Source organism: Acrocarpospora sp. B8E8 (genome assembly GCF_039871605.1).
In the GTDB taxonomy this organism is placed as follows: domain Bacteria; phylum Actinomycetota; class Actinomycetes; order Streptosporangiales; family Streptosporangiaceae; genus Acrocarpospora; species Acrocarpospora macrocephala.
In genome coordinates this window covers 1-165147 of sequence record NZ_JBDPLV010000017.1, presented here as the reverse complement: position 1 = coordinate 165147, position 165147 = coordinate 1, and the positions used below count along the sequence as shown (strand labels likewise).

At 69.5% G+C, this 165147-nt stretch carries 158 protein-coding genes, 1 pseudogene and 1 riboswitch; of the genes and pseudogenes, 85 read left to right on the top strand and 74 right to left on the bottom strand.

Annotation, left to right across the window (positions count from 1 at the left end):
- Nucleotides 1-263: 263 nt before the first annotated feature.
- From trxA to ABGB08_RS19110, 5 genes are all read right to left on the bottom strand, one after another.
- Nucleotides 264-629 carry a thioredoxin gene (trxA, locus tag ABGB08_RS19130; RefSeq protein ID WP_155354181.1) on the bottom strand — a complete coding sequence of 122 codons (366 nt, stop codon included), beginning with the start codon at nt 627-629 and terminating at the stop codon, nt 264-266.
- An 885-nt stretch (nt 630-1514) separates the two neighbouring features.
- Nucleotides 1515-3203 (bottom strand): thiol reductant ABC exporter subunit CydC, encoded by a 1689-nt coding sequence (gene cydC / locus ABGB08_RS19125; RefSeq protein WP_347592058.1) that lies wholly within the window; start codon nt 3201-3203, stop codon nt 1515-1517.
- 340 nt (nt 3204-3543) lie between these two features.
- On the bottom strand, nt 3544-5178 hold the full coding sequence (cydD, locus tag ABGB08_RS19120) for a thiol reductant ABC exporter subunit CydD (RefSeq protein WP_347592056.1): 1635 nt from the start codon (nt 5176-5178) through the stop codon (nt 3544-3546).
- A gap of 13 nt (nt 5179-5191) precedes the next feature.
- On the bottom strand, nt 5192-5926 hold the full coding sequence (locus ABGB08_RS19115; protein WP_347592054.1) for a cytochrome d ubiquinol oxidase subunit II: 735 nt from the start codon (nt 5924-5926) through the stop codon (nt 5192-5194).
- A 10-nt stretch (nt 5927-5936) separates the two neighbouring features.
- The gene (locus ABGB08_RS19110; protein ID WP_347592052.1) at nt 5937-7103 is read right to left on the bottom strand and encodes a cytochrome ubiquinol oxidase subunit I; all 1167 of its coding nucleotides are present in this window, start codon (nt 7101-7103) and stop codon (nt 5937-5939) included.
- Nucleotides 7104-7181: 78 nt separating this feature from the next.
- Between ABGB08_RS19110 and ABGB08_RS19105 the strand changes: the two genes are divergently transcribed.
- On the top strand, nt 7182-7517 hold the full coding sequence (locus tag ABGB08_RS19105) for a helix-turn-helix transcriptional regulator (protein ID WP_155354184.1): 336 nt from the start codon (nt 7182-7184) through the stop codon (nt 7515-7517).
- Here the strand turns inward: ABGB08_RS19105 and ABGB08_RS19100 are convergent.
- The 3 genes from ABGB08_RS19100 to ABGB08_RS19090 form a co-directional block, all read right to left on the bottom strand.
- Nucleotides 7489-8163: a permease prefix domain 1-containing protein gene (locus ABGB08_RS19100; protein WP_347592050.1), complete on the bottom strand. Its 675-nt coding sequence runs from the start codon at nt 8161-8163 to the stop codon at nt 7489-7491. The genes ABGB08_RS19105 and ABGB08_RS19100 overlap by 29 nt on opposite strands.
- An 81-nt stretch (nt 8164-8244) precedes the next feature.
- Complete coding sequence (locus ABGB08_RS19095) at nt 8245-9483, bottom strand: pentapeptide repeat-containing protein (protein ID WP_347592048.1); 1239 nt, start codon at nt 9481-9483, stop codon at nt 8245-8247.
- A gap of 358 nt (nt 9484-9841) precedes the next feature.
- Entirely contained in the window at nt 9842-11185 is a 1344-nt protein-coding gene (locus tag ABGB08_RS19090; RefSeq protein ID WP_347592046.1) for a trypsin-like peptidase domain-containing protein, read from the bottom strand.
- A 530-nt stretch (nt 11186-11715) separates the two neighbouring features.
- Here ABGB08_RS19090 and tnpB point away from each other — a divergent pair.
- Entirely contained in the window at nt 11716-13110 is a 1395-nt protein-coding gene (tnpB, locus tag ABGB08_RS19085; protein WP_347592044.1) for an IS607 family element RNA-guided endonuclease TnpB, read from the top strand.
- Nucleotides 13111-13196: 86 nt separating this feature from the next.
- Here tnpB and ABGB08_RS19080 read toward each other — a convergent pair whose 3' ends face one another.
- The 3 genes from ABGB08_RS19080 to lon form a co-directional block, all read right to left on the bottom strand.
- A complete protein-coding gene (locus ABGB08_RS19080) occupies nt 13197-13772 on the bottom strand; it encodes a hypothetical protein (RefSeq protein WP_347592042.1) in 576 nt (191 codons plus the stop codon).
- A gap of 181 nt (nt 13773-13953) precedes the next feature.
- Nucleotides 13954-14517 carry a hypothetical protein gene (locus tag ABGB08_RS19075; protein WP_347592040.1) on the bottom strand — a complete coding sequence of 188 codons (564 nt, stop codon included), beginning with the start codon at nt 14515-14517 and terminating at the stop codon, nt 13954-13956.
- Between the two features lie 154 nt (nt 14518-14671).
- Entirely contained in the window at nt 14672-17026 is a 2355-nt protein-coding gene (gene lon, locus ABGB08_RS19070; RefSeq protein ID WP_347592038.1) for an endopeptidase La, read from the bottom strand.
- A 143-nt stretch (nt 17027-17169) separates the two neighbouring features.
- Between lon and ABGB08_RS19065 the strand changes: the two genes are divergently transcribed.
- The 4 genes from ABGB08_RS19065 to ABGB08_RS19050 are packed head-to-tail and all read left to right on the top strand — an operon-like array spanning nt 17170 to nt 20008.
- Nucleotides 17170-17364 (top strand): hypothetical protein, encoded by a 195-nt coding sequence (locus tag ABGB08_RS19065; RefSeq protein ID WP_347592036.1) that lies wholly within the window; start codon nt 17170-17172, stop codon nt 17362-17364.
- A gap of 34 nt (nt 17365-17398) precedes the next feature.
- Nucleotides 17399-18034: a biliverdin-producing heme oxygenase gene (locus tag ABGB08_RS19060; protein ID WP_347592034.1), complete on the top strand. Its 636-nt coding sequence runs from the start codon at nt 17399-17401 to the stop codon at nt 18032-18034.
- A 1-nt stretch (nt 18035) separates the two neighbouring features.
- Entirely contained in the window at nt 18036-18626 is a 591-nt protein-coding gene (locus tag ABGB08_RS19055) for a TetR/AcrR family transcriptional regulator (RefSeq protein WP_155354200.1), read from the top strand.
- Nucleotides 18627-18646: 20 nt separating this feature from the next.
- Complete coding sequence (locus tag ABGB08_RS19050; protein ID WP_347592032.1) at nt 18647-20008, top strand: MFS transporter; 1362 nt, start codon at nt 18647-18649, stop codon at nt 20006-20008.
- Here ABGB08_RS19050 and ABGB08_RS19045 read toward each other — a convergent pair.
- A complete protein-coding gene (locus tag ABGB08_RS19045) occupies nt 19993-21336 on the bottom strand; it encodes an FG-GAP and VCBS repeat-containing protein (protein ID WP_347592030.1) in 1344 nt (447 codons plus the stop codon). The genes ABGB08_RS19050 and ABGB08_RS19045 overlap by 16 nt on opposite strands.
- Nucleotides 21333-22838: an alkaline phosphatase D family protein gene (locus tag ABGB08_RS19040; RefSeq protein ID WP_347592028.1), complete on the bottom strand. Its 1506-nt coding sequence runs from the start codon at nt 22836-22838 to the stop codon at nt 21333-21335. Before ABGB08_RS19040 ends, ABGB08_RS19045 begins: the two co-directional genes overlap by 4 nt.
- A 329-nt stretch (nt 22839-23167) precedes the next feature.
- Here ABGB08_RS19040 and arfB point away from each other — a divergent pair, with 329 nt between their 5' ends.
- Nucleotides 23168-23590: an alternative ribosome rescue aminoacyl-tRNA hydrolase ArfB gene (gene arfB, locus ABGB08_RS19035; RefSeq protein ID WP_347592026.1), complete on the top strand. Its 423-nt coding sequence runs from the start codon at nt 23168-23170 to the stop codon at nt 23588-23590.
- Between the two features lie 4 nt (nt 23591-23594).
- On the opposite strand, the gene ABGB08_RS19030 is transcribed toward arfB, so the two are convergent.
- Both ABGB08_RS19030 and ABGB08_RS19025 read right to left on the bottom strand, forming a co-directional pair.
- The gene (locus ABGB08_RS19030; RefSeq protein WP_347592024.1) at nt 23595-24221 is read right to left on the bottom strand and encodes a hypothetical protein; all 627 of its coding nucleotides are present in this window, start codon (nt 24219-24221) and stop codon (nt 23595-23597) included.
- 39 nt (nt 24222-24260) lie between these two features.
- A complete protein-coding gene (locus ABGB08_RS19025; protein WP_155354207.1) occupies nt 24261-25043 on the bottom strand; it encodes an HAD-IIA family hydrolase in 783 nt (260 codons plus the stop codon).
- Nucleotides 25044-25112: 69 nt separating this feature from the next.
- Between ABGB08_RS19025 and ABGB08_RS19020 the strand changes: the two genes are divergently transcribed.
- Nucleotides 25113-26135, top strand: coding sequence for an LLM class flavin-dependent oxidoreductase (locus ABGB08_RS19020; RefSeq protein ID WP_347592022.1), 1023 nt, complete (start codon nt 25113-25115; stop codon nt 26133-26135).
- Here the strand turns inward: ABGB08_RS19020 and ABGB08_RS19015 are convergent.
- Nucleotides 26132-27022 (bottom strand): TIGR03619 family F420-dependent LLM class oxidoreductase, encoded by an 891-nt coding sequence (locus ABGB08_RS19015; protein WP_347592020.1) that lies wholly within the window; start codon nt 27020-27022, stop codon nt 26132-26134. The genes ABGB08_RS19020 and ABGB08_RS19015 overlap by 4 nt on opposite strands.
- A gap of 36 nt (nt 27023-27058) precedes the next feature.
- Here ABGB08_RS19015 and ABGB08_RS19010 point away from each other — a divergent pair, with 36 nt between their 5' ends.
- Together ABGB08_RS19010 and ABGB08_RS19005 are read left to right on the top strand one after the other, a co-directional pair.
- On the top strand, nt 27059-27880 hold the full coding sequence (locus tag ABGB08_RS19010) for a phosphotransferase (protein ID WP_347592019.1): 822 nt from the start codon (nt 27059-27061) through the stop codon (nt 27878-27880).
- Between the two features lie 37 nt (nt 27881-27917).
- Nucleotides 27918-28184: a zf-TFIIB domain-containing protein gene (locus ABGB08_RS19005; protein ID WP_347592067.1), complete on the top strand. Its 267-nt coding sequence runs from the start codon at nt 27918-27920 to the stop codon at nt 28182-28184.
- A gap of 45 nt (nt 28185-28229) precedes the next feature.
- Here ABGB08_RS19005 and ABGB08_RS19000 read toward each other — a convergent pair whose 3' ends face one another.
- Together ABGB08_RS19000 and ABGB08_RS18995 are read right to left on the bottom strand one after the other, a co-directional pair.
- Nucleotides 28230-29168, bottom strand: coding sequence for a hypothetical protein (locus tag ABGB08_RS19000; RefSeq protein WP_347592017.1), 939 nt, complete (start codon nt 29166-29168; stop codon nt 28230-28232).
- Nucleotides 29165-30784 (bottom strand): ATP-binding cassette domain-containing protein, encoded by a 1620-nt coding sequence (locus ABGB08_RS18995; protein ID WP_347592015.1) that lies wholly within the window; start codon nt 30782-30784, stop codon nt 29165-29167. The genes ABGB08_RS19000 and ABGB08_RS18995 overlap by 4 nt, the downstream gene beginning before the upstream one ends.
- Nucleotides 30785-31033: 249 nt before the next feature.
- Here ABGB08_RS18995 and efeU point away from each other — a divergent pair, with 249 nt between their 5' ends.
- The 3 genes from efeU to efeB are packed head-to-tail and all read left to right on the top strand — an operon-like array spanning nt 31034 to nt 34284.
- Nucleotides 31034-31858: an iron uptake transporter permease EfeU gene (efeU, locus tag ABGB08_RS18990; RefSeq protein ID WP_347592013.1), complete on the top strand. Its 825-nt coding sequence runs from the start codon at nt 31034-31036 to the stop codon at nt 31856-31858.
- A gap of 13 nt (nt 31859-31871) precedes the next feature.
- A complete protein-coding gene (gene efeO / locus ABGB08_RS18985; RefSeq protein WP_347592011.1) occupies nt 31872-33008 on the top strand; it encodes an iron uptake system protein EfeO in 1137 nt (378 codons plus the stop codon).
- Nucleotides 33009-33033: 25 nt separating this feature from the next.
- Nucleotides 33034-34284, top strand: coding sequence for an iron uptake transporter deferrochelatase/peroxidase subunit (gene efeB, locus ABGB08_RS18980; protein ID WP_347592009.1), 1251 nt, complete (start codon nt 33034-33036; stop codon nt 34282-34284).
- On the opposite strand, the gene ABGB08_RS18975 is transcribed toward efeB, so the two are convergent.
- Nucleotides 34277-35266: an aldo/keto reductase gene (locus ABGB08_RS18975; RefSeq protein ID WP_347592007.1), complete on the bottom strand. Its 990-nt coding sequence runs from the start codon at nt 35264-35266 to the stop codon at nt 34277-34279. The genes efeB and ABGB08_RS18975 overlap by 8 nt on opposite strands.
- Before the next feature lie 96 nt (nt 35267-35362).
- Nucleotides 35363-37324: a CehA/McbA family metallohydrolase gene (locus ABGB08_RS18970; protein WP_347592005.1), complete on the bottom strand. Its 1962-nt coding sequence runs from the start codon at nt 37322-37324 to the stop codon at nt 35363-35365.
- A 216-nt stretch (nt 37325-37540) separates the two neighbouring features.
- On the opposite strand from ABGB08_RS18970, the gene ABGB08_RS18965 reads away from it, so the two are divergent.
- From ABGB08_RS18965 to ABGB08_RS18950, 4 genes are read left to right on the top strand one after another with little or no spacing between them, the layout of a single operon-like run.
- Nucleotides 37541-38605, top strand: a complete 1065-nt coding sequence (locus tag ABGB08_RS18965; protein WP_347592003.1) for a hypothetical protein — start codon at nt 37541-37543, stop codon at nt 38603-38605.
- 28 nt (nt 38606-38633) lie between these two features.
- The gene (locus ABGB08_RS18960; protein WP_246268243.1) at nt 38634-39725 is read left to right on the top strand and encodes a toxic anion resistance protein; all 1092 of its coding nucleotides are present in this window, start codon (nt 38634-38636) and stop codon (nt 39723-39725) included.
- On the top strand, nt 39722-41230 hold the full coding sequence (locus tag ABGB08_RS18955) for an extracellular solute-binding protein (RefSeq protein ID WP_347592001.1): 1509 nt from the start codon (nt 39722-39724) through the stop codon (nt 41228-41230). Before ABGB08_RS18960 ends, ABGB08_RS18955 begins: the two co-directional genes overlap by 4 nt.
- Nucleotides 41217-41810 (top strand): hypothetical protein, encoded by a 594-nt coding sequence (locus ABGB08_RS18950; RefSeq protein ID WP_347591999.1) that lies wholly within the window; start codon nt 41217-41219, stop codon nt 41808-41810. Before ABGB08_RS18955 ends, ABGB08_RS18950 begins: the two co-directional genes overlap by 14 nt.
- Here the strand turns inward: ABGB08_RS18950 and meaB are convergent.
- The 6 genes from meaB to ABGB08_RS18920 all read right to left on the bottom strand — a co-directional run bounded on the left by meaB (nt 41774) and on the right by ABGB08_RS18920 (nt 49657).
- Nucleotides 41774-42727: a methylmalonyl Co-A mutase-associated GTPase MeaB gene (gene meaB / locus ABGB08_RS18945; RefSeq protein ID WP_347591997.1), complete on the bottom strand. Its 954-nt coding sequence runs from the start codon at nt 42725-42727 to the stop codon at nt 41774-41776. The genes ABGB08_RS18950 and meaB overlap by 37 nt on opposite strands.
- Nucleotides 42724-44832, bottom strand: a complete 2109-nt coding sequence (gene scpA, locus ABGB08_RS18940; protein ID WP_347591995.1) for a methylmalonyl-CoA mutase — start codon at nt 44830-44832, stop codon at nt 42724-42726. The genes meaB and scpA overlap by 4 nt, the downstream gene beginning before the upstream one ends.
- Complete coding sequence (locus tag ABGB08_RS18935) at nt 44819-46564, bottom strand: methylmalonyl-CoA mutase family protein (protein ID WP_347591993.1); 1746 nt, start codon at nt 46562-46564, stop codon at nt 44819-44821. Before ABGB08_RS18935 ends, scpA begins: the two co-directional genes overlap by 14 nt.
- A 59-nt stretch (nt 46565-46623) precedes the next feature.
- Nucleotides 46624-47175: a peptidoglycan-binding domain-containing protein gene (locus ABGB08_RS18930; protein ID WP_347591991.1), complete on the bottom strand. Its 552-nt coding sequence runs from the start codon at nt 47173-47175 to the stop codon at nt 46624-46626.
- A 373-nt stretch (nt 47176-47548) separates the two neighbouring features.
- Nucleotides 47549-48508 carry an S-methyl-5-thioribose-1-phosphate isomerase gene (gene mtnA / locus ABGB08_RS18925; protein ID WP_347591989.1) on the bottom strand — a complete coding sequence of 320 codons (960 nt, stop codon included), beginning with the start codon at nt 48506-48508 and terminating at the stop codon, nt 47549-47551.
- 21 nt (nt 48509-48529) lie between these two features.
- The gene (locus tag ABGB08_RS18920; protein WP_347591987.1) at nt 48530-49657 is read right to left on the bottom strand and encodes an amidase; all 1128 of its coding nucleotides are present in this window, start codon (nt 49655-49657) and stop codon (nt 48530-48532) included.
- A gap of 351 nt (nt 49658-50008) precedes the next feature.
- On the opposite strand from ABGB08_RS18920, the gene ABGB08_RS18915 reads away from it, so the two are divergent.
- Nucleotides 50009-53332 carry an NACHT domain-containing protein gene (locus tag ABGB08_RS18915; protein WP_347591985.1) on the top strand — a complete coding sequence of 1108 codons (3324 nt, stop codon included), beginning with the start codon at nt 50009-50011 and terminating at the stop codon, nt 53330-53332.
- 86 nt (nt 53333-53418) lie between these two features.
- Nucleotides 53419-54534, top strand: a complete 1116-nt coding sequence (locus tag ABGB08_RS18910; protein WP_347591983.1) for a DUF5925 domain-containing protein — start codon at nt 53419-53421, stop codon at nt 54532-54534.
- Here ABGB08_RS18910 and ABGB08_RS18905 read toward each other — a convergent pair.
- Complete coding sequence (locus ABGB08_RS18905) at nt 54472-55572, bottom strand: hypothetical protein (RefSeq protein WP_347591981.1); 1101 nt, start codon at nt 55570-55572, stop codon at nt 54472-54474. The two genes, ABGB08_RS18910 and ABGB08_RS18905, sit on opposite strands and share 63 nt — an antisense overlap.
- A 49-nt stretch (nt 55573-55621) precedes the next feature.
- On the bottom strand, nt 55622-57115 hold the full coding sequence (locus ABGB08_RS18900) for an Nramp family divalent metal transporter (protein WP_347591979.1): 1494 nt from the start codon (nt 57113-57115) through the stop codon (nt 55622-55624).
- A gap of 148 nt (nt 57116-57263) precedes the next feature.
- Between ABGB08_RS18900 and ABGB08_RS18895 the strand changes: the two genes are divergently transcribed.
- The 5 genes from ABGB08_RS18895 (at nt 57264) to fxsT (ABGB08_RS18875) (ending at nt 67319) form a co-directional block, all read left to right on the top strand.
- Complete coding sequence (locus tag ABGB08_RS18895) at nt 57264-58556, top strand: M20/M25/M40 family metallo-hydrolase (RefSeq protein ID WP_347591977.1); 1293 nt, start codon at nt 57264-57266, stop codon at nt 58554-58556.
- Between the two features lie 468 nt (nt 58557-59024).
- Entirely contained in the window at nt 59025-61319 is a 2295-nt protein-coding gene (locus ABGB08_RS18890) for an FxsB family cyclophane-forming radical SAM/SPASM peptide maturase (protein WP_347591975.1), read from the top strand.
- Nucleotides 61316-62095 (top strand): AAC(3) family N-acetyltransferase, encoded by a 780-nt coding sequence (locus ABGB08_RS18885; protein ID WP_347591973.1) that lies wholly within the window; start codon nt 61316-61318, stop codon nt 62093-62095. Before ABGB08_RS18890 ends, ABGB08_RS18885 begins: the two co-directional genes overlap by 4 nt.
- 69 nt (nt 62096-62164) lie before the next feature.
- Nucleotides 62165-63391, top strand: coding sequence for a TIR-like protein FxsC (locus tag ABGB08_RS18880; RefSeq protein ID WP_347591971.1), 1227 nt, complete (start codon nt 62165-62167; stop codon nt 63389-63391).
- 1 nt (nt 63392) lies between these two features.
- Nucleotides 63393-67319 carry an FxSxx-COOH system tetratricopeptide repeat protein gene (fxsT, locus tag ABGB08_RS18875; protein ID WP_347591969.1) on the top strand — a complete coding sequence of 1309 codons (3927 nt, stop codon included), beginning with the start codon at nt 63393-63395 and terminating at the stop codon, nt 67317-67319.
- Here fxsT (ABGB08_RS18875) and ABGB08_RS18870 read toward each other — a convergent pair.
- The 3 genes from ABGB08_RS18870 to ABGB08_RS18860 form a co-directional block, all read right to left on the bottom strand.
- Nucleotides 67316-68185, bottom strand: a complete 870-nt coding sequence (locus tag ABGB08_RS18870; protein WP_347592065.1) for an alpha/beta hydrolase — start codon at nt 68183-68185, stop codon at nt 67316-67318. The genes fxsT (ABGB08_RS18875) and ABGB08_RS18870 overlap by 4 nt on opposite strands.
- A gap of 359 nt (nt 68186-68544) precedes the next feature.
- Nucleotides 68545-70569, bottom strand: a complete 2025-nt coding sequence (locus tag ABGB08_RS18865; protein WP_347591967.1) for a hypothetical protein — start codon at nt 70567-70569, stop codon at nt 68545-68547.
- A complete protein-coding gene (locus tag ABGB08_RS18860) occupies nt 70566-71450 on the bottom strand; it encodes an SIR2 family protein (RefSeq protein WP_347591965.1) in 885 nt (294 codons plus the stop codon). The genes ABGB08_RS18865 and ABGB08_RS18860 overlap by 4 nt, the downstream gene beginning before the upstream one ends.
- Nucleotides 71451-71806: 356 nt before the next feature.
- On the opposite strand from ABGB08_RS18860, the gene fxsT (ABGB08_RS18855) reads away from it, so the two are divergent.
- The 5 genes from fxsT (ABGB08_RS18855) (at nt 71807) to ABGB08_RS18835 (ending at nt 78542) form a co-directional block, all read left to right on the top strand.
- On the top strand, nt 71807-74296 hold the full coding sequence (fxsT, locus tag ABGB08_RS18855) for an FxSxx-COOH system tetratricopeptide repeat protein (protein WP_347591963.1): 2490 nt from the start codon (nt 71807-71809) through the stop codon (nt 74294-74296).
- 525 nt (nt 74297-74821) lie between these two features.
- Nucleotides 74822-76087 carry an MFS transporter gene (locus ABGB08_RS18850; RefSeq protein ID WP_347591961.1) on the top strand — a complete coding sequence of 422 codons (1266 nt, stop codon included), beginning with the start codon at nt 74822-74824 and terminating at the stop codon, nt 76085-76087.
- A gap of 165 nt (nt 76088-76252) precedes the next feature.
- The gene (locus ABGB08_RS18845; RefSeq protein ID WP_347591959.1) at nt 76253-77125 is read left to right on the top strand and encodes a hypothetical protein; all 873 of its coding nucleotides are present in this window, start codon (nt 76253-76255) and stop codon (nt 77123-77125) included.
- Nucleotides 77126-77146: 21 nt separating this feature from the next.
- Nucleotides 77147-77956 carry a DUF4397 domain-containing protein gene (locus ABGB08_RS18840; protein WP_347591957.1) on the top strand — a complete coding sequence of 270 codons (810 nt, stop codon included), beginning with the start codon at nt 77147-77149 and terminating at the stop codon, nt 77954-77956.
- Between the two features lies 1 nt (nt 77957).
- The gene (locus tag ABGB08_RS18835; protein ID WP_347591955.1) at nt 77958-78542 is read left to right on the top strand and encodes a class F sortase; all 585 of its coding nucleotides are present in this window, start codon (nt 77958-77960) and stop codon (nt 78540-78542) included.
- On the opposite strand, the gene ABGB08_RS18830 is transcribed toward ABGB08_RS18835, so the two are convergent.
- Nucleotides 78539-80434 carry a serine/threonine-protein kinase gene (locus ABGB08_RS18830; protein WP_347591953.1) on the bottom strand — a complete coding sequence of 632 codons (1896 nt, stop codon included), beginning with the start codon at nt 80432-80434 and terminating at the stop codon, nt 78539-78541. The genes ABGB08_RS18835 and ABGB08_RS18830 overlap by 4 nt on opposite strands.
- Before the next feature lie 93 nt (nt 80435-80527).
- Between ABGB08_RS18830 and ABGB08_RS18825 the strand changes: the two genes are divergently transcribed.
- A complete protein-coding gene (locus ABGB08_RS18825) occupies nt 80528-81352 on the top strand; it encodes a DUF4253 domain-containing protein (protein WP_347591951.1) in 825 nt (274 codons plus the stop codon).
- A gap of 51 nt (nt 81353-81403) precedes the next feature.
- Here the strand turns inward: ABGB08_RS18825 and ABGB08_RS18820 are convergent, their stop codons facing one another.
- Entirely contained in the window at nt 81404-85693 is a 4290-nt protein-coding gene (locus ABGB08_RS18820) for a discoidin domain-containing protein (RefSeq protein ID WP_347591949.1), read from the bottom strand.
- A 277-nt stretch (nt 85694-85970) separates the two neighbouring features.
- On the opposite strand from ABGB08_RS18820, the gene ABGB08_RS18815 reads away from it, so the two are divergent.
- Entirely contained in the window at nt 85971-86525 is a 555-nt protein-coding gene (locus ABGB08_RS18815; protein ID WP_347591947.1) for a CGNR zinc finger domain-containing protein, read from the top strand.
- Between the two features lie 3 nt (nt 86526-86528).
- Here the strand turns inward: ABGB08_RS18815 and ABGB08_RS18810 are convergent, their stop codons facing one another.
- From ABGB08_RS18810 to ABGB08_RS18790, 5 genes are all read right to left on the bottom strand, one after another.
- Nucleotides 86529-87749, bottom strand: coding sequence for an endo-1,4-beta-xylanase (locus ABGB08_RS18810; RefSeq protein WP_347591945.1), 1221 nt, complete (start codon nt 87747-87749; stop codon nt 86529-86531).
- A 29-nt stretch (nt 87750-87778) separates the two neighbouring features.
- Nucleotides 87779-88273, bottom strand: coding sequence for a GNAT family N-acetyltransferase (locus tag ABGB08_RS18805; protein WP_347591943.1), 495 nt, complete (start codon nt 88271-88273; stop codon nt 87779-87781).
- 84 nt (nt 88274-88357) lie between these two features.
- On the bottom strand, nt 88358-88888 hold the full coding sequence (locus tag ABGB08_RS18800) for a hypothetical protein (protein WP_347591941.1): 531 nt from the start codon (nt 88886-88888) through the stop codon (nt 88358-88360).
- Entirely contained in the window at nt 88828-89514 is a 687-nt protein-coding gene (locus ABGB08_RS18795) for a hypothetical protein (protein WP_347591939.1), read from the bottom strand. The genes ABGB08_RS18800 and ABGB08_RS18795 overlap by 61 nt, the downstream gene beginning before the upstream one ends.
- A complete protein-coding gene (locus ABGB08_RS18790) occupies nt 89504-90601 on the bottom strand; it encodes a helix-turn-helix transcriptional regulator (RefSeq protein ID WP_347591937.1) in 1098 nt (365 codons plus the stop codon). The genes ABGB08_RS18795 and ABGB08_RS18790 overlap by 11 nt, the downstream gene beginning before the upstream one ends.
- 830 nt (nt 90602-91431) lie before the next feature.
- On the opposite strand from ABGB08_RS18790, the gene ABGB08_RS18785 reads away from it, so the two are divergent.
- The 3 genes from ABGB08_RS18785 to ABGB08_RS18775 all read left to right on the top strand — a co-directional run bounded on the left by ABGB08_RS18785 (nt 91432) and on the right by ABGB08_RS18775 (nt 93442).
- On the top strand, nt 91432-91614 hold the full coding sequence (locus ABGB08_RS18785) for a hypothetical protein (RefSeq protein ID WP_347591935.1): 183 nt from the start codon (nt 91432-91434) through the stop codon (nt 91612-91614).
- Between the two features lie 10 nt (nt 91615-91624).
- Complete coding sequence (locus tag ABGB08_RS18780) at nt 91625-91837, top strand: hypothetical protein (RefSeq protein WP_347591933.1); 213 nt, start codon at nt 91625-91627, stop codon at nt 91835-91837.
- 63 nt (nt 91838-91900) lie between these two features.
- Complete coding sequence (locus ABGB08_RS18775; protein WP_347591931.1) at nt 91901-93442, top strand: fused response regulator/phosphatase; 1542 nt, start codon at nt 91901-91903, stop codon at nt 93440-93442.
- Between the two features lie 118 nt (nt 93443-93560).
- Here the strand turns inward: ABGB08_RS18775 and ABGB08_RS18770 are convergent, their stop codons facing one another.
- Both ABGB08_RS18770 and ABGB08_RS18765 read right to left on the bottom strand, forming a co-directional pair.
- Nucleotides 93561-93956: a ChaB family protein gene (locus tag ABGB08_RS18770; protein ID WP_347591929.1), complete on the bottom strand. Its 396-nt coding sequence runs from the start codon at nt 93954-93956 to the stop codon at nt 93561-93563.
- Between the two features lie 187 nt (nt 93957-94143).
- Nucleotides 94144-94635 (bottom strand): GtrA family protein, encoded by a 492-nt coding sequence (locus ABGB08_RS18765; RefSeq protein WP_347591927.1) that lies wholly within the window; start codon nt 94633-94635, stop codon nt 94144-94146.
- Nucleotides 94636-94834: 199 nt separating this feature from the next.
- On the opposite strand from ABGB08_RS18765, the gene ABGB08_RS18760 reads away from it, so the two are divergent.
- Nucleotides 94835-95947, top strand: a complete 1113-nt coding sequence (locus ABGB08_RS18760; RefSeq protein ID WP_347591925.1) for a serine hydrolase domain-containing protein — start codon at nt 94835-94837, stop codon at nt 95945-95947.
- Here the strand turns inward: ABGB08_RS18760 and ABGB08_RS18755 are convergent.
- From ABGB08_RS18755 to ABGB08_RS18745, 3 genes are read right to left on the bottom strand one after another with little or no spacing between them, the layout of a single operon-like run.
- Complete coding sequence (locus ABGB08_RS18755; protein WP_347591923.1) at nt 95924-96790, bottom strand: 3-methyladenine DNA glycosylase; 867 nt, start codon at nt 96788-96790, stop codon at nt 95924-95926. The genes ABGB08_RS18760 and ABGB08_RS18755 overlap by 24 nt on opposite strands.
- A gap of 4 nt (nt 96791-96794) precedes the next feature.
- On the bottom strand, nt 96795-97736 hold the full coding sequence (locus ABGB08_RS18750; protein WP_347591921.1) for a cation diffusion facilitator family transporter: 942 nt from the start codon (nt 97734-97736) through the stop codon (nt 96795-96797).
- Nucleotides 97729-98133, bottom strand: coding sequence for a metalloregulator ArsR/SmtB family transcription factor (locus ABGB08_RS18745; protein WP_155354254.1), 405 nt, complete (start codon nt 98131-98133; stop codon nt 97729-97731). Before ABGB08_RS18745 ends, ABGB08_RS18750 begins: the two co-directional genes overlap by 8 nt.
- Nucleotides 98134-98274: 141 nt before the next feature.
- On the opposite strand from ABGB08_RS18745, the gene ABGB08_RS18740 reads away from it, so the two are divergent.
- From ABGB08_RS18740 to ABGB08_RS18725, 4 genes are all read left to right on the top strand, one after another.
- Nucleotides 98275-99408, top strand: a complete 1134-nt coding sequence (locus tag ABGB08_RS18740) for a hypothetical protein (protein WP_347591919.1) — start codon at nt 98275-98277, stop codon at nt 99406-99408.
- Between the two features lie 8 nt (nt 99409-99416).
- The gene (locus ABGB08_RS18735) at nt 99417-99818 is read left to right on the top strand and encodes a DivIVA domain-containing protein (RefSeq protein WP_347591917.1); all 402 of its coding nucleotides are present in this window, start codon (nt 99417-99419) and stop codon (nt 99816-99818) included.
- Between the two features lie 82 nt (nt 99819-99900).
- Nucleotides 99901-100767, top strand: a complete 867-nt coding sequence (locus tag ABGB08_RS18730; protein ID WP_347591915.1) for a leishmanolysin-related zinc metalloendopeptidase — start codon at nt 99901-99903, stop codon at nt 100765-100767.
- 17 nt (nt 100768-100784) lie between these two features.
- On the top strand, nt 100785-101765 hold the full coding sequence (locus ABGB08_RS18725; RefSeq protein WP_347591913.1) for an LLM class flavin-dependent oxidoreductase: 981 nt from the start codon (nt 100785-100787) through the stop codon (nt 101763-101765).
- Here ABGB08_RS18725 and ABGB08_RS18720 read toward each other — a convergent pair whose 3' ends face one another.
- The gene (locus tag ABGB08_RS18720) at nt 101766-102188 is read right to left on the bottom strand and encodes an Hsp20/alpha crystallin family protein (RefSeq protein ID WP_347591911.1); all 423 of its coding nucleotides are present in this window, start codon (nt 102186-102188) and stop codon (nt 101766-101768) included.
- Nucleotides 102189-102258: 70 nt separating this feature from the next.
- The gene (locus ABGB08_RS18715) at nt 102259-102849 is read right to left on the bottom strand and encodes a TetR family transcriptional regulator (protein ID WP_347591909.1); all 591 of its coding nucleotides are present in this window, start codon (nt 102847-102849) and stop codon (nt 102259-102261) included.
- Nucleotides 102850-102974: 125 nt separating this feature from the next.
- Between ABGB08_RS18715 and ABGB08_RS18710 the strand changes: the two genes are divergently transcribed.
- Genes ABGB08_RS18710 through ABGB08_RS18700 form a run of 3 tightly spaced genes read left to right on the top strand, consistent with a single transcriptional unit; the run spans nt 102975 to nt 106030 of the window.
- Nucleotides 102975-104171: a cytochrome P450 gene (locus ABGB08_RS18710; protein WP_347591908.1), complete on the top strand. Its 1197-nt coding sequence runs from the start codon at nt 102975-102977 to the stop codon at nt 104169-104171.
- A gap of 58 nt (nt 104172-104229) precedes the next feature.
- Nucleotides 104230-104574, top strand: a complete 345-nt coding sequence (locus ABGB08_RS18705) for a response regulator (protein WP_347591906.1) — start codon at nt 104230-104232, stop codon at nt 104572-104574.
- 4 nt (nt 104575-104578) lie between these two features.
- Nucleotides 104579-106030, top strand: a complete 1452-nt coding sequence (locus tag ABGB08_RS18700; protein WP_347591904.1) for an ATP-binding protein — start codon at nt 104579-104581, stop codon at nt 106028-106030.
- A gap of 5 nt (nt 106031-106035) precedes the next feature.
- Here the strand turns inward: ABGB08_RS18700 and dctP are convergent, their stop codons facing one another.
- On the bottom strand, nt 106036-107508 hold the full coding sequence (dctP, locus tag ABGB08_RS18695; protein WP_347591902.1) for a TRAP transporter substrate-binding protein DctP: 1473 nt from the start codon (nt 107506-107508) through the stop codon (nt 106036-106038).
- 139 nt (nt 107509-107647) lie between these two features.
- Between dctP and ABGB08_RS18690 the strand changes: the two genes are divergently transcribed.
- From ABGB08_RS18690 to ABGB08_RS18680, 3 genes are all read left to right on the top strand, one after another.
- A complete protein-coding gene (locus tag ABGB08_RS18690) occupies nt 107648-109228 on the top strand; it encodes a hypothetical protein (protein WP_347591900.1) in 1581 nt (526 codons plus the stop codon).
- Between the two features lie 23 nt (nt 109229-109251).
- Nucleotides 109252-109902: a response regulator transcription factor gene (locus tag ABGB08_RS18685; protein ID WP_155354265.1), complete on the top strand. Its 651-nt coding sequence runs from the start codon at nt 109252-109254 to the stop codon at nt 109900-109902.
- A gap of 144 nt (nt 109903-110046) precedes the next feature.
- A complete protein-coding gene (locus ABGB08_RS18680) occupies nt 110047-111762 on the top strand; it encodes a S8 family serine peptidase (RefSeq protein ID WP_347591898.1) in 1716 nt (571 codons plus the stop codon).
- 46 nt (nt 111763-111808) lie between these two features.
- Here ABGB08_RS18680 and lysS read toward each other — a convergent pair whose 3' ends face one another.
- A complete protein-coding gene (gene lysS, locus ABGB08_RS18675; protein WP_347591896.1) occupies nt 111809-113527 on the bottom strand; it encodes a lysine--tRNA ligase in 1719 nt (572 codons plus the stop codon).
- Nucleotides 113528-113606: 79 nt separating this feature from the next.
- A complete protein-coding gene (locus ABGB08_RS18670; RefSeq protein WP_347591894.1) occupies nt 113607-114227 on the bottom strand; it encodes a hypothetical protein in 621 nt (206 codons plus the stop codon).
- Nucleotides 114228-114321: 94 nt separating this feature from the next.
- Nucleotides 114322-114419, top strand: a riboswitch (SAM riboswitch).
- On the opposite strand from ABGB08_RS18670, the gene ABGB08_RS18665 reads away from it, so the two are divergent.
- From ABGB08_RS18665 to ABGB08_RS18645, 5 genes are all read left to right on the top strand, one after another.
- Nucleotides 114379-114921 carry a hypothetical protein gene (locus ABGB08_RS18665; protein WP_347591892.1) on the top strand — a complete coding sequence of 181 codons (543 nt, stop codon included), beginning with the start codon at nt 114379-114381 and terminating at the stop codon, nt 114919-114921. It overlaps the preceding riboswitch by 41 nt.
- Entirely contained in the window at nt 114918-115592 is a 675-nt protein-coding gene (locus ABGB08_RS18660; RefSeq protein ID WP_347591890.1) for an ABC transporter permease, read from the top strand. Before ABGB08_RS18665 ends, ABGB08_RS18660 begins: the two co-directional genes overlap by 4 nt.
- A gap of 244 nt (nt 115593-115836) precedes the next feature.
- Nucleotides 115837-115992, top strand: coding sequence for a hypothetical protein (locus tag ABGB08_RS18655; RefSeq protein ID WP_347591888.1), 156 nt, complete (start codon nt 115837-115839; stop codon nt 115990-115992).
- Nucleotides 115962-116486 (top strand): hypothetical protein, encoded by a 525-nt coding sequence (locus ABGB08_RS18650; RefSeq protein ID WP_347591886.1) that lies wholly within the window; start codon nt 115962-115964, stop codon nt 116484-116486. The genes ABGB08_RS18655 and ABGB08_RS18650 overlap by 31 nt, the downstream gene beginning before the upstream one ends.
- Nucleotides 116487-116588: 102 nt before the next feature.
- Nucleotides 116589-117005: an ATP-binding cassette domain-containing protein gene (locus ABGB08_RS18645; RefSeq protein ID WP_347591884.1), complete on the top strand. Its 417-nt coding sequence runs from the start codon at nt 116589-116591 to the stop codon at nt 117003-117005.
- Here the strand turns inward: ABGB08_RS18645 and ABGB08_RS18640 are convergent.
- The 3 genes from ABGB08_RS18640 to ABGB08_RS18630 form a co-directional block, all read right to left on the bottom strand.
- The gene (locus ABGB08_RS18640; protein WP_347591882.1) at nt 116930-117616 is read right to left on the bottom strand and encodes a GNAT family N-acetyltransferase; all 687 of its coding nucleotides are present in this window, start codon (nt 117614-117616) and stop codon (nt 116930-116932) included. The genes ABGB08_RS18645 and ABGB08_RS18640 overlap by 76 nt on opposite strands.
- Nucleotides 117617-117817: 201 nt before the next feature.
- The gene (locus tag ABGB08_RS18635; RefSeq protein ID WP_347591880.1) at nt 117818-118015 is read right to left on the bottom strand and encodes a zinc-binding dehydrogenase; all 198 of its coding nucleotides are present in this window, start codon (nt 118013-118015) and stop codon (nt 117818-117820) included.
- The gene (locus ABGB08_RS18630; RefSeq protein ID WP_347591878.1) at nt 118012-118269 is read right to left on the bottom strand and encodes a zinc-binding dehydrogenase; all 258 of its coding nucleotides are present in this window, start codon (nt 118267-118269) and stop codon (nt 118012-118014) included. Before ABGB08_RS18630 ends, ABGB08_RS18635 begins: the two co-directional genes overlap by 4 nt.
- Here ABGB08_RS18630 and ABGB08_RS18625 point away from each other — a divergent pair.
- The gene (locus ABGB08_RS18625) at nt 118243-118590 is read left to right on the top strand and encodes a hypothetical protein (RefSeq protein WP_347591876.1); all 348 of its coding nucleotides are present in this window, start codon (nt 118243-118245) and stop codon (nt 118588-118590) included. The genes ABGB08_RS18630 and ABGB08_RS18625 overlap by 27 nt on opposite strands.
- 799 nt (nt 118591-119389) lie before the next feature.
- Here the strand turns inward: ABGB08_RS18625 and ABGB08_RS18620 are convergent.
- Both ABGB08_RS18620 and ABGB08_RS18615 read right to left on the bottom strand, forming a co-directional pair.
- Complete coding sequence (locus ABGB08_RS18620; RefSeq protein WP_347591874.1) at nt 119390-119932, bottom strand: hypothetical protein; 543 nt, start codon at nt 119930-119932, stop codon at nt 119390-119392.
- Entirely contained in the window at nt 119929-120159 is a 231-nt protein-coding gene (locus ABGB08_RS18615; protein WP_347591872.1) for a hypothetical protein, read from the bottom strand. The genes ABGB08_RS18620 and ABGB08_RS18615 overlap by 4 nt, the downstream gene beginning before the upstream one ends.
- Before the next feature lie 115 nt (nt 120160-120274).
- Between ABGB08_RS18615 and ABGB08_RS18610 the strand changes: the two genes are divergently transcribed.
- Nucleotides 120275-120859, top strand: a complete 585-nt coding sequence (locus ABGB08_RS18610; RefSeq protein WP_347591870.1) for a TetR/AcrR family transcriptional regulator — start codon at nt 120275-120277, stop codon at nt 120857-120859.
- On the top strand, nt 120856-123255 hold the full coding sequence (locus tag ABGB08_RS18605; RefSeq protein WP_347591868.1) for a heavy metal translocating P-type ATPase: 2400 nt from the start codon (nt 120856-120858) through the stop codon (nt 123253-123255). Before ABGB08_RS18610 ends, ABGB08_RS18605 begins: the two co-directional genes overlap by 4 nt.
- On the opposite strand, the gene ABGB08_RS18600 is transcribed toward ABGB08_RS18605, so the two are convergent.
- Entirely contained in the window at nt 123224-123391 is a 168-nt protein-coding gene (locus ABGB08_RS18600; RefSeq protein ID WP_347592063.1) for a DUF3105 domain-containing protein, read from the bottom strand. The two genes, ABGB08_RS18605 and ABGB08_RS18600, sit on opposite strands and share 32 nt — an antisense overlap.
- Nucleotides 123392-123420: 29 nt before the next feature.
- On the opposite strand from ABGB08_RS18600, the gene ABGB08_RS18595 reads away from it, so the two are divergent.
- Both ABGB08_RS18595 and ABGB08_RS18590 read left to right on the top strand, forming a co-directional pair.
- On the top strand, nt 123421-123813 hold the full coding sequence (locus ABGB08_RS18595; protein WP_347591866.1) for a metalloregulator ArsR/SmtB family transcription factor: 393 nt from the start codon (nt 123421-123423) through the stop codon (nt 123811-123813).
- On the top strand, nt 123810-124502 hold the full coding sequence (locus ABGB08_RS18590) for a cation transporter (protein ID WP_347591864.1): 693 nt from the start codon (nt 123810-123812) through the stop codon (nt 124500-124502). The genes ABGB08_RS18595 and ABGB08_RS18590 overlap by 4 nt, the downstream gene beginning before the upstream one ends.
- On the opposite strand, the gene ABGB08_RS18585 is transcribed toward ABGB08_RS18590, so the two are convergent.
- The 3 genes from ABGB08_RS18585 to ABGB08_RS18575 are packed head-to-tail and all read right to left on the bottom strand — an operon-like array spanning nt 124503 to nt 125735.
- The gene (locus ABGB08_RS18585; RefSeq protein WP_347591862.1) at nt 124503-124718 is read right to left on the bottom strand and encodes a hypothetical protein; all 216 of its coding nucleotides are present in this window, start codon (nt 124716-124718) and stop codon (nt 124503-124505) included.
- Between the two features lie 46 nt (nt 124719-124764).
- Nucleotides 124765-124956: a hypothetical protein gene (locus ABGB08_RS18580; RefSeq protein WP_347591860.1), complete on the bottom strand. Its 192-nt coding sequence runs from the start codon at nt 124954-124956 to the stop codon at nt 124765-124767.
- Nucleotides 124957-124982: 26 nt separating this feature from the next.
- Complete coding sequence (locus tag ABGB08_RS18575) at nt 124983-125735, bottom strand: hypothetical protein (protein WP_347591858.1); 753 nt, start codon at nt 125733-125735, stop codon at nt 124983-124985.
- A 546-nt stretch (nt 125736-126281) separates the two neighbouring features.
- Between ABGB08_RS18575 and ABGB08_RS18570 the strand changes: the two genes are divergently transcribed.
- The 10 genes from ABGB08_RS18570 to ABGB08_RS18525 all read left to right on the top strand — a co-directional run bounded on the left by ABGB08_RS18570 (nt 126282) and on the right by ABGB08_RS18525 (nt 133353).
- Entirely contained in the window at nt 126282-127241 is a 960-nt protein-coding gene (locus ABGB08_RS18570) for a cation diffusion facilitator family transporter (protein WP_347591856.1), read from the top strand.
- A gap of 137 nt (nt 127242-127378) precedes the next feature.
- Nucleotides 127379-127741 (top strand): BlaI/MecI/CopY family transcriptional regulator, encoded by a 363-nt coding sequence (locus ABGB08_RS18565; RefSeq protein ID WP_347591854.1) that lies wholly within the window; start codon nt 127379-127381, stop codon nt 127739-127741.
- A gap of 221 nt (nt 127742-127962) precedes the next feature.
- The gene (locus tag ABGB08_RS18560) at nt 127963-128688 is read left to right on the top strand and encodes an MIP/aquaporin family protein (protein WP_347591852.1); all 726 of its coding nucleotides are present in this window, start codon (nt 127963-127965) and stop codon (nt 128686-128688) included.
- Nucleotides 128689-128755: 67 nt separating this feature from the next.
- On the top strand, nt 128756-129424 hold the full coding sequence (locus ABGB08_RS18555) for an ArsR family transcriptional regulator (protein WP_347591846.1): 669 nt from the start codon (nt 128756-128758) through the stop codon (nt 129422-129424).
- A 4-nt stretch (nt 129425-129428) separates the two neighbouring features.
- On the top strand, nt 129429-130082 hold the full coding sequence (locus ABGB08_RS18550; protein ID WP_347591844.1) for an arsenate reductase ArsC: 654 nt from the start codon (nt 129429-129431) through the stop codon (nt 130080-130082).
- 14 nt (nt 130083-130096) lie between these two features.
- Nucleotides 130097-130738 carry an arsenate reductase ArsC gene (locus ABGB08_RS18545; RefSeq protein ID WP_347591842.1) on the top strand — a complete coding sequence of 214 codons (642 nt, stop codon included), beginning with the start codon at nt 130097-130099 and terminating at the stop codon, nt 130736-130738.
- 124 nt (nt 130739-130862) lie between these two features.
- Nucleotides 130863-131204: a metalloregulator ArsR/SmtB family transcription factor gene (locus tag ABGB08_RS18540; protein WP_347591840.1), complete on the top strand. Its 342-nt coding sequence runs from the start codon at nt 130863-130865 to the stop codon at nt 131202-131204.
- Nucleotides 131205-131345: 141 nt separating this feature from the next.
- Complete coding sequence (locus ABGB08_RS18535) at nt 131346-131735, top strand: arsenate reductase ArsC (RefSeq protein ID WP_347591838.1); 390 nt, start codon at nt 131346-131348, stop codon at nt 131733-131735.
- Nucleotides 131736-131770: 35 nt separating this feature from the next.
- Complete coding sequence (locus ABGB08_RS18530; protein WP_155354315.1) at nt 131771-132106, top strand: metalloregulator ArsR/SmtB family transcription factor; 336 nt, start codon at nt 131771-131773, stop codon at nt 132104-132106.
- An 11-nt stretch (nt 132107-132117) separates the two neighbouring features.
- Nucleotides 132118-133353, top strand: a complete 1236-nt coding sequence (locus tag ABGB08_RS18525; RefSeq protein ID WP_347591835.1) for a GNAT family N-acetyltransferase — start codon at nt 132118-132120, stop codon at nt 133351-133353.
- Here ABGB08_RS18525 and ABGB08_RS18520 read toward each other — a convergent pair.
- The 3 genes from ABGB08_RS18520 to ABGB08_RS18510 form a co-directional block, all read right to left on the bottom strand.
- A complete protein-coding gene (locus ABGB08_RS18520; protein WP_347591833.1) occupies nt 133340-133693 on the bottom strand; it encodes a metalloregulator ArsR/SmtB family transcription factor in 354 nt (117 codons plus the stop codon). The genes ABGB08_RS18525 and ABGB08_RS18520 overlap by 14 nt on opposite strands.
- A gap of 31 nt (nt 133694-133724) precedes the next feature.
- A complete protein-coding gene (locus ABGB08_RS18515) occupies nt 133725-134957 on the bottom strand; it encodes an MFS transporter (protein ID WP_347591831.1) in 1233 nt (410 codons plus the stop codon).
- A 114-nt stretch (nt 134958-135071) separates the two neighbouring features.
- Nucleotides 135072-136403 (bottom strand): FAD-dependent oxidoreductase, encoded by a 1332-nt coding sequence (locus tag ABGB08_RS18510; RefSeq protein WP_347591829.1) that lies wholly within the window; start codon nt 136401-136403, stop codon nt 135072-135074.
- A 241-nt stretch (nt 136404-136644) separates the two neighbouring features.
- Here ABGB08_RS18510 and ABGB08_RS18505 point away from each other — a divergent pair, with 241 nt between their 5' ends.
- The 3 genes from ABGB08_RS18505 (at nt 136645) to ABGB08_RS18495 (ending at nt 137509) form a co-directional block, all read left to right on the top strand.
- Nucleotides 136645-136770, top strand: coding sequence for a hypothetical protein (locus tag ABGB08_RS18505; RefSeq protein ID WP_347591827.1), 126 nt, complete (start codon nt 136645-136647; stop codon nt 136768-136770).
- 75 nt (nt 136771-136845) lie between these two features.
- The gene (locus ABGB08_RS18500) at nt 136846-137235 is read left to right on the top strand and encodes a VOC family protein (RefSeq protein WP_347591825.1); all 390 of its coding nucleotides are present in this window, start codon (nt 136846-136848) and stop codon (nt 137233-137235) included.
- A 64-nt stretch (nt 137236-137299) separates the two neighbouring features.
- Nucleotides 137300-137509: a hypothetical protein gene (locus ABGB08_RS18495; protein WP_347591823.1), complete on the top strand. Its 210-nt coding sequence runs from the start codon at nt 137300-137302 to the stop codon at nt 137507-137509.
- A gap of 16 nt (nt 137510-137525) precedes the next feature.
- Here ABGB08_RS18495 and ABGB08_RS18490 read toward each other — a convergent pair whose 3' ends face one another.
- Nucleotides 137526-138482 carry a cation diffusion facilitator family transporter gene (locus ABGB08_RS18490; RefSeq protein WP_246268254.1) on the bottom strand — a complete coding sequence of 319 codons (957 nt, stop codon included), beginning with the start codon at nt 138480-138482 and terminating at the stop codon, nt 137526-137528.
- 226 nt (nt 138483-138708) lie between these two features.
- Here ABGB08_RS18490 and ABGB08_RS18485 point away from each other — a divergent pair, with 226 nt between their 5' ends.
- The 4 genes from ABGB08_RS18485 to ABGB08_RS18470 all read left to right on the top strand — a co-directional run bounded on the left by ABGB08_RS18485 (nt 138709) and on the right by ABGB08_RS18470 (nt 141902).
- Nucleotides 138709-139056: a metalloregulator ArsR/SmtB family transcription factor gene (locus tag ABGB08_RS18485; RefSeq protein WP_347591821.1), complete on the top strand. Its 348-nt coding sequence runs from the start codon at nt 138709-138711 to the stop codon at nt 139054-139056.
- A 255-nt stretch (nt 139057-139311) separates the two neighbouring features.
- The gene (locus ABGB08_RS18480; RefSeq protein ID WP_347591819.1) at nt 139312-140406 is read left to right on the top strand and encodes an energy-coupling factor ABC transporter permease; all 1095 of its coding nucleotides are present in this window, start codon (nt 139312-139314) and stop codon (nt 140404-140406) included.
- A 3-nt stretch (nt 140407-140409) separates the two neighbouring features.
- Complete coding sequence (gene cbiQ, locus ABGB08_RS18475; protein WP_347591817.1) at nt 140410-141168, top strand: cobalt ECF transporter T component CbiQ; 759 nt, start codon at nt 140410-140412, stop codon at nt 141166-141168.
- Between the two features lie 23 nt (nt 141169-141191).
- Nucleotides 141192-141902 carry an ABC transporter ATP-binding protein gene (locus ABGB08_RS18470; protein WP_347592061.1) on the top strand — a complete coding sequence of 237 codons (711 nt, stop codon included), beginning with the start codon at nt 141192-141194 and terminating at the stop codon, nt 141900-141902.
- Between the two features lie 3 nt (nt 141903-141905).
- Here the strand turns inward: ABGB08_RS18470 and ABGB08_RS18465 are convergent, their stop codons facing one another.
- Nucleotides 141906-142466, bottom strand: a complete 561-nt coding sequence (locus tag ABGB08_RS18465) for a TetR/AcrR family transcriptional regulator (protein ID WP_347591815.1) — start codon at nt 142464-142466, stop codon at nt 141906-141908.
- A gap of 105 nt (nt 142467-142571) precedes the next feature.
- On the opposite strand from ABGB08_RS18465, the gene ABGB08_RS18460 reads away from it, so the two are divergent.
- On the top strand, nt 142572-143231 hold the full coding sequence (locus tag ABGB08_RS18460; RefSeq protein WP_347591813.1) for a class I SAM-dependent methyltransferase: 660 nt from the start codon (nt 142572-142574) through the stop codon (nt 143229-143231).
- Nucleotides 143232-143302: 71 nt separating this feature from the next.
- On the top strand, nt 143303-143671 hold the full coding sequence (locus tag ABGB08_RS18455) for an Mth938-like domain-containing protein (RefSeq protein WP_347591811.1): 369 nt from the start codon (nt 143303-143305) through the stop codon (nt 143669-143671).
- 4 nt (nt 143672-143675) lie between these two features.
- Here the strand turns inward: ABGB08_RS18455 and ABGB08_RS18450 are convergent, their stop codons facing one another.
- The gene (locus ABGB08_RS18450; protein WP_347591809.1) at nt 143676-146054 is read right to left on the bottom strand and encodes a phosphoketolase family protein; all 2379 of its coding nucleotides are present in this window, start codon (nt 146052-146054) and stop codon (nt 143676-143678) included.
- A 30-nt stretch (nt 146055-146084) separates the two neighbouring features.
- On the opposite strand from ABGB08_RS18450, the gene ABGB08_RS18445 reads away from it, so the two are divergent.
- Entirely contained in the window at nt 146085-146726 is a 642-nt protein-coding gene (locus ABGB08_RS18445) for a response regulator transcription factor (protein WP_347591807.1), read from the top strand.
- Here ABGB08_RS18445 and ABGB08_RS18440 read toward each other — a convergent pair.
- The 5 genes from ABGB08_RS18440 to ABGB08_RS18420 all read right to left on the bottom strand — a co-directional run bounded on the left by ABGB08_RS18440 (nt 146704) and on the right by ABGB08_RS18420 (nt 151965).
- Nucleotides 146704-148371 carry a GAF domain-containing protein gene (locus tag ABGB08_RS18440; protein WP_347591805.1) on the bottom strand — a complete coding sequence of 556 codons (1668 nt, stop codon included), beginning with the start codon at nt 148369-148371 and terminating at the stop codon, nt 146704-146706. The genes ABGB08_RS18445 and ABGB08_RS18440 overlap by 23 nt on opposite strands.
- A gap of 148 nt (nt 148372-148519) precedes the next feature.
- Nucleotides 148520-150142, bottom strand: a complete 1623-nt coding sequence (locus ABGB08_RS18435) for an ABC transporter permease (RefSeq protein ID WP_347591803.1) — start codon at nt 150140-150142, stop codon at nt 148520-148522.
- The gene (locus tag ABGB08_RS18430) at nt 150139-151032 is read right to left on the bottom strand and encodes an ABC transporter ATP-binding protein (protein ID WP_347591801.1); all 894 of its coding nucleotides are present in this window, start codon (nt 151030-151032) and stop codon (nt 150139-150141) included. The genes ABGB08_RS18435 and ABGB08_RS18430 overlap by 4 nt, the downstream gene beginning before the upstream one ends.
- Complete coding sequence (locus ABGB08_RS18425; RefSeq protein ID WP_347591799.1) at nt 151029-151667, bottom strand: helix-turn-helix domain-containing protein; 639 nt, start codon at nt 151665-151667, stop codon at nt 151029-151031. The genes ABGB08_RS18430 and ABGB08_RS18425 overlap by 4 nt, the downstream gene beginning before the upstream one ends.
- Nucleotides 151668-151773: 106 nt before the next feature.
- Complete coding sequence (locus ABGB08_RS18420; protein ID WP_155359996.1) at nt 151774-151965, bottom strand: DUF1918 domain-containing protein; 192 nt, start codon at nt 151963-151965, stop codon at nt 151774-151776.
- A 257-nt stretch (nt 151966-152222) separates the two neighbouring features.
- Between ABGB08_RS18420 and ABGB08_RS18415 the strand changes: the two genes are divergently transcribed.
- The 4 genes from ABGB08_RS18415 to ABGB08_RS18400 are packed head-to-tail and all read left to right on the top strand — an operon-like array spanning nt 152223 to nt 155581.
- Entirely contained in the window at nt 152223-152480 is a 258-nt protein-coding gene (locus ABGB08_RS18415) for an SAV_915 family protein (protein WP_347591797.1), read from the top strand.
- Entirely contained in the window at nt 152480-153814 is a 1335-nt protein-coding gene (gene lysA, locus ABGB08_RS18410; protein ID WP_347591795.1) for a diaminopimelate decarboxylase, read from the top strand. Before ABGB08_RS18415 ends, lysA begins: the two co-directional genes overlap by 1 nt.
- A 43-nt stretch (nt 153815-153857) precedes the next feature.
- Complete coding sequence (locus ABGB08_RS18405) at nt 153858-154871, top strand: permease (protein WP_347591793.1); 1014 nt, start codon at nt 153858-153860, stop codon at nt 154869-154871.
- A complete protein-coding gene (locus tag ABGB08_RS18400) occupies nt 154868-155581 on the top strand; it encodes a TIGR03943 family protein (RefSeq protein WP_347591791.1) in 714 nt (237 codons plus the stop codon). The genes ABGB08_RS18405 and ABGB08_RS18400 overlap by 4 nt, the downstream gene beginning before the upstream one ends.
- Here ABGB08_RS18400 and ABGB08_RS18395 read toward each other — a convergent pair.
- Entirely contained in the window at nt 155572-155970 is a 399-nt protein-coding gene (locus ABGB08_RS18395) for an FtsX-like permease family protein (protein ID WP_347591789.1), read from the bottom strand. The genes ABGB08_RS18400 and ABGB08_RS18395 overlap by 10 nt on opposite strands.
- Before the next feature lie 74 nt (nt 155971-156044).
- On the opposite strand from ABGB08_RS18395, the gene ABGB08_RS18390 reads away from it, so the two are divergent.
- Nucleotides 156045-156302 carry a hypothetical protein gene (locus ABGB08_RS18390; protein ID WP_347591787.1) on the top strand — a complete coding sequence of 86 codons (258 nt, stop codon included), beginning with the start codon at nt 156045-156047 and terminating at the stop codon, nt 156300-156302.
- Nucleotides 156303-156916: 614 nt separating this feature from the next.
- Here the strand turns inward: ABGB08_RS18390 and ABGB08_RS18385 are convergent.
- From ABGB08_RS18385 to ABGB08_RS18375, 3 genes and pseudogenes are all read right to left on the bottom strand, one after another.
- Nucleotides 156917-157267 (bottom strand): annotated as a pseudogene (locus ABGB08_RS18385) (ATP-binding cassette domain-containing protein); the annotation flags it as partial.
- 98 nt (nt 157268-157365) lie between these two features.
- On the bottom strand, nt 157366-158055 hold the full coding sequence (locus tag ABGB08_RS18380) for a peptidoglycan-binding protein (RefSeq protein ID WP_347591785.1): 690 nt from the start codon (nt 158053-158055) through the stop codon (nt 157366-157368).
- 336 nt (nt 158056-158391) lie between these two features.
- A complete protein-coding gene (locus ABGB08_RS18375; RefSeq protein ID WP_347591783.1) occupies nt 158392-158904 on the bottom strand; it encodes a hypothetical protein in 513 nt (170 codons plus the stop codon).
- 158 nt (nt 158905-159062) lie between these two features.
- Here ABGB08_RS18375 and ABGB08_RS18370 point away from each other — a divergent pair, with 158 nt between their 5' ends.
- The gene (locus ABGB08_RS18370) at nt 159063-160418 is read left to right on the top strand and encodes a HAMP domain-containing sensor histidine kinase (protein WP_347591781.1); all 1356 of its coding nucleotides are present in this window, start codon (nt 159063-159065) and stop codon (nt 160416-160418) included.
- On the opposite strand, the gene ABGB08_RS18365 is transcribed toward ABGB08_RS18370, so the two are convergent.
- Nucleotides 160415-161395, bottom strand: a complete 981-nt coding sequence (locus tag ABGB08_RS18365; protein ID WP_347591779.1) for a tetratricopeptide repeat protein — start codon at nt 161393-161395, stop codon at nt 160415-160417. The genes ABGB08_RS18370 and ABGB08_RS18365 overlap by 4 nt on opposite strands.
- Before the next feature lie 41 nt (nt 161396-161436).
- Here ABGB08_RS18365 and ABGB08_RS18360 point away from each other — a divergent pair, with 41 nt between their 5' ends.
- The 4 genes from ABGB08_RS18360 (at nt 161437) to ABGB08_RS18345 (ending at nt 164180) form a co-directional block, all read left to right on the top strand.
- A complete protein-coding gene (locus ABGB08_RS18360) occupies nt 161437-161643 on the top strand; it encodes a hypothetical protein (protein ID WP_347591777.1) in 207 nt (68 codons plus the stop codon).
- Nucleotides 161644-162164: 521 nt separating this feature from the next.
- Nucleotides 162165-162716 carry a radical SAM protein gene (locus tag ABGB08_RS18355; RefSeq protein ID WP_347591775.1) on the top strand — a complete coding sequence of 184 codons (552 nt, stop codon included), beginning with the start codon at nt 162165-162167 and terminating at the stop codon, nt 162714-162716.
- Nucleotides 162697-163032: an SPASM domain-containing protein gene (locus ABGB08_RS18350; protein WP_347591773.1), complete on the top strand. Its 336-nt coding sequence runs from the start codon at nt 162697-162699 to the stop codon at nt 163030-163032. Before ABGB08_RS18355 ends, ABGB08_RS18350 begins: the two co-directional genes overlap by 20 nt.
- Before the next feature lie 14 nt (nt 163033-163046).
- Nucleotides 163047-164180, top strand: a complete 1134-nt coding sequence (locus tag ABGB08_RS18345) for a methyltransferase domain-containing protein (RefSeq protein WP_347591771.1) — start codon at nt 163047-163049, stop codon at nt 164178-164180.
- A 116-nt stretch (nt 164181-164296) separates the two neighbouring features.
- On the opposite strand, the gene ABGB08_RS18340 is transcribed toward ABGB08_RS18345, so the two are convergent.
- A complete protein-coding gene (locus ABGB08_RS18340; RefSeq protein WP_347591769.1) occupies nt 164297-164818 on the bottom strand; it encodes an NUDIX hydrolase in 522 nt (173 codons plus the stop codon).
- Between the last annotated feature and the right edge of the window lie 329 nt (nt 164819-165147).

Below are 165147 nucleotides of genomic sequence, written 5' to 3'. Positions count from 1 at the left end.
CACTCGGGCCGCCGAACTGCGCTGGTTGTCTCACGAGGCTCAGGAACTACCGGCTCGGACTGCCACGATCAACAAGCCGCGCCGAAGATGCCCCAATCATCCCCACCTACGGAAAACGGGCCTAGCGCCGGTGCGGCGAGAACCACCGCCAGCGTGAACGGCGCCGGATAACGGCGAGCAACTGAGCGACCTGCTCATTGTGTTGGATGCCATGAACTCCAACAACGAACAGGGCCTCCGCTGGGAGGCCCTGTTTCGTTTTCCTAGCTCGGCTTCAGCTCGGAGTTGATCTCAGCGCGGATCGCGTCCATGTCCAGTGCCCGCAACTGCTTGATCAGATCCTCGAGCGCCGCCCCCGGCAGGGCTCCCGGCTGGGAGAACACCACGATGCCATCCCGGACCGCCATGATGGTGGGAATCGCGGTGATGTCGAAACCCTGCGCCAGCGCGGGCTGCGCCTCCGTGTCGATCTTGCCGAACGTGATGTCCGCGTGCTGCTCGGACGCCTTCTCGAAGATCGGCCCGAACGTCCGGCAGGGCCCACACCACGCCGCCCAGAAGTCGAGCAAGACGATCCCGCTGTCCGCGATCTCGTTGAAGTTCTTCTCGGTTACCTCGATCGTCGCCACACACGACTCCCTTCTTCATCGGACACAACCATGTGCCCACGCCCAGCATTCCAAGCCTTCTCGCGTCAGACTCCAAGGAGAGAACCCTAGATGAGGAGAGGCCATGTTCCCCGGATGCGGCTCGTGCTCCTGCAGCGATGAGATCCTGTCCACCCTCAAACCACCCCGAATCACCCAGCTCGGCTAACACCTAACAGTCCGCTTCCAATCACGACAGTCCGCTTCCCGTCATGCGCAGAAGGCACCGCTACACAGTCCGCTCCCCATCACGCGCGGGAGCCGCTGCTACAGGGACCACCCTGCCCCTTCCGGTGACGCCGAAGGCGTGGAAATTGGGACGGATTGCCCGCCGACGCCAGAGCTTCTGCGAGGCACCTTTCTGAGTTCGTCATTTCCGGCCAGAATGCCCGCAGCCGCTCTTGGCGCCGGTGCGGCGAGAAGCACCACCTGCGTGAACGGTGCCGGATAACGGCGAGCAAGCAAACGATCTGCTCATTCTGTTAGGCGCCCCATAGGGTGACGGGCGCTCCCGGTGATGGCCGGGGACGCCCATCGGCGGCCGGACCGGGTGGCAGCCGGACCCGGTGGTAGCTGGCACCTCCGGGTTCAGGCCAATGGACTCTGGTCGGACCGCCGGTCCAGATGCGCGCAATGGCACGCGTCAGGCGTGGAGCATGGCCTACGCACCAGCGGGAGCGGGACCACCGGGTTCAGGCCAACGGACTCTGGTCGGACCGCCGGTCCAGATGCACGCAATGGCACGCGTCAGGCGTGGAGCATGGCCTACGCACCAGCGGGAGCGGGACCACTGGTGGTTGCCTGCGTCACGTGCGAAGCATGGCCTACGCGGCGGACGGGAGCGGTGAGCATTGCGTGGCGGCCGCGTTAGGTGTGGAGCATGGCTTCGGATTGCCAGAGGGTGCGGTAGTAGCCGTCGGTTGTGGTGAGGTCGGCGTGGGTGCCGCGTTGGGTGATCTGGCCGTCTTCCAGGACGAGGATTTCGTCTACCGCTTCCAGGCCGCGCAGGCGGTGGGTGATGAGGAGGGTGGTGCGGCCGTGGGTGGCGTCCAGGAGGTCGGCCATCAGGGCGGCGGCGGTCTGTTCGTCCAGGGCTTCGGCGGGTTCGTCGAGGAGGAGGACGGGTGGGTTGTAGAGGATGGCCCGGGCCAGGGCGAGGCGTTGGAGTTGGCCGCCGGAGAGGGTGCGGCCGTCCTCGCCCAGGGAGGTGTCCCAGCCGGTGCGGTCGGCCCAGGTGTCCAGGTGGGCGGCCTGGACGGCGTGGGCGAGCTCCTCGTCTGAGGCTTCGGGGCCGGCGAGGCGGAGGTTGTCCTTGAAGGATGTCTGGAAGACGTAGGGGTCCTGGGTGAGACCGGTCATGAGGTGGCGGACGGTTTCGGAGGGGAGGTCCCTCGCCTCGACCTCGTTGATGGTGATATTTCCGGATTCGTAGTCGACGGTGCACATCAGGGCGGAGAGCAGGGTGCTCTTTCCGGCTCCGCTCGGGCCCACGATGGCGACGCGGCGCCCGGGAGTGAGGGTAAGGCTCACCCCGTTGAGAGCGGGCCGGGCTTCGCCGTGCCGCACCACCAGGTTGGAGATCTCGATGGTGAGCGGTCCCGACGGGGTGGCAGCGGGGACGGCAGGTTCGGTCACGGCCGCCGGGAGAGAGCGAAGATCGGTGAGACGGCGCAGGGCGGCGAGGACGCCGGTGAGGCGCTCTCCGGCCGCGGCCAGGGGAAGCACGGGTTCGAAGGCGACCAGGGACATCAGGGCCAGGACGGCCGTCGCCACCGAGCCGGTCCCGGTGGCCTGGCAGATCCAGACGATGGCGACGACGGTGAGGCCCTGGGTGAGAACCCCGGTCAGCAACGCGGTGGCACTCACCCGGGACTGGCGGCGTTCGAGGGCCGCGAGACGGTCGTCCGCCGACATCCCCGCGGCCAGTGCCTCCCCCTTCGCGCCGTACGCGGCGAGGTCGGCGGACCCGTGCACCAGATCGGCGACGCGCGCGGCCAGGTCGGCGCGGGCCGGAGCCAGCCGGGCCGACCAGCGGCGGGAGGCGGCGGCCGTGCCGAGCGGCAGCAGAACCCCGGCGATCACGAGGCCAGCCAGCAGCGCGAAGGCCGCCGCCGGCAGCAGGAAGAGCGCGATCACCACAGCCGCCGCACCGGTGACGAGAGCGGCGATAGCGGGCAGCAGGCACCGGACCAGCAGATCCTGGACCGCGTCGGTGTCGTCCACCATGCGGCTGAGCAGATCCGCGCCACGATGGCTGAGCGGACCGGACGGGATCAACGCCTCATAGAGCCGCTCCCGGGTCGCCGCCTGAGCACGCAGCGCGACGTCATGCCCGGCGAGCCGCTCCGCGTAACGGAAGACCCCCCTGCTGGTCGCGAACGCGCGCACCCCGACGATCGCCACAGAAAGCGCGGCCAACGGCGGCTGCTCAGCGGCCCTGGTGATCAGCCACGCGGCGGAGGCAATCAGCCCAAGCCCAGCCAGATCGGCCGCAGAACCGGCCAACGCGGCGACGACCAGCCGCCGATTCAGCCCACTCGGAATCAACCCGCTCATCGGAATCCCCCCAGAAAGAGGACTGTCCGCACTCTGGCCGGGGATGCGGTGATCGCCGCACACCTCCCAGGAACGGGAGAACCCGCCGGATTACCCGCAATCCGGCTGGCCGAGGATGCGGTGATCAACGCAGACCTCCCAGGAACGGGAGAACCCGCCGGATTACCCGCAATCCGGCTAGCTGAGAGTGCGGTAATCAACGCAAACCTCCCAGGAACGGGAGAACCCGCCGGATTACCCGCAATCCGGCTAGCCGAGGATGCGGTAATCAACGCAAACCTCCCAGGAACGGGAGAACCCATCAGATTGTCCGCCGTCTGGCTGGCCGGGGATGCGCTGGTCACCGTAGGCCTCCTACGGGGCGTGCGTGGTCTTCGGTGATCGCGCCGTCGGTTATGCGGATCACGCGGTCGGCGAGGTCGATCATGGCGGGGCGGTGGGCCACGATCACGGCGGTGCGGCCTTCGGCGAGGTGGCGGGTGGAGTCGAGGACGGCGGCTTCGCTTCGGCCGTCGAGGCGGGCGGTGGGTTCGTCCAGGAGGAGGACCTCGGCGTCGGGGCGGCAGAAGGCGCGGGCCAGGGCGACACGCTGGCGTTGCCCGGCGGACAGGTTGGCGCCGCGTTCGCCGAGAACCGTGTCGTAGCCCTCCGGCAGGGTTTCGACGAACTCGGCGGCCTGCGCGGCGGCGGACGCCGTACGGATCTGGTCGGGGGAGGCGGCCGAGCCGAGCCGGATGTTGTCGGCGACCGAGGTGGCGAACAGGTGGGGGCGCTGTGGCACGAAGGCGAGGCGGCGACGCCAGGCGTCCAGGTCGAGGTCGGCCAGGTCGACGCCGCCGACCAGCACCCGGCCGGACGAGGGGGTGACGAAACCGAGCAGCAGGTGGAGCAGCGTGCTCTTGCCCGCCCCGCTCGGACCTACCAGGGCGACCCGCTCCCCCGCTTCGATCACCAGGGACACATCGGTCAGGGCCGCGTCCTCCCGCCCGGGATACCGCACGGTCACCGACTCCAGCCGGATCTCCGGCACGCCCTCGGGGGCCGTCAGCCGCCCGGACTCCCCCGCACGTTCCTCGCCCAGCAGCGCGAACGCCTGGTCGGCGGCCGTCACCCCTTCCATCGCGGCGTGGAACCGGGTCCCCATCGCCCGCAACGGCAGATACGCCTCCGGCGCCAGCAGCAGCACCAGCAGCGCCGTGCTCAGATCCAGCGACCCCGACAGCAGCCGCAACCCCACCGGCACCGCCACCAGCGCCAGCGACAACGACGCGACCAGTTCCAGCACCAGCGACGACAGGAACGCCACCCGCAGCGTGCGCATGGTCGCCGACCGGTGCTGATCGGCCACGTCGCGGATCACCGACGCCTGGTAGCGCGCCCGCCCGAACGCGCGCAGCGTCGGCAGCCCGCGCACCACGTCGAGGAAATGGCCGCCCAGCCGCGCCAGCGCCCGCCACTGCCGCTCGGTCACCGCCTTGGTGGTCATCCCGACCAGCGCCCCGAAGATCGGAATCAGCGGCAGCGTCAGCAGCACGATGATCGCCGTCGCCAGATCCGCCACGAAGAGCCGGATCAGCACCGCCACCGGCACCACCGCGGCCACCGCCACCGACGGCAGATATCCCGTCAGATAGGGATCGAGCGCGTCCAGACCCCGCCCGGTGAGCGTGACCAGCTCACCCGAGCGATGCTCGGCCGGGCTCATGTCCTGGAACCGGGACAGCAGCCGATGCCGCAGCAGCGACTTCACCCCGCTCGCGGTGCGCCCGGCCGCGACGCCCTGCGCCCAGCCGAGCGCCCCGCGCAGCCCGATCACCAGCGCCAGCGGCAGCAGCGCGCCCACCGCGAACCGCCCGGACAGCACCCCGGCCAGCAGTTCGGCCTGCACCAGCACCAGCAGCCCGGCCACGATCGCGGCGCCCAGGCAGACCGCCAGGTGCCGCCGCGGCAGCACCCGCATCAGATCCCGGTGCACGATCCCCCCGAGGTTAGAAGAACGTCGGAACGGCGCCCCTGCGGAACACGCGCCAGACCCAGATCTGCGCGCCCACCATGAGGGGAACAACTGGCAACACCATAAGGCTCAGCACCGACAGTGTCGCCGACGGGGCGGCCTGGCCGAGCACGTCAGAGGCCAGGACCGTCAGCGGCGCCACCACCGGCGCGACGGCCACGGCCGCCGACAGCACCAGCCCCCGGCCGGTACGGCTCGCGCCCTGCGCCACCGCCTCCCCCGGCAGCCGCCACGCCAGGAACGTCCACCCGTGGAACGCGAACACCAGCGCGACCACCACCCCGTACGCCACGCCCAGCAGCGCGGGCGCCCCGGTGATCCCCGCGATCACGCCGCCCCAGGACAGCGCCAGCCCCAGCGACCCCGCCGCGACCGCCCCCGTCCAGAACGACCGCCAGCCGCTCCCGTCCAGCCTGCGCCGGAACCACAGCCCCGCGTCCCGGACGATCCACGACACCAGCAACCCCACCACCACCGGGTAGAGCCCGCTCAGCACCTCCCCTTCCAGCACCGGGAAGGCCCCGAACAGCACGCCCGCGAGCCCGACCAGCCACACCTCGTTGGCCAGCACGAACGGCGCGATCGCCCCCACCGCCCGGTCGCGCTCCCCGGTGAAGGGCAGCAGCAGCCCGACCCCGATGTCGAAGCCCTCCAGGGCGAAGTAGCCGGCCAGCAGGACGGCGAGAATCCCGAACCAGAGGATCTCCACGACAGCTCCTTCAGAAAGTCAGGACGGGTTGGGGGGCCGGCTGCTCGCCCAGCGCGACCACGGCGGGACCGCGCCGGATCAGGCGGGCGATCAGCAGGTAGTCGACGACGGCCAGCATGCCGAGCACCCCGACGAAGGCGAGGAACGACAGCGTGATCTGCCCCGCGGTCAGCCCGGGGGTGAGCGCGTCGGCGACGGTGAGCTTGCCGTAGATGAGCCAGGGCTGGCGGCCCTCCTCGCGGGCGATCCAGCCGAGCACCAAGGCGATGAACGGCAGCGGCGTGAGCAGCATCAGCACCGGCTGGGCCCACCGCCAGCGCGGCAGCCACTTGACGCACACCAGCAGCAGAAAGGTGATCAGCTGCAGCGTCTCGCCGATCGTCTGCATGCTGCCGAGCCCGATTCCGGCGAGCGCGTTCGCAGACCATTTGTCCGGCTGAACCGGCTTGACGAACTCGAACTGGGCGTATCCGAAGCCGACCGTGAGGAACCCGCCCACGAAGGCCGTCACCACGCCGATCCGCAGCGAGGTCGTGAAGAACGCCCGTTCCGCGGTCCGCCGGAACAGCTGGTACGCACTCGCCCCCATCACCACGCACCCCGCGGTCAGCAGCCCGGCGGCGAGCACGTGCGGCAGCGCCATCACCAGCGTCGGATTGCCGAGCAACGCCCCGAAGTCGGTGAGCGCCAGCCGGTCGCCCTGAACGGTCGCCCCGGCGGGGTTCTGCAGGAAGGAGTTGGCCACCATGATCCAGAACGCCGACGCGTACGCGGTCAGCGCCACCAGCCAGATGCAGGCCAGATGGAGCCGTTTCGGCAGCCGGTGCCATCCGAAGATCCACAGCCCCAGGAAGGTCGACTCAAGGAAGAACGCGACCAGCGTCTCGATGGCCAGCGGCGCGCCGAACACGTCGCCCGCGTAATGCGACAGCCCGCTCCAGCTCATCCCGAACTGGAACTCCATCACCAGGCCGGTGACGATGCCGAGCGCGTAGTTGGTGACATAGATCTGACCCCAGAACCGGGTCATCCGCTCGTGTTCGGGGTTGCCGGTGCGCACGTAGCGGGTGTTCATGATCGCAACGAGGGGGGCCAGGCCGAGCGTCAGCGCCACGAACAGGAAGTGCAGGCTTCCTGTCACGGCGAACTGCAGCCGGGCCAGGTCAAGAACGTCCATGAGGCTCCTTATGTGTGGCTACATATAGGGAGCCTACATGTAGACTGGCTACATGACGAATCCGGATAAGGTAAAGGCGTGAACGCCGACGCGCTCCGCGGGCATCTGGACGCCCTGCTCCTCTCGGTGCTCGAACACGAGCCGCAGCACGGCTACGCGATCATCGAGGCGCTGCGTGACCGCAGCGGCGGCGTGCTCGACCTGCCCACCGGAACGATCTATCCCGCCCTGCGCCGGTTGGAGCGCGCGGGCTACCTGGCCAGCGAGTGGGCCACCGTCGGCGGCCGCAGACGCCGCACCTACCGCCTGACCGGCGCGGGCCGCGCCGAACTGGCGGGCGAGAGGTCCGCCTGGACCTCCTTCACCAGCGTGATCGGCAGCGTGCTCAATCCCTCGCGCGAACCTTCGAGCTGACACTCAGGCAGCGCGCCGCGCACCACAGCTGCCACCCCCACAGCGCCACGCTGAGTAAGGTCGCCACCGTTCCAGGCGGGTACGCCGCCATGTTCACCGCGTGCTGCGAACCCCAGATCAGCCCTCCGCACAGCACGGCCAGCACCGGCATCTGCCCGATCACGAGCAGCCCGAGCGAGCGGGTCAGCACGCGCGGGCGGCGGCCGCGGCGCAAGCCGTACAGGACGAGGCCGCTCAGGATCCCGGTGCCGAACTGCAGGTAGTCGACGGTGACCGCGACCCCGCCGAACCAGCCGGGCTTGGCCGCCGTCGCGGCCGCCGGGAAGACCTGCCAGATCAGCGACCACATGAGCGCGGTGAGCGGCACGGTGATGAACAGCACCGCCGCCGTCCTGCGGCCCTGGCCGGCGGTGAGCTCCTCCTGATAGCCAGGCGCGATCACGTCGATCGGCCCGAACTCCTCGACCGCGAGCCGCTCGGCGCGCTCCCGGTCGAGCCCGCCGGCCTGGTAGGCCTCGGCGGCGTCGAGCAGGCCGTCGCGCGCCTCCGCGAGCAGGTCCCGCTTCAACCGCCCAGGCCCGTGCAGGGTACGGCCCAGCCGGGCGACATACCCCTCGACGGTCTCTGCGGCGGTTAAAGTCTCCATGGTCGCCTGACAGGCTACGCGTTCCCGCGGCCGGGCGGCATCAGGGTGAACCCTGACCCCGGCCTCGGGGAACCCTCATGCTCAGCCGTGCAGCCCGTCGTGCTGGGTGGCCACCGGCGGCACGGTGGGCCGGTGCCCGATCGGGCGGCGCGAGCTCGGCTGCGGCGTGGCCGACAGCACCAGCGCGGCCACCGTCACCACGGCCACCAGCCCGAACCAGGTGACCTTGATCATTCGTAACCGCGACGTCCCTTTCTCGCGGTCCTCGCGACGAAAGGGCCAGCGGGGCGGCCAGCTGAGCCGCAGCTGGTGGCCGCCGCGCGGCGTGCTCGCGAACACGCAGTCCCGCAGCCGCAGCCGCTCGGGCCCGACCACCCCCGGCAGGTGGCAGCCGCTCAGGTCGGCGCCGTCGATGGTCAGCTCCTCGGCGTCCAGCCGGTCCACCGACACCACCCGGATCTCCCCGCCGCGCCGGGTCACGCTGGACGTCCCCCGGCTGACCAGGCCGCGCAGATCCAGGTCCGCGTCACCGAGCCGGACCACCAGCCGCCCCAGCACCCGGGCCCCGTCCAGCACCACCGGGCAGCCGCTCGCGTCGATCTCCACCGCGCCCTGCGCCCGCGCCTCGGTCAGCACCAGCCGCCTGGCCACCGCCGACGGCGCCAGGAACGCCTTCCCGACGAATCGCACCGACTCGAACCCGGACGAGCCGTCGAACCCGGTCCGCCGGAACGACACCGCCCGCCAGAAGCGCGCGCCCCGGAAGGTGGCGTCCCCATGGAAACGGGTCCGGTCGAATGACGCGAACCCGTGGAACTCGGCTCTGCGGAACGACGCCGAGCCCAGGCACGCCTCGCCGAACAGCGCGTCGCTGGTGACCACCGCCTCGTCGAGCGAGAGGTGGCCGCGCACGCGGGAGCCATACAGGGAGAATTCGCGGGCGAAGCGGACCCGGTGGAAGCTGGCGTTGCCGCCGAAGCTGGTGCCGAAGAACGAGGCGAGGCCGTCGAAGCGGGCGCCGTCGAAGGAGGCGTCGCCGGTGAACGTGGCGTCGCCGAAGCGGACGGCGGACAGGAATCTGGCCTGGTCGAATCTGGCCCGGCCGATCGTATTGCGGGTGGCGGCCAGGATCCGGGCGAGCAACTCGCCGGTGATCACGGTGCCGCGCAGGTCCACCGCCTGCCCGGGAAAGAGACGCTGGAGGCACTCCCCCAGCTCATCGGCGTCCAGATGACACAGGCAACGCCCGTAAGGCTGCCACGCCACCCCTATGCAGTCGGCACTTGTCGCGCACACGCTCCAGGACAGCAGATGCCTCATATCCAAAGGCATACCCAGAAGTGACTCCCCCGCTCCCTTCGGAGGCGCCTTATCACCGCCACTTCCACGCCCGGGCGAAGAATAAGCACCGCCTGCCACGGCAGACCCCGCTATTTCTTCCTGCGAGCTTCAGCACGAAGTGCCAAATATGCTGCTATTTCCGTTTTAGGCCACCGATGGGACGAGACGTCGTGATCAAGCGCCTTCACGCCGCGGATCACGGGTGCGTTATCCCGTATGATTCCGGCCTTCTCCGCCGTAATTCCCCTTCATGCTGGGCAGCTTGTCGTGTACGCCACGACAGCGGGAACGCGGATCGGCCGCGCCTCCCGAGTGGCGCGGCCGATCTGGGTTGGGGTCAGTTGGTGGCGGTCTTTTCCTCTAGGGAGACGGTGACCGTGGTGGGCTGGCCGTTGCGGATGTAGGTGAGGGTGATTTTGTCGCCGGGCTGGTGGCCGCGGATGATGCCGACGACGGTTTCGCCGGCGTCGATGGGGGTGTCGTCGATCTTGGTGATGATGTCGCCCTGCTGGAGGCCGGCCTTGGCGGCGGGGCTGTCGGGGGTGACGGGGCCGACGAGGGCGCCGGGGGTGTCGCCGGTGGCGTCGCTGACGCTGACGCCCAGGTAGACGTGGACGGCCTTGCCGGTGTTGATCAGTTGTTCGGCGACCTGCTTGGCGGTGGTGATCGGGATGGCGAAGCCGACGCCGATGTTGCCGTTGCCGCCGGAGGTGGCGATCGCGGTGTTGACGCCGATGACCTGGCCGGCGGCGTTGACCAGGGCGCCGCCCGAGTTGCCGGGGTTGATCGCGGCGTCGGTCTGGATCATGCCGCCGATGGTGGTCGGCTCCTCCTGGGAGCGCTGGAGCTGGCCCCATCCGGGCGGCATCTGCTGCTCGGGCTGGCCGCCACCGGAGGTGACCGTACGGTCGAGGGCGCTGATGATGCCCGCGGTGACCGAGCCTTCCAGGCCGAGCGGGCTGCCGATCGCCAGCACCGAGTCGCCGACCTGGAGGCGGTCGCTGTCGCCGAGGGAGGCCTTGGTGAGGCCGGACACGTCCTGGGCGCGGATGACCGCGATGTCGGTGGTCGGGTCGGTGCCGACCAGGGTCGCCTGTGCGGTGCGGCCGTCGCTGAACTTGACGCTGAGCTGGGCGTTGTCGCCCGCGCCCGTGACGACGTGGTTGTTGGTGAGGATGAGCCCGTCGTCGGAGAGGATGACGCCGGATCCCTCGCCGCCGCCCGTCTGCGAGGTGACGGTGATCATCACGACCGAGGGCTGCACCCGGCGGGCGACGTCGGCGATCGTGGTCCCGGTGGACGAGCCCGAGTTGACCACGGGGCTGGAGATCACGGTCTGCGGGCCGGAGATGGCGTTGGTGACGAGGGCCCCCGCGACCCCGCCGCCCAGTGCCATGGCGGCGAGTGCGAGGACCGCGGCGCCCTTCTTGATCCCGCTTCCGGATGGTTTGTCCGCGGCCCCTGCGGGTGGGGGCGGCGGAGGGGGCGGGACCGTGAAGACGGCGGTGTTGCCGGAGCGGAACTCCCCGGTCGCCGGAGGACGGTCCCCGAACTGACTCCACCCCTGCGTGTTCAGGACCTCGGTCTGCCCGGTAGCTCCCGGGTCGTCCGGGGTTCCGGTCTCGTGCGCAGCGTTCGCCGGAGAACCCGGAGTCTGCTCGCGCGGCTCGTCAGCGTTCATGTGTGTGCCATCCCCTTACAGAAGCCCCCGGCTGTCCGCCGGTACTCCTCTACGATGACAAAGCCGCGATAAGGCCCGGCTAAGCGATCAACCCGCTGACCTCGCGAAAGCCGTACAGAATCCTTATCCGCGCTGTTCGGGTGGCCAGTACTCGGCGCGAAGAATCCGCTTGAAAAGTTTGCCCGTCGGGTGGCGCGGCAGCTCGGCCCGGAAGTCCACGCTCCTGGGGTACGAACTGCTGCGCGGCACCTCAGCGGTTATCAGTCCGTTTTCGGTTTCCTGGGCCTGGTGGGGGTGACCGGCTCGCCAGGCGTGAGTCGGTCGGTGGGCCGCAGCACGGCTACGCCAACCTTGATGGGTTGCGGGAACCCCTCGGATCGTTTGGACCGGTCGTCGAGGATGCGCCAAGTGATCCCAGACGGGCGCACGCCTGTTCTTGCTCGGATGGCCGCCGGTCAGACCACCCTGATAGACTGTAGTCACTTGTTCACCATGGGTTTACATAGGTTTGCCATGGCCGGGGAGGGTTAATGCGGGTCGTCCACGCCTACCGATACGCACTCGACCCCACCCCACGCCAGGAACGCGCGCTCCGCTCCCACTGCGGCGCCGCCCGCCTGGCCTTCAACTGGGGCCTGGCGCGGGTCAAAGCCAACCTGAGCCAGCGCGAGGCCGAACGCTCCTACGGCATCCCTGACGCCCAGCTGACCCCGCCGCTGTCCTGGTCGATGTTCTCGCTGCGCAAAGCCTGGAACGGGGCCAAACAGCAGGTCGCGCCGTGGTGGGCGGAGAACTCCAAAGAGGCCTACGCCTGCGGCCTGGACCGGCTCGCCACCGCGTTGACGAACTGGAACGAGTCCCGCAAAGGCACTCGTAAGGGCCCGAAGGTGGGCTTCCCCCGATTCCGGTCCAAACGCAAGAAGGCCATGTCGGTGCGCTTCACCACCGGAACGATCCGCCTGCACGGCCGCACCCACGTGGTGCTGCCACTGCTGGGCCGGATCAAAACCCACGAGTCCACCCGTAAGCTGGCCCGCCGGATCGAGGCGGGCACCGCGCGGATCCGCTCGGCCACCGTCCGCCTAGAAGCCGGGCGCTGGCTGGTGTCCTTCTCCGTCCAAGTCGAACGCGCCGAGGTAATCCCCGCGCGACCAGAGGCCGTGGTCGGGGTGGACTTGGGCGTCAAGACCCTGGCCGTCTACTCCGACGGCCGCCCGCCCACCGCCAACCCCAGACACCTAGCCGCCGCATCCCGAAAACTCCGCCGCCTGTCCCGCGCGGTCTCCCGCAAACAAGGCCCCGACCGGCGCAGCGGGCAGCAGCCGTCCGGCCGATGGCAAAGGGCCAATGCCGCCCGCAACCGGATCCATCACCGGGTGGCCACACTGCGCCGCGATGCCATCCACAAACTCACCACGACGCTGGCGGGCGAGTACGGCACTCTCGTGGTCGAAGACCTCCACATCGCCGGGATGGTGAAGAACCGGCGGCTGGCCCGCGCGATCTCCGACGCCGGGTTCGGCGAGATCCGCCGCCAACTCGCCTACAAGACCGAGTGGGGCGGTGGCCGACTGATGGTGGCAGGCCGCTGGTTCGCCTCCAGCAAGACGTGTTCCGGGTGCGGCGCGGTGAAAGCCAAACTCGCCCTCTCCGAACGCGCCTTCGCCTGCGCCGCCTGCGGCTTGGTCCTGGACCGGGACGTGAACGCGGCGCTCAATCTGGCTTCCTTGGTGAAGCAGACCGTCGAGCACACCGTCGCCGGGAGTGGCCCGGAGACGCCAAACGGACGTGGAGCCGACCATAAGACCCCGCCTGCCGGGGCTGGTGGCTGTGAAACGTCTACCCCGCACCGGGCACGGCCCAGATCAGACGGGGACCTCCGCCCAGTAATGGACGGATCACTGAGAAACACTGAAACCCAGTGAACGGCACTTGTAGTGGGCGATACGGCCCGCGCGGGAGAGGGAGCGCGAGCCGTCTTCACTGCTTGTCACATGGCCTGACGAGGGGATCAGACGTGGTCGTACACGGTGCCCCAGGGACCGAAGAAGCCCTTCGGGCCCCAGTGGTCGCCGCGGGAAACCTTGACCGAGATGTGCTCGGCGTTCTTACCGCTGAACCAGAAGTGCTTCGGGTCCTCGTGGCAGTTCTTGAACCTCTTGAAGTAGGTCGGGCCGGAGAACGGCTCGATCTTGAAGGTCGCCCACGCGCAGCGGTACTTCTTGTGGTGGTCGTCCCAGGCGTGGTTGACGAGCTTGCCCTTCACGGTGAACTTGTACTCGTCCACCCACTTCCAGGCCTTGAACTTCTTCCAGACGTACTTCCAGTCGCACTTCTTCTCGCCGTGCTTCCAGTAGCAGTCCTTGACCAGGACCTTCTTCTTGTCCCAGTACCACTTCTTGGTCTTGTGCTTCTCGACCGAAACGAAGCCGCTGGCCTCAGCCTTGTTGTCGGAGGAGAAGTAGGGGCCCCAGGGGCCGTCGAAGTAGGGCACGGCCGCGTTCGCCGAAGCCGGCGAAAGCAGCGCGCCCCCGATGAGCGCAGCGGCTGCGACCGCGCTCACCGCGAACTTCTTGATGAATCGCATTGCGGGTCCTCTCGGGAAGGATTTCTGACGCCTAATGAATAGGCGCAGGCAGTTAACGGCCGCTTTCAAGGCGCTTTAACCACCTGCTCAGGCCCCTGATCACAGGAAACTCCGAAGGGTGATCAAGCGAAGGCCGCGCCCCCTGAGCGCTCAGGGGGCGCGGCCTCCGATTCCGCCCGGGTCAGACCGCCGGATGGACGGCCTTCCAGCCGGAGTGTTTACCCTTCGGTTCGCTGAATGTGCCGCGCGAGACGTCGACCCAGATCCGGTCGGCGTTCACAACGGTGAAGGACAGCTTCGCGGAGCCGCCGCAGGCCTTCGCGCTGCGCAGGACGCGGTCTCCGTTCTTCTTCACCACGCGGAAGGTCTCCCACGCGCACCGGAACTTACGCGCGTGGCTCTTGTGGTTCACCAGCGTCGAGTCCACGGTGAACACCTCGAAGCGGACCCGCTTGTGCGCCCACTTCTTGTGCCACACCTTGACCTTCTTGCAGACCCTCTCACCATCACGCCAGGAACACTTCTTCCCCCAGGTCCACCACCGTTTCCAGTAGCCGACCTTCTTCACCTTCTCCGTCACGGTCACGGTTCCGGAGGCTTGCGCCTTACCGTCACTCGACGCGTACGGACCCCACGCCGTGGGGGCTGCCACGGCCTCGGCCGCCTGCGCGGACGCCACCGGAGCGGCGACCGCCAACAGCGCGGCGGAGCCGATTCCAGCCACGACTCGGATTGCGAATCGCATTCGGGCCCTCCTTTCGGGACCCGACCCCAGTCCCCCAGGAGGGCCGCTCACACCCCCTGACACACCCGACTCACCCCAGGAAACGCCCCTCTAACCCTTCCGATAGGGCTCACGGCTCCCGCGAAGCGTGTTCGCGGGAGCCGTACCAGCAGGGTCAGGCGGCGGCCGGTTGGGTGACGGTGGCGGGGGTGAGGGCCAGGTTGAGGACCTCGCGGACGTCGCTGACGGGGTGGACGGTGAGGTCGGCCAGGACGTCGGCGGGGACGTCGTCGAGGTCGGGCTCGTTGCGGGCGGGGATGAGGACGGTGGTGACGCCCGCGCGGTGGGCGGCGAGGAGTTTCTGCTTGACGCCGCCGATCGGGAGGACGCGGCCGGTGAGGGAGACCTCGCCGGTCATGGCCACGTCGCCGCGGACGGGGCGGCCGGACAGGAGGGACGCCAGTGCGGTCGTCATGGTGACGCCGGCCGAGGGACCGTCCTTGGGGACCGCGCCGGCGGGGACGTGGATGTGGACCGAACGGTCCTTGAGCGAGCCGACCGGGAGTTCCAGTTCCACGCCGCGGGAGCGCAGGTAGGAGAGCGCGATCTGGGCCGACTCCTTCATCACGTCGCCGAGCTGGCCGGTGAGGGTGACGCCGGTGGTGCCGGTCTCCGGGTCGGCCAGGGACGCCTCCACGTAGAGCACGTCGCCGCCCGCGCCGGTGACCGCGAGGCCGGTGGCGACGCCGGGCACCGCCGTACGCTGCCGGGATTCGGGGAGCGCGGACTCGGGGACGTGCCGCGGCCGGCCGAGGTAGTCGACCAGGTCGGTGACCCGCACGGGCAGGGTCCTGGTGCCGAGCGCGAGACCGGCCGTGACCTTGCGCAGGATGCGGGCGATCGACCGCTCCAGGGAGCGCACGCCCGCCTCGCGGGTGTACTCCCCGGCCAGCTTGCGCAGCGCCTCGTCGTCGACGACCACGTCGGCGGCGGTCAGCCCGGCCTTGTCGAGCTGGCGCGGCAGCAGGTGCTCGCGGGCGATGACGACCTTCTCGTCCTCGGTGTATCCGTCCAGGGTGACGATCTCCATGCGGTCCAGCAGCGGGCCGGGCACCTGCTCAAGCGCGTTGGCGGTGGCCAGGAAGAGCACGTCGGACAGGTCCAGCTCGACCTCCAGGTAGTGGTCCCTGAAGGTGTGGTTCTGGGCGGGGTCGAGCACTTCGAGCAGGGCGGCGGTCGGGTCGCCCCGGTAGTCGGCGCCCACCTTGTCGATCTCGTCGAGCAGCACGACCGGGTTCATCGACCCGGCGTCGCGGATGGCCCGGACGACGCGGCCGGGCAGCGCGCCCACGTAGGTGCGCCGGTGGCCGCGGACCTCGGCCTCGTCGCGGATGCCGCCGAGGGAGACCCGGACGAACTTGCGGCCCATCGCGCGGGCCACCGACTCGCCGAGCGAGGTCTTGCCCACGCCGGGAGGCCCGGCCAACGCCAGCACGGCGCCGCTGCGGCGCCCGCCCACGACGCCCAGGCCCTGGTCGGCGCGGCGCTTGCGGACGGCCAGATACTCGATGATCCGGTCCTTCACGTCCTCCAGGCCGGTGTGGTCGGCGTCCAGCACCGCCCGCGCGCCCGCGATGTCGTACTCGTCCTCGGTCCTGGTGTTCCAGGGCATGTCGAGGATGGTGTCCAGCCAGGTCCTGATCCAGCCGGTCTCGGGAGACTGGTCGGAGGTGCGCTCCAGTTTGTCGACCTCCTTGAGGGCGGCGTCGCGCACCTTCCCCGGCAGGTCGGCGGCCTCGACCCGGGCGCGGTAGTCCTGCTCCTCGGTCTCCGGGTCGCCGTTGAGCTCGGCCAGCTCCTTGCGGACGGCGGCCAGCTGCTGGCGGAGCAGGAACTCGCGCTGCTGCTTCTCCATGCCCTCCTGCACGTCCTTGCGGATCGTCTCGGCCACGTCCACCTCGGCCAGGTGGTCGCGGGCCCAGCCGACCAGCTTCTCCAGCCGCTCGGCCGGGTCGGCGGTCTCCAGCAGCAGCAGCTTCTGCGCGGTCGACAGCCAGGGCGCGTAGCCGGAGCTGTCGGCCAGCTCGGACGCGTCCTTGATCGCGTTCACCGCGTCCACGACCTGCCAGGCGCCGCGCTTCTGCAGGATGGTGATGGTGAGCGCCTTGTATTCCTTCATCAGGGCCTCGGCCGGAGTCTCGACGCGCTCGACGACCGTGGCCTGCACCCAGAGCGCCGCGCCGGGGCCGGTGGTGCCGGTGCCGACCCTGGCCCGGTTCACTCCGCGCACGACGGCGGCGGGCTCGCCCCCGGGCAGCCGCCCGACCTGCTCCACGACCGCGGTCACGCCCACGGCCCCGTAGTGGCCGTCGATCCGCGGCACCAGCAGGACATGCGGCTTCTTGGCGCCGGTGGCCTGGGCCGCCTCGATCGCCGCGCGCACCTCGGAGTCGGACAGATCGAGGGGGACGACCATGCCGGGCAGGACGACCTCGTCGTCCAGCGGCAGGACCGGAAGGATCTCAGTCATGCGTACTCCCAAAGGTTGAGTTATGCACGCTCAACTAACAGGAGTGCACTCGTGTTCCCACATCTGCGCGTGTTCGCTGTGAGCGAGCGTAATCGTGTAATCAGCACCTCTGGGGTGAGCTGTCGCTGGAGGCGCTCCAGGAGATGCGGCGGGTGCTGGGCGTGCTCAGGGACGAGGGCGGCGGGTTCGCCACCGCGCCGCAGCCCGGCCTGGAGCGGCTGGCGGAGCTGGCGGCCAAATGCCCGGAGCGCGGGTCTCACGTACGAGATCGGCTTGGTCCGGCCGGGTTCATGACACACTGTCGTCAAACCGTTGACGGCGCTCATCTGTTTTTGTGACACTTCGTCATGAACGACCATTAAAGGAGAACAGATGGGCTTTTCCGAGGTCTTGCGGGCCGCGACCTGGAGCGATCACGAGTCCGCCGAGGATGACGGCTATCTGAAGAGCCTGATGGCCGGGCGGCTCAGCCGGGAGGCGTACGGCGAGATGGTGGCGCAGCACTACTTCGCCTACCTGGCCCTGGACGGAGCGTCGAAGGCGCTCGCCGGCCACCCGGTCGCGGGCGCCTTCGTCTTCCCCGAGCTCTACCGGGAGCAGGCCCTGATCCGCGACCTGACCACGATCTTCGGCCCCGGCTGGGCGGACAGGATCCAGCCCAGCAAGCCGACCAGGACGCTGGTCGCCCGGATCGACCAGGTCGCCGACTGGCCTGGCGGATATATCGCCCACCACTACACTCGTTACCTCGGCGACCTGTCCGGAGGCCAGTTCATCCGGATGGAACTGCAGAAGATCTACGGGTACGAGAGGGGCGGCGGCGTGGACTTCTACTACTTCGACATCGGCAGCCTGCCCCGCTTCAAGGACGAGTACCGCCGCCGCCTGGACGCGCTCGACCTCGACGAGGCCGAGCGGCAGCGGATCATCCGGGAGACCAAGCTCGCCTACCAGCTCAACACCGAGGTCCTCGGCGACCTCGGCCGGCTCGCCCGGGCAGCGGCCTGACGTGCCCCGGATCTCGGCCGCGACGATCGGCGAGCACCGCGCCCAGACCCAGGAGCGCGTCCTGGAGGCGGTGGCGCGGCTGTCCCGCCGCCAGGGCATCGACGCGATCTCGATGACGGACGTGGCGGCCGAGGCGGGCATCACCCGCACGGTGCTCTACAACTACTTCCCGGACAAGGCGTCGCTGCTGCTGAGCTTCACCGAGCGGGTCACCCAGTATTTCGTGGAGAGCTACGCCCGCGACCTCCCGGCGGGGGCCTCCCCCTCGGTGCGGCTGGGCGCGTTCATCCGGCTCCAGCTCACCGGGCTGATGGCGCACCCGCATCCCGGCGCGGCCGACCTGTCGGCCACCCTCGGCCCGGACGCCTACCAGCAGCTGGCCGCGCACGTCGCGCCCATGCAGCGCATCCTCTGCGAGATCATCCAGAGCGGCGTGGACTCGGGCGAGTTCCAGACCTCCGATGTGACCGCGACAGCCCGGATCGTGCTGGCCATCCTGGGCGCGGAACGCCTTCCGCTGATGGACGGCTCGGTCACGGTCGACGAGGCGGCGGAGTTCGTCACCGGCTTCATCCTCCGCGCGCTCTCCTGATCGGCAGGTACCACACCCCCATGGATTCCGTTCAGCTGAAGTCCGGCGCAGGCCGGTGGATCGTGTTCACGACCGTGCTCGGGTCGGGGATCGTGATGCTGGACGGCACCGTGGTCAACGTGGCCCTGCGCGTGCTCGGCACCGACCTCGCGGCCGACGTGGCCGGGCTGCAGTGGACGATCAACGCGTACACGCTGACGCTGGCCGGGCTCATCCTGCTGGGCGGCTCCCTCGGCGACCGGTACGGGCGGCGCAAGGTCTTCCTCATCGGGGTGGTCTGGTTCGCGGTGGCGTCGGCGTTGTGCGGGATCGCCCCCAACATCGAGGTCCTGATCCTCGCCCGCGCGCTGCAGGGCGTCGGCGGCGCGCTGCTCACGCCGGGATCGCTGGCGATCATCCAGTCGAGTTTCGCCCGGGTGGACCGGCCCCGGGCGATCGGCCTGTGGTCGGGGCTCGGCGGCATGGCCGCGGCGATCGGGCCGCTGCTGGGCGGGTGGATCGTGGAGGCGGCCGGCTGGCGCTGGGTGTTCCTGATCAACCTCCCGCTGGCGGCGCTGGTGATCGCGGTGGCGATGCGGCACGTGCCGGAGAGCAGGGACGAGAGCACGTCGGGCGACTTCGACCTGCTCGGGTCCGCGCTGGCGGCGCTGGCGCTGGCCGGGCTCACCTACGGCCTGATCGAGGAGCTCATCCTGCCGATGATCGGGGGATTCGCGCTGCTGGTGGTGTTCGTGCTGGTCGAGCGTTCCCGGCGGAATCCGCTCATCCCGGTGGACATCTTCACCTCGCGCACGTTCACGTCGGTGAACATCGTCACCCTGTTCATGTACGCGGCGATGGGCGCCGTGTTCTTCCTGCTGGTCCTGCAACTTCAGGTGTCGTCGGGGTTCACGCCGATCACGGCCGGTTCGGCCATGCTGCCGGTGACGATCCTCATGCTCCTGCTCTCCCCCCGGGCCGGTGAGGTGGCCCGGCGGATCGGGCCGAAGATCCCGATGACGGCCGGGATCCTCCTGTGCGGGCTCGGGTTCCTGATGATGAGCCGGATCGGGGCGGGGACGAGTTACCTGACGGGGGTGCTGCCCGCCGCCACGGTGTTCGGGCTCGGGCTGTCGGCGGCCGTCGCGCCGCTCACCGCGACGGTGCTGGCCAGTGCGGACGAGCGGCACGCGGGCATCGCCAGCGGCATCAACAACGCGGTCGCGCGCACCGGGAGCCTGCTGGCGGTGGCGGCGATCCCGCCGATCGTGGGGCTCACCGGGGAGGCCTACGACAACCCGGCCGTGCTGTCGGCCGGGTTCCAGCTGGCGATGTTCATCTGCGCGGGCATGATGGCGCTGTCGGCGCTCATCTCGTTCGTGGCGGTTCAGATCAGGCTGTAGCCGTACAGGCCGGGGCCCTTGCCCAGCCGCACGCCCTTCGTGGTGACGCCCGGGTAGGAGCCGATCTTGCGGTGGCCGCGGAAGAGGGTGATCTCGCCGAGCATGGGGGCGCCGACGATCAGGTTGCCGCCGACGATGGTGAGGGCCGCGCCGAACTCGCCGCCCTCAGGGCCCGGGATGAGGAGGTTGTGGTTCTTGGTGAGGCCGCCGGACTTGGTGCCCGCCAGGACCTGCACGGCGTTCTCGCCGGGGATGCCCACGGCCAGTTCCGCGTCGCCGTCGCCGTTGAGGTCGCCGGCCGCCAGGGAGGAGCCGAATCTGTCGTACATGCGGGGGATGCCGGCCAGGCTGTTCTGGGTCCAGCCTTCGGTGGTGGAGGTCTTGAGGCCGCCGCTGGAGCCGTAGATCACGTGCACGGTTCCCTCGCCGTACTCCATGGCGCGCGGGTAGACCGACAGGCCCTCGCCGGGGACGCCGATGGCCAGGTCGTCGCGGCCGTCGCCGTTGAAGTCGGCGGCGGCCAGGGCGGAGCCGAAGTGGTCCCAGCTCTCCGCGAAGCCCTTCACCCAGGGGCTGTCCTGGCTGTAGAGCGTTCTGCGGCCCTTCTCGACGACGGTGACCGTGCCTTCCGCCTTCTTCTCCAGGTTGTCGCCGGGCGCGCCGATGGCCAGGTCGGCGGTGCCGTCGCCGTCGAAGTCGCCGGTGGCGAGGGCGGCGCCGAACTGGTCGGTCGACGTGCCGGAATTCTTGATCATTTTGATCTTGGCGCCGTGGATCACGACCGCGCCGCCGCCCTCGTAGCCGGGGGCGCCGATGGCGAGCTCGTCGTCGCCGTCGCCGTCCAGGTCGCCCGCCGCGAGGGCGGCGCCGAACCGGTCGGTGTCGTGTTCCGGCAGGTCGAGGACCTTGGCGTGGTGGAGGCCCGTGCGGGAGCCGTACAGCAGGTGGACCATGCCGTGGCCGTCCGCGCCGGTGATCGGCTCGCGGCCGACGAACTCCTCCGACGCGCCGACGGCCAGGTCGGCGCAGCCGTCGCCGTTGAAGTCGCCGGTGGCCAGAGCCGCGCCGAACGAGTCGCCGCGTTCGGCTTCGCCGGGAATGCCGTCGCTGTCCTGGGAGATCACCGGGCCCTTGCGGAAGCCGCCGCTCGTGCCGGTGAACAGCGCGACCGCGCCCGCGCGGTCGTGGCCGCCCACCGTCGCGTACGGCATGGCGACCGCCAGGTCGGGGCGGCCGTCGCCGTTGTAGTCGGCCGCGACGCCCGGGCAGGCGGCGGCCGTGCCCTGCAGGACCGGAACCAGCAGGGTGGCGACGAGCAGCGTCTTCACACCAGGCTCCGCTCGCCGGAGGGGATCGTGAAGCGGGCCGAGGTGCGGGCGGGCGCGCCCCGGCGGCTGATGTAGTCGAGGGTGCGGAAGTCCGCGGTGAGCGCGTCCTGGGTGAGCCTGGCCATGATGTAGCCGCGCCGCTGGTCGATGTAGGAGATATGCGGATTCTCGGCGAGGGTCGCGGCGGTGCGCTCGGTGTCGCGGTAGCCGTCGCCGTCGCTGGCGATCGAGGAGGTGACCAGCTCGACGGCGGCCTTCGTGTCCGGGTCGCCGGGGTCGGCGTAGAGCTCGGCGGCGTGGTGCATGTGCGCGTCACCCGTGAGCACCACCGGGTTGGCGACGTCCTTCAGCCCCTTGAGCAGCGCGGCGCGCTCGGCGGCGTAGCCGTCCCAGGAGTCGAGGTTGACCTCGCTGCCGGGGCCGAGCTTGAAGTCCTTCTGGGCCATGATGATCTGCTGGCCGATCAGGTTCCAGCGGGCCCGCGAGCCCCGCAGGCCGTCCTGCAGCCAGCGGTGCTGATCCTCGCCGAGCAGGGTGCGGTCCGCCGCGAGACGGTCGTCGCAGCCCGCGCGCACCCCGTCCTCGCAGGCCTGGTCGTCGCGGAACTGGCGGGTGTCGAGCAGGTGGAACTGGGCCAGCTCGCCCCAGGTGACCCGCCTGTTGATCTTGATGGCGGCGCCGTGCGGGATGCTGGTGCGGCGCAGCGGCATGTTCTCGTAGTAGGCCTGGAAGGCGTTGGCGCGGCGGCGCTCGAACGCGGGCGCGCCGGTGCTCGACTTGGGGCCCGCCCAGTTGTTCTCGATCTCGTGGTCGTCGAAGGCGACCAGCCAGGGGGCGACGGCGTGCGCGGCCTGCAGGTCGGGGTCGCTCTTGTACTGCGCGTGCCGCATCCGGTAGTCGGCGAGGGTGGCGCACTTGTGCCCGCCGGAGTGCTGCCGGATGTTTCCGCCGGGGGCGGTGTATCCGTCGGGCTGGTATTCGTACATGTAGTCGCCGAGATGCACGACCAGGTCGGGCTCCTGCTCGGCGAGCCGCTTGTACGCCGTGTAGTAGCCGTGCTCGTAGTGCGCGCACGCCGCGATCGCGAACGACAAGGCCGACAACCCCGGCGGCGAGGTCCGCGTCCTGCCGGTCGGCGACACATGCCCGTCCGCCTTGAACCGGTAGAAATACTCCCGCCCCGCCTGAAGGCCCTTCAGCTCCACGTGCACGCTGTGCGCCGCCCGCCACGACGCCGTCTCCGTGCCGGTACGGACGATGTCCGCGAACCGCTCGTCCGTGGCCACCTGCCACTGCACGTCGTAGTCCCGGGACGGCATGCCACCCCGGCCGTTCAACCCGAGGGGATCTAACACCAGCCGGGTCCAGAGCACGAATCCGTCGGCGGAGGGATCACCCGAGGCGACACCGACCCCGAACGGGTCCTGACGGAGGGATCGAGTGGGCGCGTATCCGGCTCCGGTCAGAAGGAGCCCCCCGGCGGCCACACTGGACAGGAACACTCTGCGTGACGCTTTTCCCTGCACCCTAACAGGAAAGCCCATCTGATTGTCGAATACGGGTTAGCCCGCTGACCTGCGAAAAAACCATAAGTGAACAGACATGCGGATTACCCACGGTAATTGAACGCCCGCCGAACGTGTGACGACGAGTTAGGGAAGGCCCGGCTCACATCCCGAAGGTTGCACTTCACACGCATGTCACCGAAGGCGCGAGCCGGTGATCGCACCGCGACCAAGGCGGCTACGGACCGTATCGTCCCCCATAAATCCATTGATCGGTGGGTATGCACCCCAGATACCCTTGGCAGCACCGAGAGGAGGAGAGCCACATGCCCGGACCGCTCATCGTCACCGCTTCCGTCACCATCCCCGAAGCCGAACTGAGCTGGCGCTTCTCCCGCTCCTCCGGACCTGGCGGTCAAGGCGTCAACACCACCGACAGCCGCGCCGAGCTCACCTTCGACGTGGCCGCCACCACCGCGCTGCCCCCGGCCCTGAAGGCCCGCGCCCTCACCCGCCTGGCCCCCCGCCTCGTCGACGGCGCCATCACCATCGCCGCCTCCGAATACCGCTCCCAGCTCCGCAACCGCGAAGCCGCGGAGATGCGCTTGGCGCAGCTCCTCCGGGAGGCCATCGCACCCCCGCCCCGCAAGCGCCGCGCCACCAAACCCTCCAGAGGAGCGGTCGAACACCGTCTCGCCACCAAGAAGCACCGCTCCACTCTTAAGCGTCTTCGCCGCCTCGACGACTGAGCGCTCAGGTTGAGCGGTCCTGCAATTCCCACAGGTGGTCCAGGACGTGCCAGATGATGCGGCGGGTGGCGTAGCGGGCGGGCCAGCCGTGTTCCGCGCCGCCGGGGGAAGGAGCGCCGAGGGTTTCGGTGATGGCGGTGCGCATGGCGGTCAGGTCTTCAGGGGATTTCAGGGGTTTGTGTTTGAGGCCGATCTTGCGGGCGTAGGCGCGTTCGGCCTCGGTGACGTGGGCGATCATCTTGGTGCGGTCGCGGCCGCCGCCCCGGGGGCCCTTGCGGAGTTCTTCGGGGGCCACCGTGGCGTAGGCGTCGAATTCGGCCCAGGCGGCGGTGAGGAGGGCGGCGGCGCGGGTGGCTTCCGTTTCGGTCACGGGGGCGTGGTCGCTGGGCGGGATGGCGCCGGGGGCGCCGAAATCGGTGGTGGTGTCGCCTTTGACATGTTCGGTGATCACGGGGTCGCCGGGGGTGAAAGGGAGGCCCGCGCGGTCGGCGATGACGCGGTAGCGGGGTTCGTAGGTGAGGAACGCCTCGATCGCCTGGTCCTCGGAGCTGCCGATCCGGCACCAGCCGGGCCAGTCGATGGAGCAGGCGAAGACCTTCTTGGGGCCGATCTCCAGGTAGAGGTGGTTCATCCCGTCAGCCTCGCACGGGATGCTGACAGGACGTGGCAGCTACTCGACAAGATCGATCAGATCCGCGACCGAGGGGACGATCTGGGACGGGCGGAATGGGAAACGGTCGATCTGGTCGCGCTGGGTGACGCCGGTGAGGACCAGGATGGTGTGCAGCCCGGCCTCCATGCCGCAGACGATGTCGGTGTCCATCCGGTCGCCGATCATGGCGGTGCTCTCGCTGTGGCCCTCGATGCGGTTGAGCGCGCTGCGCATCATCATCGGGTTGGGCTTGCCCACGAAGTACGGCTCGACGCCGGTGGCTTTGGTGATCATGGCGGCCACGGCGCCGCAGGCGGGCAGGTTGCCCTCGTGGGAGGGGCCGACCGCGTCGGGGTTGGTGGCGATGAAGCGGGCGCCGTTCTCGATCAGGCGGATGGCGCGGGTGATGTGGGAGAAGCTGTAGGTGCGGGTCTCGCCCAGGACCACGTAGTCGGGGTCCAGGTCGGTGAGGATGTAGCCGGCCTCGTGCAGGGCGGTGGTCAGGCCCGACTCCCCGATCACGTACGCCGAGCCTTCGGGACGCTGGGCGGACAGGAAGTCGGCGGTGGCCATGGCGGAGGTCCAGATCGCCTCCGGCGGCACGTTGAGGCCGGCCACGCGGAGCCGTACGGACAGGTCGCGGGGGGTGTAGATGGAGTTGTTGGTGAGGACGAGGAAACGTTTGCCGGACTCGCCCAGCTTCTGGATGAACTCGTCGGCGCCGGGCACGGGCTTGCCCTCGTGGACCAGGACGCCGTCCATGTCCGACAGCCAGCAGTCGATGGGCTTGCGCTCAGTCATGGTCCAAGCATCGCAGGTGCGCGGATGATTCCAGAAATATCCGGAGCACATCTCCGGTTGTCTGCGTTCATGGAGAATATTCGCGGCGTCGCGCGAGGTGCGGCCGAAGTTCCTCTGTCGGTGCTTGAGCTGGCCACGGTCGGGGAGGGCGGCAGCCCGGGCGAGGCGCTGCGCGGCGCGACCGAGCTCGCGAAGCGGGCGGAGGAGTGGGGATATCACCGGATCTGGGTGGCCGAGCATCACGGCATGCCGGGGGTGGCCAGCTCCTCCCCCGCCGTGATCATCGCGCATCTGGCGGCGTCCACGCGCACGATCCGGCTGGGGTCCGGCGGGGTGATGCTGCCCAACCACGCGCCGCTGGTGATCGCCGAGCAGTTCGGGACGTTGCACGCGTTGCACCCCGGGCGTATCGATCTCGGTCTTGGCCGGGCGCCGGGGACGGACATGGTCACCGCGCAGGCGCTGCGCCGCAGCGCGAACGTCGACCCGGACGAGTTCCCGCAGGAGGTCGCCGCGCTGACCGCGTTCCTGGACGGCGCCAACCCCCGGGTTCAGGCGATCCCGCGCGGGGACGACCGGCCTCCGATCTGGCTGCTGGGTTCCAGCGGGTTCAGCGCGCGACTGGCCGGGCTGCTGGGGCTGCCGTTCGCGTTCGCGCACCACTTCAGCGCGGCCAGCACCGAGCCGGCGCTGGAGCTCTACCGCACCTCGTTCCGTCCGTCGGAGGTGCTCGCGGAGCCGTACGCGATGATCGGGGTCTCCGCGCTGGCGGCCGAGAGCGAGCAGGAGGCGCTACGGCAGGCCATGGCGGGGGCGCTGGCGTTCCTGCGGATGCGGCTCGGGAGTCCAGGGCGCTTCCCGACACCGGAGGAGGCGGCCGCGTATCCGTATTCGGCGGCGGAGACCGAGTTCGTGTACGGGCGGCTGGCCGACGTCGTCTACGGCGACCGCGATCAGGTCAGGACCGGCCTGGAGGAGCTGCGCAAGCGCACCGGCGCGGACGAGCTGATGATCACCACGACCGTGCACGGCACGGAGACGCGAATCCGGTCCTACGAACTGATCGCGCAGGCCTACGAGATGACTCCCTAGGGCTTCAGGGCCTCCAGGGCCTCCTCGGCGCGGCGCATCGACGCGGCGGGGTCGGCGTCGACGGAGCCGAACTCGGGGTTGAAGTTGAGGTCGTGGAAGACCTCGGTGACCCCCTGCTCGGCCAGCGCCGCGACGTCTTGCCGGATCTTCTCGTACGAACCGGCGAGCGGCGCGGAGCTGTCGGATCCAGGGCGGGTCACACCGCGGCAGATGAAACGCAGCGCGCCGGGGTCGCGCCCGGCCTCGCGGGCCGACTCCTTCACCACGGAGATCTGCTCGTGGATCTTGGACAGGTCCATCCGGCTGGAGCTGATCCAGCCGTCGGCCAGGCGGCCCGCGCGGCGCAGGGCGACCGGAGCCGCGCCGCCCATCAGGATCGGCGGCACGGGCGCGGGCTTGGGGTCCTGGTGGACCGGAGGCAGCGCGTAGAACTCGCCCTTGTGCTCGACCGGGTCCTCGGTCCAGAGCTTGCGGAGCAGCTGCACATACTCCTCGGCGCGCTTGCCGCGGCGTTCCATCGGGACCGCGGAGGCGGCGAACTCCTCCTCCACCCAGCCCAGGCCGACCCCCACGTCCAGGCGTCCGCCGGAGACGATCTGCAGGGTGGCGAGCTGCTTGGCCAGCATGGCCGGGGAGTAGAAGGGCAGGTTCAGGACGGCCACGCCGAGCTGGATGCGGGAGGTGACCCCCGCCACGTACGACAAGGTGACGATCGGGTCCTGAACGCTCCGGTAGCTGGACCCCATCGAATGCCCGACCGGGTAGAGCAGCCGCTGGAACGTCCACACCTCGTCATAGCCCAGCTCCTCGGCCCGGGTCGCCACCCGCGCCATGTTGCCGGGCGTCGCCCACGACCCGGACACCGGCACCGCGAATCCAATCCTCATACGGCAACCCTAGAGCCCGCCGGGTAGATTGAGTCGGTGCCCCCCGACCTGGTCTCCCAGCTGGTACGGCTGTCCGGCCGCGAAGGCCCCCCAACCGTGCTCAAGGACACCCGCGTCCTGGTGATCAGGGTGGGCGACGTCGTGGTGAAGGCGCACCCGGCCGGGACCGATGAGGCCGAGCTGAAGGCCCGCCTGGAGGTGCGGCTGCCCGGCCTGCTGCTGGAACCGCTGGGGACCGACCGGGTGGGAGACCGGATTGTCACCATCTGGCCCGCCGGGGAGCCGCTCACGCCCGACGATCTCGAGACGCCGCCGTGGGAGGAGGGCGGGCGGCTGCTGGCGCGGTTACACGCCCAGCCCCTGCCCGCCGGATTACCCCCGATGGGCGGGCCGGCGCGGGTCACCCGGGCCGTCGCCCAGCTCGAACCCGGCGACCTGCCCCGCAAGGCGTACCAGACGCTGGATCTCCGGCAGCGTGGCAGCGGGCTGACGCATGGCGACTGGCATCTGGGGCAGCTCATCCGCTTGGATGGCGCGTGGCTGCTGATCGACCCCGACGACCTCGGGTACGGCGACCCCGCCTGGGATCTCGCCCGGCCGGCCGCCTGGTTCGCGTCCGGGCTCGTCTCGCCGGACGAATGGAACCGGTTCCTCGGCTCCTACCTGGCCGCCGGGGGGACCGCCGTCTCGCCGGGCGACCCGTGGCGGGAACTCGACGGGCCGGCCCGCGCGTTGACGGTCCAACTGGCCGCCACGGCATTGGCCACCGCGCGCCGCGACAACACCGCCCTTGACGAGGCGGCGGAGGCTCTGATCTCCTCCTGCGAGAGGATCCTGGCCACACCGCCACCGTCGTAGGGTGAATGGTTAAACGCCTCTTAAGGAGATGACGCTCATGCAGTGCCCCAAGTGCCGCGGGAACATGCGGACTTTTGACCGTAACGGCGTCCACATCGAGCAGTGCGACAGCTGCCGTGGAATCTTCCTCGACTATGGCGAGCTGGAGACGCTCTCCCGCATGGAGAACCAGTGGGCGCAGCAGCAGTACGCGGCTCCCCCGCCCCCCGCTCCCGGCCCGGCCTGGGGCGGCGGCCACCACGGCGGCCACGGCTACCACCATGGCCACCGCAAGAGCTGGGTGAACGCGCTCTTCTCCAGCTGAGCTTTCCAGGCCGCGGTCCCGTGGGGACCGCGGCTTCGTCATGTTCTAGATCGGGAAGTCGTCCGGGTCGACCCGGCTCGACGGCGCGTTGCCGCCGGTGACCTTGTTGAGGGTGAGCGTCCAGTCGCTCCAGCGGATCGTGCTGCCGCTGAACGTGGTCTTGAACCGCACCGCGTCGTCGAACCGCTCGAAGGCGCAAGTCCGGTTGAACCGCCGTTTCTTGCTGTCGTAGTCGACCCCGGTCGCGAAGAACACCCGGTAGTTGCCGTCCTTGATGTTCGGCACGGTGGCCCGGCTCTTCTTGCGCACGTAGACCGACACCGCCTTGCGCTTGCCGAGCATCATGGTGAGCACCGCGTCCTGCGCGCCGCCGTTCTTCACGATCAGCTTGCTCCGCCCGCCGCGTACGGCCGAGCGCAGCACCTTCCCGTTGGCCTGCCGCCGGTTCTCCTCCTTGGGCGGCTTGACGGAGACCTTGCCGCCCGGGTAGTCGCCGAGCGAGGCCAGGTCGACGCCCGCCTCCTTGAGCGCGGCGAAGTCGTCGGACTTGCCTAACCGGGCCAGCACCGCCGTGGCCGTGCACAGCGACAGCTCGTCCACACCGGTGCGCAGGTCGCCGAGGGTGGTCTCCATGCCGCGCAGCGCGGCCAGGTAGTCGGCGTGCTCGGTGGTGATGTCGGCGGGCGGCTGGACCGGTTCGAGCTGGGTCAGGGCGTCGCCGACCGCCGTCTCGGCCCGGGTCAGCCGGTCCCCCAGCGTCTTCGGGGTCTTGGCCTTGGCCAGGTCCTTGAGCGCGGTGTCCACCGGGCCGCCCGCCGAGTCCAGGGTGGTGCGGTAGGCGGCGGGGCTGAGGCCCGACGGCGAGGGTGACCCGGCGGCGGCGGGAGCCGAGGAACCGGGGTCGCCCGGCGAGGCCGGGGCCGCGGTGCACGCGCTGAGTGTGACCGCCGCCGCGGCGGCGGCGAGGAACCGGGGAGTGATCACCTGTCCAACTGTTTCCCGTCAAGTCCGGAAGTGTCAATTCGGCGAGTCGGATTGATCGACTCCAGGAACGGAAGATCGTGGCTGGCCACGATCAGCGCGCCCCGGTAGGCGGACAGCGCCTGGGCGAGTTGCCGCACGCTGGCCAGGTCGAGGTTGTTGGTGGGCTCGTCCATGAGCAGGAGCTGGGGTTCGGCGAGCAGCAGCGCGGCCAGGACGGCGCGGAAGCGTTCGCCGCCGGAGAGGGTGCCGACGGGCTGGCCGACGCGGGCGCCACGAAAGAGGAATCGCGCCAGACCGGCGCGGATGTTGTTTATCGACGTTTCCGGCGCGGCCGCGCAAACGTTCTCGAGCACGCTCAGGTCGTCGTCGAGGATGTCCAGGCGTTGCGGGAGATATCGCATCGGCACGAAGACGCCGTCGGGGGATCCCCCCTCGCGGGTGTGGGTCGCGATGCGCTCCAGCAGGGTCGTCTTTCCCGAGCCGTTCGGGCCGACCAGGGCGATTCGTTCGGGGCCTTTGACGATGAGGTGGCTCAGCTCCAGTCCCGAAGTCATGCTATCGACCGAAATTTCGGAAATATCGTGGTCTGTTGCGGTCAGGCCGTACAGCGGGAGAGAAAGGACAATGCGCCCGGTGGGGACGGTCGTCGCGGGGAGGGTGACGCGGATCTCGGCGTCGTCGCGGACGGCCTGCTCGGCCTCGGTGAGGCGTTCGCGGGCCTGCTCGACCTTCTCCTCGTGCAGGTTGCGGTGTTTGCCCGCCGACACCTCGGCCTGCCGCTTCCGGTTTCCCATGACGATCTTCGGCTCGTTCTTCTGCTCGTTCATCTTCTTGCCGTACCTGGCGCGCCGGTCGAGCTTGACCCGCGCCTCGGCCAGCTCCCGCCGCTGTCGCTTGAGGTCCCCCTCGGCCGTCCGCACCGCCCGCTCGGCGACGGTCCGCTCCGCGGCCAGGATCTCCTCCTGCGCGTCGAAATTCCCCCCGAACACCCGCGCGGACGGCAGCTCGACGATCTGGTCGACCAGCCCGAGCAGCGTCCGGTCGTGGCTGACGACCACGAGCGTGCGGTGCCACGCCAGGACCGCGTCGTAGAGGCGGTGGCGCGCCGCCAGGTCGAGGTTGTTGGTGGGCTCGTCCAGCAGCAGCACATCCGGCTCCAGCAGGAACCGCGCGGCCAGGCCGACCAGCACGGTCTCCCCGCCCGACAGCGCGGCGACCTGACGGTCGAGCCCCACGTCGCGCAGCCCGAGCCGGTCGAGCTCGGCGCGGGCCCGCTCCTCGACGTCCCACACGACGGCCGCGTAGTTGGCCTCCGAGACGTCTCCCCGCTCGATCGCGTGCAGCGCCTCGCGCGCCGCCGTGATGCCGAGCAGGTCGGACACCGTCCTGGCCACCCCGAGCGGCAGGTTCTGCGGCAGATACCCGATGACCCCGCCCGCGCGCACGCTCCCCCGGCCGGGCGTCAGCTCGCCCGCCATCACCCGCAAAAGCGTGGATTTCCCGGATCCGTTGACCCCGACCAGGCCGGTACGCCCCGGCCCGAACGCGAGCTCCACCCCGTCGAACACCGGAGTGCCATCCGCCCACGCGAAAGAAAGATCATGAATTGCCAACATAAGAGAAGCCGTCCCTGTGAGGTCGTGTTCATGGACACGCGAGGACGCCGGCGATCAAGACCTGGCGTCGACCTCAGAACCTCAATGGAAGCTCCCGGGAACGGGGATGGGACGCGAACAAAGTTACGCGGCCCCAGCCGCGCGCATCAAACGAATTACGACCCACCCCCACCGGCGTGGCCGCCCGCTCGTATGGGTAAGGTAAAGCTCGCCTAAATTAGGCAAGCCTCACCTTGTGGAAGTGATCGCGTGTTCGCCAGTTACCTCATCGGGCTCCGGGAAGGGCTGGAGGCGACCCTGGTCGTCTCCATCCTGGTGGCCTTCCTCGTCAAGAGCGACCGGCGAGACAGGCTGTCCCTGGTCTGGACGGGCGTCGCCGCCGCGGTCGCGCTGTCGGTCGCCTTCGGCGCGCTGCTCTCCTTCACCGCCGCCCACCTGGCCTTCGAGCAGCAGGAGCTGTTCGAGGCGGTCGCCTCGATCGCGGCGACCGTCTTCGTCACCTGGATGATCTTCTGGATGCGCGGCGCGGCCCGCAAGATCGCCTCCGATCTGCGCGCCAAGCTGGGCGAGGCGCTCCAGGTCGGCTCGGTCGCGGTCGCCGTGATGGCGTTCCTCGCGGTGGTCCGCGAGGGCCTGGAGACCTCGCTGCTGTTCTTCGCCTCGGCCCAGGGCGCCGCGACCACCGCCACCCCGCTCATCGGGATCAGCCTCGGCCTGCTCACCTCCATCCTCATCGGCTGGGGCCTGTACGCCAGCGCGATCCGCGTCAACCTCACCAAGTTCTTCACCTGGACCGGCCTGCTGCTCATCCTGGTCGCCGGGGGCATCCTCAAGTACGGCGTGCACGACCTCCAGGAGGCCGGGATCCTGCCGGGCCGCAGCACCCTCGCCTTCGACATCAGCGGCGTGCTCGACCCGAGTGCCTGGTATTCGGCCCTGCTCAGCGGCATGTTCAACATCACCGCCACGCCGAGCGTGCTGGAGGTGACCGCCTGGGTGGCCTACGTGCTGCCGGTGCTGTTCCTCTTCCTCCGCCCGGCCGCCCCGGCCAAGCTCGCCGAGTCCATTTCGTAACGGGAGTACATCCATGCGCAACGCCCTTCTCCTCGGCGCTCTCGCCCTGGCCACCCTCACCGCCTGCGGCGGCACGGAGCCGGCCGCCCCCGCCGCGGGCGGCTCGGCCCCGGCCGGGAACGGGAAGGTGGCGGTGGCCGCCAGCGACACCGCCTGCCAGGTCGGCGCGGCCGAGGTCGCGGCCGGCACCGCGACGTTCTCGATCACCAACGGCGGCAGCAAGGTCACCGAGTTCTACGTGTACGCCCCTGGCGACCGGGTCATGGGCGAGGTGGAGAACATCGTCCCCGGCCTCACCCGGGACCTGGTGATCGAGCTGCCGGCCGGGACGTACGAGACGGCCTGCAAGCCCGGCATGATCGGCAAGGGCATCCGCGGCCCGCTCAAGGTGACCGGCGAGCACAAGCCGCTCACCGACGACGCCCAGCTGGCCGAGGCCACCGCCAGCTACCAGCGTTACGTGCGGAGCCAGACCGACGCGCTGCTGGTCAAGACGCAGGAGTTCGTGGACGCGGTCAAGGCGGGCGACCAGGAGAAGGCCAAGGCGCTGTTCCCGGTGGCGCGGACCTACTGGGAGCGGATCGAGCCGGTGGCGGAGATCTTCGGCGACCTGGACCCGAAGATCGACGGCCGCGAGGAGGTCATCGAGGAGGGCATGGAGTTCACCGGCTACCACCGGCTGGAGAAGGACCTGTGGGTGACCAAGGACGTCAGCGGCTCGGGGGCGATCGCCGACCAGCTGATGAGCGACGTGAAGCTGATCGTGGAGAAGGCGAACGCGGAGAAGTTGTCGCCGCTGCAGCTGGGCAACGGGGCGAAGGAGCTGCTGGACGAGGTGGCCACCGGCAAGATCACCGGTGAGGAGGACCGCTACTCGCACACCGACCTGTGGGACTTCGCGGCCAACCTGGAGGGCTCGCAGGCCGCCGTGCAGGCGCTACGCCCGGTGCTGGAGGCGCGGGACGCGGCTCTGGTCAAGACCCTGGACGAGAAGTTCACCGCCGCCGAGACCGCCCTTGAGGCGCACCGCAAGGGCGACGGCTGGAAGCTCCACACCGAGCTGAGCAAGGATGAGCTGAAGGTCCTCTCGGACACGATCAACGCCCTGGCCGAGCCGGTCAGCAAGATCGCCGCCGTGGTGGCACAGTAAGACAGCACGACTACTAGGAGCGGATATGCCGGGCATCAGCCGCCGGAAACTGTTCGGCCTCAGCGCGGCCGGGGTGGCCGCCGCAGGGGCGGGCACGCTGGCGGTGCGGTCCCTGCCGGACGAGGCGACCCCCGCGCGCACCGGGTCGGCCTCCGACCCGGTGCCGTTCTACGGCGAGCACCAGGCCGGGATCGTCACCCCGGCCCAGGACCGCCTGCATTTCGTGGCCTTCGACGTCACCACGAAGGACCGCGCCGAACTCGTGGACCTGCTGCAGGAGTGGACGGCCGCGGCCGCCCGGATGACCCAAGGCCAGGACGCCGGGACGTTCGGCGCGGTCGGCGGCGTGCCCGAGGCCCCGCCGGACGACACCGGTGAGGCCCTGGGCCTGCCCGCCTCCGGGCTGACCCTGACGATCGGCTTCGGCCCGTCCCTGTTCGACGGCCGGTTCGGGCTGGCCGACCGCAAGCCGGCGGCCCTGGCCGAGCTGCCCAAGTTCCCCGGCGAGGCGCTGCTGCCGGAGATCTCCGGCGGCGACCTGTGCGTGCAGGCGTGCGCGCACGACCCGCAGGTGGCCGTGCACGCGATCCGCAACCTGGCCAGGATCGGCTTCGGCAAGGTGTCGGTGCGCTACTCCCAGCTGGGTTTCGGCCGCACCTCCTCGACCTCGCGGGCCCAGGCCACGCCGCGCAACCTGATGGGCTTCAAGGACGGCACCGCCAACCTGAAGCTGGAGGACACCGACATGCTCCGCGACCATCTGTGGGTCTCGGAGGAGGACGGCGCCGCCTGGATGACCGGCGGCAGCTACCTGGTCACCCGCAAGATCAGGATGCACATCGAGACCTGGGACCGCACCTCGCTCACCGAGCAGGAGGCGATCTTCGGCCGCACCAAGGGCGAGGGCGCCGCCCACGGCATGACGAAGGAGTTCGACGAGCCCGACTTCGCGAAGAAGGGTCCCGACGGCCAGCCCCTGATCGCCGACATCGCGCACGTCAAGCTCGCCCACCCGTCCAGCCACGGCGGGGCACGCCTGCTCCGCCGCGGCTACAACTTCGTGGACGGCTCCGACGGCCTGGGCCGCCTGGACGCCGGGCTGTTCTTCATCGCCTACCAGCGCGACCCGCACCGCCAGTTCGTCCCCGTGCAGCTGGCGCTGGCCCGGCAGGACGTGCTCAACGAGTACATCAAGCACGTCTCCAGCGGCTTGTTCGCGATCCCGCCTGGCGTGCGGGACGCCGGCGACTACTGGGGCCGGACCCTGTTCAGCTGACCCCCGCCGCGTCCAGCCGGGCCCGCTGCGCCACGGTCAGGTCCAGGTCGACCGCGCCCAGCGCCTCGTCCAGCTGGGCCACCGAGGAGCAGCCGACCAGCGGCAGCACCGGGATCTCCCCGCCCATCAGCCAGGCCAGCACCACCTGGTTGACGGTCGCCCCCGTCTCCGCCGCGATCTCGGCGAGCGCGGCCAGCCTCGGCTGCTTGCCCGGGCCGTCAAGCCCCGCGTCGAGCCGGTCCGCCCGGACGTAACCGCCCCTGAGCAACGGCCCGTACGCCACCAGCGTCAGCTCCGGGTTCTCCCGTACATAGCTGAGCAGATCCCCGCTGGTCGCGCCCAGGTCGCCGTCCACCGACAGCTGGGAGGGCCGGTCGGTACGGCGGCGCACGTAGCTGTGCTGGTACTGGAGCACCTCGTAGCCCGGCAGGCCCGCCGCCGCCGCGAGGCTGCGCGCCCGCTCGACCCGCCAGGTCCAGTGGTTGCTCACCCCGAGCAGGCCGACCGTGCCGTCGGCGACCAGCTCGGCGAAGCCCTCGACGGTCTCGCTGAGCGCCACCCGGGTGTCCTCGATGTGCGCGTACATCAGGTGCAGCCGGTCCATGCCGAGGCGTTCCCTGCTGCGCTCCGCCGACTCCCTGATCACCTTGGCCGACAGTCCCTCGGGATTGTCGGTGTAGCTGGTGCCGGGCGCGAGCGGGCGGGCGCCTGCCTTGGTGGCGATGACGATCTCGTCGCCGACGCCGCGGCTGCGCCGCCAGCGGCCGAGCACGCCCTCGCTCTCGCCGCCCTGGCCGCCGTTCGTCCAGAACGCGTAGTTGCCCGAGGTGTCGATGAAGGTGCCCCCGGCCTCGACATACCGGTCGAGGATGGCCATCGACGTGGGCTCGTCGGTGGCGGTGCCGAACAACATCGCGCCGAGGCTGAGCACGCTCACCTCGCGGCGGGTGTCCGGGTTCGTGCCGATCGTGCGGTATCTCATCCGGATTCCTCTCCCGCGCCCGTTCTAGATCGGGCGCTGGTAGGAAGTCTGGGATCTGGAGCGCGCTCCAAGTCAATCCGCGACGGCGTCAAACCGCTACAGCCGGGAACGGTAGACGGCCGTCGCCTTCTCGATCAGGTCGAGGTGGTCGCGGAGCTGGTCGGGCGAGTCGAGGCGGGCGTGCTCCCGGACGGTGCCCGCCAGCAGGGTGAGCCACTCCAGGCACCACCGCACGTCCTTGGCCCGGGCCACGTGGCGTCCGGCCACGTCCAGGTAGACCGGGCTGGTGTGGGCGTACACCTCGCGGTGGAGCGATCGGGGGTGGCGCCCGCCGGAAGCCGCGGCGACGACGTAGGTGGGTTCCAGGACGTCGAGGGTGGCCGACAGCTCACCGGCGGGGCCGACGGCGAGCAGGCCGCCCGCGGTGTGCAGTTCGAGGCGCTCCACCTCGGGGCCGATGGTGCGGGCGGTGACGGTGACCCGGTCGCCGGGCCGCAGGTGCAGGGTGTCGCCGACGTCGCAGGCGACGCCGGTGTTCTCGTCGGTCACCTGGAGTTCGAGCCAGGGGCCGGTGGTGGCGAAGGTCCGCCCGTGCCGTACGGCGTTCGCGAACGACTCGGCGGAGAGGGGGCCGCCGAGGCGCGCGTAGACGCGTTCCCAGCCGGGCGGGCTGGAGACGGTGTCCTGCCGGGTGAAGGAGAGCATCGTGTCGGTGCCCGCCAGGGCGGCCAGGCGGTTGCCCGCCCCGATCAGGCGGCGGTAGACGCTCACCGTGCCGGAGATCTCGGAGAAGTGCAGCAGCTCCATGCCGTCCACCAGGCCGAGCGCGGCGTCCACGACCAGGGCGCGGGCGTCGCAGTTGCGCTCGCCGGAGCCGGTGATCTCGCGGGCCTCCAGGATCGGGCCGTGGAAGGGGTGCGCGTAGCCGAGCACGGCCCGCAGTTCCTTCAGCTCGCCGCAGGCCGCGCCGTTGGGCGGCCAGTCGGCCTGGCCGAGGAAGCCGGTGTGGTAGATCGACGGGGGCGCGGTCAGGCCGAACGCGTGCACGTGGCCGAGCAGGTCGTTGCGGTATTCGACGCCCATCCTGGCCACGTGCGAGGCGTCCGACCAGGGCAGGTCGCGGCCCGCCCAGTGCTGCAGCGCCTCGCGGTCGTAGACGCGCTCGCCGGAGACGTTCCCGGCGACCAGGTTGAGCACGTGCAGGTCCTCGCCGTGCTGCATGGCGGCGGCCGCGGCGGGGGTGGCCACGATGTCCCCCGCCCAGTTGAGGTGCACGTGCAGGTCCGCGCCGTACCAGCCGCGGGCGGCGGCGTCGTAGAGGCGCTCGGGGGCCAGCTCGACCAGGGTCTCCCGCCAGGGGGCGGGGTGCACGGCGGCCTCGGCGGTGCCGTACTCCATGCCGCGACAGGACCGCACGGTGAGGGGTTCGGCGGGGACGTCCAGCACCAGGTCGTCGCCGTGGAAGAACGGCACGCCGTGGTAGTCGCGGCGGCGGTCGGCGCCCGCCGGATACCACCCCTGGCCGTCGGTGGTGGTGACGCTCCACCGGCACGGGAAGCCCGCCCGCAGCCGCAGCCGGGCGGGCACGGCGGCCCTGGTCAGCACGGACAGGTCCACCTCCTCCCCGGACACGGTGAGGGCGCTGCCGGTGGTGATCTCGATCAGCCGGGCCCCACCGGCCAGGACGAGATGGGTCTGCCCGTCCACGCGGACGGGGGTCGCCGTGTCGCGGGCGGAGTCGATCAGCAGCACGCACGGCAGCGGGTGCTCGGAGAGCACGGCCAGCGGGCGGGCCTCCAGGCGGAGCCCGGCGGGGAGCAGCCGCAGGACGGTCAGGCCGTCCGGCGTGGGATGGCCGTCCAGCGCGTCCCGGAACGCCCGATCCAGGTCCGGCTCTTTGGACATCTGGTACGCCTCATCCGGGAACCGGAGGAAACTCATCATTCGCACGTAACCCAGCGGTGGTTCCCCCCAGGTGATGCCATGTTCGGCCAGCAGCGTGCGGTACTCCGCCAGCGCTCTGGCCACGACCGGCGGCAGCATCGGATCGCGGTACATGTTCGCCTCCCCGTAGTCGAAACCCCAAGCATCGTCACATCAGGCCAGGACCGAAAAAATGCAATCGTGCGTTCTGGAGGGGTTCTCTGCGCCCGGGTGGGATAACAGGCAGCCCCGGGGGGAGTCGACCCCCCAATTACCCCAAAATGAACACGCGCTGAATTCTGTCTTTCGGGCACACCGGGCAAAGCGGGCGGTCACATAATTCAGAGTGAGATGAGTAGTAGACGCTGGATTGGCGCCGTGCTGGCGCTCCTGCTCTGCGGCGGGGTCGCCGCGGCCCTGGTGCTGGGGAACCGGGAGGGCTCGGAGCTCACCGTGGTGCGCGGGGTGATCGGTTCGGAGAAGAAGCCGTTCTTCGACGATCCGGAGGTCAAGGCCGCCTTCGCCCGGCACGGGCTGCGGGTCGACGTGGACACGGCCGGGTCGCGGGAGATCGCGGGTTCGGTGGATCTGAGCGGGTACGCGTTCGCGTTCCCGTCGAGCGTGCCGGCCGCCGAGAAGATCAAGAAGGATCGCGGGGCGAGCGTGACGTTCTCCCCGTTCCACTCGCCGATGAGCGTGGCGACCTTCGAACCGATCGTGGACGCCCTGACGCGGGCGGGCGTGGTCACCGGCGAAACCCTCGATATCCGGAAATATCTGGATTTGGTGGCGAAGGGGACTCGGTGGGATTCCTTGCCCGGTACGTCGTATAAGGCGCGTAAGCGGGTCCTGCTGACGACCACGGATATCCGTACCTCAAACTCGGCCGCTATGTACCTGGCGATAACCAGCTATGTCGCCAACGGCGACGATGTCGTGACATCGGCGGAACAGTCGGGGAAGGTGGCCGAGGCGGTGGCGCCACTCTTCCTCGACCAGGGCTATTCCGAGTCGACCACCGAGGCGCCCTTCGAGGACTATCTCGCCATGGGCATGGGCAAGACGCCCATGGTCGTGATCTACGAGGCCCAGTACGCGGCGCACCTGTTCGCCGCCGACGGCGCGATCCGCCCGGAGATGCGCCTGCTGTACCCCTCGCCGACCGTGCTCAGCAAGCACACCCTGGTCCCCTTCGACGAGCCGGCCACCCGGGTCGGCCGCCTGCTCACCGAGGACCCCGAGTTCGCCGCCCTCGCCGCCCGGTACGGCTTCCGCACCGCGAACCCCCAGGTCTTCGCCAACCTCGCCAAGAACACCCCGCTCACCACGAACCTCGTCAACGTGGTCGAGCCTCCGACATATGACCACTTGGAGCAGCTCATCTCGTTGATCGAGGAGCGCTACCTCAAGCCGTAGAAGCCACAGAAGCCCGTGAGGATCCCTGTTGGACCTAGTACTCACCCCGCCCGACCCGGTTCCGCCGGTGCCCGCCGAGAAGGCAGCCTCGATGTTGCCGATCCCGGCCGACCGCGCCGCCGAGCTCGCCGAGCGGGCCCGCGGATTCGCCGCGGAGCTGGCCGCGATGGACCCGCGCGCGCCGGAGTTCACCCGCAAGGTCGCGGGCATCACCGCCATGGGCGACACCGAGATCCGCTCGTCCGCCCAGGTGGCCAACCGCATGCTGAAACGCCCGGTGGCGAGCGCGTCAGGCCCGGTCCCCGGCCAGCTGGTCGCCCTGCGCCGCACGATCGTCGACCTGGACCCCCGCCAGGCCACCGGCGCCCGCAAGTTCCTCGGCCTCATCCCCGCCGGTCTGCGCGACTATTTCGCGAAATTTCACAGCGCGCAGAAGCACCTGGACGACATCGTCCGCGCCCTCAAATCCGGCCAGGACGAGCTGCTGAAGGACAACGCCGCGATCGAGGGCGAGCGCCGCGTGCTCTGGGAGTCGATGCTGAAGCTCCAGGAGTACGCGACGCTGGCCGCCGCCCTGGACGCCGAGCTGGAGAACCACCTGCTCACCGCCGACGAGGAGCACGCCGTCGCGCTCCGCTCCGACGCCCTGTTCGGCGTGCGCCAGAAGCACCAGGACCTGCTCACCCAGCTCGCCGTCTCGGCGCAGGGCTACCTCGCCCTCGACCTGGTGCGCAAGAACAACCTGGAACTCATCAAGGGCGTGGACCGCGCCACGACCACCACGATCGCGGCCCTGCGCACCGCCGTCACGGTGGCCCAGGCGCTGGCCGGGCAGAAGCTGGTCCTGGACCAGATCAGCGCCCTCAACCAGACCACCTCCGACCTGATCGTGGCGACCAGCGAGCTGCTGCGCACGCAGGCCGCCGAGATCCAGACCCAGAGCGCCTCGACCACGGTCAACCTGGACTCGCTGCGCCGCGCGTTCGACAACATCTACGCCACCATCGACATGATCGACACCTTCCGCGCGCAGGCCACCGAGAACATGGCGACCACCGTGTCGAGCCTCACCGTGGAGCTGGAGCACGCGCAGACGTACCTGGCCAGGAGCGCCGAATGACCCGTCTGGCCCGCGTGATCTGCGTGGTTTTCGCCGCCTTCGCGCTGCTGGCGAGCGCGGCCTGCTCCGGCGCGGAGGACACCTTCCGCATCCTCGCCGGAAGCGAGGTCAAAGACCTGGAGCCGCTGCTCAAGGAGTCCGGGCTGAACGTGGAGCTCACCTACACCGGCACCCTGGACGGCGCCGAGCAGGTGGCGAGCGGCGGCGCGGACGGCCGCTACGACGCGATCTGGTTCTCCTCCAACCGCTACCTGTCGCTGATCGACGGCGCGCGGGAACGGCTGTCCACCCAGACCAAGGTCATGGTCTCCCCGGTCGTGCTCGGCCTGAAGCCGGCCAAGGCCAAGGAACTGGGCTGGGACACCACTCCCCCGTCGTGGTCGGACATCGCGGCCGCGGCGACGCAGGGCCGGTTCACCTTCGGCATGACCAACCCGGCCTCCTCCAACTCCGGCTTCTCCGCGCTCGTGGGCGTGGCGGCGGCGCTGTCGGACGCCGACGAGGCGCTCAGCGCGGAGCAGATCGACGCGGTCACCCCGAAGCTGAAGGGGTTCTTCTCGGCCCAGCGGCTGACCTCGGGCTCCTCCGGCTGGCTGGCCGACGCGTACGCCCGCAGCCCCGGCGTGGACGGCCTGATCAACTACGAGTCCGTGCTGCGGGGCATGAACCTCACCCTGATCTACCCGAGCGACGGCGTGGTCTCCGCCGACTACCCGCTGACCCTGCTGACGGCCTCCCCCAACAAGGCCGCCTACGACGAGCTCGCCGCCTGGCTGCGCACCCCGGACACCCAGCGGAAGATCATGACCACCACGTTCCGGCGGCCGATCGTGCCCGGCATCGGCACCGCGCAGCCCGTCCTGGAGCTGCCGTTCCCGAACCGGCGCTCGGCGGCCGACGAGCTGATCGCCGCGTACCTGAACGAGGTGCGGGTGCCCGCGCGGGCCAGGTTCGTGCTGGACACCTCGGGCTCCATGGAGGGCGACCGGATCGCCGCGCTGCGCCAGGCCCTGGTCACCCTGACCGGCGCGGACACCTCGGCCTCCGGCACGTTCTCCCGGTTCCGCAACCGCGAGGCGGTCACCATGATCCCCTTCAACGACGCGCCGCTGCCGGCCCGATCGTTCACGCTGCCGGAACGGGACCCGGAGGCGGCGCTGGGCGAGATCCGCTCGTTCGCCGAGGGCCTCCAGGCCGCGGGCGGCACGGCCATCTTCGACGCGCTCCGCACCGCCTACCAGGAGCCGGTGGAGCCGGGCCACTACACCTCGATCGTGCTGATGACCGACGGCGAGAACACCGACGGCTCCGGCGCCGGGGACTTCGACGCCTTCTTCCGCGGGCTCCCGGAAGAGCAGCGCAGGGTTCCCACCTTCGTCGTCCTGTTCGGGGACAGCGACGTGGACGAGATGACCCGGATCGCCGAGCTCACCGGCGGCGCGGTGTTCGACGCGCGCACCGGCTCGCTGGCCGCCGCCTTCAAGGAAATCCGTGGCTACCAGTAACCGGGTGCTGACCTACCTGGGCTCCACGAAGAACATCGTCGGCTCGATCCTCGCCCTGATCGGCGTCGGCCTGGTCTTCGCGGGCGTCGCGGGCGCGTTCTGGCCGGTGGTCGTCGCCGGTCTGTACGGCGTCGGCGCCCTGCTCGCCCCGCCCGACCGCACCCGCGTGGTGCTCTCCCACGCCGAGGTCGAGACCGCCGAGCTCCGCGCGGACCTCGACACCCTGCTCGCCGGGCTTCCCGGGCGGTTTCCGGACGACGTGCTGCGGCAGGCGTACGAGCTGGGCGGGCTGCTCAAGGAGGTGCTGGACCGCGCGGAGGTGCTCACCACCGCGCCCGACCAGCTGCACGTCGTGTCGCAGACCATCCGCGACTACCTGCCCACCAGCCTCAACGCCTACGCCAACCTGCCGGTGTCCCGCCGCCCGGCCGCCCACGCCGAGCTCCTGGGGCAGCTGGAGCTGCTCCGGGCCGGTCTCGGCAGGGTGGCCGACGCCGTCTACCAGGGCGACGAGCAGGCCCTGAAAGCCCAGAGCCGCTTCCTTCAGGACCGGTTCGGCGGTTCCGAACTCGACCTGTAGAGCAGGTCGGCCGCCTGGACGGGGGTGAGCGTGCCGTCCAGGACCTGGGCCTCCACCAGCGGGGCGAGCGCGTCGGTACGCTCCCGGAGATCGGCGAGCACCCGGTCCCGCACCATCGCCCAGGTCCAGTCGACGGCCTGGCGCTGGCGTCTGGCGACCAGGTCGGTCCGCTCCTGATGGCGGAGCACCTGCGCCCACAGCTCCTCGAGGCCCGCGCCGGTGAGGCCGCTGCAGGTGAGCACCGGCGTCTCGGACCGGATGAGCCGCAGCGCGCCACTGAGCTCGCGGGCGGCCCGCTTGGCGGACATCTCGTGGTCCCCGTCGGCCTTGTTGACCGCGATCACGTCGGCCAGCTCCAGCACGCCCTTCTTGATGCCCTGCAGCTGGTCGCCGGTGCGGGCCAGGGTGAGCAGCAGGAAGGTGTCCACCATCTCGGCCACGGCGGTCTCCGACTGGCCGACGCCGACGGTCTCCACCAGGACGGTGTCGTACCCGGCGGCCTCGACCACGACCATCGCCTCCCGGGTGGCCTTGGCCACGCCGCCGAGGGTGCCGGCCGTCGGGGACGGGCGGATGAACGCCTTCGGGTCCACGGCCAGGCGCGCCATCCTGGTCTTGTCGCCGAGGATGCTGCCGCCTGACCGGGTGGAGGACGGGTCCACCGCGAGCACCGCGACCTGGGCGTCCAGGCCGGTCAGGTGCGTGCCCAGCGCCTCGATGAAGGTGGACTTGCCGACCCCGGGCACGCCGCTGATCCCCACCCGGCGCGCCTTGCCCGCGTGCGGCGCCAGCTCGGCGAGCAGCTCCTGGGCGAGCTCCCGGTGGTCGGCCCGGGTGGACTCGACCAGGGTGATCGCGCGCGCGATGCCCCGGCGCGAGCCCGACAGCACGCCGTCCGCGTAGGCCCGCACGCTCATCGGCGCAGCTGTCGCAGCAGGTCCAGGGCCGCCTCGGCGATCACCGTGCCGGGCGGGAAGATCGCCGCGGCCCCGGCGGCGCGCAGCGCCTCGAAGTCGCCGGGCGGGATCACGCCGCCGACCGCGACCATGATGTCGCCCGCGCCGAGCTCGTCGAGGGCCTTCTTCAGCGCGGGCACCAGGGTCAGATGGCCGGCCGCGAGCGAGGAGACGCCGACGATGTGCACGTCGGCCTCGACCGCCTGCCGGGCGACCTCCTCCGGCGTCTGGAACAGCGGGCCGACGTCCACGTCGAAGCCGAGGTCGGCGAAGCCGGTGGCGATCACCTTCTGGCCGCGGTCGTGGCCGTCCTGGCCCATCTTGGCGACCAGGATGCGCGGGCGGCGGCCCTGCTCGCGGGCGAACTCCTCGCACGCGGCGCGCACCTCGTCCATGCCGGATCCCACTTCCTCCCGATACACCCCGGTGATGGTGTGGATCCGCGCTTCGTGCCGCCCGAACACCTTCTCCAGCGCGTCGGAGATCTCCCCCACGGTGGCTTTCGCCCTGGCCGCGTCCACGGCCAGCTCGAGCAGGTTCTCGGTGCCGGCGGCGGCCTTGCCGAGCGCGTCGAGGGCGGCGGCGACCTCGGCGGGCGAGCGTTCCTCGCGCAGCCGGCGCAGCTTGGCCAGCTGCTGGTCGCGCACCGAGGTGTTGTCCACCTTGAGCACCTCGATCGGCTCGTCCGCCTCCGGCCGGTAGCGGTTGACGCCGATGACCGGCTGGCGGCCGGAGTCGATCCTGGCCTGGGTGCGCGCCGCCGCCTCCTCGATGCGCAGCTTGGGCAGGCCCTTGTCGATGGCGCGGGCCATGCCGCCGAACTCCTCCACCTCCTGGATGTGCGCCCAGGCGCGTTCCGCCAGTTCGGCGGTGAGGCGCTCGACGTAGTAGGAGCCGCCCCACGGGTCGATGACCCGGGTCGTGCCGGACTCCTGCTGGAGCAGCAGCTGGGTGTTGCGGGCGATTCTGGCGGAGAAGTCGGTGGGCAGGGCGAGCGCCTCGTCCAGCGCGTTGGTGTGCAGCGACTGGGTGTGGCCCTGGGTGGCGGCCATCGCCTGCGCGGTGGTGCGTACCACGTTGTTGAAGACGTCCTGGGCGGTGAGCGACCAGCCGGAGGTCTGCGAGTGGGTGCGCAGCGAGAGTGACTTGGGGTTCTTGGCGCCGAAGCCGCGCACCAGCTCGGCCCAGAGCAGGCGGGCGGCGCGCAGCTTGGCGACCTCCATGAAGAAGTTCATGCCGATGCACCAGAAGAACGACAGGCGCGGCGCGAACGTGTCCACGTCCATGCCCGCCGCGACCCCCGCGCGCAGGTATTCGACCCCGTCCGCCAGGGTGTAGGCGAGCTCCAGGTCGCAGGTGGCCCCGGCCTCCTGGATGTGGTAGCCGGAGATGGAGATCGAGTTGAACTTGGGCATGCGGGCGGAGGTGTAGGCGAAGATGTCGGAGATGATCCGCATCGACGGGCCCGGCGGGTAGATGTAGGTGTTGCGGACCATGAACTCCTTGAGGATGTCGTTCTGGATGGTCCCCTGCAGCTGCTCCGGCGCGACGCCCTGCTCCTCGGCGGCCACGATGTAGAGCGCCAGGATGGGCAGCACCGCGCCGTTCATGGTCATCGAGACCGACATCCTGTCCAGCGGGATGCCGTCGAAGAGCTGGCGCATGTCGTAGATGGAGTCGATGGCCACGCCCGCCATGCCGACGTCGCCCGCCACCCGCGGATGGTCGGAGTCGTAGCCGCGGTGGGTGGCCAGGTCGAACGCGACCGACAGGCCCTTCTGCCCGGCGGCCAGGTTTCGGCGGTAGAAGGCGTTGGACTCCTCGGCGGTGGAGAATCCGGCGTACTGGCGGATCGTCCACGGCTGGTTGACGTACATGGTCGGGTACGGCCCGCGCAGGTACGGCGCGATCCCCGGATAGGTCGGCAGGTAGCCCGGGAGGTCGGCGGCGTCGTAGCGGGCCTTCACGGCGATGCCCTCGGGGGTGTCCCAGGGTTCCGCGTCCGGGACGGGGAGGTGGTCCTTCCCGATGCCGAGCCCGATGCCGGAGAAATCAGGAATGCTCATCGGGCGTCTCCCCCTTCACGTCGATGCCCAGGTCGGCGAATGTCTTTCCGAGCACGTCCAGGGCGTCGCCGCCGGCGCGGATCGTGCCGTCCACTCCGGCGTACTCGCCCTTGCCCGCCAGCCAGATCCGCCTCGCCCCGGCGGCGCGGAGCGCGGCGGCCACGGCTTCCGCGTGCTCGCCGTACAGGCGGTCGCTGGAGCAGATGCAGGCGACGGGCGTGCCGGCGTCGCGGAAGGCCTCGGCCATCGCGGCCGGGTCGACGCCGGGGCCGCTGGTGACGGTGGCGACGCCCCCGGCGGCGAACAGGTTGGCCGCGAACGAGGCCCGCGCGGTGTGCACGGCGACCGGGCCGATCGTGGCCAGGAACACCAGCGGCCGTCGCGGCTGGGCGTCGGCCTGGTCGCGGAGGGCCTCGAACTCGGCCGCGTAGCGGACCCGCCCCGGGGAGGCGGGCAGCCCGGGACCCGGCTCGCGCACGACGGCGCGTTCGGTCAGGTTGGGGAACTCGCTGACGCCGGTGATCGGGCTCTTCCTGCGGGCGAGGTCCCGGGCCCTGGCCTCGCGGGTGCCGGCCAGCCGCTCCGGGATCAGCGTCTCGGAAGCCGCCCCGAGCCCGCCCGCGTGCTCGATCTCCTGGAACCAGGACCAGGCGCGTTCGGCGAGGGCGGCGGTGAGGTTCTCCACATACCAGGAGCCGCCCGCCGGGTCGCTCACCCGCGCCACCCCGGCCTCCTCGACCAGCAGGGACTGGGTGTTGCGGGCGATCCTGCGGGCGAAACCGTCCGGCAGGCCGAGCACCGCGTCGAACGGCTGCACGGTCACCGCGTCCGCGCCGCCGACGCCCGCGCCGAAGCAGGCCAGCGTGGTGCGCAGCATGTTCACCCACGGATCGCGGGCGGTCATCATGGCCGAGGAGGTCACCGCGTGCTGCCGCTGCACGGCCCCCGGCACCCCGCAGACCTCGGCGACCCTGGCCCACAGGCGGCGGGCCGCCCGGAACTTGGCGATGGTGAGGAACTGGTCGGCGGTCGCCGCGTACCGGAACTCCAGCTGGCCGAAGGCCTGCTCGGCGGAGATCCCGGCGTCGGTGAGCGCGCGCAGGCCCGCCACCCCGGCCGCGATCGAGCAGCCCAGCTCCATCGCGTCCCCGGCGCCCGCGTCGTGGTACGGCAACGCGTCCACGGTCACCGCCAGCACGGCGGGCTGCTCGGCGACGCAGCGCCGGACCAGCTCGGCCAGGCCGGGGTCGAGCGGACCGGCGCCGAGGTTGCCCCCGGCCAGCGCGGTCCCGGCGGCGAGCTCCAGGAAGATCGCGGCCGCCTGCTCGGTGCGCGGCCCTGCGTCCAGGATCACCGGGGCGAGATCCAGATACACCCCGTCCAGCACGGCCGGCAGCGCGGCGGGGTCGAGGGAGGTCAGGTCCAGCCAGATCGAGGTGACCCCGTTCTCCAGGTCGGCCTGGATCGCCTCCCTGGTCACCGCCGGGTCCGGGTGCGCGTGCCGCTGCCGCACGTCCCAGCCGGTCCCCGGCCGCAGCACCCGGGGGGCGGCGGGCAGCCGGTCGTAGAGGGGCGCGATCTCGATCCCGTCATACGTCCTGGAGGACAGCGCGTCCTCCGGATCGCCGCCTTCGAAGCCCGATTTGCGCAGCACGCCGAGGGCGAGCTCGCGCCACCGCTCCCGCGATCCGGGCGGGAACTCGGCGGCGAGGTCAACAGGTGACACCGTCATGCACGGATGCTAAGCCGAGCGCGCCCCCGATGACGCCAGCGGGGTGCGGTATCGGCGCGTCACGGCTTCGCGTTGAACGAAGCCTCCCAGGTCAGGCGGCCCACGATGCCGTCATCGTCAAGATCTACCCGGCGCTGGAAGGTCTTGCAGACGTCCCGGGAGCGCTGGCCGTACGCGCCGTCCACGTCGAGTTCGAAGCCGATGCGCTTCATCTGGGTCTGCCAGGTCCGCACGTCGTCGCCCCGCATGACCGGCGGGAACTTCAGCAGCCGTCCCGGCCAGCGCGGCGCGCCGGGCTCGACCGGCGGGTCGCCGCCGCCGGGCCGGGGCGCGCCCCGCTGAACCCAGGCGTACAGCGGGCCGCCCGGGCAGTCGGTGGCGTAGCCGTCCCGATGCCCCTTGATCTCCCGCCCCGCGCCGCCTTCGGCCCGCAGGTACTCGATCGCGTCCAGGATGCCGTGCAGGATCTCGTCGGTGGGCTCGACCAGGCCGGCGTTGCCCACCAGGCCGAGCACGGCGTAGTGACCGGAGTTGAGCCCGGCCCCGTTGGCTGCGGGCACGTGCTTGGGGCCGCGACCGGCGAAGACCTTACGGTGGGCACAAACTACCATCGAGTAACCGATATCTATCCAGCCATTCCCATCCATGTGGAAATTCTGAATTGATTTCACCATTGCCACACATTTGGCGTGATCGGTGATGATGGCCGGATCGACTCGCCCGCCCGTGTAGTGCACTTTCACGCCACGCGTCGAACTGAGCGGCGAATAGGACCCCTTCGGGGCTCGCGCGCCCCAGGCACTGCGGGTCACGAGGTCGATGGCCACGAAGATCTCCCGTATCTGGTTAAGGTATCCGAGCGTATTGCGGAACGGTCTACAACAGTGCCCGATTGGCCGAATCGGCATCGACTATGCGTGTTCCCCGCGATCCAGGCGAATCACCCGGGGGCGATGGCGATCACGGTGATCAGGTCGGCCGGAGTCAGGTCGGAGGCTGGTCCGGGGTCTCACCCTGATCCAGGCGAATCACCCGGCGGTCGGTGACGATCGCGGTGATCAGGTCGGCGGGGGTGACGTCGAAGGCCGGGTTGAGCGCCCCTGTTCCGTCGGGCGCGATCTTCACCCCGCCCAGGGAGACGACCTCGGCCGCGCCGCGGTCCTCGATGTGGATGGCGTCGCCGGTGGGGGTGGCCAGGTCGATCGTGGCCTCGGGGGCGATGACCAGGAACGGGATCCCGGCGCGGCGGGCGCCGAGGGCGAGCGAGTAGGAGCCGATCTTGTTGGCGGTGTCGCCGTTGGCGGCGATCCGATCCGCGCCGATGAGGACGGCGTCGGCGGCTCCCCTGGCCAGCAGGAACGGTCCCGCCGAATCGACTATCAGGCGGTGCGGCGCGCCCATTCTGGCCAGTTCCCAGGCGGTCAGCCTGGCCCCCTGGAGCAGCGGCCTGGTCTCCAGCGCGATGGCCTCGGCGAGCGCGCCGCGCTCGTGCATGGTCTGGATGACGCCGAGCGCGGTGCCGCGTTCCACGGCGGCCAGGCCGCCGGTGTTGCAGACGGTCATCACCCGGGTGGCGGCGTGCTCGGCCAGCAGGTCGGCGCCGCGCGCGCCCATGGCCAGGCAGGCCGCGACGTCCTCGTCCCTGATCTCCAGCGCCCGGGCCAGCGGGTCCGCGCTCGCCGCCGCCTGGTCGACCCCCCAGGCCAGGTTGACGGCCGTGGGCCTGGCCGCCCGCAGCGGCGCGATCGGCTCGCCGGTCCTGGCCGCGAGCGCGACGCCCATCGCGCCCGCGACCCCGAGCGCGGGCGCGCCCCGGACCGCCAGCCGCTGGATCGCGTCGATCAGATCCGCGACGGTGGTGATACGCAGGTACGTCAGCTCGCCCGGCAGCCGGGTCTGGTCGACGAGCATGATCGCGTCATCAACCCAGTCAACCGTCCTCACATCGGACAATTTATCGTGCCCTTAGATGCGGGCCGCCAGGTCGAAAAGCACCTCGTCGTGACCCCGCGCCGCCATCAGCGACAGGCCGAGCGGGCGGCCGTCGAGCAGCCCGGCGGGCAGGCTGAGGGCCGGGCTGCCGGACAGGGGCGCCAGGCAGTTCAGCCGTAGCGTCATAAGCCTGCGGTCCTCGGGGCGGCCGAGCGCCGGAGCCGCGCCCGGGGCGGTGGGCAGCACCAGGATCCCGCCGCCGTCGAGCAGGACCCGGATCCGGTCGGCGGCCTCGTCCAATGCTTTGCGAGCGAGCGTGACCTCCTCCCGGGTGAGCCCTTCGCCGCGCCGGAATCGCGCGCCCACGCCGGGGCCGAACTCCGGCCGTTCCCGGGTGATCCACTCGCCGTGGCAGTGCCAGGCCTGCGCCGCCTGCGCGATCGCGAACGCGTCGGTGACGTCGTGGCCGACCGGGGTGCGGTGCACGGGGAGCCCGAGCCGGGCGATCGCGGGGGCGAGTGCCGCCCCCACCCGGGGCGACTGGTCGGTCCACAGGTCGGCGGGCACGCAGAGCCGGGTGGCCGTGCCGCTTCCGCTGCCGTCCAGGAGGACCCTGGCCGCCTCGCGGAGCAGGGCGAGGTCGCGGGTGAGCAGGCCCGGGACGTCGAAAGTGGGGGCGAGGGGGACGATCCCTTCGCGTGGGGCGCGGGCGTGGGTGGGGCGGAAGCCGTACAGGCCGGTGTAGGAGGCGGGGACGCGGATCGATCCCGCGGTGTCGGTCCCCAGCCCAAGATCGGCCCGCCCGGCCGCCACCGTCGCGGCCGATCCGCTGGACGACCCGCCGCAGACATGCCCGGGCGCGGCCGGATTCTCCGGCACGCCATAGTGCTGATTCGTCCCGCCCAGACTGTAGGCCAGCTCGTCGGTATGCGTCTTCCCGGCCAGTACGGCTCCCGCCGCCCGCAGCCGCGCCACCGCGACCGCGTCCTCTCCTGCCGGGTCGTGCGTCTCCAGCCACCGCGGATGCCCCGCCCCCGTCGGCGTGCCCGCTACATCGAAGACGTCCTTGACGGCCAGCCGCACCCCCGCGAGCGGCCCGGAACCCTCCTGCGACTCTGATTCTGACGGCGTTCCCCACGACACGAACGGATCGATCCCCACCCATCCTCCAAAGTGGCCAGGTCGAACGTCCCGGTTACGCTACTCCCCACTCCTATGCCAGCCCAATTTCACGCTCGGTATGCCAGAGTTTCCGGGAAGTTACACATATAATCGCTGCGGCTGACGCGCCACGTCGCGATCAACTAACGTTCGGCGCCGTCCTGTAGTGAGGTTAATTCCGGAAATTACCGGCAATTCCGGCGAACGATGAGAACGGGGCCGCAACGCGACAGGAGCCGCAAGGCCTCACGAGTGCCCTCAGGCCTACATCGGTGCAGTTCGCGCCACCAGGGGCCAACGATAAGCAGATCGGGCTGGAGATCAGGTATGCCTCGGTTACGGTTCGTCGCGTTGGCGATCGCGGCGGCGACGGGCGCCGTCACGGCCGGTGTCGCCGCCAACCAAGTCATCAACGACGGGCAAATTAGTTGGACGTGGGCATATCTGGCTTTCGGTTTCACCGTCCTCGTCGCCCTTCTGACAGCGGCGGCGGCCGAACCTTCCAGGCTGAACTCCCCCTTTCCGCACATCCGGCGTGGGGTCTATCTGCGGCAATTGCGCGCTTCCGTCGCCGACATGGAGACGATCGGCGTGGTGACGCAGGGGGAGTTCGTGCTCCGGATGCGCCAGGTGTACGTGGACGTGACGCTCCAGCCTCGTCCCGCGCGAGACACCGCCGGAGACTCAGGGCTAGGTGCCGGATCGCAGGAGATCGGCCGGCCGGGTGAGCGGCGATCGTTGGCGTCGTTCCTGCGCGAAGGGCGAGTGTTCGCGGTTCTGGGGGCACCAGGATCGGGAAAGACCACTCTGGCCAGATACACCGCCCTGGCGCTCTCCGAGCCGAACCGGCGCGTTCTCGGGCGCGAGTTCTGGCGTTCCCGGCGCCTGCCGGTTCTGCTCTATCTGCGGGGTCATACCGCCTCGCTCCTCGCGGAGGAGCCGGAAAGCCTGGCCGAGGTGGCCGTGTCATCACCTTGGCTTCGTGACAGGATCCCGGCCGCGTGGCTGCGCGGACGGCTTGACCGCGGCCGCTGTGTGGTTCTGCTGGACGGGCTGGACGAGGTCGCGGACGAGCAGGATCGAAAGCGTGTGGTCGGATGGGTTCACGATCAGATCGCCCGGTATCCGCGCAACACCTTCGTGGTGACGTCACGGCCATACGGCTACCTGTCCAACCCGCTGACCAATGCCGACGTCCTACACGTACAGAGGTTCACGGCCGACCAGGTGTCCCAGTTCCTCCATTCCTGGTACAGGGCCATCGAACGGCGCTCCCGTCTGGGACGCGACCAGGACGTCCACGAGATCGCGGAGCAGAAGGCCCTGGACTTGATCGGCCGGCTGCGCGGCCAACCCGCGTTGCACGACCTGGCCGCGAATCCGCTCCTGCTCACGATGATCGCCAACGTGCATCGCTACCGGGGAGCGCTGCCGGGCAGCCGGGCGGCGCTGTACGCGGAAATGTGTGACGTTCTCCTGCATCGCCGCCAGGAGGGCAAGAACCTGGCCGACCCCACCGGTCTGACCGGACCCCAGAAGGCGGCTGTCATGCGGCATCTCGCCGTCCACATGATGGTCAGTAGGCAGCGCGACATCACGTCGGCGGAAGCGCTGCGGGTCGTCAAGGAACCACTGGCCGAAGTCTGCGGCCAAACGAGCATCACTCCCGATGTCTTTCTCAGCGAAGCCAGCAAGAGCGGCCTGCTGGTGGAGCGCGAGCAGGGCCTGTTCGCGTTCGCCCATCTGACCCTCCAGGAATATCTCGCGGCCGCGCAGATCAAAGAGCGTCCCGATGACCTGCGCCATCTGCTGACGGGAAACGCCGACGACCCGTGGTGGCGGGAAACCAGCCTCTTGTGGGCCGCCGACGCCGACTCCACTCCCCTGATCGAGGCATGCCTGCGCGCTGGGACAATCCGAGCTCTGGCTCTGGCGTTCACCTGCGTTGACCAAGGCAGGCAGGTTCAGCCAGCGATCAGGGACAGACTCGACCGAATGCTCGACCCCGGTGAGGCCGTCAGCGTGGAACGGCGACGCCTCATCGACGGGGTCACCATGCTGCGCGCCCTCCACAACGTGATCCATCTGGATGACGGGACGGCGATCTGCTCGCAGTTGGTCACCACTGACATGTGGAACAGGTTCGTCCGGCATGAGAATCTTCGTGGCCGCCACACGCCTTCCGGAGATCCCGGCGCGATCACGGCCACCGGGATGCTGGCAGACGACGCAGCCCGCTTCATCTCGTGGCTGAACAACCTGTTCGACGACGGCCTCACCTATCGGCTACCCACTCCCGGCGAGGCCGACCATCGGTATCTCCAGATTCTGCCCGGGTTCCGCGAACATACTGTCTGGGCCCATGATGGCAAGCGGTTAAGCCTTGTGGCCCAAGACGCTCCGTGGCCGTACGACCCAATGCCCGGTCAGGTGGCCCGCTACCCGGAACTCATCCTCGCCCACACACATATCTTCATTCGTCTTTCCATGATCATTCCCGAGGTCCGGTCACTGACCAACCTTTTGACCTATGCGCAGGTATTCTCGGCCGCTCCCGACCGATTACCGATATTCGAGCTGATCTCCGCTCTCGATCTCGCGGCCACGATTGTGAGAGCGCGGACCTTGGCAAGCCAGACGATCCTGGCTGGCCGTCGTCCCGATGAATCACGCCTGCAGGAGCTTGACGACATCCTCGCCCGCGCTTTGTCCATGACCCAGCACCGCGTCCTTACTCGCAATCTCACCAGCGTCAGGGATGCCGTTCGCTCACACCTTCGCCCGTCGATCGGCGGCGTCCCGGAACTCGTTTTCGACGAAAAGAACGGAACCCTCGCCCGAGCAGTCGATCTCGCCCTTCAAGTGGCTTCCACCGCTAACCGCGAGATCGGCCTGAATATAGAACTCAACAGTCAGGTCGACCTCGGCGGCGCGCTCGACCTCGCGCTCGACCACGCCTTGAAACGCAACCCCAGGATCACGCTTCGCGGCACTTTCAACGGCCGTGCCGCCCTGACTCACTCACCCGCCCACGCCGACTCCCTTCTCGACACTCTGGCTCGCCACCAAGAGGAGCCGCGCCACGGCCACACGGAGGCCTACGACGCGCGAATTCAGGCGATCGACCGACGCTCGGAGCTCAAATTCCATCGTGACCACCGACTTCGGCTCACCCGCGCCCTCATCGCCGATCTCGGCGCCCGGCCTTTCGAAGTACTATCAATAATGGCTGCGGCAGCGGAAGGCCTGGTCTACTCATGGGTCAATTCATCCAACGGATCGAGGAAACAAGAGACCACTTTCCAGGAGTTCTTGAATGACAGCCTCTCAAAGCATCTCCCCAACGGCTCCCACGAAGACCCCGCCACGGCGCTGCAACACATATCGGAGAAGCTGACGGAAAGCGGTGCGGATTTACGGGTTCTCACTCTGGTTGGTTACGCGAAAGGTTTGATCACTCGAGTGCTGGATCGAACCGCACCGCCGGGTGAACGCGACATCGTCCTTTCTGTCGCCGCCCTTCATGCCGCGACCCTGCAGCTTCGGGACAAATCCGGGGACAGCAATCAGGCCGCTGTCAAAAGCCTTGGCGGCGTGATCAACACATTGATCGCTCTCACCGAGCCGGATGAGGGGCCGGTCGCCAATCAAGCTCTCCTGCTGGTCCGGAACTAGCTCGAAGCACGACGGCAGGCGGCGGGCATCGGCCGTGACGGAAAATGCGTCGACAATCAGCGGCCCGGGTGAGGATCATGGAGGGTATGACCAATGTGGTGAAGGAGGTCCAGTTCTCCACGCCGCCGGAGCCGCTGGCGATGAAGGTGTGGATCGATGACAGCGACAGCCCGGCCGATGTGATCGACGCGCTGGCGTTGTCGCCGTTCGCCACGGGGGAGCAGCCGTGGGCGCGGACGGTCACGCTCGACCGGATCCGCGCGGACGCGCCGTTGACGGCCTCGCGTGGGCGGCTGCTGCGGTCGGCGTCGGCCGTGGACGGGCCTGACGCCCGGCTGTACGGGGGCGAGGGGTGGACGCTGCGGGTGGTGCGGTTCACCAACCAGTCGGCGACGATCGCGGTGACGGCGGTCAGCGAGGAACTCGCGGTGGCGATCGTGGCCGAGGTCGTCAAGGACGCCGAGGAGGAGGCGCCGAAGGACGCGGACGTGGTGTCCATGGGGTTCTGGTGGATGAGCGAGCACGGGCGCCGCCGGTCGGGGAAGAAGATCACGACGTCGCCGTGGGACACCGTACGGGCGAATTATCCGCGGGCCGCCACCGGGCGGCTCGACCAGCTGATGGCGACGCGCCCGGACGACGTGAACGGGCGGCTGCTGCTGTTGCACGGCCCGCCGGGGACGGGCAAGACGACGCTGCTGCGCACGCTGGCCCGGGAGTGGGCCACCTGGTGCCAGGTCGACTGCGTGCTGGACCCGGAGCGGCTGTTCAACGATCCCGGCTACCTGATGGAGGTCGCGGTCGGCTGCGAATGCCCGGATCACGGGGAGGGCAAGTGGCGGCTGCTGGTGCTGGAGGACTGTGACGAGCTGATCCACGCCGAGGCCAAGGCGTCCACGGGACAGGGCCTGTCGCGGCTGCTCAACCTCACCGACGGCCTGCTCGGCCAGGGGCGGGACGTGCTGGTGGCGATCACCACGAACGAGGATCTGGCCCGGCTGCACCCCGCCGTGGTCCGGCCGGGCCGCTGCCTGGCCCAGATCGAGGTGGGGCGGATGGACAGCGAGCAGGCGGCGGCCTGGCTGGGCACCAGCGAGGGCATCGGCCCGGCGGGGGCGACGCTGGCCGAGCTGTTCGCGCTACGTTCTGGCCGCGCGCCCATCGAGCCGGAGCCGGTCGGCGGCATCGGCCTGTACCTCTAGCAGGTAGGACGCGACCTCGGGGAGCTGGTCGACGGCCAGTTTCCCGTCGTCGCGTACCCGCCCGATCTGTTCCCTTTCGATGGCCCGGCTCCACGGGAAGCCGGGCGGCAGCCTGGACCCGGCCAGGTAGACGTTCCCGAACATGATCGCGGGTACGGCGGCGACGGCCTGCCCGAGCACGCGCGCGCCGCTGCCGTGCCCGGCGAAGTGGATGGCGCCGTGCCGGTGGCGGGCGTAGACCTGGCCGTACTCGTCGAGGAAGGCGCGCGCGGGCACGGTCCTGACGTCGGCCCGCCCGGCCAGGGCCTGCCGCAGGGCCTGCCAGGTCCGGTCGCGGGAGCGGCTCAGGAACACCACCGTCCTGGGTTCGACGGTCAGCAGCGGCGTCGTCGGCCGGACCGGACCGGCGACCGCCGCCCAGAGCAGCCGGTGGCTGCGCGGCAGCGTGTGGTGGGCGGCGCCGGGGACGGTGACGTGCCGCGCGTTGCCGAACTGCTCGACATCCAGGCTGTCGTCCCGGGTGACCACGGTGTCGAGGGTGCCGAGCAGCTGCACGACCTGGATCCGGTCGTCGGCCCGGTCGAAGTGGTCCAGCCACCGCAGCCGCAGATCCGTCAGGTACGGCGCCCCGCGCCGCAACTCCGCCATGGTCCGGCCGGTGAACGACAGCCGGCCCGCCTCGACGCCCCGGTTCGGGGCGGCCAGCAGCACCATCCGGCTCACCCGCTGGGCCCAGGCCTTCATCTCCCTGCTGTCGTCGTCCCCCTGGGCGATCAGGTACGCGTGCCGGAGCAGCAGCCCGCCCACGCTATGCCCGACCAGGATGATCCGCCCGAGTCCCCCCATCTCCGCCCACACACCGGCGATCCACGCGCTCAGCTCCCGGGCGAGCGCGGCCGCGGAACGGTTGCTCCACGGCCGGACCTGGACCGGGGACACCTCGGCCCGCCACGACTCCCCCAGGTCCGCGGCCAGGCGGGCGGCCGGTGAAGGGTCGCCGTCCAGGCCGGGGACGTACACGAGCAGGTTGTCTCCCATGCCGGCAGCCTGGCCCGGCCAGGCCACCGGCACATGAGTACACCCCTACCTAAAACGTGACGAGCGGGTCGCCCACGAAGTCGGCGATGAAGTTGACGAAGAAGAAGCCGAAGAAGAGGAAGTTGAGCACCAGGATCAGGTGGTGGTACCAGCGCGGCCGGGCCGCCTTCGGCAGCCTGCTGTTGAGGTACATCAGCAGGAACGGGTAGATGAGCGCGCCCAGGTTGGACATGTTGGCCGACCACTGCACCAGGCTGACCGGCAGCGCCAGGTGCAGCACCACGGCGATGATCACGAGCAAGACCAGCATGAACGGGTAGTAGAAGCGGCGCGGGTCGCCCTCGATGAGGGTGCGCAGGCGGGTGCTGGTGCCGTGGGCGGCGTCGGTGGTGACCCGGACCATGGCCTCGAAGATCCCCAGCTGGGTGGAGAACAGGATGAGCACGCCGAGGATGAGGATCAGGTAGAACATGCCCCGGCCGTACTCGTCGCCGAGGGCCGCCGCCACGAACGTGGGCACGTTCGCGGTTGTCGGTCGGTCTCCCGACATCTCGACCGCGCGGGCCATCAGCATGGTGGGCAGCAGCATGCCGAGGATCGCGCCGACGAAGAAGACGCCCCACATGTCGGTGAGGAGCAGCCGGTACCAGCGCTTCCAGAGCTTCTGGTTCTTCTCGTCGTCGGGGAAGGTCACGCCGCTGGACAGCAGCTCGGTGCGCCCGCCGCGCATACCGGAGATGAAGCCGGTGCGGTAGCCCATGCCGTAGCCCTTGTCCCGGTAGTGGCCCATCACGTACCAGTTCAGGCCGGAGGCGAGGGCGGTGAAACCGGCGAGCGCGCCGAGCTGGGTGGCCGAGATCCCGGCGGGCGGGGCCGACGGGGTGACGAAGCCGCGGATCGCCTCCCACCACTGGCTGAACGGCACCACGAACAGGTCGATGACCAGCAGCCCGAGCAGGATCGCGCCCACCATGATCCAGTTGGCCAGCTCCAGCGCCCGGCTGACCCGGCGGGCGGCCGCGGTGATCAGGAAGACCAGGAGCAGCAGCGCGATCGCCCACAGCCGCGGCTCCTCGGCTCCGGCGGGGGGAACCTCGCCGTGCACCAGCGCGTACACGCCCTGGCCCGCGGAGGCGGCCCAGCCGCCCGCGATGAAGGCGAAGATGACGACGAAGACCGAGAGCGGCACCCACAGCAGGAAGCCGGGCGGGACGCGGCCCCAGCCGATGACCGGGGCCTCGCCCGTCGCCATGATGTAGCGCGAGATCTCGACGTTGTAGAAGGTTTGCAGCAGGGCCGAGATGGTGATCACCCAGCCGACGCCGATGAAGCCGTACTGGCCGACGGCCTGCGGGCCGAGCAGCCACTCGCCGCTGCCGATGGAGATGCCGAGCGCGATCAGGCTCGGGCCGACGGCGAACTTGATCAGTTCCTTCGGCCCGATCCGGGAGACCTTGAACACCTCCTCCGGGGCGGGCAGGTCAGCGACGGCCAGATCCGGGCGGCTGACGCCTAGGGGACGGGTCGAGGAGACTTCGGTCATGGGGCGCCTTCCTTCTCGCGCGGCCCCCCGAGGTCAACTTCGAGCCTTACTCCAACTCCTCACACCGGCAAGACCCATTTGTGAACCACTGTTCGTCCATGATCCGACACGATGGGACGGAGAACCGACGACTCATGGACAGGGCACGATGACCGAGGTAGCCGAGATCTGCTCGCAGTTGATCCGCATAGACACCACCAACCCCGGCCCGGGCGAACGTCTCGCCGCCGAACATGTGGCCGGCCTGCTCGCCGAGGCGGGCATCGAGCCGACGCTGATCGAGTCGGCCCCCCGCCGGACCAGCGTGGTCGCCCGCGTTCCCGGCGACTCCCCCGACGCGCTGCTCGTCCACGGGCACCTGGACGTGGTCCCCGCCGACCCGGCCGAGTGGAAACGCCACCCGTTCTCCGGCGAGATCGACGGCGGCTGCGTGCACGGCCGGGGCGCGGTCGACATGAAGGGCAGCCTGGCGATGACCCTGACCCTGGTCCGCGACTGGGCCAGGCGCGGCGTGCGCCCCCGCCGCGACCTGATCCTCGCCTTCCTCGCCGACGAGGAGTCCACCGGCGCGTACGGCTCCCGCTACGCCGTCGAGAACCATCGCGAGCTCTTCGACGGCTGCACGGAGGCGATCAGCGAGTCGGGAGGCTTCAGCGTCACCGCCGAGGGGGCCAGGATCTACCCGGTGGCCGTCGCCGAGCGCGGCACCGCGTGGATGAAGTTCACCGCGCGCGGCGTGGCCGGCCACGGCTCCAAACCGCCCGTCGACAACCCGGTGGCCGAGCTGGCCCGGGCGCTGACCCGCCTGGCCGACTACACCTGGCCCATCCACCTCACCCCGGAGGTGGCCGCCCTGATCGAGGGACTGGCGGAGGCGCTCGGCACCCCGATCGACCTCAACGCCCTGGACGCCGAGATCCGCCACCTCCCGCCGGCGGCTTCCGCGCTGTTCAAGGGCGTGATCCGCAACTCGGCCAACCCGACCATGCTCCGCGCGGGGGGCAAGGTGAACTCGATCCCCGGCAAGGCGGAGGCGCACGTGGACGGGCGGTTCCTGCCCGGCTCGCAGCAGGAGTATCTGGACACGATCGACCGGCTGATGGGGCCGAAGATCACCCGGGAGTTCCTGAATCTGGAGGAGGCGCCGTCGGCGCCCGTGCACGGGCTGTTCGACGAGCTCTGCGCGGCGCTGCGGCGGGAGGATCCGCGGGCGCGTCCGGTTCCTTATGTGATGAGCGGCGGGACGGACGCGAAATCCTTCGTCCGGATCGGAATCCGCGGCTATGGGTTCACGCCGCTGCTGCTGCCGCCGGAACTGGACTACTTCGGCATGTTCCACGGGGTGGACGAACGGGTTCCGGTGGCGGGACTCGAATTCGGGGTCAAAGTCCTGGATAACCTGCTGGGTCCGGAGATCGGCGTTTCCGGCGACCTTGGCTGACCACACTCCGGACCGGCCGGACGGCCCGCCTCTATTTAACACGGCATCGGCAATGCCTGATACCGGTGCCGACAAATAAACGATTAGCCCCGATTAATATTGCGGCACAGCAGGACGGAACAGAACTCGGAAAAAACGGGCATACGGCACACTCGGAACAAAGAGTTTTAAGGCTGGCAACCAAAAAGCCCCCACCGGCACCGTTAACTGATAGCATCGCCGTCCTAGCCAGCCTGTCGCGTCGGCATGGCGGCGGGCGTTCTGGCACGTCATAGCCCATGAAAGGGTTCAGGAGCGATGAACAATCAACACGGCGAGTTCGCCTCGAACATCTCAGACAATCGGAGGGTCTCGCTTGCGCAAGGGCAGCCAGACCCCCGCACACTACAGCGGGTTAAAAGCGATTCTACCGTATCGCCGGTCAAAGTGGCAGCGTTTCAGTCTTCAATTTAAACTCGGGCGGACAGAATGGCCGGGCAGAACATACCACTGGATCAATTCGTAATTAAAATTCATAGTCGATGCGACCTGGCCTGCGACCATTGCTACGTTTATGAGCATGCGGATCAGAGCTGGCAAAGACGTCCCGTGGTCGTTAGTCCGGACACCTGTGCACGGGTAGCCGCGCGTATCGCCGAGCACGCGACTCGCCATCGCCTGCCCAGGATCGATGTGATCCTGCACGGTGGCGAGCCGCTGCTGGCCGGGCCCCGGCGCCTGGACGACATCCTCACCACGTTACGCGGCGCGCTTGAAGGCGTCACCGAGACCACTTTTAAGGTCCACACCAATGGCGTGCTGCTGAACCAGGTATACCTGGATGTCTTCGGCAAGCACCGAGTCAGCGTCGGCGTCTCGCTCGACGGCGACCGCGCGGCCAACGACCGGCATCGCCGCTACGCCAACGGCAACAGCTCGTTCGACAAGGTCATCCGCGGCATCCGGCTACTGCGCGACCGGCCGGAGCTGTATAGCGGCCTGCTCTGCACGATCGACGTGGCCAACGACCCGATCACCGTCTACGAGGCCCTGGCCGAGCTGGACCCGCCCAGGATCGACTTCCTGCTCCCCCACGCCACCTGGGAGGCGCCCCCGCCTCGACCGTCGCCGGTGGCGTACGCCGACTGGCTGATCAAGATCTTCGACCGCTGGGAACAGGACGGGCGCCCGTTCGGCATCCGGCTGTTCGACTCCGTGATCGCGACCATGTACGGCCGTCCCAGCATGACCGAGGCGATCGGCCTGGAGCCGAGCACCCTGGTCGTCATCGACACCGACGGCTCCTACGAGCAGCTGGACTCGCTGAAGGTCGCCTTCGACGGCGCGCCCGCGACCGGCTTCGACGTCTTCAACGACTCGCTGGACGAGGTCGCGCGGCACCCCGGCGTCCAGGCCCGGCAGCGCGGCCTGGAAGGGCTGGCCGAGAAGTGTCGGCAATGCCCTGTCGTGACCTCCTGCGGCGGGGGTCTCTACCCGCACCGGTTCCGCGCCGGGTCCTTCCTGAATCCGAGCGTCTACTGCGACGATCTACTCAAGCTCATCACTCACATCAAGGAGAGCGTCGCGATGAGCCATCACTCGCTGACGGCCGCCACCCTCGACCTGCTCGCAAGCGGATTCGGCGGCGAACGGGAGATCCAGGATCTGGCCGAGGCCCAGAACAGCCTGCGCCGGTCGCTGGCCATGGCGGTCAGGGAAAGTGCTCCGGACAGCTGGGCCGCTCTGGTCAAACTGGACGAGCGGGCACCCGCCGCCGTCACCAAGGTGCTCGCCCACCCGTACGTCCGGGTCTGGGCGGTGGACCGGTTGGATGGCAAGAACAGCCCCGACTACCTGGGCAACATCGCCGCCGCCGCGGCCAGTGCGAGCGGCTCGTTCACCGGTTCTTTCACCGCTGAGGTGAGCGATGGAGCGGTCCACCTGCCCGGCGTGGGCACCTTCCGCGGCGCGCTGCGCGGCCCGACCGCCACGGTCTCGGTGACCGGCGGAGCGGTCGACGTCCCGGGGGCGAGAGGCGAATGGGAACCGGTCAGGTTCCTCGACGACGAGCGCCGCGTGCTGCTGGAGGACTGCGACCCCTACCGCAGTTGCCACCAGTGGCCGTCCGCCGCCCGCCTGTCCGACGCCGAGTTCGCCGCCTGGCGTGAGCGGTACGCCGCCGCCTGGGAGTTCATCACCGCCCACCTGCCGGAGTACGCTCCGGGCCTGCGCGCCGGGCTGACCGCCCTGATGCCGCTGTCCCCGGCGGCGGACGGCCGGGACGTCAGTTCGACCGCGCGGCACGCCTTCGGCGCGGTCGCCGCGGCCCTGCCCCACGACGCCGCCACCATGGCCCTGCTCATCGTGCACGAGTTCCAGCACGTGAAGCTGGGCGCCATCCTGGACATGTTCGACCTGTACGACGAGCACGAGACCGGCCTCTTCTACGCGCCCTGGCGGGACGACCCCCGCCCGATCGAAGGGCTCCTGCAGGGCACCTACGCCCATCTCGCGGTCACCGACTTCTGGCGGCGGTACCGGCATGTCTCCGGCGACCCCGCGACCGCTCACCGGCACTTCGCGCGGTGGCGGGAGCACACCGCCACCGCCATCGAGACGCTGGCGGACAGCGGGGCCCTCACCGAGCTGGGCGCGCGATTCGCCGCCCGGATGCGCGAGACGGTCGCCCCCTGGCTCGCCGAGGAGGTTCCCGCCGAGGCGCTGGCCGCCGCCCGGGAATCCGCGCGGCGGCACCGGGAGGCGTACGAAGCCCGGACTCGATGACAGGCCTGCGAGCCGGGCTGCGCGCGCTCGGCCTGCGCGCGGGACAGACCGTGCTCGTGCACGCGTCACTGCGCCGCCTGGGCCCCGTCCCCGGCGGCGCGGCCGCGGTGGTGGCGGCGCTGCGCGAAACACTCGGCCCCGACGGCACCCTGGTGGCCCCCGCGTTCACCACCAACAACTCCGACACCTCACCCGGCTTCCGGGAGGCGACCGCGGGCATGGCGGCGGCCGAGGTGGCCGAGTTCCGGCGGTCGATGCCCGCCTTTGATCCCGCCACGACGCCGCCCTGGCGGATGGGCCGGATCGCCGAGGAGATCTGGGCACTGCCTGGAACGCTCCGGAGCGGCCACGCGCAGACCTCCTACAGCGCGATCGGCCCGCTGGCGGCGAAGCTGACCGACGCGCACGCGCCGGAGTGCCATCACGGCGAACGTTCCCCGCTGGCCCGGCTCTACGACGTCGGCGCGCACGTCCTGCTGCTCGGGGTCGGTTTCGAGGTGTGCACCGCGTTCCATCTCGCCGAATATCGGCGCCGGCCCGACCCGCCCACCCGCGTCTATCGTTGCGTGATAGACGTCGGCGGAGGCCCTCGATGGCAGGAATACCGGGATGTCGCCCTGCACGATGGCGACTTCGCGGCGCTTGGCGCGGCTTTCATCGCGACCGGAAGCACCAGAATGGGCCTGATCGGACGTGGCAGTTCCCACTTCTTTCCATTAACCACCGCCGTGGATTTCGCGATCACCTGGATGCGCCGGCACCGCGCGCCGGAATAATCAGGCCGATCTGGTCCCCCCGGGCCGCCCCTTCTGTGTTTCCATAAGGGAAACCCAGAAGGGAGGCGGATGGATCAGCGACCGACTTCTCCGGGGCCCTATTTCTTCTTGAGCTACGCCCACACTCCCACACATGTTCCGCACCGGCGCGCCAACAAGTGGGTGGCCAAGCTGTTCAGCGACCTGTGCGAACACATCCTGCAGCTCACCAACCTGACCGACCCGGCGCAGGCCGGTTTCATGGACATCGGCCTGCGGTCCGGGCACTTGTGGCAGGAACGGCTGGCCGAAGCGCTGGCCACGTGCCGGGTGTTTGTCCCGCTCTACTCGCCACGCTATTTCGAGAGCCTCAACTGCGGCCGCGAATGGACCGCGTTCGCCCGAAGACTGAGCAACCATGTGGGGCCGGACGGGCAGGCGCCAGAGGCGATCATTCCGGCGTTGTGGACGCCCATGACGCCGGAAAGCCTGCCACTCGCGGCGAAGGAGATCCAGTTCTCCTACGAACAACTGGGCGCCCGCTACCGGGAGGAGGGCTTTTACGGTCTGGCGAAGCTGGCGGCCCGGCGGACGCAATATCAGATAGCCACCTGGGAGCTGGCCAACCGAATCGTCTTCGCCGCGCAGAACACCTGGATCCGGCCGGCGGATCGGCTGGATTTCGAATCGCTGCCGAGCGCCTTTCTGGACCACCAGGCGGAGCGCCTGCTCCGGCTGACCATCGTCGCTCCGGATCTGGCCCGATTACCCCCCGAGCGCACCGCGTACTACTACGGGCGGGCCTGCGAGGAGTGGAATCCGTACCGGAGCGAGGACAATGCGCGGTCGCTGTGCTCGTACGCGGTGGATATCGCGGCCGCGCACGGCTTCCGCGCGCGGATCGGCTCGCTGGCCGATCACCTGCCGGATCTGCGCGAGTCGGAGAAGGCCGACCACCCCAGCGTGATGATCATCGACCCGTGGGCGGTCACCCACCCCGGCTTCCTCACCGCGCTCAGCGACTTCGACAAGCTGCGGCGGGGCTGGGTGAGCGTGCTCGTGCCGTGGAATCTGGACGACGAGCAGACGCGGGAGCGGGAGCCGGAGCTGCGCCAGGCGCTGGAGAAGGTGCTCGGCGAGCGGCTCACCGATCCGCACACCGAGACGGTCACGTCCTTCGCCGCGTTCAGGCGCGCGTTGCCCGACGCCCTCGGCCGGGCCACCAACCAGTTCCTGGTGATCCCCCCGATCGGGCAGGACGTCCCCGTCGAGCCAATGACCCAACGACCAAGGCTGATGGACCCCGGAGGAGGCTGAAATGAACGACACTGACGGCCAGATCATCACTTTCTACTCGTACAAGGGTGGCACCGGACGCACGATGGCGCTGGCCAATACCGCCTGGGTGCTGGCCAGCCAGGGTCTGCGCGTGCTGGTGATGGACTGGGACCTGGAATCTCCGGGGTTACACAAGTTCCTGCGCCCGTTCATGGACGTGGACGTGGTCACCTCCACGCCGGGCGTGATCGACATCATCACCGACTACGCCTTCGAGGCGAAGAAGCAGAAGTCGGACCCGCACGCGGACCGGCGGCCCGACCTGCATCTGGCCTACGCGCAGGTGCTGCCGCACGCGACCTCGCTGTCCTGGGAGTTCCCCGGGGTCGGCACGCTGGACTTCATCTCGGCGGGGCAGGAGAACCGGAACTATTCGTCGCTGGTGTCCGGGTTCAATTGGGACAACTTCTACGGTGAGCTGGGCGGCGGGCGGTTCCTTGACGCGCTCAGGGACAACATGAAGCGCAACTACGACTACACCTTGATCGACAGCAGGACCGGGTTGAGCGACATCGCCGACGTGTGCACGCTGCAGCTGCCCGACCTGCTGGTCGACTGCTTCACCATGACCGACCAGAGCATCGAGGGGGCCGCCAGGGTCGCGCACTACATCGACGAGCGGCACCACAAGCGGGACGTGCGGATCCTGCCGGTGCCGATGCGGATCGACGACGGGGAGAAGGAGAAGCTGGACGCGGGCCGCCAGTTCGCCAGGTCCATGTTCGAGCAGTTCCCGAAGGGCATGAACGCCGAGGAGCGCAACCAGTACTGGGGATCGGTGGAGATCCCGTACAAGCGCTTCTACGCCTTCGAGGAGACCCTGGCCACGTTCGGGGACACGCCCAGCTCGCCCAGCTCGCTGCTCGCCGCGTACGAGCGGCTGACCGCCGCGATCACCAACGGCAAGGTCACCGCCCTGGCGCCGATGGAGGAGGCGGTCCGGGTCCGGTGGCTGGAGACGTTCACCCGGCGGCAGCCCGTCGACCATGCCGACATCGTGCTCAGCTACACGCCCGAGGACCGGATGTGGGCGGACTGGATGACCTCGGTGCTGGAGCACGCGGGCTGCCGGGTCACGCCCAGGGCGCTCACCGCCAACAGCGGGCAGGCGGACCCGATCGATCCGGCCAGCCGGGTGATGGTGCTGCTGTCGCCGTCGTTCACCCGCGCGGCGCAGCCGCTGGAGGACTGGACCCAGGTGATCAGCGCCGACCTGGCCGGCGGCCCGCGCCAGATCACCCCGTTGCGGGTCGCCGACGTGCGACTGCCGCCGTCGTTCGCGGACCGCCCGCCGGTCGACCTGTACCGGCTCAGCCAGCAGCAGGCGACTGACGCGGTGCTGCGCGCGGCCGGGCGGGATCCGGGTGAGTACCCGGCCGACCACCCGCCGCTGGGGTCCCGGTATCCGGGCCTGATCCCGCCCATCTGGAACGTCGGCCTGCGGAACATCTCCTTCACCGGCCGCGGGTCGGCGCTGGAGCGCCTGCGCGACCAGCTGGTGGGAGCCTCGCCGTCCACCGGGTCCACGCAGAAGGTGGCGGCCCTGTTCGGGCTCGGCGGGGTGGGGAAGACGCAGGTCGCGCTGGAGTACGCGCACCGGTTCCGGGCCGATTACGACCTGGTCTGGTGGGTCTCCGCCGAGCAGCCCGAACTGATCAACACGGCGCTGGCCGAGCTGGCGCTCAAGCTCAACATCCGGGTCAGCGAGAACGTGGTCGAGGCCGCTCAGGCGGCGCTGGAGGCGCTCCGGCTGGGCCGCCCGCACGCCCGCTGGCTGCTGATCTTCGATAACGCCGGGGAGCCTGAGCAGCTCCTCGACTACCTGCCGGACGGCCCCGGACACGTGCTGGTGACCTCGCGGAACAAGTCGTGGGGGCCTACCGCGACCCCGTTCGAGGTGGAGGTGTTCAGCAAGCAGGAGAGCCTGGAGCACATGCTCAGGCGGGTGGAGACGCTGAACCCCGCCGAGGCGCTGGCCGTCGCCGAGGAGCTCGGTCACCTGCCGCTGGCCGTCGAGCAGGCCGCCGCCTGGCTGGCGGAGACCGGGGTGTCGGCCAGCAAGTACATCGACGAACTGCGCTCGCAGACCGCGCGGATCCTGTCCACCGACCCGCCGGCGGGCTACCCGATGCCGGTGGCGACGACCTGGAACCTGTCCCTGACCCAGCTGCAGGAGCGTTCTCCCGCGGCGGTGCGGATGCTCCAGCTGTGCGCGTTCTTCGCGGCGGAGCCGATCTCGCTGGAGCTCATCTACAGCAATGAGATGATGAAGGCGCTGCCGGAGGATCCGATGCTGGACGGCCAGAAGGCCATGCTGCCCCGGCTGATCCGGGAGATCACCCGGTTCGCGCTGGCCAAGGTGGATCCGGGCAACAACTCCATCCAGCTGCACCGCCTGGTCCAGGTCGTGATCAAGAGCCAGATGACTCAGGAGGAGCGCGAGTCGACCTCGCACCTGGTGCACGACATCCTTGTCGGAGCCCGCCCGAGCAAGGGCGAGGTGGACAACCCGGCAAACTGGCCGCTTTATGACATCATCTGGCCGCACCTGGTCCCGTCCGAGGCGCAGAACTGCGTCCAGGAGGAGACGACCCGGCTGCTGCTCACCGAGCGGGTCCGCTACCTGTGGCTGCGTGGCCAGTACACCGAAGCGATCCAGTTCGGCCAGACGCTGGCCGAATTCTGGGAGCCGAAGTTCGGCCAGGTCGAACGGCAGCGCCTCTACATGCTCTTCGCGGTCGCCAACGCGCTGCGCTCGCTGGGCCGCGAGCAGGAGGCCATGCAGCTCACCGAGTGGGTGCTCGAGCGGCAGACCGAACTGCTCGGGCCCAGCCACGCGCACACCCTGCAGACCACCAACAGCCGGGCAGCCGACCTGCGCGCGGCCGGGCGGTTCGCCGAGGCGCTCGATCTGGCCCGGGACACCTATGGACGATGGAAGGACCTGTTCGGCGAGGACTACGAGATGACGCTGAAGGCGGCCAACAACCTGGCGGTGTCGTTCCGCCTGGTCGGTGACTGCTTCAACGCCAGGGACCTGGACGAGGACACGCTGGACCGCAACAGCCTGGTCAAGGGCCCCAAACATCTGGACACCCTCGGCTCCGCCCAGAACCTGGGGCGGGACCTGCGCGAGGCGGGCTTCTACACCGAGTCGATCAACCAGCTGCGCGACACTCTGGAGCTTTACCGGGAGGCGTTCAGCGACGACTACATCGAGTCCCTGCGCGCGTCCAAGAGCCTGGCGGTCTCGCTCCGCAAAGCGGGTGAGCAGCAGGAGGCGATGGTCATCGCGCAAGGGGTCTGGGAACGTTTCCAGCGCAACTACCCGTCCTCCCCCGAAGCGCTCGCCGCTGACTTGGAGCGCGCTTCCTGCCTGTCCGCGCTGGGCAACAAGGAGCAGGCCCGGCTGGTCGCCGAGGCCGCTTATCTGGAGTACGCCAAGCGGATCGGCGCGGCCCATCCGTTCACCCGGGTGGCCGCCAATAACCTCATGATCTACCAGCGCTGTCTCGGCGCGGCCAAGGAAGCGCTGGCGACCGGCGAGGAGGCGCTGGGGGCGTTCCGCGCGCAACTGGGCCCGAACCATCCGTACTCGCTGTCGTGCGCCCTCAACGTCGCCAACTGCCTGGCGGATCTGGGGCGGCTGGCGGAGGCCGAGACGATGCTGCGGGAGACGCTGACCGGCCTGGAGAACACGCTCGGCCACCGGCATCCCGACACCATGGTGTGCCGCGGCGACCTGGCCATCGTGCTGCGGGAGCAGGGCCGGTCCGAGGAGGCCACGGAGCTGCAGGCGGCGACCCTGCAGGCGATGTCGGACAAACTCGGCGAGGAGCATCCGACCGTCCACGAGCTCCGGCTGTGGCGGCGGATCAACCGCGATCTGGAACCTCAGCCGATCTAGTTGCGCCCTTCCCGGATGAGCCAGAGCATCACGTCCGGCAGGACGTCGAGGGCGCCGAAGTGCGCGGTTCCGCGATCGATGCGCAGAATGGCGCCGGGGATCCGGCGGCCGAGCCAGCGGGCATGCCCGACCGGGGCGTAGACGTCCTGCTCACCGTGCCACACCAGGGTGGGCACGGTGATCCGGGCGGGGTCGAACGACCAGTCGGAGCAGAAGGCCACGATGTCGTCGACCCAGCCGTCTGCGGACGCCCGGAGCGCCTCGGAGAAGTTGTCCAGCAGCATGGTGCGAATGCCGAAGTCGGCGATGGTCCTGCGGTCGGTGGCGGTGTTCTCGGTGGCCAGGCCGCGCAGCTTGCTGGCCGGGTCGGCACGGATCTGAGCCACCGCGGCGGCCAGGCTGGCCGCGACCGGGGCGATGCCGCCCTGGCCGATGGTGTACTCGCGGACGTTGGAGGGCGCCATGCCCTCGAACCAGTCGAGCCCCTCGGCCTTCGGCGGGGCCAAGCCCACCAGCGCGGCCACTTTGGTGATGCGGTCGGGCAGCAGCGCGCCGCAGGCGAGCGCGTGCGGCGCGCCACCGGACCGGCCGACGACCGCGAACCGCCCGATGCCCAGGGCGTCGGCGATGGCGGCGACGTCGGCGGCGATGCTCGCGATGGCGCGGCCCTTCAGCCGGTCGGAAAGACCATAGCCGGGCCGGTCGAAGGTGATGAGCCGGACTCCCAGGTGATAAAGCACCTGGGGCCGTGGAGCCGGACCGACCCTGCTCCCGGGTGTGCCGTGCAGCAGGAACACCGGGCTGCCATCAGGTGCCCCCCGTTCCTCAACCGCCAGTCTCCTGCCATCCGCTGTGCTCACGAGCACGGTCAAGGTGCCTCCCCGTCAACGCTCCCTTATGAGGTTTTCCCCCAGATGCGGTCGCTTGTCCATGCCTCTCGACGTTCGGGTCCGACGCTCTCGGCCCGCCAGGGCACACCTTTACTAATTTAGGACACCATGGTCGTACAGAATCGACAGCGGTGGCAATTACACGGACGGGAAGGCGAAAGCCCCAAGCGCGCGCCGCGAATAGGACGGCGGAAATGCGCGGCGGTGAAATCAATCGATACGCGACATCGCCACCAATCGGCTCCCGGGGTGCTCGGTCGCCCCATATCGCAGCCGACCTTTGTCCATCTCGAATCGCCGATACCGGTGGGATACAGCGAATTTCGCACTCACGGTCACGTCACCGAGCTCAACCGGCGGGCTGCCGGGACCAGGTGGGTGGGCAGGCTCGGGGAGCGGGCCGACAGAGCGCGTTCCGCGTGGATTGCGGCGGCCTCCCGGTTGCCCATGGCGGCGCTGATCCAGGCGGCGTAGAGCCGGACCGGGCCGCTGTCAGGCGCGTCGGCCAGCGCCTCCATGATCTCCTTGTCGATCTCCTGGGTGGTCTCGGTCAGGCCGCGGACGACGGCCAGGCGGATCGCCGCCAGCGCGTGCGCGGCGTTGGTGGAGGGCCACTGCAGCGGCTGGGCGCGATCGAGGTCGTGCAGGGCGGCGGCACTCTCCCCCATGCCGGCCAGGATCTCGCCGCGCGCCTGCAGCGCGTCGAGCGCGCCGCCCTCCTGTTCGAGCACATCGGTGAGGGTGTCCCTGGCCGCCTGCGGCGCGCCGTCGTACCAGAGAGCCCAGGCCAGCGCGGTCTGGATGCTGAGGTCGTGGGGGAACCTGCGCATCGCGGCTGTGAGCTCGTCCACGGCAAGGCCGGGCTGGCCCTCGGCCAGCCGGAGCCGCCCGATGCCCACCAGCAGCCGCCCCACCGCATCGATCACACCGAGCGTCTCGAACAGCCGGGCCGCGGTGCGGTATCGCTCGATCGCGGCGTCGTACCGCTCGGCCTGATAGGCCACGTTGCCGAGGAACGAGCTGATCTCGGCCTCCAGTCGCATGTCTCCGGCGACTCGCTGGAGCGCCTCCTCGCCGAGGCTTTCGGCCAGCCCCAGATCTCGGTCGCGCAATGCGAACTCAGCCGCGCTCAGGAGGTCGTCCGGGTCGCCCGCCTCGCGGGACAGGTCGATGGGACCGGCCGCCTTGAGGAGTGGGTGGATCAGCCGGTCGTGGGAGAGCTCGCACCAGCCGCCCCGGTCGGCGTCCAGGATATGCCGGTCCACCAGCGTCTGGATCAGCGTGTTGTCCAAACCAGCCGTCACCGTCTCCCGGATGGTGACCCGCTGGCGGGTCACCAGCTCGGTGACGAAGGTGCGGGCCAGCCAGGCCGTGAGCCGGGGCGTGTCGCCGTTGAGGTGCTCGGCCGCGACCTCGCGGACCATCTCCTCGAAGAACTGGGTGACCTGTTCGCCGGCGGTGGCCACGGCCCCGATGTGGACAGGAGTGATCTTCGTAACGCCCGGAGGGAGAGACCGCCAAAGCATGGAGCAGGCCACCTGGAGCTCCACCGGCTCGGCACGCTCCCGGTCGGCGAGCGGCCCGCCCCGATCCACGCACAGATCGTTGAGCAGCTTGCGCACCGCGTGGTCGGTGAAGCTGCGCCCGGTCCCGGCCAGCGGCCGTTCGATCGCCTGCCTGGCCTCCTCGCGGCTCAGCGGATCGAGCCAGATCCGCCCGTGACTGTTCCCGGCCAGCTTGGACCGGTACGGCATGATCGAGGCGAGGTGATCGTCCCGGACGCACAGCAGCAGCCGGATGTTCTCATCCGCGCGGAGCACCTGCTTCAGCTGGTCCAGGAACCACTCCCGGTACGGCCGCCGGTGCGCGAAGTCGTCGAACAGCTCCTCCGCCTGGTCGATGGCGAGCAGCACCAGGACCGGGTCGCCGAACGGATCCTGCCGGGACGGCCGGCCGCGCAGGAAGCTCTCCAGGGTGAGCCGGGCCAGCCGGGTCGGCGACTCCTGCGGCGCCCACGCGGACAGCAGCGCGAACACGTGCGGGTTGTGCTCCGGCGGCAGCGCGGCGGCCGGATAGCGGGCCGCCCCGGCGACCGGGAAGGCGGAGCCGTGCGAGACCCGGCCCACCGGCAGCGTGTCGGTCGTGTCCGGGTCGAGCAGCGGCAGCACGCCCGCGTTGATCAGGGAGGTCTTGCCGACGCCGGATGGGCCGTGCATGATCGTCAGCCGGTTGGCCTGCCACTGGGTGGCGACCTCGTAGGCCTCCCGCTCGCGGCCGAAGAACTTGTGGCTGTCCGCGCGCTGGAAGGCCCGCAAGCCGACGTAGGGCCGGCCCTGTGCGCTTCCGGTTCCCGTGATCATGTGGCCGTTCCCATCCGCTCGCGAAGCTGCTCGCAGAACTGCGCGGGCGTCCCCCAGAAAATCGAAACCTTCCAGTCCTCGTAATACCTCTGCAGCTCGCGCCGCAGATCGCCCACCGCGGTGCTGTCGACATTGGGCGCGAGCTGCACGCTGATGTGCCGGCGCCGATTGATCCCCGGCACCGCACGGTGCAGGCTGTTGAACAGGAAGCGGAAGGTCCAGTCCTGCAGGCTGTAGCCGACAAAGAGCAGCGACCGCGTGGTCAACGCCCGCATGACCGCGGGTGGAAGCATGATCGGCGTTTCAGCGGCCCGATCATAGGCCAGGTTGAAGACGAACTCCAGATAATCGTCCTCGGTGATGACGAGGGAACTCGGATCTTGAATTCTGCCGTGCAGATGATAGATCAACGGGGCGTCCGGGCCAGGATTCCAACCGGCTTTGTGACGGAACAGATCTTCGTCGAAGGCGAAGCCGCCGTGCCACGGGCAGAGCGCCACATTCGGATCTTTCCCGGCGGCCTTCAGCGACTGATAGATGAAGTCATCGTAATTAGTGGTGAGATAGACCGGGAACGGAAATCCGGCGAGCAGGCCGTGCGGTTCGAGCGGGTCGCTGAAGTCGGGCACCCCGGCCGCGGCCAGCTCCGCGCAGACCTGCTCCTTGACGTGCATAGACTCGCCGAACTTCATCGCGCCGTAGTGTGTGACTCTGGCCAGGTTGGCCCGGTCGCCGAACGGATAGCCCCAGCGCGCCGCCAGGCGTTCGCTGAGTTCGTCACCGTAGGGGAGGCTGCCCGCGCTGGCCCCGGCCCCGAGAAAGGGGGTGCAGGCGCCTTTCCTCAGCTGGGAGATGAGCCGCTCCCAGTCGGCGTCCTTCATTTCGTGCAAGTAGCGGCACCACCTCGTGGTCGAACCTGCCCCGAGCCACTTTCCTCGCACCATATATCGAGTTCGATGACCTGTGGGCAGGTTCACGCCATACCTGTCGCGCGGCAGTGCTATCCGATGCCGCTCTGGAACCGTGCCACTCCGTCGCCCTCGTCGCCGATATACTTGAAGGCCCCCCACTCGATACTCGTTGCCGCAAGTTCGCCTGGCACCCCGAAACCCCGCCGTGCTTCCTTATGATTCTTTAGTCACCACGGGCGCGAATCAAGCTTTAGTATTGCGTCATATCCCAGATTTCAGTGCTGGGCCAGGGGTGGAGGTTTCAGGTGGAACTTTCAGGTGGCGCCGTGCATTCGTCTCCGGACCGGCAACCGGATATCTGGGAACGCGTCCCCCCGCGTAATCCGCACTTCACCGGCCGGGAGGATCTCCTGCTGAAGCTGCGGGATGGGATCAACCAGGTCACCGCGGTGGTGCCGGAGGCGCGGCCGCAGGCCCTGCAGGGGCAGGGCGGCGTGGGCAAGACCCAGCTGGCGATCGAATACGCGTGGCGGTACCGCAGCCACTACGACGTCGTCTACTGGGTCCCGGCCTCGATGGCCGCGCTGGCGCCGCGTCTCGGACTGCCGCCAGGCATCAACATGGGCGTGGAGGAGACCGCGGCGCTGGTCAAACGGGCGCTGGAGCGCGGCGAGCCGTACCGGCGCTGGCTGGTGATCTTCGACAACGCGAACCAGCCGACCGATCTGGAGGACTACATCCCGCGCGGCTCGGGCCACGTGCTGATCACCTCCCGCAACACGCTGTGGACCAGCCACGGCACGACGCTCCACGTGAGCGTCTTCGACCGGGACGAGAGCGTGACGTTCCTGACGAGGCGGGTGCGGCGGGAGATCAATGACGAGCTGGCCGACACCCTGGCCGAGAAGCTCGGGGACTTGCCGTTGGCGCTCGAGCAGGCGGGGGCGCTTATGTTCGAGACGGCCATGTCCATCGACGAGTACATCGAACTGCTGGACGAGCAGACCACCCGGCTGATGGCGCTTAACAAGGCCGAGGCTTACCCGCAGTCCATGGCGGCGGCGTGGGGGCTGTCCGTGCACGAGCTACGGCGGCGGCTGCCGGAGGCGATCGAGGTGCTGCGCTGCTGCGCGTTCTTCGGCCCAGAGCCGATCCCGCGGGACGTGTTCCGGCGCGGCACCAAGGCCGACGCCCCGCGCATCGCCCCCATCCTGGCGGATCCGCTGATGCTCACCAAGGCGCTCAGCGTGCTCGGCCGGTACGCCCTCGCCAAGATCGACTCGACCACCCGGACGATCACGGTGCACCGGCTGATCCAGACCCTGCTCCGGGAGGAGCTCACCGAGGTCGAACAGCACGACATCCGGCATGAGGTGCACCTGCTGCTGGCGCACAGCGCGCCCACAGACGCCGAGGACAACAACAACTGGAAGAGCTTCGAGGAGCTCGTCCCGCACATCGCGCACTCCAGGCTGGCCGAGTGCCAGCTGCCGAACGTCCGCGAGTTCGCGCTCAACACCGTCCGCTACCTCTACCTGGCGGGCGACTACCACCTGGCCCGAACCTTCGCCGAGGAGTTCATCGCCCAGTGGACCGAGCGCAATGGCCCCCAGCACGCCGACGTGCTGGTGGCCCGCAAGCATCTCGGCAACATCCTGCGCGGCCTGGGCATGTACGCGGCCGCGTACGAGAACGACCACGAGACCCTCGACCAGATGCGCGCCGTGCTCGGCCGCGATCACTCCGAGACGCTGTGGGCGACCAACAGCTACGGCAGCACGCTCCGCGCGAGAGGAGAGTTCCACCGGGCCCGCGAGCTGGACGAGGACCTGCTGATCAGCTACCAGGCGACCAGGCCTCCCGAGGAGGCCAACGTGTTCCGGGCCCGCCACAACCTGGCCATCGACTACTTGCTGGCGAGTGACTACTACCGGGCCCGCGACCTACTGCAGTCGCTGCTGCTCGACCTCAGCACAGCTCGGCGGGTAGGCCCTCGCCAGGAGCTCCGCGCCTACAGCGCCCTGTCTCGCGCGGTACGGCTCTGCGGCGACTACGGGATGGCCTGCGAACTCGCCCAGGACGCGTTCGACTACGGCAAGCAGCAGCTGTCGCTGGACCACCACCAGACGCTGCTGGCGGCCACGGACCTGTCGATCGCGAAGCGCCGCAGAGGCGACCTGGACGACGCGCTTGAACTTGCGAAGGACACGCACACCCGGCTCCGGCGGCAGTTCGGCGAGCTCCACCCGGACACCATGGCGACGGCGATCAGCCTGTCCAACGCCTACCGCATGGTGGGCAATCTGGACAAGGCGTTCGCGCTCGCCCTGGAAACGGTGCCCCGCTACCCGATGGTGTACGGCGAAGACCACCCGTTCACACACGCCTGCAACGGCAACCTCGCCATCCTGTACCGGCTGCGCGGCAAGGCGGAAACGGCAAGGAGGCTGAACGAAACGGCGGTCGATGCCCTGGTGAATCGGCTCGGCTGGCCGCACGACTACACCCTCACCTGCGCCGTGAACCTGCAGTCCGACCTGGCCACGCTGGGCGCGGCCGAGCAGGCCCGCCGGTACGGCGACGAGGTCCTGGCCCGGCTCCGTGATTTCTTCGGCGAAGACCACGTTATGACGCTGGCATGCGCGTCCAACCTGGCGCTCGACCTACGCGCCGCCGGCGCGGCGGAGGAAGCCGACCGGCTGATCGAGGACACCCTGGCCCGCTACCCGGCGCAGGACGGCGTGGAGCACCCGGACGCGGTGCTCGCGGCTCGCGGCGTCCGGATGAACTGCGACTTCGACCCGCAGCCGATCTGACCGGCCAGCTGCCCGCGTCTCGACTGCCAAGCTTCGGGGTGGCAGCCGACGACTCCCCCACAGATCGCCACGGCACTAGTTTCGAGCATTCGCACCGCTATCACCCCTTTGGCGCGCATATTGACCAAATTGGGGTGCAATAGCCGGACAAGGTTGACTACGGCAGTAGAACCGATGACCTGTGCCTGCTCGAGATCCCTTGATGGGGTGAAACTGCCCCATCACAATGGATTGGCGCTATGCTTCATTTCCTCAGGTGATCCCAGTCACGCGAGGAACCGTCTAAACGAACCCGGAATGCGGGTATCTCGCCATGCACGGACCTTGCATCGGGCCGCGAGCTCTCGTCACACCCCGATTTCCAACCGTGATTCATTGCCAAGTAGGCCGATGAATATGAACTATGCGCTGAGCCGTCACAAAAGCGCGACGTAACGCCGCTTCCACGACATCCGAGATCATTATTCGGAGAAAAAAGTGAAGAAATCCAGACGCGCTAATCCCGTTCGAAGACGACGAGCGGAGATGCGCCCCCGGCGGGTGCAGTTCAGGCTCGCTGCCTGCAGCATCGCGGCATCCACGCTCGGGTCACGGGTCATCGGGATCACTTACCCGCTGCTGGCCTTGTCGATCACGAAGTCACCGGTGATCCTGGGGTTGGTGACGTTCGCGCTCACCGTGCCCAGCCTGCTGTTCTATCTACCGGCCAGCGTGCTCGCCGACCGGACCGACCCTCGTCTGATCATGCGGTTTACCGAGTTCGGGCGCGCAATGGCCATCGGGAGCCTGGGCGTCGCGATAGCGATCGAGCAGGTCACGATCGCGCACATCATCGTGGTCGCGTTCATCGAAGGGGCACTCTGCGTCACCTACTCGCTTGCCGAAACCACCCTACTGTCCACCCTCATATCGAGGGAGAACGCACCGGCGCGATTCTCCGCCAGCGAGATCTGCGTACATATCGCGGTAATGGCCGGTCGACCGCTCGGCGGAATGCTATTCGAGCTGGGCCGGCTACCGGCATTCATACTGAACACCGGTGTTTTCCTACTGTCCGCGAGGTTCCTTTCCGGAATAGCGAAAGCCCCACGCAGCAAAAGGTCTGCAGAACTGAAGCACACAGAGCGGCGTGCGTCAAAACCGCCCATAGGCTCTTTGCTCGCCGAGATGGCCAACGGATTCCGCGAATTGTTCGGCCACCCGTTCCTGCGCCAAGCCATGCTGATCACCGCCGCGGGAAACCTGGCCATTAATGCGATTATTATGATTTTCATGGTGAATTCGGCCGGACTTTCACCGATCCTGGTGGGATGCGTCCTGGCGGCCGGCGGCATCGGCGGCGTGATCGGATCCTCTCTCGCCCGGCTGCCCTCGCTGCGGACGTTGATCAAACCGGCTGCGAGCACGCTGAACATGCACATGTGGATCTGGGTGCTGGCGCTGCTCATCGCGACCCCAGGAGAGCCGCTCTTCTACGCCCTCGCCACGCTCATCACGGGATGCGCGGGCGGACTGCTGAACGTGTCGATCAGGACGTATGAGATCCGTCACGTGGACCGGCGGAAACTGGCCCGCGTGGGCGGCGTCTTCCGGCTGATGTCTCATAGCGCGGTCTGCCTGGCGGCTCCGCTCGGCGGACTGCTGGCGTCCTGGCTCACCGCACGGGCGGCCATCGAGGTGGTGTTCATGCTCTTCGCGACCTCAGCCATGGCTATGAGCTTGGGGGAGGCGTGGCGGCGGCTGGCTGAACTCGAACGCCAAATGAACGAGACCGGGCGGCCAGGCGAGTGATCAACCGTGGCAGGCGCGAGCCGAGGGAGCGCGCTTGTGCGCGGCGCCGCTCAGGTGGGTGCTCGGCTCGCCGGCGGAGTCGATCTGAGCTGAGCGGCCAGGCTTGCGACGTGCTGTGGTGGTGTGGTGACCTGAGCGAGGCTGCTGGTGGGATTTGGAGGTCGGGTGCGGTTTGGGGTGCCTCCTGGGCGGCAGGTCCGGGTCGCCGCGGGGTTGTCGCTGGCGGCGGCGGGGGTGCTTGTCGCGGGGGCGTTCGTGAATTCGCGTGCGGTCAGGGAGGTGGCGGCGCCGCAGGTGGAGCGGTCGCGGGAGCTGCGGGAGGTGGAGGTCGCGGATCTGTCGCGGGGGGACGCGGCCCGGTGGGTGGGGGCTCAGGTGCGGGGGATCGTGGGGTGTGATCCGCCGATGTGCGCGGAGCTGGCGGGGGCGGGGGTGGATCCGGGGACGCTGCTGCCGTTGCGGAGCGCGGAGGATGAAATCCTCAACGCCGATGTGGTGGTGGTGACCCCGGCGGTGCGGGCGATGTTCGGGGCGGGGCTGGATCCGGTGCTCGCGCCGGGGGCGCTGGCGCGGGTGGCGGAGATCGAGGTCCGGCGGGTGACGCCGGAGGGGGTGCGGCGGTTCGCGCGGGATCTGGCGCGGGACGCGGCGGATCGGCGCAGGGCGGGGCGGGAGCTGCTCGGGCATCCGCGGCTGGCGGCGGCGCCGGACGCGACCCGGCAGCTGGCGGCGGGCGAGGTGGACGCGCGGCTGCTGAGCGCGCTGGCCGCGATCGCGGCCACGCACCGGCTGTACGTGCGGGCGTTCGGGGACGCGGGCGCCGACCCGGGAGTCCCCCTGCGAAGTGTGGAAATCAGCTCAATCGACGGCCACAAGCCCTCCAAAGCCAAGATTTCGGGAATTATCCGGTTTTTGGATGCGCAGCAATCACGATTCCATCCCATCGAGGTCAAACTGGCTCAGCCGAGTGACGCAGCGTCCACAATCCTGCGCATCCGGTATTCCGCACCGAGCCCGACGGGCTCCCTCTCCTCCTGACCTCCCAGGGAGCTGGCCTCCATGATCTTTTCGCGTATCGCCATTCTTGTCGCCTTCGTCCTCGCGATCGCCGCGCCCGCGCAGGCGCGGACCGCCGCCGTCGGGCACGTACGGCTCGCGCACCTGTCCCCCGACACCCCGGCCGTGGACGTCTACCTCTACCCGTTCGGCGGCAGCACGCCGAAGCTGGTGCTCGAGGCGGTGCCGTACGGGGGCGTCTCGCCGTACCAGAACCTGAACGCGGGGCAGTACACGGTGGCGATGCGCCCGGCGGGGGCGGGGGCCACGACGCCGCCGGTGTTGTCGGCGAACGTGCGGGTGGCCGGGGGCAACGCGTACACGGTGGCGGGGATGGGCCCCTACCAGAGCATCCGGCTGCAGGTGCTGCCGGACTCGATGGAACTGCCGTCGGGCAAGGCGGGGCTGCGGGTGATCGCGGCGTCGCTGAAGGAGCGCACGCTGAAGGTGACGGCGGGCGGCGCGGTGTTCGAGGAGAGCCTGAAGTTCGCGGACACGCCGGACTACCGGCCGGTGGACGCCGAGACCCAGAAGATCACGGCGGCCGCGGGCGCGATGTCGGCGAGCGCGGAGGTGGCGCTCGCGCCGGGCAGCACGAACACGGTCGTGATCCTGGACGGCAAGAGCGGCCTGGACCTGCTGAGCCTGCGCGACGCGGCCGCGCCCGGCGTGATCCCCAGAGGCGCGGTGGACACCGGCCTCGGCGGCCTCGCCCAGAGCGGCCGCCCGGACGGTGTGCTGGCCGTGATCGCGCTCGCCGGGATCGCGCTGGCCGCGGCGCTCGTCGTCCTGCGCCGCCGCCGCAGCGGCTGAGATGCGGCGCGCCCTGGCCGTCGCCCTGCTGGTGACGGGGTGTGGCACGGCGGACCCGCCCCCCGCGCCGCCGGCCGCCCCGGTTCCGGTTCCGGGCTGGTCGGCGGTCCAGGGCCAGACCGCGATCGTCTCCCCGCCGGTACGGCACGCAGAACCGGTCACCGTCTCGGTGCCCGCCATCGACGTCCGGAGCAAGCTGGAACGGCTCGCCCTGGACGCCGACGGTGTCATGATCGCGCCGGTCGACCCCGCCGTCGCCGGGTGGTACGCGGCGGGGGTGCGCCCCGGCGACCCGGGCCCCGCCGTGATCGCCGGGCATCTGGACAGCCGGACGGGCCCGGCGGTCTTCGCCCACCTGGGAAAGCTCAGGCGCGGCGACGCCGTCCACGTCGAACTCGCGGACGGAACCAGGGTCCGGTTCCTGATCGACGACGTCCGCGCCTATCCGAAGGACGAGTTCCCCACCGAGGCCGTCTACGGCCCCACCCACGACGCCCAGCTACGCCTGATCACCTGCGGCGGAACCTTCGACCAGGCCCGCCGGCACTACGCCGACAACGTGATCGCCTTCGCCTCGCTCGGCTAGAGCCGCCAGGTCCGCACGGTCCCGTCCCGGCTGCCCGCCAGCAGCAGCGGCAGCCCGTCCACCTCGGTGACCGCCACCGAGGTGACCCAGCCGCCAGGACCGGCCAGCGGCGGGCCGACCGGCTGTCCCGAGATGAGGTCCCAGACCCGGACCTGGCCGTCCCAGCTGCCGGTGACGGCCACCGGCCGCCGGTCCAGCACGGTGGTGGCGACGGCGCTGATCCGGTCGGTGTGCCCCGGGTACGGCTCGCCCACGGGCGCGCCCGTTTCGAGATCGTGCACCCGCAGCGTGTTGTCCGCGGCGCCGGACACCACGACCGGGCGCCCGCCGACCACGGCCAGGGCCAGCCGCGAGCCCGGCGCGGCGAAGGGCGTGCCCACCGGCTCGCCCGTGACCGCGTCCCAGACGCGCACGGTCCCGTCGAGGGCGGCGGTGACGATGACCTGGCGCCCGCCGAGCTCGGCCGTGGCGACGTCGGACGCGCCGCCGCCCAGCGCCAGCAGCGACCGGCCGGTGGCCAGGTCGAGCACGCGCACGGCGCGCTGGCCGGCGGCGACCAGGACGGGCTGGCCCTCCCGGCTGGTCATGGCCAGGGCGAGCACGTCGCCCTTGGCCGCGCCGAAGGGGAGCGCGCGCCCGGTGGACAGGTCGGAGAGCCAGAGCCCGGTGCCGTACCCGCCGCAGATCAGGACCTGGCGGCCGCCCAGGTCGCCGAGGGCGAGGGCGGAGACGGTGAGCGCGTCGACGTGGCGGGCGGGCCCGGCCGGAGCGCCGGTCCGCACGTCGGAGACGCGGATCGTGCCGTCCCGCCCGGCCGAGACCACCACCGGGCGGGTCCCGAGGGTGGCGGTGGCCAGGGAGAGGACCTCGCTGGTGTGACCCTTGAAGGGGGTGCCGAGGGGCTGGCCGAAGAGCGGGCCCACGGGGGGCAGGCTCATCGGCGCGGCCTGGACGGCGGCCGGGACGACCACCGGTGGGCGCGGCCAGAGCGGGACGGCGATGGCCACCCCGGCGGCGGCCACGGCGGCGGTCGCGCCGAGCGCCCAGCGGGGGAAGGAACGGGTCCGCGGCTGGGCGGCCTCGTCTTTGGCGTGGACGAGCGTCATCAGCAGCTGGGCGGCGGTGGGCCGGGCCGCGGGGTCCTTGGCCAGGCAGGCGAGCAGGACGCCGCGCAGCCGGGCGGGCACGCCGGTCAGGTCGGGTTCGCGGTGCATGATGCGGTTCATCACGGCCGGGATGGAGTCGTTGCCGAACGCGGGGCGGCCGGTGGCGGCGAAGCTGAGGGTGACCGCCCAGCTGAACACGTCCGAGGGCGGCCCGGGGCGGCGGCCCGCGAGCTGTTCGGGCGACATGTAGGCGGGGCTGCCCTGCACCCGGCTGGCCTCGGTCCCGGCGGCGTCCACGACCTGCGCGATGCCGAAGTCGATCACCCGGGGGCCGTCCGCGCCGAGCAGCACGTTGGCGGGCTTGAAGTCGCGGTGCACGATCCCGGCCCGGTGCACGGCGGCCAGCGCGGCGGCGGTGCCGACCGCGAGCCGGTCCAGCGCGCCCGGGTCCCGCGGGCCCTCCCGGCGGACGAGCGAGTCCAGCGACTCGCCGTCCACGAATTCGCTCACGATGTACGGCCTGGCGTGGGTGATATCCGCGTCGATCACGCGCGCGGTGCAGAACGCGGCCACCCGGCGGGCCGCGGCCACCTCGTTGAAGAAACGCCGCTCCGCGTCGTCGCGCTCGAAGAACCGGGCGTGCAGCACTTTCACCGCGACCGGTTCCCCGGTGGACGTCTCCCCGTAGTAGACCGTGCCCTGCCCGCCCTCGCCGATGAGCCCGCTGAGCCGGTAGTCCCCCAGGACCTCGGGATCGCCCGGCCGCAACGGACGGGGCAGCGGCATGGCGACCTCCACGTGCGGGCGACGAGCACGACGATAGGCCAAACGGCCAGTTCCGGAAACCGGCGGAAGAACGCGTGAACTATTCTCTTCGCCGTGCCGGTTAGGAAAGGGCAGTTGCCACCCGAGATACGCGAGCTCTTCGCCGACGACGGCGAGGGGCGGTCGCTGGGCGTGGAGCTGCCCGAAGGCGCGGCGGTCTGGCCCGACCCGAACTTCGAGCGGCGGCGCGAGCACCGGCGCCCGGCGTTCTGGCTGAGCGACGACCCGGTGCCGGGCGAGCTGTGGGCCCGGCTGCGCGCCGAGCATCCGGTGTCGGGGCTGTGGCCGCTGCTGCTGGAGGAGTCGGTGCAGCCCTGGTCGATCGGGCAGATCGCGCCGGACACCGCGGCCGAGATCGACAACTTCCGGGCCGGTGACTTCATGGACGAGGTGTGGGCCGACTGGGTGGAGCAGGCCGACAAGGACCAGATCGGCAACCTGGAGCCGTTCGGCCCGGTCTCCCCCGGCCTGGCCGAGCCCGGCACGCTGGTGGCCGAGCCCGGCGTGGTCGCCGACTGGTACGCGCGCGTCCTGTCCCGCAACGGCACGCCGCTCGGCCTGGTGGCGGCGGACCGGGGCGCGGACGCGCTGGCGGTGATGGGCTGGCAGGGCGCGATCAACCACAACGAGTGGACGGTCCCGCTGGCGGCGGTGCTGCGCAGCTGGGAGGAGCGTTTCGGGGTGCGGGTGGTGGGCGCGGGCTTCAACACACTGGAACTCAGCGTGGCCGCCCCGCCGGCCTCCGGGCTGCACGCGCTGCACGTGGCGGCGGAGCACTGGACGTTCTGCCCGGACAGCATCATCCAGGGCCCGGGCACGCTGGAGGACTACGCGGAGCAGATCCGGGGCAAGCACGCCTGGTCGTTCTGGTGGGACTGACGGCGGTGCCGCCGGAGGCCTGGCCTCCGGCGGCACCGTTGCGTGCGGATGTCAGTTGATGTTGAGGGTGAAGGTCGAGGTGGTGTTCTTGATGTTCTGGAAGTTGTTGCTCAGCACCAGGTTGTTGAAGGTGGCGGAGCCGACCGCCGGGCCCTGACCGGGTTCCGGCAGCTCGTTGACCCAGATCCCGAAGCCGGACTTGGCGTCGAAGGCGTCGCCGCTCTTCTGCGCCCCGGTGATCGTGATGTTGGTGAAGATCGTGTCCGTGTGGGTGAACTCCGGCGTGCTGCCGGTGTACTTCGTCTGGAACATGATCCCGCTGTACGTCGGGTCGACGATGTCGACGTCGCTGATCCGGATGCCGCGGAACTCCTTGGAGGCCGAGAACATCCAGATGCCGCCGAAGGTCTGCTGGCCCCAGAAGTGGCCGCCGGACCGGATGATCGAGACGTTCTCGATCCGCGTCGGCGTGGTGCCGAAGCCCCGGAACGGGTAGCCGAAGTCGAGCGAGCTGACCGTGATGCCGGAGTAGGTCAGGGTGTCGGCGATGTAGATGTTGCGGAAGGTGTTGTCGAAGCCGCCGTAGATCGCCAGGCCGGCCGCGCGCCACGGGGTGGTCACCGAGAGGTTCTCGAAGAGGTTGCCCGTGTTGTCGCCCTGCACGATGTCGACCGCGTTGAACAGGGCGAAGGCGTCGTCACCCGTGGAGCGGGCGTCGATGTTCCTGACCGTGTTGTTGCGGCTGTTGTTCGTGAAGTTGAGGCCGTCGGCGTACATGTCGCGAATGCGGCTGTTGGTCAGGCTGATGTTGTTGATGTTGGTGCCCCACACCATGACCATCTGGTGCTCGATCCACATGTTGTCGATCGAGATGTTGCTGACGCCGGTCAGGTTCCAGACCTTGCCGGGACCGTCGTTGCGCTGGGTGTAGTTGCCGAACACCGCGAAGCCGGTGAAGGAGGCGCCGTTCGCCGACGACTGCACGTCGAAGCCGATGTCGGTGTTCTCCTGGCCGGTCGGCGCGTAGAACCGGGTGTACCAGGGGCCGGCGCCGACGACCTTGATGGCCTTGCCGTACACGGTGAACTTCTGGGACGTCTGGTAGTCGCCGGTGGGCAGGTAGACGCCCTCCCAGCCGGTCTCCATGCGCGCCTTGTCGAAGGCGGCCTGGACGGCCTGCTGGGTGAAGCCGGTCGGCACCACGTACGTGGCCGGGTTGGGGTTGGCGATCGGCGCGACCTGCTCGGTGTCGATGAAGTCGATCGCGTACGTGGTGTCGTTGCCGGGGTCCTTCTGGAGGCGGATCTTCGTGCCGATCGGGAACGACTGGTTCAGGAAGATGTTGGCCTCGTCGTAGATGTGGCGCGGGCCGCCGGAGCCGGGCGAGTTGTTCGGGCTCGCCTCGTTGCCGTACTGCCAGACGTACTTGGAGGTCAGGTTGATCGCCTTGTGGAAGGTCCCGTTGACGTAGACGTTCAGCGCGGAGTTGAGGCCGCCGCCGCCCGCCGAGTCGGGGATCGAGAATCGGGTCACCAGGGTGTTGGTGGTCGCCCGGGTGGTGAACTCGACGAACGCGCCGTTGGTGTTCAGGGTGACGGCGCGGCGGCCGCTGGCCTCGCCGCCGAGGTCGCCGATGGTGCGGTTCGGGCCGACGAGACCGGCGCCGCCGCCGCGGACGGCGTCCTCCGCCTCCAGGTGGTCGTACGGCATGTTCGCGCCGCGGCCCACGAAGAGACTGGTGTTGGTGGTGTTGTTGGCCTGCTTGACGGGCAGCTCGTTGGCGTCGTTGGCCAGCACGACGCGGACCGTGTAGCGGCCGTTGGCGGCCGTCCAGGTGCCGAGGCTGACCGGGGCGGCCGTGGCGCCGGCGTTGATGACGCCGGTGTGCGAGCCGGTCAGCGTGCGGACCACGGTGCCCTGGTCGTTGAGTACGGTCAGGGTGATGCCGTGGGCGCCGCCGGCCGAGGCCACCGTGCCCTGGTTCTTGATGCCGACGCTGAAGGTGACGGTCTGGCCGCCCGACGGGTTGCTCGGGGTCCAGGCCACCGGGGAGGCGACCAGGTCGGAGCTGTCGACCGGGCGCACGACCAGCGCGGTGGTGTTGACGTAGCTGTTGTTGCCGTCGTTCTGCTCGATGATCGTGTTGGCCTCGTCGACCTTGGCGTTCACCGAGTAGCTTGCGGCGTCGCGCGGGCCGATGTTGGCGGTCACGGTCGTCTGGGTGCCCGCGGCCAGCGCCGGCACGTTCACCGTGGCGACCCGGGTGGTGTCCAGGTAGAGGTTGACGTTGGTCGCCGGGGCGTTCGCGGTGCCGTTGTTGCGGACCACGGCCGACAGCGTGATGGCGTCGGTCTCGACCGGGGAGGCGGGTGACCAGGTGGCCGAGGTGACGACCAGGTCGGGGTTGGGGGCGGGGGTGCCGAACACCTGGAACTCGGCGATCTGGCCGCCGGGCGCGCCGGTGTTGCTGTTGATGCGGAGCTGCACGTCCGCGGTCGTCGCGGTCACCGGGATGGTGACGCTGTTCTGCGAGGCCGGGTTGAACGTGTAGTTGGCCGCCGTCACCAGGTTGGTGTAGCCGGTGGCGCTCTGCTCGCGGCCCAGGACCTGGATGTTCTGGGTACGGGTGCCCCACGCGCTGGACGGGTTGAGCTTCAGCACCACCGAGGTGATGTTGGCGTTGGCGCCCAGCTTGACGGTGAGCGTGCTCGGCCAGGTGCCGGACGCGCCCTCCCAGTAGGTGTCCAGGCTGCCGTCGTTGGCGTTGGCCGCGACGAACGTGTGGACGTGGCCGGACTCGACCATCTCCTTGCCGGTGGCCAGGTTGCTGCCCGGCGGGTTGGAGCCGGGCCTGGTCACCGAGTTGGACTCACCGGAGAGGTTGCCGGCCGCGTCCTTGGCCCGGACGTGGTACGTCACGGTCGCGGTGGCGGGCTGGTTGTCGGTGTAGGTGAGCACGTTGCCGGCGACCGAGGCGGCGACGGCGCCGTTGCGGTAGACGTCGTAGCCGGTGACGCCGACATTGTCGGTGGAGGCGGTCCAGGTCAGCCGGATCTGGCCGGAGGCGGGCTCGGTGTAGGCCAGGTTGCCGGGCACGGTCGGGTTCTGGGTGTCGCCGGTCTGGCCCTGCCGGGTCACGCTGTTGCTGTTGGCCGACTGGTTGCCCGCGGCGTCCTTGGCCCGGACGAAGTACGTCACCGTAGCACTGAGCGGCTGCGTGTCGGTGTATGTCGTGACATTTCCGACGCTGGCCCGCAGCTGGTTGTTGGCGTAGATGTCGTAGCCGGTGACGCCCACGTTGTCGGTGGAGGCGGTCCAGGTCAGCTGGACCTGGCCCGGCGTCTGCTCGGTGAACGCCAGGTTGGCCGGCGCGGTCGGCGGGGTGGGGTCGCCGGTGCTCGGGCCGTACACCTCGAACTCGGAGATCTGCCCGGCCGGCCAGCCGGTGTTGGCGGTGATGTTCAGCCGCACGTACCGGGTGGTGGTGGCGCCGAAGTTGATCGTGACCGTGTTGCCGGAGGCCGGGTTGAACACGTATCCGGCCGAGGCGACGATGTCGCTGAACGTGGAGCCGTTCGTGCTGCCCTGGACGGCGAGCGTCTGGGTGCGGGTGGCCCAGCCGGAGGCGGGCAGCTTCAGCACGACGCGGTTGACCGAGACGGACGCGCCGAGGTCGACCTGCAGCCACTCGGGGAAGACGTTGTTGTTGCTCTCCCAGTAGGTGGCCTGGTTGAGGTCGTTGGCGTTGCTCGCGACGTAGTTCTGCGAGACGCTGCTGCCCGTCATGGTCTTGCCCTGAGCGAGGTTGGCGGAGCCGCCGGTGCTGGTGCCGTACACCTCGAGCTCGGAGAGCTGGCCGGCGGGCCAGCCGGTGTTGGCCGTGATGTTGACCCGGACGTAGCGGGTGGTGACGGCCGGGAAGTCGATGGTCACCGTGTTGTTCGTGGCCGGGTTGAACGTGCGGCCGGACGAGCCGACGATCGTCGCGTAGCTGGTGCCGTCGTTGCTGCTCTGCAGGGACAGGGTGATGGTCCTGGTCTGCCAGGCGGGGTCGGCGGGGAGCTTCAGGACCACCTGGTCGATGCTGGTGGCGCTGCCCAGGTCGACCTGGGCCCACTGCGGGAAGCTGTTGTTCGCGCTCTCCCAGTAGGTGGCCTGGTTACCGTCGTTGAGGTTGCTCGCCGCGTGTCCCGCGGTCGTGGAGCTGGCCGAGGCGGTCTTGCCGAGGCTGAGGTTGGGCCCGCCCGCGGCGGCGGCCGGCACGACCGACCCCACCAGGACGAGCAGGCCGGCCGCGACCGCGGCGGCGACCATGCGTAACGGTCCGTGCGTCTTTCTCATCGCGCTCTTCTATCTCTCGTCAGGAACGACAGGGCTGGGCCGGCGCGACGCGTTGCCGTCACCGGACGCGGATGGGGGGCAGGTGCACGGACGCAGTGCATCCCTGAAGTTGCGAGGAACAGCGAGAAATTGAACAGCACTTTGCAAGATTCTTGCGCAGCGCTGGCCAAAGGTTACATAGGGGATACGTGCCCGTCAACGGGTTGAAACGTGAGTGTTCCGACCGCATGACAGCCGTTGTCGCCGTTTCGTCACCTGATGAGCTAGATAGGAGGGTATGAAGGTCCCCCCGGCGGATAGGGCCGTCGCTCCCGGCCCGCTCGGCCTCGTTCAGGTCTTCGTCAACAGCGTCAACATCGAGTTCGGCCCCGACGAGTTCGCGACTACTGAGGGGCTGGCGGGCTGGTTGGCGCGCAACGGCCTCGGCTCGCTCCCGGTCGGGGAGCTCGACCGGCATGACGCCGTGGTGCTGCGGGAGGCGGTCCGCGCGCTCCTGCGCGAGAACAACGGCAACGATCCCGACCTGGAAGCACGCCGTGCCATCGCTCACATCGCCAGGAACTGTCCCCTCGTGGTCGGCTTCGGCGCCGGCCGTCTGGGCCTTCAGCCCGCGCTCACGGATATTCGCGGGGCGCTCGCGATCATTCTCAACTCGGTCGCGGGCGCGGTGGCCGACGGCTCCTGGCAACGCCTCAAAGCCTGCCACGAGCCCCGCTGCGAATGGGTCTTCTACGACCGCTCCCGCAACCGCGGCAGCCGCTGGTGCTCCATGGCCGTCTGCGGCACCCGCGCCAAGATGCGCGTCTACCGTCAGGCGAAACGCGCCCAGTAGCCGCTAGTTCGTGAGCGTGGCCTCGGCCGTCAACGCGCCAGGGGTGTCGATGGTGAAGGTGGCGCTGTTTCCGGCCGCCGAGACTTCGTACGTGCCCAGGAAGCCGTTGAATCGGACCCGGCCCTCCGCGTCGGTGCGCAAGGTCGTCGGGGGGAGCCACCAGTCGCCCTTGATGAGGGCGCACAGGGCCTCGTACGACGGTTTGGGGGTTGCGTCGGAGCGGACGAAGCCGCCCGGGGCGCCGAGCCAGCCACCGTCCGTCATGCCCCAGTACGTCATGGCGGTGACCGAGGGGTGCGAGAGCAGGGTCCGGTAGTGGCGGACGACCTCGTCGGCCTGGCGGGCCTCGCCGTCGGGGGTCGTCGGCCAGTCGGGGATCTGGTAGTCGTTCAGGTCGACGATCTCCGGGGGCATCAGGTGGCCGGACAGGAGGGTCGTCTCGGTGAAGTGGATCGGCAGGCCGTACCGGGCGAAACGGTCGATGGTGGCGAGGGTTTTCTCCTCGCCCCAGTAGCCCTGGTGCATGTGGCTCTGCAGGCCGAGCACGTCGATCTTGATCCCGGCTTCCAGGACGCCCTCGATCAGGCATTCGTACGCGGCGGACATGTCGAAGTCGTTGAGCAGCAGGGTCGCGCGCGGGTTGGCCTCGCGGGCGGCGTCGAACACCATGCGCACCATCGGGATCCGGCCCATCTCCCGGCAGATGCGGGTGATGCCGTTGTCGTACTGCTCGAAGATCGGCATGATCACGACTTCGTTGATGACATCCCACATGTCGATGACCCCGGCGAAATCGGTCATCTCCCGTGTGATCCGCTCGACCTGCGCGCGCGCGATCTCGTCGTTGGGCAGATCCATCAGCCAGTCCGCCGTCACCGTGTGCCAGGCGAGCGGATGCCCTTTGACCACGCACCCGCGCTCCGCGAACCACCGGGCCGTCGTCAGCAGCCGCGCGGTGTCCGGCCGCCCCCGCTCGGGCTCGAACCGCCCCCAGTAGAACGGCAACGTCACCGCGTTGAACAGCCCGAACCACAACTCGGCCAGCCGTTCGTCCTGCTCGCTCCCGGCTCCGTTGGCCAGATCCACGAAATCAAACCCGGTACACCCGAACAGGAACGCGTGCTCCCGCTGCGCGACCACCACCTCCCGCTCGCCCAGCGGCGCCCCTCCCGCGGTCACCCGCAACGTCACATCCGCCGCCCGGACAGCCCTGATCGCCGACATATCCCCATTCTCCAACCACACCCGCCCATCTAGGGTGAGATCCCCGGCCCGCCGGTATGGTCATCTGTCCAGCCGCGGTCGAGGTGCTTGGTCAGGATCGCGCACAACTCCGGCCGGAGTTCACGCGTCCCGTCGGGAAGGAAAACGACTTCCGTGGTGGCCACCGGGCCGTGTGGCCATTCCGTATAACCCAGCCGAAGGTACAACCGCCGGGCGGCGTCATTGTCCATGGCCACACCGAGGGCGACCTGCTTGCGTCCGGCTTCCCACAGAAAACGTTCGGCGTGGCGAATGAGCCGGGTGCCCACCCGCCTATTGCGCCGGCCCTCGACGACCTCCACATGGGTGATCAATGGCACGTCCGGTAAATGCACCCGGAGTTCTCGTTCTTCGGCCGCCGCCAGCCACAGGTAGACGTCGCCGACGGGGGCGCCGTGCTGCCAGGCGATCAGCAGGACACCATGGCCGATGGCCTGGGAGTTCAGCCGATCACGGAAATAGTGTTCCTGCCCCAGCGTGCGCACCAGGTCAGGAAGATCTCCGTAATCGGCCCGTCGGATATCAATATGTCCCACAAACCACACATTCCCGGCTAAACGCCGGAGAAATCATAGGTTATCGGGAACCCGATGTTTCCAGCGCAGTCCCGGTTTTCCCTCTCCGACCAGGTATTCGGCCGCGTCGGCGAAGCTCGGCAGGTGTTTGGGCAAGCCACTCAGGTGTTTCTCCCACCGAATACGATCTTCCAGCCACGCCTCCAGATAGGCGACGCAGAACTCCGGTTCGATCCGACTGAGCCGGCCGAGAGCGGCCTGCAGAGAGGCCTCCGCGTCCTTCCGGTCGAACCGCGCGGTCTCCGGTGACTCCCGCACCCGGCGGAGCACGCGCTCGATGAAATTCCGGCGCCGCGCGAGAAAGCGCTCCCAGTGCCAGCGATCCGCCGCCACGCTCCACCCATGCTCCGGCCGCTCGTCGAGAAGCCAGTAGACGCCCTCGGCCAGCACATCGCCGAACTCCTGATCACGCGCCCGGATCGGCCGGTCGAAAGGGTCGTACGGCCGCTGCCGCACCAGCCCCGTCACGGCGAGCGGCCGCACCGTCTTCTCCCCCAGCAGGTAGAACCAATCCTCGTTGTACACGTTCGGAAAGAAGGAGAAGTTCCGGGTCGTCTCCACGGCGAGAGCGCCACCCCCCACGAACGAGTCCTGACGCCCCCCGTCTCTCTGTACGCGTGGCACACCACGGAGTTGTCGGGGTATCCGCCGATCCGCATCCCGACCACGTCGTATATGTCCAGAAGCGAGGCGGCCCGTGACACTTCGTGCGGCGCGCCGACCTCGATGTCGTCATCGAGGAAGACGATGCGCTGCCAGTCCATCATCCGGGCCAGCACCAGCCCCAGGTTGCGCTTGGCGCTCAGGTCGGTGAATCGCACGAAAGGGGTGCCCCGCAGCAGGGCGTCGGTCGCGAAGTCCGGCAGGTTCAGCGCGCCGACGTCGTCGATGTCGATCGCGATGAGGTGCACCGCGGACGGCACGATCGCGTCCGCGAGTTCGGCGTTGCTCCCGTTCCGGCTGTGCAGCGACACGAGCGGGCAGCTCAGGTGCTGCGCCAGCCGGACCGCGTGCCGCAGCCAGCGGAGATGCCGGATCGTGGGGACGACGATGGCGTGCACGGGCCCCGGAGCATTGTCGGGCAGGTCGTCGTATTCGCTTATCAGATGCCGATGCGAATCGTGGTGGTCCGGCGCGGCCTCAGCTCTCATCCAGCGGCTCCGGCCACTCGTGCAGCCGAGCCGCGTCGATCGTCCAGTCCGGCGTGAGCACGAGCCTGCCTTCGACCCGGACCCGCATGAGCATGCAGTAGGCGTCCGCACCCGCGAAACGCCTACGCAGATACCCGGAGTTCCTTTCCCGGAACCGCGCGTCGGTCAGCGCCCGGACCGCGCCGTAGACGCCCCGCGCGTACATTCCATTGCACATGCTGACCGTGCACTGGACGTTGTTGATGTTCGGGCCCCGATAGAAGAAGGCCACGTCCTCCAGCAGAGTCTGGTCCTGGCCCAGCGTGGCGTGATACCGCTGCGTGCCGTCGACTTCGTCAACCTCGAAATAGGGCCCCTTCTCGCCGGCCCAGTCGGACACCTGCCGCACGGGGAGTTCGAGCCGGTCGAGAAACGACGCGGTGATGCGGTTCCAGTCCACGCCGCCCAGCAACACGATGTGGGTGCTGAGATCGTCGGCGCTGAGATCCTCGACCGAACGCAGGGTGACGAGGCTGAGCGGATTCGCGGCACGCAGGTGGCCGTGGAGCTCGAGCAGTGAATCGAGGTCGGAGTAGCGGTAGAGGTCGATGTAATCGGGCGTGTTCGGATCCGCGTACGGGATCTTGGCTCGCTGGGAGTCCGGGAGTTGGGAGCAGATGATGGTGATCGGCACACCGTCGTCGAAATGCCACGGGCCCTCGCTGAAGGCGGCGCGCTTGTCTTCCGCGCTCACATGGACTGCGTCCTGGCCGACGAGCGCGGCGACGCGCAGTCGTTTCAGCTCGGTGTAAAGCTGGTCGAACTCGGACCGTTCCGCATCGGTCAGCTCCCGCAACGTGAGCATCCGGGGTGTGGCGCCCTCCATCGACCGTTCGGTGGCGAAGAAGGCCGCGTAGCTCTTGATCCGCTCCAGCGGCGGGATCTTCGGGGTGCGCGCCGACTCCCATGATGAGATCAACGGAACGCTGACCCCGAAGGCGGCGCAGAGCTGAGCCTGGGTGATCCGCAGGCCCGGCCAGCACTCTTCGCGAAGCGCTCGTAACCGGCGCGCCAGCGCGATCCCCGCATGGGGGCCCTCGTCCGTCACTCGAACTCCGATTCACCTGAACTTCAGGACCTTAAGCAAACCTTTTCTAAGGTTCCACGTCGAGAGGCGTTGATCAAGATTCATTTGTGACTGAATCGGTGTCCTCCCCGCCGACCTGGGGAAACTCGCGGGAAGTCCGACGTCCCACGACAGAACCCAAGGTGATCATATCCGCTGATCAGTCACGGAACGATGGCCCGCATGTTTGATGGCCATCAGACGCGTCCGGCGACAGTATCCGTTCAGCTGAATGCCCTGAAGTGAGTGTTAACATCAGCGGGCAAATTTCGAAACTTCACACTTCAAACACTCCCAGCCACAATTAAGTGAGTTCACCAAACCCACAAACCCATCCATCAATTGATTTAGCAATACACCGATTTCACATGAATTCTTAGAGACGGCCGATCACCCTTGCTCTCGCCGTGGACAGTGCTCCACAATTGGCGCAACAACGTCTCTACCAGGCAATAGGCGTGGCATGGGCTACTTCATCGATCTCGCGAACAATCTTCTCGCCTCGCTAATCGGGGCTTCGATTGCATGGGCCTTAGCACGGCGACGCAAGCGAAGATTGCGTCGCGATCGACAGGTCAGTGTCCTCCCGGGTTGTCGATGCGACCAGGCGCGAGCAGATCAGATGGAAATTGGTAAAGGCCAAGAGAGCCATCCGCCTGAGAATTGCCGGTAGGAGATGAAGATCGGAAGGATAGTCATCGGGCCCACGGCTTCGAGCAGGGTGCCGTGGATGGGGATACGGCCGCTGCCTACCACACTGATTCCACTTCGTAGGGACACATACTTGACTCCCTGCTCTCCAGCGATGGGAGTTGCGCGAGCGCATCAAGGCGGAACCCGCCAGCGCGACGGTGCCCGCCATTCACCTCACCGCGACGGCGGTCGAGGTGCGGGACCGTACCCAGGGCTTGGCGCGGGAGACGGAAGGCTATCTCACCGAACCGGTCGAACCGGAGGTGCTGCTGGCGACAATCAAGTTAACTTCAGTGAGGTGAGTCCATGGCAATGCTCCACTTCCTGGTGCAAGCGCCCGTTCCCGTCGACCCCACCATCCTGACGCTGCTCATTCTGGGCAGTGCGATCATGCTGGTGCTCGGTGCGATCCGCTGGCTGATCCGGCGCGCCCACATCGTCGTGGCGATCAGCGGCGGCAGCGTCCTGGTGGTGTTCCTCACCATTCTGATCTTGGCTTATCTGGTTACCCTCAAAACGACCTGAGCATGCCGCATAATTGCCTCCTTCCCTAAGGTGAAATATCCCGCTATCAGGGGGTCGGGGGCGGTGGCTGAGCGCATCCTGGTGGTCGATGACGTCGCCGCCAACCGGTACGTGATCGGGCGATGGCTGGAGCATTCCGGCTACGAAGTGATCGAGGCCGCGAGCGGCCAGGAGGCTCTGGACGCGGTCCGGGAGCAGTTGCCGGACCTCGTCCTGCTGGATGTGCGCATGCCCGACATGGATGGATTCGAGGTGTGCGAGCGCATCAAGGCGGATCCCGCCAGCGCGGCGGTGCCGGTCATTCATCTCACCACGTCGGGGGTCGAGGTGCGGGACCGTACCCAGGGCTTGGCGCGGGGGGCGGACGCCATCATCACCGAGCCGGTCGAACCCGAGGTGCTGCTGGCGACCGTACACGCCATGCTCAGATACGCCAGCGCACGGCGACGGGTGGAGAGGCTGGCCGGGCAGCTGGCGGCCCTGGCCGACACCACGCTCGCGGTCAACTCGGCCGACGGGGTGCCGGATCTGGTACGGGCGGCGGCCGAGGGGGCGGCTCGCATGTTCGGCTGCGCGGCGTCCGTGGTGGCCTCGGCGCTGGACGGGGAGCACGCCCATGTCGCGATCGCGGGCGGGGACTCGATGCGGATTCCGGCCGGGCAGGCCGATTTCGGGGCGGCCCCGCACGGCTTCACGATCATGACGGGGCCTGGTACCGAGTGGGCGGCGTTGCTGGCGCCGTCGGCGCGGACCGGTGAGGTGCGGGTGGCGCTGGCCAGGCTCCAGGCCAAACCGCTGGTGGCCGTCCTGGTCCCGGCGGACGTGACCGCGAGCGAAGCCGATCTGCACGTGCTGTCCCAGCTCAGCCAGACCGTGGCGCTGGCCGTCGAAGGGCTGCGGTCGCTGGATGAGGGACGGCGGATCGCGCTGACGCTGCAGCGCAGCCTGCTGCCCCGGTCGCTGCCGCGGGTGCCGGGTCTGGACCTGGCCGCCCGTTACATCCCCGCCACCACCGAAGCCGAGATCGGCGGTGACTTCTACGAGCTGATCCTGCTGGGCGACCGCCTGCTGGTGGCGGTGGGCGACGTCATGGGGCATTCGCTGCACGCGGCCACGGTGATGGCGGAGATCCGGCACGCGGTCCGGGCCTACGCCAGCGAAGGGCACGGGCTGGGCGAGATCCTGCGCCGGGTCAACCAGCTCATGCTGACCTTCCTGCCCCGGGAGCTGGCCACCGTGGTGCTGCTGCTGGTCGACCCGGCCGGGGGTGAGGTGCTGCTGTGCAACGCCGGCCACCTGCCGCCGCTGCTGGTCGCGGACGGGCGGGCCGAGTACGTGCCCCTCCCCGGCCCGCTTCTCGGCGCCGACCTGCCCCGCCCGGACGAAACCGCGATCCTGCTGCCGCCCGGCGGCGCGCTGGTGCTGATCACCGACGGCCTGGTCGAGCGCCGGGATCTGGGCGTTCTCGACGGCATGGCCCGCCTCCGGGACCTGGCCGCCGTGGTGGAACCCGACCTGAACGTGTTCTGCGACCGGCTGCTGAACGGGCTGATGCCCTCCGACCGCGAGGACGACGTCGCCCTGGTGGTCCTCCGCAGATCATGAAAATCAACGCGAACCTGTCATAGGTTCCGTCGCCGCGCTCCGGCGCGTCGATCCGCTGCGGAATCCCCCGTCCGTCGGCTCTGACCAATCGCACGGGATCCCGCGATGTCCGGCTATGTCATGCTCTGGCGCGCGCCCCGCTGCGCCTGTTGGCCTTCTTGATGGCGCTGACCAGTTCCTCCTTGGTCATGCTGGAACGTCCGGCGATGTCCATTCGCTTGGCCACGTCGTACAGGTGCTGCTTGGACGCCTTGGCGTTCACGCCCTCCTCGGTCCGGCCCACGTCGCGCCGCTTGCTCGCGGCCCGCTCGTCGGACGGCCCCCGCCTGGACTTGGCCTCCCAGTGGTCACCGATCTTCTCCCAGGTGCGCTTGAGCGCCGCGTATGCGGTCCGGTGCGCGCGTTCGCCCTCGCCGTACTCCTGGACGGCGGCGTCATGCGCCTTGGCCCACGTTTCCTGGGCCCGCTTGGGGGATCGGCGCAGGGTGTCGGGCATCTCTCGTTGGGCTGGCATCTCCCGCTCCCTTCTCACGGTCCGCACGCCCATCGGCGTGCTCGTCTCCGTCCCCTCCCCCAATTCCCGTCCTGCGAACTCCCTTTTTCTCTTTGTACGCCTTCCGCCCCACCTCCCCCCACCACCATTCGACCGCCTTATGGTCATTTTTTGACGAGGGCGACGAGGAAGCAGGGGCTGAGCGCGTTCACCTGGCCGGTCCCTCCCCCTCGGCCGCCAACTCGGGGACCGTGGGCTTCTCCTTTACCGTGACCGGGAGGAACACCCACTTGCGGTAAGCCCAGAAACGGAAGAGCGTGCCCGCCGCCACGCCGATGATGTTGGCGGTGTTGAGCGCCAGTGGATTGCTCAGTCTGAGGGTGTATTCGGTGAACCCGACGCAGAGCACCTGGATGAGCAGGCCGATCCCGTTGAACATGGCGAACAACGCGAATTCCTGCATCTGCCCGGAACTGCCGCGGCTGCGCCAGGTCCAGTAGCGGTGCGCGTAGTAGGTGAAGACGGACGCCACCACGGTGGCCAGCACGACGGACGTCAACGGGCCAAGCCCGACGCCGTAGCGCAGCACGTTCGAACCGGGAACGCTGATCACGAAGGCGATCGCGCCGATCATCCCGAATGTGGTGAGTTCACGAGCGAGAAGCCGGAGCCTCCCGAAGACCGCGTGGGCCGAACGCATGTGATGGTTGTCCGCTTAAGAGTGAGATCAGGGAATGTCCGGGCACGTCTGGCGCGACGTCACGAAGATCCACTGTACCCAGTCCAGGCGTGGTGCGGTGCTGGTTCGGGACGGGCGCTAATCCCCAAGAGTGATCTACCGAAATTTCCGGAATTGGGCCTAGAGTGCCCGAAAAGGCCGGGAACGGGGAGTTGGCTTAATGATCACTGTGCGTGGGGCGGTGGCGCCTGGGTTTGAGGGGGTGCGGGAGGCGTTCGAGGACGTTGTCGCGGAAGGGCCGGATGAGCCTGGGGCGCAGCTGGCCGTGTATCGGGACGGGCAGCAGGTGGTCGATCTGTGGGCGGGGGACGGGATCGCGGGCGATTCGCTGTTCGCGGTCTTCTCCTCTACCAAGGGGGCGGCGCATCTGGTCGTGGCGTTGCTGGTGCAGGAGGGCGTACTCGATCTGGATCATCGGGTCGGCGAGTGGTGGCCGGAGTTTCCGGCCGAGATCACGCTGCGGGGGCTGCTGGCGCATCGGGCGGGCATGATCGGGGTGGATGGGGGGTTCAGCAAGGCGGAACTGGCCGACGATCGGCTGATCGCGAAGAAGCTGGCGGGGCAGCGGCCGTACTGGACTCCCGGAGCCGCCTACGGGTATCACGCCTTCGTGATCGGCGCGCTCACCGGCGAGGTGGTCCGGCGGGCGACCGGGCAATCGATTCAGGAGATATACGAGGAGCGCATCCGGGCGCCGTACAACATCGGCTTTTATCTGGGGCTGCCCGCCGAGTTCGAGTCGCGGTTCGTCCCGGCGCGTCCGATGCGTCCCGTTCCCGGGGATGTGGTCGATCCGGAGAGCCTGATCGGCGTCGCGTTCAACCTCAACGCCCCCTCCCCCACCGATCTGGTGGCCTTCGCCAACAGCCGCCAGACGCGCGCGCTGGGCCCGGCGTCCGCGGGCGGCGTCGCCAACGCGCGAGGGCTCGCCGCCCTGTACGCCGCCGCCGTCTCCGGCCTGGACGGTAAACCGCCGCTGCTGAGCCCGGCCACGATCACGGAGTTCGCCCGCCTGCACACGCCGGGAACCGACCTGGTCACCGGCGACGTGAACAAGTTCGCGCTCGGCTTCGAAGCCGTGCCGCTGCTCTACCCCGCGCTGGGCCCCGACGCCTTCGGCCACAGCGGCGCGGCGGGCTCGCAGGCGTTCGCCGACCCGCGCAGCGGCATCGCCTACGGCTACGCGCGGCGGCGGCTGCCCGTCCCGGCGGGCGCGGCCCCGGAGAACGAGCGCCTGATCCCGGCCGTCCTACAGTGCGCCCGCTTCGGCTAGCAGGCCCTCGCAGGCGGCCAGCAGCCGCCGGCGGAGCGGGGCGGCCCGCTCGGCGAAATCCCGCTGGGCGGCCGCGTACTCGATCCGGCCCGCCGGGGTCTCGACCGGGATGGGCGGGTAGCCGTGGTGGCTCAGGTCGTAGGGACTGGCCCGCATGTCGACCGCGCGGATGTCCCTGGCCAGTTCGAAGCAGTCGGCCACCAGCTCGGCCGGCACCAGCGGGGAGAGTTTGCTCGCCCACTTGTAGAGGTCCATGTTGGCGTGCAGGCAGCCGGGCTGTTCGCGTTCGGCCTGGTGTTCGCGGGTGAGCTGGGCCTGGTTCAGCGGGCGGGCCTGCGGGGTGAAGAACCGGAACGCGTCGAAATGGCTGCACCGCAGCGGGCGTTCCTCGACGACGGCGGCCACCGCCTCCGGTGACATGCGCAGCGGCTGCGTGGCGTGCCTGACCCGGTCGGGCGGCAGGCGGTAGACCATCGCCCACTCGTGCATGCCGAAACACCCGAACTGCCCGGGCCGCCCGGCGGTCGCCGCCAGCAGGCCCGCGACCCACGTGAGGGTCTCCCGCCGCCGCGGCACGAGCGCGGCCGTGTCCAGGGTCGCGCCGCCTTCGACGTCGACGTATCCCGTCCCGAACTTCCGCGCCCCCTCAAGCACGACGCCTGCCCCTGGATGCCACCGCCGCAACCGGCTCGGCCGATACCCGTAGTAGCTGAACAGGAAGTCCTCCACCGGGTGCGCCACCCCGGCCCTGCGACGGCTCAGATGCGGGCCGATCCACCCGTCCACGCGCCGCCGATGAGCCTCGGCCCTGGCCTCCCATTCCCGCCTGTCGAGCACACGCACCGAATCATGCTAGCCGCCGGTGTGCGGGGCCGTGCGGGGCGCGGCAGTGGGTGGGGGGAGCGCCGACCGTGAGGAGTTCCTGGGGGGCGTGGTCGACCTGGAGGGTGGTGTGGGCGATGCCGTACTCGTCGTGGAGGAGTTTTTCCGCGGCGAGCCGGGCGGCGTGGCAGTCGGCGCCGGGCTTGACCAGGATGTGGGCGGACATCGCGGGGTAGCCGGAGGTGACCTCCCAGATGTGCAGGTCGTGGACTTCCACCACGGAGTCGAGGGAGGCGGCCCTGCCGCCGATCTCGGCGGGGTTCATGCCGACGGGGGCGGCTTCCATGAAGACGCGGCCGGAGTCGCGGACCAGACCCCAGCCGGCCCGCAGCATCAGGGCGGCGACGATCAGGGCGGCGAGGGCGTCGGCGCGGCCCCAGCCGGTGAGCCAGACGACCGCTCCGGCGATCGTGGTGGCGATGAAGGCGAACAGGTCGTTGAGGATGTGCTGGTAGGCGCCTTCGACGTTGAGGCTGGTCCGGTTGGCCTTGGACATCAGCCAGGTGGCCGCCAGGTTGATCGCGATGCCCGCCAGGCCGGTCACGACCACGTACAGGCCCTCGACGTCGGGAGGTTCGACGATCCGGCGTACCCCCTCGACGATGAAGTACGCGCTGAGCAGGAGCAGGGTGAGGCCGTTGAGCTGGGCGGAGATGATCTCGGCGCGTTTGAGGCCGTAGGTGTAGCCGCCGCGGGGCGGGCGCGCGGAGATGCGCATCGCGATCAGGGCGACGACGATGGCGATGGCGTCGGTGAGCATGTGCCCGGCGTCGGAGATCAGCGCCAGCGATTGGGCGATGACGCCGATGACGACCTCGATCGCCATGAATCCGGTGATCAGCGCGAGGGCGCCCGTCAGATACCGGCGGTCGCCGCCCGCCGCGTGCCTGTGACCGTGCTCAGCCACCGCGCCGCTCCTCGTCATGGCCGATGTGGGTGATCGCGAGGTCGAACAGCATGCGGACGTGGGAGTCGGCCAGCTGGTAGTAGGCCATCCGCCCGGAGCGGCGCACCTTGACCACCCGGTGGGTGCGCAGCAGGCGCAGCGCGTGCGAGGCGGCGGACATGCTCTGCCCGGTGGCGGCGGCCAGGTCGCACACGCACATCTCGCCGCCTTCGAGCAGCGCGGCCATCAGGCGCAACCGGCCAGGGTCGGCCAGCAGTGAGAACACGTCGGCGAGCTCGCGCACCACGTCGTCGGACGGCAACGTGCGGCGGACGGCGGCGACCCGGTCGGCGTCCACGACGGGAGTGGAACAAGCGTCGGGCGACAGCGCCACTACAACACTTGAATCATTGTTCATATGCCGGAGTGTAGGTCGCACTCCGGGGATCTTCAACACTCACTTGAACAGTTGCTCAGATGTGTAATCGTTGAGTAACTGGATATCAACGCTTTGTAATCAAAGCACGTCGTTCGCCAAGACATCCACAAGGGAGTGCTCGTGTTGCCGCTCGATCTCCGATCTCCTGCCCTGGCGGTGTGGCTGGCCGCCGCCCTGATCTGCCTCTCGACGCTGGCCGGGGCGTGGCTGGCCCGGCGGAAAGCGCGGCAGGTCACCGGATGGCTGGCCATCGCGTCCGCGTTGATGCTGGTCACCGCGTTGATCGATATGCTGCCCGACGCCTGGCGGGGGGCGGCGGAGAACGGCGTCCCGCTGTGGGCGGTGGGGCTGGCGATCCTGTCCGGCTTCCTGGTGATCACCTACTTCACCCGGAAGGGCTGCGGGCACGAGCACACCGGCCCCGCCGGTGGGAATCACGCGCCCGGGCTGCACCGCCGCGTCAAGGAGGTGCTCAGCGCGGCCGTGTTCAGCGGCATGGGCACCGCCGCCGCGCTCTCCGTGCACCGCGCGGTCGAGGGCGCCACGCTCGCCCTGACCACCTCGGCCATCGTGGTGATCGCCCTCATGGTCCACTCCACCAGCGAGGGCCTCGCCCTGACCACCCTGCTCGACATGGCCTCCCGGCGGCTGGCGCCGTGGCTGGTCCTCTCCTGTGTCAGCCCCGCCGTCGGCATCCTGATCGCCACCATCGGTCCCCTGCCGCCGCGGGTGGAGCCCATCCTGATCGGCGTGGTGGCGGGGGTGCTGCTCCGTACGGCGCTGGTGGGCCTGAAACTGGCCGCGATCCGGCAGGCGGACGGGCGGCTGCCGAGGCGGCACGCGGTGAGCGCGATCGGCGTCGCGGGCACGGTGGCGGTTCTGCTCGCCGCCGCCCACCTGCTGCCCCGCGGCGGCGAGCATCCCACCGCCGCCGGGCAGATGATGATCCGGCTACCCCAGCCGGTGCCGACCCCGACTCCGACTCGCTTCTCCCCGGTCAGCAGGGAGCACCTGCGCGCCGCCGTCGCCGCGGGCTACATGAGCCTGTCTGAGGTGTTCGCGCGGACCGACGACCTGACCAAGGGGACGCACATCGGGTGGCTGCTGCGCACCCTGCCCGGCCACCAGCCGGACGAAGTCAAGAAATTGCTCGCCGCCAACGACATCCCGCCCGATCACCGGCTCGGCGATCTGTCGGACCGGCAGCGGGCGTACCTGCTGGAAGTCATCTCCACTCCGCGAAAGGCTCGGTGAACGATCCCATGACCGACAGGACGCTGACCGCCGACGATGTCCGCGCCAAAGTGTTCACGACCGGGCGGCTCCGTGAGGGCTACGACCTCGCCGAAGTCGACGTCTTCCTGAACGAGGTGGCGGCCAGCCTGCGCCGGCTGCACCAGGAGAACGCCCACCTGAAAGGCCTCGTCGCCGATCCGAAGACGGCGACGCTGCTGATCGTCAACGCGCGGGAGGAGGCGGCGACGATCATCTCGGAGGCCCAGGACCGCGCCCGCGCCCTCGAGGAGGAGACGCGCGAGCGCCTGGGCAGGGCCACCGACATCCTCGCCGAAGCCCATACGGCGGGAGTACGGGAACTCGACCGCTGGCGCACCGGCCTTGAAGATCAGCTCGCCCAGATCAAGGACGCGGTGGTCGCGTCGTGACGTTGAGTACGGGGTTACTCAAGGCGTACGACAGGTGACGGAGAGACGATGGGCGAAGTCCGTGACATGGAAAGGCGGAGCGATGGACGAGTTCGAGACACATCTGGCGCGTGCCGACGCGGGGCGCGCGCGGGCGGTGGCGGCTACCGAGTCGCCGTTCACGATCGAGGTGCGGTTCCTGGGTGGTCTGAGCGAGACGCAGAAGGCGGCGTTCGCGGCCGCGGCCGACCGGTGGGCGCGGATGATCGTCGGCGATCTGCCCGACGTCGCCATTCCCGACGTGCCGGAACTGCCCGCGGGCCTCACCCCGGGAGAGGCCATCGACGACATCGTGATCCTCGCCCAGGGCGCCAAGATCGACGGTGCGGGGACGCCGGAGGGCAACATTCTGGGGCAGGCGCGGCCGATTCTCGTGCGGACGGGGAGCCGTCTCCCGGCGGTCGGCACGATGACCTTCGACAGTTTCGACCTGGACCGGATGGAACAGTCGGGGCTCCTGCACGATGTGATCGTGCATGAGATGGGGCATGCGCTGGGACTCGGCGGGGGGATCTGGCAGGACCTGCGCCTCGTGGAAGGGCTTGGCACCACCGACCCGGTCTTCACGGGCGCGAGGGCCCGTGAGGTGTTCGCGTCCCTGCTCGGCAGCGCTGAACCGCACGTCGTCCCGGTGGAGAACGTGGGCGGTCCCGGCAGTGCCGGCTCGCACTGGCGGGAGTCGGTGTTCGGCGCCGAGCTCATGACCAGCAGGGTCGGCACCGGTCTCGGCAATCCGCTGAGCCGTCTCACGGTGGCGGCGCTGGGGGACATGGGCTACCAGGTCGACATGGCGGCGGCGGAACCGTATGTGCTGCCGTCTCCGCTCTTCCTGGCCGAGATGCGCGCGGCGGCTCTGGACGCCACGCTCTTCTGCGGCGTCTCTCAGGAGGAGCCGCCTGGGCTCATCTGAACGGGCACCATGGAGGGATGCGGATCGGCGTCTTCCTCATCGCGGCGGGATCTTCCCGGCGCCCGCCGGGACAGGTCCTGCGGGACACCATGGAGGCGATCGTCGCCGCCGAGGACGCGGGGTTCGACGACGCGTGGATCGCGGAGCACCACTTCATGTCGTACGGGGTGTGCCCGTCCGCGATCACGCTGGCGGCGATGGCCCTGGGCCGTACCGAGCGGATCGGGGTCGGGACGGCGGTGAGCGTGCTGTCCACGACGCATCCGGTGGCGCTGGCCGAGCAGGCGGCCATGCTGCACCATCTGTCCGGCGGCCGGTTCACGCTGGGCGTGGGGCGGGGCGGGCCGTGGGTGGACCTGGAGGTGTTCGGCGCGGATCTGGACAGGTGGGAACGGGGGTTCCCGGAATCTCTCGATCTGCTGTGCCGGGCGCTGAGCGAGCCTTCGGTGGCGGCGAGCGGGGAGTTCTTCCGGTTCCGCGAGGTGGCGATGGTGCCGTCGGCGCGGATGCGGCCGGTGGTGGCCCGGGCCTCGGGGCGTACGACACGGGTGGCCGCGGAGCGGGGCTTGGGCATGCTGCTGGGGATGGAGCTGGACGACGCGGCCAAGGCACTGATTCTGGCTGAATATGCGGATATATCCCCGATAGACGCCCCGCACTTGGCCGCGGTGGTCGCTTTCGTGGGTGATTCAACCAAGAAGACCCAGGACGAACTGAGAACCCAGCTTCCCCTGTGGCTCGAACCCGGCATAGCCGGATATGTACGCGTAGACGGCCAGCCCCGGCAGACCCGCGACCTGGACGAATACGTAAATTTCCTGACCCGCGTGCATCCCGTCGGCGACGCCGATCACTGCGTGGAAACGCTCAGAGCCACCCACGAGACGACCGGCCTCCGCCATCTCATCCTCATGGTGGAGGGCATGAGCGACCACCGCCGCACCTTGGAGAACATCCGCCGCCTAGGCTCAGAGGTCCTCCCCCGGCTCAGGAACTGATCAGCGCTCCTTCTCCGGCATGGCGATCGGCACCCGGGTCCCGGCCTGCTTGGCCTCGGCCATGTTGACGCAGATCTCCAGAATGCCCTTGTCATAGGTAGCGGTGACCTCGTCCTCCTTCGCCCCCGTGGGCAGCGTGACCGACCGGGTCATGCTGCCGTAGCGGAATTCGCTGCGGCCGCCTTCCTTCTCCTCCTGGTGGCGCTCCGCGTGGATGGTCAGCATGCCGCCCGCGACGGTCACCTCGACGTCCTTGGCCGGGTCCACGCCGGGGAGTTCGCACCGAAGCACATACTGGCCGTCCCGGACGAAGTCCTCGAACCGCAGCGACTGGCCCATCGGGCGCAGGCTGAGGAGCGGCGATTCCAGCATGTCGAAGATCTCCGGGAAGAAGCCCCGGTCGCGGCGCATCATCATACCCATGGCGTTCACCTCCGTGTCGCTTTCTTCCAGCTCAGTCCGGACGCGACCGCGAGGGTAGGGGCAGAAGTCCCTAATGCCCGTCGAAGGGGCGCTCCATCTCGTCCAGTACGCGTTCGATGACCTCGCCTGGGCGGCCGGGCTGCCCGTCCTGAACCCACAGGCGCATGGCGATGCGCACGGAGGCGAGGAAGGCGGTGGCCAGGACGTGGGCGCGGATCGGGCCCACTCCGTCGCGTTCGGCCACGACCGCGGCCAGGTCGCGCTCCAGGGCGGCGTGGTTGCCCAGCTGGACGGCCAGCAGGCCGGGATGGGTGAGGGCGAGCCTGGTGCGGATCGCCCATTCGCTGACGGTGTGCTCGTCCCGGTCGGCCATGGTGGCGACGACCGCGCGCATCGCCGTCCAGGCGGACTCGCCGGAGGGGCGGTCGTGGATGGCGGCGAGCAGGGCGCGCATCTGCTGGCCGTCCGCGTAGAGCAGGGCGTCTTCCTTGCCGGTGAAATAGTTCGAGAACGATCTGCGCGAGATGCCCGCCGCCTCGGTGATCTCGTCGATCGTGACGTTGTCGATGCCGCGCTCGATGGTGAGCCGCATCGCCGCGTCGTGCACGGCCTGCCGGGTGGCGGCCTTCTTGCGTTCGCGAAGCCCTGAAGTGCCTGCCATCACGATCACCACCTCCACGAGTAAATATACCTACATCTCAGGCATACTTGCCACATAGGCATTTTTGCCGGAAAGGCAGGTAGCGTGGCTGGGTGAGCTCGTACGTTCACGCAACGGAGGACGCGATGATCGACACATCCGGGACGAACATGCTGCGGTTTCCCTTCCGCCCGCGACACGGAGATCCCCTGACGCCGCGTGCGGTCTCCCTCCCCGACGGGATCGGGCAGGTGGAGCTGCCCACCGGCCAGATCTCCTGGCTGGTCAGCCGGCACGAGCATGTGCGCCAGGTGCTCCGCAGCCCGGACTTCTCCAGCGATTTCACCAAACCGGGCTTTCCGATGATCCGGGCCCTGCCGCAGCCGCCGGACGGCCCGCCGCCGGGCATGTTCATCCGCATGGACGGGCTGGACCACGCCCGGCTCCGGCGCATGCTCGTCCCCGAGTTCATGATCAGGCAGATTCGCACGCTGGAACCGCTGATCAGGGAGACCGTCGTCGGCGCGCTGGACGCCATGCGGGCGCACGGGGCGCCCGCCGACCTCGTCGAGTGGTTCGCGCTGCCCGTGCCCTCGATGGTGATCTGCCATCTGCTCGGTGTGCCGTACAGCGACCACACGTTCTTCCAGGACCGCAGCCGCGTCATGCTGGCGTGGTCCACCCCGCCGCAGGAGGCCCTGGCCGCGCGGGACGAGATCCACGACTACCTCGACAAGCTGGTACGGCAGCGGGACGGCGGCGCGGACCTGATCAGCCGGCTCGCCGCCGAGCGGGTGGCCACCGGCGAGATGACCGCGGACGAGCTGTCCGGGGTGGCGCTGCTGCTCCTGGTCGCCGGACACGAGACCACCTCGAACATGATCGGCCTGAGCACGCTGGCCCTCCTGCAGAATCCCGAGCAGATGCGGCGGCTCCGGGCCGAGCCCGAGTCGATGGACGACGCGGTGGAGGAGCTGCTGCGCTACCTGAGCATCGTGCGGACCGGCCTCACCCGGGCGGCCATGGCCGACACCGAGATCGGCGGCCAGGTCATCAAGGCCGGGGAGGGCGTGATCGCGCTGGTGTCCGGCGCCAACCACGACGCCGCCGTCTTCACCGAACCCGGCGACCTCGACCTGGCCCGCGGCTCCCACCAGCACATGGCCTTCGGTTTCGGCGTGCACCAGTGCCTGGGCCAGCCGCTGGCCCGGGCCGAGCTGCGCATCGCCCTCACGGAACTCCTCACCCGGCTGCCCGGCCTCGCCCTCGCCGTCGACCCGGCCGAGGTCAAGTACCGCGACGCCGTCATCTTCGGCGCCCAGCGCCTGCCGGTCACCTGGTGAACGCCATCTCCGTGCCACCACTGATGCCGGACCCGCGCACGGGTGCGACCATCGAGCCGTGGCCCGGAGTGTGCTGATCGTCGACGACCATGACGGCTTCCGTTCCTCGGCTCGGGCGCTGCTCGAGGCGGGCGGTTTCGTCGTCGCCGGTGACGCGGCGACCGGCGCGGAGGCCGTCGCCGCCGCCGACCGGCTCCGCCCTGACGTGGTCCTGCTCGACATCCAGCTGCCCGACCTGGATGGTTTCGCGGTGGCCGCGCGCCTCACCGGGCTGGCGGATCCGCCGGTGGTCGTGTTCGTGTCGAGCCGGGACGCCGTGACGTACGGTCCCCGGCTGCGGGGAGCCCGTTTCCTCCCCAAGCACGAACTGTCTGGTCCGGCGCTCAGCGGTCTCCTCGGGTGACGGCGTGCGGGCGCCGATCCTGGTCCTGGCGATCGTGGCGGGTCTCGCGTCGGAGTGGGTGGCCTACCGCTGGGAGCAGCCCGGACGGTGGATCCCCGACCTGTTGACCGGCCTCGTGCTCGTCGGCGCCGGCCTGTACGCGCGCAAAGCCCCGGGGACGCTGCTCATCGCGACCGGATTCGCCTGGTTCGCCGGGAATCTGGATCCGGCCTTGTGGTACTGGCACCGGGGGCCGTTGATCCACCTGCTGCTCATGTTCCCGGGCTGGCGGCCCACGACCCGGGTCGGCTGGGCGGCGGTCGGGACCGGCTACGTGGCCGCCGTCGTCCAGCCCGTCTGGAACACGGACCTGGCCGCCGTCGCGCTGGTCTCCGCGCTGCTCGTCGCCGGGGGCACCCGGCGGGCGGCCATCGCCTTCGCCCTCGCCGTGTACGGCGGCGCCGCAAGCCGCCTCGCCTTCCCCGCCGGGGAGGTCGCCTTCCCCGCGGCCCTCGGCTACCAGGCCGTCCTGTGCGGCATCGCGGTCACCCTGGCCTGGACGCTCCGACGGCCCGGCCACGAGGCGGTCACCGACCAGGTCATCGAGCTCGCCCGGCCTGGCTCCCTTCGTGCCGCGCTGGCCGAGACCCTCGGCGACCCGGGCCTGAGGGTCGGCTTCTGGCGGGACGGCGGCTATCTGGACGAACGCGGCGTCCTGATCGCGCTCCCCGCCGGGGATCTGGCCACGACATTCATCGGCAGTGACGGCGAGCCCTTCGCCGTCATCGTGCACGATCGGGCCGTGCTCACCGGCACATCCATGATCGAGGCTGTGGGCACCGCTGCCAGGCTGACCGCCGTGAACGCCGCGCTTCAGGCCGAGGTGGGCGCGCAGGCCGCCGAACTCGTGGCCTCCCGTCGGCGGCTCATGGTGGCCGCCGACGAGGAGCGCCGCCACCTCGCCGAGCGCCTGCAGGAGGGTCCCGTGCGGCGCCTCACCGGCCTGCTCGACACCCTCAAATCGGGCAGAGCCGCCGATCACCTGGCCAGTACTCTCCAGGAGCTGGACGACCTCGCCCACGGCCTGCATCCCCGCGAGCTCAGTGGCGGCCTCGCACCCGCCCTGGCCGCGCTCGCCGCGCGTTCCCCGGTGCCGGTACGGCTGAACGCGTCCCCGGAACCGCTCCCGGCGGATATCGAGGCAGCCGTCTACTTCGTGTGCGCCGAAGCCCTGGCCAACGTTGCCAAGCACGCCGCCGCCTCGACGGTCTCCATCACGCTCACGCGACACGACGCGGAACTCTCCTTGAGCGTGCACGACGACGGCGTCGGCGGCGCCGATCCCTCCCAGGGCAGCGGCCTGCGCGGACTGTCGGATCGCGTCGAGACGTTCGGCGGTCGCCTCTCCGTCGACTCCGCGCCGGGCAACGGAACGCGGCTCGTCGCCGAGATCCCCGTCGCCGACGAGCCGCGCTGAAAGCGTCAGCCGATCTTCTTCCACGGTTCGCTGCCGAACAGCACGTACATGAGCGACTCCTCCCCCGGCTGGCCCGCCTCCACGTCGACGAACCTGAGCTCGCCGCCGTCGAGCCGCCACCCGGCGGAGAACAGGTCGCCGCCCGCGGTGCCGCACAGGACCTCGCGGAAGGAGAGCACGACCCTTCCGCCGGTGGCCGTGTAAGGGCCGTAGCAGTCCGCGCTGTCCGGACTTCCGCCGACGTGGTGGCGCCAGGTGCCCGCTGTGAAGGTCAAGGTGGAAATGCCCGAGTTGTCGCGCGCCCAGGCGGGATGCACCTTGGAGTCGAGGAACCGCTGCATCGGGATCTCCGCCCGGTAGACCCCTTCGGGAAACTTCGCCGCCGCGCTGCTCTTCGCGAGCGTCCCCGTGCTCTTCCTGCCGTCGCAGGGGATGGCGATTTGCGCCGCCGGGGCGTTCTTCTTCAGCTCGCGTATACGCTCGATCATCCCCTTGACCTGGGGGTCCTTCTCCAGCGTCGCGTAGACCGGCTGGGCGGCCCGTGCCAGAGCGGCGATGTCGCCGTCCGCCGCGTAGACGACCGCTCCGCCGTACGAGCAGAACGCCCGGCCCGCCTCGATCTCCGAGGGGCGGTGGGATCGGGCCCAGACGGCGGCCGACGCCGCCGCTTCCGTCACTGCGGCGCGCTGCCGCTCGGACAGGCCGGCCAGCACCGAGGAGCGGATGACGAGCGTGTTCACCTTCGGGAAGAACGTCACGTTGGCGGCGGCCACGCTCGCGGGCAGCGAGGACGACGCCCAGGTGTAGGAGGATTCCATCCCGGCCAGGGACTTGGCGGCGATCGCCTGTCCCATCGCGTCGCCCGGCAGGTCGGCGGGTTCCGCGCCGAACGCCCGGAAGAGCGCGTAGGCGGTGTCGGAATGCGGGGCGCGGAACGTCTTCCCGGCGAAGTCCGCGGGTGAGGTGAGCGGGCCGTGCACGCCGAACGGGTGCCGCAACCCGTCGGGAAGGAGGGCCAGACCGGTCAGACCGGCTTTGGTCAGGCCGCCGAGCAGCTGCGCGGCCAGGGCGTCGTCGGCGAGGATCCGGTCCACCAGATAGTCGCTCGTGACGAGGAACGGCGCGTGCAGCGCGCTCATGGTGGTGATGCCCTCGGTGTCCCACGCGCGGGCCGGGATCAGCCCCATGTCGAGATCTCCCCCGGTGACCAGCCGCGCCACCGCCTGGTCCCACTGGGTCACCGGCCCGGCCGCGTTCCACTTCGGCTGAACACGTACCGTGCCGCCGGATTTCGCCTGGACCAGCCGCGCGAACTCCTCGACGGCGTCGGCCCCGGGCAGCCCCGGCGTGTCGTCGGTCCCCAGCGTCAGCGTGGTGACGGCGGGCCCCGGGCCGCTCTTCCCACCCTGCGTCGCGCTCGCGCAGGCCACCACGAGCGCGGCCGTCGCGGCGAGGACCACGACGTTTCTCAGTCTCATGACCACCCTCCCTTGATGTCAGCATCGACGCTAGGCCGGGGCGCCCGCCATGCCATCGCGACCAGCACGGCCACCGGGAGCCGCGGCCTACGTGCTAGCCGCAATGGCGGATTCCCACCACCGCGAGAGAATGGGCGCCGTGCGGGTCACCCCCTTGGCCGTACCGCTCACCGCGGTCGGATACGGCTTCGCGACGGTCGCGGTGCTCGCCGATGTGGACCCGGAAACCAGGCATCCCGTCGCGGTGACCGTTGTGACGGCCCTCTTCCTGTTCGCGGCCGGTGCCGTCAGCCGGCGCGGAGCCGCGTACGCCGGCGGGTTGTGCTGGCTGGCGCCGATCTGGATCGCCGGAGGCCCGTCCTGGGCCAGAAGCGCCGCGATGGCCGCGGTTCCCTTCCTGCTCCCCGCCGCCGCCCACCTGACGCTGCGACGGCCCCCGATCGCGGCCTACACGATCACCGCACTGCTGGCGGTGGGCCACACGCTCGTATACGACCCGTTCTACGACCCCGATTGCTGGCGGCTCTGCGCCAGCCTCCTCCCGGCGTTCCCGAACCAGACGGCGGCCGAGTGGCTGAGCACCTCCTGGGCCGCCTTCGCGGTGGTGTTCGGCGTCGCGGCGGCCACCCGCGCCATCCAGGACCACCGGCGGATGACCCCCGTCGCCCGCCGCGTGCGCGGACTCCCCCTGCCGCCCGGCGCTGTGGCGACGGCGACGTTCGCCCTCTACGGCACGGCGCTGCTCCTCGGCCCGGCCGAACGCCCGGACAACCCCCTCTACCTCGCGATCTTCTTCGCCCAAGCCGCCGCGCTCTGCTGCCTCGCCGCGGCCGTCATCTGGACGACCGTCGCCGGCTGGCTCAGGCGCGCCGCGGTGGGACGCCTGGCCGACGACCTCGGCTCCGCGTCCCTGCAGGCGACCCTCGGCCGGGTGACCGGCGACCCGTCCCTCACCGTCGCCTACTGGCTGCCCAGTTACGGACGCTACGTGGACAGCCGGGGCGCCGAAGTCCCCGCCGGACCGGAGCAGGGTCAGGCGGTGACCTCCATCGTCAGGGAGGGCCAGCCCGTGGCGCTGATCGCGCACGACCCCGGCAGCCGGGAACTCACCGAGCGCATCGGCCCGGCGGCCCGGCTCGCCATCGACAACGAGCGGCTGCGCGCGGAGGTGCTGGCGCAGATCGCGGACCTGCGCGCCTCCCGGACCCGCGTCGTGACGGCGGGCGACGACGCGCGCCGCGGACTCGAACGCGACCTGCACGACGGCGCGCAACAGCGCCTGCTCGCGGTGGCCTTCGAGCTCAGGCTCGCCGGGGATCCCGCGGTCGACACGGCGCTCCAGGCGCTGGGGGAACTCCGGGAGCTGGCCCACGGCATCTTCCCCGTCATCCTCGAGGAGACCGGAATCGAGGGCGCGTTGTGGTCGCTCGCCGACCGGGCGCCGTTCCCGGTCGAGATCTCCGAACTCCCCGGCGTACGCTTCGCGCCCGCCGTCGAGCGGGCCGTCTACCTGATCGCGGACCACTCGGCGCGATCGGCCACCGGACCGCTGAACGTGCGCGTGGAAGCCCGGGAAGACGTGCTCACCCTGGAGGTGACCGGAGCCGTCCCCCGCCTGCCCGGCCACCTCGGCGACCGCGCGGGCGCTCTCGGCGGCCGGGTGACCGCGACCGCCGATCACATCCGCGTGGAGATTCCCCTCGCCGGGGCTACGATGTGAGCTCCCATGTGAGCGGAGATCTCATGCGCGTGGTGGTGGCGGATGACTCGCTGCTGACCCGGGCGGGCGTGGCGTACCTCCTCAAGCAGTCCGGCTACACCGTCGCCGCGGAGGTGGACGACGCCGGCACGCTGCTGGCGGCCGTGCGCGCGGAGGAACCCGACCTGGTCGTGGTCGACATCCGGATGCCCCCGACCCACACCGACGAGGGGCTGGTCGCCGCCGAACGCATCAGGGCCGACCATCCGCGCGTCGGCGTGCTCGTGCTCTCGCAGTACGTCGAGCCCGCCTACGCGATGCGCCTCCTGCGCGACCATCCGGAACGCGTCGGCTACCTCCTCAAGGAACGCGTCTTCGACCAAGCCATCCTGGTCGACGCGCTCCGCCGCCTCGCCGACGGCGAAACGGTCATCGACCCCACGATCGTCTCCCGGCTCCTGGGCAGGCAGCGCGCGAAGGACCCCCTCGCGGCCCTGACCGCCCGCGAGCGCGAGGTGCTCGCCCTGCTCGCGGAGGGCCTGTCGAACAAGGCCATCGCGGCCCGCCTGACCATCACGGAACGCACCGTGGAGGCGCACGTGGCGCAGATCTTCGGCAAGCTGGGCCTGCTCGACGACCCCAGCTCGCATCGCCGGGTCCTCGCCGTCCTCGCCTTCATCCGCTCGGGCGGCTGAGCTCACCATCGCGTTCATGTCACACCTTGGCCTCAACTTTCTGGCGGCCTGTTGACGCGGGGTGTCAATCCCGAAATATGTGCTGCGCGGCAGATGCGTACCGATCTGTTTGCTTATGTTCTCCTGCCCACAGGGAGGTGGCAGTTGAAACGTCTTCTCGCCCTCACCGCCGTCGTCGCGTTAGGCGCGGCGGCTCTGACGGCGCCGGCTCAGGCGGCACCCTCGTCAGCCGAGCCCGCGACCAGCAAGGAGTATGTGGTCCTTTACAAGGAGGGAGCCAGCGCGGCCGATGCCCAAAAGGCGATCCAGGCGGCCGGCGGCACCATTGTGAAGGTCAATACCGCAGTCGGGCTGGCCACGGTCAGCACCACCAACGCCGGCTTCGTCGACGCGATCAAGAACAACGCGGCCATCGACGGCGTCGCCGGTAACCGCGTCATCGGCGCGGCCCCGGAAAGCGCCCGGGTCAAGGCCGACGTCCGCAAGGCCATCGAGGCCAAGGCCGTCGAGAAGGAAGGCCGCGGCCACGGCAAGTTCCCCAAGTGGAACCGCAAGCCGTCCGCCGAGCCGCTGGACGACCTGCAGTGGGACCTCGACCAGATGAAGGCCAACGAGGCGCACAAGTACGAGCAGGGCGACAAGCGCGTGCTCGTCGGCATCCTCGACACCGGTGTCGACGGTACGCACCCCGACATCGCCCCCAACTTCAGCAACGCGCTCAGCCGCAACTTCACCGTCGACATCCCGACCGACGCCAACGGCGACCGGATCGACGGGCCGTGCGCCGAAGAGCCCGACGCCTCCTGCAACGACCCGGCGAACGTGGACGAGGACGGGCACGGCACGCACGTCGCCTCCTCGATCGCCTCGCCGCTGAACAAGCTGGGCGTGGCGGGCGTGGCCCCCAACGTCACGATCGTCAACATCCGGGCCGGTCAGGACTCGGGCTACTTCTTCCTGCAGCCCTCGGTGGACGCGCTCACCTACGCCGGTGACATCGGCATCGACGTGGTCAACATGAGCTACTACATCGACCCGTGGCTGTTCAACTGCGTCGACAACGCGGCCGACTCGGCGGCGGACCAGCTGGAGCAGGCCACCATCATCAAGGCCACCCAGCGGGCGCTCAACTACGCGCACCGCAAGGGCGTGACCCTGATCGCGGCGGCCGGGAACGGCGCCACCGACTACACCAAGACGCTGACCGACGCCTCCTCGCCGGACTTCGCCTCCACGCCGGGCGAGGTGCCGCGCAGCAGGACGATCCCGCCGAGCTGCGTCTCGATGCCGAGCGAGGGCGACCACGTGGTGCCGGTCTCCTCCACCGGTATCAGCACCCGCAAGTCGTACTACTCCGACTACGGCAACGGGTACATCGCCGTGGCCGCGCCCGGTGGCGACGTGTACGACACGCCGGGCAACACCCGGGACATCACCAAGGCGACGCTCTCGGCGTACCCCGAATCGCTGGCCCGCGCCAACGGGGAGATCGACGAGAACGGCGACCCGACGGTCGAGTATGTGGTGAAGGACTGCCGGGGCAGCGTCTGCGCGTACTACCAGTACCTGCAGGGCACCTCGATGGCCTCGCCCCGCGCGGTCGGCGTGGCGGCACTGATCGTCAGCAAGTACGGCCGCAACGGCCGGGGCGGCTACGGCATGGACCCGGACGACGTGGAGCGCGTGCTCAAGGCCACCGCCACCGACACCCGGTGCCCGGCCGGCGGCACCTACACCTACACCCGCATCCTGCCGAGCGGCGCCACCGTGACCGCGACGCACACCTGTGAGGGTGGGAAGAGCAACAACGGCTTCTACGGTCAGGGCATCGTGAACGCCCTGCGCGCCGTGGGCCACTAACCCAAGAGGCCCGCTCCCCTACCGGGGGGCGGGCCTCTTCGTGTGCTCAGGCGCTGAGCAGCTTGCGGATGCGGGCGGCGCCCACCGCCAGGAGCAGCGTCGGCAGCCGGGGGCCGGTGTCGCCGCCGACCAGCAGGTGGTAGAGGAGCGCGAAGAACGCCCGCTGGGCCACCTTGATCTCCGGCGTGGGGGGCGCGTCCAGGGAGAGCCCCTGCTGGAGCTTGGGCACGCCGTACACCAGCTCTGTGAGACCCTCCAGGGACCAGTGCGCGTCCAGGCCCTCCAGCAGCAGGCGCAGCATGTTCCGCTCGGTGTCGCCGAGCCCGGCCAGCAGCGCCGTGTCGGGCTCCTCGCGCACCTGGGTGCGCTGGTCGGCGTCCATCTTCGTCTCCACCCACGCCTGCGCGCGGTCCAGCCGCGGCCGGACCTCCGCCAGCGAGGAGACCGGGTGGGCAGGGTCGAGGTCGCGCAGGATGCGCAGGATCTGCTCCTCGTGCCCGGTGGTCACGTCGACGATCGAGGCGAGCGTCCGGTACGGCACCGGCCGGGGGGTGCGCGGCAGCTCGCCCGTGGCCGTGCGGGCGGCGCGGCCGAAGGCGGCCACGTCGGCGGGGGGCGCCGAGCCGTCCTCGATCTTGCGGCCGAGGGTGTCCCACTCGTCGTAGAGCCGGTAGATCTCCTGGTCGAAGGCGATCTTGAAGGACTGGTTGGGGCGGCGGCGCGCGTAGAGCCAGCGCAGGACCGGCGCCTCCATGATCTCCAGCGCGTCGGCCGGGGTCGGCACCGCGCCCCGGGAGCTGCTCATCTTGGCCATGCCGCTGATGCCGACAAAGGCGTACATCGGGCCGATGGGCGGGTCCTGGCCGAACACCTCGCGGACGAGCTGGCCGCCGACCACGAACGAGGAGCCGGGCGAGCTGTGGTCCACGCCAGACGGCTCGAAGACCACGCCCTCATACGCCCAGCGCATCGGCCAGTCGACCTTCCACACCAGCTTGCCCCGGTTGTGCTCCGACAGCAGGACGGTCTCGGCGTGCCCGTTCGCGCAGACATAGGACATCTCGGTGGTCTCCTCGTCATAGGAGGTCACCGTGGTCGTGTCCTTGTCGCAGAACGAGCAGTACGGCTTGTAGGGGAAATATCCCGCCGCGGTGGCGCCGTCGTCCTCGGTGGCCGCGCCGGAGCCCTCGGCCGCGGCCAGCGCCGCCTCCTGGCTCGCCTCGTCGGCCCCCTGCGGCACGACCGCGCCGGGCTTGGCCTTGGTCCGGTAACGGCCCAGGACGGCGTCGATGCGCCCGCGCTCCCGCATCGCCAGCAGGATCTGGTCCCGGTAGGCGCCGGAGGTGTAGCGCTCGGTCTGGCTGATGCCGTGCACCTCGATGCCCAGCTCCTTCAGCGCCGCCACCATCGGGGCCTTGAAGTGCTCGGCCCAGGTCGCGTACGGACTGCCGGTCGGCGCCGGGACCGTGGTCAGCGGCTTGCCGATGTGCTCCGCCCAGGACGGATCGACACCGGCGGGAACCTTCCGGAACCGGTCGTAGTCATCCCAGGACAGCAGATGCACGCACTCGTACCCCCGCCTGCGGATCTCGTCGGCCACCAGGTGCGGCGTCATCACCTCGCGCAGGTTGCCCAGGTGGATCGGACCCGACGGGCTGAGACCCGAGGCGCAGACGATGGGTTTGCCGGAGCCCCGGCGCTCCGCTTCCGCGATGACCTCGTCCGCGAAGCGAGAAACCCAGTCGACCTCGTTACGCTCAGCCACGATCGAATAGTCCTTCCAGGAACCGTCCCATGATGTACGGCCAAGCCTACCGGGACCGGCCACCACCCCCCGGCCATGATCAGGACGGGAGCCCTAACTTGATCGTGGTGTTCGTTATGGCGGAATGGGCCTGGGATATCGCCGTGGAGATGGCCGTGACTGGTCGGCCGTTGTCGATCGTGGAGGCGGCCATGTCGAGGAGGGCTTCGGCGGTGCGGAGGTCGGTGGTGCGTTCGCTGAGCCGTTCGGGGACGGGCGCGGGAAGCCAGGGAGCATGTTCGGACCAGGCTCGGGTGGCCTCGGTCAGGATGCGTTTGGCGACGCCCAAGTCGATCGCGGCGTTCAGGAGCGGCGCGAGCGGGCCTGGCCGCGTGGGTGGGTGGTTTGCGGGCCATCGTCCGGACAGGACGTCGTCGAAGGGGCCGTCGCAGGCGCGGAGGGATTCGACGGTGAGGGTGTGGGCGCGGTAGCGCTGGGCCAGGGCGGGGTCGGCTGTCGCGAGGGTGAGCAGGATCTTTGTCAGGATGCGTACGCTCACGTCGGGGCCGCCGGATGAGCGCGGGACCCTGATCGCGAGCAGGCCGCTGGCCTGGAGTGTGGCGTCGTTCAGGGTTGGCGCGGCCGTGAGGGCGCGGGCCGCGGCGAGGGCTTCGAAGCCGTCCGCGAGGACGGGAACCGCGCGGCGAAGGGACAGGGCCATGGTCCACCTCCTGAAGAATTTCATGTATATCAGGTAGGCAATACCAATAAAAAGCCTGTTGACGGCAAAACCCTTATTTCCTACAGTCTAAGTAGGTAATGAGAACCGACGCCAAGCCCCGGCTGGTCGGCCGGCAAACCCCCGCGCTCGCATGGGGTGCCCCGCCGAGGGTTACCGCACCAAGGACGGCGCGCGGCTGACCGTGCGCTGGCCGTTCCTGAAGTCGTTCGCCCGGGAGCAGCGCGGCACGCTGGCCGAGCAGATCCAGGCCGAGGCGAAGAAGATCGGCTTCGAGGTGGTCTTCACCGACGTGACGGCCACGGACTTCGCGCCCAAGGCCATCGCCGGTGACTACGACCTGGTCGACTTCAGCTGGCAGCGCGCGGACGGGGACACGTTGCGCAACCTGTTCGCCATCTCCAACATCCCGAGCGGCACGTTCTTCGGGCAGAACCTGGCCCGCTACGACGACGCCGAGGTGGACGGCTGGCTGAGCGACTCGCTGGCCACCACGGATCTGGCCGAGCGGGCCGCCCTGTACGCCAAGGTCCAGCAGAAGGTGAACACCGACGCGGTGGTCTTCCCCGTGTACGTCTTCAACTACCTGCTGGGCGTGTCGAAGAACGTCCGGGACATCGCCTGGGAGCCGCAGGCGTACCCGACCTTCTACGACGCCTGGGTGTCCAAGGCATGATCCGACGGATCCCGACGGCGATCGGCACCCAGCTGGGGCCTTCGATCCAGCTGGCCGGGGCCGCCCTGCTGGTGGCGGTGGTGGCGGCCACGACGCTGGCGCTGCTCACCGCCCGGCGGAAACGCTGGATCCGGGGCCTGTCCTCGGGCCTGGAGCTGATCGGCGTCTCGATCCCGACCTTCTGGGCGGCGATCCTGTTGCTGACCGTCTTCTCCTTCCAGCTCGGCTGGTTCCCCGCGGTCGGCGACGACAGCGGCAGCAGCCTGGTGCTCCCGGTCATCGCGGTGGCCATCCCGATCACCACGATGCTCACCCAGATGACGCGGGAGAGCCTGGAGCTGACCCTGGAGGAGCCGTTCGTGCTGACCGCGCGCTCGCGCGGCATGTCCGATCTGGGGGTACGGCTCCGCCACGCGCTCCGGCACGCCCTGGTCCCGGCGGTGACCCTGCTCGGCTGGGTGATCGGCCTGATGGTGGGCAGCATGGTGGCGGTCGAGCAGATCTTCTCCCGGCAGGGCATCGGCCAGCTCACCCTGACCGCTGTGACGGGCAAGGACCTGCCGGTGGTGATGGGCGTGGTGCTGGTCACGGCCCTGCTGTACGTGGTGGTCAACATCCTGATCGACCTGCTCTATCTGGTGATCGACCCGCGGCTGCGGAGCGCCGCGTGAAGGCCCGCGTGGGGGTGGGCGCGGCGTCGGTGACGCTGGCCCTGATCACGCTGGCCGCGCTCGCTCCCGCCCTGCTGGTGGACGGCACCCCGGACCAGGCGGACGCGCTGGCCGCGCTGGAGGGCCCGAGCGCCGACCACCTGTTCGGCACGGACGCCAACGGCCGCGACGTGTTCACCCGCATCGTCTACGGCGCCGCGCCGTCGGCGAGTCCGGGTCGGGCAAGACCACGACCGCCCGGCTGGTGCTCGGCCTGCTCGCCCCCGACCGGGGGTCCGTCGAGATCGACGGGCAGCCGTGGGCGGGGCTCACCGCCCGGCGGAAGCGGGAGCTGCGGCGGCACATCCAGGTCATCTACCAGGAGGGGTGGTGCACCACGTCAGCGACCGGGTGCTGGTGATGAAGGACGGGCGGGTGGTCGAGTCCGGCGACGTCGTGCCGTACGAGTTCGCGGCGCGCGGCAGCGATGTCGTCTATGTGACGCCGCAGGACAAGGACGACGCGCGGCGGATCGTCGGGCAGGTCAGGGAGGCGGAGGCGACCGTTGGCCGGACCGGGCCCGAGCTGAAAATTTTCGCCGATCTGGTGGTGTTCCTGGGAGGTGACAAGACCCGCCTGGACGATCTCGACGGCGCGGCCCTGGTCTCGGACGCGCACATCTTCGAGGGCACGCCGGAAGGGCTCGCCGACCTGCTGGCGGGCTGGCGGGACGCGGGCCTGGACGGGTATCGCCTGCGTCCCGGGGGGCTCCCCGGCGATCTGTCCGCGCTCACCCAGGGCCTGGTGCCGGAGCTCCAGGCCAGGGGTTTGTTCCGGACGGCGTACGAGACGGCGGATCTGCGCGGGCGGCTGGGTCTGGCGCGGCCGGTCAGCCGGTATGCGAGAGCGTCGTGAAGTTCCTCGCGATGACCCTCGCCTTCTATCCTCCTCGTCACGCACAAGCTCACCGAGGTCCTCGCCGCCTCCGACCAGGTCACCGTACTCCGCCAGGGACGCGTGACCGACCGCTTCGCCACGGCGGATACCAGCGCCGACGAGCTGGTCCACGCCATGATCGGCCGCTCCCTGGCCGCACCCGCGCCCCGCCACCGGTCCCGGCCGGACGGCGAACCCGCGCTCGACGTCCGCGAGCTCACCGTCCGCGACGCCGACGGCGTGCCCCGCCTGTCCCGCGTCTCGTTCGCGGTCCGGCCAGGGGAGATCGTCGGCCTCGCGGGCGTGACCGGCAGCGGCCAGCGCGAACTCCTCGACACCGTCACCGGCCTGGGCGCGCCCGGCCGGACCGGGCAGGTCCTGCTGGACGGCGCCCCGGTCCGGCAGGGCCGCGACCCGCGCGGTCAGCCCACCAGGACCGGAACTCGCAGGAGTTGGAAGGTCGTGGTGCGGCGGAGCCGGAAGCCGAGTGATCGGTAAAGGCGGATCGCGCCGACGTTGTCCGCCACGGTGTGCAGGAAGGGGACGTCTCCGCGCTCCCGCACCCCGGCCGCGATCGCCAGCACCAGCCGCCCCGCCAGCCCTCTCCCCCGGAACGCCTCGTCGGTGCAGACGGCGCTGATCTCCGTCCACCCGGGCGGCCGCAGCCGCTCCCCCGCCATCGCGACCAGCGCGCCGTCCCGCCTTATCCCCAGGTACGAGCCGAGCTCGATGGTCCGCGGCAGGAACGGCCCCGGCTGGGTCCTCTCGACGAGGTCCATCATCTCCGGCACGTCCTCAGGACCCAATTGGACCGCTTCGTCGTCGGACGCACCGGTCACATCCTCGCCGGTCATCTGCACCCCCGCCATGTTGAACACCACCTCCCATCCCTCCGGGGGAACAACGGCCAGCCCCGCCACCGCCACCGTCCCTCCCCGCCCGGCCAGCCTGGCCACGTCGTCCCAGTCCGACGGGGACGGCCGGTCCGGCAGAGCCAGGAACGGGGAGACGTCGAGCGGATACCGCAACGCACCCCCATGCCGCTCGGCGAAGTGCGCATGAGGCCCCGTCAAGGCCGCCCACGCGGGGTTATCCAGCACCTCAGTCACGCCAGTACCTCACTCATCGCATACCTCACTCACACCAGCACCTCGATCACACCGACGCCTCGTACACACCGGCACCTCGATCACGCCAGCACCTCGCGCACTCCAGAGCTTCGATCACACCGGCGCCTCGCGCACTTCGGCACGTCGCGCATTCCAGCGGCTCGATCACTCCGGCGCCCCCCGCGTACACCAGTGCCCCGATCACTCCGGCACTTCGATCACGACCTTGCCGCGGGCGTGGCCCTCCTCCACCAGGCGCAGCGCGCTCGCGGCCTCGGCCAGCGGGAAGATGGTCGTCACATGCGGGTTCAAAGCCCCCTGAAGGACCAGCTGTGCCAGCGCGTCCAGCGTCTCCCTGCTCCGCGCCCGCGCCACCCAGACGCCCCCGAGCGCGGTCACCGTCGCCAGGTCGGCAGCGCTGACCAGCCTGCTCCGATCCTTGAGCACGTCGGCCACTTCTTCCAGAGCCGCCCGCCGACCAGGTCGAAGATCGCGTCGATCCCGTCCGGGGCAGCGGCGGCCACACGGTCCGCGACCCCAGGCCCCGGCTCCACATGGGCCACGCCCAGCGACGCGACGAAGTCCTTCTTGGCGGCGCTCGCGGTGCCCACCACGTGGAGACCGGCATGACGGGCGAGCTGCGCGGCGGCCACACCCACGCCTCCCCGACCCCGTTGATCAGCACGGTCGAGCCCGGCGGCAGGCCGAACTGCCGGATGCCGTCGTACGCGGTGGCCGCCGCGACCGGCAGCGTCGCCGCGTCCGTGAACGACAGCCCGGAGGGCTTGTGCGCGGTCAGTTCGGCGGGCAGCAGCGCGTACTCGGCGAAGCTTCCCGCGAGCGCGTTGCCGAACACCGCGTCCCCGCCCTGGAACCCCTCGACACCCGCGCCGACCTCGACCACCGCCACCATCGCTCTGGCTTGCGGGAGTCGCCTCGGACCGCGGCTTCGCGTTCGGTGCTTGCTGCCGTGAGTAGGGCTCTTGACCCTCACGTGGCGTCAGGCCGCATAGTCGGTGCCGTGGAGGATCACTGGACCGTGGGACGCGTGGCCGAGTTGGCCGGCGTGAGCGTCCGCACGCTGCATCACTATGACGAGATCAGGCTCGTTCGGCCTTCGGCGCGGACCGCGGCCGGGTACCGGGCCTATTCGGCGTGCGACGTTGAGCGATTGCGGGAGGTGCTGGCCTATCGGCGGTTGGGCTTCGGGCTGCGGGAGGTTGCGGAACTGGTCGGCGACCCGTCTACCGACGCGGTCGCGCACCTGCGCCGACTGCGCGGCCTGCTGCTGGAGCGGCGTGATCGCGCTGACGCCATGGTGGCGGCCATCGACAGGGAACTTGAGGCACGGGCGAAGGGACTGAAGGTGACACCGGAGGAGCAACTGGAGATGCTCGGTGCACGGCTGTACGACGCGATCGGCGACGCTTACACCGCGACACGGCGTACCGAGCCGCGGATCGCCGCGCAGATCTGGGACGCGCTCGGGGACGCGCAGACGGTGCTGAACGTCGGGGCCGGCACCGGCTCCTGGACAGCCCGCCGGTCAGGTGCGGTGCTGGGCGGGCATGGCGCTGTTGACAGGACAGGAGCGGCGGCGCGACCCGGTATGCCCAGGTCGATCGCCCGCAAGCTCCGCCGGTCGATCCGCGCGAGCTTGTCCTCCGCTCCGGCGAGGCTGATTCGCAGACCTTCGATATCGCCGAGCCATCCTTCGCGTGGGTTTGGTGAATCTCGCGCTGTGCCTTCCAGCAGCAGACGGCAAGCGCGCCATCACGCCTGGGTGGCGCCGCGCTCCCTTACCGCCACTGTTCGCCGCCCGTGTTGTACGCGCTGGCCGTACGCGGTTGTGCCTCGGGGCTTGTACACCGCCAGCACGGTGGCCACGACCAGCAGGAGCAGGGCGAGCACGGCATGAATCACGGGGGACGGTTCCCGCAACGCACCGAGATCGTCGCCGGGCGCCGCCGCGACGCCGGCCAGGTAGCTCAGAGTCCGCATGTACATCAGCAAGACGATGACGGCGCCGATGTTGATGAGAAGTTTGAACAGGACCCAGTAATGCCGGAAAAGACCCCACGTCGTGCCCAGTGACTGCACAAGCCCGGTGAGAAGTGATGCGAGGGCCGAAGGGACAAGGACCAGCCAGGCCGTCGGGCCCATCACGAGATACGCGGCACGTACCGTCTGAGCATCCTTGCCGGCCAGGCCCACCAGGGCGAGAGCGAGGAAGACGACGACCGCGCCAAGCCAGCCGGCAGATGACATGACATGAACGGTCAGCGCCAGTTTGCGAAGGCGGGGGGTCATGGTCATCGGCGATCGTCCACCGGCAGTGCGTGCTCCTCGGCCGCCACCAGGCGGACGGGCGGGGACGTCCCGATGCCACCAGTGTGGCGACCAGGGCCGTGAGTTCCGCCGCCGAACAGCATCAGAACGACGAAGAGCAGCGCAAGCGCCAGAGCGATGATCCCGAACACCTTCACCCAGCGTGGTGGGCCGGTGTCGTTGCTGGAACCGGAGCCGCTGGGCAGATCAGCCATCGGAGCATCCACTCTTCCTCATGCGATTGCGATGTCGAATTGGTGGCAGTTTACGAGACACTATGTCTATGTCAATACAGAGTGTCCCGATATCGTCGTTGCGTATAGTGGTGGGGTGCCCAGGATTTGGAATGACACGATCGAGGCACACCGCCGCGCGGTCCGCGAGGCCATCCTGGACACCACCGCGACGCTGGCGGCCGAGCAAGGGCTGGCGTCGGTCACGATGTCGCAGATCGCCGGGAAGACCGGCATCGGCAGGGCGACGCTGTACAAGTACTTCTCAGACGTCGAATCGATCCTGCTCGCCTGGCACCAACGCCAGATCACCGCTCACCTCGAATATCTGGCCCACGCGCGAGACCGCGCCGGCGACGCCCGCCGGCGACTCGAAGCAGTGCTGGAGGCATTCGCCCTCATCTCCCACGAGTCCCACGGTCACCATGGCACCGAACTCGGGGCCTTCCTCCACCGGGACGAACAGGTCGTCCGGGCTCAGCGGCAACTCCACGACATGGTCCGCGATCTGCTGGCCGAGGCCGCGGAGACCGGCGGCCTCCGCCAGGACGTCGCGCCCGAGGAACTGGCGACCTACTGCCTGCACGCGCTCACCGCGGCAGGCAGCCTGCCCTCCCCAGCCGCCGTGCGCCGCCTTGTCAAGGTGACTTTGGCCGGTCTGCAAGCGGAGACCGGTCCATGACACAGCACAGCCATGTCCACCCGGGCCCCGGGAAGGACCGCAGCACCGTTGTTCTCGATGTCAGCGGTCTGTTGTGGGTCTCGCAGCAGAATGCCGTCGCGGCTCGTCTCGGCCAGCGTCCCGGCGTGCTGGATGTGGAGGTCAACCCGGTCGCCCAGACGGCGACGGTGGTGTTCGACCCGAGGGTCACCTCCCTGCCGGAGTTGCGCGCCTGGGTGATCGAGTGCGGCTACCACTGCGCCGGCCAGTCGGTTCCCGCCCACATCTGCGACCCGATGGCCGAACCCGATCCGCCGGTGCCGGGCCATGCCGGGCACATCCAGGTTGAACCTGGCGTCGCTGTCCGGCCGGAGGAGCACGAAGCGCACGAAGCGCATGAGGCCCCCGACGAGATGATGGGCCATGGCGGGCACGCGGGGATGTCGATGGCCGCGATGGTGGCCGACATGCGCAACCGGTTCCTGGTGGCGGCGCTGTTCTCGATCCCGATCGTGATGTGGTCACCGATCGGCACCGACGTGCTCGGCCTGGACGTGCCGGTCCCGTTCGGGCTCCGCCAGGACGTGTGGGCGCTGCTGCTCTCCCTGCCGGTGATCCTCTACTCGTGCTGGATCTTCTTCGACGGCGCGGTACGGGCGTTGCGGGCCCGCACGCTGGACATGATGGTGCTGGTCGCGGTCGCCGTCGGCGCGGGCTGGCTGTACTCGCTGGTGGTCACGCTCACCGGCGGCGGCGAGGTGTTCTACGAGGCGGCGACCGTGCTGGCCGCCTTCGTCCTGCTCGGGCACTGGTTCGAGATGCGCGCCCGAGGCGGCGCCAACGACGCGGTCCGTGCCCTGCTCGACCTGGCCCCGCCCAGGGCGACGCTCATCCGCGACGGCGAACCGGTCGAGGTGCCCACCGCGGCGGTCGCCGCCGGAGACCTGCTGCTGGTACGGCCCGGCGCCAAGATCCCTGTCGACAGCCTGGTCGAGGACGGCCAGAGCGAGGTCGACGAATCCATGGTCACCGGGGAGAGCCTGCCGGTGCACAAGCAGCCCGGCTCGGCCGTCATCGGCGCCACCATCAACCGCAACGGAACCCTGCGCGTACGCGCGACCAAGGTGGGCGCCGACACCGCGCTGGCGCAGATCGTCAAGCTGGTCCAGCAAGCCCAGAACTCCAAAGCGCCCGGGCAGCGGCTGGCCGACCGGGCGGCGTTCTGGCTGGTCCTGGTCGCCCTGGTCGGCGGGGGGCTCACCTTGGGCGCCTGGCTTATGGCCAGGGAGCCGTTCAGCGTGGCGATCCTGTTCGCCATCACCGTCGTCGTCATCACCTGCCCGGACGCGCTGGGCCTGGCCACCCCGACCGCGATCATGGTCGGCACCGGCCTGGGCGCCCGGCGAGGGGTGCTGTTCAAGAACGCGATCGCCTTGGAGACCTCCGCCCGCGTCCAGGTCGTCGTATTGGACAAGACGGGCACCCTGACCAGGGGCGAGCCGGAGGTCACCGACGTCATCACCGACGGCTGGGCCGAGGACGACCTGCTGGCGCTGGTGGCCGCGGTGGAGCGGGAGTCGGAACATCCGCTGGCCGAGGCCATCGCCGGCCATGCCGACGCCCGCGGGCTGAACCGGACGCGGGCCGAGCGGTTCGAGAACGTGCCCGGCCACGGCGCCGTCGCCGAGGTGTCCGGGCATCGCGTGGCGGTGGGCAACCGGCGCCTGCTGGAACGTGAGGGGATCGCCCTGGGCACGCTCGGCCCGCGTCGCGACGAGGTGGCCGAGGGCGGCAGAACGGCGGTCATGGTCGCGGTCGACGGCGTCGCGGCCGCGGTGATCGGCATCGCCGACGCCCCGCGGAACACCTCCGCGACGGCGGTGGCCGCGCTCCATGAACTCGGGGTCGAGGTGGTCATGCTGACCGGCGACAACACCGCGACCGCCAACCGGATCGCCGGACAGCTCGGCATCGACACCGTCATCGCCGACGTGCTGCCAGGGGACAAAGCCGCCGCCATCGCCCGGCTGCAGGCCGGTGGCCGCAAGGTCGCCATGGTGGGAGACGGGGTCAACGACGCCCCCGCCCTGGCCCAGGCCGATCTGGGTATCGCCATCGGCGCGGGCACGGATGTGGCCATCGAGACCGCCGATGTGGTGCTGATGCGCTCAGACCCGCTGGACGTGCCCACGGCGCTGCGCATCGGCCGGGGCACGCTGCGCAAGATGCGGCAGAACCTGGGCTGGGCGATCGGCTACAACACCCTGGCCCTGCCCATCGCGGCGGGTGTATTCGAGCCCGCGTTCGGCCTGATGCTCCGCCCCGAGATCGCGGCGGTGTCGATGTCCGGCTCCAGCCTCATCGTCGCCGTCAACGCCCTGACCCTCAAGCGGCTGCGCCTCCAGCAACCCCAATGATCACCCACGGGTGGAGCCGGACAGTGATCCACACGGCGCCGTGCTCCTGAGCGTGTACGACGTTCTCCTTACGCAAGGACTTGGCGTACACGCCGCAGTTCTGCCACGTGGGGTCGCAAACAGAGGGCTTGACTATCGATCGCTGGACAGAGCTATCATCGCCACATGGCGATTAATGAGGGTGGGCGGTGTGTCACCGCCGACATCGCGGCTGGTATCTCCCCTGCCGCGGCACTGTTTCACTCGCTGGCCGATGAGACGCGGCTGCGGATCGTGGCCCGGCTGGCCCGCGGTGAAGTACGCGTCGTGGACCTGACCGCCGAACTCGGGCTGGCCCAGTCCACGGTGTCCAAGCACCTGGCCTGCCTTCGTGACTGCGGCCTGGTCGACTACCGGGCCGAGGGCCGCCAGTCGTTCTACGCCCTGACCCGGCCCGAGCTGATGGACCTGCTAGCGGCGGCCGAGCATCTGCTCGGCGCCACCGGTCACGCCATCACGCTGCGTCCTGGCGAACCGGTCAGCGGCTTGGTGGACGCCGAGCCGGAGCCCGCGTCATGACCACCGTGAACCTTGACGCCGTGCCGGCACGCCGCACGAAGTTGCGGAGCCGGATCCGGCTGCTGGTGGCGGCCACCATCACCTACAACGTGATCGAAGCCGCCATCGCGCTCACCGCCGGGACCATCGCCTCCTCCGCGGCGCTCATCGGCTTCGGCCTGGACTCGGTGATCGAGGTGGCCTCGGCCGCCGCCGTCGCCTGGCAGTTCTCGGTCGCCGATCACGAGCGGCGGGAGAAGGCCGCGCTGCGGGTCATCGCGCTGTCCTTCTTCGCCCTGGCCGCCTACGTCACCTTCGACGCCGTACGCGCCTTGCTGGGCAGCGGAGAAGCCGAGCACTCCACACCCGGGCTCATCCTGGCCGCGCTGTCCTTGCTGATCATGCCCTTCCTGTCGTACGCCCAGCGCAGGACCGGCCGCGAACTCGGCTCGGCGAGCGCGGTCGCCGATTCCAAGCAGACCCTGCTGTGCACCTACCTCTCGGCGGTCCTGCTGGTCGGGCTCGCGCTCAACAGCCTGTTCGGCTGGTCCTGGGCGGACCCGATCGCCGCCCTGGTCATCGCCGCCGTCGCGGTCAAGGAAGGCCGTGACGCCTGGCGAGGCGACGTCTGCTGCGCGCCACTCCAGTCAGCCGGTAGGGCATCCGCCGAACCCGGGACGGCGGCGTGCGCGGACGGATGCTGCCACTGATCAGATCAGGGTGGAAGCCCGGCTCAGGACCACGGCGATGCCGTACGCCAGCCCAATGACCGCCACCTCGACACTCCCCCACGCGATCAGACTGGTGCGTTCCCGGCGGATGACGCGCGGGAGCAGCCACCAGCGGATCTTCGCCCCGAGAACGGCCACGACCAGCAGGCCGCGGTTGGGCGCGGCCAAGACGAGAAGCGCTGAGTCACTCGTCACGGTGACGGCGAGAATCGGCCTGGCACCGATCGCCGGTGCCAGGGAATCACCGAACCATTCGAGTTGTGGAGACGGTTTCCACGAGATAGGCGCGCTGTCGTTTCGTGAGATCGCCGACTGTGCGGGTGGGCTCGATGCCTTCAGCCGCCAGCAGGTCTTCCACGCCATCGCCGTACAGACCGCGCAACAGCCACCCGATGTAGGTCTTCTTCGTCAGTTTGTCGGTACGGGCGAACACCTCGGACAGGCTGAGTCGCCCTTCGGTCAAGGCTGCCCGCAGCTGCTTCCTGTCGAGAGGAGGAGAAGGAGTAGGAATTCCTGAGGCCGCCGGGGCAGCCGCCCGTCCTGCTGCCTGCTCACCGCCAGCTTCATGCCCACCACGGCCGTACGGAGGAGAACACCCGCCACCACGCCGATCAGAATGGGCTCGACCTGAGGCGGGATGGGGCTGATCGTGGCGATCAGGACGCCGACCGCCGGACTGACGCACGAGACCGTCAGCCATGGCGTCAGCCGTTGTTTCGCCATGTCCAGGAGCGCGGTCAGGGCCAGACCTTCGCTGGTGGAATGGACCATGAGGGCGATCACCACAATGGCGGACGCGGTCAGGGCCAGTGTCGCGCCCTCGACCGCGCGGTGCACCGACAGCGCCGCCGCCGTACCCATGCCGCCGAACACCGCGGCGCTGAGCACCTCCTTGACCCGGCGGTGCAGACCGGGCGCGTGCTCGCCACCGGCCGGTTTGGAGCTTTCATGGTCGTGCCCGCAGCCCTTCCGGGTGAAATAGGTGATCACCAGGAATCCGAACAGGATCGCCAACCCCAGTGCCCATACCGGGACGCCGTTCTCGTTCGCCCCCTGCCAGGCGTCCGGGAGCATGTCGATCAATGCGGTGACCAGCATCAGCGCGGACGCGATGGCCAGCAGCGCGGTGACTTGCCGGGATTTCCGCCTGGCCAGCCAGGCGCCCGCCAGGGTGGACAAGGTGATCAAGATAACGGCCAGCCACACTGCCATACCTGGAGGTCGTCCTTCCAACGTCGGCTCCATCAGGAGCATCGCGTGATCCCTTCTTCGAGGTCGTGACGGTCGGGGACCGCCGGCGCGCGGCCGGCGGTCCCCGGGTGATTCACTCCGCGGCGCAGCAGCCGTCCTGAGTGGCGTCGCCGGCGCAACCCGCAGTGCTCTGTTCCGCGGGCTCATTCAGGTGATGTTCGGTGTGTTCGTCGTGGGCATGTGAGGCGTGGGGGTGATGGGCATGCGTCATGGCATCCTCCGAGTAGGGCTCCCACCTGCGTTCATTACTGAGAGTAGATATCCCACTACTCAACGTTTACACATCTGAGCAAGTGTTCAAGTCTGCCGAGGGGGCCGATGACCTAACGCTGAGTAGTTGTTGACATCCCTCGGGTACGCCCTCGCACGCGCTGCGCCTGCTGCGCACCCACCGGGTGGTCAAGGCGCGCCGCTCCGGGCGGATGGCCTACTACCAGCTGGCCGACTCCCACGTCCGCATGCTGTTCGACCTCGCGATCACCCACATCGGCCACGACGAGCGAATCGATGTCTGACCACGGGCACGGGCATGGGCATGGGGTCAGCGGGGAGGCCGACCGTCGTTACCTGAGCGGCGCGCTCGCCCTGATCGTCGGTTTCATGGTGATCGAGGTCGTCATCGGCGTCATCGCCCAATCGCTGGCGCTGATCTCCGACGCCGGGCACATGCTCACCGACGCCATCGCCATCGTCGTCGCCCTGATCGCGATGCGCATCTCCGCCCGTCCGCCACAAGGTGGCTTCACTTACGGGCTCAAACGCGCCGAAATCATCTCAGCGCAGATCAACGGCATCACCCTGCTCCTGCTCAGCGCGTACTTCATCGTCGAGGGGGTACGCCGGATCGTCGAACCTCCCGACGTCGAGGGCCTGTACGTGGTCGTGACCGGCCTGGCGGGCATCGCGATCAACCTGGCGGCCACCTGGCTGATGTCCAAGGCCAACCGGACCAGCCTCAACGTCGAAGGCGCCTACCAGCACATCCTCAACGACCTGTTCGCCTTCATCGCCACCACGATCGCCGGAGCGGTCGTCTGGCTCACCGGCTGGGGCCGCGCCGACGCCCTCGCCGCCCTGATCGTCGCCGCCCTCATGCTCAAGGCCGGCTGGGGTCTGGTCCGCGACTCCGGCCGCGTCTTCATGGAAGCCGCCCCCGTCGGCATGAACCCCGCCGAGATCGGCGGCAGGGCCGCCTCCCTCGACTCCGTGGTGGAAGTCCACGACCTGCACATCTGGGAGGTCACCTCCGGCTACCCCGCGATGTCCGCCCACATCCTGGTCAAGCCCGGCGCCGACTGCCACGCCGCCCGCGTCGCCGCCGAGCGCCTCGTCCACGACCAGTACGGGATCGAGCACACCACCCTGCAAGTCGACCACGCGCCCGAAGCACTGCTGACGGTCGGCGCCCACTGCGCCGACCCCCAGGGCCCCTCCCACAAAGCCGGCACCCCTGGAGCCGAGGCGTGATCACCGTAGCCTTACTCGCCTCGGCCTCCTGGCACCAAGCCCATTCGCGGCTGAACCGTAGCGCCCGCGGCGCTCGTTGCGCGGGACCCGGATCGCGTACCCTCGTGCTTCGGCGATGGGAACGTAAGGGGTGCGCGGTGCGGCTCGGCCACCTGGAACGCTCGATCATGGAGACACTGTGGAAACATCCCGACGGGATGTTCGCCCAGCAACTCGCCGACGCCCTCCCGTCCAAGCCGGCGGTCACCACCGTACTGACCGTTCTGGTACGGCTCTCGCACAAAGAGCTGGTCTCACGGCACCGCGAAGGACGCGCGCACCTCTACAAGGCCACCGGCGACAGAGACGCCTTCGTGGCGGAGTCGATGCGCGTCGCCTTGGACCAAGCAGGTGACGTCGAGGCGGCGGTGATGCGTTTCGTCGGCACAGTCTCACCCGAGGTCACCGCAGCGCTAAGAGCGGCATTGCGAGAGCACGAATCCAACGGGGATCCTCGGTGACGCCGGTTCCGCCAGGGCGCTCACAGTCCTCACATCGATAAGGATCAATATCGATATTGCTCGAATTCGATGACTATCGATACAGTGCGGTAGCTAGCGAGTGAGACCGGCTTAGTGGCGAATCAGCCTGAACGCGGATCACTCGGCCCCTTCAGACACTGATGAGGACAGACCATCAACCGCTCCCGCGTAACGGCACCCCCAAGAAGGATGGTGCCTTAGTGACCTCCCTGGCGAGGCGGCTGCTCGCCGAGTTGTCCGGTACCGCGCTGCTCGTGAGCGTGGTGGTCGGTTCGGGAATCATGGCGCAACGTCTCTCGACGGATACCGGCCTCCAGCTTCTAGCCAATTCCACGGCAACCGTGTTCGGTCTGGCCGTACTCATCGCCGTCCTCGGACCAGTGTCCGGAGCGCACTTCAACCCTGTCGTGTCCCTGGCCGACTGGTGGATCGGCCGTAAGAGCGGCGCGGGGCTGACGGCTGGAGATCTCGGCGGCTATGTTCTCGCGCAGATCCTGGGCGCGGTCGCCGGTTCGATGCTGGCCAATGCCATGTTCGCCGAGCCGGTCATAGCCTGGTCGACCACCGATCGCAGCAGTGCTCACCTGTGGCTGGGCGAGGTCGTCGCGACGGCCGGGCTGCTCATGGTGATCTTCTCCCTGGCTCGTTCTGGCCGTACGGCGCTGGCTCCGGCCGCCGTGGCCGCCTACATCGGCGCCGCCTACTGGTTCACCTCCTCCACCAGTTTCGCCAACCCCGCGGTCACCATCGGCCGGACATTCTCTGACACCTTCGCGGGTATCGCGCCCTCATCGGTTCCCGGCTTCCTGGTCGCTCAGATGGTCGGTGGAATCGTCGGGCTGCTGCTGGTCCTGGGGCTGTTCGGCCGTCCCGAGGCGGGCGTCGAGGAGCAGCCGGTCATGTCGGATTCATCGTCCGGACGCTGACGGGTTCCTACGAGGACATCAGCTCTTCTTTTGACGCGCAGCCATTAAGTCAGTGATTATTGAGGCAATGAACGCTGACTTGATTGGCCGGGCGCGGGTGCACGCGGCCCTCGGTGATCCCGCGCGATTGGCGATCGTGGACTGGCTTGCCCTGGGCGACGCCTCTCCTGGGGAGATGGGCGGCGCGCTCGGGTTGCCGACCAACCTGTTCGCCCACCACGTGAAGATCCTTCAGGAGGCGGGCGTGGTGGAACGGCGACGCTCCGAAGGCGACCGGCGCCGCACCTACCTGCGGCTGGTGACCGGAAAGCTGGACGATCTCATGCCCGCGCCACTGCGACGCGTCCCCCGAGTGGTGTTCGTGTGCACCCACAACTCCGCCCGATCCCAGCTCGCCGCCGCACTGTGGCGGCAGCGCAGCACGGTGCCCACCGCCTCCGCCGGCACCAGCCCCGCCAAGCGGATCAACCCGCGCGCCTTTGACGTCGCCCGCCGGCACGGCCTCGACCTCGATCAAGCCCGCATCTCCCGCCTGGACGAAGTCGTACGGCCCGATGATCTGGTCATCGCGGTCTGCGACTCCGCGCACGAGCAGCTGGGGAGCCGCGAGCGGCTGCACTGGTCGATCGCCGACCCGGTCCCCGTCGGCACCGACGACGCGTTCGAAATCGCATTCACCGACATCGCCCGCCGGATCGACCGTCTGGTCCCGGCCGTCCAATCCCCGCAGGAGTGACTCCATGCCCGAGACCTACCACCACGCCGACCTGAGCATCGACCAGCAGCACGCCCTGCTGACCGCGGCCCGCACGCTTCAAGACCGGTTCTCCGGCACCTTCAGCACCGAGACGATCGAGCGTTTCCTGCACACCAGCTACGACCAGTTCGCCGAGAAGGCCGCCGTGCCGACATTCCTGCCGCTGCTGGCCGAACGCTTCGCCCGGCAGCGCCTGACCGCCCTGGCCAAGGTGGAGGGCGGCGCGGACGACGGCCGCCCGATCGTGCTGTTCCTTTGCGTGCACAACGCGGGCCGCAGCCAGATGGCCATGGGCTTCTTCCAGCACCTGGCCGGAGAAGGCGCGGTTGCCTGGTCGGGCGGGTCGGAGTTCGCCAGCGAGATCAACCCCGCCGCCGTCGCGAGCATGGCCGAACGCGGCATCGACATCTCCGCCGAGTTCCCCAAGCCGTGGACCGAGGAGATCATCCGCGCCGCCGACGTCGTAGTCACCATGGGCTGCGGCGACGCCTGCCCGATCTACCCCGGCAAGCGCTACCTGGACTGGGAGTTGGACGACCCGGCGGGCAAGACCGTCGAGGATGTACGACCCATCCGCGACGAAATCGAACGCCGCGTCCGCGCCCTGTTGACGGAACTCAACGTCACCGTCTCCTGACCACACCCTCAGACATGACCTTCACTCCCCCACTCACTGACGATCCACTGCTGCAGCGGATCATCGACCAGCTCTGCACCCGCTTCGCCGGACGGTTCTGCACCGAGACGGTCACGCACTACGTGCACGAGTCCTTTCTCGACCTGAGAAAGAACGCCCAGATCCTGACTCACCTGCACCTCCTCACGCAGCGCTTCGTCACCGAACGACTTACCGCTTTAGCACAGATCAAGGGCTTCATCCCCAAGATCGAAGTCGAAGTGCTGTACGTGTGCGGTGGCAACGCCGGCCGTTCCCAGATGGCAGCCGCCTTCACCCGCAAGTACGGCGATCCCTGGCTGCACGTACGAACCGCCGGCACTCAGCCTGCCGCCGACATCCACCCGACGGTCCTCCAGGCGCTGGTGGAGGTAGACCTCGAACCGGCGGAGGAATTCCCGAAACCGCTCACCGACGACTTCGTCCAGGCAGCCGACGTCGTGATCACCATGGGCTGCGGCGACGCCTGCCCGATCCACCCGGGCAGGCACTATCTGGACTGGGACCTCGCCGACCCTCACGGCCGTTCGCTGGAGGAGGTCCGGATCATCAGGGACAGCATCGAAAACCGCGTACGCATGCTGGTGGCGGAGCTCCAACAGCCGGTCCCGCTGTGATCGGCTGGGCTGGATTGACGCGTGCCCAAGGGGATCGTCCTCTAGTGTCACAAATTAGAATCCATAGACATATGTCGATATAGACAAAGGACTACTTCGACGCTCATCTATCGGGGGAGGTCAGATGGAGCTGCTCCAGATCCTGGAGTGCAGTCCGCCGCTGGCTCGGCAGCCGCTCGACGCCGAGCAGGCGGCTGGTGTCGCGCGCGTCTTCAAAGCGCTCGGTGATCCGGTAAGGCTGCGCATCCTGTCCATCGTGGCCAGCCGTGAAGGTGGTGAGGTCTGCGTCTGCGACATCACCGATGCTTTCGAGGTGTCACAACCGACGATCAGTCACCATCTGAAGGTGCTCAAGGAGGTCGGGTTGCTCACCTCCGAACGCCGGGCCTCGTGGGTCTATTACAAGGTCGTTCCCGAGACGCTGGCCGATCTGTCCGCCCTGCTGAACGTCCCGGCCATGGTCTGACCGTGCGCACGGGAAATACGCTGCCCGCGAGGGTCGCGACCCCGATCCGGGCGGGCGCGAACGGCGGGATCTCGCCCGCGCTCGGCTCCCTGGTTCACGCCCGACTCTGGGCTGTGTGTCTGTTCACGAAGGAGCCTGTGCATGCCTAGTGTGTTGTTCGTCTGCGTCCACAATGCGGGCCGGTCCCAGATGGCCGCCGGGTGGCTGGCCCACCTGGCGGGCGACCGAATCGAGGTGCGCTCAGCGGGCTCCGCGCCGGCCGATCAGATCAACCCCGTCGCCGTCGAAGCCATGCGTGAGGTCGGCATCGACATCACCGCCGAGCACCCCAAGATCCTCACAGTGGACGCGGTGGAGACCTCAGACGTGGTCATCACCATGGGTTGCGGTGACGTCTGCCCGATCTTCCCGGGCAAACGCTACGAAGACTGGCAACTCGATGACCCCGCCGGTCAGGGCATCGACGCCGTCCGCCCGATCCGCGACGAGATCCGGGCCCGCGTCGAGAAACTGATCAAGGAGCTGACCTAGGCATTCGGTTATCTATCGACTATCGTCGATTAACGATGGATAGAGATGCGAAGCCGCTCGATCGGGCCGACGCCGAGGAGTACGCGAGCTGGTTCAAGGCGCTGGCCGACGCCACCCGGATCCAGATCGTGTCGCTGCTGGCCCGGCGCAGGGAGCCGATGACCGTCGGAGAGATCGTGACCGCCTCCGGTGTGGGGCAGTCGACTGTCTCGCACCATTTGAAGATCCTGGCCGAGGTGCGGTTCGTCCTGGTGGAACGCCAAGGCACCTCCAGCCTGTATCGGATCAACGAGAACTGCGTGAGCTGCTTCCCCACCGCTGCCGACGTGGTCATGGGCAATCCCGTACCGGAACCCCCCACCTGCGACTGAGGAGCTGTGCGATGGCACCCGAACAGATCATCCAGCGCTACTCCGGCCTGGCCAGGAAGGCCATGGAAGGCGACCCCGTCACCGACTGCGGACCGGACGCCTTCGCCGACGGCCGCTTCGGCGCCGCGGGTTACGACGACACCGCCGGGCTGCCGGAGGGTGCGCTGCTGGCCAGCCTCGGCTGCGGCAACCCGGTCGCCGTCGCCGAGCTGCGTGCCGGGCAGACGGTGCTCGACCTCGGCTCGGGCGGCGGCATCGACGTGCTGCTGTCGGCTCGCCGGGTCGGCCCGTACGGCAAGGCATACGGGCTGGACGCCAGCCCGGACATGGTGGAACTCGCCCGGCGCAACGCCGCCGGCGTGGACAACGCCGAGTTCCTGCACGGCACCATCGAGGCGATCCCGCTGCCCGGCCACATGGTCGACGTGGTCATCTCCAACTGCGTGATCAACCTGTCCAGCGACAAGGCCGCCGTGCTGGCCGAGACCTTCCGGGTGCTCAAGCCCGGCGGCCGGTTCGGCGTCAGCGACGTCGTCACCGCCCACGCCCCGGACCCGGAGCTCCGGGCGGCGACCGAGCGGCACATCGGCTGTGTCGCCGGATCCCTCACCGTCGTCGAATACCGCGATCTGCTGGCCGCCACGGGCTTCGTGGGCACGAAGATCACGCTCACCGCCGACCACGGCGACGGCGTGCACTCGGCGATCATCCAGGCCGTCAAGCCCGCGATCTCGCCAGGGCTGGAGATCCGCCCGATGCGCGAGAGTGATGCCGCCCAGGTTCTGGCCATCTACCAGGCCGGACTGGACACCGGCCAGGCCAGTTTCGAGACGGTCGCCCCCTCCTGGGAGGGCTTCACCGCGGGAAAGCTGGCGCACCTGCGCTACGTCGCCGCCGACACCGAGACGGGTGAGGTCGTCGGCTGGGTCGCCGCCTCATCGGTCTCCAGCCGGCCCGTGTACGAGGGCGTGGTCGAGCACAGCGTCTACGTGCACCCGGGCTGCCAGGCCCACGGCATCGGCCGTGCCCTCATGACCGCCTTCATCACGGCATCCGAGGACGCGGGCGTCTGGACGATCCAAACGGGCGTCTTCCCCGAGAACGCCCCCAGCCTCTCCCTGCACCAGGCGCTCGGCTTCCGTGTCGTCGGCACCCGCGAGCGCATCGGCCGCCACCACGGCCTCTGGCGCGACGTCCTCCTGCTGGAGCGCCGCACTGGCACCGACGCCACGGTCACGCGGGAGTGAGCGCGGGCTCGGTCAGCGGCGCGAACACGGCGCCAAGCTTGTTCACCACCTCGGGAATGATCCGGTAGTAGACCCAGGTCCCCCGCCGGTCGCCGTCGATCAGTCCGGCCGTGCGCAGGACCTTCAGGTGATGGGAGATCGTCGGCGCGGTCAGGTCGAAGGCGTCGGTCAGATCGCAGACACACGCTTCGCCCCCCGCGTGTGACCCGATCATCGACAGCAGGCGGAGCCGTACCGGATCGGCGACGGCCTTGAGCAGGACCGCCAGTTCGGCCGCGTCGGTCTCCGACAGCGGCTCGCGTGCGATCGGCGCGCAGCACTGGATCGTGACGCCGGTCATCCGGCCCTCCTTGCTTCGAAGTCCATCGAAATTATAGGCGATGGTACGCCAGCAGGGCGAACGCGGCGATCGCGGAGGCGACGGCCACCGCGCCCATGACCCAGCCATAACCGGCTGACTCGGCGAGCGCGACCGCGCCGAGCGGGGCCAGGGCCTTGTCGGCGACGGAGAAGGTGGCGATGCGGCCGGACAGGGTGGCGTAGGCGGCGGTGCCGTACCGGCCCACCAGCAGGTGCGGCAGGGTGATGGAGGCGATGCCGAAGCCGAGCCCGAACCCCAGCACGCAGCCGACCGCGCCGGGCACGCTCCGCCCGGCCAGCGGCAGCAGTAGCACGGCCACCCCCTGCAGAGCGAAGATCGCCGCGGCGATGAGCGCGGCGGGCAGCCGGGTCTGCAGGCCGGTGGTGATCAGCCGCCCGGTCACTGACAGCACGCCCAACAGGCCGGCGAGGGTGGCGGCCAGGACGGGTGAGTGGCCGAGGTGGATGAGGTAGGTGATGAGCAGGACCGACATCACGGACACCGCGCCGCCGTTGGCGGTGAATGCGATCACGAGCAGCCAGAACGGCCGTCGCCGGGTGGCGGCGGCGACGATCTCGGCACGCTGCCCGGACGTGACGCTGCGGCGCTCGGCTCGCTCGCGGCGGCACAGCACCAGCGCGTGCAGTGGGATCGCCGCCAGCCCGTAGAGGGCGGCCAGCACGAGCAGGGCCTGGCGCCAGCCGTAGGACTCCACCAGCAGTCCGGTCAGCGGCAGGAAGATCGAGGAGGCGAACCCGGCCACCACGGTCAGCGCCAGCAGCGCGTTCGCCCGGCCGCGCTCGTCGCCGTCGAACCAGCCGACGATGACGGCGAACGCGGACTCGTACAGCACCATCGAGCAGGCGATGCCGATGACGGCGAACACCGCGTAGAGCTGAGCAACGCTCTCGACGCGCGACCACGCGAGTACGGCTGCCGCCGCGAGGACCGAGCCGACGGTCATGAGGCCGCGGCCACCGCGGGCATCCAGCCGGCGCCCGACCAGCGGGGCGCACAGCGCGGCGATCAGGATCGACAGCGTGAGCGCGGCGGCGACCTGGGCGTTGCTCGCGCGCAGGTCGGCCGCCATGGGGGCGAGGAAGACGGAGAAGGCGTAGTAGAGCACGCCGTAGCCGATGGTCTGGGTGACGGCCAGGGCGGCGACGATCCGCCAGCCGCGGCCGGAACGTGACTGACCGCCATCCCCTGGTGCCGGGATGGCGGTCTCAGCGGCGGTGCTCACCCTTGTTCGCGGGCGCGTGCCAGGTGGCTGCCCAGCCGTTCGGTGTCCAGTCGGCGGCGCAGGGGCTCTTTCTGAGCTGCGGTGGGGTATCGGTCTGACATGTCGATCCTGCCTTCAGCCGCAGCAGCCGCCGCCATCGGCGGTGATCAAGGGAAGCGGGGTGGCGAGCAGGCCGCCGCTGACGCCGGTGGCCAGGCCGACGCGTCGTTCCTGAGCCTCGGCGAGGCCGGAGGAGCAGACGCCGGTCTCGGGCAGGTCGAGCTGGACGTCGCGGGCGGCCTCCCAGTCGCCGGTGATGGCGGCGACGACCGAGCGGACCTGCTCGTAGCCGGTGGCCATCAGGAATGTGGGGGCGCGGCCGTAGCTCTTGACGCCGACCGCGTAGTAGCCGCTCTCCGGGTGGGCCAGCTCGTCGGCGCCGTGGGCGGGGACGGTGCCGCAGGAGTGCTGGTTCGGGTCGATCAGCGGGGCCAGAGCCCGGGTCGAGCCGAGGATCGGGTCGAGGTCGAGCCGCAGCTCGGAGGCGATCGAGTGGTCGGGGCGGAAGCCGGTCGCCGACCCGACCCGGTCGGCGGTGACGGACTGCTCGGCCCCGGACGGGTCGCGGCTGACGACCGTCAGTGTTTCGCCGTCCGCGTGGACGGAGTGGACGTAGAAGCCGGTCAGCAGCGTGATCCGGCCCGAGGCGACGTGTTCCTTGAGGCGGGAGCCGAGCGCGCCGCGCGCGGGGAGGGCGTCGGCCTCGCCACCGCCGTAGGTGCGGCCCGGGCTGCCGGCGCGGATCGCCCAAGTGATCTGGGCGTCCTCCAGCTGGGCGAGGGCGAGCAGGGTGGTGGCGGCCGAGTGACCTGCGCCGACGACCAGGGTGTGCCGGCCCTCGTAGCGCTCCCGGTCGGCGCCCAGCACGTCGGGCAGGGCGTGGTCGATCAGGTTGCCGGTCTCGCCGTACGCGGGCAGGCCGCTGGCGCCCATCACATTGGCGTACGCCCCGGAGGCGTCGATGACGGCGCTGGCCTGGAGTTCTTCGCCGGTGGCGGTTCTGATCAGGAAGGGAGCGTCCTCGCGGCCGTTGGTGCGTACGCGGTCGAACCCGAGGCGGCTGATCGCGGTCACCCGCACGCCCAGGCGGATCCGGGGGCTCAGGAGCTTGGCCAGCGGGGCGAGATAGTCGGAGATCAGCTCGGCCCCGGTGGGCAGCCATTGCGGGTCCGGCGCGGTCCAGCCGTCGGCCTCCAGCAGGCGGCGGGCGGCGGCGTCGACGTTGAAGCGCCACGGGCTGAAGACGCGCACGTGCGCCCACTGTGCGACGGACGCCGCGACCTGCTCTCCGGCCTCCAGGACCAGATAGTCCTGCCCTCGTTCGGCCAGGTGCGCCGCGGCGGCCAGACCGACCGGGCCCGCCCCGATCACCACGACGGGGAAGGTACCGCTCTCGCTGAGACTCATGTCCACACTCCCATTGATTAGAAGAACATCTAAGCAACTGTTACACTGCATCATTGATTAGAGATATGTCAAATCAGCATCCATCTCCAGACGGCTCCGTCCACCCAGGAAACGAGATGGAGGTTCGACCATGAACTGTTGTTCCGAGGAGCCCCAGCAGACCTGCTGCCCGCCCGAGGACAAGGCCGGCTGCCGCGACCAGTCCGGCGGCTGCGGCTGCGGCTGCCAGTAGGAGACCACGATGACCCAGGCCCCCGACCATCTGCCCGCGCGGCTCCGCGATCTGATCGCCGAGTGCTGCCACGTCGAACTCGACGCCCGCAGGGCCGTACGAGAGGTCGAACAGCACGGGCCGTGCCCGTGCTAGGGAGATTTATGTGGACAGTCCTGGCCGCCCGGGACGGCTTCATGTCCAAGGCCCGGCGACGGGAGGATGGGGGACATGACGCACTACAGCAGGCTCTACAAGGTCGTGATCGATGTGCCGGAGGGCGATCACGACAAGGAACTGACGTTCTGGCAGGAGGCGACCGGCCAGACACTGACCCGAAACCAGCGGTACCCGGAGTACCACGGCGCCCACTTACCCGGTGACGTCTTCGCCCTGCTCGTCCAGCGACTCGGGACAGGCCCCGCGCGCATCCACCTCGACATCCACACCGACGATCTGGAGGCGGAGATCGCGCGCCTGGAGTCTCTCGGCGCTCGACGCCTACGGCTGGTGAACGACCATTGGTGCGTCATGGAGGACCCCGCCGGACTGCCCTTCTGCGTCATCCCCCAGCCCCCGGGCTCCCTGACCGACCACAACGCCCAACGCTGGGACGACTGACCCTCGACGAGGCGGAGAATCCGAGTCACCGGATGCCCAGGGACGGAGTTTTCGCCGCGATGTCGTGTCGAGCCGCTCGCCGATCGTCTCCCTGGTAAAGCCCGGCGAAGGAGGCGCCTCGATCGATCGAGGTTCTGTCCACGCCACCCACGCCGAGTTGCTGCGCGAACTCGGACGACCGCGGGAGGCCAGGCAGCGCGACGAACGCGCGCTCGCCCTGACCGCCAACCCAGCCCAGCAGGCGCTGCTGACCCAGCGGCTGACCTGGAACTGAGTCTTTCGCTCTCGGGTCAGGACGGGATCATGCGGTGGTTGGTGAGGCTGGCGTGGTGGTCGTGTTCGGCGGGGCCGTCGGGGTCGGCGTGCACGGTTGCCGCGGTGAGTCTGGGCAGGTGGTGGATCAGGCGGTGTTCGGCTTCCGCCGCGATGGCGTGGGCTTGCACGAGGCTGAGCCGGTGGTCCACCAGGAGGTCGACCTCGGCGCGCAGGGAGTGGCCGATCCAGCGCATGCGCAGGGAGCCGACGCCGTGCACGCCGGGGGTTTCCGCGACGACCTGCTCGGCTTGGGCGATCAGCGCGGGGTCGACGGCGTCCATCAGGCGGTGGTAGACCTCGCGGGCGGCGTCCCGCAGCACGTAGAGGATGGCCACGGTGATGAGCAGGCCGATGACCGGGTCGGCGTACGGCCATCCGGCCCAGACGCCGGCCGCGCCGACCAGGACGGCCAGTGAGGTGAAGCCGTCGGTGCGGGCGTGCAGGCCGTCGGCGACCAGCGCCGCGGAGCCGATCTCGCGGCCGACCTTGATCCGGTAGCGGGCCACCAGCTCGTTGCCGAGGAAACCGATCACCCCGGCGGCGGCCACCCAGCCCAGTGCCTGTATCTCGCGGGGGTTGACCAGGCGCTGGACGGCTTCGTACCCGGCCAGGCCCGCCGACGCGGCGATGATGACGACGATGACGATCCCAGCGAGATCCTCGGCTCTGCCGTAGCCGTAGGTGAAGCGGCGTGAGGCCATCCTGCGGCCCACCGTGAAGGCGATCGCCAGCGGCACCGCGGTCAGGGCGTCGGCGAAGTTGTGCAGGGTGTCACCGAGCAGGGCCACCGACCCGGACATCATGAAAACCACCACCTGGGCCAGGGCGGTGACGGTGAGCACGGCGAAGGAGATCGCCAGCGTGCGCATGCCGCGACGGCTCGTTTCCAGTGCGTGATCGGTCCGGGCCGCCGCGTCGTGACTGTGTGGCATCACCACGTGACGGAGGCGTTTCCGCAGGGATCGGTGATCAGACTCGCCGTGGCCATGACCGTGGCCATGACCATGCTCGTGGGAAGATCTCGGGCTGTGCACGCTCATCTGCTCCTCGTCTCTGTCTGATCGGAGCGCGGATGACAGAAGGGTTATCCCCCTTAATATGTATTCATATGCGCACGCAATTACATGTTAGGTGCGTTACGTGTTAGGTGCGTCGACTATGCAGCAGCAAAAAGACCTCCAGTCGAGCGGCGCCCAGCCGACCGACGCTCAGGTAGAGGTGGCGGTCGCGGCATTTCGGATGCTCTGCGACGCCACTCGGCTCCGTCTGCTGTGGGCCCTGGCCCACGGCGAACATGACGTCGGAAACCTGGTCGCGGCAGTCGGGGCGAGCCGTCCCGCGGTCTCCCAGCACCTGGCCAAGCTGCGGCTGGCCGGGCTGGTCGCGTGCCGGCGAGAGGGCAGGCGGATGCTGTACCGGGCTCGCGACTCGCACATCCGCGCGCTGATCGCCGAGGCCGTCCATCATGCCGACCACGAGGTGTCCCACATCCCGCGTCATGACTAGTCTGCCCGCCGACGCGGCCAAGCTCCCCCCGGCAGCTCCTCCGATCGTCAAGACGTCTCCAAGCCGGTCTCCGATTTCGGCCTGGCCCTCGTGGACGCGAATCGAGGCTCCCCCGTCTCTGACATATTCACGGGTGCATACATATTGACAGCTCAGCGTCGTGAGGCGCTGGCTCGCCGTGACCGCTGGCCCCCGGGGCGAGCACGGCCGAGACGACATCCGCCGCTTTCGCGCGCGGATGCGAACCGGGAGGACATGGTGCACGTACCCGACGGCTTCTTCACCGTCGCCCTATCGGTGGCCGGCGCGGCCGTGGCCGCAGGTGGCATCGCCGTCTGCCTGCGCGGCGCGCGCAAGGAACTGGATGAGCGGATGGCGCCGATGGCCGGGCTGGTGGCCGCCTTCGTCTTCGCCGCCCAGATGCTCAACTTTCCCGTCGGCGCCGGGACCAGTGGCCATCTGCTCGGCGGCGCGCTGGCGGCGATCCTGGTCGGGCCGTACACCGGGTTCTTGTGTGTCGCGGTGGTCATCGCGGTTCAGGCGCTGTTCTTCGCCGACGGGGGTCTGACCGCGCTGGGCATCAACATCACCCTGATGGGGCTTGTGACGGTCCTGGCCGGATATGGAATGTTCTGCGCGGTCCGTGCGATCGTGCCGCGCAGCCGTACCGGCATCGGCGTGGCCGCCTTCGCCGGAGCCGCGGTCTCGGTGCCGGTGGCGGCGCTGGTCTTCACCGCGCTGTACGCGATCGGGGGGACCTCCTCAATCGATCCGGTGAAGGTCGCCCTGGCCATGGGCGGCGTGCATGTGATCATCGGCCTGGGTGAGGGCGCGATCACGGCGCTGACGGTGACCACGGTGCTCGCCGTACGCCCCGATCTGGTCTACGGCGCTCGCGGGCTGTCCAGGCGTGTACATCTGCGCACCGCTTCCGGCGAACCGGTCCCCGACGCGGAGCACTCACCCGCCCGCGGGACCCGGGCGTTCCTGCTCGGCGGGGTGGCCGCGGCCGCCGTGCTCGCGGGAGTGGTCAGCTTCTACGCCTCGGCCAGCCCCGACGGTCTGGAGCGGGTCGCCGCCGATCTGGGTTTCCTGTCCCGGGCCGAAGACCATCCCCTAGGAGACTCCGCGCTGGCCGACTACGGCGTCAAAGGTGTCGAGAACGAGCGGCTGTCGGCGGGAGCGGCGGGCCTCATCGGAGTGGGGGCCTCGCTGGCCGTGGGTGGTGGGGTGGCCTGGCTGGTGCACCGGCGGGAACGCCGCAGGCTTCTCGCCCAGACCTCCGCTGAGCCGCAAACCCGTGAGCCGCAGACCAGTGAGACCACCGAGCCGCAGACCGCGGAGTCGTGAACCATGGCCGCGGGACACACCCATCGGCTGTATCGCCCCGGTGACACGGCGGTCCACCGGCTGCCGCCGCAGTGCAAGCTCACCTCGATGATCGCGTTCATCGTGATCGTCGTGGCCACCGACCCCAGACGTTTCCCGGCATTCGGCCTCTACGCCCTGCTGCTGGCCACGGTAGCCGCCGCGGCCCGTATCCCGCCGGCCTTCCTGGCGCGCCGGATGGTCGTGGAGGTGCCGTTCGTGATCTTCGCGGTCGCGTTGCCGTTCCTGTCGCAGGGGGAACGCCTGACCGTTCTCGGCCTTCAGCTGAGCGCCGACGGATTGCTCGCCGCGTGGAACATCCTGGCCAAGGCCACCCTGGGAGTGATCGCTTCGATCCTGCTGGCCGCCACCACCGAGCCACGCGCCCTGCTGCTCGGCGTCCAGCGGATGCGGCTGCCCGCCCTGCTGACGCAGATCGCCACCTTCATGCTCCGCTACGTCGATGTGATCGTGGACGAGATGCGCCGGATGCGCATCGCCCGCGAGTCCCGCGCCTTCGTGGCGAAGGACATCCGGCACCTGCCCGTCGTGGCCCGCTCAGCCGGAGCCCTGTTCATCCGCTCCTACGAACGCGGTGAACGCGTGCATCTGGCCATGCTCAGCCGCGGCTACACCGGAACCATGCCGATCATCCACGACGTGCCGGGCTCCGCGGCGCAGTGGGCCCTGGCCGCCACGCTCCCCATGACCGCGATCGCCGTACTGCTCGGAGGACTGTTGTGAACTCGCTGCTGGTCCAAGGCCTGATGCACGCATACCCGGACGGCACCCAGGCCCTGTTCGGCGTGGACCTGTCCATCGAGCGGGGCGAACGGGTCGCGCTGCTCGGCCCGAACGGCGCGGGAAAGACCACGCTGGTGATGCACCTGAACGGCATCCTCGCCCCCAGTCTCGGCACGGTCTCGGTGGGCGGCCTGCCGGTGACCCGCGACAACCTGCGGGAGATCCGCCGCCGGGTCGGGCTGGTCTTCCAGGACCCCGACGACCAGCTGTTCATGCCCACGGTCCGCGAGGACGTGGCGTTCGGCCCGGCCAACCTCGGTATCCGCGGCCCGCAACTGAACCGGCGCGTCCAGGAGGCGCTGGAACGCGTCGGCATGCTCGACATGATCGACCGGCCACCGCATCACCTGTCCGGCGGCCAGCGCCGCCGCGTCGCGGTGGCGACCGTGCTGGCCATGGAACCCGAAATCCTGGTCCTGGACGAACCGTCCTCCAACCTGGACCCGGCCGCCCGCCGCGAACTCGCCGACATCCTGCGCGACCTGGACGTCACCATCCTCATGGTCACCCACGACCTGCCCTACGCCCTCGAACTGTGCGAACGCTCCCTCATCCTGTCCGGCGGAACCATCGCGGCTGACGGCCCGACAGCCGCGATCCTCACCGACCCCGAACTGCTGAGCCGGCATCGGCTGGAGCTTCCCTACGGCTTCGCCATCCGGGCCCGTGGGTGAGACTCACCCCGCCTGAGCCAGGAAGGACTCCGCGCCGGGCGTGACGAACGCGCGGAACGCGGTGTCCAGTTCGGCCGGAGTGGCGGTGACCTCACCGTCGAGCCATCCGCGCAGCATCGCCATGAAGGCGCCCACGACACCGGTCACGACGAGGTCGAGCCGGGCCGAGGCGATCGCTCCCCTGGCCTGGAGTTCGGCGCGGACGACCGCGGCCAGTATCTGCTCGGCCCTGGCCATGACCACGCCGCCGCCCTTGCTGCCGAGCAGCGCCCTGACCAGCGGTCCCTGCTCGGCGACATGCTCGAACATGGCCAGGCCGAAGGAGAACAGAGGTCCTTCGCCTTGGGGCGACGGGCGCAGGAAGTCGAGCTCGCCGAGGTTGCTGAACAGCACGTCGCGCTTGTCGGTGAAGTGCGCGTAGAACGTCGAACGGCCGACGTCGGCGCGGTCGATGATGTCGGTGACGGTCACCTTGTCGTACCCCTTGTCCAGCATCAACTCCACCATCGCCCGCTGGATGGTCTGCCGGGTGCGCCGCACGCGGCGGTCCTCGTTTCCTGACATTTCGTCATTCCTGTTCAGTACGGGGCAGTGCGGCCGAAGTGGTTCTTGCCCCGTTCAGGTTAATGAACGCAGAATTCAGAACTGAACACACTGTTCGATAAGGGGATGGCGACGATGGGGTTGGGCAAGCTGTTTCACAATCACACCGAGCACGCGGACGAGGGCGGCACGATCGACCGCCCCCGGCTGTACGAGATCATGGTGTCGGCCGGCTTCCTGGGCGGGCGCCGGCCGCTCTACCTGCGCATCGCGGCGCTGTCTGGCCTGCGCCCCGGCGACGCGGTACTCGACGTGGGCTGCGGAACCGGCTATCTGACGCGGATCATCGCCCCCGTCACAGGGCCGGACGGGCACGTGACCGGGGTCGACCCGAGCCCGCAGATGATCGAGTACGCGCGCCGCCGCGCACCCGGGAACAGCACCTACATCGTCGGCAAGGGCGAGTCCCTCGACCTTCCCGACGCGTCCACGGACGTCGTGATCTCGACCCTGGCCATCCACCACATGCCGGCGGCGGCCCGGGCCACGGCCATCGGCGAGATGTTCCGCGTGCTCCGCCCGGGCGGCCGGCTGCTGATCGTGGAATTCCGCCCGCCCACGGGACGCCTGACCTCACGTCTGGTCGGAGCTCTTACCAGCCCGGCCATGCGCCACAACCTCAGGGACCTGCTCGGCGAACTGATCCCCGAGGCCGGCTTCCGCATCGAGCGGGAAGGCGACCTGAAGCGCCTGTTCTACTACGTCAGGGCCGTACGCCCGACGTGATCCCTGGCGGCGATCCTCTCTGTTCGGAAGTATCGGCGTTAGGTTTGCCTCTCTGGATTTCGGAGTCACGTATGGATGTTCGGTCCCCGCTGATCACCCACATTTCGTGGGGTCGTATGGTCGTCGAGGGAGTGGGTGAAGGTAAGGACTTCAAGCTCTACCCGGGTGGTGGGCGGGCTTGGGACTGGAATGAGACGGGTACGCGGCATTCTCCGGGGATTCAGCCCGCCGATGTCGAGGAGCTTCTTGAGCGTGGCAGCGAGGTGATCGTGCTGTCACGAGGGATGCAGTTGGTCCTCCAGACGTGTCCCGAGACGCTGGCCATGCTGAAGGAAAAGGGCGCCGAGGTGTTCGTGGAGGAGACCACGGCCGCGGTCGGGCGATACAACCGATTGGCCGCGACGACGGCCGTGGGCGGGCTGTTCCATTCGACATGCTGACGACTTAGATGTCCCCGGGCCAGGTCCAGTCGCGGATTTCCGGGGTGTCCTCGCCGTAGGTGCGGGTGTGGGCGCGGGCGTGGAGGCGGGCGTCTGACATGTGCTGGCGTAGGTGGGCGGCTTCCACGCGCAGTCCTGGGACGCGGTCGATGACGTCCATGACCAGGTGGTAGCGGTCGATGTCGTTGAGCATGGCCATGTCGAAGGGGGTGGTCGTGGTGCCCTCCTCCTTGTAGCCGCGGACGTGGATGTTGTCGTGGCCGGTGCGGCGGTAGGTGAGGCCGTGGATGAGTGACGGGTAGCCGTGGAAGTTGAAGACGACCGGCTTGTCGGGGGTGAAGATGGCGTCGAATTCGGCGTCGGGCATGCCGTGCGGGTGCTCGGACGGCGGTTGCAGGCGCATCAGGTCGACGACGTTGACCACGCGCACCTTCAGCTGGGGAAGGTGTTCGCGGAGCAGGGCGGCGGCGGCGAGGACTTCCAGGGTGGGCACGTCGCCGGCGCAGGCGAGCACCACGTCGGGCTGGGCGTCGGCGTCGTTGGAGGCCCATTCGACGATGCCGAGGCCGCGGGTGCAGTGGGCGATCGCCTCCTCCATGGTGAACAGGTCGAGGACCGGCTGCTTCCCGGCCACGATCACGTTGACGTAGTCGCGGGAGCGCAGGCAGTGGTCGCCGACCGAGAGCAGGGTGTTGGCGTCCGGCGGCAGGTAGACGCGGACGACGGAGGCCTTCTTGTTGACGACGACGTCGAGGAAGCCGGGGTCCTGGTGGCTGAAGCCGTTGTGGTCCTGGCGCCAGACGTGCGAGGAGAGCAGGTAGTTGAGCGAGGCGACCGGGCGGCGCCAGGCGATCTTCCTGGTGGCGTCGAGCCATTTGGCGTGCTGGTTGAACATGGCGTCGACGATGTGGATGAAAGCCTCGTAGCAGTTGAACAGGCCGTGCCTGCCGGTGAGGAGGTAGCCCTCCAGCCAGCCCTGGCACAGGTGCTCGGACAGGACCTCCATGACCCGCCCGCCCGGCGCCAGGTTCTCGTCGACGGGAAGGATCTCGGCGTTCCAGGCGCGGTCGGTGACCTCGAAGACGGCCGAGAGGCGGTTGGAGTCGGTCTCGTCGGGGCCCATCAGCCGGAAGGTGTCCGGGTTGGCGGCGATGACGTCGCGCAGGAACCGGCCGAGCACGCGGGTCGGCTCGGTCGTCGCGGTCCCGGGCTCTGCCACCTCGACGGCGTACTCCCGGAAGTCGGGCAGCACCAGCGGGCGCAGCAGCTCTCCTCCGTTGGCGTGCGGGCTGGCGCTCATCCGGAGCGGGCCCGCCGGCACCGTCTGCAGGATCTCGGCGACCGGGCGTCCTTCCGCGTCGAACAGCTCCTCGGGCCGGTAGGAGCGCATCCACTCCTCCAGCAACGCCAGGTGCGCGGGGTTGTCCCGGACCGCGGCCAGCGGCACCTGATGGGAGCGCCAGGTTCCCTCGACGGGCAGGCCGTCGACCTCGCGCGGGCCCGTCCAGCCCTTGGGGGTACGCAACACGATCATCGGCAGCCGCGCGGCGCGGCCGGCCCGGTAGTCCGCGATCTCGTCGAGGACCTGGTCCAGGGTTTCGGCCATGAGGCCGTGCATGACGGCGGGGTCGTGGCCGGCGACGATGTGAGGGCGGTAGCCGTACCCCTCCAGGAGGTTGAGCAGGTCGGGTTCGGGGATCCTGGACAGGATCGTGGGGTTGGCGATCTTGTAGCCGTTGAGGTGCAGGATGGGCAGGACGGCGCCGTCGCGGGACGGGTCAAGGAACTTGTTGGAGTGCCAGCTGGCGGCCAGGGGGCCGGTTTCGGCCTCGCCGTCGCCGATGACGCAGGCCACCACCAGGCCGGGGTTGTCGAAGGCGGCGCCGTAGGCGTGCGCGAGGGAGTAGCCGAGCTCGCCGCCCTCGTGGATGGAGCCCGGCGTCTCGGGGGCGACGTGGCTGGGGATGCCGCCGGGGAAGGAGAACTGGCGGAAGAGCTTCCGCATGCCCTCGGCGTCCTGGGTGATCGCGGGGTAGGTCTCGGTGTAGGAGCCTTCCAGCCAGGAGTGCGCGACCGCGGCGGGGCCGCCGTGGCCTGGCCCGGCGATGTAGATCATGTCCTGGCCGCGTTCGGCGATCACCCGGTTGAGGTGGGCGAAACAGAAGTTCAGGCCGGGTGTGGTGCCCCAGTGGCCGAGCAGGCGCGGCTTGATGTGGGCCGGGCGCAGCGGCTCGGCCAGCAGAGGGTTGTCCAGCAGGTAGATCTGCCCGACCGCCAGGTAGTTGGCGGCGCGCCAGTAGGCGTGCACTCTCTCCAGGGTGTCCATGTCAGTGAGCCTCTCCGCTGCGGGGATGATCGGGTAGGGACCTTTGTCCCTACCCATAAAGTCGAACGTGGGCTTAAGTTCATAGTCATGATTCGCGTGTTTCTGGTCGACGACCATGAGGTGGTCCGCCGCGGTGTCGCGGCCCTGCTGTCCGGCGAGGACGACATCGAGATCGTCGGTGAGGCCGGAACCGCCGAATCCGCGCTGGCCCGCATTCCGGCGCTCATGCCCGATGTGGCGGTCCTGGACGTGCGGCTGCCCGACGGCAGCGGTGTGGACGTGTGCCGGGAGGTGCGGTCCCGGCTGCCGTCGCTGGCCTGCCTGATGCTGACCTCGTACGCCGACGACGACGCCCTGTTCACCGCCGTCATGGCGGGGGCCTCCGGCTACGTGCTGAAGCAGATCCACGGCTCGGACCTGGTGGGCGCGGTGCGTACGGTGGCCAGGGGCGAGTCGCTGCTGGATCCGCGGACCACCGCCGCCATGTTGCAGCGGTTACGCGATCAGGCGACCAAGAAGGATCCGCTGGCCGCGCTGTCGGAGCAGGAACGTCACATCCTGGAGCTGATCGGCGAGGGTCTCACCAACCGGCAGATCGGCGAGCGGATGTTCCTGGCGGAGAAGACCGTGAAGAACTACGTGTCCAATCTGCTGAGCAAGCTCAGCATGCAGCGCCGTACGCAGGCCGCGGCCCTGGCGGCCCGGCTCAAGGCTGAACGGCCGGAGTAAGCGGGACACTCCAGGTCAGCCGGGTGCCGCCGTCGGCGGGCGCGTCGGCCTGGAAGGAGCCGCCGAGTTGCGACGCGCGTTCCTCCAGGTTGCGCAGGCCGCTTCTGCGGCCGTCGCCGGGCAGTCCGATGCCGTTGTCCTCGACCAGCAGGATGACCTGGCCGTCGGCCACCTCGGCGGAGACGTCCGCCCGGGAGGCTTTGGCGTGCCGTACCAGGTTGGAGAGGGCTTCCTGGAGTACGGCGAGCACGTGGGCGGCGACCGGCGCGGGCACCGCGTTGTCGAGCGGGCCTTCCAGGCGTAGCCCGGGCATGAAGCCGAGGTGGCCGCGGGCGCTCTCCACCAGGTCCACGATCCTGGCGCGCAGGCTCGGCTCGGCGTCGTCGCGGGGCACCTGCAGGGCGAAGATGGTGGAGCGGATCTGCCGGATGGTCTCGTCCAGCTCGTCGATCGCGTGGCGCAGCCGCCCGGACGCCTCCGGGCGTTCGACCAGCCTGACCGTGCTCATCAAGGTCATGGCGACGGCGAACAGGCGCTGGATGACGACGTCGTGCAGGTCCTTGGCGATGCGGTCGCGGTCCTCCAGCAGGCTCAGGCGTTCGGCGTCCTGGCGGACTTCGGCCAGTTCCAGGGCGATGGCGGCCTGCCCGGCGAAGGCGTGCAGCATGCGCAGCATGGACGGGGTGAACGGGAACCGGCCGGGGCGTTTGCCCAGCGACAGCACGCCGCGCACGGACCCGGCGGCGCCGAGCGGGACGGCCGCCGCCGCGCCGATGCCCGACGCGCCCTGGTCGCTGACCATGCAAGGTTCGCCGCTGACGTAGGCCTGGCCGGGGAGCGAGTCGGTCAGATCGGCCTGGGTGCCGATGAGCCCGTCGGCGCCTTCGGCGATCACCACGCGGAGGGCGTCGCCGGCGGGGAACAGGATGGTGGTGACGTCGGCGTCGGCCATCTCGCGGACCCGGCGGGCCACCTGGGTGAGGACGGTGTCGACGTCATCGCCCGACAGCAGGCTGGTGGTGACCTCGGTGGAGGCCTGGAGCCAGATCTCCCTGCGTCGGGTCTCCTCGTACAGCCGGGCGTTCTCGATGGCGACACCGGCGGCGGTGGCCAGCGCGGTGACGACGGCCTGGTCCTCCTCGTCGAACTCGGCCCCGCCGCGCTTCTCGGTCAGGTAGAGGTTGCCGAACACCTCGTCCCGCACCCGGATGGGCACGCCGAGGAAGGATCCCATGGGCGGGTGGCCGGGCGGGAAGCCGTAGGACTCGGGGTGGTCGGAGATGCGGGCGAGCCGCAGCGGAGCCGGTTCCTTGATCAGCAGGCCGAGCAGGCCGAGGCCGTGCGGCCAGTGCTCGATGCGGGCTATCTCCTCCTCGCTCAGGCCGACGGGGATGAACTCCAGCAGGGTGCGCTCCTCGCCGATGACGCCGAGCGCGCCGTAGCCGGCGTCCACCAGCCGGACGGCGGTCTCGACGATGCGCCGGAGCACGACCTCCAGTTGCAGGTCGCTGCCGATCGAGACGACGGCCTCGAGCAGGGTGTGCACCCGGTCGCGGGTGGCGAGGACGGCGGTGAGCCTGGTCTGGAGTTCGGACAGCAGCTCGTCCAGCCGCATGTTGGGGACCAGGGGGTGGGGATCGGTCATACCGGGCAGTCTTGCAAACCGGTGCGGGATATCCCCACCCGCCCAGCCCGTTGTTTTTCCTCGGGCTCCGCCCGCCCCCGCCGTCGCCGGGGTTGCCGGGCGAAATGACAGCCCATGGCGTCGTGGTTTTCACCCGGCAAGACCCTGATCAAGGTGCGAGGTCCCGGCGGCGGAACATTACCAACCCGGCCGCGGCCAGGGCCACCGCCACCGCCGTCAGCGTCGCGATCGGCCCTGGGGTGAGGTCCACCGCCGGGATCGCCGGCACGTGGCTGAACGGCGACAGGTCGCGGACCGCCTGGGGCAGGCCGAGTACGCTGCCGAGGAGACCGCAGGCGATGCTCAGCGCGAGTGCGGCCCAGGCCAGCGTGACGACCAGGCGGGGCAGGCCGCCGAACACCAGCACGACGAAACCGGCCAAGGTCAGCGCCGCCGGCAGCTGGGCCAGCCCGGCGCCGATCAGGGTCGCCACTCCCTCGTCGCCGCCGGCGGCCGCGTCGGCGAGCCCCGCTGCCGCGCCCGCCAGCACCAGCATGGCCGCAGCGCCCCCGGCCGCGCAGGCCAGGTGCGAGAGCGCCCACCGGACCCGGCCGACGGCTGTGCCCAGCACCGCCTCCGCCGGTCCCCCGGCCTCCTCCGTGTGCAGCCGCAGCAGGGCCTGCACGACGAATCCGGCGGCCAGGACCCCGAACACGTTCATCATGGCGGCGAAGTACACGTCCACCAGAGCTCCGCCAGCCCCGGCGAGCTGGTTCACCAGCTTGGAGGCTCCCGTGTTCTCGCTCATCGCGTCGTTCACGGCGTTCCCGAGCGAGCCGATCCCGACGCCGAAGACCACGCTGCCCGCCACCCAGCCGAAGATGGAGGCGCGGTGCAGCCGCCAGGCCAGCCCGAGCGGGCTGAGCAGCGCCCGCGAGCCGGCGGCCGGGCCGGGCCGGTCGGGGATCAGGCCCGCGCCCAGGTCTCGCCGGTCGACCAGGACGAACGCGCCGTAGACGCAGGCGGCGAGCAGCGCGACCGGCAGCGCGAGCGCCCACCAGCGTTCCGCGCCGAAGGGGCGCACCTCCATGCCCCAGCCGATGGGCGACAGCCAGGTCGGCCAGGCGCTGGTCACCTGGATGCCGTCGGCGGCCCGCTCGCCGAGCGCGTCGCCGACGCCGCGGAGCAGGTAGGCCACCCCGACGGAGGTGGCGGCGAAGGCGTTGGCGGCGCGGGCGCCCTGGAACAGCTGCGCGGCGACGGCGGCGAGCCCGGCGAACGCCATGCCGGTGACGGCGCACGCGGCGCCGAACGCGAGCGAGCCACTGGCGGGCAGGCCGGCCGCCAGCAGGGCGCCGGTCAGCGCCGCCCCGAGCAGGAGGTTCGCCGCGAACGTCAGGGCCAGCGCGGCGGTCAGCCCGGCGTGGCGGCCCACGCTGCCCGCGCCGATCAGCTCGGCCCGCCCGGTCTCCTCGTTCCGCCGGGTGTGCCGGATCACGGCGAACGTGCTCATCAGCGCGGCCAGCACCAGCATGGACGCGAAGTTGCGGAAGTTCAGCATGGCGCCGAGGTCGGTGCCGACGGGCGCGCCGCGCATCAGCAGGACGGCGGGGCTGCCGCCGGCGCCGCGCAGCGCGGTGACCCGGCTCTCCTCGGTGGGGAACTTGTCGGCGACGGCCGCCGCGCCCGCCGCCATCAGGACGGCGGAGCCGATGATCCAGATCGGCAGCTGGACGCGGTCGCGGCGCGCGGCCAGCCGGATCAGCCGCCCGGTGCCCGCGTAGGCGCTCATCGGGACGCCTCGACTCCGTAGTGGCGCATGAACAGTTCCTCCAGCGTCGGGGGATGGCTGGTGAGCGCCTGCACCTCGAAACCGGCCAGGTGGCGCAGCACGCCCGGCAGATCCCGCGAATCCACGTCGAAGCGGGTCTGGGTGCCGTTCGCGACGACGTCGTGCACGCCGGGCAGCCCGGCCAGCCCGCTGATCGGCCCGGCGGCCTCGACCGCGACCGAGGTCCTGGTCAGGTGGCGCAGGCTCGCCAGCGTGCCGGATTCGACGGTCACCCCGTCCCTGATGATGCTGACCTTGGAGCAGAGGGCCTCCACCTCGGAGAAGATGTGGCTGGACAGCAGCACGGTGGCGCCGTCGGCGCTCACCTCGCGGACGGTCTGCTGGAAGGCCGCCTCCATCAGCGGGTCGAGGCCGGAGGTGGGCTCGTCCAGGATGAACAGCTCCACCCGGGAGGCGAAGGCGGCGATCAGCGCCACCTTCTGCTTGTTGCCCTTGGAGTAGGTGCGGCAGCGTTTGGTGGGGTCCAGCTGGAACCGCTCGAGCAGTTCCGCGCGGCGGGTCTTGTCCAGGCCGCCGCGCAGGTCGCCGAACAGGTCGATGGCCTCGCCGCCGGACAGGTTCGGCCACAGGTTGACCTCGCCCGGCACGTACGCCAGGCGGTGGTGGAGCCGTACCGCGTCCTGCCAGGGGTCGCCGCCGAGCACCCGCACCTGGCCGGCGTCGGCGCGCAGCAGGCCGAGCAGCACCCGGATGGTGGTGGTCTTGCCCGCGCCGTTGGGGCCCAGGAAACCGTGCACTTCGCCCGCCGCCACGGCGAGATTCAAGCCGTCCAGCGCCCGGGTCCGGCCAAACCGTTTGACCAGCCCGGTCGCCGATATGGCGTCGTTCATCGTGGTCCTCCTGCGTTGTCGTCGGTGATGCCGAGGGCAGCCCTGGCCAGGGCGGCGTCTTCCCGGCTGAGCATGGGATTGGAGTAGATGTCGAGCAAAGCCCGGGAGAGCAGCAGGTCTCCCTCGGGGCTGAACACGTCCACGCCGATGGCGCGGGAGATGTGCTGGTGCAGGACCGAGATGGACAGCGCCATCGCGGTGCCCACCGCCGCCCGGGTCCTGAGATCGGAGGCGGGCGGGTCGGGGCGGCCGCGGTCGGCTTCGGCGAGCCACTCCTCGCTCATCCGCACCATCTCGTCGAATAGCGGCGCGGCCGATCCCTCGGCCAGCGCCCGGGCCAGATACGGAACGTACGGGCGCATCTCGGCCCTGGCAATGGCCAGAACGTTCGTTTCACTGGGGGCGCGGAATTCCCGCGCCTCGTCGTTGAGGCGGTGCACGGTCTTGATCAGGTACGCGTCACACGCCTCGCGCAGCCCTTCCTTGGAGCCGAAGTGATGGCGCACGAGCCCGGGGGACACTCCGGCGGTTTCGGCGATCCCGCGGATCGTCGCCCGCTCGTAGCCGTGCTCGCCGAAGTGCCGCATCGCCGCGTCCCGGATCCGGGCGCGAGCGGTGAGGTCTTCAGGATCCATCCAGGCTCCTATTCACACGTATAGTCGACTATTTCCTGGTGGGAAATACTATACGCGTGGATAGCCGGATGGACAGGGGTGATTGCCGAACGAACGCCGGTTAGGGTCAGCTCTCCTTCGCGACCACTCGCGCGTCCGGCCCGGGGAACACCAGGGTCTCCTCGTTGGAGTCCGTCCAGCGGACCACGTAGGGCGGCGTGCCATCCGCGTGACGGACCTCCGTCACGATGCCGATCTTCTGATGTTCGCCGTGGTAGGTGCCCTCGACGATCAGCTTGTCACCGATTGCGGCGTGCATGATGCCTCCTTGCGATGTGCGGCCGCTCGCTCCCCCGTCCGGCCGCACACGGCCTTACTGACTCCATCCCCGAATGCCCGGAACGTAACCGAGCATGCGTCGGCCACGTTACGCACACGCTGGGTGACGTCAGGTAGCCCGCGTCAACGTCGCGTCAATATGCGCGGGCATGCCGTCTGCTTCCCGTAGGGATCGCGGTCATGGGTCGGCGGCGGGCTTAGCGTCGCTTTTGTACGAGTTCTCAGCTGGAGGAAGTCATGGACATCCCGCTATTCGTCCCGATCCGGATAGGCGCGTCGTTCCTGTCGCTGCGCCTGTTCCGGACCCCTTCGGACACGAGGACCGCGGTCGCCTTCTCGTCGTCGGCGCGCCTGGCCGAGGTGCTGGGCACCGAGCAGCCGTGGACGCGGATCAGCGAGTACGGGCTGCGCGGCCTGCTCCAGGATCTGGGCATCGTCGGCCTCGTGGTCGACCCCACCGCGACCATGGTCACTCCCGTTCAGCGGGTGGCGTGATGTGCGTTCTTGAGCAGGATCAGGCGTCCGTGCCGGACATCCGGACCGGCCCCTGGTCGGCGGGCACCCGTTTCGAGCCCGGCGGCGGCGCGACGGTCGGCGGCGTGGCCATGACGGAGCTCGCCTCCCGCTTCGGCACCCCGGCGTACGTCATCGACGAGACCGACCTGCGCGAGCGCTGCCGCGCCTACCGGGCGGCCCTGCCGGGGGCCGAGGTGGTGTACGCGGCCAAGGCGTTCCTGTGCCGGGCCATGGCGAGCTGGATCAGGGAGGAGGGTCTCGGGCTGGACGTCGCGTCCGGGGGCGAGCTCGCCGTGGCGCTGTCGGTCGGTTTCCCGGCCGAGCGGATCGTCTTCCACGGCAACGCCAAGACTCCGCAGGAGCTGTCCGCCGCACTCGACGCGGGGGTGGGACGGATCGTGGTGGACACCCTCGCCGAGATCGGCCACCTGGCCGCGCTCGTTCCCTTCGGGCGGCGGCAGAAGATCCTCATCCGGGTCATTCCCGACGTGGACGCGGGTGCGCATCCCGCGATCCGTACCGGCGGGGAGGATCAGAAGTTCGGGCTGTCCATCGCTTCGAGGGCCGCTGGGGAGGCGGTCGCGCGGGCGCTCGGGCAGAGTTCGCTTGAGCTTGTGGGCCTGCACTGTCATCTCGGTTCCCAGATCGTCACGCCCGAGCCGTACGAGCGGGCGGCGCGCACCCTGATCGAGTTGCTGGGCCGGATCAGGGACGCGCACGGGGTCGTGCTGCCCGAACTCGATCTGGGCGGCGGCCACGGCATCGCCTACCTGGACGGGGAGCAGGGCCTGGACCTGGAGAGTTACGCCCGCCGCGTCGGTGACGCCGTCCACGCGCACGCCGCCTGGCTCGGGCTGCCCGCCCCGCGCCTGATCATCGAACCGGGGCGGGCCGTCAGCGGCCCCGCCGGGCTCACCCTCTACCGCGTCATCGCCGTCAAACGAGGCCTCTCCCGCGTCTTCGTCGCCGTCGACGGAGGAATGAGCGACAACCCCCGCCCCTGCCTGTACGGCGCCCGGTACACCGCCCGCCTGGTGGGCAGGCGCTCCAGCGCGACGACCCGTACGGCGACCATCGTCGGCCACCACTGCGAAGCGGGCGACACCCTCGCCGAGGACGCCGAACTGCCCGCCGACATCCGCCCCGGCGACCTCATCGCGGTCGCGGCCACGGGCGCCTACCACCACTCGATGGCCTCCACCTACAACATGACCGGCCGCCCGCCCGTCATCGCCATCTCCGGCGGGCGCGCCCGCCTGGTGGTCCGCCGCGAGGAACCCGACGACCTGATGCGCCGGGACGTGGGCTTGTAGAACTCGCGTCACTGAGTTTGCCGAAATCTGGGAGTATCGGCACATGTCTGAGCGGGCCACAGTCGATGCCTCCCAGGAGATTCCCCCTTCGGAGTGGGGCCGGCGGCAGCCGGTGCCGGCGGTGGGGCCATGGGCCTTCGCCGTCGTCGTCGGCCTGCTGGTCGTCGGGCGGTTGGTGTTCGCCCAGTATCTGACGGCTCCGGCGTTGCAGGCGTGGGCCACGATCTTCGTGGCCATCTGCGTTCAAGCGTTGCCGTTCCTGGTTTTCGGGGTGCTGCTGTCGGCGGCGATCACCGCGTTCGTGCCCGCCTCGTTCTGGACCAGAGCGCTGCCCCGGCGGCCCTTTTTAGCGGTGCCGGTGGCGGGGGCGGCCGGGGCGGTGCTGCCCGGATGCGAGTGCGCGTCGGTGCCGGTCGCCTCGGGGCTGATGTCGCGGGGGGTGACCCCGGCGGCGGCGCTGGCGTTCCTGCTGGCCTCTCCGGCGATCAATCCGGTGGTCATCGTGGCGACGGTGGTGGCCTTCCCCGGGCAGCCGATGATGGCGGTGGCCCGGTTCGGGGCGTCGCTGGTGGTGGCGGTGCTGGCGGGGTGGGTGTGGCTGCGGTTCGGCCGCGCCGAATGGCTGCGCATCCCCCCGCGCGCGTCGGGTGAGGGGTCGAAGTGGCGGACCTTTCAGGACGCGATGGGGCATGACTTCCTGCACGCGGGTGGGTTCCTGGTCGTCGGCGGGGCCACCGCGGCGACGATGAACGTGATCGTGCCGCGGTCGTGGCTGGAGTCGGTGGCGGGCGTGCCGGTGCTCTCGGTGCTGGCGCTGGCCGCGCTGGCGGTGATCCTGTCGATCTGCTCGGAGGCGGACGCGTTCGTGGCCGCCTCCCTGACCGCGTTCTCGCCGACCGCGAAGCTGGCGTTCCTGGTGGTGGGGCCGATGGTGGACTTGAAGTTGATCGCTTTGCAGGCGGGGACCTTCGGGCGGCGGTTCGCCGCCCGGTTCATCCCGCTGACCTTCGTTCTCGCGGTGATCGTCAGCATGGCGGTCGGGGAGGTTCTGCTGTGAACCGGCTGACGCAGAGCATGATCCTGGTGTTGCTGGGCGGGGCGGTGTTGCGGATCACGATGCTGTCCACCACGTACCTGAACTACGTGAAGCCGGGGTTCCGGCCGTTCCTGGTCGCGGCGGGCGCGGTGGTGTTCGTGCTGGGCGTCGTCGGGCTGATCCAGGAGTGGCGGGGATCTGCGGAAACAGAGCATCACCACGACCATGGGCACGCACCGCGGGTGGCCTGGCTGCTGACGCTGCCGGTGTTCGCGATCTACCTGATCGCCCCGCCCGCGCTCGGCGCGTTCTCCGCCAAGTCGGAGGATGCTCCGGCCCAGCCGGTGGCCGCGCTGGACGCGTACGACACCCTTCCCGCGGGGAAAGTCACCGACATGACCCTGGGCGAGTTCATCGGGCGGGCCTGGGGGGATTCGTCCAAATCCCTGTCCGGGCGGCAGGTGAAGCTCACCGGCTTCGCCGTGCCGTCGGTGAAGAAGAAGGACCGGTGGTATGTGGCCCGGATCCAGATCGCCTGCTGCGCGGCCGACGGGATCGCGCTGAAGGTGGCCGTTCTGGACGCCGCCATGCCGCCGGAGAACACCTGGGTCGAGGTGACCGGCACCTGGCGGGAGCCCAAGTCCGGCAAGCTTCCGGTCGGGACCGTCGCCCCTGAGCTGGACGCCATCTCGGTCACCGGGATTCCCCAGCCGGTCGAGCCCTACGAGTAGGCGGTGAGAGCGGCGAGGGGTTCCACGCGGCCGGCCTTCACCGCGGGGTAGAGTCCGGCGGTCAGGCCGACCACCAGGCCTGTGATCGGGGCCGCCGCGATCAGCCAGCCGGAGACCGCGGCTGTCCAACCCTTCGCCAAGGCGACGGCGATGGCCACATTGAGGCCCGCAATGCCTCCCACGACGCCTCCGGCCATACCGAGCACGCCGCTCTCGACGAGGAACTGGGCGAGGATCGCCCCGCGCGTGGCTCCGACGGCTCGTCGTACGCCGATCTCGTGGCGTCGCTCCAGGACCGAGATCAGCATGGTGTTGGCCACGCTGAGCGCTCCGATGAGCAGCGAGACCCCGGCCATGAGCAGGAACAGGTCGCGGGTGTCGGTCTCCACCTGGGCGCGCAGCTGCCGGGATCGGGCGGGATCTCGGCCGGCAGGGAGTCGGGCGCCTGGGCCGCACGGCCACCTTGGCCTCCCGTCCCACCTGCTGGGCCGCCCCCAGCCGGGTCCTGATCACCAGCTGGGGATCACCGAAGCCGGTCACCCAGTCGGGAACGATGGCGGCCAAGGGGGCCTGGGAGTCCAGCTCGGGCGTGGTGACGATGCCGATCAGCTGGTACGGCTCGCCCGAGATGAAGATCTCCCCGGGACGCTCGACGCCAAGGGATCGCGCGGCCACATCCCCGAGCAAGGCGACCCTGCGGCCCCGGTCGGCGTCCCCGTAGAGCCGCCCGGACACCGGCCGGGCGTCGAGGGCGCGCAGCGCCGGGGCGGAGGCCGCCATGACCACGGTCTCCACCGGGTCGCCCTCGGAGCCGCGGACCATCGGCAGCTCACCTGAGGCGGTCGACACCACGCCTGCGGCCACCACGCCATTGAGCCGCCTGACCCGGTCGACTGCTCCGGTTTCCTCGCCGGAGAGGCCGTGCAGGGTGACCGTCGTGGCCTTCAGCGCGTCGAAGCGGCCGGACAGCTGGGCGGCCGCCGTACTGGTCAGGCCGATGGTGGCGAGCAGGGCCGCGACGCCCAGCGCGACGCCGAGCGTGGTGAGCGCGGTGCGGGGGCGGGCGCGGACCGCCTCGGCGGACTCGGCCAGCAGGCCGGCCCAGTCAGCCATGGTGATCCGCCCCCCCAGGTGGCCGTCGGCCAGCCACAACGTGCGGTCGGCGGCGCGGGCCACGGCGGGATCGTGGGTCACGACCACGACGGCGGGGCCAGCCCGCGCGCGGGTCCGGAGCAGCTCCATGATCTTGGCGGAGGTGACGGAGTCGAGGTTGCCGGTGGGCTCGTCGCACAGTAGCAGGGGTGGTTGCCGCACGGTCGCCCTGGCGATGCCCACCCGCTGGCGCTCCCTTCCGGACTGCGTGTGCGGCAGCGCGTCGAGCCGATCGGCGAGACCCGTCGCGGCCAGCGCGGAGACGGCGGCGGCGCGCCGCTCGGCGGGCGGGCGTCCGGCGTAGAGCAGCGGGAGGGTCACGTTGGCCAGCACGCTCTTGTGGGCCAGCAGGTGGAAGGCCTGGAAGACGAACCCGATCGACGACATCCGCCGCCCGGCCCGTTCCTTGTCGGTCAGCGCGGAGGTGTCCTGCCCGGCCAGCGCGTACGTGCCGCTGGTGGGCCGGTCCAGCAGTCCGAGCAGATGCAGCAGCGTGGACTTGCCCGACCCCGACGGCCCAAGCACCGCCACCATCTCGCCTTCCCGCACCGCCAGGTCGATCCCCCGGACCGACTCGACCGGCGGCTCGCCGGGATACACCTTCCACACCTCGCGCAACTCCAGGACGGCGCTCATCCGGCGGGCACCTCCACCATCGTGCCCTCACTCACACCGTCGATCTCGACCACCCCGGCCGTCTCGTCGAACAGCCTGACCCGCACCGGCACCTGGCGGCCGTCCACCACGACGGCGAACTCCCCGCCGGGCCGGGCCAGCAGCGCCACGATGGGCACGGCCAGCACGTCCTCGTGCACCTGGGTGGTGACCGCGACCTGGACGAGCGACTGGTCCAGTGCTCGGGGGGCCTTGCCGGGCAGCCGGATTGTGATCGGCACGGTCGACAGGGTCTGCCCGTCCGACCCTGTCGTGGTGGTGGCCACGGGGCTGACCCGGCTCACCCGGCCGTCCTTGGCGGAGCCGTCCGGCAGCGTGATCTCCACCCGGTCGCCCACCTTGACGCCGGAGATCTGGGCGGGGTCGAGCTGCACGGTGACGGCGGGCACCGCGCTGGTGCCGTGCAGCACCCGGCCCTGGGCCGGCTCGCCGAGCTGGGCGTCGTGCCCGCTCACCCGCAGCGCCCTGGGCAGGAACACGACCTGGCCGAGCGGGACGCTCCCGGTGACGGGCAGGTGCGCGTCGTGCTGCCAGCGGCGGACCGCGTAGTAGGTGGCGAGGGAGAAATGCCGATCGACCGTGAGGCCTTCGTAGCCGAGCGCGCGGAGGTTGGCCTCCAGTTGCCGTACGTCGGCGCTGTCGGTCATGCCGAGCGACAGCGGGCGCCAGGCGGGGCGGGGAGCCGTACATGAGCCGGATCCCGCGGCCGCCCGCCTCATACAGCGTGCGGCCGCGGGTGATGACCGCGCCGAGAGCGGGCAGCCGGGTGATCGTCCCGCCGGCGCCGTGCACCTGGTAGTCGCCCTCGTAGGACAGGGTGCCGTTGACCTGGCCGCGCTGCGCGACATCGGTGCGGATCACCTCGGCGGTGCTGGTGGCGATGGCCGCGGCGGCGGGCGGCACGGGCTCCTGCCGCGTCAGCGCCCAGGCGCTCCCCGCCCCGGCCACCACGACGACTCCGGCCAGCGCCGCGACGCGCGGCCTCACTCCTTGCCCTTGTCGTCCGGCCCCGCGATCCGCAGGCTCTTGCCCACGAAGTACTGCTTGCAGGCGTCCCGGGCGGGCAGCCAGGCGCGCTTGCCCAGGTCATTGATGCGCTTGTTGACGTGGAAGACACCCATCGAGTCGGGATCCGGCCAGTCGGGGACGCCGTGCTCCCGGAAGCACTGGGCCAGCTTCCTGAGTTTGTCCAGCTCGGCGGCGGTCGGCGGCTTCTGCGCGCCCTGGGCGGGCAACCTGTTCATGATGGACTTGCACGCCGTTTCCGCGCTCGCCGGCACCTTGACGGAGCTCTCCATCTTGATCTCGCCCTGCGCGTCGACGGTCGGATCGGGGAAGTTCGGCGCGCCGTTCGCGCGTACGCACCGGGCCAGCTCCCGGAACACCGCGAGATCGGCCGACGGGCTGGGCGAACTCACCGCGCCTGGATCGGCGTTCGCCGCGCAGGCGGCGAGAAACGGGATGAGCAGCAGCGGCGCCACTCGGTGAAGGGTCATGCCTGCACACTCGCCGCTGGACCGGCCCGGCACATCGCGCCGGAGCGGGGCGCACGCTCCCCCTCGCGGGGGAGATCGTTTCAGCTCATGTGATTAACTGGCTGGGGGGCACGGTAATGAATGCGAGACGCCGAATCTCGATCATATCCCGTATCACTTTGTTCACCGGTGCGGTGGCGGCTCTGCTGTGCGGGGCTCTGATCACCGCGCTCATGGTCACAGTCGACCGGTTCACGGTCGGCTCCCTCACGGAGGAGATCCGCGCGGCCGGGGAGCGCGTGGCCATCCAGATGGGCCAGGGGCGGCTGGACTATCCCCTCGCCGACTACCCGCATCGCAACGTCCAGGTCGTCGACTCGCGGGGCGCGGTGGTCGCCTCGACTCCGCAGCTCCAGGGCAAGCCGCCCATGGCGAAATTCGTCCCCGAACACAAGAGCGCCACCTCCGTCGTGTGCGGTGGAGTCTTCCCCACCCGCCAGTGCGACATCGTGGTCGCGCAGCGGGCCCAGCGCGGGGACGAGCACTGGATCGTCTACGCCTCCTCCCCGACGATCGCCCCGTGGGCGGATCCGCAGCTGGCCGGGCTGATCGGGGGAGCCGTGGCGCTGCTCGCCGTGGGCATCACCTATCTGGGCAACCGCGTCGCCACCGCCTCACTCCGGCCGGTGAAGGCCATCCGGACGGAGCTCGACGAGATCAACGCGAACTGCCCCGCCCGCCGGGTGCCGGTGCCGCCCACCGACGACGAGATCCACGACCTGGCCACGAGCGTCAACCACACGCTGAGCCGCCTGCACACCGCGCTGAAACAGCAGCGTCAGATGGTCGCCGACGTCTCCCACGACCTGCGCACCCCGATCACGGCCATCCGCGCCGAGGTGGAGGACGCGCTCTACGCCCCCCACGAGACCAGCGTGACCAGGCTGGGCTCGACCCTGATGGGCGGCCTCGACCGCCTGCAGGCGATCACGCACGATCTGGCGACCATGGCGAAGCTGGACTCCGGGGCGCCGGGCACCCGCGAGCCCATCGTCCTGTCCGACCTCGTCGCCGCCGAGTTGCGGGCGCGCCGCACGACCAAGCAGGTCGAGCACGCGCTTGACTCGGACGTCCTCGTAGCGGGGGATCGCTCCCAGCTGACCCGCCTGCTCGCCAGCCTCGTCGAGAACGCCGAACGGCACGCCCACACCACGATCAAGGTCACCGTCCGGAAGCAGCCGGGCGACCCCAGTGACGACCAGCGGTTCCCTGACGGCGTCGCGGTGCTGGAAGTGCTCGACGACGGGCCCGGCATCCCTCCGCACAAGTGGGAACTGGTCTTCCAGCGCTTCACCCGGCTGGACGCGGCCCGCACCAGGGACGCGGGCGGCGCGGGACTCGGCCTGCCGATCGCCCGGCAGATCGCCGAAGCCCTGGGCGGAACCCTGCACATCGAGGACAGCCCCAGCGGCGCCCGCTTCGTCCTTTACCTGCCGATCCTCGCGGATGCGAGTGCCAGCACCCGCACGGGCTAGCGTTCCGCCCGGAGGGTGTCGAGTTTGGCGCGGACCTGCCCGGCCTCGGGGTGGCCTAGATCGTCGAGGATCTCCAGGGCCTGGCTCCAGGCCCGCCGCGCCGCCTCGGTGTCGGCGGCGGCCTGGGCGTCCCCCAGATGGGTGAGCGTCTCGGCCTGGTAGTAGCACATGTCGAGATCCCGGTAGAGGGCGATGGCGTGCCGGTAGCAGTCGGCGGCCCGGTGGTCCTCGCCGAGGTGGTGGTGGGCGTAGCCGAGGGTGTCCCAGGTGTACGCCTGGCCGGAGCGATCGCCGAGCTCGCGCGGCAGGGTGAGGGCGCGCCGGCAGTGCCGCAGGGCCTGACGGTGGTCGCCCAGCTGGGCGAGGTGCCAGCCCACCGCGTTGAGCGTGACCGCCTCACCGGCCGGATCGCCGGCGCCCCGCAGCAGGGCGAGGGCGCGCCGGGCGTGGTCCAGCGCCTCGGCCTGGCGGCCCATCCGGCCCAGGGTGTGGGACAGGCCGCGGTGGACGCGGGCCTGCCCGGCGCGGTCGTCCAGGCGGGCGTACAGCTGCAGCGCGTGGGTGAAGTGGAACAGGGCGTTCTCGTGCTGGTCCGACCAGTTGGAGGCGCGGGCCAGGCCGCGCTGCGAGACGGCCTGGCCCCGCAGGTCCGCGGCGCGGCGCGCGGCGTCCAGGGCGGTGTGCTGGGTGGTGAGCCAGTCGTGCCAGTGCCCCTGCCGGTCCAGGTATTCGGTCAGGGTCGCGGCCAGCTGCCAGGCGTGGGCGGGGAAGTCGTGGGCGGCGGCGTGCTCGTCGTCGTCACGGCGGGGTCGTGGGCGCTGGCGTCCCAGGCCAGATCCCCGCAGGCGCTGGCGGCCCGGGCGGAACCGCCGCCTCCATCGGTGATCAGCGTGCCGGTGCGGTGGCGCGGATCCACTCCGATCGTTCCCTCCTTGGCCCTCCGCGACCGCTCGATCCGCGTGCACCGGGGCGGTCATGCCGGGGATGTCCAGATCGAAGTAGTGAACGAGGAGCGAGGATGGCTGTTGATCTCCGCGCCGTTGCGGCCGGGCGACCAGATCCGCGTCTGGCCCCAGTGATCACGACTGAAGGCCTGGGCCGGTCCTACGACTCACCGTCCGGCCCGGTGCCTGCGCTGGCCGGGGTCACGTTCACCGCGCTCCCCGGCGAGGTCGTGGCGATCATGGGTCCGTCGGGTTCCGGCAAACCGAATCCTGGATTGTGACACAACTGTTGCGAGGCTCCCGGGGCTGTTGAGTCAGCTGGGAGAGCTGGTCTATTGCACGCTGCGGGCGCGGCGCTGATTGCGCCAGGCTGCCGCCTGCTCCCGCTAGCTGCCGATGGGTCCGGGGCCTATCAGGCGCGACCTGTCAAGGGTGGCCTCGCGTGTACATTGCCCGGTGACCTTCGGCTGGTTGTCCTGCGTGCACGGCCGCCCTTAATGGGGAGTGGCTGACCCCGGATGATCGAGCGGCGGGTGCAGGGGGGTACGGCGAGAACCATCGCGGGTTGCTGGGATGCGGAGCGGGGGCAGAGTATCGCGGCGCGATCCAACCGGGCACGGTTGATAATCCAAGAGCACAATCAGCGGTGACTGCCCGGTACTGGCTCCCTCGATCTTGGTGGGCGGCTGCCCGCTGCTGGCTGCGGACAACATGCGGACAGGGCATCTGTGGAACTTGGCTACGACTCTAGACATGCTCGCGGGTGAATGCCCACGAGTTCAAAGCGAGAGGAGGAGTCTTGATGCAGGGGCAGGCGAGGGAAGCGCTAGCACTGCTGGGCTGGCGTCTGGAACTGGAGATAACCGGGCGCTGCCAACTTCACTGCGTGCACTGCTATGCCGACTCCGGGCCGACCGGCGAGCACGGCAGCATGACGGCCGATGACTGGCACACCCTGATCAGCGATGCGGCGGCGGCTGGTGCCGCTGGAATTCAGTTCATCGGCGGTGAGCCCACCCTTCACCCGCATTTCGCCGAACTTCTTCGGCATGCGATCGGTACCGGCATGAGAGTTGAGGTGTTCAGCAACCTCGTTCATGTGCGGGATGAGTGGTGGGAGTTGTTCGGCTGTCCGAAGGTGTCACTGGCGTTCAGCTACTACTCCGATCATGCGGCCGAGCACAGCGCAATCACCGGTCGTGACAGCAGCCATGCCCGTACCCGGGAGAACATCGCCGAAGCGGTTCGGCGGGGAATTCCGCTGCGGGCCGGAATCCTGGGGATTGGACGGTCAGCGCGTGGAACAGGCGCGGGCGGAACTGGAGAGCATGGGAGTGTCCAGCATCCGCGTTGACCGTGTTCGTGGCGCTGGACGGGTCACGCTGCTGCAACCTGATCCCTCGCAGCTCTGCGGCGGATGCGGGAAGGGTAAGGCGGCCATCGGCACCAACGGCGATGTGTGGCCGTGTGTGCTGTCACGGTTCATGATCGCGGGGAATGTGAAGGTCACGCCCTTGGCGGAGATCCTGTACGGTCAGCGATGGCGAGATCTGGTCGCGACCGTCCCGGCCAAGAGCGCCGAATGTAACCCCGACAGCGACGGTAACGACTGCGCGCCTGCCGAGACGGTCAGTGACCGGGCGAACGCGGTCGCCGCAGTCACGGCCTGAAGGGCGCACCAGACGTGACCTGGAAAGTTCACGCTGAACGGCTGGCGAACCAGGTGACCCGGCCCACGTCTCGGTGGCGTGGGCCGGTGTCGGCCATCCCTCGTCATCTGCTCGTCCCTCGGTGGTGGGGCAGGTCGGGGGGGATTTGGACGCTGAAGGATGGCGGCAAGGACGAACAGGCGTGGCTGGATTCGGCATACCGTAACGTCTCGTTGGTGACCAGGGTAGGGCCGTCGCATGCCGACCACGCCACCTCGGGTGATCACCCCGGGGGGCGGCCCACATCCTCATCTACTCTGCCGGGGCTTGTGGTCAGTATGTTTCAGCACGCCGACATCACTGATGACGTGACCGTGCTAGATGTCGGGGTCGGCTCGGGTTATGGCACTGCCCTGCTGGCTCGACGGCTTGGCGATGGCCAGGTGACCAGCATCGACGTTGACCCCTACCTGGTGGAGATCGCCGCTGAACGTCTGGAGGGCATCGGCCTGCGTCCTGGCATCGTCACCTGCGATGCGACTGGTCCGCTTCCCGGGGAGTATGACCGGATCGTGGCAACGGTGGCTGTGCGTCCGCTCCCGGCAAGCTGGTTGGCGGCGCTGCGGCCTGGGGGGCGATTGGTTACCACCATCGCCAACACGATGATCATCATTGTGGCGGATAGGGCCGATGATGGCGGCGCGGCTGGTCGGGTCTTGTGGGATCGGGCCGGATTCATGGGGACGAGATCGGGCATCGACTACCCGGCCAGGCTGGATGAACTGGCCGACCGGGCGCGCGATGAGGTCGGTGAGGAGATCACACAGGGCCGGTATCCGGTGACCGATGTACGGGAGTCCTGGGAACTGCAATCGATGCTGGAAGTGACGGCACCCGGGATAGCACACAGCTTTGATGAGGACGCCGACGGCCTGCGAACGGCGCTGATGTTTCACCAAGACGGATCATGGGCCAGAGCGATCGGTCTTAAGGGGGAGGCGTCCACCGTCCATCAGGGGGGACCTCGCCGACTGTGGAACATCTTGGAAGAGATACGGCATCAATGGCTTGTAGACGGAAGCCTGCCGATCTACGGGGCGAAAGTGTCCATCGCGGCCGACGGAGAGATCCACTTGGCGCGGGGAAACTGGCAAGGAAAGATCTCCTGACGTACAGGACGCGATGGGTCCCGCCTGATCCGTCCTGCCCGGCTGTCCAGGCCCGAGTCTGCCCCGACAACCCGGTAACTGTCGTTAGGTTCCGGCCTGGGCTCCGGATAATCGGGCTATTGACGAAATCCGTCCTGCAAGTAATGAGCACATCCTGTTTGCAACGCCTCCAATGCCATGGATAGCCGACGCCAAACATAGGGTCGCAAGCGTATCTGAGCTTGGGCCTCGTCGCAGAATTCATATGCGGATAGTTCGCTATCGCGAAGTTGCATTCCTTCAATCTGGGCATCGTTGATTATTCCGCCATCAAAGATGAAGTTTATTAGGTCATCCCACGGTCCATGTGGAGAAACCCAATCAACACAGAGAAGAGCGCCTACCTTCGGCTCTATCCCGAGCTCTTCAAAGAGTTCACGTTTAACAGTGTGGAGTGGAGGTTCATTAGCCTCTGCCATTCCCCCAGGAAGATCCCAATCTGGCTTATAGGTTGGATTGACGAGCAATATTTGGTCCTTGGTGTTACGAATGATCAAATCAGCGCTGACACGCTTACGCGGCTGTCGCGCATTCCCTTCCGCAAGATACGAGTTCCAAGCTTCTGGATCTCGCTTGTAAAGCGGATCGTTCTCTATCATAGCTCTCCGTCAATGACTCTTATCGCCACCATAGGGTTGGCGACAAGTGTGTTTAACCCTGAATCCCTATAGCTTCGTCTGTCCGCAATAGAAACTCTCTTACAACTTCACTTCTTTCCGCTTTGACACGAACAAGGCTACTCCTCAGGTCGCGCAATTGTTTGACCACTAGAAATGATCCGAAAGCTTGTGCAGAATCAAGCGTAACCACTCACACGTATCCGTGAGCTGGGGTTATGCGGTGGCTTGAGACAGCGTCCAGGGGTTGCCGAGGAAGGCGTCACGGAGCGCATGGAAGGCGTCGATGCCGTGGTTGGTTGCGGTGACGA

Excerpts from the sequence above, each read along its gene's own strand:
- ABGB08_RS18375 (WP_347591783.1), bottom strand. The coding sequence starts at position 158,904 with ATGACCCTTCACCGAGTGGCGCCGCTGCTGCTCATCCCGTTTCTCGCC.
- ABGB08_RS18480 (WP_347591819.1), top strand. The coding sequence starts at position 139,312 with ATGGTGCACGTACCCGACGGCTTCTTCACCGTCGCCCTATCGGTGGCC.
- ABGB08_RS18545 (WP_347591842.1), top strand. The coding sequence starts at position 130,097 with ATGACCTTCACTCCCCCACTCACTGACGATCCACTGCTGCAGCGGATC.
- ABGB08_RS18615 (WP_347591872.1), bottom strand. The coding sequence starts at position 120,159 with ATGGCTGATCTGCCCAGCGGCTCCGGTTCCAGCAACGACACCGGCCCA.
- ABGB08_RS18930 (WP_347591991.1), bottom strand. The coding sequence starts at position 47,175 with ATGGTAGTTTGTGCCCACCGTAAGGTCTTCGCCGGTCGCGGCCCCAAG.
- ABGB08_RS18865 (WP_347591967.1), bottom strand. The coding sequence starts at position 70,569 with ATGATCACGGGAACCGGAAGCGCACAGGGCCGGCCCTACGTCGGCTTG.
- ABGB08_RS18405 (WP_347591793.1), top strand. The coding sequence starts at position 153,858 with ATGTCTGAGCGGGCCACAGTCGATGCCTCCCAGGAGATTCCCCCTTCG.
- ABGB08_RS18540 (WP_347591840.1), top strand. The coding sequence starts at position 130,863 with ATGGAGCTGCTCCAGATCCTGGAGTGCAGTCCGCCGCTGGCTCGGCAG.
- ABGB08_RS18815 (WP_347591947.1), top strand. The coding sequence starts at position 85,971 with ATGAAGGTCCCCCCGGCGGATAGGGCCGTCGCTCCCGGCCCGCTCGGC.
- ABGB08_RS18490 (WP_246268254.1), bottom strand. The coding sequence starts at position 138,482 with ATGCCACACAGTCACGACGCGGCGGCCCGGACCGATCACGCACTGGAA.
- ABGB08_RS18625 (WP_347591876.1), top strand. The coding sequence starts at position 118,243 with ATGACGGGCGAGCTGCGCGGCGGCCACACCCACGCCTCCCCGACCCCG.
- ABGB08_RS19100 (WP_347592050.1), bottom strand. The coding sequence starts at position 8,163 with ATGGAGACTTTAACCGCCGCAGAGACCGTCGAGGGGTATGTCGCCCGG.
- ABGB08_RS18670 (WP_347591894.1), bottom strand. The coding sequence starts at position 114,227 with ATGGCCCTGTCCCTTCGCCGCGCGGTTCCCGTCCTCGCGGACGGCTTC.
- ABGB08_RS18770 (WP_347591929.1), bottom strand. The coding sequence starts at position 93,956 with ATGCCAGCCCAACGAGAGATGCCCGACACCCTGCGCCGATCCCCCAAG.
- dctP (WP_347591902.1), bottom strand. The coding sequence starts at position 107,508 with ATGAGACTGAGAAACGTCGTGGTCCTCGCCGCGACGGCCGCGCTCGTG.
- tnpB (WP_347592044.1), top strand. The coding sequence starts at position 11,716 with ATGCGGGTCGTCCACGCCTACCGATACGCACTCGACCCCACCCCACGC.
- ABGB08_RS18780 (WP_347591933.1), top strand. The coding sequence starts at position 91,625 with ATGCTCCACTTCCTGGTGCAAGCGCCCGTTCCCGTCGACCCCACCATC.
- ABGB08_RS18860 (WP_347591965.1), bottom strand. The coding sequence starts at position 71,450 with ATGAAGGACGCCGACTGGGAGCGGCTCATCTCCCAGCTGAGGAAAGGC.
- efeO (WP_347592011.1), top strand. The coding sequence starts at position 31,872 with ATGCGCAACGCCCTTCTCCTCGGCGCTCTCGCCCTGGCCACCCTCACC.
- lysA (WP_347591795.1), top strand. The coding sequence starts at position 152,480 with ATGTGCGTTCTTGAGCAGGATCAGGCGTCCGTGCCGGACATCCGGACC.
- ABGB08_RS18430 (WP_347591801.1), bottom strand. The coding sequence starts at position 151,032 with ATGAACGACGCCATATCGGCGACCGGGCTGGTCAAACGGTTTGGCCGG.
- ABGB08_RS19080 (WP_347592042.1), bottom strand. The coding sequence starts at position 13,772 with ATGCGATTCATCAAGAAGTTCGCGGTGAGCGCGGTCGCAGCCGCTGCG.
- ABGB08_RS18340 (WP_347591769.1), bottom strand. The coding sequence starts at position 164,818 with ATGATAGAGAACGATCCGCTTTACAAGCGAGATCCAGAAGCTTGGAAC.
- ABGB08_RS18890 (WP_347591975.1), top strand. The coding sequence starts at position 59,025 with ATGGCCGGGCAGAACATACCACTGGATCAATTCGTAATTAAAATTCAT.
- ABGB08_RS18935 (WP_347591993.1), bottom strand. The coding sequence starts at position 46,564 with ATGACGGTGTCACCTGTTGACCTCGCCGCCGAGTTCCCGCCCGGATCG.
- ABGB08_RS18520 (WP_347591833.1), bottom strand. The coding sequence starts at position 133,693 with ATGACCGGCGTCACGATCCAGTGCTGCGCGCCGATCGCACGCGAGCCG.
- ABGB08_RS18455 (WP_347591811.1), top strand. The coding sequence starts at position 143,303 with ATGGATGTTCGGTCCCCGCTGATCACCCACATTTCGTGGGGTCGTATG.
- fxsT (WP_347591969.1), top strand. The coding sequence starts at position 63,393 with ATGAACGACACTGACGGCCAGATCATCACTTTCTACTCGTACAAGGGT.
- ABGB08_RS18420 (WP_155359996.1), bottom strand. The coding sequence starts at position 151,965 with ATGCACGCCGCAATCGGTGACAAGCTGATCGTCGAGGGCACCTACCAC.
- ABGB08_RS18605 (WP_347591868.1), top strand. The coding sequence starts at position 120,856 with ATGACACAGCACAGCCATGTCCACCCGGGCCCCGGGAAGGACCGCAGC.
- ABGB08_RS18505 (WP_347591827.1), top strand. The coding sequence starts at position 136,645 with ATGACCCAGGCCCCCGACCATCTGCCCGCGCGGCTCCGCGATCTGATC.
- ABGB08_RS18965 (WP_347592003.1), top strand. The coding sequence starts at position 37,541 with ATGAGTAGTAGACGCTGGATTGGCGCCGTGCTGGCGCTCCTGCTCTGC.
- lon (WP_347592038.1), bottom strand. The coding sequence starts at position 17,026 with ATGACTGAGATCCTTCCGGTCCTGCCGCTGGACGACGAGGTCGTCCTG.
- ABGB08_RS18440 (WP_347591805.1), bottom strand. The coding sequence starts at position 148,371 with ATGACCGATCCCCACCCCCTGGTCCCCAACATGCGGCTGGACGAGCTG.
- ABGB08_RS18535 (WP_347591838.1), top strand. The coding sequence starts at position 131,346 with ATGCCTAGTGTGTTGTTCGTCTGCGTCCACAATGCGGGCCGGTCCCAG.
- ABGB08_RS19015 (WP_347592020.1), bottom strand. The coding sequence starts at position 27,022 with ATGAGGATTGGATTCGCGGTGCCGGTGTCCGGGTCGTGGGCGACGCCC.
- ABGB08_RS18995 (WP_347592015.1), bottom strand. The coding sequence starts at position 30,784 with ATGTTGGCAATTCATGATCTTTCTTTCGCGTGGGCGGATGGCACTCCG.
- ABGB08_RS18590 (WP_347591864.1), top strand. The coding sequence starts at position 123,810 with ATGACCACCGTGAACCTTGACGCCGTGCCGGCACGCCGCACGAAGTTG.
- ABGB08_RS18555 (WP_347591846.1), top strand. The coding sequence starts at position 128,756 with ATGAACGCTGACTTGATTGGCCGGGCGCGGGTGCACGCGGCCCTCGGT.
- ABGB08_RS18460 (WP_347591813.1), top strand. The coding sequence starts at position 142,572 with ATGGCGACGATGGGGTTGGGCAAGCTGTTTCACAATCACACCGAGCAC.
- ABGB08_RS18470 (WP_347592061.1), top strand. The coding sequence starts at position 141,192 with ATGCACGCATACCCGGACGGCACCCAGGCCCTGTTCGGCGTGGACCTG.
- ABGB08_RS19095 (WP_347592048.1), bottom strand. The coding sequence starts at position 9,483 with ATGAGGCATCTGCTGTCCTGGAGCGTGTGCGCGACAAGTGCCGACTGC.
- ABGB08_RS18715 (WP_347591909.1), bottom strand. The coding sequence starts at position 102,849 with ATGGCAGGCACTTCAGGGCTTCGCGAACGCAAGAAGGCCGCCACCCGG.
- ABGB08_RS19060 (WP_347592034.1), top strand. The coding sequence starts at position 17,399 with ATGGGCTTTTCCGAGGTCTTGCGGGCCGCGACCTGGAGCGATCACGAG.
- ABGB08_RS18910 (WP_347591983.1), top strand. The coding sequence starts at position 53,419 with ATGACCAATGTGGTGAAGGAGGTCCAGTTCTCCACGCCGCCGGAGCCG.
- ABGB08_RS18570 (WP_347591856.1), top strand. The coding sequence starts at position 126,282 with ATGTCTGACCACGGGCACGGGCATGGGCATGGGGTCAGCGGGGAGGCC.
- ABGB08_RS18485 (WP_347591821.1), top strand. The coding sequence starts at position 138,709 with ATGCAGCAGCAAAAAGACCTCCAGTCGAGCGGCGCCCAGCCGACCGAC.
- ABGB08_RS18885 (WP_347591973.1), top strand. The coding sequence starts at position 61,316 with ATGACAGGCCTGCGAGCCGGGCTGCGCGCGCTCGGCCTGCGCGCGGGA.
- ABGB08_RS18500 (WP_347591825.1), top strand. The coding sequence starts at position 136,846 with ATGACGCACTACAGCAGGCTCTACAAGGTCGTGATCGATGTGCCGGAG.
- ABGB08_RS18765 (WP_347591927.1), bottom strand. The coding sequence starts at position 94,635 with ATGCGTTCGGCCCACGCGGTCTTCGGGAGGCTCCGGCTTCTCGCTCGT.
- ABGB08_RS18425 (WP_347591799.1), bottom strand. The coding sequence starts at position 151,667 with ATGGATCCTGAAGACCTCACCGCTCGCGCCCGGATCCGGGACGCGGCG.
- ABGB08_RS18365 (WP_347591779.1), bottom strand. The coding sequence starts at position 161,395 with ATGACCGCCCCGGTGCACGCGGATCGAGCGGTCGCGGAGGGCCAAGGA.
- ABGB08_RS18725 (WP_347591913.1), top strand. The coding sequence starts at position 100,785 with ATGCGGATCGGCGTCTTCCTCATCGCGGCGGGATCTTCCCGGCGCCCG.
- ABGB08_RS18835 (WP_347591955.1), top strand. The coding sequence starts at position 77,958 with ATGCGGCGCGCCCTGGCCGTCGCCCTGCTGGTGACGGGGTGTGGCACG.
- ABGB08_RS18720 (WP_347591911.1), bottom strand. The coding sequence starts at position 102,188 with ATGGGTATGATGATGCGCCGCGACCGGGGCTTCTTCCCGGAGATCTTC.
- ABGB08_RS18745 (WP_155354254.1), bottom strand. The coding sequence starts at position 98,133 with ATGAACAATGATTCAAGTGTTGTAGTGGCGCTGTCGCCCGACGCTTGT.
- ABGB08_RS18830 (WP_347591953.1), bottom strand. The coding sequence starts at position 80,434 with ATGCCGCTGCCCCGTCCGTTGCGGCCGGGCGATCCCGAGGTCCTGGGG.
- ABGB08_RS18900 (WP_347591979.1), bottom strand. The coding sequence starts at position 57,115 with ATGACCGAAGTCTCCTCGACCCGTCCCCTAGGCGTCAGCCGCCCGGAT.
- ABGB08_RS18355 (WP_347591775.1), top strand. The coding sequence starts at position 162,165 with ATGCAGGGGCAGGCGAGGGAAGCGCTAGCACTGCTGGGCTGGCGTCTG.
- ABGB08_RS18795 (WP_347591939.1), bottom strand. The coding sequence starts at position 89,514 with ATGAGAGCTGAGGCCGCGCCGGACCACCACGATTCGCATCGGCATCTG.
- meaB (WP_347591997.1), bottom strand. The coding sequence starts at position 42,727 with ATGAGCGTGCGGGCCTACGCGGACGGCGTGCTGTCGGGCTCGCGCCGG.
- ABGB08_RS18445 (WP_347591807.1), top strand. The coding sequence starts at position 146,085 with ATGATTCGCGTGTTTCTGGTCGACGACCATGAGGTGGTCCGCCGCGGT.
- ABGB08_RS19065 (WP_347592036.1), top strand. The coding sequence starts at position 17,170 with ATGCGGCGGGTGCTGGGCGTGCTCAGGGACGAGGGCGGCGGGTTCGCC.
- arfB (WP_347592026.1), top strand. The coding sequence starts at position 23,168 with ATGCCCGGACCGCTCATCGTCACCGCTTCCGTCACCATCCCCGAAGCC.
- ABGB08_RS18435 (WP_347591803.1), bottom strand. The coding sequence starts at position 150,142 with ATGAGCGCCTACGCGGGCACCGGGCGGCTGATCCGGCTGGCCGCGCGC.
- ABGB08_RS18510 (WP_347591829.1), bottom strand. The coding sequence starts at position 136,403 with ATGAGTCTCAGCGAGAGCGGTACCTTCCCCGTCGTGGTGATCGGGGCG.
- ABGB08_RS18665 (WP_347591892.1), top strand. The coding sequence starts at position 114,379 with ATGGGGTGCCCCGCCGAGGGTTACCGCACCAAGGACGGCGCGCGGCTG.
- ABGB08_RS18660 (WP_347591890.1), top strand. The coding sequence starts at position 114,918 with ATGATCCGACGGATCCCGACGGCGATCGGCACCCAGCTGGGGCCTTCG.
- ABGB08_RS18975 (WP_347592007.1), bottom strand. The coding sequence starts at position 35,266 with ATGAGATACCGCACGATCGGCACGAACCCGGACACCCGCCGCGAGGTG.
- ABGB08_RS19110 (WP_347592052.1), bottom strand. The coding sequence starts at position 7,103 with ATGGACGTTCTTGACCTGGCCCGGCTGCAGTTCGCCGTGACAGGAAGC.
- ABGB08_RS18970 (WP_347592005.1), bottom strand. The coding sequence starts at position 37,324 with ATGTACCGCGATCCGATGCTGCCGCCGGTCGTGGCCAGAGCGCTGGCG.
- ABGB08_RS18550 (WP_347591844.1), top strand. The coding sequence starts at position 129,429 with ATGCCCGAGACCTACCACCACGCCGACCTGAGCATCGACCAGCAGCAC.
- ABGB08_RS18895 (WP_347591977.1), top strand. The coding sequence starts at position 57,264 with ATGACCGAGGTAGCCGAGATCTGCTCGCAGTTGATCCGCATAGACACC.
- ABGB08_RS18760 (WP_347591925.1), top strand. The coding sequence starts at position 94,835 with ATGATCACTGTGCGTGGGGCGGTGGCGCCTGGGTTTGAGGGGGTGCGG.
- efeB (WP_347592009.1), top strand. The coding sequence starts at position 33,034 with ATGCCGGGCATCAGCCGCCGGAAACTGTTCGGCCTCAGCGCGGCCGGG.
- ABGB08_RS19030 (WP_347592024.1), bottom strand. The coding sequence starts at position 24,221 with ATGAACCACCTCTACCTGGAGATCGGCCCCAAGAAGGTCTTCGCCTGC.
- ABGB08_RS18735 (WP_347591917.1), top strand. The coding sequence starts at position 99,417 with ATGACCGACAGGACGCTGACCGCCGACGATGTCCGCGCCAAAGTGTTC.
- ABGB08_RS18595 (WP_347591866.1), top strand. The coding sequence starts at position 123,421 with ATGGCGATTAATGAGGGTGGGCGGTGTGTCACCGCCGACATCGCGGCT.
- ABGB08_RS18415 (WP_347591797.1), top strand. The coding sequence starts at position 152,223 with ATGGACATCCCGCTATTCGTCCCGATCCGGATAGGCGCGTCGTTCCTG.
- ABGB08_RS18620 (WP_347591874.1), bottom strand. The coding sequence starts at position 119,932 with ATGACCATGACCCCCCGCCTTCGCAAACTGGCGCTGACCGTTCATGTC.
- ABGB08_RS18525 (WP_347591835.1), top strand. The coding sequence starts at position 132,118 with ATGGCACCCGAACAGATCATCCAGCGCTACTCCGGCCTGGCCAGGAAG.
- ABGB08_RS19020 (WP_347592022.1), top strand. The coding sequence starts at position 25,113 with ATGGAGAATATTCGCGGCGTCGCGCGAGGTGCGGCCGAAGTTCCTCTG.
- ABGB08_RS18840 (WP_347591957.1), top strand. The coding sequence starts at position 77,147 with ATGATCTTTTCGCGTATCGCCATTCTTGTCGCCTTCGTCCTCGCGATC.
- ABGB08_RS18450 (WP_347591809.1), bottom strand. The coding sequence starts at position 146,054 with ATGGGTAGGGACAAAGGTCCCTACCCGATCATCCCCGCAGCGGAGAGG.
- cbiQ (WP_347591817.1), top strand. The coding sequence starts at position 140,410 with ATGGCCGCGGGACACACCCATCGGCTGTATCGCCCCGGTGACACGGCG.
- ABGB08_RS18360 (WP_347591777.1), top strand. The coding sequence starts at position 161,437 with ATGGCTGTTGATCTCCGCGCCGTTGCGGCCGGGCGACCAGATCCGCGT.
- ABGB08_RS18850 (WP_347591961.1), top strand. The coding sequence starts at position 74,822 with ATGCGCCCCCGGCGGGTGCAGTTCAGGCTCGCTGCCTGCAGCATCGCG.
- ABGB08_RS19005 (WP_347592067.1), top strand. The coding sequence starts at position 27,918 with ATGCAGTGCCCCAAGTGCCGCGGGAACATGCGGACTTTTGACCGTAAC.
- ABGB08_RS19075 (WP_347592040.1), bottom strand. The coding sequence starts at position 14,517 with ATGCGATTCGCAATCCGAGTCGTGGCTGGAATCGGCTCCGCCGCGCTG.
- ABGB08_RS18575 (WP_347591858.1), bottom strand. The coding sequence starts at position 125,735 with ATGGCAGTGTGGCTGGCCGTTATCTTGATCACCTTGTCCACCCTGGCG.
- scpA (WP_347591995.1), bottom strand. The coding sequence starts at position 44,832 with ATGAGCATTCCTGATTTCTCCGGCATCGGGCTCGGCATCGGGAAGGAC.
- ABGB08_RS18810 (WP_347591945.1), bottom strand. The coding sequence starts at position 87,749 with ATGTCGGCGATCAGGGCTGTCCGGGCGGCGGATGTGACGTTGCGGGTG.
- ABGB08_RS18880 (WP_347591971.1), top strand. The coding sequence starts at position 62,165 with ATGGATCAGCGACCGACTTCTCCGGGGCCCTATTTCTTCTTGAGCTAC.
- ABGB08_RS18730 (WP_347591915.1), top strand. The coding sequence starts at position 99,901 with ATGGACGAGTTCGAGACACATCTGGCGCGTGCCGACGCGGGGCGCGCG.
- ABGB08_RS18955 (WP_347592001.1), top strand. The coding sequence starts at position 39,722 with ATGACCCGTCTGGCCCGCGTGATCTGCGTGGTTTTCGCCGCCTTCGCG.
- ABGB08_RS18685 (WP_155354265.1), top strand. The coding sequence starts at position 109,252 with ATGCGCGTGGTGGTGGCGGATGACTCGCTGCTGACCCGGGCGGGCGTG.
- ABGB08_RS18905 (WP_347591981.1), bottom strand. The coding sequence starts at position 55,572 with ATGGGAGACAACCTGCTCGTGTACGTCCCCGGCCTGGACGGCGACCCT.
- ABGB08_RS18465 (WP_347591815.1), bottom strand. The coding sequence starts at position 142,466 with ATGTCAGGAAACGAGGACCGCCGCGTGCGGCGCACCCGGCAGACCATC.
- ABGB08_RS19090 (WP_347592046.1), bottom strand. The coding sequence starts at position 11,185 with ATGAACGCTGACGAGCCGCGCGAGCAGACTCCGGGTTCTCCGGCGAAC.
- ABGB08_RS18710 (WP_347591908.1), top strand. The coding sequence starts at position 102,975 with ATGATCGACACATCCGGGACGAACATGCTGCGGTTTCCCTTCCGCCCG.
- ABGB08_RS19025 (WP_155354207.1), bottom strand. The coding sequence starts at position 25,043 with ATGACTGAGCGCAAGCCCATCGACTGCTGGCTGTCGGACATGGACGGC.
- ABGB08_RS18380 (WP_347591785.1), bottom strand. The coding sequence starts at position 158,055 with ATGACCGACAGCGCCGACGTACGGCAACTGGAGGCCAACCTCCGCGCG.
- ABGB08_RS18820 (WP_347591949.1), bottom strand. The coding sequence starts at position 85,693 with ATGAGAAAGACGCACGGACCGTTACGCATGGTCGCCGCCGCGGTCGCG.
- ABGB08_RS18530 (WP_155354315.1), top strand. The coding sequence starts at position 131,771 with ATGGATAGAGATGCGAAGCCGCTCGATCGGGCCGACGCCGAGGAGTAC.
- cydC (WP_347592058.1), bottom strand. The coding sequence starts at position 3,203 with ATGAGCGGGTTGATTCCGAGTGGGCTGAATCGGCGGCTGGTCGTCGCC.
- ABGB08_RS19050 (WP_347592032.1), top strand. The coding sequence starts at position 18,647 with ATGGATTCCGTTCAGCTGAAGTCCGGCGCAGGCCGGTGGATCGTGTTC.